Origin of the sequence: Devosia equisanguinis (genome assembly GCF_900631955.1) — a bacterium.
Classification (GTDB): Bacteria; Pseudomonadota; Alphaproteobacteria; order Rhizobiales; family Devosiaceae; genus Devosia; species Devosia equisanguinis.
In genome coordinates this window covers 1-220606 of sequence record NZ_UZWD01000023.1, presented here as the reverse complement: position 1 = coordinate 220606, position 220606 = coordinate 1, and the positions used below count along the sequence as shown (strand labels likewise).

The window sequence follows — 220606 nt, the reverse complement described above, 5'->3', positions numbered from 1 at the left end:
GTGATCGCGCCCAGGGTGTCGAGACGGCGGGCGATGGTCGAGAGGAAGCGCTTTTCGGCTTTGACGTTCGTGGTGATCGGCCGGAACAGGGGCGCTTGCTTCTGGTTGGTCCGGTGCGTTCGGCCAAGCCCCTGGATCGCAGTATCGGCCTTCCATCCGGCTTCGAGCAGGTAATGGACGCGCAACCGCGTGTTCCGGGCCGACAGTTCGGCATGATAGCTGCGGCCTGTGCCGCCGGCGTCGGAGAACACCAGAACCTGCTTGCCGTCGTCCATGAACGCTTGGGTTTCGGCCAGGTTGGCCGAAGCTGCGCGGTTTTCGACGACAAGGCGATCAACAGTGACGCCCTTGCCAGCCTTGCGGATGATGCGCCGCGACCGGCCCGTCACTTCAGCCACGGTATCGGTGCCGAAATGCTGGATGAGCTGGTCCAGCGCACCGGGGACCGGCGGCAGGCTGGCGAGCTTTGCGATCAGCTCGTCGCGGCGGGCGACCGCTTCACGGCTTTCGACGGGCTGGCCGTCGCGCATGACGGGCCTCGACGACATATTGCCCTCCGAGTCGGTGAACGGCTCGTAGAGCTGCACCGGGAAAGAATGGGCAAGGTAGTCCAGGACATATTCCCTCGGGGTGATGTCCACGCGGACGTCGTTCCATTCCTCGGTCGGCAGCTCGGCCAGCCGGCGTTCCATAAGCGCCTCGCCGGTCGAGACGATCTGGATGACGGCCGAATGGCCCGCCTCCAGATCGGGTGCGATGGAGCGGAGCAGCGTCGGGGTTTTCATGCTGGTCAGGAGGTGGCCGAAAAACCGCTGCTTGGCCGACTCGAAGGCCGAGCGCGCGGCGGATTTCGCCTGCCGATTCAGGGTGCCGGTGCTGCCGGTGATATTGGCCGCTTCCATCGCCGCATCCAGATTGTTGTGAATGATGGCGAAGGCCCCGGCATAGGCATCGTAGATGCGGGTCTGTTCCGGGGTCAGCTCATGCTCGACCAGCTCGTATTCGACGCCGGCGAAGGACAGCGACCGGGCGGTGTAGAGGCCGAGGGCGCGCATGTCGCGGGCCAGAACCTCCATCGCCGCGACGCCGCCGCCCTCGATGGCCTCGACGAATTCGGCCCGCGTGGCGAACGGGAAATCCTCGCCGCCCCAAAGGCCAAGGCGCTGGGCATAGGCGAGGTTGTGGACCGTAGTGGCGCCGGTCGCGGAGACATAGACGATGCGGGCATCCGGCAGGGCGTGCTGGAGGCGAAGCCCGGCTCGGCCCTGCTGGCTGGCGGCGACATCGCCCCGTTCTCCCTTGCCGCCTGCGGCGTTCTGCATCGAATGCGCCTCGTCGAAGATGATCACTCCATCGAAATCCTCGCCCAACCATTCGACGATCTGCTTGACGCGGGAAACCCTATCGCCGCGGTCGTCGGAGCGTAGCGTGGCATAGGTCGTGAAAAGGATGCCTTCGGGCAGCGTCACGGGCTTGCCCTGCGGGAAGCGCGACAGCGGCGTAACCAGGAGGCGCTCCATGCCGAGCGCAGACCAGTCGCGTTGTGCGTCTTCCAGCAATTTGTCGGATTTGGAGATCCAGACGGCCTTCCGGCGGCCCTGCATCCAGTTGTCGAGGATGATGGCGGCGGATTCCCGACCCTTGCCGACGCCGGTGCCGTCACCGACGAAGAAGCCTTGCCGGAAGCGGACGGCGTTCTTGGCGTCCTCGGCCGCCGCGCTGACCACATCGCAGGTCTCGTCGACGGTCCAGGCCCCGGCGAGATGGTCGGCATGGGCCTGGCCGGCATAGATGACGGTCTCAAGCTGCGCGTCGGACAGAAGACCGAGAATGGTCTTCGGCAGATGCGGCCGGTAGTTGGGCTTCGGCGGGGCGACGCTCGCCATCGCCGCCGACTGGACGAGCTGGGTTGGATGAGGCTGGGCGCCGGGAATACGGATGACCTGAAGCGCGTATTCCTCATAGATGGCATCGGTGATGTGGCCGCCCTCGGCCGGCTGCCAATCGACGATCTCATAGTCGAGCGGTGCGGCTTCCGGTTCGGTCTGCGGCGCCGGGCGGGCGGCTTTCGCCGTGGCGGCGATATAGCCGCGCACGGTGCGAGGCGTAGGCGCTGCGGCAACCGGAACAACGACTGAAGGATCGACAAGCTGACGCGCGGGCAGGCTCGCGCCGATCCAGACCATCAGGGTGGCGGCATCCGGTGCGGCGCCGGGAGAGGTCGGGAAGACTGCCGGATCGTCGGCGGGCAGCTTGTCGATGACGGTGATCCGGGTATCGATCGTCGTGCCATGCTTGGCATAGACAGAACCATCGACTGCGGCGGAGAAGACCACGCGACCGCGCTCCTGCAGCCGGACGAAGGCCGGGGTCCAGGCAGGATTATCGGGGGCGAAGCTCGCGCCGGTGATCGTCACCAGCCGCCCGCCGGGCGCAAGGCGCGCAAGCGCCGAAGCGACGTGGCGGAAGGCGGCATCGGCGACGCGGCCCTGGACATTCGCCAGCGCCGAGAACGGCGGGTTCATCAGCACCACGGACGGGACCAGGGCGGGATCGAGGTGATCGTCGATCTGCGCCGCGTCGAAACGCGCGACGGACAAGGCGGGAAAGAGGGAAGTAAGAAGACCGGCGCGCATTTCGGCCAGCTCGTTGAGGACGAGCGCGCCGCCAGCGATCTCGGCCAGGATGGCGAGCAGTCCGGTCCCGGCCGAGGGTTCCAGAACCCGGTCGGCGGGCGTGATGGCGGCCGCGGTCGCCGCTGCCAGCCCCAGCGGGATCGGGGTGGAGAATTGCTGGAAGGTCTGCGCCTCCTCCGAGCGGCGTGTATGGGTCGGCAGCAGCCCGGCGATCCGCGTCAGCAGCGGCAGGCTATCGGCTGGCGAACCGGCTTTACGGAAAAGCGCCTTTCCGTACTTGCGCAGGAACAGGACGATCGCGGCCTCGCAGGCGTCATAGGCGGTTTTCCAGTCCCAGGCGCCAGCGGTATCGGACGCGCCGAAGGCGGTTTCCATCGCGCTGCGAAGCGTGGCGGCGTCGATGCGCTGGCCGCGCTCGAGGTGAGGCAGAAGAAGACCTGCCGCCGAAAAGACGGACGTGGCGGCATGGCTGTCGGGGACAAGCGGAAGCGGCCCGGCGACCGATGCCGCCGCAGATGCGGAAATCATGTTCATGGAGGAGACCTCGGGAGAGTAGGACAGGATTGAGCCGCGCAGCGCTCTCTCTCGACCGCACAGGCTCAAACCCGTCCCGGCCTCCTCTGACTCTCGAAAGGTGGGCCGTGGCTGGCATGCAAAAAGCGCCCTGCCGAATGGCAGGACGCTTGCCTGGTTCAGCCGAAGCGACGGCCCGTTGCCGTGAACGTGTATTCGTTGGTGGCGATGACCTCATCGACGGCCTCGTCCGAGGTGAGATATTCGTGTTCACGTTCGAGCTGCCGATAGAGCCAACGGGCCAGGTCGCGTAGCGCATCGGCCACGGCGTCTTCCGCATCGGCCGTCATATCCTGATAGGTTGGACTGTCGCGCTCGACCGAGACCGTCATGCAGTATTCGTGGTAGTAGTGACCGCGATGGCTCGCCTCGGCGCGAAGCTGGTAGAAATTACGCCGCTGGACCGCCTGAAGTGCATCGGCGATGCGGTGCAGTGCGGCGTCTTGCGGCGCGTGTTCCCTGATCCGGCGCGGGGCGTTTTTCCGGTAGGAATAGAAGGTCTCGAAGCAGGCGCCGTCGCCCTGGCTCCAGAACCCCCGAAACCAGATGCAGGGCTTCTGCCGGGAGCCGACGCCGTTGAGCCGCATGCTGCGGGTTTTCAGCCGAAGGCCGAGGATTTCCGCGATCTGTTGGAAATCCTCGTAAACGGCATCATACCAGTCGTAGTCGAAGCCGCCTTCGCGATACCAATCGCGGGCCTTCTCCTTGGCGGCGTCAGCAAGCTCGTCGAGCTGATAGACCGTGGTTTCGATGACCTTACTCATCTGAGCCGCCTCCATCGAGAACCTGGGCGAGCCAGCCATCGGTGTAGGTCCATGCCACCGTCTCGCCGGTGGCGAGGTCGAGGACATGAGCGCCGCCGCCGAAACCGTCGAGGCGTGGCCGCGAGCAGGTGTTGGCGTATTGGAAGCCCCAGAGACCACTGAGGCGGAACTCGGTCGCGCAGATCTTCACGAACCGGAGCAGACGCTCGGGATCGCCTGTCTGGTCATCGCGCATCCAGAGCCGGGCACCCCCGTGCTCCGGCTGGATCGATAGGAGAAACCCCTCGGACGGCGGTTCGTCGGAAGCGCCTTCCTCCGAAAGCTTGTTGTAGAGGTCAAGCGCTCGGGCGGCATTATCGGGCGTGCCGACGTCAAGCAGGCACGAGAAATGGGTAAAGTAGTTGGCCATGTCAGGCTCCTGAAACGAGAAAGCCCGGCGCGATGGCCGGGCGAGGTTCAAGGGATGGACGCGGTGCGGAAGCGTCAGAGGCGGAACTGCGCCACAAGCCGCTGGGCATCGGCATGGTGGCGCAGCATGTCGCGATAGAACCGCTTTCGCGCGCCCCGCAGTGCGGGATCTCGCCGGGCCGATAAAGCCAGCTTGCAGCGCGCGGCGCGGATTACGGCGCGCTGGCTGTCCCAGACCAGGATGTCGAGGCGCAGGTAGGTCGCATACATCGCCACCACCTAGACGTTGATGCGTTCGCACAGAGCGTCGATACGAGTCGGATCGAGGCCGGTATGCGCGCCGTCATTGGTGACGATGTTTTCGAGCGCAGGTTCGAGATCGCCGCGCCCAAGGGCGAGCTGGAGGAGGCGCAGCCCCGCCAGCAAGGCGTCGCGCTCCTGGGCGGTGACGCCGATGGTCAGGAAGGCCTCTACGGCTTCACCGTCTTCGAGGAGGCGAACGCCGCTATGCTCGTCGATCTCGTAATCGTCGAACTCCTGCACATAGCCGGTGGGGAGCCATGCGCCTTCGTAATGAACGCTCCGGACGAGACTTCGCGCCTCTTCGGGCGTGTCGGCCTCTAGGACGGTTTCGTAATAGACGAAGGCGTCGTGGCCTTTGCTGACGACGAATTTCGGCATGGGAAAACTCCATAGGTGAGAACCCGGCGAAGCGAAGCGCCGGGTCGGATGGGTGGAAATCGGGGGATGGGATCAGGCGGCCTGAGGCAGCCGGAGCAGATCGGCGGCGGCCTCGCGCCAGAAGGGGTCGACCAGGCGTGCTTCGAGCAGGCCGGCCTGGTGGCGATGATTGCGGGCCGCACGCTGCTCGCCCCGGCCGGAGGCGGCGAAAGCCAGTCCGCGCAGGCGGCTGGCTTCGGTCACGATCCGGCGGGCCTCGCCGTCGCTGGCGACGGGCTGTTGCCAGAGAATGATCCCAGCGCGGATTTCGCCGGCCAGAACCAGATTCTGATCGTTGTCCTGGATGACGGCGAAGCGTGGATGAAAGCGCAGCGTCTTATCTTGTCTCACGCCAATGCCGCCGCGCCTGACCGAAACGGCCGCGAAGCTGGTGGCGTTCTCCAGCGACGGGCGGTCGCCGAGAAAGACGCTGCGGTCGAAGCTGTCGGCCTCGTCGGTGCCGACATAGCGGGCCGTGCCGATGCAGGTGATGCGCAGCGGCAGCTTCGCGGCAAGGCGCAGCCGGGGCAGGATCTGATGCGCGAGGATGTCGCCGATCGGGGCGAAGGTGGTTTGAGGTGCAAGGGCCATCGCAGGATGCTCCAGGACGGGCGCCGGGAGCTCTCTCTCCGGCAACCAACCCGTCACGGAAAACCCGTCCGCACTCTCACTCTCCCTTGCCGGGGCATGAGCCGGTGCCGCTGCCGGCGATGAGCGGTAGCGCAGCGCTGAAGGCCCGGACGCGATCTTGCGCTCCGAGCCGTCGGGGTGAGGCGCTGTCGCGCCTCAGCCGAAGGGATCAAGTTCCAGCCTGACCATTTCTTCGTCGCCATCGAATTCGTTGGCGGGCATGGCGCCGTGAGTGCCGTCCCCGGCCTGGAAGACGATGATCGAAACCATCAGCGTGGTGGCTAGGCTTGCGGCGAAAGCGGTGGCATCTGCATAGGACATGGTTCCGGCTCCTGTCTTGGGAGGCGGGGGACCATCCCCCGCGCGACAGGCGCCCGAAGTGTCTGACCGGCTCTGCAATCACCCTCGGGCGTTCGGACCTTTTCCGAATCCCCGAGGGCGGCACGCGCGCGTAAGCCGACCCCTTGCGGGTTGATTGATAAGGAGACGGATCGGACCAAGGTTTGCGAATGGAAGCGGGATGGTGTCCGGCATCAGACAGCAGCCGGATCATCAATCTAAAGGGATGCCATTGCCCCGCACTTCCCGCCTAATGGTGAAGCGAAGATGTTTGAGGGTCTGAGCTGTCCGGGCACGAGCTTGGCCCGCTATGGCGTTGCATGGCGCCGAGGTCCACCGGTCGAATTGATGAGAATACTATGAGCGGCCGGTTGCGTCAGGATGGAATTCATACGCGCTCGAAGCTTTGATGCGGCCTCTTGTTGAGGTGAAACCATGAGCAGAAATGCACTTTTGCGGGCAACGATGAAGACGAAAGAGAGCAGCCGATCATCCTGGCGTATGGCGATGACGGTTATCGGAGCGGCCTTCGGGATTTGGACGAAGCCCGACACACCGAACCAACAAGGCGATCGACGCTCATGATGAGTGGCTATTTGACGGGTAAGTCCGCCAATATCGGTGGCGAGCGACGGCGTTATACGGTCATTGAGAAGCCCGATGGGTGGTGCGTAAGCCTGAACGGGATGACAACAGGGGCGTTTCCAAACCGGGCCGCGGCTGCAACGGTGGCGAGGAGCCTCCAGCACCAAGCCGATAACCTCAATCACGTCTACGAGCGGAAATCCCACTGAGAGGGGAACCGGCTACCGCCATTTGACGGCCGGCTGGTAGATAAATGTCGGAGGTGGGAGTTCCCTGAAAATGAAAAAAGGTCCGACGACGGATCGCCGGGCCTTGAAGCTGAAAATGAAGACGGCGGGGCGGCTTCGACCGCCCGCCGGGGTTTGGCGTCATTCCGCGGCGATCATCGCTGGCGCCTCGGCTTCCGGGTCTTCGGCGGTTTCCTCGTCCTCGTCCTCACCGGCAAGGAAGGCTGGGAGCGCCGTCTCGGCCTCGCCTTCCGAGGTATCGGACGTGGTCGGCTCGTCATGGTCGATCAGGCGCAGCGGCTCCGGTAGCCAGCCACTGTCGGCCAGCAGGCGTTCGGCCTCCTTGGCCATGTCGCCCTTCTTCAAGTGGTCGATGAGCTGGGCCGCGCGTTCGCCCGCGCCTTCGCGGACGGCCGCAAGAATGCGGGGCTTGGTGACGCGGCCGAGATAGTTCTCGACCGTGGGTCGGAAGCCGACGTCCACCATGTCGAGGCCGGTGGCGCGGGCCAGTCGATCGGCCTCTGCCATACGCCGGTCGAGACCCGACTGCGACACGCCGCTGCCGCTGTAGGGATTGGGCCGTTCATAGAGGGCGTTGATCCCATAGCTGACGCAATGCGCGAGCAGCGCCATGCGGCTGGCGTCGTCGAGCACGGCGAGCCAGTCCCACAGCGCATCCTCATCGGCTGGTAGGTCAGCCTTCCAGTCCTCATGCCGCTGGATGACGGACTTGGCATAGGCCGTCTCGGCGAGATCCTTGCCCTGTTCGCGGAAGAAGACGTGATTGACGGACGCCTGCAGGCTGGCGCCGGAGGTGGCCGTCCGCTGGAAGGTGTCGCGCACGAGCTTGTGCAGCAAGGCGGTAAACGCGACCTGGGGATTGGCGCCCACGGCATCGCGGAGCGCCAGGGTGCGGTGCGCAGTCAGCTCGGTAACGAGCCGTTCGGGCAGCGGCTTGATGACGTCTTCCTCGTCGTCATCCTCCGGTTCGGCCGACTGGCCGCCGATGGTGATGACGGCGCGCTGAACGGTGCCGGATGCCGCGACTTCGGTACCGGTGGCTTCGGCCTCGCCGTCGGGGTCCTCGACGCCGACCGGCGTCTCGTCCTCCGGGCGCACATAGCCGCGATCGACGACGGGCGCGCCATTGCGGTCGACGCTGATGAAGACGCCGCCACGCGCGATGTCGGCCGGATCGTAGATGACCGGGCGCTTCTCGAAGGCTTCGAGCGCCGTCTCGATCTCGCCGAGACGCTGGTCGATCTCGTCCGGCAGCTCATCGGCTTCCGAGTATTCAGCCTCGATCCGTTCGTATTCCTCACGCAGGGCTTCTCGGGCCGCGCGCTCGTCATCGTTCAGATCGACGAGGGTGAAGTCGAGCGCCCGCAGCCCCTGATCGAAGCCATAGGGCAGATCGGTATCGACGGTGATCCACTTCCAGCCCTCGGCGGCGATTTCCTCGGCGAGGGTCTTGAGCTGCTCCGCGACCAGGCGGTCGAGAAGCGCGGGGTCCTGAAGCCAGCCGCCTCCATCGGTCTGGAAGAGATCGCGCAGCACGCTGCCGCCCGCCTGCTCATAGGTTTCGATGCCGATGAACAGGGCGCGCTTGTCGGTGGCCGGCACCGTGGTTTCAGTGAGCAACTGGCGGATATACCAGGGCTGGCGATTGTGGGAGGTCTGGACCGTCTCCCAGACCTGCTCCTGGCGGGCATGGTCGGGATTGACGGTGAAGGCCATCAGCTCTTCGAGCTTCATGCCGTCCTCGGCATAGATGTCGAGGAGCGTGGGCGAGACAGAGGCCAGACGCAGGCGCTGCTTCACCACCTGCGCGGTCGTGAAGAAGGCCGCAGCGATCTCCTCCTCGCTCATGCCCTTGCGGCGCATGTCATAGAAGGCTCGGAACTGATCGAGAGGATGCAGCGGCACGCGCTGGGTGTTTTCGGCGAGGCTGTCGTCCTCGGCGAGAATCGACGTGGAGGGATCACGCACGACGCAGGGCACAGGCGCGGTCCTGGCGAGACGCTTCTGCTTCACGAGGATGGCGAGCGCCTGATAGCGGCGACCGCCGGCGGGAACTTCATACATGTCGGTCTCATCGCCCCTGGCGTCGAGGACCGGGCGGACATTGAGGCTCTGGAGGAGCGTGCCTCGGCGGGCGATGTCCTCGGCCAGTTCCTCGACCGAGACGCCGGCCTTGACGCGTCGGACATTCGATTGGCTGAGCACGAGCTTGTTGAAGGGGATGTCGCGGGAAGGCGACAGGATGATTTTCTGGGCGGCAGTAGCCATCGTGGTAGTCTCCGCGACGGGCGCCGAGAGCCTCTCTCTCGACCCGAACCCGTCACGAAAATCCCCACCTCCCTCTCACTCTGCTGGTCGGACCCTGTCGTCTGGCCAGGGGCGAGAACGGAACGGCGATGTTCAGGACTGTCTTCCTGTGCCATAGGGATTGCATCGCCTGCGGCTTGAACACCGCATCGATCGCATCAAGCGTTTGAACACTGGGTCACCGACTATGTCGGGCGGCCCACGGAATAGAATACCCATCAGCGTCGGGCTTGCCCGGCGTGGGAAATACGTGGGGCGCGGTTCCCAGTGTTCACGCGTGTTCAACCGTCCCGGCGCCAGTCGGGGCGGCGGGGAATTGTCTATGGACGCTATGATTTCTGGCTTGAGAAATCCGCCCTGGGCGGACTTGGCGCGCGTTCTGCGCCGATGGCTGGGCGCGTCGCCAGCCCGCCATGTCCGCTTTTCCGAGGCGGACCGGGCCGTCATCACCGCGCAGGGCAAGACACTGATGCTGTTGGCGACAATGCTTCACGCACGGGGCGTGATGGATATGGAGGAGTTCGCCGGCACGCTCGGCGTGTTCAGCGTGGTTGTCGCTGAGGACAACGCGGCCGAAGGCGATATTCTCGCTGTCTGGGCAGGGTTGATGAAGGACGGCCGGTAGGCTGAGCGTCGTAGCGCAAGGCTGCAAGCTGACGAGCCGGAAACGCGGAAAACCGCAGAACCGGAAAGCCGGAAAGCCGGAGAAGCGGCTTTGCGCATCTGCGGCTTTCAGGGAATCAGACCCCGCACATGCCCTCGCACTCGTTCGGCCAGAGATCGAGCTGGCCGCGGTCGCCGGCCGTCGATAGGTCGGCATGGTCGAGCGGCACGGCGGAGCGGTGCAGATAGACTTCGGCGCGGATGCCGCGGAAACCGGTGCGGATGGCGGCGTCGACCGACACGGCGTCCGCCCAGGCTTCGGGATCATGATCGCGCATCTGTCGCCAGTGATCGTCGGAATGAAACGGACACCCGATGCAGGCGCTCTTGGGCGGCGGAGGATAATCATGCCGTTCCAGCCAGCGCAGGCAATCCTGTCGGGTCAGGCCCCGCTCGATCAGGGGCCAGCGGTTGACCCGCCAGCTCTCGAAAGAGGGTTTCATGCGAAGCGCCTCGTCGAGTGAAATCCCGATCCATTGTTCGGCGACCGGCGACGTGGGCGAGCGCCGCCCTGCGATGCCGAGCAGCTCGCGCACTTTCCGCCTGATCGGCACGATCTTGTAGTCTCCGGTGCATTGGCGGCGGATCATGCCGATGCTGGCCCGCTCGGTCGCCACGATGCGGGAGCCGACGACGACGAGATCGCCGTTTTCATCCTCGTCATAGACGGGAAGCTCGCTCCCGGCAGGCGTCACGGTGCGGGTGAAGGCTGGAATGGATGCCCAGCGCTCGCCCTGTGCGCCGGCGATGAGGTCGGCGCGTAGATCCCCGGCCGAGACGATATGGACGGGAAACGGCAGGACATTGGGCGACCGCAGCCAGGCGAGATGGTCATAGACGGCCTGCGGCTCCCACCCGGTATCGGCGAAGATGGCGCAATCGGGCATGGGGCCGACTTCGCCATGCGCCGCCATCAGCGCCAGCGTGGTGGACTGGACGCCGGCGCCGAGGCTGAGGACGCGCAGGCGGATGTCGGCCGACTGCGCGGGGTCGGGGACGAAACCCGGAAAGGCGAGCGCGTTCATCACGCCGCCTCCCGCTCGTCGTCGTTCTGGTCGATGCTGCCGGCATCCGGCAGGAAGCTGAGAAGCCAGTCGGCCGCCTTGCTGGCTTGGGAGGCGGCTCGGACGATGGCGCGGTTGTCTTCGCGCAGGACGTCGAGCCAAGAGCCGATATAGTCGGCATGGCGCACGGTCGGGACGATCCCGAGCGCGGCGCAGCTATAGGCCGAGATCAATTCGGCGGTGATTTCCTCGACCGAATAGAGCTTCGAGCCGAAGGAGCCTGAGAGGTTCCGGTTCAGCCGGTGCTCTGCGCCGCTCGCGTGACCGAGTTCATGCAAGGCCGTCCGGTGCCAGTTGATCGGCTCGAAATAGGCGGCCGGCGGAGGGACTTGCACGTAGTCGAGCGACGGAACGTAGAACGCCCGGTTGCCGCCAATGCGGAAATCGATGCCGGTCGCTTTGATGAGCGCCTCCACCTGGGGCTCGATCATGCCGGGCGGCGGCGGCGGCGCGGTCGCCTCGATGTCTTCGGGCAGGTCGTCGCATTGCGCCGTGTTGAATACCGTGAAGCGCTTCAGGAACGGGATCGCCTGCGCTTCCTCGCCAGCCTCGAAGGCGCGGCGCTTCTCGTCCTCCGGCGTGAAGCGGTCGGCATAGACAACGGTTGTGCCGCGCTCGCCCTTGCGGACATGGCCGCCGAGCGACAGTGCCTGGCGGAAGGTGAGCCAGCCCTGGCCGGGAAAGCCGTGCTCGATGACGGCTCCCCAGAGGATCAGGACATTGATGCCGCTGTAGCTTCGCGAAGTTGCGGCGTTGCGCGGCAGGCCAAGCGGGGCCTTGGCCGCCGACGTGCCCCAGGGCTGGACCCACGGCACGCGGCCGGCTTCCAGCTCGGCGATGATCTTGTCGGTGACTTCGTCATAGAGGTTCGCCCGGTCGGCTCCGGCACGAACGCGGCGATCGTTTCTGGACATCGCGGCTCTCCGCGACGGGCGCCGGAAGCCTCTCCTCCAGCTCTCTACCCGTCACGGCAAAACCGGTCCGCACTCTCACTCTAATAGTTCAGGCACTGCATCGTGTGGTCGGGCAGCGCCATGATTGGCGCGGTGCGATCAAGTGAAACGGCGCGTGATCAAGCAGTGCGCTCGGACCGCCAGTGGCCATCTTGGCCCTTGGCGAGCCGCCAGTTCCGCGCGGTTACGAGCGTGCCGCGGGCGGTGCGATAGTCGGGAACGGTGAGACGGATGGAATCGCCTTCGGCGCGCCATTCCGCGATGACGGTGACGCCATCGCCGAACTCGACTAGGCAGTCGGGCGCGGCCTTCCCATCATCGTCGACGGTGACGCGGCCTTTCCGAAAGGCATGGCTATGAGGAAACAGGAAGCGCATTCGGGCGCTTTCTCCTTCTCGGCGTCTTACGCCTTGAAGATCGCGCTGGACGATCGCCTGACAAGGGGGCGTTGCGGGGCAGGCTGTGCAAAAACGCGAACGTCAGTGGCGGCAGATCGGCAGATCGGCAGATCGGCAGATCACACCGGCGCGAAGGGGCCGATCAGCATCGTGCCATCAGCGTTGTTACCCCGAAGGCGTTTGAGGCACGGATAAGGTTGAAGGCGAGAACCGAGAGCGCTGCTTCCGCCTTCACTCGCCTTAGTCCTCGTGTCAGGAAGCGCCCTCCGCCGGTCATTCTTTTGATCGTCCCGAAGGGATGCTCGACGGTGCAACGACGAACCTTCATCAGATCAGCATTCTCGTGGATCCGCCGTTCCATTCGGTCGAGCGCGCCCTGGTCCACAAGCCGGTGGATCGTGCGCTGGTATCCAGGCGTGCATTGTCCTTTGATCTGGCAAGTCTGGCAGGCCGGTGTCCGGTATCGAATGGCGCGATTGCGGGTGTGCTTGCCCTTCGGGTGCATGATGGCTCCGGCCGGGCAGCGTATGGTGTCTGTCCCTTCGTCATGAACGAACTGTATGGGCCGGAAGTATTCCGCGCTCATGGCGCCCCGTTTGATCGGGGCGGCGACGCGAACGCCGACCTGTTCGCAACGGGCAACTTCCTGGGCGTTCGAGTATCCCCCATCGGCCAGAACGTCTAGTTCGTCGACTTCGAGAACCTCTTTCGTGGCCATCGCCATCGGGTGAAGCAACTGGCTATCGTTGGCCTCGTTGGCGACATCTTGATGAACGATCAAGCCACTTTCGACGTCGACGACACTCTGCATATTGTACGCGGGGAACTTCGGTGCGCGGCCATAGCCCATCGGTCTTGCGTCCGGTTCTCCGAAGACGACAACATCCGTGTCGTGATCGCCAAGCTCGGATTGCCGCCGCTCAAGTCTCGCCTTCCGACGCTCCAGCGAACCGATAGCCTGGGCAAAGGCCTCACGATGCACAATCTGATCCGCGATCCCTTGGGCCGTATGCTCATCGGCAATGTTGAGACGGTCGAGATAGTAGGCGATTTCCGCTTCGGTATGCGCAATGTCTCTGGCAAGGCGTTCGGCCCCGGCAATGTTCTTGGCGCTGGCCACCGCCCGCATCTTAGTGCCATCCAGCGCGACCTTGGCGCCCGCGATCAGCCCGGCTTCGCGACAGAAGCGAATGAAGGCGGCACCTGCGCCGACAATGGCTTCCGGGTTGTCATGCCGGAATGCGGCGATCGTCCGGTAGTCGGGCGACATGCGCCGCATCAGCCAGATCGCCTCAAGATCACGCTCGCAGGCACGTTCCAATTGTCGCGAGGAGCGAAGCTGGTTCAGATAGCCCCAGACATAGAGGCGCAGCATGTCGCCAGGGTGGAAGCCCGGGCGTCCGGTCGTCGCCGAGACTGTGCGACCGAAGCCGAGTGCCGCAAGATCGAGAGTCTCGACGAACGCGTCAACGACCCGGACGAGCGCCTCGGGGGCAACATAGTCGTCAACGCAAGGAGGAAGCAGGCTGGGTTGATGGCGGTCGTGACCTTCGATGAAGCGGGTCATAAAACTTCCTCCGGCGGGCCTCGTTCAATCCATTTCGGATTCAGGCGGTGACATTCACCCGCTCGACCTCGATGGTGATGTGGGAGAGTTCGTGTATTTCCGCGAGGCGAGCCTTGTAGTCCGACGGTTCGCGGGGAGCGCTCGACACCAGCGATATGATGGCGGCGTGGTGTCCTGGCCCGACCTGCCAGACATGCAGATCTGCGATCCGGTCGGCCTCGGTTTCCAGCGCCTCGCGGATTTCCGCGGGCAGATCCTCGTCATCGGGAAGCCGATCTAGCAGGACTGCGCCGGAATCGTGGATCAGCCCCCAGGACCAGCGCGCAATCACCAGCGCGCCGACAACGCCCATGAGGGGATCGGCCCAGAGCCAGCCATAGCTGCGCCCGGCCAACAGCGCCACGATGGCCAGGATCGAGGTCAGCGCGTCGGCCAGCACATGCAGATAGGCGGCGTGCAGATTGTTGTCGCGTGTATGCTCATGGTGGTCATGATCGTGATCGTGCGCATGATGGTGCCCATGGTGATGATGGGAATGATCGTCCCGAAGCAGCCAGGCGCAGACAAGATTGACGGCGAGTCCGACCACAGCGACGGCGATCGCTTGCTCGAAGCTGATCTCCACCGGATTGGCCAGCCTCAACAGGCTCTCCCAGCCGATCAGCAGCGCGATCAGGGCCAGGACGATGGCGCTGGCAAAACCACCAAGATCGCCTAGCTTGCCGGTGCCGAAGGTGAAGCGACGATCATCGGCGTGGCGGCGTGCGTAGAGGTAGGTCAGCGCGGTGATCAGCATCGCGCCGGCATGGGTGGACATGTGCCAGCCATCCGCCACCAGCGCCATCGAACCATAGATCGTACCCGCAACGATCTCGACGACCATCATTGACGCGGTCAGGGCGATGACCAGCCAGACCCGATATTCATTCCGCTGGTGGTCGCGCCCGAGGAAGTTATGATCGTGGGTATGCATAGAGATGTCGACTTCGGACATGGCTTTAGCTCCCGCCGGTACGCCGGCTTACTTCATGTAGGTTCGGATGACTTCGATCAGTTCTTCGCCGCCCTGCTTGCGGTCGGCGTCGGTTTCGGCGTGAAGCACATGCTCGCGCAGATGATCCTCCATCACCTCGGCAGTCAGCCCGCTCATTGCGCCGCGGGCGGAAGCGAGCTGGCGAAGGATTTCGCCGCAGGGTTTCTCGGCTTCAAGCGCGCGCTCGATCCCCTCGATCTGACCTTTTAGACGGCGCACTCGCGCAATCAGCTTCTCTTTGTCGCGGATGGTGTGAGACATGGCGATGGCTAACCTCGACTTCTTATGGTATGGGGGACTATACTATATTAGATAGGATTGGTGAAGCCATGGAATGGACTGAAGACCAGATCGAATGGACCGCCGACGGCAAACCGGTCACGGTCGGTCTGACGCGCGCCGGTACTGGTCCGGGTATTCTGGCGACACCGCAACGGCCATGCTCATCGCCCTGCAGCAATCTACGTGATGGAAGAATTGGAAACTTTCATTCTGTTGACACGCGATGCCTCTACCCGTCGAACCGAGCGCTGTTCGGAGCACGGGGTGAGCGGTGATGTTCTGGTGGCGGGTCAACCTGACCGCGGCGACCCTGAATAATCCTCACGCGCCGATAGATCATCGCGCGCGAGAATGACCAACCAAGGAAGCCTCCTGAATGAAACCCAGCCCCCAGCAATTGCAGGCAAGCGTCTCCGAAGTATTCCGCGTCTTCCTGAAGCTGGGGCTCACCTCGTTCGGCGGCCCGATCGCGCATCTGGGCTATTTTCGCGACGAACTGGTGACACGGCGAAAATGGCTGAGCGAGAGCGCCTATGCCGATCTAGTGGCACTGTGCCAGTTCCTGCCGGGTCCCGCCTCCAGCCAGGTCAGCTTTGCGCTTGGCTTGATACGGGCGGGTTGGGGCGGTGCCTTTGCAGCTTTCCTCGCCTTCACCCTGCCATCTGCCCTGATCCTTCTCGCCCTCGCCATGACGGCAACACGCCTCGAAGGCCCGCTTGCGCTCGGTGTCCTGCATGGCCTCAAGATCGTCGCCGTCGCCATCGTGGCGCAGGCCGTATGGGGCATGACCAGAAACCTCTGCCCCGACAGAGCGCGCGCGACTATCGCGGTCGCAGCCGTGCTTGTGCTCGCCTGGGCGCCGGGCGCGACCGGAATGATGGCCGCAATCTTCCTCGGCGCGATCGCCGGGCTCGCCTTGAGCAAGGGACAAGTCGCGACAGGCGCGCATCTGCCTGTGCCGGTTTCACGGACAGTGGGCCTCACGGCCTTTGTACTCTTCGCCGCCTTGCTGATCGGCCTCCCGGTGCTCGCCGGGCAGGCGCAGGGATGGGCGCTGGCCGACAGCTTCTATCGCGCCGGCTCGCTGGTTTTTGGCGGCGGACATGTCGTGCTACCGCTGTTGCAGGCGGAAACCGTCGCCCCGGGATGGGTGTCCGATGACGCCTTCCTCGCGGGTTATGGTGCCGCGCAGGCGGTACCGGGACCACTCTTCACCTTCGCCGCCTGGCTCGGGGCGGTCATGGGACCGGCGCCGAACGGTGTCGCTGGTGCAGCAATCGCTCTTGCCGCACTCTTCCTTCCGGGCTTTCTCATCCTGATCGGCGCGCTCCCATTCTGGGATCAGTTGCGTCGTACAGCAAGGGCGCAGTCGGCTATGCAGGGCGCCAATGCAGCCGTCGTCGGAATCCTCGGCGCTGCCCTTTATTCGCCTGTCTTCACAAGCGCGATCGCCGGCATGCCAGACTTCGCGCTGGCCATGATTTGCTTCGTAGCGCTGGTGGCTTGGAGAACTCCCCCATGGGTTGTGGTTTTGCTGGCGGCCGTGGGTGGAACTGCCCTTGGCCTGGTGACGTAAAGCTATGGAGTGCTCATTCTGTCAGACCCCAGGGCACCGATCGAACCAAGCTGAATACGATCGCGCACATCACCGCGAGTGAGTAAAATCCCAGATCAGCAATATGGGGTTGGTTTTTGCACAGCCTGGGGGTCTCCCCGCAGAAGGGGGTGTGCCGGCGACCTCGGCGCCGGCCAGGGGGAAGGCTTTCCCCCTTCACCTGAATCTGCTCACCTGGTCCCGGCCTGCTTCCGACGACGGGCCACGGTACGAACGCCAGCACTATCGCCCATGGTCATGTCACCCAGGCTATGGAGATGAAGCGCCGGATGCGATGGCAGCTTTACCGTGAGTTCGAGCTTGCCGCCGATGGCTTCGACATAGCTGCGTAGCGTCGAGAGATACATATCCGCCTGCTTCTCGATCTTGGACACGGACGGCTGCTTGATGTTGAGAGCCGATGCGATGTCCTCCTGTGCCTTGCCGGCGATTTGGCGCAGCTCGCGCAGACCCTCGACCTCCTGCCGCAGTTGCTGATAGTGCTCCTCAACTGCCGCCTGTTCGTCCGCGGGAAGCGCGGCAATGATTTCATTCAGGCTTCGTGCCATCTCAACGTTCCTTCTTTGCGGATTTCAGGCTTTCCACATGCTCGGAAAACCGGAGATCCGCTTTTGCGATGAGCTGCCGGTAGAACCGCTGCTGACTCTCGCCGGATGCATCCGCCCGCTACGAGCCCGATAATGTCATTTCACCGTTCATAGCCTCAAAGCTATGCCGGATCAACAAAACGACTCGCGACCAAGCGAGTGATAATCCACTACGGAGTACCACCCCGATCACTCGACACTTTCTCAAGCGGACTTTCAGATCGCAAATGCGGGTCTCGGTCCCGGCCAATCGGGATCGGTTTCCATCTGGCTTGCGAGATCGGCTGCTGCGATCCGCCTCAGGCTAGACGCTGCAATGAACTGGACGCCGAGTGCCAACCTGACTACCGAAAGTCGCTTCAAGCCAGCGGGCTTGTATCGGCTGGCAACATAGGGCGGCAGGCTCACCACCACCGCTTGAACCCGCGCATCGTCGCGGTGCGGCCGTGCAGTAACCATACGCTGGGCGAGCACGGCCAAGTTATGGCCGTCCTTGCCTTTTCGGAAAGAGTCGGGATCAACACCATCCCAAACCAATGTTGCCTTTATGGATAGCTCTGCGGCCATGCAGATCGGCTGTACCACCGAGTCGTGGCTGAACGCGGTAGGCAATGTGTTCGCCACGTCTTCGAGATTCGACCCTGCCATCCGCCAGAGCGTCACCGCGTCAGCATTGCCTTGATCAACCTCGTTGAGACCCATTGTGAAATCGTGAATGTCCGCGCCAGCAAAGGCGACGTCAGCGGCGATCGACCTATCCCGGCGGCACCAATTCCACCATTCTTCCGCATTCTCGAAGCCAGTCATCTGCCACGGCTGGAGAGAATTCTGACCGAACACGACGGGGAAAACGGCCTTTCGCACCTGATCGACCGAAGCTACTAATCCGATTCCGGCGCCGGGCCAGTTCGTCGCAACTTCCGGCATCATGGCTGCATAAGCATCCATTATGCGTTTGACCTCGGGATTGCCGCCCACACCCATCACGAAACTGGAGCCGAGCAGCTCCATCGCGGCCCGGAATGGCCGTTGGTGAATGTGAACGCCATCCTCGGCGTATTTCAGATCCAATCGGCGCAGATCGTCCGCCGTCCACCTACTCATTTGCGCCTCCTACCGCCCGTTGGCTAAGCGCCGGAGGAAGGTTCGCGCGGTAACGAGCACGACGTGGAGACGGAAGGTGCTGTGATCCTCGTCTGAAAGACCGGGGTGCGATCCTTCGGTGTGCAGCATCTTGAAAAGGCCATTGACGTAGTTCTTCCCGTCTCCGGTCCATTCATTGCGGCTCGTCGACAGGAAGCCGATTTCCGCCAGCAACGCCCGGCGATTTTCGGAGCTGGGCCTTTTCGCTGCATCTTCCGGGCGGACGTTGCGGGCAATGTTGTCGAACAGGCTTTCAAGGAATGTGCGAAGCTGTCCGTTGCAGGCAGCCCAATCGCCGCGGCTGTGCGCCTCGATCGCTTGATCGAGATGACCGAGTGGGGTCATGAAAGCGAAGGATTTTAGGAGCCGATGCACTTCATCGTCGGTTTCGGGAAGCTGGATTTCTCCCGGCAGCGCGGCTCGAATGGTTGCGTTCCGACCATTGTCGTCCCAGACCAACACAAAGGCATCGCGGGCAAGCCCACGGGCAAACGCCGTCTGCAATGGATGAATCGCGTCGGGTTGTGCCAGCAGCGCCGCTTGGCGCACGACGGCTTCGCCGAGCGTCATGCGACCATCCAGCGTGTCGAGGATTGCATCGGCGCGCTGGACGACAATGCGTCCAAGCAGATCGCATTTTTTCGTGACGCTGATGCCGGTATCCGACGAAATCTCATCCTCAAGCCCGAGACGAAGCACGACCTGGTTGAAGCGCGCCTGGCTGTGCAGTTCGAGCAGTTCGACGGCAGCAACCAGGGTCGGACGGGTGAAGGGAGCTGATCGCATGGGCGGGGCTACTCAAACCGCAGGCCGAATAGCCCCCCAGTGTCGGTCGCGTCGGTCAGCTTCGTGTCCATGACATAGGAGCGGATATCGAACCCGGCCTTGAACCCTTCACGCGGCAGCGCGTCGGAGTTCATTGTGACAATGTACTGAAACCCGGCTGCCTCAGCCCGTTCCGCGCCGAGTTGCAACGCCTTAGCAACCTGCCTTTCGTCCACCCCATCGAATAGATGGCTGTCATGGACCAGAAAGCCGGGACCGCGCCCATTCTTCAGGCTGATTTCGGTCAACATGAGATCGAAGCAGAATATCTGCATATTGGTGATGCCCTTGCTTCGTTGTCCATCGATATGGACCTCGAATTGGGGGCCGCTTCCGGTCTCGCCAATCGTTAGGCTGCCCGCCTTTTCGTAAAGGGACTCCGAGAGCGACTCGAAAATGAGGATAGCCTCGCGGATGATGTCGGTCCGCTCGTGGATATCGTCGCGTAGCGCCTTGGTCAGGTTGGCCCGTTCGATGTCGAGTTCAGCCTTGGTGCTTTCGATCCGTTCAGCGGTATCGAGCCGCTGGCGAAGTCCCTCGACCTCAGCCTCGGCTCGGCCGGCTTCTTCGCGCAGCGATGTATAATGTTCGAGTGCTCCACCGGAGCGCAGGACACCCATTATCTGACGCCGCCGCCGGTCGCGATCGACTGTGCGCTGATCGCGTTCAGCGATGCGAGCCTCTGCCGAGGCGATCTCGGCGGTCAAGTGCGCGCGCCGGTTCTCGATGATGGTTCGGTGGAAGCGCTCCACCTCGTCAAAACGCCGCCGCACCATATCGGGGAGGACGACGCCGGCCTCCGCATAGAGTTTCGTAACGTCGCCCAAGTCGGGCGCATCCTCACCGACCAGCGAAGCGCGAAGCTGTTGCAGGAGATCGCCGTCGATCACATTCTCGACGTTCATCCCGTCAATTTCGCGCGTAATTTCGTTCGCCTCACGCTCCAGAGCTTTGTATTCCGGCACTACCTCGAACGTTTCAAGCTGCTGGCGAAGCCGCACGGCACGAGCCTCCGCGACAGTCAGCTTCGTTCTGAGGTCGGCCGCCTTACCGAAGAACCGGCCAAGGTCGCCGCTACGGGCGGCCTTACGCAGTTCCTGAGCGACCTTCTCCTGCGCGCGCAGTTCTTGAAAGCGGCCGGGGATGCTCCAGTCGAGGCCAAGCAGATAGCAGATCGAGACCTGCTGATCCCACGCCTGCTGCATCGCCGAATGTTGCATTGGCTGCTGAAAGCCGCCGCTGTTCTGACGGCGGACGAAATAGGAGAAGAGCGAGCGGAACGACGGCTGGAAACGCTCGGCTTCGTCCCCTGCCGAAATGGGCAGGCCGAACCAGAGCTGGCCGAGGTTGGCTTTCCAGTTCTCGTTCGACAACTCGAACAGGCCGGCGCGCGTGTCGAACTGCGGCGGGATTGGCCAGTTCTCGACGGCGCCATTGATAAAGATCCGACTCGGCTTGGCGCCGCTACGGGCCGCCGAGGTGGTTTCTTGCGCTATGTCGACGGAGACGTCGAAGGTCCACGTCGTCAGCGCATCAGAACGGAAGATGCTGTCCTTGCGGGCGTCAGCGCCAAACAGGAAATGGACCAACTCTATGAAACTGGTCTTGCCCGCGCCATTCCTCGACTGGCGATCGTTGGCACCCTCGCTCTTGTCAGCCAATAGGATGTTCAGACCCGGCTTGAAGGTCAGTGTCTTGAAAGACGCGAGGTCGCTGCCGAAACGGCGGATCATGGCTGAATCCTCCGCACCACGCCACGATCAAAGTCAACCGCACCAATCGTGAAGAGCAGGTCAAGCGAGAGAATGAACCACTGATAGTCAATTGGAGCATTGGGCGCATGAAGCGAACGGCGTCCGCGCATCTCGTCCCATAGCCGCGACATGGTCATCGGTCGCTTTAAAATATCGAGAACCTCTGCCCCAACGCCAATGAGCGCGCGATCAGGACGGACATGCTTTGTCGGGAGGATCATGATGCCTCCACAGAAATGATGGTCGGATCTTCGAAGATGTCGCAGCTATCAAAAAAATAGGAGAGGACTGCCAGCGCCGCTCCCTGACGCTTCGGCTCGCCGTTGAAGCCGGCGTAGTCCTGAAGATGCTTGAAAATCGTGTCGGCCGGAAGATCGAGAGCTTTCAGCTCAGCGTACCGCAGTCGGAAAGCCTCGGCGATGCGTTCGCCGAGATCAGGACGGGGAATTTTCTGGAAGAACGTATCAACGAGCGCCGATTTCCGCCTGCCAATGCGCAGAAACAGGCCCGATTCCTCGGATAGAGCGTTTTTTTCCAGCTTTTCCGGCGACGGCGGCGTCAGCGGCGGATCGCTTGGATTGGGCTCCTGCCGCTGGAGCGCCTCAATGATCGGCACCAGATCAGACATGACGAGGCGATCCACGATCGCTATCGAAGCCGCAGGACCGAAGAGGGCCTGAAGCGCGGCCAGATCGAGCATCATGGTAAGATCGAGCAACTCCGGCTCGGACCAAGTGGTAATCTGCAGCGGCGCATGAGCCTGACGAAGGCCGTCGAGATGCTGAACCGCGTTCGGGGGGAGTCCGCGCCCGTCGTTATGGACGAAGACCCACTCCTGCATGTTGCCGTTCCAATGGGCACGGGCACCGTGAAAGTCTTCATCGACTTTGGCGATGAGGTCGGCTTCCTTCATGGCATCGGGGGCGTAGCACTGGAAAACCGAGCCGGAGCTGATCCGGCGGCCATCGCATTTCAGGTCCCCATAGGGACCGTAGGGGCGGACTTCCTCGAAATCAGCGCCGAGGGCATGGCCTGCGAGAAGCACGAACCAATCCTGAAAGGCGGCGCCTTTCTTGGTGTGAAACGCCAAACGGAAACGATCGACGTAGATGGACCGCTGCAACTCATCCATGGCGCCGCCTTGACGTCGGATCGCCGCTCTTCTTCCGCACCGATGCGGCTCTGACAGGCGCAAGATCGCCAAGATGATGAATCCGCAGCACCGGCCGCTTGGGCAGCTTGACGGTCAGCTCCAATTCGCCGCCGACGGCTTCCACGTAATTGCGCAAAGTCGAGAGGTGCATGTCAGTCTGCTTCTCGATTTTGGAGACGGATGGCTGAGTAATATTCAAAGCGGAAGCGATATCCGCCTGAGCTTTGCCCGTGATCTGACGAAGTTCGCGCAAACCCTCGACCACTTGGGTCATACCCTGTTGACGCGCATCTATGACGGCCTGCTGGTCATGAGGAAGGCGAGCAACGATATGATCGGTGCTTCTACCCATCTTGCTGCCTTTCCTTAACTAGTGTTGGCGTGGTGACGTTACTGCCAAAAGACGATCAGCGAATGCCGTGATTCTACCGACAATTAATCTGCGCCTGTATAGCTTTAGGGCTATGTTCGGTCAACGGAAAGGACGCTTGGCGCGTCCGGCGAGGCTGCCGTGGATCGGCGGCAGCTCGCGGCCCAGGTATCGAGATCTTCTACGGAATAGCGGACCCACTTGCCGAACTTGTGGTAGGCGGGGCCGCCGCCGAGCGAGCGGTAGCATTCGAGCGTGTGGGCCGACAGCGCGAGGTATCGCGCTGCGGCTTCGGTATCGACGAAGCGGATGGGGCCGGCATCGTCGACGAATTGGGAACGACGCAGAATTTCGGGCGTCGGCCAGCGGCGTTGAGCTTTGGCTTCCTCACGCATGATCGGCCACCTCCGGCTCGGAGCGCTTGCTGCCGGGCGGCAGGGTCCGGTTCTCACCGCTGCGGTGGCGGAACGGCCGGTAATTTCCAACGCGCGTGCGCGAGGCGTATTTGCCGTCCTCGAACCCGAGCGGCTTGCCGTCCGGGCCCAGGATCGCGGGTGCCGACCCGCCGACCGGCGCGATAGACGGCGGCTCGATGACGGGCGGAGACGGTGGCGCGGGCGGCTGATGCTCGACGCCGATGACATTCAGTCGGCGCCGCGTCACGGCTTCCGCCGCCGCCCGGACAGGCTCGTCCTCGGTGTGGACGTAGCGCATGAACATGGTCACCGTCTTGTGGGCAGTGAGCGCCATGCCGACCTTCACCGGCACGCCGGAATTGGCGATGTCGGTGGCGGAGCGATGGCGGATGCCATGGGTGCCAACATGAGGAAGGCCGGCCCGCTCCAGAATGCGCTTCCAGCCCTGATAGTAGGTATAGGCCGACATCGGCTTTTCCGGGTCGAAGATCGAAGGGCAGACATAAGGCGAATCCACCACCAGCGGCGCGGTCTCGAACAGGCGCAGAGCCTCAGCGCTCATCGGTTTCGACATCCCGCCGGTCTTGCTGTCCGGCCAGACGACGCGGCGGTTGTCGAAATCGACCCAGGCCCATTCGAGTTCGGTGATCTCCGACATGCGGGCGGCAAACTCGAACTGGAGCCGAATGGCCAGAATGATGAACGGGTGTTCCAACCCTTCCGCCTCGGCGCGATCGAGATATTCGAAGAGTTTGCGCATCTCCCCATCGGTGATGAGGCGGGTCTTGCCGCGTTCGGGATATTTCGGGACGTGGCGGCAGGGATTGGAGCCATCAGGCCGCAATCCCCAGACTTCGGCCACATTGAACATTTTCCGGCACAGCGCCAGAACGCGGTTTGCGCTGGTGGGAGACTTCGCCATCTTCTTCATGAGATCGGCAATGTCAGCGCGCGTAACGTCCGGCACCTTCAAGTGGCCGAGCTTGGGAATGAGGTGGCGCTTGCCCCGTTCCCGATTGGACTGGACGGTAGAGGGCTTATTGCGGCCCTCCGAATAATCGGTGATGAAACGATCGAAGAGTTCTTTGACCGTTGGGGCCTGACGGATCGCCGTCCGCTCGGCGCTGGGATCGCCGCCGCGCCGAACCTCGGCAAGCCAGTCCTGTGCGATCCCACGCGCCTGTTCGACGGTGATCTCGCCGTAGCGACCAATGGCGGGCTTTCGGCGCTGACCGCTGTTCGTGACATAGGCGATCATGAAAGTTTTCCGACCAGCGGGAGTGACCTTCACGAGAAAGCCCGGTATCGTCGTATCGCGGAGTTCGTAGTCGCGTTCCTGCGGGGTTGCGGCGTCGACAGCAGTCTTGGTGAGCTTGATTTTGGCCATTCCTAACCTCCTTTGAGGCCGGATTTCAGGTGCAAAATAGGAGCACCTAGAAATCCAGCCGTGGCGTGTGCCCGGTTAGGTATGGATGTATTGATAGCCGAAAAAAGCTAGTGCCTACAGTCGGTTATCGGGAAATCGGATACCCCCGGATAAACAAAGGATAGGCCATCTGGGCTCGCTTAAAATCCGGAGGGGGTAGCCCCGTGCGGGTTCGAGTCCCGCCGCCCGCACCAAAAGAGTGAAAGATGGCCATGATCGAACGCATTGAAACCGGTATTGCGCCGTCATCGGCGCCCATCAGCGATGCGGTGCGGGCGGGCAAGCATGTGTGGCTGGTAGCCATTGCCGAAGACCCGGTGAGCGGCGAGATCGTCGCTGGCGGGATCGAGGCGCAGGCGCGGCGCTGCATTCAGAATCTGGAGATAGCGGTCAAGGCTGCAGGCGGTAGCTTGCGCAATCTGGTCATGGTGCAGATTTTTCTCATCGACAGCGCCGACGCATCCGGCATGAACGCGGTCTATCGCGAGTTCTTTACCGAGCAGCCGTTTCCGGTTCGTGCCACGGTGGTGGTCAAGGAACTGCTGGCCGAAGGCCTGCGTATCGAGATGACGGCAACGGCGGTGCTGGGCTGATGCTGCTCAAACGCGACCTGCTCGAAGACATCAAGGCCGGCAAGGTCGATCTGATCTTCCGCCGCTGGAATCGACCGACCGTCAGGGCCGGTGGCACACTCAAGACCAAGGTCGGGCTCCTGGCCATCAAGTCGATCAGGGATATAAGCCCCGACGATGTTACAGACGCCGACGCCCAGCGCGCCGGCTTCAAGGATGTTGATGACTTCCGCCGCTGGCTCGATACGATGAAAGATGGCAGCCTCTTCCAACGCATCGAAGTTGCCTATGCCGGAGAGGCCGAGGCCTGAGGCGCAGGACTACAGAAATTCCAGCGGTGCGAATTGGCGCCGCAGGATGGCGCTGGTGAAGCTTAGCAATAGGGCGTGGGCCGTCCCGCCTTCGTCGCCCTTGAACGTCAGGGTCAGCACCGCAACGTGCCAGTCTCCTGAAGAAATCATCTGCTGCCGCGGCACGTCCGGCACTTGGGGGAACCTTATCAGATAGCGACCGATATGCTCGAGGGCGAACTCGGCATCGCGTTCATCCCGATAGGGCAGTGCGATGCGCAGATGCGTGTCTCCATGCAGGCGGTCGATGCCCATCGCCGCGATCGGGAATGGGGGAAAGACGAATTTTCGTCCACTGTCAGTGGCTTGCTGGTAGATGCTGCCATCCAGAATCGCCTGACTTGTCGTCTCCAGCGTGCTCAGCACTGCGCCGCTCCAACCGATCGCGGCCTCCGTCGTTCCTGATCCGCGCAGCGCGTTGAGGGCATCGAACACCGCAACCCACTCCGGACGCGCCTTGGCCGCCTTGGGTGACAGCGCGGTTAGCGCTGTTTCAATGCCCGCCCATGACGGATTGACCAGAACCATGTCCTCCACAACCGCGACCCTTTGCGCTCGCCCCATATCGGCGGCAAGGGGATCGGCGTTTCTGGCCTGGGACAGGTCGAGCGAGGCGTCTTCTCCATTGGCCAGAACCGCGATGCTGCCGATGTCCCGGCTGTCAAAACCGCGTGCTGCAAGCGTTGCTGCAGTGTCGGCTGCAAAGCCGTTCTGTCCGAAAAGAACGTTCGTGGTGTTCAATCCATTGCCGATCGAGAGGACGGCATAGACCCTGCGGAAATCAATGCCGGTCATCGGATCGATCGACTTGGCGGAGATCAGGGTTCGCCCGATGGCGATATCCTGTGGCAGGGTGAAATCGATCGTCCTCACGCCGATAAATCCCAGGGGCGGGGCGACGTAGAGAAAGCTCGGGCCGTCGTTTTGCTCTATGGGAATGGCCGCGGCAAAGCGCGCCACCTGGTCATAGGCGTGGCTCGGCGCCAGGCTGACGAGGGCAATGGCAAGGGCAATGAGAGGTCGCATAGACATTCTCCGTTGCTATCATCATGCCAGCAGAAACAGACTCTGCCAGCCCTAGAACGGGGTGGGCGCCGAGAAGGTCATGAACTCTTCGGTGGTCGGGTGGGTGAACCCGAGCTCGGCGGCGTGCAGTTGCAGCCGGTCGGCAGCGGCAAAGTCCTCGCCTTCGGAATAAAATGCATCGCCCAGAATCACATGGCCGATGGCCTTCATGTGAACTCGCAGCTGATGGGTGCGGCCCGTCAGCGGCACCAGGCGGACGCGCGTTGCCTTGTCCTCGCGCTCCACCACTTCCCACTGCGTCTGCGCCGAACGGCCATTGTCATAATCGACCCGCTGGCGCGGCTTGTTCTCCCAATCCGTAGCCAGGGGTAAATCGATGAGGCCGCTATCCCTCTCGATGATGCCTGAGACCCGAGCGACATAGCTTTTGGTAGTCTTGCGGTGCTCGAACTGGCTGCCGATGCGCCCATGGGCGCGCTTGTTCAGGGCGAGCACCAGCACGCCCGAGGTATCCTTGTCGAGCCGGTGACACATGCCGGCCGTTGGCCAGGTCCGGCGGGCGCGGTATTCGATGCAGTCCCAGAGGCTGGGGTCCTTGCCCGGCACGCTCAGAAGTCCGCTTTGCTTGTCCACGACCAGAATGTCATCATCGACATGGATGATGTTCAGGTAGGGTTCAGTCGGCGGAAAGTAATCGATGAGGGTGGGCATGGGACCGGGCATGAGGCCCTGTACCAGACATCGGCCCCTTTGACCAAGGGCTTGAGGGACAACAAGCATGTGGGACTTTTCAATCAGCAGGGGGCTGGGCCTGATGGCCCGCACCTGGCCATTCGTCGTGTTCCGAATGGTGGTCTATTTCGGTATCGCAGTGGCCTATGTGGTGGCCACCGGCGCAGGTGCGGGCGTGGGCTGGGGCGTGGGTGCCTTTGGTGACGCCGAATTCCAGGCCAGCAGCGCCGTCTGGGGCGGCATTTTCGGCTTCGGGCTTACCGCGGGTGTGCTCTATTTCCTGCGGGAATACATTCTCTACATCGTCAAGGCCGGCCATATTGCGGTGATGGTCGAATTGCTGGAAGGCAAGTCCATTCCCGATGGCCGCTCGCAGATCGATTATGCCAGCGGCGTGGTCAAGGAACGCTTCGCCGAGGCCAGCGTGCTGTTCGGCGTGGACCAGCTGGTCAAGGGTGTCCTCGGCGCCATTACCGGTCTCGTGCAGGGCATTGCCTCGATCCTGCCTATTCCGGGGTTGCAGCAGATCGTCGGTATCGTGCGGGCCTTTCTGCGCATTGCAGTAGGCCTCGTCGATGAGGTGATCCTCGCCTATGCCATCAAGACCCGTTCCACCAATCCCTGGGAATCGGCCAAGACGGCGCTGGTGCTGTATGGGCAGAACTATCAGGGCATGCTCAAGAACGCCGCCTGGTTGACGATCATCACCTATGGGCTGGCTTTCCTGGTGTTTCTGATCATGCTCGCGCCAGCAGCGGCTTTGGTCTATCTCATCCCCGGCGCCTGGTCGGCCGGCGGTTTCGTCTTTGCGCTGCTTTTCGCCTGGGCGGTAAAGGTGGCGCTCATCGAACCCTTCGCCATTGCCTGCATGATGCAGGCTTATTTCAAGACCATTGAGGGACAGAACCCCGATCCGGCCTGGGACCAGCGGCTGACGTCCGCATCCCGGAAGTTCGGCCAGATCAAGGACAAGGCGGCCGGATGGACAGCGCGTCGGTTCGGCACGGCAATGTGATCGAAATGCCTGGGAACACCGGCGCTACCCGTCCGTTGTTGTGTTCGAGTTTCTTGAAAGGAGACCATCATGCATAAGGACGAAGTCAAAGGCGCCGGCAAGCAGGTCAAGGGTGCGATCAAGGACGCCGCAGGCGGCCTGACCGGCAACACCAAGCTGCAGGCCGAAGGCAAGATGGACAAGGCCGAAGGCAAGCTGCAGCAAAAGGCCGGCGAGCTGAAAGACAAGGCCGGCAAGGCCCTGAAGAACTGATCGAAAAGAGGGCCCCGCAAGGGGCCCTTTTTCTATGTGAAGCGGTAGTGCAGCCGGACGCAGCCCTTGTCGAGCGCCTTGGCAGACAGCAGTTTTGGTGCGGTGCGAAAGCCGGTCGCAGGGAATAGTGGTGCTCCACCCCCAAGCAATTCCGGCATGACATAGATTTCCAGTTCGTCGAGCGCACCGCGTTCCATGAACGCCATCTGCAGGCGCCCGCCGCCAAGCATCCACACGTCACCATCATCGAGGGCGCGCAATTCCGCGATCAAGGCATCGATGTCGGAGCGTGTCTCTAGCTCGCCCTTGGGGCTATCGATGCTGCCGCGCGTGACGACGAAGCATCGTAGCGCGCCATAGGCCCACGGGCTTTCATCCGCGGCCAGCCAGTCATAGGTCGCGCGGCCCATCACCACGGTGCGGATCGTGGCGACGAATTTGCGATAGTCGTGCTCACCCAGGTCCATGTCGTTGTATTTGAACAGCCAGTCGAGGCTTCCATCGGCGTCCGCGATGTAACCGTCGAGGCTGGCGGCGATGTATCCAACGATGCGGGCCATAGGCGATATCCTTTTGTTGTCGCCGCTCAGTGCCGGCCGACGGCGACAGAAGCTGTCAGCAGCGCCGTATCAGGTTCTGGTTTCTCTGCGGCGCGGCGCCTATGGTCTGAAAATGGGCACTGCAATCTTCGATACGGCATTGGGTGTATTCGGGCTGGGCTGGACCGATCGGGGTCTTTGCCGGGTTCTTCTGCCGGGTGATGCGCCGGAGATCATGGCCGAGCGTCTTGGGCGCAATGGCGCCCGGTTGGGGTCCCCGACACGTGAAATTGCGGCCCTGATGGATCGAATCGAGGACTATGCGGAGGGCGAGCGCGTGGATTTTTCGGGGGTGACGCTCGATCTGCGCGGGGCGCCGGAGTTCCATCGCCGCGCCTATGATCTCCTGCTCAGCGTGCCTTGGGGCGAGACGCGCACCTATGGCGACTTGGCGCGGCAACTGGGCGATGTGAACCTGTCCCGTGCCGTGGGGCAGGCGATGGGGGCCAATCCGATGCCGCTGGTTATTCCCTGCCATCGGGTGCTGGCCAGCGATGGCAAGCCGGGCGGGTTTTCGGCGCCGGGTGGAGCGGCATCGAAGGTGAAAATGCTGGCCTTGGAAGGGGTGTCGGTCGGCACGCCGGCCGGGCAGATGACATTCGGGTTTTGAGCGATGGGCGTCGAGATCGAACGGAAATTCCTGGTATTGGGCGATAGCTGGCGCGAGGCGGTGATCGGCAGTTCGGCCATGCGACAGGGCTATCTCTCCACCAGCGCCAAGGCCACCGTGCGCATCCGCATCGTCGATGATGCCAGGGCCTTCCTGACCTTGAAGGGGCCGACATCAGGCATTTCACGTGCCGAGTTTGAATATGAGGTGCCGCTGGACGAGGGCAGGGCCATGCTGGACATGGCAAGGCCGCATGTTGTCGAGAAGCGTCGCCATATCGTGCCGCATGCCGGGCTGACCTGGGAGGTCGATGTGTTCGAGGGCGCCCATGCGGGTTTGGTCATGGCCGAAGTAGAACTTGTTTCGGCCGACCAGGCGGTGGCCCTGCCGGACTGGGCCGGGCCTGAAGTCAGCCACGACGACCGCTATGCCAATGCTAGCCTGTCGCGCAATCCCGGCGTGCCGAATGCGACGGGATCGTGACAGGATTGGTGCTGTCACCTGAACGGCCTGTTCGCTCCGAAGTTTGACCTCGATCATGGAAGCGGTGGCGCAGACAGCCCACATGTGAGGGACAACCAAAGGAGTTTTCCATGACCAAGGATTTTGCAGGCAAGGTTGCCTTTGTTACCGGCGCAGCGTCGGGGATCGGCGAAGCGGTTGCCAAACAGCTGGCCGCGCGCGGCGCAAAGGTAGTGGTGGCCGATCTCAAGCTCGACGCCGCCCAGAAGCTGGTTGAGACCATCAAGTCCGCAGGTGGCGAAGCGGCTGCGGTCGCGGTGGATGTTGGCCAGATCGACCAGGTGGAGAAGGCGGTCAAGTTCACCGTCGACACCTATGGCAAGCTCGATGTGGCGGTGAACAATGCCGGTATCGGTGGCGATGCCGCTCCCCTCGGTGACTACACTTTTGAGGGCTGGCACAAGGTCATCGACATCAATCTCAACTCCGTCTTCTACTCGATGAAGTACGAGATCGCCGAAATGCTCAAGATCGGTGGCGGCGCTATCGTCAACATGGCCTCCATTCTTGGCTCCGTAGCCTTCCCGAACGCTCCGGCCTATGTCGCCGCCAAGCACGGCGTGGTCGGCATGACCAAGTCGGCCGCGCTGGATTATGCCAAGAAGGGCATTCGCGTTACCGCTGTTGGCCCGGGCTTCATCGATACGCCGCTCCTGGCGGCCGTGCCCAAGGAAGCCTATGACGGGCTGACCTCTCTCCATCCGATCGGACGCCTGGGCAAGTCCGAGGAAGTTGCGGCACTGACCCTGTTCCTGTTGTCCGACGCTGCGTCCAATATCACCGGCTCCTACCATCTGGTGGACGGCGCCTACACCGCGCAATAAGCGGCATAATCGGCAAGCCCCGGCTTATGGCCGGGGCTTACGCCATTTTACTGCCAGCGCTTAAAACTCTTGTGCTGGGGAAGCGCTGCCGTGACCGTGGTGACGATACGATTGACCGGATCGGTCACCGGCACTTTCAGGACATTCTCCGTGTCCGGATCGGGCACTTCCAGCGTCGCGAACTGGCTGTCGAGCAGGCTGGTCGGCATGTATTCGTGATGGCGCTTGGCCATGCGCTCGCCGATGACGTCGCGGCTGCCGTCGAGATAGACAAACAGCACCGGCTCGCCGGCCTTTTCGGTGATGAAGTCGCGATAGGTTTTGCGCAGTGCCGAGCAGGCGCCAACCGCGACGTTCTTCTTTTCCGCCGCCTCGACCAAGGCGGCGCTGAGCGCTTCCAGCCAGGGCCAGCGGTCCTCGTCGGTCAGCGGAATGCCGTTGCGCATTTTTTCGACATTGGCCTCGGGATGGTATTTGTCGCCATCGAGGAACGGCGCGTGCAGGGCGCGGCCGAGCGCGGCCCCGATCGTGGATTTGCCCGAGGATGACACGCCCATCACGATGATGATGCGAGCCGGTTCAAACTGTGGCTGTGAAGGCGCCGTCGACATAGAGAATGTGTCCGTTGACAAAGCGTGAGGCCTCGGAGGCCAGGAAGACGGCGGCGCCGCCCAGTTCTTCGGGCTGGCCCCAGCGCCCCATCGGGGTGCGGCCGGCGATCCAGCTGTTGAATTTTTCGTCCTTGAGCAGGGCCTCGTTCATCTCGGTGGCGAAATAGCCGGGGGCGATGCCGTTGACGTTAAGACCATGCTTGGCCCAGTCCACAGCCATGCCGCGCGTCAGATTGGCCACGGCGCCCTTGGTTGCCGCATAGGGCGCGATTGAGGGCCGGGAAAGCTCTGCCAGGAGCGAGCAGACATTGATGATCTTGCCATGCCCGCGCGCAATCATGTGGCGCGCCACGGGCTGGGCGACGTTGAACACCGAGGTCAGATTGGTGGTGACGATCTGGTCGAACTTTTCGGGCGGGAAGGCCTCGAGGGCCGAGCGGAATTGCATGCCTGCATTGTTGACCAGAATGTCGATAGGGCCAATTTCGTCTTCGATATGAGTAATGGCCTCATTGACGCTATCGCGACTGGTGACGTCGAAGGCGACGGCGCTGACATCGTGACCGCCATCGCCGAGATCGGCTGCGGCATTGCCGAGCGCGACGCTGTCGCGGGCATTGAGCACGACCGCCGCGCCTGCCTGGGCCAAGGCCTTGGCCATGGCGAATCCGAGGCCGCGGCTGGAGCCGGTGACCAGGGCACGACGGCCCTTGAGGTCAAACGGATTGCTTGGAGCCATGGCAGATGCCCTTTCTTTTGTGTGTGTTCATTAGTTTAGCGCTGCCAGGGGTACCAGCATTGTCAAAAACTTCCATACAAGAAGCGTGGCGTGTTCGAAAAGTGTGCATTCGGCCCTTCCTTATCCGCGCATATTGTGGTCATTTCGCCGCCGCGCGCTATGCGCTGCGTGCATAGTATGACGAATTCGGAAGGACTTGTGGATGTCGACAGCGGATATTGGCCTTATCGGCCTTGCAGTGATGGGGTCCAATCTTGCCCTCAACATCGCCGAGAAAGGGTACACCGTCGCCGTTCACAACCGGTCGCCGGGGCGTATCGACGAATTCGTCGCCGAGGCCAAGGCGCAGGGTCTCGATGGCAAGACCATTCCGAAATATGACCTGGCCGACTTCGTCCAGACGGTAAAGGCGCCGCGCTCGATCATCATCATGGTCAAGGCCGGCAAGCCGGTCGACGACATGATCGAGCAGTTGCTGCCCCATCTCGAGCCTGGCGACGCTATCATCGAATGCGGCAACTCGCTGTTCACCGACACGCAGCGCCGCTTCGACTATCTCAAGCCCAAGAATATCGGCTATCTCGGCGTCGGTGTGTCCGGCGGCGAAGAGGGCGCCCGTCACGGCCCCTCGATCATGGTCGGCGGCTCCAAGGAGCAGTGGCACAATGCCGAAGCGGTGCTGACCGCCATCGCGGCCAAGTTCAATGGCGAGAGCTGCTGCGCCTATCTCGGCGAAGGCGGCGCCGGCCACTTCGTCAAGACCATCCACAACGGCATCGAATATGGCGACATGCAGATGATCGCCGAAGTTTATGGCGTGATGCGCGACGGCCTGGGCATGACGGCCAAGGAATGCGCCGCCGTGTTCAAGAAGTGGAACGAGGGTCCGCTCAACTCCTACCTCATTGAGATCACCGGCCATGTGCTGGATGCGGTCGATGCCGAAAGCGGCAAGCCGCTGGTCGATCTGATCCTCGACAAGGCCGGCCAGAAGGGCACTGGCGTGTGGTCCGCCATCGCCGCCCAGCAGATGGGCGTGCCGGCCACAGCCATCGAAGGCGCCGTGGCGGCTCGCTCGATTTCTTCGCGCAAGGATGAACGCGTCGCGGCCGAGGCCGTCTATGGCAAGCCGAACCGCGCCAAGACCGATGTGACGCTCGAAGACCTGGAAAAGGCGCTGCTCGCCGGCAAGATCGTCTCCTATGCCCAGGGCTTTGCCGTCATCGCCAAGGCATCGGAAGAGAACGGCTGGGCACTGCCTCTGGCCACGATTGCGAAGATCTGGCGCGCCGGCTGCATCATCCGCTCACGCTTCCTCGATCAGATGAGCTCGGCCTATGCCAAGGGCGAAGCCACCAATCTTCTGGTCGTGCCCGACTTCGTCACCATCATGAAGGACAGCCATCCGAGCCTGCGCAAGGTGGTGGCCGCTGCCGCCGTCGGCGAATTCCCGATGATCTGTCTCTCGGCCGCACTGAGCTATTTCGACAGCTATCGTCAGGCCCAGGGCACTGCCAATCTGATCCAGGGTCAGCGCGACTTCTTCGGCGCCCACGGCTTCGAGATCGTCGGCCGCGGCACCGACCTGCACGGCACCTGGCCGAGCACTTTGGGCAAGTAAGCGCGCCGCGCTATCTTGCGAAAAGGCCGGGACTTGTCCCGGCCTTTTATTTTTTGACCAGGGGCCTCTGCGTTGAAAGGTGTGACGGGCTGCTCTGCAGCTACAGTGTCTGGTACATCACATAGGCGTCCACGAAACCATGCACCGGGTGCTCGAAGGCGCCGGGCAGGGTGCCGACAATGGTGAAGCCGAGTTTCTGCCACAGCGCTACAGCGCCTTCATTGGTCGACACGACGTGATTGAACTGCATGGCGCGGAAACCGCGTTCACGAGCTCTGGTGAGCGAGTGGGTGCACATGGCGCTGGCCACGCCTTTTCCGCGCGCTGACTCTGAGGTGACGTAACCGCAATTGGCCACGCGGGCGCCACCACCGTGCCGGTTGGCCATAAGGTAATAGGTGCCCACCACCTTGCCGTCGATTTCGGCAACGAACACTTCATGTCCAGGCATCATCCAGAAACTGTGGATGCCGGCTTCATCAAGGTCCCGGTCCACGGCATAGGTCTCGCCTGCGGCGAAGACGGGATGGAGCATGGCGAGGATCGCCGGCCAGTCGGCGTCAGTAGCGGCGCGAATTGTCGTCGTCATTCCCAGTCTCCAATGGCGCATTGCGGACCTGTCCGGGCGGGGGCATCTCGGGCACATGCGGGTGATCGGCGACGCTCGGACGACGCCCAAGCTCGAAGCGGAACGAGGCGATGGCAAAGATCAGGACGGCTATCACCACGGCTATTCCGCAGGCTATGAACGGCGCGCCGGGGAAGTAATGGCCCGAGCTCGGGGCGGCGGAATAATATGAAAAGATCTGCGTCGCCGCGAGCGGGCCGATAATGGTGGCCAGCGAACTTGCCGCGTTCACCGCGCCCTGCAATTCCCCCTGGCTGTTGTCGGGCACCTGACGAGAGAGCAGGCCATTGATGGCTGGTGGGGCCAGGCCGCTGACCGTGCCGACGGCAATGAACAGGTAGAGCTGGTAGACATCGGCTGAAAAGGCGATGCCGGCAAAGGCGATTGCCGCCGCCGCGAGGCCGATTATGCCGACCGCCGGTTCACCCAGGCCCTTGGACAGGGGCCCGGCCAAAACCGCCTGGCTGAACGCAAAGCCGATGCCGAAGGCCCCCAGCGTGCGCCCGATATTGGACGAGGAGAAGCTAAACACCTCGACGGTGAAATAGCTGAAGATCGTCGGCAGCGCCTGCGTGGCCAGCTGCAGGAAGAACAGCACGGCGAGGAGCCAGAGCACCGAGGAATATTGCCGCAGCGCCACGACCGCGCCCAGCGGGTTGGCGCGGCGAATGTCGAACTTGCGGCGCGACGCCTTGGGCAGACTTTCGGGGAGGACGAGCAGGCCGAACAGAAAATTGGCGAAGGCAAGAGCTGCGGCGGCGTAGAAGGGCACGCGCGGCCCCAACTCGCCCAATTCGCCACCGATCACCGGACCGATGATGAAGCCCAGGCCGAAGGCGGCGCCGATCAGGCCGAAGCGGTGGGTGCGCTTATGCGGCGGGGTGATGTCGGCCATATAGGCCGTGGCCGTTGCCAATGCCGCGCCGGCAATGCCGGCAATGATGCGGCCGATGAACAGGTACCAGACAAAAGGGGCGATCGACATCATGAGATAGTCGAAGGTCAGTCCCAGCAGAGACAATAGCAGCACCGGCCTGCGCCCGAACCGATCGGAGAGATTGCCGAGCACGGGAGAGAACACGAACTGCATGAAGGCATAGGCGAAAACCAGGTAGCCGCCGATAACGGCCGCATCGGCCACGCTGCCGCCAGTCAAATCCTCGAGCAGTTCAGGCAGCACCGGCACGATGATGCCGACGCCGATCATGTCGAGCAGGACCGTGATGAGAATGCAGGTGAGCGTCAGTCGGGAGCGTGTCGCAGATGGCATGCGGTGGTTCAAACCCTTCTGTCTATCCCGGCCGATGGCCCATGTCGCAATTGACACGGGCGCGCGCCGCGAAGCAAGGGCGAAGCCCTTCAGTTGATCGGGCCGGCCTCACACCAGCCCGGCGTCATAGTCATAAATCCAGCCGAGGCGTTTCAGATGCCCCCGCGGTCCCTGCGATGTCATCACAAGGTTACGGGCCATGCTGAGCGGCCATTTCATGTGGAAAATTCGGCCATTGCTGGCCGAGAGGGCAGCCACGCGGCGCACTCGCGCCTGTCGCTCCGTCACATAGCTGGCCAGTGCGCTGTTGGCGTCTTCGGCGGCGCCATTGGCGAGCAAGCGTGCCAGGACGGCAGCATCCTCGATGCCCATGGCCGCGCCCTGCGCCTGGAACGGCACCATGGCATGGGCGGCGTCGCCGAGCAGGCCGATATTGCCCTTGTGCCAGGTGGGCGTGTCGACCGTGAACAGGGGCCAGGGCGTCCAGCGGTTGCCTGCGGCGGCGATGATGGCGCCGGCACGCTTGCCGGGCCTGGCTGGCCTTGGTTGTCCGCTGGGTTTGTCCGGCGTATCGCCAGGCATGAACAGTGCCAGGTTGACCTGCCCGCGATGGGGCATCGGATAACAGACAAGGTGGAAGCCGCTGCCGAAAAACACCGAGACATGATCGATGGCCAGATAGTCGGCGACATCGCCGGCAGGCACCAGCGTCCGCCAGGCCAGTCGCCGGCCAAAACGCGCTGCGGGGCCGTCGAGCAGCGTCTGGCGCGTCTGCGAATGCACACCGTCGGCGCCAAGAAAAGCCAGGCCGCGAGTCGTGCGGGTCTGTCCGCTGGCTTCCTCGACCGAAACTGTGACCCCACGGTCCTGGGCGTCTACAGTCCAGCCGCGTACGCCGAACAGGATGTCGATATTGGCGAAGCGCCGGCACGCCTTGTAGAGCAGGCCGGCGAGATCGGCGCGATGCATGACGGCATAGGGCGAGCCGAATCGCTCCCGCATCAATGTGCCGAGCTCCATGCTCACGGCGGGCGCCAAGCTGCCCTGCGGATAAACATCCAGCGCAGTGGGCTCGAGGCTGACTTGGTCGATGGCGTCGCTGAGGCCGAGCTGGTTCAGCACCAGCCGGGCATTCGGACTGATCTGCAGGCCGGCACCAAACTCCTGCACGCCCGGACTGCGTTCCAGGACGAGAACGCTTGCGCCGAACTTGGCAAGGGCCAGAGCCAGCGTCATGCCGGAAATGCCGGCACCGGCAATGATGTAATTGCGGCCCGTGGCGGGCATGGGACTACTCAGGCGGCGTGGGCCTCGAAAATGGCCGACGGGGGATTTGCATGCCCGGCGCCCAGTTCGGCCTTATAGATATAAAGGGTCGAGCAATAGGGGCAGACAATCTCGTCGCCCTTGCCCATGTCCAGGAAGATGTGCGGGTGGTCGAAGGGCGGCAGGGCGCCGATGCACTGGAATTCCTTGGACCCAATCTCGATGCTGCGCAGACCTTGGGTGTTGTGGAAGTGCGGTGTGGTGCCGTGGGCCATGGTCGGACCTGGATAAGGGTTTGATTTGGCGCGACCATAGCCAAGGCGAGGCGCGAAGAAAAGGGAAAGCTAATTCTTCTTTGTCGCACCGACTGCGGTGCCGATTTTGCGCTCGGCGGAACCGGAGGGGGCGGTCACACCTTCCGGGAGCCAGCCGATGGCGCGGATCAGAATGGAAAAATAGCTCTTGTCGATCTGCGGCGGCTGTAGGGCGAAGGTCGCCGTATCGCAGGTGCGATAGCAGGCCTTGAGATAGTCGAGGGCCACCTGCGGCGGCATCTTGTCCAGAAAGAGCAGGGTGGTGCTGGAGGCGCCAGCGACCGTGCCAATTGGCTGCAGCAGCGGTTGTTCATCCTTGGCAATTGCCACTTCCACGCTGTCGGCCTTTGCCAGCTCGGCATTGATGGTGGCGGCGAAATCAGCCAGCGACTGCGCCTCAACGCCATCGCCGTTTTCTGGTACGTCGCCAATCCGTATGTCGAGCGTGCCGCCAAGATTCTTGCGCACCGTGAGTGGGGTAACCAATTGGCCGGTCGCCTCGCATTGCTTGGTGATGTTGAGTGCATTTACCGAATTGGCGGTGAACAGCATGAACACCCGGAACTCGGTGTCTTCGGGGTCGCCCAGATAGAGCTTGTCCGTACCCAAATCCTTGCAGGTACTGCGGACCAGATAGTCAGTGCCGTCCAGCTTGGCCACAATCTCCTGCAGGGGTGCGCCCAGCGCCTGGCCGGCAAGAACGAGACTGATCAGGGCGGTAACGAAGATGCGCATGACGAACCTCATTAATAGCTCAGTGAGCCTTAAATTAGAAAAGGCCGACGCGCAATCGAATCTGGTCGTGGTGGGCCCGCATGGGTATGAAGGGGCCAAAGGAGCTTCAAATGCCGCGTTTCAAATCAGGTGATGTCGAGCTTGCCTATGAAGTCGCCGGGAACGGCCCGCCGGTGCTGTGCATCCACGGTTTCGCCTCGAGCGGCAAGGTCAACTGGATCGACACCGGCTGGATGGAAACGCTGACCGTGGCGGGCTACCAGCCCATCACCCTCGACAATCGCGGCCATGGCCAATCCGACAAGCCGCACGACCCTGAGGATTATTATCCCGCGCAGATGGCGGAGGATGCTCTGGCGCTGCTCGATCATCTCGGCATCACCCGGGCGGCAGTACTCGGCTACTCAATGGGCGCGCGCATAGCGGCTTTTCTGGCCTATGACCATCCCGAACGCGTCGTCGCCGCGATTTTCGGCGGCATGGGCATGAATCTCATCAATGGTCTCACCGACGGCAATGACATCATCGCCGGCCTGCGCGCGCCGAATCTGGCTGACCTGACGCATCCGACGGCGCGACAGTTCCGCATCTTTGCCGAACATACCGGGTCGGATCGCGAGGCACTGGCGGCCTGCATGGAAACCTCACGCCAGCCCATGGCGCGGGCCGATGTTCGGCGGATCGAAGTGCCGGTTCTGGTGGCAGTGGGTGAGGCGGACGAAATGGCGGGGCCGCCACAGCCGCTGGCCGAACTGCTGCCGCATGGCGAGGCCTTCGTTATTCCCAAGCGTGATCACATGCGTGCGACCGGCGACAGGGCGTTCAAGGCGGCAGCCCTGGAATTCCTGGGAAAGACATTCCCCGTTGTTGCGGTTTGAGGAACCAATCTCTGCTTGTAGCCTTTGAAACGGGAAACAATCTGGCATATATCCGTTGTCCCCGATAATGCGGAGATCGGCCCATGACCGGCATTGCCAAGAAGTCGCCCCAGATCCAGTCCGTTGATCCCGTCTGGGAAGCAGTGCGAGCCGGAGCGCAGGACATTCTGGATCGCGAGCCGTCGCTGGCCAATCTGGTGCTGGCCTCCATCCTCAATCACGATAGCTTTGAAGCGGCGCTTGCCCATCGCCTGGCTGCCCGACTCGATCATGAGGATGTTTCGGCGGACATCATCCGCCAGGCCTTTGCCGACATCGTGCGCGATCACCCCGAAATCGGCGAGGCTGCACGCGCCGATCTGGCCGCGACGCTGGAGCGTGATCCGGCCTGTCATCGCGCTGTTGAGCCGCTCCTCTATTTCAAGGGCTATCAGGCCATCCAGACCCACCGCTTTGCCCATGCCATGCATCGCGATGGCCGCGGCGATTTCGCGCTCTATCTGCAAAGCCGCTCGAGCCAGGTGTTCCAGGTGGATATCAACCCGGCGGTGGTGATGGGCAAGGGCATCATGCTCGACCACGGCACCGGCCTCGTCATCGGCGAGACTGCCGTGATCGGCGACAATGTGTCGATGCTGCAGAATGTTACCCTCGGCGGCACCGGCAAGTCCGACGAAGATCGGCACCCCAAGATCGGCAATGGCGTCCTGATTGGCGCCGGGGCCAAGGTGCTGGGCAATATCAAGGTCGGTGATTGCTCGCGCATCGGCGCCGGCTCGGTCGTGCTCAAGGAAGTGCCTCCGCGCAGCACCGTTGCCGGCGTACCCGCCAAGGTCATCGGGGAGGCCGGATGTGCGCAGCCGGCGCTGGTGATGGACCAGATGGTGCTGGTTTACGATCAGAACGGCTGATCCCACTGCAAGGGTCGCGGCAGGGTTGTTCCCGATAAAATGCCCCGGAGCGGGGGTTGTCAGCGCCGAGGCAGTCACTAGATTGCCGCCTTACCCCAACAGCAGGACATTTGGACGTGAACCATCCCGAGATCATCAAGCTGCAGAAGTTCCTGCAGCGCACCTTCAACAATCGCAACATCGACGTGCGTCCGCGCGCCAAGCTGAACGACTCGGTCGAGGTCTTCGTTGGTGAAGAGTCGATCGGGCTGATCCATGTCGACGACGAAGACGGCGACAAGTCCTACATGTTCTCGATGTCCATCCTGGACATCGACCTCGACGATATCGACTGAGATCAACTGACGTTGCTGGCGATGACCCCTGGCGGGTCATTGCCCGAACCGTCCGCAGGGAGCGGGCCTAAAGTGCCCCGATCTGGCCTAGCCAGCGCGCCATCTCCGGATCGAAGGCTCTCCAGGCGGCAAGAGCCGTCCTGTCGAAGGTAAAAATGGCCGCGAGGCCTCCCGGCAGATGCACGGTACGCAGACAGCGCCCTTCGCCCTGGTCAGTGACGGGAATTGCACATTTGGCCACGAAGGGCACCGGCGAAAGCGGGTCGTACCAGACGGTCTCGCCACTATAACCGTCGCTGGCAAGCAGAGGCTTGCCCACAAGGCCAGCATAGCCGCCGATCGTGCCCTCCCCGAATTGATGCAGATAGACCGTGTCGAGCAGCACGCTGCTGGCGCGCGCCTTGTTGCTGGGCAACAGGGTGACCTGCACCGGCAGGGCAGGTCCGTTCTCAAGCAGCTTGAGCTGGACTTCCAGGTCGACCTGGCTGGCAAAGCCGCTGCGCATCTGTTCCCCATAGCGGAACCAGCTGGCTGGAATAGTTAATTCCTGGCCACCGACGGTCTGCGTCAGGCTTTTCGAATCGTCGATGACGGGCGCCGTGATGTGGGTATTGCGCGCTGCCCGGTCGATTAAATAGGCAGCGCCGACGGCCGCCAGCAACAGCAAAAGTGCAATGCCCGCAAGGTTATAGGCGACATGGCTGCGACCCGCATAGGGCGCATCGGCCGATGAAGTGCTGTTGGTCATGGCCAGCGTTAACCACGTTTTCCACGCGCAGGTGACAGGTCATAGGGCAGCCAATATGCTTAACAAAGAGTTAAGGCATTAAATCGGCTTTGCCGAAATCGTGGGGACGCACCGGATGACGCGAGAACTCTTGCTGGCTGCCTTGATCATGGGGGTAGGGTTGTGCATCTCAGGCGCCACGACCCACCTGTATCAATGGCTGGTGCGTCAGCCGGCGATGCTCCGTTACGATGGGCAGACTTTCGTGAGCTCGCTGGGGAATCTGGCGGTCAGCTTCGTGTGTGGGCCCTACATCATGCTGCAGATGGGCTGGCGCCATGAGGACGACGGCACGATCTCGATGGCATCGGTATTGTTCTCGGCCCTCGTCGCCTTTGGTTGGGCCTTCATCACCGGGCTGTTGTTCATGAGCGTCTATGTGGCAATCCGCTATTGAGCGCTTTTGCCAGCGCCGAATACAGCAAGGCCGGTCCGCTTGCGCGTGACCGGCCTTGCTCTTCGAACCCCTATCAGGGAAAGCTTGGGGCGGGGCTCGGAAACTCTCAGCGGGTGCTGGCCGCAATCACCATCGGGCGGGTATCAATCATGTCGACCCACTGGCCGGCATGGGCCTGCGACTGGCGCTTGATGAACTGGTAAGGCGTGTCGCTCCACAGGCGGATGGTACCATCCTGGTTGTCGAGCACCAGGTCGCCACGATCGGTGCGGGCAATAAGCACGGCATGGCCATCGCCATTGGTCTGGCGGACCACGGCCACCATCAGCGTGCTGGGGTGCCAGCCGGCATTGATCAGGTCACGCCGCTTGATCAGCGCGTAGTCCTCGCAATCGCCGTAGCCGCTGGTGGGGTAGGTCCAGAACTCTTCCACGCCATAGAGCTCCATGTCGGTCGCCGGCTGGATCGTCTGGTTGTAATAGGCATTCACTGAAACCAGCTGCTGCCAATTGGTCTCGTTGAGCGGCATGGCCTCGACCACACCGTCATTGGGACGGCACTCATTGGCGCGGCTCTTGCAGAATTCCAGGTGGCCAACGGGGATCGAGGTGGTCCCGGTCGCGGTTTGGATGAAGGCGACATTGGTAAGGTCGAGTGCTGCAGCCGGTGCAGCGCAGGCGATTGCCACGAAAGCGGCGATAAGTCCCGCCAGCACGCCCTTGTTGTTGATTGCCATAACGCGATCTCCCTGATGGAGACCACGTTAGAGAGGGGCCATTGCCCCGACCCGAAAACTGCGAGACAGTTTTTATGCGAATTTTATCGGTATTTTACAGGGGCTTGCAGGGTTGCATTAACCAACTGAATCCGACCCGTCGCGGCACAGTGCCGGCCTGCCTCTGGGCGCGTCAGTTCATCCGGAGGTTCTGCTGCACCACGGTCAGCATTTCCTGGGATGCGGCGAACTCGACCGCGACCCCATTCTGGAAATGGCGCACGACGCGGGCGCGCATGCGGCCCAGCGTCACCGGCGTGCCCATGGCCGGGCGAACGTCGAGCTCGATGGCCGCGCCAGAGAGCGAAATATCGATGATCTTGCAGTTGTAGCGACGGCCGTCATCGAGCACGATGGTCGAGTGGCGGATGTCGGGGACGACGCGCTCATGCCGGCGGTCTTCCGGCAGGTTGAGCAAATCCTTATTGGCCAGCCAGGTCAGCTGGGCAGCCATCTTGTCGCGTTTGCGCGGCGAGGCGGCGATATCCATGACGAAGCCGCCATCGATCTGACCGATAATGGTGCCTTCGACGCGCCCGATATGATCGAGATAGGCGATGACGCGTTCGCCATTGATCCCCGAGACCGGGGCGATGACCACGGCATCGCCGGGCGACATGGACAGCACCTGGCAGGGGAATTCGCGGCGATCGGCCAGCATGTAGCGGCCGAGAATCGACACCTTGACGCGCTGAAAACGCTCTTCGTTCGCACGAGGGCGAACGGCCACGATATCCGGCGAGGAGATGTCATCACTTAGCATGCGTCAACCGGTCCCAGCCTCGAGGGTTTTCCACAAGCAGGCTAAGCGATCTTGGTTAACGCATGGTGTTGGTGGTCAGCAGAACACGCGGAAAATGCCGCGCGTTCAATCAGTTCCGGCCGCCGTCGATGACCGCCAGGTGGGCATAACGGCGTGCTGAGCGGCCATAGACCGTTGTCGGCATGGCCAAGGATGGGGCGCTGTGGGCGAAGTGCACGTCATTGACGACGCTGGAGGCGACCTCGCGCACGGTTTCCTCGGCAGGCACTTCATCCGGCCAGATCAGGCGCAGACCGGTGATCCGCTGCTCGAGGATCGGCTGCACCCCGAGCCAATAGGGCTCATCGAGTGCCGTCATCGCGCCCAGCACCCGCGTATGGGTGGTGCCATTATGGCGCAGCGGCATGAGAATGGCTTCGAAATTGGTCTTGGTGTGCAGGGCTGTGGTGCCCTGGAAGGTCACCAGCGCCACGGCATGATCTTCGGTCACGGCGCGGAGCAGGGTCTCCATGGCGTCGTTGTCGCGGTCGTGCCAGAGCGCCGAGAAGGAGCGACCCTTCAATTCGCGGCAATAGCTGGTGCACAGATGCGATCCGGCCAGGCGGAACGAGAAGCGGTCGGACTCGTCGAGTTCGAGAATAAAGGTGTTGGCAAGCGCTTCGCGGATGCGGGTCGGGTCGATGTCGCGGCGATCCGGCGCGCTGCGGGAGCCGCGAATCGTGTTCCAATAGGTATAGAGCGTCTTGGTGCTCGACATCTGCATCGTCTGGACCCGCCATTCCAAGCAGGGGAGGCGCTCACCCCCTGGGAGCGCGTCCGCCGCGTCCGAGACAATGGCAAAATGCCGACGCAAACGCCCGCTTAAAGAAAAGTTAAGGTTAACGCGGCTGTCCCAATGTGGAAAAGTTAACGCAAAGTGGCGCAGCACCTCAGGTTCAGGACTATTCGATGAGTGATCAGGGGCAAGGGCCCGCCAATCAGGGCTCTCCAGCGCGCGAGCCAATCTTTCTGCTTCCGGGCGCGGTGACCGTGCTTGCCGGCGTGCTCGTCGCGATTCACCTCGCATCAACCCTGGTTCTTAACCCCGAAGGCCAGCAGCAGCTGATTTTCTGGTTCGCGTTCCAGCCCGCCCGCATCTGGCTGGCGGCACAGGATATCGGCATCGCCATGCCGCTGATCTGGACGCCGTTTTCACACGCCTTCCTTCACGGCGGTTGGGACCACCTGCTGATCAATGTCGCCTGGTTGGCCATCTTCGCCACCCCGGTGGCGCGGCGATATGGGGCAGGGGCGATGCTGGTGATATTCCTGGTTTCGGCGGCGGCGGGTGCGGCAGCCTTTGCCGCCTTCACGCTGCGCGATGGGGTCTATCTCATTGGTGCATCCGGTGGCGTCGCTGGCCTGACCGGGGCGGCGACGCGCTTCATCTTCCAGCCGGTGCTGGTGGCGCGCCATCCCGAAACCGGCCAGCAGGTGATTCTTGGGCGCAAATTGGCGAGCATCGGCGAGGTCTTTACCAATCCAAGGTCGCGCTATTTCGCGCTGATATGGCTGATTTTGAACGCCGCCATTCCCTTCCTGCCATTGCTGACGGGCACCAGCCTGGGAATCGCCTGGCAGGCGCATCTGGGCGGTTTCATAGCCGGCATGCTGATGGTGGGGCTGTTCGAGCGGCCGGTGCCGCCGCCCGCGCCAGCGCCCTGACCGGTCAGTGGCCGTAAACTGCGTGCGGATCAAAGAGGCGCGGCATGCCGGTGTCTTCGAGCACCGCCGCGCCGTCCTTGATCGCGACGCGGCGATAGAAGCAGGATTTGCGGCCGGTGTGGCAGGCAGCGCCGCGGCCGGTCTGGCGCACGGCCATGACCAGGCAATCCTGGTCGCAATCGACGCGCATCTCCACCACTTCCTGCAATTCGCCCGAGGTCTCGCCCTTCTTCCAGATCGACTGGCGCGACCGCGACCAGTAATGGGCGATGCCGGTTTCGAGCGTGAGCGACAGCGTCTCGGCATTCATATGCGCCACCATCAGCACGGCATTGCTGCCCTCTTCGATGGTGACCACCGTCACCAGGCCATGCGCATCGAAGCGCGGCGCAAAGGCAGTGCCTTCTTCGAGCGCTGCGTGGTCGAGTGATTTCGGATCGGCGAAAGCGATGGTCATGGCCGTGGCTCCGGTTGGCGTAAGCGGGCTTTAGCGTGGACGCGGGATGAGGGGAAGGGGGAGGCAGGCTTCTGAAATGCCACCGCATTCACAGCACGTCACCCTCGGGCGTGACCCGAGGGCTTTTCACTTTCCCATGGCAAACTCCGCACAAGCCCCTCGGATCAAGCCCAAGGGTGATGCGCGGCGAGGGTATAAGGACCGTCCGGCAGGCCTTACAGCCAGCCCTTCCGCTTGAAGAACAGATAAGGCAGCACGGCGAACAGGATCATCAGGAAGATCGCGAAGGGATAGCCAAAATCCCAATGCAGTTCCGGCATGATGTCGAAGTTCATGCCATAGATTGAGGCTACCAGGGTGGGCGGCAGGAAGACGACGGCGGCGACCGAGAAGATTTTGATGATCTGGTTCTGCTCGAGATTGATGAGGCCCAGCGTCGCATCTAGCAGGAAGCTGGCGCGGCCATTGAGTCCCCTTGCATGTTCTCCAAGCGAGATGGCGTCGCGCTGCACGACCTTGAGCAGGTTGCGGTTTTCCTTGTTCACCGCGCTTTTGCGCGGTGTGTCGTCCATGGCGCCGTGATAGGCGGTTAGCCGCCCAATGCTGACAAGGCTTTCCTGAATCAGGTTCAGCAGTTCGGCCTTGGCGCCGATCTTTTCGATCACCGCCTGCAGGTCGCGCGTCTTCTTGGAGACGTTGCGCGACTTGTTGCGGAAGATGTCGCGGGAGATGTGATCGACATCGGTGCCGAGCCGTTCCAGCGCGTCCGCCATGCGGTCGATCAGTGCTTCCAAGAGGCCGAGCATGACATGTTCGCCGGTGCGTGAAGGTGTATCCTTCTGCTTGGCGGCGCGGACGCGATAGGCCGAAAAGGGGCGCGGATCGCACCAGCGCACCGTCACCAGCGTTGTGCCCTTGAGGATGAAGGTCACCGGCATCTTGATGGCGTCATCGGTATCGAGATTGGCCAGTGCCGTCATGGTCAGGAACTCGGCGCCGTCCTCGTGATAGAGGCGAGCGGAGAGCTCGATCTCGGCCATGTCGGCTTGCGAGGGGATGACGATGCCCAGGGCCTCTTCGACGGCGCGGTCTTCATCACGCGAGGGATTGATCAGATCAATCCAGACCAGGCCGCTGGGGTCGCCGGTGAATTCGGTTTCGGTCAGCAGATCGCTGGCGCAGGAGAAGGCTTTCAGCATGGCTGGCTCCATGGTTTGCCGGCGCTGTCGCGCGCCGGATAACCCGGGCGCTATAGCGCTTTGCTGCTCTTGATTGTCGATGCGTTCCGTAAGGAAGGGTCTGTCATTGCCCGGCCGGTCTAGACCTTTAGGCAGCAAGAGGCCAGCGCTAATTTAGCACTGGCACTGCGCAGTTTCGTGAATGTGGAACGAGGAATTGCGGACCGCCCTAACGGCGGCCGGCCACCATGGCAAAGAAACGATCCTGCTCGACGCGATCTTCGGCAAAGACCCCCGTGAAGCGGTGCGTAACCGTCTTGACGTCATGCGCCTTGATGCCACGCATGGTCATGCACATATGCTCGGCCTCGAGCATAACCGCCGCGCCGCGCGGGCCCAGGTTTTCGTTGATGGCGTCGATGATCTGCGCCGTCATGGTTTCCTGCGTCTGCAGGCGCCGTGCAAAAACTTCGACCAGCCGTGCCAGCTTGGACAGGCCCACTACCCCGTCATGGGGGAGGTAGGCGATATGGGCCTTGCCATAGAAGGGCACCATGTGGTGCTCGCAATGGGCGTAGAAGGGAATGTCCCGGACCAGCACCAGATCGTCGTAGCCACCGACCTCCTTGAAGGTCTTGGACAGCACCGCTGCTGCATCCTGGCCATAGCCGGCGAACAGCTCGCCATAGGCCTTGGCGACGCGCGCGGGGGTGTCCAACAGGCCCTCGCGATTGGGGTCGTCTCCGGCCCAGGCGATCAACGTCCGCACGGCGGCTTCGGCTTCTTCCTTGGTCGGGCGGGGCAATGCGACCTGGCTCGTGGTCGCTGGCTTGAGCGGCTTGACTGGGGCGTCCATAGGTCGGGCTCCTTGCGTTGCGACCGCTTGATATAACGTGGCTGTAGGCGTGTCGGATCATGTCAGCAGCAGATTGTTCTGACAGTCCGCTGGAGAGCTCCTATATAGAAGCGGAACGAGACCGGAACAAGAAACAGAATTGCCGCCGCCATGGAGCTCAGCGATCTCTATTCCGAAAAAATCCTCGACCTGGCCGGCAATGCGGTCCAGCCGGGGCGCCTGACCGATGCCGACGCTTCGGCGCGCAAGGTCAGCCGCGTCTGTGGCTCGGTGATCGAGATCGACCTCAAGGTCGAGGGTGGCGTGATCGTCGCCTATGGCCACGACGTGTCCGCCTGTGCTTTGGGACAAACCTCTGCCGCCGTGGTGGCGCGCGAGGTGGTGGGTACGCCGGTGCCCGAGTTTCTCGGCGTACGCCAGCAGATGCACGACATGCTCAAGGCCGGTGGCGTGCCGCCTGCTGGCAAATGGTCCGATCTCAAATATCTAGAGCCAGTGCGGGACTATCCCAACAGGCACATGTCCACCCTTCTGGTGTTCGATGCCATCGCTCAGGCGCTGGAAAAGCTCGAGTCGGCACAAGAGGTTGCGGCGCAAAGCTGATGGATCGATTCATGACGCAGTTCTGGCGGGCGATAGATTTCCCCTTCAAGGTGGCCGCGGTCTTCCTCATCACACTCTATCGCTACACCTTCTCCGCCTTTATGGGGCGCACCTGCCGGCACATGCCCAGCTGCTCGGAATTTACCCGCGACGCGATCTGGCAATTCGGGTTCTGGCCCGGCGGCTGGATGGGGCTGGCGCGCTTCTGGCGCTGCCGGCCCGGCGGCACTCACGGTTACGATCCGGTGCCCTCGAGCTTGCCGGAGCGGGGGCGCTGGTACTTGCCGTGGCGTTACGGACAGTGGCGAGGGGAAAAGCATGAGCACGCTTAGGGGCGGGTGCCTGTGCGGCGCTGTCGGCTACGAGGTCGAAGACGCTTTTGCCGCGGCCTTTTATTGCCATTGCTCATGCTGCCGACGTGCTACCGGCTCGGCGTTCAAGCCGATGGCTGCGATCAAGACGGGTCGTCTGCGCCTGACCTATGGCGCCGAGCTTGTGCTGTATTATGGCACGCCGCCCCGGAACCACGATGTTCATTGCGGGACCTGTGGTTCGTTCCTCTATTCCGTCATCGCCGACAACGGCAACACCCATGTGGCCATGGGCACGCTGATCGATGCGCCCACGGTGCGCCCGTCTTTCCACATGTTCGTCGGCTCGAAAGCGCCCTGGTACGAGATCACCGACAGCCTGCCCCAGTTCGAGGGCATGCCGGAATGACCGGCATCTAAAGGCTGGCATCGCCTGGAAATCGTGCTATTCAGGCGCCCTTGCAGCGACAGGCGCTGCACTCAACCCAATTTCTGGAGACATGAAATGTCGATCAAGGTGACGTTCCCCGATGGTGCATCTCGCGAGTTCCCGCGCGGCACCACCGGCACCACCGTGGTCGAAGGGATCTCCAAGAGCCTGGCCAAGAAGACGGTCGCCATGAAGTGGAATGGCGTGCTGTCCGATCTTGCGGACCCGCTCGAGGCCGATGGCAAGATCGAGTTCGTCACGCGCGACAGTGGCTCCAAGGACGTGCTGGAACTGATCCGGCACGATGCCGCGCACGTGCTCGCCGAGGCGGTACAGGAGCTCTGGCCGGATACGCAGGTGACGATCGGTCCGGTGATCGAGAACGGCTTCTACTACGACTTCTATCGCCAGCAGGGCCCGTTCACGGAAGACGAACTGCGCACCATCGAAAAGAAGATGAGCGAGATCATCGATCGCGGCGCAGCCTTCACCAAGGAAGTGTGGACCCGCGATCAGGCCAAGGATTTCTTCCGCGCCAAGGGCGAAGAGTTCAAGGTCGAACTGGTCGATGCGATTCCTGCTGACCAGTCGCTGAAGATGTACAAGCAGGGCCAGTGGATCGATCTTTGCCGCGGCCCGCATATGCGCAGCGTCAAAGATGTCGGCCAGGCGTTCAAGCTGACCAAGGTGGCCGGCGCCTATTGGCGTGGCGACAGCAATCGCGAGGTGCTGAGCCGCATCTATGGGACGGCTTTCGCGAGCAAGGAAGAGCTCGACGCCTACCTCGTCATGGTGGAAGAGGCCGAAAAGCGCGACCACCGCAAGATCGGCCGTGACCTCGATCTCTTCCATTTCCAGGAAGAGGCGCAGGGCTCGGTGTTCTGGCATCCGCGCGGATTTGTGATCTACAACCAGATGGAAGCCTATATCCGTCGTCGCCTGAATGGCGCCGGCTATGTCGAAGTCAAGACGCCCCAGCTGATGAACGCCAAGTTCTGGGAACAGTCCGGCCACTGGGGCAAATATCGCGAAAACATGTTCGTGGTGCCCGACGTGGTGCCCAACACCGACGAAGACGGTCCGGTGTTCGAAGAGGTTGGCGACCTCCTGGCGCTCAAGCCGATGAACTGCCCGGCGCATGTGCAGATCTTCAACCAGGGCATCAAGTCCTATCGCGACTTGCCGCTGCGCATGGCCGAATTCGGCTGCTGCCACCGCAACGAGGCCCATGGCGCGCTGCACGGCCTGATGCGCGTGCGTCAGATGACGCAGGACGACGCGCATATTTTCTGCCGCGAAGACCAGATCCAGAGCGAAACCGAGCACTTCGTGCATCTGCTCTATTCGGTCTATGGCCATCTCGGCTTCGAAAACGTCGTCATCAAGCTCGCGACGCGCCCGGAAAAGTTTGGTGGCACCATCGAGCGTTGGGATGCGGCAGAGAAGGCTCTGGGCGATGCGCTGCGCGCCACCGGCTATGACTTCGAGATCGCGGAAGGCGAGGGTGCTTTCTATGCGCCCAAACTTGAATTCCATCTCAAGGACGCCATTGGCCGGTCCTGGCAGGTCGGCACGCTGCAGCTCGATTACGTGCTGCCCGAGCGTCTCAACGCCACCTATGTGGCCGAGGATGGCTCGCGCCAGTTCGCCGTGATGCTGCACCGCGCCATCCTGGGATCGCTCGAACGTTTCATCGGCATTCTGATCGAGAACCATGCCGGCAAGATGCCGATGTGGCTGGCCCCGACCCAGGTTGTGGTGGCCACCATCGTCTCGGAAGCCGATGATTACGCCGAAAAGCTGGTGCGCCAGCTGCGTTCGGCCGGCATTCGGGCCGAGATCGACACGCGCAACGAGAAGATCAACTACAAGGTGCGCGAGCACTCGGTGCAAAAGGTGCCGCTGCTGTTCGTGGTCGGCAAGCGCGAGGCCGAGGAGGGCAATGTCTCCATCCGCCGTCTCGGCACCGAGGGCCAGCAGGTGCAACCGTTCATGGATGCGCTGGTAGCGCTGATGGCGGAGGCGACCCCGCCCGATCTCAAGGAAGCCGGGCAGAAAGCGCTCTGATGCCACAGCGTCCATCGAACCGCGAAATGAAGGCCCTCTATCATCTGGGCGAGGACAAAATCCTCGGCCCGGATGACTTCAAGGATATCGGCGAAAAGACCTTTGCCGGCATGCTGAAGAAGAAATGGGTCGAAGAGGTGGAGCCGGGGAAATTCCGCACCACCGAAAAGGGCCGCGTCATTCATGACGAGGAAGTCTATTTCACCGGGCGGTGGAAACGGTAGACTGCATTTTAACCCCCACCGAGCCTCCCCCTAAAGAAGGGGGAGGAGCAGGCCTGTGGGTGAGAATAGATCGAGCCACCCACGCGGTGGTTTCCTCCCCTTCTTCAGGGGAGGGCAGGAGGGGTATCTTGGCCGATCCGATCATGATCACCCGCTCCATTTCCATCGATCCCAGCGAGATCGAGGAGTCATTCGTGCGCGGGTCTGGGCCCGGTGGACAGAATGTCAACAAGGTCGCCAGCGCGGTGCAATTGCGCTTCGACCTTGCCAATTCCCCAAATCTTTCCGAGCCGATGAAGCGTCGCGTCGCCGCTCTTGCCGGTAGTCGTCTCACCAAGGATGGCGTCATCGTCATCACTTCCAATTCGCATCGCGACCAGCCGATGAACCGCGCCGAAGCCCAGGCACGACTGGTGGCGCTGTTGCGCGAGGGGGCCTTTCCGCCCAAGCCGCGTATCGCCACGCGTCCCACCCTCGCGTCCAAGAAGCGCCGGCTCGAGGGCAAGACCATTCGCTCCGGCGTCAAGAAAATGCGCAGCGCACCGCCCGCCGACGACTAGACTTTTTTGTGAGCCGAACGTGCGGCCCACCCGTATTGTCCCTGTGCGCCACGTGCGGAGTGAGATTCGAGATGAAAATCGCCATTGTCGGTGCCGGCTATGTCGGGCTGGTGACGGGGGCAGGCCTGGCCGATTTCGGCCATCAGGTGACCGCCATCGATGTGGATGCCGACCGCATCGCAGCGCTGCAGCAGGGTGTGGTGCCGATTTTCGAACCCGGTCTCGATGAATTGCTCAGCCGCAACATGGCCGCCGGCCGGCTGGTGTTCACCACGTCGTTTGGTGCGGCCATCGCCGAAGCCGATGTGGTTTTTCTCGCTGTTGGCACGCCCAGTCGTCGGGGCGACGGTCATGCCGATCTCAGCTATGTCTATGATGCCACGCGCAAGGTCGCCGAGCATCTGGATGGCTTCACCGTAGTGGCGACAAAGTCCACCGTGCCCGTCGGCACCGGCGACGAGGTAGAACGCATCCTCGCCGAGCATCGACCTGATGCCGATGTGCTGGTGGTCTCCAACCCCGAATTCCTCCGCGAAGGTGCGGCGATCGAAGACTTCAAGCGTCCCGACCGCATTGTTGTCGGCATCGAAGATGAGCGGGCCCGAGCGGTGATGACCGAAGTCTATCGTCCGCTTTATCTCAACCAGGCGCCGCTGTTGTTCACCAATCGCCGCACTGCCGAGCTGACCAAATATGCGGCCAATGCCTTTCTTGCCATGAAGGTCAGCTTCATCAACGAAATGGCTGAGCTTTGCGAGCGCGCCGGCGCTGATGTGCAGGAGGTGGCGCGGGGCATCGGGCTCGACAGGCGCATTGGCAGCAAATTTCTTCATGCCGGGCCCGGTTATGGCGGCTCCTGCTTCCCCAAGGACACGCTGGCTCTGGTCCGCACGGCGGCAGACCACGATGTGTCGCTGTCCCTCGTGGAGGCCACCATTGCCGCCAATGCACGTCAGCGCTTTCTGATGGTCGACAAGATCGTCGGGGCTTGCGGTGGCGATGTCAGCGGCAAGACAATCGGTCTGCTTGGCCTCACCTTCAAGCCGAACACCGACGATATTCGCGACGCCCCGGCAATCGACATTGCCACCATGCTGATGGAACGCGGCGCGCGCGTCGTTGCCTATGATCCGCAGGGCATGGCGGCGGCGGCTTTAGTGGTGCCGGGCGTGGTCATGGCCGAGCATGCCTATGCGCCCGCCGACAATGCCGATGCCTTGGTGCTCGTTACCGAATGGAACGAGTTCCGCTCCCTCGATCTTGCGCGGGTGGCTGGCGTCATGAGGCACCCGGTCTTTGTGGATCTGCGCAATGTCTACCGCCGCGAAGAGATGCAACGTGCGGGCCTGCGCTATATGAGTGTCGGTCGCCCTGATGCTGAAGAGCCGAGGCCATGACACGTATTTTAGTCACCGGCGCTGCTGGCTTCATCGGTTTTCATCTCAGCCTTCTATTGCTTGAAAGCGGCCATGATGTTGTCGGGTTCGACGGTCTGACGCCCTATTATGATCCCGCCCTCAAGCACGAGCGCCTGGCACAATTGCAGCGTTTTGGCACCTTCCGCTTTGTTGAGGGTATGCTTGAAGATGCAGCATTGTTGAGGCGGACTGTGTCCGAGGCCAGGCCGGAGATCGTGGTGCATCTCGCCGCCCAGGCCGGTGTTCGCTACAGCCTCGAGGCGCCACAGAGCTATATCCAGTCCAATGTGGTCGGCACGGCCAATCTGCTCGAGGCTCTGCGGGCGCATCCGGTGCGGCACCTGTTGTTCGCCTCCACCAGCTCGGTCTATGGCGGCAATACAAAGCTGCCCTTCGTCGAGACCGATCTGGCCGATCATCCGGTGTCCCTCTATGCCGCCACCAAGAAATCTGGCGAGGCAATGGTGCATTCCTATGCCCATCTCTTCGGCATTGCCTCGACTGCGGTGCGCTTTTTCACCGTTTACGGGCCTTATGGCCGTCCCGATATGGCCGCCATCAAATTCGCCGATGCCATGCTGTCGGGCCGGTCCATCGATGTCTATGGTTATGGCCGTATGCGCCGCGATTTCACCTATGTCGACGATCTCGTGGCGTCCATCTCTGCTCTGCTCGATGTGGTCCCGGTTCAAGGGCAGGGGGTCGCCGGGGACTCGCTTTCAGCGGTTGCCCCTTATCGCGTGGTCAATATCGGTGGCGGTGCACCTTCGGACCTGATGGACTTCATTGCGGCGCTGGAGGAGGCGCTCGGCGTCAAAGCCGAACTGAACCTGTTGCCCATGCAGCCGGGCGATGTGGTGGCCACCTTCGCCGATACCAGCCTGCTCAATACCCTCGTTCCCGGGCTTTCACATACGCCGATGCGTGAGGGTGTGCGGCGGTTTGCAGACTGGTACAAGCGCCGTCACGGCATGGCAGCAGGTAGCTCATCGACACGATAGGGACCAGACCGAACATTGGGTTGCTGGCGCCAGATGAATTCGCGGACGAGGGTGAGCGCAAGAATTTGCAGGTCCAGCGCCAGCGAAAAATTGCCGATATAGGCCAGGTCGTGCCGTACCCGTTGCGCCGCGGTATCGGGATCGTGCACCGGTCCCCGATATCCGTTGCATTGCGCCCAGCCCGTCAGTCCCGGGCGCATGTTCAGGCGTAGCGCATAGCCGGGCACGGCCGCCTCATAGAATAGGCCCGACACCAGCATGTCAGGCACATGCGGGCGCGGCCCGACCAGCGACATCTCGCCTGCGAGGATGTTTAGCAGCTGCGGCAATTCATCGATATTGTAGCGTCGGAGGATGGCGCCGAGCGGGGTCAGACGTGGGTCATCGGCGGACGACACCAGCACCAGTCCGGCGCTGTCACAGCTGTCGGCCGCCAGCGTGCGAAATTTGAGGATGCGAAACCGCGCCCCATCCTTGCCGACGCGCCATTGCCGAAACAATACCGGTCCACCATCTGCAGCCTTGATGACAATGGCTGTCGCCAGGAGCAACGGCGCCAGCAGGGCCAATCCAACGATCGAGCCTATGACGTCGATCATGCGCTTGATCGCCAGAGGCCAGGGATTGGGCAAAGCTACCGCTATGGTGTCTAGTTCGCCGACAGATAAGCCGCTGGCCAGATCAGCATTTCTCAATTTATGCGCAGTGACGTTCCTGCATGAACAATGTTCGGCCTGGAATGCATAGCAGGTCTCCTCGGGCAATTGCATTCCAGTGCCTCATTCCATGTATTTTTACGTATTGTTAACTATTTTGGACTTGGCCAGAATTGGGACATCTACCAATGCGCTACGTGCCTCTGCCTAGGTGAATTCAGCATAACAACTGTCCGCGTTTGTCCAGACAAAGGAAGAGGGTGCCGTGCAAGGCGATGGTCTGGATATCGGCGCGATCGTGGATGTGCTGCGGCGACGGGCCAGAACGGGCCTCGCTATATTCGCGGGCCTGATGATCCTCGCCGTGGTGATCATCCTGCTGCTGCCCACGCGCTATGCGGCAACGGCGCTCGTGGCGGTTGATCCGTCTCGGATCGAGCCGCTGCAACTGGAGTTCGCCGCGCCGCCGCTAGGCTCGGTCGATGCGGCCCGGGTCGAAAGTGAGGTGGAGATCATCCGTTCGGTGCCAACGCTTTTGCGCATCGTCGATCTCGCCAACCTGCTGGAAAATCCTGACGTGCTCGGGCGTCCAGTTCCCATCGTGCCAGCGGGCGAGGCGACCAGTGCAGATTGGGCCATGGCCATGGAATGGCTGGTTCCCCGTCTTCGTATCGAGCGGCGGGGGCTGACCTATATTATCGCGATAACAGCCGAAACCGCCTCGCCAGCACTCTCGGCCCAAATCGCCAACGCTGCAGCGCAGGCCTATCTCGAGGGACAGGTTGCGGCAAAGCGACAGGCCCTGACGCAGGCGCTCGATCTTCTCGGACAGCGCCGAAGCGAGCTCGGCTTGTCACCTGCAATTGGCGGCGACGTCGTGGGCATGAACCGGCTGACCCAACGCATGAGCGATCTCGAGGGGCAATTGGACCTGCAGGTTGCTGACAGTCGCATCGTCGCCAATGCGCCTATGCCGCTGCTGCCGTCCTTCCCCAATACACGGTTGCTCCTTGTCTTTGCAGCTATCTCATCGGCCGTTCTTGCCATCGCGGCGGTGCTTGCGGTGGATGCCTATGCTGGAGGCTTCCATAGCCAGGAAGAACTGGAGAGCGCGACTGGGCGCGAGGTGGTGTCGACCTTGCCCGCCACCGTGACCCGCCGCTCCGGCTGGAAAACACGGCCGGGACCACCACCCGACCTCGACAATTTTGATGGCCATTCGGCCTATGCTGAAAGCCTGCGGCATCTGCGTTTCCGCCTGGATCGCGCGCTGGCAACAGGTGCGCCGCCTGATGCGGAACGAGGGCGGGTCATTCTCATGACTTCGGCCCTGCCGCAGGAAGGCAAGTCCATCAGCGCGCTGCTGCTGGCTCGTGCCTATGGGGGCATGGGCAAGAAGGTGCTGCTTCTCGACGCCGATCTGCGCACGCCAGCGATCGGCCGGCTGATGGGTATTGCCGGGGGCACTGGCCTGCACGACTATCTGCGCGGAAAGATGCTGCCAGACCGGATCGATGCCATTCTGGCCGCCGATCCCATGACCGGAATTTCGGTTGTTTCCGGGTTTGGCGTCCACCGGCAATCGGTTGAAAATCTGTTGGCCGGCAGGCCCATGGCCCAACTGATCCAGGCCGCCGGCCGGGCCTATGACATCGTCATCATCGATACACCGCCAGTAGGGCGGCTGGTGGATGCCGCCTATCTCGCCCGCTTTTGTGACGCGGCAGTGCTGCTGGTCCGCTGGAGCCGAACCCCGCAGCGCGATGTGCTGCGGGCTCTCGATACCATGGCCCATGCCGGTCGCCCGAATTTGCCGGTATTGCTCGCCATGACCGAGTACCCCGCCGCCCAGCACTTTCCGCAGATCCGGGAAGAAAACACTTATGCCTGAATACGCGCACTGCTGTTGCTGTTGCTACCGGAGGCCGCGATCGACCTGCCGAAATTCATGCAAGACTTCTTGCCTGGTGAGAATTTGAGGTCTTGTACTGGGGGCTGGCCGTAAATCTACCCTAATGTAACACGGCCTGAACTATGCAAATTCATAGGCGTGGATTGTCGCCGATAGCGCAGCGGCAGCCTGCAGTGCCGGCGTTATTTCGGGGGCAGTGGTTGTGTCGGACAAAGTGGCGCTGATTACCGGCATTACCGGGCAGGATGGTGCATTCCTGGCGCGGCTGCTGTTGGAGAAGGGCTATGTCGTGCATGGCTTGCGCCGCCATGCCTCCATGTCCAACCTCGGCCGGATCGAGCGACTGATCGGCGACGACGCGGAGCTGTCCCAACGCCTGACCCTGCATTATGGCGACATGAGCGATGCCGCCAGTTTGACGCGCGTCGTGGCGGCCACGCGGCCGGACGAGATCTATAACCTGGCAGCGCAAAGTCATGTGCGCGTTTCCTTCGCCACGCCCGAGCTTACCGCCAATATCGATGGGCTTGGCGCTTTGCGCCTGCTCGAGGCCATCCGCGTGGCCGGCCTGGAACAGCACAGCCGCTACTATCAGGCCTCCACCTCCGAACTTTTCGGCCAAGCCCGCGACGTACCGCAGAATGAGAATACGCCATTTTATCCGCGCTCGCCCTATGCGGCGGCGAAGCTCTACGCCCATGCGATAACCATCAATTATCGCGAAGCCTATGGGCTGCATGCCAGCAATGGCATCCTTTTCAACCATGACAGTCCCCTGCGCGGCGAGAGCTTCGTGACCCGCAAGGTATCGCTTGGCGTGGCCGCCATTCACCTGGGCCTGCCGCAAAGTCTGGTGCTGGGCAATCTCGACGCGCAGCGCGATTGGGGCCATGCGCGCGAATATATGGAGGGCGCCTGGCGTATGCTGCAGCAGCCGGCGCCGGGCGACTATGTTCTCGCCACGGGCGTCGCCACCTCAGTCCGTAATTTTGTCGAACTGGCCTTCGCCGAAGTTGGCATTGCGCTCGACTGGCGGGGGCAGGGGGAGGACGAAAAGGGTTTCGATCGAGCCACCGGCAGATGTCTCGTCGCGGTCGATCCAGCTTGTTTCCGACCCACCGATGTTGAGTTGCTGCTCGGCGATGCCAGCAAGGCACGACGGGAACTGGGCTGGGCGCCCAAGGCAAGCGTGCAGGATATCGCTGCCGAAATGGTGCGCGCGGATATCGAACTGCTTAGCCGCCGCCTGGATCCGGGGCGGTGGTGAGCATGTTTGATCTCGGGGGCAAGCGCATCTGGATTGCCGGCCATACCGGAATGGTGGGGCGGGCCCTCGCGCGGCGTCTGGAGCGCGAAGACTGCCGGCTTGTTCTCGCCGATCGGCGCGCACTCGATCTGACGCGGCAGGCCGAGGTCGAGGCCTTCGTAGCGGCGCAGCGGCCGGATGCGATCATCGTTGCCGCGGCGCGCGTCGGCGGCATTCTGGCCAATGATCGTGAGCCGGTGCCGTTCCTGTTCGAAAACCTCGCCATCGCCACCAATATCTTTTCGGCCGCCCATGCCGCCAATATCGGTCGCCTGCTCTATTTGGGGTCCAGTTGCATCTATCCGCGCGATGCCGCGCAGCCCATTGCCGAGGCGGCGCTGCTGACTGGCCCGCTCGAGCCGACCAATCAATGGTATGCCGTGGCCAAGATCGCCGGGGTCAAGCTGGCCGAAGCTTATCGCCGCCAGTTCGGCCGCGACTATATTGCCGCCCTTCCCACCAATCTTTATGGCCCCTGGGACAATTTCGATCCGGTGCGTGCCCATGTGCTGCCGGCGCTGATCGCCAAGGCCGATGCGGCACGCGCGCAGCGATCGGCGAGGCTCCATGTTTGGGGCAGTGGCCGGCCGCGTCGCGAATTTCTTCATGTCGATGATTGCGCCGAAGCGCTGGTTCTGTTGCTGCGCAGCTATTCCGGCGATCTGCCGGTCAATGTCGGCAGTGGTACCGATATTGCCATTGCCGATCTGGCGCGAACCATCTGCGACACTGTCGGCTTCGACGGCGAGATCGTGTTCGATACCAGCAAGCCCGACGGCATGGCCCGCAAGCTGCTCGATGGCGCTGCAATGAGCGCTCTCAGCTGGAGACCTCGTATCGGTCTCGAGGATGGAATCCGCCAAACCTATGCGTGGTTTCAGGCGCAGCGGGCAGGGGCGGCGGCATGAGCGGGTCCGCGACGACATATGACGTCTTGGGTGTGCCGATTGCCGTCACCACCCTGCCGGACGCCACGGACAGTATCGAGGCCTGGGCACGCGAACCCATCGGCCGCTTCATCTGCGCCCGCGATGTGGCTAGTCTCATGGCCATCATCGATGATCCTGTGCTGTCGCCGCTGCATGGAGAGGCGGCGATGATCGTCCCCGACGGCATGCCGCTGGTGTTCCTGGGACGACTGCAAGGTCATGCGGTGGAGCGGACCTGTGGTCCTGATCTGCTGCCATTCGTTTGCGCGCGGGACAATGGCCTGCGCCACTATCTTTATGGCGGCGGCGAGGGCACTGCCGCGCTTCTGGCGCAGCAGTTGCGGCAGCGCAATCCGGCCATTTCAATTGTCGGGGTAGAGACCCCGCCCTTTCACCCGCCGACATCAGCCGAACAGGCCGACACCCTGCGGCGCATTCGGGATAGCGGCGCCGACATCGTCTGGGTGGGGCTGTCCTCACCCAAGCAGGATGCCTGGATGCGTGACAACTATCGCGAGATCGGGCGGCTGCTGATCGGGGTCGGGGCTGCCTTTGACTATCATGCGGGACGCAAGCGGCGGGCGCCGCGATGGATGCAGATCAACGGCCTCGAATGGGCCTATCGCCTGCTGAACGAGCCGCGCCGCCTCTGGCGCCGCTACCTGGTGCTGGCGCCGCGTTTCGTCTGGCGCGTAGGCTTGCAGGCCCTGAGATCGCGAGGGCGGCCGACATCGGCGCAGCCGCTCAGGGGCAAGGGTGAATGAACGCTCTCGCCGCCTTTCAACCCGCTCCAATGTGCCAGAGACTCTCGGCGCGACCCGTCCTCATGTTCCCGGTTCTAGGCGCTGTCTATGGGCTGGTGCTGCTCTACTGCGCGGCATGGCCGGTGACGCGCGGCTGGGGCGGGGGCGCGCTGGCCGTGGTCTTGGCGCTATGCCTGCCCTTCGTCAACCGCGCCCTTCTGCGCCAACTCTGGCCTTTCGTGGCCATGGCGGCGCTTTATCTTGTCTATGCGGTGCTTTCTACCCTTGGACTGTTCGAAACCGGTTGGACGCGGCTCTTCGATCCGGGCGCCATTCCGCAGCAGGTGGTGAGCTATCCGGCGCTGCTGGTCCTCGTGTGTTTGTTTAATCGGGTCAGCTACAGCAGCGGCCTTATGGCGGGCGATAACGCGGTGCTGACGGCGCTTGGGCTGAAACTGGTCATGGCGGCGGTGTCGGCCTGGAGCGGTGAGGCGGGATTTCTCGCCGCGCTTTTCAATGTCGAGAACCTCACCAATCAACACGCCATGCCGCTGCTGCTGTTCTTTTACTGGTCGATGGTGGCGCGGCCGAGCGTGGGATGGACAGTGTTGGGCGGCGTCTATGTCATCGCCTGTGCCGGCACCACATCGGCAGCACTGCTGGGCGTCTTCGCCATCCTCTTTGGTGTCCTTGCCTGCCGCGGCCGAACTGCGACGCTCATTGTGGCGTTGCTGGCAATCTTTTCAGTTCTGGCGCCGCTATTTCCGCTGCAATTGCTGTCGCTGGACGCCAATTCCGGGGTCCGGGCATTTTTCTGGCGCGACGGTTTGGAACTGGCCGCGCAATCACATTTTATCGGTATTGGTTTGGGGACTGAGTTGGTGCGCAATTATTATCCGTCGCTGCCGTTCGACTGGCGCCTGGTGGATGACGGCAGTGGGCATTTGATCTTTATCGGCCTGCATAGCTCGTTCTATCAGGCGCTGGTGCGGGTCGGCATGGCTGGCTTGTTGCTGCTCGGCCTGGGCTGCTGGCGGCTTTGCGCTTTGGCAAGGCAGAACGCCAGACCGGCGCTCGCCTGGATGGCCTTGTGCACATTGCTGACCTCTCTCACCGTCAATCCCAGCCTCGACAGCGCCAACTTCATGTTCGCCAACGCCCTCATGATCGCCTGGCTGCTGGGGCCGGTGCGGGCGAATGCAAAGGCGCAGCGCGCATGAGAGTTCTTGTCCTGCACAACAGCTACCGCAACCAAGGTGGCGAAGACCTTGCCGTCGCCGGCGAAGTCGACATCATGCGCAAGGCCGGCATGGATGTGCGGCTGGAGACTGTGTCGAACCGGGGCATTTCCTCTCCCGTCGAGCAGGCGCGCCTGTTTTTAACCGTTGCCAACGATCCCAAGCGCAAGATTTGGGTACAGGGGCTCTGCGACGACTATCGCCCCGATATCGTTCATATCCACAATTTCTTTCCGCTGCTCACCACCGCAGTGCACGAAGGGGCGGCAGAACGGCAGCTGCCGGTGGTGCAAACCCTGCATAACTATCGGCTGCTGTGCGCCAATGCCCTGTTCCTGCGCAATGGTGCGGTGTGCGAAACCTGCATAAACGGTAACAAGGCGGTTGCGTTTCTGAGCCGGTGCTATCGCGGTTCCTTTGCCGCGACATTGGCCGCCATGCGCCTGCGCCAGCATGCGGCGCGCAATGACATCTGGGCCCGGCATGTGCATCGGTTTATTGCGCTCACCGAGTTCGCCCGCGGCAAGTTCATCGAAGGCGGGCTCGATGGCGACAGGATCGTGGTGAAGCCGCACTTTGTCGAAGATGTCGGCGTCATGGAGCATAGCCGGGCAGGGGCGTTGTTCGTCGGCCGGCTATCGCCTGAGAAAGGCGCCGGCACCTTGATCCAGGCCTGGCGCTCCTTGCCGCATATCCCTCTCACCATTGTCGGCGACGGCCCCGAGCGGTCGCGTCTCATGGCGAGTGCGCCGCGCAATGTGGTGTTTACCGGTCACCTTCGGCAGGACGCGGTTACGCCGCTGATGCGCCGCGCCGCCGTGCTGGTCGTGCCTTCGATTGCCTATGAAACCTTTGGCATGACCATTGCCGAAGCATTTTCGGCGGGGCTGCCGGTTATTGCATCAGATATCGGGGCTCCGGCCGAACTGGTTGGCCGAAGCGGAGGCGGCGTCTTGTTCAAGGCCGGCGACGCCGCCGATCTCGTGCGGGTGGTCACCGACGTGCTGGGCAATTCCGATACATTGGGAGCGCTTAGCGCAGGCGCGCGGCGCGACTATCTCCGCCGCTACACGCCCGAGCGCAATCTCGAACATCTGCTGTCGATCTATCGCGACGCCGCCCAGCGAGCCAAGGCTTCATAGTCTGCCCCCCAGGTCGCCCAATGCGGCCGCGAAGGCGGTATCGTCGAGATGGCTTGGATAGGCGGCAAGCGCCTCAAGCCACAGAGCCGTCGGCTCAGCGCCATCCAAACCAGCGCCGATGGCCAATGCCTCAAGGCTTGTCGGCGCGGTTGCGGCGATCGTCTCGGCAGCTGCATTTCCGCACTGCACGCGCACCGAGCCACCACCCCAGGCTATGCCAATTTTGTGCGTTTCGCCCACAGGGAGTGGATCAAAACTGCGTTCAAATTGCAGAACACCGTCCGATATAACGGCAACCACGATGTTACCATTCGTGTCGCGGATGATGCTGATACAATCCTCGGCAGAGTTGGCGCCTTCGAGGGACAAGAGCCTTTCGTTCTGTCCGGTTGCCTGGGCGTCCAAGGCAAAACGCAGGAACAGTGATCCAGACGCCGCGCTGATCCCCAGATCGACCGGGCTCAGTGCCAGCCGGTCGGCGGCGCGGGTGGCCGGGCTGCCGGTGGTCGGTATGAACGAGCCGGGACGCGCCTCCCGCAGCATGGGCAGGGCGATGTCGATGGCATGATCGGCGCTCAGTACCGCGGTCTTGATCAGGTTGACCTCGCGGGCCCCGGTCGACCCCGCCTGGCGGGCCACGTCGAAACGTTGCCAGTCAGGGGTGAGTGCAGCGCCTTCGACGATCCTGGCGATGCCTTCGGAGTCCAGCGGCGTATACCAGTAGAGGTCGAAGGCCACTTTGCCGGGCGGCAGGCGCGCATAAAGTGAAAGCCAATAGTCGGTGCCGCTGCTGTGGGGCAGCCCCCCGGCGGTTCGGAAGCCGGCATAGCTTTCCTCGCCGCCACCATTATAGCGAAGCGGTTGGGTTTCCACATTGCAGACCAGCTCCGGCGCCAGGATCTCGGCAAACTCCGAGCTCGGGCCGACGACGCTCCAGCCCGTGGGGAAGGCGCCGCTGCCGCGCGCTGGCGTCACGCCTGAAAAGATGTTGCGCGGCAGCAGTTCGGTGGCCTGCGGTTCGAGACTGGCGCCCCTGTTGGTGCGCGCCAGCTGGTCTTCGGCAAAGCTGTGATAATTGCCCGAGGCATCGGCGGCGAGCTTGGTCGAGCCCCGCGAGAACTCAAGAATTGAGTCAAGCGGGCTCTCCAAGCCATTGAACATGGAGCGATTTGCGATGAATTCGATCGCGGAGCTGGCACCCTGCGGCCACCATTGCCGAGGGTGCCAATTGAGAGGCGTGAGTTTCAGCCCCAGCATCAGACCAGACCCACGATGTCAGCGGCCGTGGTGCCGGTGGCCTTCACGGCCACGACGCGCAGCGGCAAAATGCTGCCGGCGCTGACATTGGCGAAGGCCAGGCTTGCCCCGGACACGGTAACGACGGCTAGCGTGCCGCCCGCGCCGACATAGAGCGCGCGCGTCGCTTCGCTCAGCTCGGTGCTGTCATGGGGCGAAATGGCAAAGCCATGCTGGGCGGGGCCATCAATGGTGGCGGCATGGCTGGCGAAACGGTCGGTCATGGTCCTCGGACTCCTCAAAGATTGATGAGCCCAGTGTAGAAGCGCCGCGATGCCCGGGGATAAGCGGCATAGTTTGCGCCAGCGCCAATGAAGAAGGGGCCCTTTGTGACAAGGGCCCCGTTTCGCTTTCGAATATTTTTCGGCGGCTTACTTTGCCGTGGCGGAAATGTTCACCTTGCCCAGCAGCGTGGTGAGGTCTTCCTCGGCGGCCATGAAGTCTTCGAGGCCCAGACCGGGCGCCGACTTGGCATCGATGGTGATGTTCAGCGACTTGGCGGTGCCGCTGACGAAGCTGTTCACCGCGGCGCCCAGCTTGGCGGCGTCGGCGGCCCCGGCCATGAAGCCGATAATGGTGCCTTCAGCCAGACCAGCAAAGATCGGGCGCAACGCTGCGGGGTCACCCCCCTGTTCGGCCGCAGCCGCAGCGAGGACAATGTCCGACAGACCGGCATCCGTCACGTCGAGATTGAGCGACTGGATCGCCACGCCCATTGCCGCCATCAGCGCCGTGTCGGTGTCGAGCGCGAACAGGTCCGCAGTGGCATTGGCAATAGTACCGGCCAGCTTGACTGTGGCGAGATTGGCGCCGGTGACCGAGGCTTCCTCAAGCACGATAGTGCTGTTGGCCTCGTCCCAATTTGCCGCCAGGCGGAACCCGGCGTCGATATCGGTGACGCCAAGGGCGATGAGCTGCTGCATCTGTTCGTCGCCGCCATTCTCGGGCAGGGCGACCTGGATGTTGGCCGCCGAGGTGTCGAGCAGGGTCGGGATACCGTTGACATAGCTGCCCAGCGTCAGGTCGAAATTGCCGATATCGGCTTTCACCCGCGCCTCTTCATTGTCAGGGTCCGGCACGTCCACGCTCATGCCGCTGAGAGAAAAACCTTCCATCGCCGGGATGAGGCCACGCGCATTGGCCTCCAGCCAGGCCTCGTCGACCAGTTCGGGCGCGCCTTCAAGCACGGCAATGGTGCCGCTGAGGTCCATCGGCTTGAAGGTGAAATTGTCGAGCGATATCGCGCCGTCGTCTTCCACGGCGATATTGAGGCCTTCAAGGACGATGGAGGGGTAGGTGCCGGGCGACATGCCGCCAAGCGTCATGCTGGCAATGGCGAAATTCATCGGACGACCCTGTTCGTCCGTAATGTCACAGCTGAAACCGTCGAAGGTGACTTCCGAAGTCTCGAACGCGGTGAGGATGTCGGCATACATGCGCATCACCTGGCCGATCAGCGCCGGATCCATAGTGTCCGGATCATCTTCCAGCTCCTGCGCCAGCGCGATCATCTCGCCGAACGGCATTTTCAGCGGCCGCGCCTTGAATTCGGCACCATAGGTCCCGCCAATGGTGCAGGAACCGTCAGTCATGTCGATGCTGCCGCCTTCGGCGGTAAAATCGGTATAGATGGTCTCGAGTGCGGTCTGCCCGCCACGGTCGACCAGGCCATAAATGCCCAGGACGCCGCCGATATCGAAATTGGCGGCCGACATCGCGCCAAAATCCACCGTACCCTCGCCGGTTTCCATGCCGATGGAGCCCAGGCTGACGCTGTCGGCAACGCCATCGGTGACGTTCTCAAGCACCAGGTTGCTGAAGGTGATGGTGGTTTCCTTGACCTCGTCGGCGCGGGTGGATTTTACCGTCACTGCAATTTCGGGCACGGTGATGCTGGTAGCGTCCAGACCGGCCAAGGCGTCGGCATTTTCCACGAAGGCGCCGGATAGGATGTCGGTGAGCGTCGCGTCATCAATGCTGGAGTCGACGCCCGTCACCGTCGGAATGGAGACGACATAGTCAATCGACATTTCTGCCGCTGGTGGTGGCGCGACGTCCTTGTTCTTCTGCTTTTGGGCAAAGGCGGCGCCGGCCGGAAGCGCAACGCTGAGCAGACAGGCGGCGGCGAAGGTGGCGAGGCTGCGCCGACCCTTTGAACTGTTGAGCATGCTTTTCTCCCATTGTCCGGCCAAACCTAGGAAACTGGCCACTGCTGTTCAAGCAACAGAAATACCCAGACGCCACGCGTTGTGCAAATGCCAAGGTTTCCCCGGCGAGGTGAGGCGCAGGCTTGCCCAGTCCAAGCGACAAAGATGACAGGAGAGTGGCAATTCAATCGGGGAGGCGCGCTCAGAACTTGTTGTTCAGGATTTCAATTTCGCGCTGGCCACCCGGCTGCACCTGGAAGTCACGATTGTAGACCTGGTCGCCCAGCTTGGCGAGCACCGTGTAATCGCCTTCAGCCAGAACGGTCCAGGGGAAGGCGCCGCGGTCGGTGAACAAGGTCGCCCCGTCGGTCGACTTCACCGTCCATTCCACGTCGGCAATGGCCTCGCCGCCTTCTTCGGACACCAGCTTGAATGAGACTTCGCTGCCATGATGGTAGAGCGTCGCGTCGGTCAACTGGCCGGGCTCGACCCGCAGGTCTGCCTTGACCACGGCATTGATATCACCGAAGCGCGAGACGATGTGGTAGGTGCCGGCATTGAGGGTGATGATCTCGTTGGGCTGCAGGTTTTCAGCCAGCATGACGCGGCTATTCTCCGGCCCAGCCGTGTAGATGTCGAAATGCAGCAGGTTCGGCGCGATTGGGATATCGCCGGTCACAGCCGAATTGAGGCGCAGCGCGCCCGCTTCCATGACGATGTCCTTGCTGTTCTGTCCGGCGGCCACCGAGAGCGGTTCGCTGGTCTGGGCACGGCCATAGGCGAGGTGGATGACATATTCACCGGGGGGGAGTTCCAGCTGCGCCGTGCCGCCCTCCACCTTGGCCACCAGCGCCATCTCGCCATTGGCATCAGGAACGCTATCAAAGATGCGCCAGATCAACCCCTCGGGGATGGTGGTGCCGTCCTGCGTAATCCGGGCGGTGAGGGTGACCGGTTGCGGGGCGCCGGCAAGCGTGTCGATGGCTTCGGTCGCCGGTGTCTGCTGCCGCGGCGGCGGGGCTGGAACCGGCGCCACGGCGCCTGATGCATCGCGATCCGGACGCGGGCGGGGCAGGGGTGGGATTTCGGCATTTTCCTGCGCCCAGGCGGCCATATGCGCCGTGCCTGTAATGCCGACGGCGGCGAGGCAAACAACCGACAACAAAAGGCGTAGAATACGCATGAACTCTCCGACGTCGTCCGATAGGCCAGCTGGCTGGCCGATTCCGCGGTGATTAAGCCGCAATCACGGAAAAGCTGTGTCACAACCCCAGCGGTTTTAAAACCGTCGCGATGCCCGAACGCTCAATTTTGCGGGAGGGCTGGTCGCGCTGCGCTGCCCCGGCTATGTGTCGGCCAACAAGGAGCCAGCCATGCCCGCCAATTCTGCTTTGCGCGATTATCTGTTGACCCGCCGCTCGGTCGGCCAGGCCTTCCTGCAGGAGCCGGGACCTTCGGCAGGGGAACTCCAGACGCTTCTGACCATTGCCACCCGCGTGCCTGATCACGGCAAGCTGGCGCCCTGGCGGCTGGTGGTTTTCGCAGGACAGGCGCGTATCGATGCCGGCAATGCCCTAGCCGAAATCGCGGCGCGGCGGCGTCCCGATATCGATGAAGCGAGCCTTGATATCGAACGCCGCCAGTTCTTGCCCGCCCCCCTGGTCATCGGCGTCCTCTCCACCCCCAAGCCGCACCCGAAAGTGCCCGAATTCGAACAATTGCTGTCTGCCGGCAATGTCGCCTTCAATCTCGAACATGCCGCCTACGCCCTCGGCTTTGCCGCGTCCTGGATCACTCGCTGGTTCAGCTTCGACGAAGACGCCGCCGCCATGCTGGGCGCTGGCCCTGGGGAGCGTTTTGTCGGTTTCGTGCATATCGGCACCCCGACCGTCGCTCCCGAGGATCGTCCGCGTCCTGACCTCGCCGATATCGTCACCTATTGGACGGCCCCGCATCCTGCACATGGTTAATCACGTATTAACGGGCTTGCGTGATAGGATCGCTGCGGTTGATTCCCACACGAAAGCCCGTCGATGGGTGTGCAGTCGATTTCCATCCCGCAGAACCTTGCGCAGGCCCTGACCACGGCCGGCAATCGCAGCGGCGTGGATTTCAGCTACCTGCTGCAGACCGCAATGCGCGAGAGCAGTCTCAATCCGGCGGCCAAGGCCAGCACATCGAGCGCGGTCGGCCTGTTCCAGTTTCTCGAAAGCACCTGGCTGCAGGTGATGAAGCAGGAAGGCCCGCGTCTCGGCTATCAAACCTATGCGGACAAGATCGAGATCACCAGCGACGGCAATTACACCGTGCGTGATCCGGCGACGCGTGACGCTATTCTCAAGCTGCGGGAAAACCCCGAGATAGCAGCCGACCTCGCCGCCGCCTTCACCCGTTCCAATGGCGACTATCTGCGCGGTGCCTTCGGGCGCATGCCCAGTGCCGGCGAGCTCTACATTGCCCATTTCCTGGGCGCGCAGGGCGCCGAAAAGCTGTTCCGCGCCGGCCTGCAAAATGCCGACCAGCTCGCAGCCGACCTTTTCCCCCGCCAGGCCTCCTCCAACGTCGCCATCTTCTTCGACAATGGCAAACCGCGCACCATTCGCGAGGTTTACCGGGTGCTGGTGGCCAAGCACGAGACCGGCACCAATGCGGCCTTTTCCACCCAGCAGATGGCGGGGCAGGGTGGATCGCGCGGGGTAGATCAGGCGCCGCCGCTGCCCTCCCGTTTCTCGCGCGAAAATATGTCGTTCACGGGCCTGTTCAAGAACGAAGTCGAATTGCCCAGCGAAGCCGAGAGTGCCACTGGAGCGGGCGCCGCTTTCTTCACCCAGCTCTACGGCCAATAGGTCGCATTTGGCTCGCCATCAAAGTGGGTGGCACCGGGCAATCCTAACGCAACGTTAGCCATTTCCGGGTGAAGTCAGGGTCTCGCCGGAGACCGACCACACATGCAAGACAGACCGCTCGAATGGGAACTCGCCATTGCAGCCATTCCGCGCGGCTGGGTCATCTCGGCGCTGGCGCTCTGTTCCTGGCTCGTCACCATCGCCGCCGCGCAAACGCTGGCCGGGCTCTGGACATTCGTCACCGGCTGACCCACGCCATGTTTATGGTGAACCGTTCCTTAAACTCTGCATTCTAAGGTGCTCTTCGCGAGTGCGCGGAGAGTGTAATGATTGGGTATCAGGCGTTTGCGGATCTCTCACAGTCGAGTGACAGTGACGAGCGTGGGCATGCCGCTCATCTGGCCGCGCTGGCCTATCTAAAGCACGATGGTCCGGCCGACGAGCATGCTGCGCTTTACGCCGCGCTGATTTCCTTTCTCGACGATCCTTCGGTCAAAGTGCGCGCCTCGCTGGCCTATGGCCTGCTGCATTCGCTCGATGCGCCGCGCCCGATCATCCTGGCGCTGTTGCGCGACAGCCCGATCATTTCCCGCGCCGTGCTGCAATATTCGCCCATTCTGGTCGATGCCGACCTGATGTCGGTGGTGCGCAATGGGGATATCGCGGCGCTCGTTTCGATTGCCCAGCGCACCACGATCAGCCCGCGCCTTGGCGCGGCGCTCATTGCCCGCAATGATGACAGCCTGACCCTGCGCGTGCTGCGCCGCAAGGATGTGCTGCTTGTCGCCGACGTGCTGCAGGGGTTGGCCGCTACTCGTGGCGAAGACGCGTCGATGCGCGGCGCCCTGTTGGCTCGCAAGGACCTGCCCGCGCCAGCGCGGCTGCTGCTGTTGCAGCGGGCCACCGAAAGCCTGCGCCAATGCCGCATGGTCAAGGGTGCTCTCGCCCCAGACCGGCTGGAGCGTCTGCTGCGCGATGGCAATGACACCGCCGTCTCGGCCATTGGCGAGCGCGCTAGCGTCGCTGCCGACCCCAATTTCGTCGAGCAGCTGGTGGGCGCCAACCAGCTCAACACGCGCCTCCTGCTCCATGCCGTGGTCACCGGCCATGTGATGTTCTTTGCTGCCTGTCTGGCCAATCTGGCGCAGGTCTCGCGGGACAAGGTCTTTTCGCTGCTGGAATCCGGCAGCCGCCCGGCCCTTATGGCGCTATTCGCCCGTTGCGGTCTCGACAGCGGCATCGGCCGCCTGCTCGTCCGGCTGGTATTGCATGCCCGTGCGGCCGACCTCGCCGATGACGTCGCCGCCCGTCACTACGTCGTCACGGCGCTGACCGAGGAAATGCTTGCCGACTATGACGGCGATATTCCCCCCGAGCTGGAAGAGGCCTTTGCCTATCTGGGCGAGCAGAACATCGCCCTGGCGCGCAAGGCGGCGCGTGGCGTCATGGCCGCCTTTGCGGGCAGCAGCAGCGCCTTGATGTCCCTGCCGTCCGCTCAAGTGCAACCGGCTCTGGCGCTGCCCGCAGCATAAAATCTAGAAGCGGAACTGTTCGCTCAGCACGCGTTCTTCCAGACTTGTGCCAGGATCGAACAGCAGGGTGACGCCGTGGGTGCGGTCCTCGCGTACCGTCACTTCCCGCACATTCTGGAATTCCACATTGTCCGCCACCGCGCTGACTGGCCGCTTTTCGGCCTCGCGGGTGATGAAGGTCACTTCAGCGCGGTTCGACAGGATGGCCCCGCGCCAGCGGCGCGGCCGGAATGGTGAAATCGGCGTCAGCGCCAGCAGCGGCGCCTCGATCGGCAGGATCGGGCCGTGGGCAGAAAGATTGTAGGCGGTCGACCCAGCCGGCGTCGCCAGCAGCGCGCCGTCGCAGATCAACTCGTCCAGCCGCACTTCTCCATCCACCAGGATCTGCAGCTTGGCAGCCTGGTAGGTCGAGCGGAACAGCGACACCTCGTTGATGGCCAGCGCCGAGCGGCTCGTCCCCGAGGCATCGAGTACGTTCATGGACAGCGGATAGATCTGGGTCTGCTGCACGACCTTGAGCCGCTCGTCGAGATCGTCTTCGCTGAAATTGTTCATCATGAAGCCGACCGAGCCGAAGTTCATACCGTAGACCGGCTTGCCCGAGCCCATGACCTGATGCAGCGTCTGCAGCATCAGCCCATCGCCGCCCAGCGCCACCACCACATCGGCGTCTTCCAGCGACACCATGCCATAGCGATCACGCAGCCGCATCGCCGCAGCATTGGCGGCCGGAGTCTCGTTGGTCACGATACAGAACGTCATGGGCGGCTGGCTCGGCACAAAATTTCGACCGCGCTGACTAACACGCACACCGCCAACCCACCAGTGCGCATGGGTGAGGCTCCCGAGTCACGAAGCTCGTGGCGCGATCCGTATCCATTTGCGAGCAACGTCCATTGTGCCGACGCGTTTTCGCGCTAGCATCCTGCCAGCGTTCTGTTCTGATCCGAAAGACTTCCCATGCGTCTACCGTCCGACCCCATGCTGGATTTTGCGCCCGGCGCGCCGGGGATTGCGCCCCGCTGGACCTCGAGCGCCAAGAGCGGGGTGGGCACGGCGTTGTCGCGGCATTCCCCGCTCTGGTTCACGCTCAGCCATGGCGTGGTCAACGAGGTCTATTTTCCGCGCGTCGACAGCGCCTGCACCCGCGATTTCGAGCTCTTGGTGGTGGGACCGGATGGCTATTTCTCCGAGGAGAAGCGCGACTGCGAGAGCACCACACGTCAGGTTGAGGATGGCATTCCGGCCTTTTCCGTCAGCAATCGCTCGCGCGATGGTCGCTACCGCATCGAAAAACATGTCATCTCCGATCCGGCGCGGCCCAGTCTCATCCAGAAGGTCACATTTGCCCCGCTGGTGGGCAGTCTCGCCGATTATCGAGTCTATGCGCTGCTGGCCCCGCATCTGGTCAATGCCGGCATGGACAATTCCGCCTGGATCGGCGAGCAGCGCGACATCACCTTGCTCTATGCCAGCGGGCGCTCCCGCTATCTGGCGCTGGGCAGTTCCTTGCCCTGGCGCAGCCGCTCGGTCGGCTTTGTCGGTGTCTCGGACGGCTATCAGCAATTGAGCCGCAATGGCCGGCTCGAACCGCAATATCAGCGCGCCGATGACGGCAATGTCGCCCTCTGCGCCGAGATTGGTTTTGATGGCGACAACAACGTCGAGCTGGTCGTGGGTTTCGGGCAGTCCGAAACCGAGGCGGGTGCCAATGTGGGGGCCAGCCTGCGCGAAGGCTGGGATCGGGCGTTCGCCGATTACTGCAACAACTGGCGCGGCTGGCAACAGAGCCTCAAGCCACTCGACCAGCTGCGATCCGGCGCGATCAATGCCTACCGTGTCTCCACCGCCGTGCTCGCCAGCCACCGCGCGGTTGACCGGCCGGGTGCAGTGGTGGCCAGCCTTTCCATCCCCTGGGGCCCGACCAAGGGCGACGACGACATGGGCGGCTACCATCTGGTGTGGCCGCGCGACCTGGTCGAAACCGCCGGCGGTTTCCTCGCGGCGGGCGACGAGCGCGAGGCGCTCAGCATTCTCGAATATCTGCGCGAGGTGCAATTGGCCTCCGGCCGCTGGGCGCAGAATATGTGGCTGGATGGGCGGCCCTATTGGCGTGGCGTGCAGATGGATGAATGCGCTTTTCCGATCCTGCTGGCCGATCTCTTGCGCCGCAAGGGCGTGCTCGATGGTACCGCGCTTGGGCGCTATCTGCCGATGATCCGCCGCGCTGCCGGCTACATCGTCGCCAATGGTCCGGCCAGCCGACAGGACCGCTGGGAAGAGGATGGCGGCTATAGTCCGTTCACGCTCGCTGTCGAAATCGCGGCGCTGCTGGCGGCGGCCGACCTGCTCGATGACGCCACTGCCGCAACGCATCTGCGCGAAACCGCCGATTGCTGGAACGAGCAGATCGAGAACTGGACCTATGTTCGTGACCCTGACCCGGCGCTTGGCGTCGCCGGCTATTATGTCCGCATGGGTAACGACGTCGCTACCGATATCGCCGATGCCGGCTCCGGCGTCACGGTCATTCGCAACCAGGTGCTCGGCAAGTCGGCATTGCCCTCCCGCCAGGTGCTGAGCCCGGATGCTCTGGCGCTGGTGCGCTTCGGCCTGCGCGGAGCCGATGATCCGCGTATCCTCGACACGGTGACGATGCTCGACGCCACCCTCAAGGTGGAGCTGCCGCAAGGACCGCTCTGGTATCGCTATACCGGCGATGGCTATGGAGAACACGAAAGCGGCGAAGCCTTTGATGGCACCGGGCAGGGCCGGGCCTGGCCGCTGCTGGCCGGCGAACGCGCGCATTACGAGCTTGCTGGCGGCCGCGTCGAAAATGCGCAAAGCCTCCTCCGAACGCTCGAAGCCTCCGCCAGTGTCGAGGGTTTGTTGCCCGAGCAGAGTTGGGACGCCGACGATGTGCCCCGGCGCGAGCTGTTTCGCGGCCGCCCCTCCGGCAGCGCCATGCCGCTGGTCTGGGCGCATGCAGAGCACATCAAGCTATTGCGCTCGCTGGCTGATGGCGCGGTGTTCGACATGCCGCCGCAGACCCATGCGCGTTATGTCGCCGGCACTTCGCCATCAAACCTGCGCATCTGGCGGCTAAACAATGCCATCACTCATGTGCCGGCGGGCAAAAGCCTGCGGCTCGAACTGCCGGCGCCGGCGCTGGTTCATTGGGGGCTGGATGACTGGCAGCAGCCTACGGACACGAAAACGCGCGATAGCGGCCTTGGAACTCATGTGGCCGATCTCGACATATCCAATCTCGGGCCGGGCAGGGCGGTGGTGTTCACCTTCCTCTGGCTTGAAGACAATCGCTGGAATGACAACCGTTTCGCGGTTCAGCGCGTCAGCGAATAAGCGTCAAACAGGAGCTTTCTATGCAGCTGGGAATGATCGGTTTGGGCCGTATGGGCGCCAATATGGTGCGGCGCCTGATGCGGGCGGGACACCAATGCGTGGTCTATGACGTCAATCCGGCCAATATTGCCGCCCTGGTGGCCGAGGGCGCTATCGGCGCCACCGATATGGGCGATCTGCTGAGCAAGCTCAATGGCCCGCGCGCCGTCTGGATGATGCTGCCTGCCGCGATCACCGGGCGCATTGCCCGCGAGATCGCCGCCCAGATGGCGCCGGGCGATATCCTGATCGATGGTGGTAATTCCAACTATCGCGATGCCGTGGACCTCGCCACCGAGCTGGCGCCCAAGGGCGTCGCCTATGTCGATGTCGGCACCAGTGGCGGCGTCTGGGGGCTGGAGCGCGGCTATAGCCTGATGATCGGCGGCAGCACGGAGCCCGTCAAAACGCTCGATCCCATTCTGGCCTCGCTGGCTCCGGGGGCGGATGGCTCCGGCGGCACGTCTGGGACAACCGATACAGCGGTGCAGGGCTATCTGCATTGCGGTCCGGCCGGCGCCGGCCACTTCGTCAAGATGGTTCATAACGGTATCGAATACGGCATCATGGCCGCCTATGCCGAAGGCCTCAACATTCTCAAAGCAGCCGATGCGGGCAAGGAAAAGCGCGATGCTGACGCCGAAACCGCGCCGCTGCACAATCCCGAATATTACCGCTTCGACATCGATCTTGCCGCCGTCACCGAAGTGTGGCGCCATGGCAGCGTCATCGGCTCCTGGCTGCTCGACCTGACCGCGCAGGTGCTCAAGGACGACGCCACGCTGTCGCGCTTCGGCGGCAAGGTCTCCGATTCCGGCGAGGGCCGTTGGACCTTGCAGGCGGCCATCGAAACCGGCGTGCCCGCGCCCGTGCTTTCCTCGGCGCTGTTCAATCGCTTTGCCTCGCGCGACAATGACGAGTTCGCCAACAAGCTCTTGTCGGCCATGCGCTATTCCTTCGGCGGCCATCAGGAGAAATGAGCATGTCCAAGCCATTGCTCGATCGCTCCGACGCGCTGGTGGTGTTCGGCGTCACCGGCGACCTCGCGCACAAGATGATCCTGCCCTCGCTCTACCAGATGGTGCGGCGCGGCCATCTCAACGAACCTATTGTCGGGGTCGCCTTTGACGACTGGGATATCGACAAGCTGGCCGAGCGCGCCCGCAGCGGCATCATCAAGCAGTTCGGCAGCGTCGATGAAGCCGTGTTCGCCCGCTTCAAGGCGCAGTTGCGCTATGTCAGCGGCGACTACAAGAATGCGGAGACCTTCGAAAAACTGCGCACGGCGCTGGGCGGCGCCGCGCATCCGCTCTACTACCTGGCCATCCCGCCCTCGCTGTTCGGCACCGTCATCGACGCCCTCAAATCAGCCGGTATCGCCAAGAAGTCCCGGCTGATGGTGGAAAAACCCTTCGGCCATGACCTTGCATCCGCCCAGGCGTTGAACGCCGTCCTGCATCGTGCCTTTCCCGAAGAGGCGGTGTTCCGCATCGACCATTTCCTCGGCAAGGAAGCGGTGCAGAACCTGCTCTATTTCCGCTTCGCCAATGGCTTTCTCGAGCCGGTGTGGAACCGCACCTATGTCGAGAGCGTGCAGATCACCATGGCCGAGGATTTCGGCATTGCCGGTCGTGGCAAGTTCTACGACGAGGTCGGCTGTATTCGCGACGTGATCCAGAACCATCTGGTCAATGTGCTGCTGCTCCTGGCCATGGAGCCTCCGGTCACCAGCGCTTCCGACGATCTCAGTGACGAAAAGGTGCAGATTCTCAAGGCCATGCGGCCGTTGACCGAGGCCGATGTGGTGCGCGGCCAGTTCGAGGGCTATCTGGACGAGCCCGGCGTCGCCCCTGATTCCAAGGCCGAGACCTTCGCTGCCGTTCGCCTTTTCGTCGATACCTGGCGCTGGAAGGATGTGCCCTTCTACATCCGCGCCGGCAAGCAATTGCCGGTCCGCGCCACCGAGGTGGTGGTGCGCTTCCGCAAGCCACCGGTGGCCCTGTTCGACGATGTGGCCGAGTCACAGGCCAATTATGTTCGCTTCCGCGTCGGCCCCCAGGTGATGATCGGCATTGGCGCCCGCCGCAAGGCTCCGGGCAGCGACATGGTCGGCGAGCCGGTCGAACTCGACGCGGTCGATGACACCACCGACGACATGATGCCCTATGAGCGGTTGATCGGCGATGCTATGGACGGCAAGCGCCAGCTCTTCACCCGCCAGGATGCCTCCGAACTCGCCTGGCGCATTGTCGATCCCGTCCTGGCGCGGCGGACCGATCCGGCGCCCTATAAGCCTGGCAGCTGGGGGCCGGTCGAGGCCATGGCCGGGTTCGAACCGCCTGGCGGCTGGGTCGACCCCGGCAAGGAAGGGGTGATCGTCCATGGACACTGACAACCTCACCGTCCTCGCCATCGATATCGGCGGCTCGCATGTCAAAATCCGCACCAGCGCGGGAGGTGAGGAGCGCAAGGCTGTCTCCGGACCGAAAATGAACGCCGCCGGCATGGCCGACGCCGTCGAAAAGCTCGCCGCGGGTCTCGACTTTGACGTCCTGGCCATCGGCTATCCGGGCCCGGTGGTCCACGACAAGGTCCTGAGCGATCCGCATAATCTGGCCCCCGGCTGGGTCGGGTTCGACTTCGCCAAGCGTTTTGGCAAGCCGGTCCGCATCGTCAATGATGCGCTGATGCAGGCCATCGGCAGCTATGAGGGTGGCCGCATGCTGTTCCTCGGCCTCGGCACGGGGCTGGGTGCCGCCATGATCGTCGACAATGTCGCCCAGCCTATGGAACTGGCGCATCTGCCTTACCGCAAGGGCCGGACCTATGAGGACTATCTCGGCGAAGCCAGCCTCGAACAGCGCGGCCATGACAAATGGCAGAAGCACGTCTTTGCCGCCGTGGAGCAGCTGACCGCCGCGCTCGAGCCGGACTATGTGGTCATCGGCGGCGGCAATGTCACGAGGCTCGATGCGCTGCCACCCAAGGCCCGGCGAGGCGACAATGCCAATGCCTTCAAGGGCGGATTCGCGCTCTGGCTCGACAAGACGCTGATGGTGTAATCACGCGCCGGCCTTCTAGGCCTCCACCGGTTGCGTCAGTGGGCGGAGGAGGCGCGGGAAGCCGTGGCGAGTGGCAAGCAGGTCGAGAATGCGGTCGGTATCTGCGATAAAACGGATGTCGCCGTACTGGTGCGCATCGGCCGGCGGGTCTTCGCCCAGTATCAGTAGCGGCAGCGCCTGGTTCTCTTCGCCCACCAGGGCCACTACGGCGGCGCGTGGGCGGGGGAAGGGCACGCGAACCACCTCGATATCGAGCGCCAGCTGCGGAAAGCTGGCCAGAAGCCCCTCGATCTGGTTGCAGAACGGGCACACGAACGGCCCGTCCTCGCGGCCGGGAACATGGAAATCGGGGGCGATGAGATAGAGAGTGTCGTCAGCCAAGGCGGTCACCAAAGAGGAGTGTGCGAAACGGGTGTAGGGCCAGAGTAAAGTGCGATGATTATAAGTCTATAGATTTAGTAGATATATATTTTCCGCCTCTGCCGTCCGGTAACAAACTGTGCTCCGCGCCGATCTCGCGGCTCCGGGAAGGGGCCGCTACTCTTTCCAAACGCCAATCATGGCGCGCAGTTTTGGAGAGGTCTCGTGTCGATCGTCGATATCGCAAACTTCCTGCCGGCCAACAAACCGGCGGTTGATGTCAGCGCCTTCAAGCTGGCCATGCGCAATCTGGCCGGTGCCGTCAGCGTCATCACCGTCGGCAATGGTCCGCAGCGGACCGGGTTCACCGCCACATCGGTGTCATCCTTTTCCGTCGATCCCCCCGTCATTCTGGTGAGCCTCAACAAGGCGTCGTCGTCCTGGCAGGTTTTGCGGGAAACCGCTTCTTTTGCGGTCAATATCCTGACCGAGGCGCAAAGTGGCGTGGCGGACCGTTTCGCCGGTCGCGGGGGCATCAAGGGCAATGACCGCTATGTCGGCTGGGACTGGGATCAGCTGGACAGTGGTGTTTTGGGGCTCAGCGCCGCGCTGGCAGTGCTCGATTGCGATGTCGACGAAATCATCGAGCGCCATTCGCACGCTCTGGTGTTCGGGCGTGTGCGCAGTGCCGATGTCGCCGACCGCCAGTCGCCCTTGCTCTACTGGAACGGGCAATACCAGCAATTGCTCCCCAATCGCGACCCGTTCAGCGCCTAGCGCAATCGATACTTCCACCCCAAAGCCCGCGTCCTCCCCGGAGGCGCGCGGGCTCTTGTCATTTAGCGCGAAGGGCAGCGCCGTCGGAATAGGCCACAGTCTCGCCGATCTTGAACATCCAGGTGTTGGATCGCCATCCTTGGCGAACCATTCGTCGCCAGCCGGGGCACCAGAGCGCCGGCTTCGCCACGCCCAGATCAGAATTTGATAGATTCGGTTAAGCAGTGTGGTGCTGACGACGTTATTCTCGGCGTCCGCGGCGGCGGTCAGATCGGAAACAGCCCTGCCGTCAGCGTACGGACGGTCAAGTTCATTTCAGTGCCTCAAAGTTGGGAAGGGAAGCGGCGACCGGGCGCGGTGCCGGTCGCCGAAATGCCGGTCAGCTCTTGGGCAGGCCGGGCGGGTTGGTCTGCGAGGCCTCGACCGCTTCGGCGCTGACGTTCCAGCGTTCCAGCGTCTGGGCGTAGAGACCGTTCTCGATCAGCCCGTTGATGGCGATAGTGATGGCGTCGGCCAGGCCCGAGCCCTTGCGAGTGGTGGCGGCGATTTCGGCCTTGACCGGCCAGCCGCCGCTCTGCACGCCAACAAGGCGGGTGTCGCCGGAGACTGCAGAGGAATAGGACAATGTCGGATTGGGGTTGAATTCGACATCGGCGCGGCCCGACTGCAGCGCCAGGGTGCTGGCAGCGCTATCGTCGTAATACTGCACCTCGATGGGCGCCAGGCCGGCTGCGACGTTCTGGCGATCCCATTCCAGGATGATCTTCTCTTGGTTGGTGCCCGCGCCGGTGATCACCTTGAGGCCGGCAATGTCCTTGGGCTCCTTGATCTCCTGGATCGGGCTGTCGGTGCGGACGTAAAAGCCCAGCACGTCCTGGCGATAGCTGGAGAAATCGAACTTCTCCTTGCGTTCCTCGGTGACGGTGACGTTGGAAATCACGGCGTCATACTTGCCGGAGGTGACGCCCAGCGGCCAATCGGCCCAGGCGGTGGCGACGAGGTTGAGCTCGAGCCCCAGCGAATCCGCGATCAGCGAAGCCAGGTCCGGATCGACACCGACGACAGTGGCGCCGTCGGTGGCATAGGTGGCGATCGGCGGATCCCAGGGCGACACCGCGACGGTGAACTTGCCGTCTGCGGCAAACTTGAAGTCGGCCGGGATGGCAGCGATGGCTTCGGCATTCGGCTCGGCCTTGAGACGTCCGGGCTGTTCCGGGCTGATATCGAATTCGGCGGCATGCCCGGCGCTCGTCAATGTGAGGAGGGCGATACCAGTGAGCAAGCCTCTGACGTGGTGTTTCATTCTGTCATGTCCTTGCGCGTGAGGGAGGGAACGAACCCGGTGCCGCGCCCGCACCGGGCCGGAATTATTCGGCGGCGATGGCGGACGCTTGCGCGGACCAGCCGAGAGCAGGCGCAATGCGGGTGATCGTGTCGGTAAGGATCTGCTCATATTCCGAGAGCGCGAATTCATACGGCAGCTCGAGCCGCAATTCGTCCACCAGCGGCAGGACCGGGTCATCGCGCAGCCATTCAACGATCTGTTCGGCCGGCCCGACGAGATCGCGCGGGAACAGCGTTCGGCGTTCGCCCTGTGGCCTCAGCGTCCGCTCGAGGCGGCCGGTCGCATAGGCCTGGTATTTCGCAATGCGGGAAGCGGGCGCTGAATCGGTGGGGACGATTACCCGGCCCAGCGCCACGCGCCCAGCCTTGTCGCCAAGCGCCGCACGCCAGGTGGAGATGAGGTTGATCTGGGCCGCATGAAAATCGTCGGTGCCTTCGCCCGAGATGACGTTTCCGGTCAACAGGTTGAAGCCGTTTTCGCCGGCCCAGCGTGCCGAAAGCTGCGAGCCCGCGCCATACCAGAGGCGATCCGCCAGCCCCGCAGCATGCGGCTGCAGTCGCGGCCGCTGCGGCCGAAGGGCGTCTGCACGAAAATGTCGTCGTCGCCGAGATAGGCGACATCGAGATGGTTGCGGAAACGAGCGATGCGCTGGTGACTGAGATCGTGCTGGGTCCAGTCGCCGTCATGGACGAGATGGCCGATGAGCTGGCTGTGCGGCGGCACGCCGGCGCTAAGGCCGACATTGAGCCGGCCGCGCGACAGCACATCGACCATGGATAGGTCTTCGGCCAGCCGGAACGGACTTTCATAGCCTATCTGGATCACTGCTGAACCCAGTTCGATGCGGCTGGTACGCTGGCTGGCGGCGGCGAGAAATACTGCGGCCGAGCCGATGCCGGGCTCGAGATGGCGCTGGCGCACCCAGGCGCTGTCAAAGCCCAGCCGCTCGCCGAAACCAATCAGCTCCAGCGTGCCTTCGATGCCGGGATAGGGGTTGGCATTGTCGAAATTGCCGGGTGTGAGAAACCCGATCCTGGTGATCTCCTGGGTCATTTTTTCCTCGCAATGCTGGAAGGAGTGGGGCGCGAGCGGCCAGGGAAGAGAACCGCCCGCGCCATGCGCTCAGGGCTTTGGCAGCCCCGGCGGATTGGTCTGCGACTGCTCGACGCCTTCGGGCGTGAGGTTCCACTGCTCCAGCAATTGGGCGTAGAGGCCGGTATCGATCAGATGGTTGATGGCGGCCGTTACCGGCTCAGCCAGCCCGCTATCCTTGCGTGTGGTGACGCCGACCTCGGCCGGGTTGGGCCAGCCGGAGCTGATGGTGCCGACCAGTTTGGTCTCACCGGTAATCGCGGCCTTGTAGGCTTGTGGCGCGTTGGGGTTGAGCTCGACATCGGCGCGCCCCGACGCGATAGCCAGCGAGGCGGCGGCGTCATCGTCGTAGTACTGGATTTCCACGGGGGCCAGGCCGGCTTCCCGGTTCAGCCGATCCCATTCGAGCGTGATGCGCTCCTGGTTGGTGCCAGAGGCAGTAATCACGCGCAGCCCGGCAATGTCCTTGGGCTCGGCAATAGCGGTGATGGGGCTGTCGGCCTTGACGTAGAAGCCGTGTACGCCCTTGCGATAGCTGGAGAAGTCGTACTTCTCCTTGCGCTCCTCGGTCACCCCGACATTGGAAATGACGGCGTCATATTTGCCGGCGGTGAGGCCCAGCGGCCAGTCGATCCAGGCAATCGGTACGATTTCGACCGGCAGGCCCAAAACTTCGCCCACCAGCCGGCCCAGATCCGGGTCGAAGCCGACTACGGTGGCGCCATCGGTGGCATAGGTGGAGATCGGCGGCGCACCGGCGGCGATGGCGATGCTGAGCACGCCGTCCTTGGCATATTTGAAATCCGCCGGCAGCTGTGCGGCGATCGCATCGACCTTTTCGGCATGCAGCCGGTTGGCAGGATCCGGGCTGAGGTCGAAGGCCTGGGCGAAGACCGCGACAGGGGCGGCGGTGAGCAACAGGGCGGCGCTGGCGAGCGCAAGGAAGGATCGTCTGGGAAGCATTTTCTATACCTTTGATGGGGTTTTGGGGACGTGCGCCATCCTGCCGCTCACCGGCATTAAGGTTGGGGATGGCGGGGATTGCGGTTTTGCTAGAGGACCTTGGCCAGGAACTCGCGCGTCCGCGTCTGGGTCGGCGCGCTGAACAGCCGTTCGGGTGGCGCGATTTCGATCACCCGCCCGCCTTCCATGAAGACGATGCGGTCGGCGACTTCGCGGGCAAAGCCGATTTCGTGGGTGACGATTACAAGGGTGGTGCCGGACTTGGCCAGTTCCTTGATCACGTCGAGTACTTCGCCCACCAGTTCGGGATCGAGCGCGGAGGTCGGCTCATCGAACAGCAGCACCTTGGGGCGGAGGGCCAGCGCCCGGGCGATGGCGACACGCTGTTGCTGGCCACCCGAGAGATGGCGCGGATAGGCATCTGCCTTGTCGGCCAGGCCGACGCGGGCCAGCAGGTCGCGCGCCTGGGCAATCGCCTCGTCGCGCGGCACGCCTGCCACCGAAACCGGCGCTTCGATGACGTTTTCAAGGGCGGTCAGATGCGGGAAGAGATTGAAATTCTGGAACACCATGCCGACACCGGCGCGGCGGCGGCGGATCGCCGGCTCCTTGAGTTCGTGCAGCGCGTCGCCGCGGCGCTCGTAACCGATCAGTTCCCCGTCGATGGCGACGATACCGGTATCGACGCGCTCCAGGTGATTGATCGTGCGCAACAGCGTCGATTTGCCGGCGCCGGAGGGGCCGATAATGGCGACCACTTCACCCGAGCCAACCGTGAGATCGACGCCGTCCAGCACCTTATTGGTGCCGAAGAACTTGTTGACTGCGTGGATGGCAATCTCGCCGCCGACCCGATCGGTGGCAAAGCCGGACTGGCGCTGTGCATTGGCGGAGAGGGGGGCGGCGACGGGCGCGACGTCTCGATCTCTGCGGGCAATGGCGCGGAACAGTCGGTCCACCAGCGGCGGCAGGGACTCGCGATTGGCGCCGCGCGAATAATACTGCTCGATCAGATACTGGAAGCCCGACAGCACCACCATGATGACCAGATACCAGACAGTGGCGACCATTAGCAGCGGGATGACTTCGAGATTGCGCCGGTAGATCACCTGCACGGTGTAGAACAGTTCGGGCAGGGCCAGGACGTAGACAATGGAGGTGGCCTTGGCCAGGCCGATGATTTCGTTGAAACCCGAGGGCAGGATGGCGCGCATGGCCTGGGGCAGCACGATGTGGCTCGCCTGGCGCCAGCGGCTGAGTCCCAGAGCTGCAGCCGCCTCATGCTGGCCCTGGTCGACCGAGAGAATGCCGCCGCGGATGATCTCCGACGAAAACGCCGCCTGGTTGAGGCTGAGGCCGATAATGGCGACCCAGAACGGGCTCAGGGTCTGCACCGTGTCGAACTGCGCCCAGAGAATATCGGTAAACGGCACGCCGATATTGATGCTGGCATAGAGGTAGCCCAGATTGTTGAGCACCAGCAGCAGCACGATCAGCGGCACCGAACGCAGCAGCCAGATATAGCCCCATGACAGGCCGGACAGCAGCGGCGATTTCGATACCCGCGCGAAGGCCAGCAAGCCACCGAGCAGGAAGCCGATCACTGCCGAGATGCCGGTGAGCAGCAGTGTGCGGCCGAGCCCAGCGAGCACCGGTTCGGAGAAGAAATACTGGGCGAACACCGCCCAGCCCCAGCGCTCATTGGTGAAGATGGAATGCAGCGTTATGGCGATGACCACAGCCGCAAAGATCGTGCCGGCGACGCGCCAGGGATGACGGGCGGGCACGATCTTGAGCCTTTGCAGGTCGCGCGGCGCCGACCGCTCATGCGCTTCAATGCCAGTGTCGGTGATGGAGGCCATGATTTGCACCTTTAGTCTACAGATTTAGTAGATATTATGTCGTCACCGACGCCGTCGGGAAGTGACGCCATTCTGAGTTTTAGGGTTGGCGGAAACTAATTGCCCGCCGCAAGAGGCTGAAGCGCATTGCCATTTCCACCGGGAAGAAGCCCGGCCGTCACGGGCAGCAGCTGCTTTTCAAATGCCAGGATCTGGATGGTTTCCGGCTCGGCCTCGAGATCGAACAGCGCCCGGTAACCGCTGCGCAGATAGAGGGCGCGGGCTTCGGGCTGGCGGAAGCCGGTGGTGAGATAAAGGCGGGTATAGCCGAGCCGGATCGCCTGTTCTTCGAGCTCCACCAGCACTTTTCGCGCCAGGCCCTGGCGGCGATGGTCGCGATCGGTCCAGACGCGCTTGAGCTCGGCGGTGGTGTCGTCATAGCGCATGAACGCCCCGCCGGCGATCGGGGTGTCGTTGCGCAGCAACAGCACGAAAGCCCCGTCAGGCGCGCCGAAGCGCTCGGGCGGATAGCGGTTCATCTCCACCGCCGCCCCGCCTTCCTCGAAATAATCGCCATAGCGGCTCTGATATTCGTAGGTGAGCTGCTCGACGAGGGGCAGGGCGATGGGGTCGTCGGCACTGGTATGGATAAAGCGCTCGGTCATGGCGGAGCCTCGGCATCGGGTCAGGGAGACGCGGCGGCAGACCCTCGGCCCGCCGCCGCTGCGGTGGTCAGCCCGCCGCCTTTTCGGCAGGCAGGGCGTAGCGGCTTTCGCGGAAGGGCAGGCCGAGATGGTCGCGCAGCGTGGTGCCGACCTGTTCGCGGACATGACGACCGCGCTGTTCGAGGACCGGCAGGACGTGCTCCTCGAAATCCGCCCAGCCCGCCGCCGAGACCGGGAAGCCCAGCACGAAGCCATCGGCCGCGCCGCTATCCACCCAGGCCTCGATCCGGTCGGCGATATGTTGGGGTGTGCCGTGGAACTCGCTGCGCGGCGTGGTCTGTTCCAGCGCAACGTCGCGCAGGCTCTGGCCCAGCTCCTTGGCCCGCGCCTTGATCTTGTCGGTGCCGGACTGGAAATTCTCGCGGCCGATATCGCCGAGTTCGGGGAAGGGGGCGTCCAGCTCATACTGGCTGAAATCGTGGTGGTCGAAATAGCGCCCGAGATAGGCCAGCGCCTCGTTGATATTCACGAGGCCGGCGATCTCCTGATACTTTCGCTCCGCCTCTTCCTCGGTCGAGCCCACGATAACGCCGATACCCGGGAAGACCTTGAGCGCATCGGCACCACGACCATGGGCCACCGCGCTCTGCTTGAGCTTTTGCGTCAGCACCCGGTTTTCCTCGATGGAGCCGGAGGCGGCAAACACGGCGTCGGCGTGCAGGCCCGCCAGATCAATGCCTGCCACCGAGCCACCAGCCTGGAACAGCACGGTCTGCCCCTGTGGCGAGCGCTGGATGTTGAGCGGCCCTTCAGCCGAGTGGAACTTGCCCTTGAAATTGAGGCGATGCAGCTTGGCGAAGTCGGCGAAGCGCCCGGTATTGCGGTCGCGCGGGAAGGCATCGTCGTCCCAGCTGTCCCAGAGGCCCTTGACGATCTCGATATGCTCGCCGGCGATCTCGTAGCGCAGGGCGTGATCGGGATGCTGCACCCGGCCATGGTTGCGGGCCGAGCCTTCGAGGGGCGAGGTCACAGCATTCCAGCCGGCACGGCCATTGCTGATCAGGTCGATGGAGCCGAACTGGCGCGCGACGGTGAAGGGGTCGCTATAGGAGGTCGAAAGCGTGCCAACGAGACCAATTGTGCTCGTCGTCGCCGCCAGCGCCGACAGCAGGGCAATCGGCTCGAAGCGGTTGAGGAAATGGGGAATGGACTGCTCGTTGATATAGAGCCCGTCGGCCACGAAGGCGAAGGCGATGCCGGCGGCCTCCGCTTTCAGGGTCTGCTCCAGCAGGAACTGGAAATTGACTGATGCATCTGCGGGGCCGGCGGGATGCTTCCAGGCGTTCATATGGCCGCCCGGACCATGCAGCATCAGGCCGAAGGGAATGCGGTTCTTGCTCATCTGGGGTCTCCGGAAAATCAGGCTGAAAGGGCACGCGGGGTGTGGGCGGCGTCGCGGGCATCGGCGATCAGCGCGATGGCGTCGAGGCGGCTGTCGCCCTGGTTGAAGAGATCGAGAATGAACTCGTCGATGCCGAAGCGATCGGCCAGCACCTCGATCTCGGCGACGATGTCGCCGCCATTGCCGGCCAGCACATTGGCCTGGCGTTTTTCGGTGGTGTAGTCGGTGACGCCGGCCTGGCGGGCAAACTCGGCCGCCTGTTCCTCGCTGCCGACCGTCACGCTCTGGCCATTGGCGATGGTGACGCGGATCGGGGTAAAGCCGGCAGCGGTTTCCCGCGCCTTGTTACCGTCGCGGTCCGCGATGACGGCGAGGGCCACGATGGGCGTCTTCTGTGCAAGATCGCGATAGGTGGACACCGCCGAAGCCAGGGCGACATCGTCGCCATTGAGGTGGCGGGCGAAAACGAACTGCCAACCGAGCTCTGCCGCCAGCGCCGCGCTTTCGACACTGGCCCCCAGCAGGAATTTCTCGCTCGATGTCGTCGGTGTCGGCGTTGCCGCCAGCCCCTCCTGGCGCTGGTCGTTGCCGGCGCCGAGATAGGCATCGAATTCACGCAATTGGCTGGCGAAATCGCCACGCCTGGCCTGGTCATAACCGGACTGCAAGGCGCGGGTGGAGAGCGGCAGGCCGCCGGGCGCCTTGCCGATGCCGATATCGATCCGTCCGGGCGCCAGGCTTTCGAGCAGGTTGAAGTTTTCGGCCACCTTGTAGGGGCTGTAATGTTGCAGCATCACCCCGCCGGAACCCACCCGAATGGACCGCGTCGATGCCGCCAGGCTGGCGATGAGAATCTCCGGGGACGCGCTGGCCAGCTCGTGGGTATTGTGGTGCTCGGCGACCCAGAACCGCTTGTAGCCAAGCGCTTCGGCGCGCTGTGCATAGGCAATGGTGCGGCGCAGCGCGACGCTGGCGGTTTCGCCCTTGGCGATGGGGCTCTTGTCGAGCAGGCTGAGGTCGAACGGCATGGAAAGCTCCCGTCAAAACAGGGCCTCACATTAAGTCTACTATTTTTATAGATAAATGGGCCTGGGCTAGTCTGCCCTGCAATTGGCAAGGCTTTTTCTCATCGCTGCCAGCGAGCATTGGTCGGATTTTGTCGCGCGCCGGACCGGGGAAAGATTGTGCCTCTGCCGCGCCGTTAATGAGCATCGCCCCCGACGGTCGTTCTGACGCCACTGCGCTGTTGCGCTTATTCTCCGACAACCCGTTCACGCGAAAAACCCGCACGGCCAAGCCGGCCAGGGGAGCAAAACAGTCTCTTGTTAAGCGATTTCATGGACATTATGTACGCGCTCGGCATCATTGCCGCGCCCACGGGGTTACTGCCGATGCTGACGAACAAGGGGAAATATGGCCTGAAGGCGCTGGGGCATCTGTCGTCCCTGCAGCCGGGCGAGCTCGCCATGGTTGGCGATATCGCCACCACCAACAACATCCCCAAGAAGTTTCTCGACGCCATCCTTGCCGAGCTGCGCAATGCCGGCTTCGTCTATTCGCGCAAGGGCAAGTATGGCGGCTATTATCTGGCCCGGCCGCCGCACGAGATCATGATCGGCCATGTGGTGCGGGTGCTCGATGGGCCGCTGGCTCCGATCCAGTGCGCCAGCAAGACCCGCTATCAGCCCTGCGATGATTGCGACATCGAAACCTGCCGGGTGCGCCACCTGATGCTGGATGTGCGCAATGCCATTGCCGAAGTGCTCGACAATACCAGCCTCAGCGCCATGCAATCCGCCGCCGGCGTCCTCGCCCTCGACGCCGCCACAACCGCCTGAAGCGCGCTTGGCGAAAGGCCCTGAAGGCGGGCTGGCAGCGGCGGGCATCAAAACCGGACCTCTGTTCCCGGCCGTGACCAGCCAGTTCCGATAAACGGCATTATCGGGAGAGCCGCCGGCTCCTAAGGCTGTAACTAATTGCGCCGGTACAGCCAGCGTACCGACTCGCGTTTCGTAGATTTGAGATATCAACCTTGTGTGCTGAATAGGTAGTCGATCGCCATTCTGGAGACGACCAATGACACTCGAAACCTTCTCGCAACTAGCCGCCATCTCGGGATTCTTAACCGGCTGCGCCACCCTGTGGTTGCTGCTCCAGCACCACCGGAAGGTGAGACTACTTCCACTAGCGCTTGATACTACATCAAAGCGATATTCAAATATGCATGTATGCGAACGAGAGTGCGCACCATGCCCCACCAAAAACGTATCGCGTGGAGGCTGCGTCACTTGTCTTCCAGGACATCTGTATAGGGCAGTCCGAGCGAGAACATGCGCCGAACACAAGCCGAACATGCGTCGGACGTGTGGAAAAGTGTCCTACCCTTGACCTGAATCATCGAAGGGTGAGAAATAGAAAACCCGGCCCTCTCGTAAAGGGTCCGGGTTTAACCCGTCCTCGGGGGACGGACAGTAGCAAGCGCACCTTCTAACGGAAACGACGGTGTGGTCAATACCCCGAGGCATCACATAGAGGTGCCCAATGGCAGATACCGCTCAACTCACTATGTTCGAAGCGATGCAGCTCATCGAGATTTCTGAAGACCGTGCGGTCGTTACGTCTCTCGATGTCGCCCAAAGGTTCAGCAAAGAGCATCGAAACGTCATCCGAGCCATCCAAGACCTTGAATGCTCTGCAGAATTTAGAGCGCTCAATTTTGAGCAGTCCTCTTATCGGACGGCCCAGAACCGGCCTTTGACCATGTTCAAGATGACTAGGGACGGGTTTTCGTTGCTTGTGATGGGCTTTACAGGCGCCGAAGCAGCCCGCTGGAAAGAGCGCTATATTCAGGCGTTCAACCTGCTGGAGCAGGAAGCTCTCCGCAGGACTATCGAGCGTGCCGAAGCTCGCGGCAGGAGCAAGACGGTACGTGTGGCAGCAACTGATTCTTACAAGGCGCACGGCGCAAGCGACTGGACGCACTACGTTGCCAATACCGACGCGATCTACGAGATAATGTTCGGGGGAAGTGCCTACCAGCTTCGAAAGAAATGGGGCCTGCCGGGGAATGCCAATGTGCGTGACCATCTGTCGACTGATCAGCTCAACACCGTCATTCAGATTGAGGCAGCTGTCACCCTGCAACTAGACGCCAGACATGTTTGGCATCCGAGCGACCAGTTAAAGATCATCCGAGCTGTGGCTACCAGCTACAGGGCCATGATCGAGGCGCCGATGCCTGATCTATTGACCAGCCAGATGCGCAAACCAGCAGCCTGATCCTTAACGAGCCCGCCGCACTGGCGGGCTCGTCCTATTCCATCTCCGGCACTTCGCCCTGCTGGAACAACACCACTGGCTCTCCGAACTCGCCATTGACCAGATCGGCCGAGCGCCACCAGGCGAGGACGCCGGCATACTTGCCTGAAGACCAGAGCATGCGTGCCTGTTGTGTGGCAGTGGATTCGGACTGTGCCTCGCGCGCGGAAAACGCCGGCTGCAACTCACCTTCCTCGTCGCGGACGAAGGCTACATAGACGATCAGTTTAGTGGGGGCGTCCGTCGTCATTTGCGTGGCTATAGCTCTGCTGCTTTGACCGCTTCGGCCGCCGTGGCAAAGGGCCACTTTTGTATGCCATCGCTGTCATAAACGCCGAACATGCCATCGGCCCGTCGGATCACTTCCAAGCCCGCCACCTCTTGGATTTCAGGTCGTTCAACCATCGAGCCCTCCCATGCCTCCCATGTCGCATGGATTCGCGGCGACTGTCGAGAAAAGCCCGGAAATGCTGGGTAGCTGGACGCGACACGCATGCAACCTGCGGGCAGTCGGCGCTAGGGCCTTATGCTCGTTAAGCAATTGCTTTTTCTGAGGTGTTCCGTGGTGCCGGCAGCAGGGTTCGAACCCGCGACCCCCTGATTACAAATCAGGTGCTCTACCAACTGAGCTATACCGGCAGCAGGGGGCGTGTATCATTGTGTGGCGGTGGGGGCAATGGGGCGCCCTGTGGAAGTTCGCGGACGGGCGCGGAACTATTTTTGCGCCATTGTGCCGCTTCGCGCATCGCCCGGTGCCTGCTTCCCTCAGGCTGTGGAGCCCTTTGGTGCGAAGGGCGAGGCTGCCGCACAATTTTGCTTCAAGCCCTTGTAACCCCAGCGTTTCCGGCACTTTTCGGCTTGAAGCCGCCAGCGCTTCGCCGTACCCAACAGGCCTGTTCCGCCAGACTTTGGCGCCTTATGGGATGTGGAAATCTTGGACAAGAACCGGCTGACCCATTTAGAGGCCCTCGAGGCCGAAAGCATCGAAATCTTCCGCGAGGTCGCGGCCAGTTTCGAGCGCCCGGTGATGATGTATTCGGTCGGCAAGGATTCGAGCGTGCTGCTGCATCTGGCGCGCAAGGCGTTCTTTCCCAGCAAGATTCCGTTCCCGCTGCTGCATGTCGACACGACCTGGAAGTTCCGGGAAATGATCGCCTTCCGCGATCGCATGGCCGAGCAATACGGCTTCGAGCTTATCAGGCATACCAATGAGGAGGGCCGGCGCGACGGCATCAACCCGTTCGATCACGGCTCTTCGCGCTATACCGACATCATGAAGACCGCGGCCCTGCGCCAGGCCCTCAATGCCGGCCGCTACGATGCGGCCATTGGCGGCGCCCGTCGCGACGAGGAAAAGTCCCGCGCCAAGGAGCGAATCTTTTCCCACCGCAATGCCAGCCATGCCTGGGACCCCAAGAACCAGCGGCCCGAACTCTGGCGCACCTTCAACACGCGGCTCAATCCGGGCGAGAGCATGCGCGTCTTCCCGATCTCCAATTGGACCGAGCTCGACGTCTGGACCTATATCTATTCGCAGAACATCCCCATCGTGCCCCTTTACTTCGCCCAGTCGCGGCCGGTGGTGGAACGGTCCGGCACGCTGATCATGGTCGACGATGATCGGCTGCCGCTGCAGCCGGGCGAGACCCCGCGCCAGGAAATGGTGCGCTTCCGGACGCTGGGGTGTTATCCGCTGACCGGCGCCATCCGCTCCAATGCCGGCGATCTGCCCTCGATCATCATGGAAATGCAGGCCAGCCGCACCTCGGAGCGCGAAGGACGTCTGATCGACAGCGACTCCGTCGGCTCGATGGAAAAGAAGAAACAGGAAGGCTATTTCTGAGATGTCCCTCGCCATGGCCACCCCCGATACCGATCTCGATCTCTGGCTGGCGCAACAGACCGAAAAGTCGTTGCTGCGCTTTCTCACCTGCGGCAGCGTCGATGACGGCAAGTCCACCCTCATCGGCCGGCTGCTCTATGACAGCCAGATGGTGCTCGATGACCAGCTGGCCAGCCTGAAGAAGGAAAGCCACAACCGTATCGTCGGCGACGAAGGCATCGATTTCTCGCTGCTGGTCGATGGACTTTCAGCCGAGCGGGAGCAGGGCATCACCATCGACGTGGCCTATCGCTTCTTCTCCACCGACAAGCGCAAGTTCATCGTCGCCGATACGCCCGGTCACGAGCAATATACCCGCAATATGGCCACCGGCGCTTCCAATGCCGATCTGGCGCTGGTGCTGATCGACGCGCGCAAGGGCGTGCTGACGCAGACGCGGCGGCACTCCTTCATCCTGTCGCTGATCGGGGTGAAGCATGTGGTGCTGGTGGTCAACAAGATCGATCTCGTCGATTACGATCAGGCGGTGTTCGATCGCATCGTGGCTGACTACCAGGCCTTTGCCGCGCCGCTGGGATTCAAGACACTCGCCGCCGTGCCGGTATCGGCCCTGCGCGGCGACAATATCCTCAAACCCAGCGCCCGTACGCCCTGGTTTACCGGCTCGGCGCTGGTGCCCTATCTCGAAACCATCGCCGTGGGCGAGGACCGCGTTGCCAAACCGTTCCGTTTCCCGGTGCAATGGGTCAATCGCCCCGATCTCGATTTCCGCGGATTTTCTGGCACCGTCGCTTCGGGCAGCGTGCGCGTCGGCGATGAGGTGCTGATCGCCGCTTCCCGCAAACCAGCCCAGATCGCGCGCATCGTCACGCTGGACGGCGCCCTGGATCGCGCCATTGCGGGCGAGGCCGTGACGCTGGTGCTGGACCGGGAAGTGGACGTGTCGCGCGGCGATGTGCTCGCTCATCCCGGCCAGACGCCGGAATTTTCCAACCAGTTCCAGGCCCGCCTGGTCTGGATGCATGACGAGCCGGCCTTTCAGGGCCGCTCCTACCTCCTCAAGCTCGGCACGCAGACCGTTCCGGCCTCGATCACCGACATCAAATTCCGCACCAACGTCAACACTTTGGAGCAGGCGGCTGCCAACAAGCTCGATCTCAACGAGGTCGGCACGGTGACCATTGCCACAGATCGGCCCATTGCTTTCGATCCCTATGGCGAGAATGCAGGGACTGGTGGCTTTATCCTGATCGACCGGCTGTCGAATGCGACGCTGGGGGCAGGGACCATCGAGTTCGGCCTGCGCCGGGCGCAGAACCTCACCTATCAGTCCTTCGACGTGAACCGGCAGGTGCGCGCCCAGATGAAAGGCCAGACGCCACGCATCGTCTGGTTCACCGGTCTTTCAGGGTCCGGCAAGTCGTCCATCGCCAATCTGCTCGAAAAGCGGCTCACCGCCGAGGGCAAACACGCCTATATTCTCGATGGCGACAATGTTCGCCATGGCCTCAACCGCGATCTCGGCTTTACCGAGGCGGCGCGCGTCGAAAACATTCGCCGTGTCGCCGAAGTGGCCAAGCTGATGGCCGATGCCGGGCTGATTGTGCTGGTTTCCTTTATCTCCCCATTCGAGAACGAGCGCCGGCTAGCGCGCGAGATCGCCGGCGATATCGACTTCGTCGAGGTTTATGTCGATACCCCGCTGGCGGTCTGCGAGGCTCGCGATCCCAAGGGGCTCTACAAGCGCGCCCGCGCCGGCGAGATCAAGAATTTCACCGGCATCGACTCGCCCTTCGAGGCGCCGGACAATCCCGAACTGGTCCTGCACGGCGCCGATCACGAGCCGGCGGAGCTGGCCGATGAGCTGCACGCCTGGCTGAAATACTAGCGCAAGATCCAGTCACGCTGCCTTGCCGGCGCGTTCGCCGCTGGCCAGGCGCGCAAATTCGGACTGGTCGATATTGTCGAGCGTCTTCATCATCAGGCCGCGAAAGACGGGTTCGCGCTCGTCGCGATGCGCGACGATGCTGGGATTGCCATTGATCTTGCCGACCAGCGAATTGCCCAGCGCCTGGTTGATTTCGCTGCGCATCAGCTCCAGCGCCTGTGCGCCGGGACCGACGATCAGGATGTGCGAAGGGTCGTAGATGGCCAGCATGCGGCTCAGCCCATAGCCGATGGCGCGCCCGGCCAGATTGAAGGCATGCGCCGCGGCCCGGTCGCCGGCCTCGGCCCTCTGCATCAGCGCGCGATACTGCTCAGCCGGCACCGCCGGGGCAGGGGCTGCACTTTCGGGCACGGAATAAGCCGTGCGCAGCACGCCATAATCGGCGGCATAGGCTTCGATGCACCCCCGCATGCCGCAGCGGCAGAGCGCCCCATTGGGCGCGTGGTTCATGTGACCGAACTCGGTGGCGCCGCCATCGTCGCGGCCCAGGATTTGCCCTTTGAACGTCACCCCCATGCCCACGGTCGAGCCGACGAATACCGTGGCGACGCTGGCCTCGTGTAGGTCCGGATCAAGCCAGCGCACGCCCTCCGCCAGAAGCCGCCCGCGCTTGTGCAGGGTCACCGGGATGCCGGTTTCTTCCGCCAGCTCGGCTGCGAAAGGCGTGTCGGCCAGCCTTGCAATGGGCGACCATTTGAGCCGGCATCCCTCGCGATCGAGAATGCCCTGCACCGAAATGGCGATGCGGCGCAGCCGTGGCGCGCTGGCGGGATTGCGGCTGGCCAGCACCGCCAGCCTCTCGGTCAGCAATTGCGTCGGGGAGGTGGCCGCGAATGTCGTGGGTCCGATATCGGATTCCACCCGGTCCACCAGCACGCCGCCATAATCCACCAGCGACAGGCGCAGGCGATTGACGTCAATTTCGAACAGCGCCGCATAGGCGGCCGTGCGCACGAAATCGACGAGCACGGCGGGTCGGCCACGGCTGCGCCCGTCAGGCTTTTCCGCCGGCAGTTCGCGCATCAGGCCCTGGGCCATAAGGTCCTGGGTAATGGCGGTGATGCTGGCGTGGCTGAGGCCAGTGAGGCTGGCGAGCGCGGTGCGCGACTGGGCGCCGTTCACCCTGAGGGCGCCCAGAACCAGTCCTCGGTTTTGCCGCCGGACGCTGTCGCTGTCGCTGACCGTGCGCGTCAAGCAGGTCACTCCTTGATTGAACGTGCCACCTTGGCCAAGGGCCGAAAGCAAAGCAATGACTTAGTGCATTGCGCCCCGCAAATGGTGTTGACACTGCTCAGCGGTGACGGCGCCTCAAACGCAGCGGAAATTGACCGCGGTTTTCATGGCAAAGGGCAGTGGGAGGTTCTCACCTCGCGGCAATTCGGGTAGGGATTTGCCAATGGGGAGAAGAGGTATGAACAAGTTTGCTGCGGCCCTTCTGGCGGCGCCGGTCTTGTCCGGTACTGTGATCGCGCAGGACCAGGTGATTGTGGGGATCAGCTGGAACAATTTCCAGGAAGAACGCTGGAAGACCGATGAAGCCGCGATAAAAGGCATGCTCGAAGCCAACGGCGCCCGCTACATATCGTCCGACGCGCAGTCCTCCGCCGCCAAGCAGCTTACCGATATCGAAAGCCTCATCAGCCAGGGAGCGGACGTGATCATCGTCCTGGCTCAGGATAATGATGCCGTCGGACCCGCGGTTGCGGCCGCTGTTGCCGAAGGCATTCCCGTCATCGGCTATGATCGCCTGATCGAAAATCCCGACGCCTTCTATCTCTCCTTCGACAACCGCGAAGTGGGGCGTCTGCAGGCGGCCGGCGTCATGGCGCTGCAGCCGGAGGGCAATTACGTCTTCATCAAGGGCAATTCCGGCGACCCCAATGCCGACTTCCTGTTCCAGGGGCAGATGGAGGTGCTTGAGGGCGCCATTGCTGAGGGGCGAATCCACAATGTGGGCGAGGCCTATACCGATAACTGGAACCCCGAAGTCGCCCAGTCGACCATGGAGCAGTTCCTGACCGCCAACAATAACGAGGTCGATGCCGTCGTTGCCTCCAATGACGGCACTGCCGGTGGCGCCATAGCGGCGCTGGCGGCGCAGGGTCTGGCTGGTGCGGTGCCGGTTTCGGGACAGGATGGCGATCACGCCGCCCTCAACCGCATCGCCCTCGGCACGCAGACCGTGTCGGTGTGGAAGGATGCGCGCGAACTGGGCAAGAAGGCCGCGCTCGTCGCCATCGAGCTTGCAGGCGGCAAGCGCATGGACGAAATCGAAGGGACTGTGCCCTTTGCCGATGGCCCCAAGGGGGTGGAAATGAACGCCTTCTTCATCGAGCCGGTCGCCATTACGCGCGACAATCTCAACCTGGTTATCGATGCCGGCTGGGTCTCGAAGGAGGTCGTCTGTCTTGGCGTGCCAGTGGGAACCGTTGCCGCCTGCAACTGATCGTTTCAACCAGGTGATCGCGGCAACACGTAGCCTGCGCCGGCGGACCGGTGTAAGGGCTACGGGCCCCGGGTCTCCGGAGTGTCATCCCCCGGGGTAAAGTCATGGCAGAACATTCAGCCCAAACCAGCCCGGCGCATCCCAGCGCCCTCATGCGCAATCCGTTGCAGCGCTTTCTCGCCTCGACGGAGCTGGATACCCGTCAGCTCGGCATGATCGGGGCGCTTGCCATCATCTGGATCGCCTTCAACATTTTCTCGGACGGGCTTTTCCTCACCCCGCGCAATCTGTGGAATCTGTCGGTCCAGACCGCGTCCGTCGCCGTGCTTGTTACCGGCATGGTGCTGATTATCGTCACCCGCAATATCGACCTTTCCGTCGGTTCGATCCTGGGGCTGGTGGGCATGGTCATGGGGATCATGCAAACCGAGATCCTGCCCGTTCACCTGGGCCTTGGCCTCGGCCACCCGCTGATCTGGGTGCTCTCGCTAGCCGCGGGTCTGGTGGTGGGCGTGGGCATCGGCGCGCTGCAGGGCAGCATCATCGCCTTTCTGCGCATCCCCTCCTTCATCGTGACGCTGGGCGGTTATCTCGTCTGGCGCGGTGTCGCTTGGTGGTTCACCGCTGGCCGCACCGTGGCGCCGATGGATTCGACCTTCCAGCTGATGGGTGGTGGCCCGGCCGGCTCGATCGGGGCCTTCTGGAGCTGGGTCGTCGCGGTCATCGCCTGCGCCGCCATTGTCGCCGGCCTCTATTTCGGCCGCCGCCAGCGCGAACGCTTTAACTTCCCGCAGCGTCCGGTCTGGGCCGAGGCCGTGCTGGCCGTCATCGGCTGCGGCATCACCATCGCCGCGGTCTGGGTGGCCAATGCCTATCCCTGGCCGGTGCGCATCGCCGAAACTTATGCCCGGGCGAACAATCTCGCCATTCCCGATTCCGGATTGTTCATCGCCCACGGCATTGCCGTGCCGGTGCTGATCGCGCTGGGCGTCGGCGTCGCCATGACCTTCCTCGCCACCCGCACCCGCTTCGGCCGCTATGTCTATGCCATGGGCGGCAATCCCGAAGCGGCGGAGCTGGCCGGCATCAATACCCGCTGGGTCACGGTCAAGATTTTCATGCTGATGGGCGGTCTGTGCGCCATTGCCGCTGCCATTTCCACCGCCCGTCTCAACGCCGCGACCAATGCCCTGGGCACGCTCGACGAACTCTATGTCATCGCCGCGGCCGTCATCGGCGGCACCTCGCTGGCCGGCGGTGTCGGCACGATTGCCGGGGCGCTTCTTGGCGCGTTGGTCATGCAATCGCTGCAATCGGGCATGGTGCTGATGGGCATGGACAGCCCGCTGCAGTCGATTGTCGTCGGTATCGTTCTGGTCTTCGCGGTGTGGCTCGACACGCTCTACCGCCGGAATAAGCATTAGGAGTCCGAACCATGCTGGACACCACTACGCCCCTCGTCGAAATGACCGACATCTCGATCTCCTTCGGGGGCATTCGGGCGGTCGATCACGCCTCCATCTCGCTGCATCGCGGCGAGGTCGTCGGCCTGCTCGGCCACAATGGCGCCGGCAAGTCGACGCTGATCAAGATTCTCTCGGGCGCCTATAAGCGCGACAGCGGCGATATCCGCATCAATGGCGAGGCCGCCGCGATCAACAATCCCCGCGACGCCAAGGCCTATGGGATCGAGACCGTCTATCAGCAGCTGGCCGTGGCCGACAATGTCGATGCCGCCGCCAATCTGTTCCTCGGGCGCGAGATGATCACCCCGCTCGGCACGCTCGACGATGCGGCGATGGAATCGCGGGCCCGGGAGGTCATGGGGCGGCTCAATCCCAATTTCCGCCGCTTCAAGGAACCGGTAAAGGCGCTTTCCGGCGGCCAGCGTCAGTCCGTCGCCATCGCCCGCGCCATCCTGTTCGATGCCCGTATTCTGATCATGGACGAACCCACCGCGTCCCTGGGGCCGCAGGAAACCGCGCAGGTGGGCGAGCTGATCAAGCAGCTCAAATCCGAGGGGATCGGCATCTTCCTCATCAGCCACGACATCCACGACGTCTTCGATCTGGCCGATCGCGTCGTGGTGATGAAGAACGGCAAGGTCGTGGGCGAAGCGAAAACCTCCGATGTCACCAAGGACGAGGTTTTGGGCATGATCATCATGGGCAAAGTGCCGCCCGGCGCCAAACCCGGCCCCGGCGCCATCGCCATCTAGGCTTGGGGTGCTGCACACCCCGATGCCGCCGGGGCTGGACAGGCGGCCTATGGTCCTGCTCTCTTGCGCCCAGTGCTTCCGGGATGCCGATATGGTCCGCCGCCGCTTTCACGCCTTCTATGTCTCGATCGCCATAGGCCTCGTGGTCGCCGTGGCCAGCCTGGTGCTGGTGCCTGGCTGGGCGGTGACGATTTCGGCGATCGCCTTCTTTGCCTCCTACCTTGTCCAGGCCTTTCGGCGCCTCCCCAAGATGTCGGCGAGCTTCCTGCGGCAGCATGCCGATCAGGAAGATGCGCCTGTCGTCGCGATCTTCCTCATCACCGCACTGATCGTCGGGGTCTGCGTGGTCTCGCTGTTCCAGGTGGTCAATTCCGGCGGCAAGGCAGGGGCTTTGCAGCTTTCGCTCAGCATTGTCGCGGTGGTTCTGGGCTGGTTCGTCGTCCACATGCTGGCCACCTATCACTATGCCTATGAATTCTACGAAGCTGAGGGCGGCGGGCTGGATTTTCCGGGCAAGGCTGAGCCGGATGGGCTGGCCTTTCTCTATTTCGCCTATGTGATCGGCATGACCGCGCAGGTAGCCGACGTAGCGATCACCAAGAATGAAATGCGCAAGGTGGTGCTGATCCACTCCATCTTCGCCTTCTTCTTCAACACGGTGATCGTGGCCGCGACGGTCAATGTGGCGGTATCGGTGGGCGGCATGTGAGTTGCCGCTCGGCGCGCACCATGGCAAACCTTGGGCAAAACGAACAAGGAGCCGAATCCCATGAAGACCCGCGCCGCCGTCGCCTTTGCTGCCGGTAAGCCGCTCGAAATCGTCGAAGTGGATCTGGAGGGCCCTAAGGCTGGCGAAGTTCTCATCGAGATCAAGGCCACCGGCATTTGCCACACCGACGATTTTACGCTTTCGGGCGCTGATCCCGAGGGCCTGTTTCCCTCGATCCTGGGCCATGAGGGCGCTGGTGTCGTGGTCGATGTCGGCCCCGGGGTGACCAGCCTCAAGAAGGGCGACCACGTTATTCCGCTCTACACGCCCGAATGCCGCGAGTGCTATTCCTGCCGCTCCGGCAAGACCAATCTCTGCACCGCCATCCGCGCGACGCAGGGGCAGGGGCTGATGCCCGATGGCACGTCTCGTTTCTCCTTCGAGGGCAAGCCGATCTTCCACTATATGGGCTGCTCGACCTTCGCCAACCACACTGTCATGCCCGAAATCGCCGTGGCCAAGATCGACGCGGCCGCTGCCTTCGACAAGGTCTGCTATGTGGGCTGCGGCGTCACCACCGGCATTGGCGCGGTGATCAATACGGCCAAGGTCGAGATCGGCTCTACCGCCGTGGTCTTCGGTCTCGGCGGCATCGGCCTCAATGTCATCCAGGGCCTGCGCCTGGCCGGCGCCGACATGATCATCGGCGTCGATCTCAACAATGCCAAGAAGGAATGGGGCGAGCGCTTCGGCATGACCCATTTCGTCAATCCCAGCGAAATCGACGGCGATGTCGTCCCGTACCTCGTCAACCTCACCAAGCGTCGTGGCGATCTCATCGGCGGCGCCGATTACACATTCGACTGCACCGGTAACACCAAGGTTATGCGTCAGGCGCTCGAAAGCGCCCATCGTGGCTGGGGCAAATCGGTTGTCATCGGCGTGGCCGGGGCAGGGCAGGAGATCTCTACGCGCCCGTTCCAGCTGGTCACTGGCCGCACCTGGATGGGCACCGCCTTCGGCGGCGCCAAGGGCCGCACCGACGTGCCGAAGATCGTGGACTGGTATCTCGACGGCAAGATCGAAATCGACCCCATGATCACCCACACCCTGCGCCTCGAGGACATCAACAAGGGTTTCGACATGATGCATTCAGGCGAAAGCATCCGCTCGGTGGTGGTATACTAACGCGCGTCACCCATCCTGTTCCAGAGACGAGAAGTGTTTACGTCGGGCGTATCTGGAAGCAACCGGCTTCGGCTCTTGCGCTCCCTCCCCCCTTGAGGGGGAGGGTTGGGGTGGGGGGTGGTGCAGTGGTTCACTGATGGACCCCCTCCCTCGGTCCCTCCCCTCAAGGGGGAAGGAGGCGCAAGAGCCTCCAGCGCTGCAATCATCCCCAAATCACCCATGATCGATCTGGTTTTCGACGAACTGGGCAAAAGCCCGGGCGCGGTGGGAGAGCCCGCTCTGTCCCGGCGACCAGGAATGCTTGGTTTCGGCGGCCATTTCGCCGAAGGTGATGTCATAGCCATCGGGCATGAACATGGGATCATAGCCATGGCCCATCGCGCCGCGCGGCGGCCAGACCAAGGTGCCGTCGCATTTGCCGACATAGAGCACGTCGCGTCCATCGGGATGGGCGAGGCAGAGCGTGGCATTGAATGAGGCGCGGCGCTGGCCAGGTGAATTGGCCCCTGCCGCCTGCAGCGCATCCTCGACGCGCTTCATGGCATGGCCAAAATCGCGCGGCACGCCGGCCCAGTCGGCGGTATAGACGCCCGGCTCGCCATTGAGCGCATCGACGCAGAGGCCGCTATCGTCGCTGAGCGCCAGCATATTGGCGCCCTTGGCGGCGGCATGGGCCTTGGTGCGGGCATTTTCGGCAAAGGTGGTGCCGGTTTCGTCCGGCTCGGGCAGGCCCAGTTCGCCGGCGGAAACCAGATCGAGCCCGAACGGGGCGAACAGCTCGCGGAATTCGGTGAGCTTGCCGGCATTGTGGGTGGCGATGACGAGGCGATTACCGGCGCGCAGACGGGGTAGGCTCATTTGCTGGCTCCATCGAGGGCGCGCTGGATATCGTTCCAGATCGGGCAATCGTGTTCGGTGAAATCCCCCTCACCCGCCCTTCGGGCACCCTCTCCCCGAGAGGGAGAGGAATAAGAGGCGCGCGCTGAACCATTCTTCTCCCGCTTGGGGAGAAGGTGGCCCACAGCGCCGGATGAGGGAGTTTTGTTCCAGAACATCATCCGCCCAGAGCCGCCTTCTGCATTTCCGAGAGCTCGCCGATGCCCTGTTCGGCCAGCGCCATCAGGGCGTTCAATTCATCGCGATCGAAGGGCGCGCCTTCGGCGGTGCCCTGGATTTCGACGAATTTGCCCGAACCGGTCATGACGAAATTGGCGTCGGTCTCCGCTTCGACGTCTTCGAGATAGTCGAGATCGAGCACCGGGGTACCGCGATAGATGCCGCAGGAAATGGCGGCGACCGAATCCGTCAGGGCCGGGCCCTTGGTCAGCTTGCGCTCTTCCATCCACCGAATCGCGTCGGCCAAAGCCACATAGGCGCCGGTGATCGAGGCGGTGCGCGTGCCGCCATCGGCTTCGAGCACGTCGCAGTCCAGGGTAATCTGGACTTCGCCAAGGGCTTCGAGATCGACCACGGCACGCAGCGAGCGGCCGATCAGGCGCTGGATTTCCTGGGTGCGGCCGGACTGCTTGCCGGCCGTAGCCTCGCGGCGGGTGCGGCTGCCGGTGGCGCGGGGCAGCATGCCATATTCGGCGGTGACCCAGCCCTTGCCCTTGCCGCGCAGCCAGCCCGGTACGCTGGTTTCGACCGATGCCGTGCACAGGACCTTGGTATTGCCGAAGGCGACAAGGCAGGAGCCTTCGGCCTTCATGGCCACATTGCGTTCGAGGGTCACTGCCCGCATCTGGCTCGGGTCACGTCCGGAAGGCCGCATCATCATTCCATGCAAAATTGCTATTAACCGCCTCTTAACCCTCCTCGTCCCCGCTCACAAGCACCGGGCGCTTGGCGGCTGGGGAGGAAGGCCCTAAATGAGAGGGCAGGGTTAAAGTGGACGATTTTATCCAAACACCATGAACAGGCCGGCCGAAGATTTCCTTTCCGCCCTCAACAGCCGCAGCCAGGACATTTTCCGGCGGCTGGTGGAGCGCTATCTCGACACCGGCATGCCGGTGGGCTCCCGCGATCTCTCGCGCATGCTGCAGGTGGAATTGTCGCCGGCCTCGGTGCGCAATGTGATGGCCGATCTCGAGGATCTGGGGCTGATCGCGGCGCCGCACACCTCGGCCGGCCGCGCTCCGACCCAGCAGGGCCTGCGCTTTTTCGTTGATTCGATGCTCGAAGTGGGCGCGGTGGACGAAAGCGAGCGCAGCCAGATCGCCCGGCAGATGGAGGGCCCGGCCAGCCGCGGGCAGGTCGAGGACCTGCTGACCGAGGCCAGCGCGCTCTTGTCCGGTCTCAGCCATGGCGCCGGGGTGGTGATCGCCAGCAAGGCCGACATGGTGCTGCGCCACATCGATTTCGTGCGGCTCGATGCCACCAGGGCTATGGCGGTACTGGTCGGCGAAGACGGCCAGGTGGAAAACCGCATCATGGAGCTGCCGCCGGGCTTCACCGCCAGCGCCCTGCAGCAGGCGAGCAATTATCTCGCCAATTATGTCGTCGGACGGACCCTCACCGAAGCCCGCAAGGTTTTGGGAGAACGCCGCGCCGAGCAGCGCGCCGAGCTCGATGAATTGACGCAGAAGCTGGTGGATGCGGGGATCGCCACCCTGGTCGAGCAGAAGGGCAATGTGGCGCCCACGGTGATCGTGCGGGGACGCGCCAATCTCATCAACGACACCATGGCCAGCGACGAGCTCGCGCGGATGCGGCAATTGTTCGATGAGCTGGAAAGCAAGGACGGGCTGCTCGAGCTTCTGGGCGATGCCGAGCGCGCTCAGGGCGTGCGCATCTTCATCGGATCGGAAAACAAGCTGTTCTCGCTTTCCGGCTCCTCGGTGATTCTCAGCCCCTATAAGGACGCCAATGACAAGGTGGTGGGCGTCCTCGGCGTGATCGGTCCGACGCGGCTCAACTATGCCCGCATCGTCCCGGTGGTCGATTATACCGCCCATGTGATTTCAGCGATGATGTCGCGCAAGCGCTGAGCGTGCAGCCCCAAGGCTTGAAATAGTGTCGCCATTGGCCGATATGGCTGGTCAACACCCTTAATCCCTGCGGATGGAGACGACATGAGCGACGAGAACGCCGCCCAAGGCGAAACGCCGGAAAACGAAATCCCGGTGGCCGACACACCCGAAGTGGATCCTGTCGAGGCACTGCGGGCCGAAAATAGCGAGCTTAGGGATCGCGTGCTGCGCACCATCGCCGAGATGGAAAACCTGCGCAAACGTACCGAGCGCGACGTGGCCGATACCCGCTCCTATGCCATTGCCGGCTTTGCCCGCGACATGCTGAGCGCCACCGACGCCTTGAGCCGGGCGCTGCTGGTCATTCCCAACGAGGTGCGCGAAACCGCCGAAGGCACGCTCAAGAGCCTGATCGAAGGCATCGAGCTGGCCGAGCGCGAGACCCAGCGCCTCCTAGCCAAGCATGGCGTCAAGCAGATCGAGGCCGCCGGCCAGAAGTTCGATCCGCACAAGCACCAGGCCATGTTCGAAGTGCCCAATCCCAATGTGCCCGAAGGCACGGTGGTGCAGGTGGTGCAGGAAGGCTTTGCCATCGGCGACCGCGTGCTGCGTCCCGCCATGGTCGGCGTTGCCAAGGGCGGCGCCGCCCAGCCGGCCCCGGCCCCCGAAGGCGACGGCGTCGACAAGAGCGCCTAGCGATTGTCGCGGATGTGGTTGTAGTTGATCACATCCGCACCTGCACGGTCTGCAGCGAGGGCCAGATCAAGATCGTCCGTTATCAACTGGGCCATGCTGTTCGCGAGGATAAGCAGGACCGAGTCTGTGACGCCAAGCCGACCGTGCTCTTGACGTTGAACCGCCGATGTCGAGGGGACATAGGTCTCGTCAAATTGTCCAACGACAATTTTGAAGAGCTCTGCGATGGCAATAGCGTCCCGATTGGAACTGTATCTGATCAGGTTAGAGGTCTCGGTTATGATATTTGGGCAGAGGATCAGTCCGGCTGACGCGTTTACTTGCTGCCTCACCCAGACAAAGTCCTCCAGAGTGTAAATCTGCAAGCGCCTGTGCCGATCGACCATTGCCTTGTCGGTCTCGCCAACCACCAGCAAAAGCAAGAGATTGGTGTCGAGGATAACCGGCTTTCGGGCCATCAGGCCGCTATCTCTCTTTGCATTATTGCCTTTGGTTCGCCGGTCGTTCCGTCAATTGTAACGATCTTGAAGGCTCGCCGATGTTGGCGTGACAGACTCGGGACTATGCTGGTTTCGTTATCCCAAGGCCGGGAAAATCCAATAGTGATTTCCCAATTGCCGACTTGGTCGTCGAACTTCACCTCTTCCAAGCCAACATTTACAATGTCCTCTTCGTCAAAGGTCTCGTGAACGAAATCCTTGGCGCGACGAATGGCTTCCTTCACCGAAATATGTGGCATCACATTCTCCTGCTGACCCAAATATAGGCTTGGGACGGTGAGCCATCTACCCCAATATCTCCCGGCTTTGCAGCCTTAAGACACCCGCCTCTTCCATGTCCGCCCAGGCCTGTGCCAGTGAACCGTTGGAATCAATGGCTCTCGTCGCGTCTTCGATGACAAGCACATCAAAGCCGCCCGCCACGCCGTCGAGGGCGGTCCAGGCGACGCAGAAATCGGTGGCGAGGCCGACAATGAACAGCCGGCCGACATCGCGCTCATTGAGATAGCCGGCAAGGCCGGTCAGGGTTTCGCGGTCGGCTTCCTGAAAACCGGAATAGCTATCGATGGCCCGGTTATAGCCCTTGCGAAGGATCAGCTGGGCATGGGGAATGTCGAGATCACCGCTGATCTCGGCGCCATGGCTGTTCCAGACGCAATGGTCGGGCCACAGCACCTGGGTGCCATAGTCGAGCTCGACCGTCTCGAATGGCGCCTTGCCGGGATGTTGGCTGGCGAAGGAGATATGGTCGGCGGGGTGCCAGTCCTGGGTCAGCACCACATTGCGGAATTTTGCGGCCAGTGTGTTGATCAGCGGCACGATGGCATCGCCATCGGCGACGGCCAGGCTGCCACCGGGCAGGAAATCATATTGCACATCGACGATCACCAGCACGTCTTCGGGATCAATGGTGATGCTCATGCGCTGGGCTCCTTGGCTGGATGGGGCAGGTCGATCCATCGTGCCGGGATCAGGCCTCGTACGGAATTGCCGAGATAGATTGCCTCGGCTGCTGCGAGGTCGGCAAGGGTGAGCACGCGCTCTTCTGCCTTGCCCCGGGCGATGAGCTCGGCGCGCAGCGTTCCCGGCAAGACGCCCGCCGTCAGCGGCGGGGTCAGCAGCATGCCGCCGCGCGCGACAAACAGCGTGGTGAACGAGCCCTCGGTCAGCTCGCCGCGCTCGTTCTGGAACACCAGTTCATCGAGCCCGTGGACGTCGTAAGCGGCCTGGCGCGGCGCATCATAGAAGGCGCGATTGGTGGTCTTGTGGGCCAGCCAGACCGAGGCCGAATCCATGCTTTCGCTAGCAATGGCGAAGCGGAAAAGCGCCGGGCTCGGCGGCAGTGGCACGGCGGTGAGGCCAAGCCCTGTGGCCGACAAAGTCAGCCGCACCCGCATCGGTTTTTCCCAGCCCTTCATGGCCACGATGAGGTATTGGGCCGCTGCCTCCCGGTCAGCAGGCAGCGCGAAATATTGCGCCGACTGCATCAGCCGGTCGAGATGGCGCTCGAGCAGGTCATAGCCGCCTTCTGGGGTCCATTTGAGGGTTTCGATCAGGGTCACCGGCGGCGCCGGATCGGAGAGGAACTGCATCTTCAACACCGCCTCGCGATATTCGTCCTCGGCGACCGAATCGGCGACGATGCCGCCACCAATGCCGATTTCCCCCCGACCATCAGTACCGATGAGGGCGGTACGGATGGCGACATTGAAGGCGAAATCACCATTGGGCGCCATATAGCCGATGGAGCCGGTATAGAGCCCGCGCGGGCCGGACTCGGCCTCGTGGATGATCTCCATGGCGCGCAGTTTGGGCGCGCCGGTAATGGAGCCGCAGGGGAAGAGATTTTCGATCACCGCCACCATATCGATATCGGCCCGCCGCCGGGCGGTAATGCCCGAGGTCATGGTGTGCAGGCTCCGATAGGTCTCGACCGTAAATAGGTCGGTGACCCGCACAGTGCCGATCTCGGCAATGCGGCCCAGATCATTGCGCAGGAGATCGACGATCATCAGGTTTTCGGCCCGGTTCTTGGGGTCGGCCGCCAGCTCGGCGCGACCCTTCTCATCCTCGGCCGCGCGCGGACTGCGTTTGAGCGTGCCTTTCATCGGGCGGGTGGTGAGTTGGCGACCCGCGTCGGCGACGAAGAGCTCCGGCGACCGCGACAGCACCACGTGGTCGCCGGCATTTATATAGGCGCCATAGGCCACCGGCTGGCTCTCGACCAAGCGCCGATAGAGGCCGAGAGCATCGCCCCCAAGGGTAAAATCGGCCTTGAGCGTTAGGTTGACCTGGTAGCAATCCCCGGCGGCGATATAGCGATGCACCTGCGCAAAGGCCCGCTCATAGTCCACGAAATCGCGCCGCAGTTTCAACCCCCGCGCCATGCCATCGGGCGCGGCGGCGAGCAGGGCCTCGATATCGGGCGTAGTTGGGGCGTCGTAGAGCCCGAACCACAGTAGCGGTGTCTCGCTGCGCTCGGGCAGCAGGTGAAGCAAACGCTCCTCGAACAGGAAGCCGAGCTCATAGGCCATGTAGCCGGCGGCCCACAGACCCTCTTCAGCGGCCGCGCGCAAACGGGCCAGCGCTGCCTGGGCCGAGGCGGCGTCATGGGCCACCAGCACCTCGCGCGGCGCGGTGAACAGCATGCTCTGGCCCGCCGGATCGCGATTGTCGTGCAGCAGCACCGTGCCTTGGGTGATCATGGTCACGCTTCTAGAGCAAATCGGCGCCGTGGTGAAATGGCCAATTGGCGCCAGCAGCTCCAGCTATTTCGTCTAAAGTCCGCTCGGCACCCCTTGGCGAAAATCGTCCGAACTGGCAGATAATCGGCGTTCGGACGCCTTTGCGTCCGGCTTGGGGATGACCTTTCATGAAAACCTATCTGCTGGGTGGCCTTGCCGCCCTGGCGCTCGCTGCAGCCAGCCTGCCTGCGATGGCGCAGACTGTCGAGTTCACCATCATCAATGACAGCTCCTACGACCTGCATTACTTCTTCACCACGCCCAGCAATGAAAACAGCTGGGGCGGGGACCTGCTCGGCGATACCGGGATTCTCGAATCCGGCTACCAGGCCACCGCTACAATCGGCGATGGTTCGGACCAGTGCCTCTACGACTTCAAGTTCGTCATGGACAATGGCGCAGAGCTGATCGAGCCCGCCATCGATATCTGCAGCCTCAACAGCTACACCATCACCGACTGATTAGCCCCGGCTGCCCGGCCCTTGCCGGGTGGCCATCCCCTTATGCGACGGAAAATCTCCTCGGTTGCGCGCTTGAAGCCCTGAGGCCACCCCCCTATATACCCCCCGAGGCCCAGCAATGGGCGCAAGTTCACCTACGAGGGACCCGACCCGCGAGGGTTACAAGGCTGCTGCAAGGGGCCTTGCATCGGGTTCGCTGAAAGAGAGGCTAGAGTAATGGCAAAAGTTATCGGTATCGACCTCGGTACGACCAATAGCTGCGTCGCCGTGATGGACGGCAGCAATCCCAAAGTTATCGAAAATGCGGAAGGCGCACGCACCACGCCCTCCATGGTCGCCTTCAGTAAGGATGGCGAACGCCTGGTCGGCCAGCCCGCCAAGCGTCAGGCCGTGACCAATCCGGAAAACACCCTGTTCGCGGTCAAGCGCCTGATCGGCCGCCGCTATGACGACAAGGTCGTGGCCAAGGACAAGGACCTGGTCCCGTTCAAGATCGTCAAGGCCGACAATGGCGACGCCTGGGTCGAAGCCTCGGGCGACAAGTATTCGCCGTCGCAGGTCTCGGCCATGATCCTGCAGAAGATGAAGGAAACCGCAGAGAGCTATCTCGGCGAGACCGTCACGCAGGCCGTCATCACCGTTCCGGCTTACTTCAACGATTCTCAGCGCCAGGCCACCAAGGACGCGGGCAAGATTGCCGGCCTTGAAGTGCTGCGCATCATCAACGAGCCGACGGCCGCTGCACTGGCCTATGGCCTCGACAAGAAGAATTCGGGCACCATCGCGGTCTATGACCTTGGCGGCGGCACCTTCGACGTGTCCATCCTCGAGATCGGCGATGGCGTCTTCGAGGTGAAGTCCACCAATGGCGACACCTTCCTCGGTGGCGAAGACTTCGACATGCGCCTGGTCGACTACCTGGCCGACGAGTTCAAGAAGGAGCAGGGCATCGACCTCCGCTCCGACAAGCTTGCTTTGCAGCGCCTCAAGGAAGCTGCCGAAAAGGCCAAGATCGAACTGTCGAGCGCGACGCAGACCGAGATCAACCTGCCCTTCATCACCGCTGACGCGTCGGGCCCGAAGCATCTGACGCTCAAGCTCACCCGCTCCAAGCTCGAAAGCCTGGTCGACGATCTGATCCAGCGCACCATCGAGCCCTGCAAGCAGGCCATGAAGGATGCCGGTGTCTCGGCCGCGCAGATCGACGAAGTGGTGCTGGTGGGCGGCATGAGCCGCATGCCCAAGGTGCAGGAAGCGGTCAAGCAGCTGTTCGGCAAGGAACCCCACAAGGGCGTCAACCCGGACGAAGTCGTGGCGCTCGGCGCTGCCATCCAGGGCGGCGTGCTGCAGGGCGACGTCAAGGACGTGCTGCTGCTCGACGTGACCCCGCTGTCGCTCGGCATCGAAACGCTGGGTGGCGTGTTCACGCGCCTGATCGACCGCAACACCACCATCCCGACCAAGAAGAGCCAGACCTTCTCGACCGCTGAAGACAATCAGTCGGCCGTGACCATCCGGGTCTTCCAGGGTGAGCGCGAAATGGCGGCTGATAACAAGCTGCTCGGCAATTTCGATCTCGCCGGTATTCCGCCCGCACCGCGTGGCGTGCCGCAGATCGAAGTCACTTTCGACATCGACGCCAACGGCATCGTCAACGTCTCGGCCAAGGACAAGGGCACCGGCAAGGAACAGCAGATCCGCATCCAGGCCTCGGGTGGTCTTTCTGACGCCGACATCGAAAAGATGGTCAAGGACGCCGAAGCCAATGCCGAATCCGACAAGCGCAAGCGCGAAGCGGTGGAAGCCAAGAACCAGGGCGAAAGCCTGATCCACTCGACCGAAAAGTCGCTCAAGGATTATGGCGACAAGGTTTCGGCCGAGGACAAGACCGCGATCGAAACCGCCATCACCGATCTCAAGGGTGTGCTGGACGGCGACGATGCCGAAGCGATCAAGGAAAAGACCTCGGCTCTGGCCGAAGCCTCGATGAAGCTGGGTGAAGCCATGTACAAGGCCAGCCAGGCGGAAGCCGAAGCCAAGGCCAATGGTACCGCCGACGATGAAGACGACGACGTCGTCGACGCCGACTTCGAAGAGGTCAAGGACGGCGACGACAAGAAGTCGGCATAAACGCCCTGCGATGAACGACAAAGCCCCGGTGGAGACACCGGGGCTTTTTGTTTTCGGGGCTTATTGAAGGCCCCCTCACCCGCCCCTTCGGGTCGACCTCTCCCCCAGAGGGAGAGGTGTCGCTGCGCGACCTTCATGGCATGAGGATGAGGGGAGATGGACCACCCGGTCAAGCCGGGTGGTGACGGTGGTGGGAAAGTGCCCGGGCTTGCTCTGACTACCCTACAATGTTCCACGTGAATCGCTAGCGCTCGAGCTCGATCTCGCGCACGACATATTGCTCGAGATAGGGTTCATAATCGAGGACGCGAATCCGACCGTCCATGCCGATGGCGGCGCTGGGTGAGATAAATTCGATCTCAAGCGGATCGCCGAGTTCCTTGTAGCCCTGCAAGCCATTGCCGGCGATGCGCAGGGCAGGGCCGTCGCGCTCGAGCAGCACAGAGGGGTTCTGCTGGTCGATCAGTAGGCCCGCACCATCGGGCAGGTCGCTGAACCTGACATAGGGGCTATCGGGCAGTTCGGTCATCGCGCCGGTCTCCAGCCGATCGGCATCGAGCCGATAGCTCAGCCAGCGCGCGGGCGCATCATCGTCGCCGAACTGGTAGATGTCGAGCCGCACGACGCCATCGGCACCCATTCTCAAACGGGTTTCTGAAGGCACCACCCCAGGCAGGGGTTGGGCCATGCGGTGGGTCCAGCCCTCAGGGCCGCGCTCAACGTCAAGAACCACCACCGAGGCCTCGTCGCCCCAGAGATCGGATGAGGCCGCCAGAAACCGGTCGGGCCCCAGCGGCAGGAAGGCAGTGAGGTCGAAGAATTGCGGATCGGCGACGCGCGCGCCAAGAGCTGCGCTATCGATCACGGTCTTTTTCTTGCTCCCGGCCGGACCATAGGAAACGAAAAGTCCGACATCGCCATCCCCGGGCGTCACGGCATAGCTCATCACATAGAGCCGGCCATCGGGCGCGAAGGCCGGCAGGCGCCAGCCGGTGATCGCGCCGTGCTCGAAATTGCCGGCGATATCGTCGTCGATCCAGTCCACGGTCGTGACCCAGCTCGCCTCATCCGAACTCTGCGACAGCCGGGCCCGCAAAGGGGCATAAAGATAGGTCTCGTAGAGCTGGGCCAATGGCGGAAGATCGGTCTCGAGCAGCGCCTGCCAGCGGGCGAAATAGGCCGAGGCATAGGGCGCCATCGTGGTCTCGTCGGGCTGGGCGACATGCATGAGATGGCAATCGGCATCAAGGCGGGCATAGTCGATGACAGCGTAGCGGATATCCTGGGCAATGGCGGCATTGATGGCGGCGACCAGTTCGGCATAGCGCTGGCGATATCCGGCGATGAGCGGATCGACGCCGGCCATTTCTTCCAGCAACCCCGCAGCCAGCCGATCGGCGGGCAGTTCCCGGCAATTGACCTCATTGCCCTCGCGCGCTTCGTGCTCGGGATCGTAGCGATAAGTGAGAGCGTGGCCATATTCATGCGCCGCCAGCACGAATTGGTTGAAGCGCGCCATGGTGCGGGCTTCGGCCTCATCGGCGAAAAAAGCCCGCCAGTCCCAATTGCCCGCCGTCAGGGTTTTTGACCAATTGTCCCAATAGGGCGCGACCTCGTCATCGCTGGGCAATTCGGAGAGATTGATGACCTGGCTATGCTGATTGTACCAGTTGACGATGCCGTCATAGGGTTGGAACTGCCAGGTCAGCGTGTCGTTGCGGGAGACGCCGGCTGCGGCGTAACCCTCTTCGACGGCATGGGTCACCTGCTCGGTGTCGGCATTTTCGAGGGCAAAATGCAGATAGGACGTGCTGACCGGCGGAGCAGTGTTGATCGATGTTTGGGGGGACGTGCCGGCCCCGCCAAAGGGCAGCATCAGCAGCGACAGCCAAAAACCGAACTTGAGCTCTTCCATGCGCGCCTCCCGCGGACCGACCGGCACTTTAGGGCGCCAGACGCCCCCGAATCATCCCCGATATGCGGGTGGGCCTTGGTTGAAAGGCCAGCATAAGCTTGATAAGAGCGGACCGCTCCGCCGGGAACCCCGCGTTTCCGCCCTTGCACTGGCGGGGCAGCATCGCCATCTAGGCGTCAGGTTCCTGCGCTCCCCCATTTCGAGCGCTTATCATATTTGCCGGTTGCGCTCCGACCCCTCATGGGCGGAGCAAGGAGAAACTCTTGGCCAAACGCGACTTCTACGAGGTTCTCGGCTGCCAGAAGGGCGCCGATGACGGTGCCCTCAAGAGCGCTTATCGCAAGCTCGCCATGCAATTCCATCCGGATCGCAATCCGGGCAATGACGAGGCCGAAGCCAAGTTCAAGGAAATCAGCGAGGCCTATGACACGCTCAAGGACCCGCAGAAGCGCGCCGCCTATGACCGGTTCGGCCATGCGGCCTTCGAAAATGGCGGTGGTCGCGGTCCGGCCGGCTTCGGTCCCGAATTTGCCTCCTCCATGTCCGACATTTTCGAGGACATCTTTGGCGACTTCATGGGCGGTGGTGGCCGCCGTGGCGGTGGCGGCGGCGCCGCCAAGCTGCGCGGCTCAGACCTGCGTTATAATCTCGAAATCAGCCTCGAAGAGAGCTTTGACGGCCGCACCGTCGAGATCGACGTGCCGACCCTGGTCGGTTGCGACACCTGCGAGGGTACGGGCGCCAAGCCCGGCACCGGCACCCATACCTGCCGGCAGTGCAATGGCCATGGCAAGGTTCGCGCCGCCCAGGGCTTTTTCACCATCGAGCGGACCTGCCCGGTCTGCCAGGGCCGCGGCGTGATGATGGACCAGCCTTGCACCGATTGCGGTGGCCAGGGCCGGCGCCAGCAAAACCGCAAGCTCAGCGTCGATATCCCTAAGGGAATCGAGGACGGCACCCGCATACGCCTCGCCAATGAGGGCGAGGCCGGCGTGCGCGGCGGACCACCGGGCGATCTCTACATCTTCATTTCCATCAAGCCGCACCAATTGTTCCAGCGCGACGGCGCCGACCTTTATGCGCGCGTGCCCATTTCCATGACCACGGCGGCGCTGGGTGGTGAATTCGAAGTGCCCACGCTCGACAATGCCCGCGCCAAGGTGAAGGTGCCCACCGGCACCCAGCCCGGCCAGCGCGTCCGCCTCAAGGGCAAGGGCATGCCGGTGCTGCGCAGCAAGGATGTCGGCGACCTCTATGTGCAGCTCGATATCGAGACCCCGCAAAATCTCAGCCGCCGGCAGCGTGAGCTGCTCGAAGAATTTGCCCGGCTCGAGACCGAAGAGACCAGCCCCACCTCGGGCGGCTTCTTCGACAAGCTGAAAAAGATGTTCGAAGCGTGAGCCCGCGCGAGCCGGGACCGCTGCCCGTCGATCCGGCGGGGCAACAAGCGTGGGCGCCATTTGGCGGCACCATCGAGATCGCGCTGACCTTCGATGATAATTTCTGGGCGCCCGCCTATGCCACCATGCGCTCGGTCTGCATCTCGACCAAGCATCCCGAACGGCTGCGCTTTCACCTGCTGCACATGGCGCTGACGCCAGAGCACCGGGCGGCGCTCGAAACCATTGCCAGCGATTATGGCGCGCGCCTGGTCTTTATCGATCTCGAGCATTCGGGGGTGTTGCGCGACCGCATTGCGCATTTCCCGCGCATCCGCGCCCGACGGCTCAACCCCATCGTCTATGCACGGCTGTTCCTGGGCGAGCTGCTCGCCCCCGAGATCGAACGCGTGCTGTTCCTTGATTGCGACATCTTCGTGCGCGGCGCGCTCGATCCGCTGTTCACCATGGACATGGAAGGGCACGCCATCGCCGCCGTGCTGCAGCCGGACCGGCTGCACTGCATCACCGGCACGGATCTGCGCAGCCGCAGCACCTTTTCTATGGCCGAGCCCTATTTCAATGCCGGGGTGATGCTGATCGATCTCACCCAATACCGGGCCATGGACTTTGCCGATACGCTGACCTCAACGCTGACGCCAGACGAGTTGGCGATGTTCTATTACGATCAGGATATCATCAATTACTGCTTCCGCGGCCGCATTCTCGAGCTGGCGCCGCGCTGGAACCTGCAGAACCCCGAACCGGCGCATGAAGCGTTCAATCCGCTGATCCTGCATTATTCGGCCGACGCCAAGCCGTGGCTGGCCTGGTCGCGGGTCGCCTTCAAGCGCACCTATCGTCACCTGATGACCAACCAATATTACTACCAGTATCGCCGCGAGCGGCTGAAGCGCATGGTCCGCCGCTGGCTGCGGCTCAAATAGCCGCCTCCTGTCCGCAGCGCTTAGGCTGCCCGGACGGGAGGCGACAAGCCTATGGAATTACTCGGACGGCATCTGGCTCATGTCCATCCAGACATATTCCCACACATGGCCATCGATATCGGCGATGGCGCGGGAATACATGAAGCCATAGTCCTGCTTCTCGCGCGTTTCGCGTCCACCGGCCTTGATCCCGGCCTCGGCAATGGCGTCCACTGCCGCGCGGCTGTCGCAGGAGAGGGCGTAGAGCGCCTGGGTGTGTGTCAACGGATCAGGGATGGGCGTGGAGGAGAACTGCTTGAACTTGTCATGGGTCAGCACCATCACGAAAATGGTGTCGCTGATGACGATGCAGGCTGCGGTCTCGTCGGTAAACTGCGGATTATGATCGAAGCCTAGTGCCTTGTAATAAGCCATTGAGGCAGCGAGATCGCGGATCGGCAGGTTAATGAAGATCATGGAGGCCATGATGCCTTCCTTTCGCTTGGGGTCATTGCAACTGTTTGGACATTGCGCCCATTCGGTCAATGCTCTTGCCTAGACGAATGCGACACGCCACTTTCGACAGGCCTCGTACAAGGAGATGCAATTGAAGACGGCGCTTACCCTGTCCGGATCGATCCGCAAGGGCTCCTACAACCAGAAATTGCAGCACCATGTCGGCGACAAGCTGGAGGCGGCCGGCGTCAAGGTGACCGCCATCAATCTCGGCGATTACCCGATGCCGATTTTCAACGAGGACCTCGAGCCCGACAATGTCCCGGAAGCTGCGGCGCAGCTGGCCGACCTCTGGCGCAGCCACGACATCGTCTTCATCGCCTCGCCCGAATATAATGGCGGGGTCACCCCGCTCATGGTCAATACCGTGGCCTGGCTGTCGCGGCAGAAACCCAGCCCCTTCCGCCACGCCGTTTTCGGCATTGGCGGGGTGAGTTCGGGCAAATATGGCACCATCTGGGGGCTGAGCCATTTGCGCGAATCTCTCACCAAGCTGGGAGCCCTGGTGGTGCCGACGCTGCTGGGCATCGGCCCGGCAGAAGAAGCGCTCGACCAGGACGGCAATCCCAGCGAGCCGGCCATTATCCGCAAGGTCGAGCAGATCGTGCACGAACTCACCCATTTCAGCCGGGGATGAAGCCATGCGGGCGCTCTATTTGACGCATCCGCAGGTTCGCATGGATGCCGCTGTGCCGGTACCGCTCTGGGGCCTCTCCGCCGAGGGCAGGGCCCGCGCCGAGGTTTTTGTCGCCCGCAATATCGTCCCCAAGGGCGCTTTTATTTTCTCGAGCCGGGAGACCAAGGCACTGGAGCTGGCGGAACTGGTGGCCGCGGCTGCGGGCACGCCGGTTCTGGCCGATCACCTGATGGGCGAGAACGATCGCAGCGCCACCGGCTTTCTGCCCCCCGTCCTGTTCGAGGAAATGGCCGACCGCTTCTTCGCCCAGCCGGAGGAGAGTGCCGAGGGCTGGGAACGGGCCATGGATGCGCAGGCCCGGATCGTGGGGACTGTCGCGACCGCCCTGGCCAGCGTCCCGCCCGATATTCCGGCGATCTTTTGCGGTCACGGCGCCGTCGGGACGCTGCTCAAATGCCATTATGGGCATAGGCGGATTTCGCGCGAGGAGGACCAGAGCCGCATCGGGGTTGCCGGTGGCGGCAATGGCTTTGTCTTCGATCGGAGAACCGGACAGCTGCTCAGCGACTGGACGCCCATGGAGGAGATCGTCCTGAACTGGTTCGCCTGACGGCGCTTGCCGCAATGGGCAGAATGGTCTAGGCCCAAGCCATAATCGACATTGCGGGGAGAATTATCATGGCAGGCCAGTTGATCGTGGGCCTCGACGTTTCGTCACGCGCACGCGCCGAGGAGATCGTTGCCGCACTGGGCGACACGGTCGAATATTACAAGATCGGCTATCAATGCTTTTACGGCGCCGATGGCTTTGCCTTGGGCAAGGCGCTGATCGCCGCCGGCAAGAAGGTGTTCTTCGACCTCAAACTGCTCGATATCGACAATACGGTCGAAAAGGGCGTGGCCGCCATCGCCGAGACCGGCGCCGCCATGCTCACCGTCCATGCCTATCCCAAGGCGATGCAGGCGGCCCGCAGGGGCGCCGAGGGCTCGACCCTGACCGTGCTGGGCGTGACCGTGCTCACCTCAATGGACGATCAGGACGTCAGGGATGCCGGTTATGCCCGCGACGCCGCCGGGCTGGTGGCGCTGCGGGCGCAGCAGGCGCGCGACAGCGGCATTGGGGGCATCGTGGCCTCCCCGCACGAAGCCGAGATGGTGCGCACCATTGTCGGGCCGAAAATGGCCATCGTCACCCCCGGCATCCGCCCCTCGGGCAGTGCCGCCGGCGATCAGAAGCGGATCATGACCCCGGCCCAGGCGCTCGCCGCCGGCGCCTCGCATCTGGTGGTGGCGCGGCCGATCATCGAAGCCCCCGACCCCGCCGCAGCGGCACGGGCGATATTGGCGGAGATGGCCAGCAAGGGCACGCGGCTGGCCTGAGGGCCGGAGGCCCGTTGAGAGACATGGATGCCTCCGCTCGTTCTCTCCCCTCGAGAGGAAGTGTTCACTTTGAGCACGTTGGAGGCGCTAAAGCTTCGGCTCCTACTCTTCCTCCCCCTTCTACAGGGGGAGGTTAAATGGGGGTGCTGCAGGTTGCCCAGAACGCGATGCGGCTCCTCCCCCTTGACGGGGGAGGTTGGGCGGGGGTGTGCAGCACGCTCAAACCCATAAGCGAAAGCCCTGCGCGCAAGCGGGATGCCCGGTACGGAAAACAGCCTGTTACCCGACCAGCCCGTGCTTCTGGCTGAGTTCAGCCAGGTCGAGCTGCGGGCGGGCGCCGATATGGCTGATCACCTCGGAAGCGGCGAGGCAACCGGTCTTGAGGGCTGAGTCCATGGTCTGGCCGCGGGCGAGGCCCAAAAGGAACCCGGCAGCGAAGAGATCGCCGGCGCCGGTGGCATCGACTACCTTCTCGACCGGGAAGGCTGGTACGGAGATGATCTCGCCATTGAACACCGCCATTGCGCCTTCGGCGCCCATGGTGATGGCGGCCACTTCGGCATCCTTGGCGATTTCGCGCACCGCGACGCCGAGATCGTCGGTCTGGTAGAGCGACTTCAGCTCATGCACATTGGCAAAGACATAGTCGATGGTCTTGGAGCGGATGAGGTCGAGGAATTCGGCCCGGTAGCGATCAACGCAGAACGGATCGGACAGGGTAAAGGCGGCGGCGCGCTCATGCTTGTGGGCGTAATGGGCGGCGAGCACGAAGGCCTTCTTGGCTTCCACCGGGTCCCAGAGAAAGCCTTCCATATAGGTGACGGCAGCGCCGCCGATCTCGTCGGCATGGATATCGGCCTCGGTCAGCTGGTGGCAGGCGCCGAGATAGGTGTTCATGGTGCGCTCGCCATCCTCGCTGAGGAAGATCATCGAGCGGGCGGTGAGGGCGCCATTCTTGAGGCGCGACGTGCCGTAAAACACCCCGATATCGGTGAGATCGGCCTCGAACACATCACCCAGCGGGTCGTCGGCGACCTTGCCGACAAAGGCGGCACGGCCCCCAAGCGAGGCGACGCCGGCGGCGGTATTGGCGGCCGAGCCACCCGAAATCTGCTTCCGGCTTGCCGGCATCTTGCCATAGAGATCTTCGGCCCGATCGGTATCGATCAGGTGCATGATCCCTTCCTGCATCCCCTCCCGCTCGATGAAACCGGCCTCCACCGGGGCAATGATGTCGACGATGGCATTGCCGATGGTCAGCACGTCGAAGCGGGTCTGGGTCATGCGCAGCATTCCGGCGTTGTGAAAATGGCCGTGGGCCGGTTTAGAGCATGATGGCGATGAGGGCAACGCCGGAGCGCCCGTCGGAGGAGGGGAGGGTGCTTGTCGCGACGGGGGCAAGGAGCACGATGGGCGGGCATGCGTGGAAAGTGACCCTCTGGTCGAGCAAGAGGGCGGAGTGGTGGGTGGGAATCGGCGCGCCATCACGCCATGCCAAGCACAACCTAAAGGCTTGAAATAATCTCGGCGATCAGGGCTTCGGTGTCCTCGCCGGCGCCAATGGCGATCTGGCCATCGAGCAGCAGCACGGCCAGACCATGCACCTTGGCCCAGGCCGAAAGCGCCTTGATCCGGCCTTCGGCGGAGCTGTCGCTCACCACGCGCCGCAGCGTATCGAAGGCAGCGTCGGCCGCCATGGCAAGGCCTGGCCGGGCTGCCTTTTTGAGCTGGGGCGAGAACATCAGGCGGAAGAGATTGGGGTTTTGCAGGGCAAAGACCACATAGGTCTTGCCCATCGCCGCCAGGGGATTGTCCGGCTCGCTCGCAGCGACCGCCTCCATGCGCGCAGTAAAACGCTGGAACCCCGTCACTGCCAGGGCTTCGAGCAGCGCCGCGCGGCTGTCGAAATGGCGATAGGGCGCTGCCGGCGACACGCCTACGGCCCGCGCCAGATCGCGCAAGCCCAGTCCGGCCTCGCCCTCCTTGGCCAGAATCACCAGCGCTGCCTCGAGCAGCGCCTGGCGCAGATTGCCGTGATGGTAGCGGCTATTGGATAAAGTTGACATTGTTCACATATGCCGAAATGATGTAAGCCTTGTCAACATCGAGAGCGCTGAAATGGATCTGCTTCTGGCCTCTGCCCACCACCTGGCGGTCCTTGCCCTGGTTGGGCTCTTCGCTGCCGAATTCACCCTGATCCGGCCCGGTCTTGGCGGCGACCGCCTCAGGCAGTTGGCGCGGATCGACGCCGCCTATGGTCTGGTCGCGGGCATCGTCATTGTCGTGGGCCTGCTCCGCATCTTTTTCGGCGCTGCCGATCCCGGCTATTACTGGGGCAACCACGCCTTCTGGGGCAAGATGGCAGCCTTTCTCCTCATGGCCCTGCTCACCATTCCGCCGACGCTGGCCATCCGCCGCTGGATCAAGGCAGCCGAGACCGCGCCCGATTACGCGCCGCCAGCAGAGGAGATAAAGGCCAATCGCCGCTTCGTGCACCTTCAGGCTGGCGTGCTGCTGCTGATTCCGATCTTCGCCGCCGCGATGGCGCGGGGTTATGGGAGCTAAACATGCTTGGGCAGCGGCTTGTTCGGCGGCGGTGATTTCGGTTCGAAGCGGCACCATTGCACGATCGGACAGCGCCAGCATTCGGGCTTGCGCGCCTTGCAGATATAGCGCCCGTGCAGGATCAGCCAGTGATGGGCATGCAGCATGAAGCGCGCGGGCACCATCTTGGTCAGCGCCTTTTCCACCTCGAGCGGGGTCTTGCCGGGCGCCAGGCCGGTGCGGTTGCCGACACGGAAGAGATGGGTATCCACCGCGATGGTGGGCTGCTTGAACCAGATATTGAGCACCACATTGGCGGTCTTGCGGCCGACGCCGGGCAGGGCCTCGAGTGCCTCGCGATCGCCGGGGACCTCGCCGCCATGCAGATCGATCAGCATCTGGCTGAGGGCATAGACATTCTTGGCCTTGCCGCGGAAGAGGCCGATGGTCTTGATGTGTTCTTCGATCCCCTCGACCCCCAGCGCCACCATCGCGGCGGGGCTGGGCGCCAATTCGAACAGGCGCCTGGTGGCCTTGTTGACACCGGCATCGGTCGCCTGTGCCGACAGCACAACGGCCACCAGAAGGGTGAAGGCATCGACATAATCGAGCTCGCCCTTGGGTTCGGGTTCGATCTCGGCAAAGCGGGCAAAGATTGCCTCCGCCTCGGCGCGGGTCATTCTCTTCACTTTTTTAACCAGAACCATTCTCTCGCCCGCGAATCTCTGCCAGTATTTCCCCGAGAGAACCATGCCGATGCAAGCCACAACCACAATGCCCCTGTTCGCCGCGACGTTGCGGCCGGACCGGACCCTGCGCGCCGCCGGCGGTTGGGTGGCTTTGGTGATTGCCGGAATTGTGGGCACGCCCTTTCTGTTCGCCATACCGGACTTTCTGGTTCCGGGTCTGGTTGCCTATGGCCTGGCCATTGCCGGCCTCTCTGCGCTCAGCGTGTCCCAGTCGCGTCGGGCCCGCAAAAGCCAGCAGATCACCCTTTGGCCGGATCAGCTCGAAATCCTGTCCGAGGACAAGGCCGGCAAGGCGCTGAAGCGCCTCGACCCCAAGCTCGTTCGCCTGCGCCTGGAGCGCGACGACAACGAACGCACCACCGGCATTTTTCTGGTGCTCCCCAGCGAAGAAATCGAGCTTGGCCGCTTTCTCGCCAATGATGACAAATCCAGCTTCGCCCGCGCCTTTGGCCGCGCCCTGCGCCAGGCGCGCCAGCGCAGCTAAGCTCCTGCCGGCAAAAAAACGCCGTCAAATCCGGGTCGCACCGAGCGCGAGAGCAGTCTAGGTGTGGGCAACATCGTCCCGAGGATATCGGCATGAACCAGCTGCGTGCCCTGGCCCCCGCCAGCGACTATCAGACCATTCAGGCGGCCATTCGCTATCTCAGCGAGAATGGTCCCGACAATACCGATCTCGGCCGCTTCGCCTCGGCCCTCGGCCTGACCGAGAGGCAATTGACCGATCTCTTTCGTCGCTGGTGCGGCCTGTCGCCAAAAAGCTTTGCCCAGGCCGTGGCGCTCAACCACGCCAAGGGTCTGTTGCGTGACCAGGCCAGCGTGCTCGATACCACCTATGAGGTGGGGCTGAGTTCCACCTCCCGGCTGCACGATCTCTTCGTCACCTATGAAGCCATGCCGCCGGGCATTTTTCGTGCCGGAGGTGCCGGCATCGACATGATCTGGGGTGTCGCCCCGTCGCCCTTCGGCACTGCGGTGGTGACAGCGACCGAATACGGCATGTCGGGCCTGGGCTTTGCCGACGAAGACACCAGTATCGAGGAGGCCTTTGCCGATCTGGCCAATCGCTGGCCCAATGCCCGCTTCAGCCGCGACGATGCCCGCATTGCGCCCATGGTAAACCAGGTTTTCGATCCCACCCGCTGGTCGCCGGACCAGCCGGTGCGGCTGGTGCTGATCGGCACCGATTTCGAGGTCAAAGTCTGGGAGACGCTGCTGAAGATTCCGGTGGGGCAGGCGACCACCTATTCCAGCGTCGCCCAGCATATCGGCCGCCCGAAAGCCTCACGCGCCGTCGGGGCTGCGGTCGGCAAGAACCCGATCAGCTTCGTGGTGCCCTGCCACCGCGTCGTCGGCACCTCGGGCGCCCTGACCGGCTATCACTGGGGCGTGCCGCGAAAGCGCGCCATTCTCGGCTGGGAAGCCGGCGTCGTCTCGGCCAGCCGCTAGGCCCTGCGCGGGCCAGGTTTCACGTGAATCGCCATTGGGGGTGGAAAAACCGGCTCGGGCGTGGCTAAGGTCCTTGGCAATTGGAGGGGCTCATGGCCGAACACACCCGTGCCGTCGTTGTCGGCGTCTTTCTCACCGCCGCGCTTATTCTGGCCTGGACGCTGTCGCTGCCGATCCTGTTGATTTTCGCCGGCATTCTGATTGCCTGCGTGCTCGACGCGGCCGTGCGCACCCTCGGGCGCATCGCGCCTTGGCCCCGGCCACTGCTGCTCACCATGGTCAGTGTCCTCATCCTGCTCGCGGCCATCGCCGCCTTTTCGCTGGGCGGGCTGGGCCTGTGGCGCAATCTGCAGGACCTTATCCGGCTGATCGTCGGTGAGATCGGGCGGCTCTATGGCGAATTGCAGGAGCTGGGTCTAGTCGGCGACATCAGCCGCAGCGACATCGAAAACCTCGCCGCCCGCTTCTTCCCCGATCCCGGCGGGCTCTTCAACCAGGCCAGCTCGCTGTTCGGCTCCACCATCGGCATTATCAGCAATGTGGTGATCATCATTTTCCTGGGGCTGTTCTTCGCCATCGACCCCAAGGGCTATCGCGACAGCGTGCTGCTGCTGGTGCCCAGCCGCCACCGGCCCCGCATCTCGGCTGCGCTGGGCGATACCGGCGAAGCGTTGCGCGGCTGGATGGTCACCCAATTGGCGATGATGGTGCTGATCGGCTCGCTGGTTTTTGCGCTGCTCTGGGCGTTGGGCGTGCCGAACGCGGCGGTGCTGGGCCTGCTTTCGGGTGCCCTCAACTTCATCCCCTTCCTCGGTCCGATCTTTTCGGCGGTCCCCGTGCTTTTGACACTGGCAGCGCAGGATACCAATGTGCTGATCGTGGGCGCTATCGGGCTGTTCCTCATCCAGAACCTGGAGGGCTACATCCTCACGCCCATGCTGCAGCAGCGCATCATCAAGCTCTCACCGGCCTGGTCGCTGAGCATCATGACCGTGCTGGGCACGCTGTTCGGGCTGATGGGCATTGCCTTGGCGACGCCGATTTATGCGGTGGGTCGCATGCTGACGCTCAAACTCTATGTCGAGCCGCGCGACGAAAAAGGGGCCGCCACTGGCGACCCCCTGATCATCAAAAACTGAACTGGTTCAGAGCGTGACGCGCTCTGCCAGCGTGCCGTCAGCGCCGATCTTGTAGACGGTCGGCTCGCCGGTGCCGATTTCGCGCGCCAGGATTTCGTCGGGGGTCAGCCCTTCGATGGCCATGACCAAAGCGCGCAGCGAATTGCCATGGGCGGCAACCAGAACGGTCTTGCCGGCCTTGAGCGCCGGCAGGATCTCGGCCTCGTAGTAGGGCAGGGTACGGGCCGCAGTGTCCTTGAGCGATTCGCCGCCCGGCGGGGGCACGTCAAAGGAGCGGCGCCAGACGAGCACCTGCTCCTCGCCCCACTTGGCGCGGGCATCGTCCTTGTTGAGCCCCGAGAGATCGCCATAGTCGCGTTCGTTGAGCGCGACATTACGGGTGATGGTGACATTGAGAATGCCCATCTCCTCGAGGATCAGGTCGAGCGTATGCTGGGCGCGGCGCAAAGCCGAAGTGTAAAACAGGTCCGGCACGATGCCGGCACCCTTGAGCGCCCTGCCGGTGGCACGGGCTTCGCCCTGGCCCTGTTCGGTCAGGTCGGGATTGCGCCAACCGGTGAAGAGGTTCTTGAGGTTCCAGTCGCTCTGGCCATGGCGGACCAGGATGAGAGTGCCTGTCATTGCATCAATCCTTGCTGGGATCAGTCGTTGAGGCCGAGAACATCGGCCATGGAATAAAAGCCCGGCGGCTGCGCCTTGGCCCAGAGCGCCGCGCGCACCGCGCCATTGGCGAAAATGCTGCGGTCCTGGGCGCGATGGCTGAGCTCGATACGCTCGGAAGCACCGGCGAGGATCACCGTGTGGTCGCCGATGACATTGCCGCCGCGCAGGGTGGCAAAGCCGATGCTGCCAACTTCGCGGGGGCCGGTATGGCCATCGCGCACCCGAACGGAATGGTCCTTGAGTGCAATGTGCCGCCCCTTGGCCGCGGCCTCGCCCAGCATCAGTGCCGTACCCGAGGGCGCATCGACCTTCTGGTTGTGGTGCATTTCGAGCACTTCGACATCGTAGTCCGCCAGCGCCCGCGCGGCCTTTTCGACCAGCGCCGCCAGGGTCACGACGCCGGGAGAAAAATTGCCCGACTTGACGATGCGCGCGCCCGCCGCCCCTGCGGCGGCAATCGCTGCATCATCGGCCTCCGAACAGCCGGTCGTGCCGATAATATGGACCAGACCATGGCGGGCCGCCGCTTGCGCCAGGGCCACGCTGGCGGCCGGCGCGGTAAAATCGATAATGGCGTCGGCGCCGCTCAGCGCCGCTTCGGTATCGTCGGTAAGGGTAACGCCAAGCGTCTCGAGGCCGATCAGCATGCCGGCATCCTTGCCCAGCGCCGCCGCGCCCGGCCGATCCAGCGCCCCCACCAGTTCGACGCCGGGATGGGCGGCCACCGCCCTGATATTGGCCGCACCCATGCGTCCACCCGCACCGGCGACGACAATGCGCAATCTGGTCATGCCGCAAACTCCACACATTCCACCCGCCTATAGCAGCGCCAAAGGATGACGCCAACCATGGTGCCGCGCGGACCGGGTCTGTGTTACGATTCGCGCCAAGAGCCAGGAGACGGAACGCTTCATGACCCTCACCAATGTGCTGGCCGGAATCGCCGTGGAAGATCTCGGCAACTCCCTTGTCTGGTACGAATATCTGTTCGGCCGCCCGGCCGATGCCCGCACCATGTCCGATGTGGCGGAATGGAAACTGCCCGGCGGCGGCTGGGTGCATGTGATGACCGACCAGGACCGTGCCGGCGCCAGCGTCACCATGTTGATCGTCGACGATATTGCCGACGAGCTGGCGCGGCTCGAAATGCACGGCATCAAGCCCGTCGCCAAGGCCATCGGCGATTTCTTCAAGACGGCAAAACTGCGCGACCCGGACGGGAATCTCATCATCCTCAGCCAGCCGCAGCAGGGGACATATTAGGGGGTTGTTGATCGCCGAAGCTGGATTGCCCGGTCAAGCCGGGCAATGACGGTGTGGCTGCATCGGGTCTTTTGACAATCGTCACCACCCGGTTTGACCGGGTGGTCCATCTTGGGTTGTTACAGCCGCCGCAGCTTTACCTCTTCCACCCGATGATCCCTGCCCTTCTTGAGCACCAGATCGGCGCGGCTGCGGGTGGGCAGCACGTTTTCGAGCAGGTTGGGCAGGTTGATGGTTTCCCAGACATTGCGGCCGAAAGCGCCGGCCTCTTCCTCGCTCATTTCCGAGAATTTGCGGAAGAAGGAGGTCGGATCGCGGAAGGCGGTGTCGCGCAGGCGGAAGAAGCGGGTGATGTACCAGTCGCGCAGATCCTCGACATCGGCGTCGATATAGATCGAGAAGTCGATGAAGTCGGAGGCAAACAGGATCGGTGCGCCGTCGCGGGGCAGGTCGCCGGGTTGGAGAATATTGAGCCCTTCGACGATCAGGATATCCGGCCGGTCGATGATGACTTCCTCGCCGGGGACCACGTCATAGACCAGGTGCGAATAGACCGGGACCGCTACCTTGCCCTTGCCGGACTTTATGTCGGCGAGGAAGTTGACGAAGCGGGCGCGATCATAGCTTTCCGGAAAGCCCTTGCGCTGCATCAGGCCGCGCTCTTCGAGCACCCGATTGGGATGCAGGAACCCGTCGGTTGTCACCAGATCGACCTTGGGACTGGACGGCCAGCGGCTGAGCAAAGCCTGCAGGATACGCGAGGTGGTGGACTTGCCTACCGCCACCGAACCGGCCACGCCGATGATGAAGGGAACCTTGTCATTGGGGGCGTTGAGGAAGCGCGTCGAAACGTGGTGCAGGCCCTGGATGGCCTCGACGTAATAGGACAGTAGGCGGGACAGCGGCAGGTAGATTTCCTCGGCCTCGGCCAGGGAAATGGGATCGGTCAGCGAGCGCAGCCGTTCGATATCGGCCTCGCCCAGCGTCATGGGCTGGCCGTTGCGCAGATCACTCCACTGCTGCTTGGTGAAGTGACGATAGGGATCGAGGGCAGGGGGGCGCTTGGCCATATCAGTTCCGGTCCTTCCGCGCTGCCTTTTCGGCGAGACCCGATTGGGCCGTGCGCGCATCGAGCTCAGCCATGACTTCGCCGAGGGGAATGTCGGCCGCCTTCAGCACCACCAGGAGATGGTAGAGCAGGTCTGCGGATTCCTTGACCAGCTCGGCCCGGTCGCCGGTAACAGCGGCAATGACGGCCTCGGTGGCTTCCTCGCCCACCTTTTGCGCGGCCTTGTTGATGCCGCGGGCAATCAGCTTCGCCGTATAGCTTTCCTCGGGGGAGGCGGCCGCCCGCAGGGCGATACGGGCTTCGAGTTCTTCGAGCGTCATTATGGTCCCACTCTTTGGGTGTCACCCCGGCGAAGGCCGGGGCCCAACTTGAGATCTCAGGATGGATCCCGGCCTGCGCCGGGATGACATCGTGCGTGGTTACGGCTTAGAGCAAAATTTCGGCCTGCCGTCATCTCAGACTTAAGCCGCCTGCGCGCCGCTCGCATCGAGCCGCATGGCGATGCCATGCTCGGCCATATAGGCCTTGGCCTCGGGAATGGTGAACGTCCCAAAGTGGAAGATGGAGGCAGCGAGCACGGCGCTGGCATGGCCCTCGGTCACGCCATCGACCAGATCCTGCAGCGTCCCCACGCCGCCCGAGGCGATGACCGGGACTTCGACGGCGTCGGCAATGGCGCGGGTCAGCTTGAGGTCGAAGCCGGATTTGGTGCCGTCACGGTCCATCGAGGTCACCAGCAATTCGCCGGCGCCGCGCTCGACCATGCGCGCCGCGAATTCCACCGCATCGATGCCGGTCGGCTTGCGACCGCCATGGGTGTAGATTTCCCAGGCGCTGCGATTGTCGCCACCCAGCTTGGCGTCGAGCCGCTGCTTGGCATCCACCGAAACGACGATGCATTGATTGCCGAACTTGTCTGCGGCGCGGGCGATGAAATCGGGATCGCTCACCGCCGCGGAATTGATCGCCACCTTGTCGGCGCCGGCCAATAGAAGCTTGCGGATGTCCTCGATGCTGCGCACCCCGCCACCCACCGTGACCGGCATGAAGCAATGCTCGGCCGTGCGCGCCACCACGTCGAAAATGGTGTCGCGGCCTTCATGGCTGGCAGTGATATCGAGGAAGGTCAATTCGTCGGCGCCGGCAGCGTCATAGGCCATTGCCGCTTCGACGGGATCGCCGGCATCGACCAGATCGACGAATTGCACACCCTTGACCACACGGCCGCCGGCGACGTCGAGACAGGGAATGATGCGGGTCTTGAGGGTCATTTTACCTGTGCATCCTGTGCGTTGCGCCAAGCGAGATAGTGGATGATGAAGACGACGACCAGCACGATCAGCGCGCCGCCGCCCAAAGGCATGGTGGCCAGCATGAACCAGCCGAGGACGAAGAGCGTATAAAGCGCCCCGCCCCAATCTGCACCAAGGATGACGCAGGGATTGACCGAGCCTTCATTGAGCATGCAGCCATTGGCCTCGGCCAGGCCGGAGGCGATGAGAACGCCAATCAGCGGGGCGGCTGCGAACAGCACAATGACGACAATCGCGACGCCATAGGCCCACCACGGAAAGCGGGAGGGCCGCGCCGCGTTCATGCCGCCGCCCTCAGAAGCGCCAGTGCTTCACGTGAATCAATGCGCCCATCGTACAGCGCCCGGCCGGAAATGGCGCCTTCGAGCACCTGGTATTCGGGTTGGGTCATGCGTTCGATATCGGCCATGGAGGCCAGCCCGCCCGAGGCGATCACCGGAATGGTAGTGGCGCGGGCCAGCTCCAGCGTCGAGTCCCAATTGATGCCGGCCAGCACGCCATCGCGATCGATATCGGTATAGATGATGGCCGCGACGCCAGCGCCTTCAAAACGCTTGGCCAGTTCGATGACGGAGAGCTCGGAGGTTTCGGCCCAGCCTTCCACCGCCACCATGCCCTTGCGCGCATCGATCCCCACGGCGACCTGGCCGGGCCATTTTGCGGCGGCCTCTTTCACCAGCGCCGGATCGCGCACCGCCACGGTGCCGAGAATGACGCGGGCCAGGCCCTTGTCGAGCCAGCTCTCGATATGGCCGAGATTTCTGATACCGCCGCCGAGCTGGACCGGGAATTTTACATTCTTGAGGATGGCTTCCACCGCCGCGCCATTGACGCTCTCGCCGGCAAAGGCACCGTTGAGATCCACCACGTGCAGATAGTCGAACCCCTGGTCCTCAAACGACTTCGCCTGCGCGGCGGGATCGTCGTTGAAGACCGTCGCCTGATCCATGTCGCCCAGTTTCAGGCGCACGCACTGGCCGTCCTTGAGGTCGATGGCGGGGAAGAGGATCATGGTTTTGCACTCACGAAAAAGACCCCCACCCAGCCTCCCCCTGGAGGAGGGGGAGGAGCGGGCCGGCGTTCAATCATAGACAGAGCCACATCAACGACGCGGCTCCTCCCCCGATTTCCGGGGGAGGTTGGGTAGGGGCCAATCACGGCGCCCATGCCAGAAAGTTCTCGATCAGCTTCAGCCCCAGCGCCTGGCTTTTTTCCGGATGGAACTGGGTGCCGAAAATATTGTCGCGGCCGACACAGGCCGTCAGCGCCCCACCATAATCGGTGGTGGCGATGGTGTGGGCGGGCTCGTCGCTGCGCAGGTGGTATGAGTGCACGAAATAGGCGTGCAACCCGTTCGGCCCAGTTTCGATGCCGGAAAGCAAGGCATGCGGACGGGGAACGGAAATGGTGTTCCAACCCATATGCGGAATCTTGAGCGTCGGATCGGAAGGGGCGATCTTTTCGACCGCGCCGGGAATCCAGCCCAGACCCTTGGTCACGACCTTCTCGCGGCCTTCGCTGGCGAGCAGCTGCATGCCGACGCAGACGCCGAGAAAAGGCGTGCCGCCCTTGATGACCTTGTCGTCCAAAACCTCGATCATGCCGGCGACCGCCTCGAGCCCCGCCATGCAATCGGCAAAGGCGCCGACGCCGGGCAGCATGATGCGATCGGCAGAGCGGACGGTTTCGGGATCGGCGGTGACGATGATCGTGTCGCCCTTGGCCTGCTCATGCGCCACCCGCTCAAAGGCCTTGGCGGCCGAGCGCAGATTGCCGGCGCCGTAATCGATGATGGCAATGGTGCTCATTGGCGGGCTCCTACGAAGTTTAAGAGCATGGCGCGAAGGCCCCACACCCTCGATGTCATCCCGGCGCAGGCCAGGATCCATCTCCAGATCTCAGGATGGGCCCCGGCCTCTGCCGGGGTGACACATTCCGTGGTTGAGGCTCACTTAGTGCAAAAGCACAGGAAACAAAAGCCTCAGAGCGTGCCCTTGGTGCTGGGCACGGCGTCAGCCATGCGCGGATCGATCTCCACCGCCTGGCGCAAGGCCCGCGCCACCGCCTTGAACATGGACTCGGCCAGGTGATGGTTGTTGTCGAAATAGAAGTTCTCGATATGGAGCGTGATGCCGGCATTGATGGCCAGCGCCTGGAAGAACTCGCGGAACAGTTCGGTGTCGATCTCGCCGATCTTGGCCTGGCTGAATTCGGCCTTGAACACCAGAAAGGCGCGGCCCGACACATCCACGGCGGCGCGGGTCAGGGTGCCATCCATCGGCAGGTCGGCGCTGGCATAGCGGTTGATGCCCTTCTTGTCGCCGAGCGCCTGCTTGATCGCCTGGCCCAGCGCGATGCCGACATCTTCCACCGTGTGGTGAAAATCGATGTGGAGGTCGCCCTTGCAGGTGACGTCCATGTCGATCAGGGAGTGACGGCTGAGCTGATCCAGCATGTGGTCGAAAAAGCCGACCCCCGATTTCATCGCATGCCTGCCGGTGCCGTCGAGATTGATGGAGACGGAAATCTCGGTCTCATTGGTCTTGCGGGCGATGGTTGCTGTGCGCATGGGGAGGTCTCCGGCAGTCTGCGGGTCACTAGCAGATAGGCATGGCCGCGTGAAGATTGAGTAAGCGCGAGGGGCTTCCCACCCGGGAGCCGCCGCCCACTCTGGCCAGTCAAGCATTGCCCTCCGCGGAAAGCGCACAGAACTTATCCCCGCCCCTATTCTTGCTCTGTCCCCGCCACACACGCGGCCCCGACGCAGGGCCGGGCGGGGAGGATCGGATGGGGAAGGCGTTCCCCTGCGTGGGCAGAAGACGGCGGGATCACCCTTGCCGTGGTGCACCGAAGCCTGTTGGCACTGACAGGTGTGCAGCACGGCGCCAAGCGGGGCCTTCCGCCAGCCGGCAGCCGGACCTGCAACATTGGTTCCGCCTGAGACCGGGCCCCCTAAGCAAGCCGATGCCGTGACGAACGGCCAGTGGCTCCTGTCTTTGAACGTTCGATTTTTGGGCCATTGGCCGTTCGTTACCGTGTCAGCGCCAGCCGAAAGGCCGGGCGTCGATCTGGCACGTCTGTTGCAACGGTTCTGTTGCAATCGCGCATTCGCCCCCTAAATATCACTCAACAGTTCGGAGTAATTCCCCCAATGAGTGAACACACAAATCCCGGCTGGCACGGGACGACGATCGTTTCCGTGCGCAAGGGCAATAAGGTCGTGGTCGCCGGCGATGGCCAGGTCTCCATGGGCCCAACGGTCATGAAGCATGGCGCCAAGAAGGTGCGGCGGCTGGCGGACGGCAAGGTGATCGGCGGTTTTGCCGGCTCCACCGCCGATGCCTTCACCCTGTTCGAGCGGCTCGAAGCCAAGCTGGTGCAATATCCCGACCAGTTGATGCGCGCCGCGGTCGAGCTGGCCAAGGACTGGCGCACTGACCGCTATCTCAGAAAACTCGAAGCCATGATGATCGTGGCCGACAAAAAAGACACCCTGGTGCTGACCGGCAATGGCGATGTGCTGACCCCTGACCATGGCGTCATCGCCATCGGCTCGGGCGGCAATTACGCCCATTCGGCAGCGCTCGCCCTGCATCAGGCCACCGAGCTCGATGCCGAGGACATTGCCCGCCGCGCCATGAAGATCGCCGAGGAAATCTGCGTCTATACCAATGGCAATGTGACGGTCGAAACCATCGAGTTGGACGCGTGAGCTTTTCCATCCGGCAGTTGAGCGAGGACGATGCCGACGCCTATCGGGCCATCAGGCTCGAAGCGCTGGTCAACCATCCCGAGGCCTTTTTGTCCTCTGCCGAAAGTTTCTCGCAGAAATCGGACGCGGACATCAGGGAAACGCTCAAGGCGCTGACGATTTTCGGCGCCGTGCTGCCGAACGGATCACTTGGCGGCATCAATGCCTTTCTCGGCAATGACGGCAGCAAGGATCGCCATCGCGGCTGGATGATCCAGGTCTATGTGAAGCCGGAACATCGCGGCACGGGCATGTCGAAGGCCTTGGTCGAGCACCTGCTCGACTATGCAAAAGACAGGGTGATCCAGGTCCATCTCGGCGTCTGGTCGGAAAACGAGCCGGCGATCCGCCTCTATAAAAAGCTCGGCTTTGAGACCTATGGCACCGAGCCCCGCTATCTCTTCGTGAACGGTCGATATCTCGACGAACACCTGATGGTGCGCTTCCTCGATAAGGCACCCATCGAAAGTGAAAAACATGAGTGAAACCAATTTTTCCCCGCGCGAGATCGTTTCCGAGCTCGACCGCAATATTGTGGGCCAGGCCGATGCAAAGCGCGCCGTCGCCGTGGCTTTGCGCAATCGCTGGCGCCGCCAGCAGCTGCCGCCCGAATTGCGCCGCGAGGTATCTCCGAAGAATATTTTGATGATCGGGCCGACCGGTGTCGGCAAGACCGAGATTTCTCGGCGTCTCGCCCGGCTGGCCCAGGCCCCCTTCGTCAAGGTCGAAGCCACCAAATTCACCGAGGTCGGCTATGTCGGCCGCGACGTCGAGCAGATCGTTCGCGACCTCGTCGAGGCGGGCATTACCGTGCTGCGCGACAAGCGCCGCCGCGATGTGCAGGCGCAGGCCCATCACAATGCCGAAGAACGTGTTCTCGACGCCCTCGTCGGCACCTCGGCGACACCCTCGACCCGCGACAGTTTCCGCAGGAAGCTGCGGGACAACGAGCTCGACGACAAGGAAATCGAGATCGAGATGCAGCCGGCGACCAATACCGGCGGCTTTGAAATGCCCGGCATGCCCAATGGCGGCATCGGCATGATCAACCTGTCCGACATGTTCAAGCAGGCCATGGGCGGGCGCGGGGTCAAGCGCAAGATCAAGGTCAAGGATGCCTATGAGCCGCTGATCGCGGAGGAAGCCGACAAGCTGCTCGATCAGGATCAGCTCAAGACCGAGGCCATCGAGCTGGTGGAAAACCACGGCATCGTCTTCATCGACGAGATCGACAAGGTCGCGGCCCGCGAGGGCGGCGTGCAGGGCGGTCCGTCGCGCGAAGGCGTGCAGCGTGATCTCCTGCCACTGATCGAAGGCACGACCGTCGCGACCAAATATGGGCCGGTCAAGACCGACCATATTCTGTTCATTGCCTCCGGTGCGTTCCACGTGAGCAAGCCGAGCGACCTCTTGCCCGAACTGCAGGGCCGTCTGCCGATCCGGGTGGAACTCAAGGCACTGACGCGCGAGGATTTCATCGGCATTCTTGGCGATACCGAGGCGAGCCTCATCAAGCAATATGTGGCGCTGATGGGCACCGAGGGGGTGACGCTCAATTTCACCCAGGACGCCATCGAGGCCATTGCCGACGCGGCGGTGAAGGTCAATGCAACGGTCGAGAATATCGGCGCGCGCCGGCTGCAGACGGTGATGGAACGGCTGGTCGAGGAAATCTCCTTCGACGCACCTGACAAATCCGGCGAAACGCTCACCATCGACGCGGCCTTCGTGCACGACAAGGTCGGGGTGCTGGCTGGCGATACCGACTTGAGCAAGTTCGTGCTTTAAAACACCACATCGCCAACAAACTCGATCGTCACCCTCGGGCTCGACCCGAGGGTGTTTTGTTTCCGGTCCAAGCCCTACACCACCGTCATTGCCCGGCTTGACCGGGCAATCCAAGGCTGGCGCTGAGCTCAAGATGGATCACCCGGTCAAGCCGGGTGATGACGAGAACAACGGGTGAAGGGTTTTGCTGGCCGCCGCGCGCTAGCGCTTCCGCCCCGCCCGCTTTACCAGCTCGTCGCGCAAGAACTTCAAATCTTCGGGCTCGAGCCGGTCGATATCGTCACGCAGACGATTGGTCAACTCGGTCGCTTCGGGGCTGAGACCCCCGGTATCAATCGTCACCTTGGGGTCGGAAATCTCGGCCAGGCGCTGCAATTCCTCCGCCTCGTCCCAGATGACGTTGAAATAGGCGATCATGCGGTGAAGCAAAAAGCTCGTCGGCGTGCCGCGCTTGCCATGTTCGAGGGCGGAGAGATAGGCGCTCGAAACATTGAGCGCCGCGGCCATCTCTTTCAGCGAAATCCCCCGCGCTTCGCGCATGGCGCGTAATTTTGCACCCAGCGGGGTCACGAGCGGCGCAGGCGTACATACCACGCCCCCTCGCCACCATGGCCACGTGCGGCCAGGCTCCAACCCGAGATCAGATGTGCCAGGCCCGGCTCAGAAAGCCAGATGGGCAGCATGGTGCGCAAAATGCCACGTTCGGTCATGGCGGCGATATAGTCATTGTCGGTCTTGGCGCCCTTGCCGGTAATCACAAGTATGGTCCGATCGCCGCGGGCGGCGCAGATGCCGACATAGCGGCGCAGCGCCTCGCGGGCCTCGGCCTGGGTCATGCCATGCAGATCGATCCGCCCCTCGATCTCGATCCGCCCGCGCCGGACCTTTTTGTGAATGGCCGGATCCACCGCCTTGTCGGGCACCGGAGCCAGCGATTTCGGCGGCTGATAGGGGGGAAGGAAGGGTTTTCCGGGCCCCACCGGCTTGGGCGGCGCTTTCACGTTCGGCTCGGGATCGGCGGCGGGCACCGGCAGGGTGCCCGTGCCCAGTTTCATCAGGGCCTTGCGGCGCAGGGGCTCGACCGTGGAGGACACAGCCGTCCACAGGTGGAAATCATGCGGCAGGCGCTTGGGGTCGCGCTTGGACATGGGCGAGGGGCCTGCCGCAAACCGGTCAGTCGAGCTGGCTGGTGGTCACAACCTTCCAGTTCGGATCGCGCGACTTGGGATTGCGCGCAAAGGTCCATTCGTCGGCAATGGTCTGCACCTGGTCGGCATTGCCCTCGACCAGATTGCCGTCCTTGTCACGGGTGGCCGAAACCACTTCGGCATGGAAATCGACCGTCACAAGCACGTTCTTCTTGTCATATTCGGCATCGACGATGGCGATCTTGGGCAGGCCGACAAAGGTGAACTCCACCTTCTGGCCGGCAGCTTCGCGATCGGCAATGGCGCGCTGGAAGCCTTCGAACACGTCCTTTTCGAGGAGGTTCTTGAGCGTCTGCCGATCGCCTTCGGCAAAGGCGGTAACGATCATCTCATAGGCCTGCTTGGCGCCGTCGAGGAAGGATTTGGGCGTAAAGCTCGGATCGGCTTCCGCCACGGCGCGCAGGCCCTGGGCCAGTTGTTCATTGCCGGAGGCGGCCTGTTCGATCTCGGCTTCGAGCTTGCGGGCCCGGCGCTCGTCGTCGAGGTCAGGCTGGGCCGGGCGCGGACGCAGCGGCACCACGGTATCCTCGGTGGCGCTATCCTTGGCGGCCGGGGTGGAGCGGCTGCGGTCTACGGGGGGGCGTTCGTTGCCGGTCCGCGTGCCCAGAACCGAGCGCAGCCGGAACAACACGAACACGGCCACGACAATGGCAATCAGGGTCGGCAGATCGAGAAAATCGTCCATGAAACAGGCACCTTGCGTGGGATGCGTCGACAAAAAGTCGCTTTACGGCGCTCGTCCTGCGCCAAACTTGACCTATATATAGGCAAAGCTTGAACTCAAAACCAGTTCACGTTGGGGCGAGTTGCGATTTGCCGCGCATGCCTCAACGCCAGACCCGAAGGGACCGTTGCAATGGGCCGCTTTTTCGCCCTCGGCTTTATTCTCCTGCCGCTTTTGGAGATCGCCATGTTCATCCTGGTTGGCCAGGCCATCGGCGTCTTGCCGACCCTGGCACTGGTGATCCTGGGCGTGCTGGTGGGCAGCCTGGTCCTGCGCCAGCAGGGCCTGGGCATTATCAATCGCATGCGCTCCAATGTCAGCGCCGGAACCTTGCCCGGCCAGGCGATTTTCGATGCCATGACCATCGGCTTTGCCGGCATCCTTCTGATTTTGCCTGGCTTTATCAGCGATATCGTGGCTCTGCTGCTCTTGGTGCCGGCCGTGCGACACTGGCTCTACAAATCGCTGTCGAGCCGGATCACCGTGGTCGAGACCACCACCACCTGGCGCCAGCAGGGCGATGGCAGCGACCCGCGAATCGGGCGGCCGGAGACCATCGATCTCGGCGACGACAATTGGCGTCGCGACCCCTGAAACAGCCGCACCGCCTTGTCCCAAAGGGGCAAAGATGCTAGCCAGCCGCCCAAGGCTCAAGACCTAACGGAACCGACAAAGGACGAACCATGGCCGACGACACCCAGGGCGCAGCCGCAGCGCCGCAGCCCGGAACCCAGCCCAGCATGAATCTGGTGGGCCAGTATATCCGCGATCTCTCCTTCGAGAATCCGAACGCGCCCAATTCCCTCCTGGCCGGCGGCGCCAATCCGGCGTTCAACGTCTCAATCTCGGTGGGCGTCAAGAAGCAGAGCGAGGAAATCTATGCCGTTGAGCTGACGCTCAACGCCAAGGCCAATCGCGACGACACCGTGCTGTTCAATGTCGAGCTGGTCTATGGCGGCATTTTCCGCATGAAGAACATCCCGGAAGCCCAGATGTCGGGCCTGCTGATGGTGGAATGCCCGCGTCTGATCTTCCCGTTCGCACGTCAGGTGCTGGCCAGCGTCACCCAGCAGGGCGGCTTCCCGCCGCTGATGATGGAACCGGTCGATTTTGCCGCCATCTACCGCCAGAATCTGGCCAAGCTTGCCGCCCAGCAGGGCAATGGCGCCGAAGCCGCCGCGACCGACAAGCCCAACTGATTTTCGGCACATCGATCAAACAAAAGCCCCGGAATTTCCGGGGCTTTTTTCATTGTCCAAACCCTTAAGCCGGGGTTTCAGTCTCGAGATACTGAACCCAGATGGCGTCAGAACCCATCTTGCCGAGAAAGGCGCTATGGGCTGCCGCTTCGGCGGCGCTGAGCCGGGAGGGAAGGCGTTGCGGCCGCTGCGGCGCAGCGACACGCTGCATGCCGGCCGAAGCCGGGCCGGTTTCGATCTCGGCCACCAGGGCCAGGCTCACCTGTTTGCCGCCGATCAGTTCGAGATAGACCTCGGCCAGGATCTCGCTGTCGAGCAGAGCCCCGTGCAGCGTGCGGCGGGAATTGTCGATGCCGTAATGCTTGCAGAGCGCATCGAGGCTGACGCGGGCGCCCGGGTGCTTCTTGCGGGCCACCATGACCGTATCGATGACCTCATTGCCGAGGCGCGGTTTGCCGGCCCGCTCCAGCTCGGCATTGAGAAAGCCCATATCGAAGGGCGCATTGTGGATCACCAGCGTCGCATCGCCGATAAAGCCGCGAAAATCCTCCGCGACATCGGCAAAGAGCGGCTTGTCGGAGAGGAATTCCTCGCTCAGCCCATGCACGCGGAACGCCTCCTCGGGCATGGAGCGCTGGGGATTGATATAGACGTGAAAGTTCTTGCCGGTGGGAATGTGGTTGATCAGCTCGACGCAGCCGATTTCCACCAGCCGATCGCCGTCATGCGGCGACAGGCCCGTGGTTTCGGTATCCAAGACGATTTCGCGGATCATCGGCGCTCCCCTTCGACCCTGAAACTCTCCACCAGTCGCGCCACCTCGGCTTCGATATCGGCCGGCGGGCGAGAGGTGTCAAAAGCCCAGCTGGCTCTCGCCTTCTTTTCGGCCTGCGGCATTTGCCGGGCAAGCAAAGCATCGCGCTTTTCCACACTCATGCCGGGGCGGGCCATGATGCGAGCAATTTGCGTGGCGTCATCGACATAGGTCACGGCGACGCCGTCAAAGCCGTAATCGTAGCCGCTTTCGAACAGCAGCGGCACTTCCACTGCCGCCGCGACGGCCCCGTCACGCTCGGCGTGATCGAGAAAGGCAGCGATCGCCTCGCGCACCAGGGGATGCACCACCGCTTCGAGCCGCTTGAAACCGGAGGGGTCGGCGGCAAGGCGGCGCGCCAGATCCTGCCGGTCGATGACGCCCGCTTTGGCGACGCCAGGAAACAGTGCCTCGACCGGGGTCACCGCCGCACCGGCATAGAGTTCGGCAACGGCCTGGTCAGCCGAAAAGGTCGGAATACCGGCTTTGGCAAAGGCCGCCAGCAGGGTGGACTTTCCCGTGGCGATCGAGCCGGTTATGACGATCCGCCGCATGGCTAGTGACCGAGCGTGGCTTCGATACGGGCGCGCAATTGCGGCGTCACCTCGGGCGTCACCCCGAACCAGGCCGCAAAACCCGGCACCGCTTGATGCAGCAGCATGCCCAGCCCGTCCACGGTCCGCAATCCGCGCGCCGCGGCATCGGCCAGCAGCGGGGTGACGAGGGGCACATAGACGATGTCGGTCACCAAGGCCGTTTCCGGCAATAGCCCCAGATCAAAACCCTCGAACCGGCTGCCATGCATGCCGATGGAGGTGGCGTTGACGACAAGGCCGGCGCTGGGGGCGAGCTCAGCAAAGGCATCGAGACCATGCGCCGAAAACGGTCCCTCGATCTCCCGCACCAGCGCCTCGGCCTTGTCGCGGCTGCGATTGACAATGTGAACATGGCCGACATTGCGGCTCTTCAGCGCCACCAGCAGGGCGCGCGTGGCCCCTCCGGCGCCGAGCAGGATCACCGAACCAAGGTCCTTGTCCCAGCCGGGTGCGCCGGCATCGAGATTGCCGAGAAAGCCGAGATAGTCGGTATTGGTGCCCCAGATGCGGCCCTCGGAAGCCACCAGCGTATTGACGGCGCCAATGGTTCTGGCCAGCGGATCGACCTCATCGCACAGCGCGAAAACCGCTTCCTTGTGCGGGATGGTGACATTGCCGCCGGCAAATTCGCCGTTCCGCAACCGACCGAAAAAAGCGGGTAGGGCCTCTGGTCGCACATCGATGGCCTCATAGGAGCCGTCAATGCCGTGCTGGTCGAGCCAGGTGCCATGGATCAAGGGCGAGCGCGAATGGGCGATGGGATGCCCGATGACGAATGCCTTTTTGGTCACAGCGCATTGCCCTGTTGCAGTATGTCTGGCGCCAGGTCGCGCAAAGCCGCCAGGAGGGGGAGCAATGGCAGGCCCAAAATGGTGAAATAGTCACCCGAAACGGTTTCGAACAGGCGGATCGAGGGTCCTTCGAGCCGGTAGCCACCGACCGAAGACAGGATACTATCGCCTTCGAGCGCCAGCACGGCGTCACGTTCCTCGGGAGAAAAATCGCGCATGGTGAGCTCGGCAGTCTGGACATCGGACCAGAGCAGGATGCCATCACGCACCAGCGTCACCGCTGCATGCAGGCGATGGGTCTTGGCGCGCAGGCGCTCGAGCTGTTCAACGGCCTCCTCGCGGCTGCCGGGCTTGTGCAGCAGTTCCAGCCCCAGGCTCAGCGTCTGGTCCGCACCGATGACCAGGCGCCCGGCATAGCTGTTGGAAACGGCCTCGGCCTTGTGCCGCGCCAAGAGCAGGGCGACGTCGCGACCATCGGCACCGGCGGCAACTGCCTCAGCTTCGATAGCGCGCTCGTCCAACGCAGCGGGCACGGCGGTGAATGGCAATCCGGCCTTGTCCAGCAAGGCTTTACGGGTGGCACTGCTTGAAGCAAGGATGAGCATGGCGCCCATGTTTTCCACACTGTCATCCCCAGCTCAAGCCGGAACTGGGGGAAAGACTCGTAACTTTGGCAGGGGCGCCGACTTGTTAGACCTGGCTAACTAAAAATTAACAGTTGGACTCTGCCTGCCCGCCAAAACCAGCATGGGAAAGGTCTGGGGAAATCCCCGCCCGGCGCCGATGTGGTATTCCAGAGGTCATGCACAGGGTGAATCGAATCATTGACTCGGGAAAGGCCTGATTAACGTTTCATTAATCATTGTGGCGACGCCTCTTTCCCACCTAGCCCGCCAAAGATTAACAGCGCGTTAACGACGGTGCTGCGCGCAAGTGTCACCACGCAGGCCAATTGTGGATGGAGCGGAATTGCAGCTAAACACCGTCATAAAGATAAAGAAGATAAGAAAAAGAGTCTCTTTTTCGGTTTTGAAGGGGTTATGGCCATGAGCCCAGTGGCAGAGAAGAGATTGTTGGCGACGGTTCTGGGACAACGCCAGGAACGCCCCCCGGTGTGGATCATGCGCCAGGCTGGCCGCTATCTCCCCGAATATCGCGAGACCCGCACCAAGGCCCGCAATTTCCTCGAGCTCTGCTACACGCCCGAACTCGCCGTCGAAGTGACCCTGCAGCCACTGCGTCGCTTCGACCTCGATGCGGCAATCCTGTTTTCCGACATTTTGGTCATTCCCGACGCGCTGGGCCAATCGGTTCGCTTCGAAACGGGGGAGGGCCCAATCCTCGAGCCTCTCGGCCCCGATGATGTGGCTCGGCTCGATCGCGACCGGGCCATGAGCCATCTGGCGCCGGTCCTGGAGACGGTGCGGCGCCTGCGAGCGAGCCTGCCAGCGGACAAGACCCTGATCGGCTTCTGCGGCTCTCCCTGGACGGTGGCGACCTATATGCTGGGTGGTCGTGGCTCCTCGGACCAATGGACCGCGCGCAAATTTGCGCTGCAGCATCCCGAGGCTTTCGATCGGCTGATGGATATCCTTGTGGCCACCAGCGTCGATTATCTGGTGGCCCAGTTGCAAGCCGGCGCCGATGTGGTGCAACTGTTTGAAAGCTGGGCCCTCAATCTCGATGACGCCGCTTTTGCCCGCCAGGTCATCGCGCCCAACCGCCGCATCGTCGAGGGCGTACGGGCCCGCGTCCCCAATGCGCCTATTATCGGCTTTCCCCGTGGCGCTGCCGGCAATCTGCCGCGATATGCGCGCGAGGTCGGGATCAATGCCATGGGTATCGATTATTCGACCCCGCTCGATTTCGTGCGCAATGCCTTGCCAGCCGACCTGCCGCTGCAGGGCAATCTCGATCCCCTGCGTCTCGTGGTTGGTGGCGAGGCGATGGAGAGCCAGGTCAGGGCGATCCTGGAGGCCTTTTCAAATCGGCCGCATATCTTCAATCTCGGCCACGGTATCGTGCCGGAAACGCCGATCGCCCATGTCGAGGCGCTGATTGGCATGATCAAAGGCTAGGGAGATTTCGCGATGATCGAGTGGGTCAAGGCTCTGCATGTGATTTCGGTCATCGCCTGGATGGCCGGCATGCTCTATCTGCCGCGCCTTTTCGTCTACCACACGGCGGCGGAGAAGGGCTCGGTGCAGTCCGAGACCTTCAAGATCATGGAGCGACGTCTGTTTCGCGCCATCACCACGCCGGCCATGATCGCCACCTGGGTTTTCGGGCTGTGGATGGTGCATCTGGGTCTGGTCGACTGGGGCTCGGTCTGGCCCTGGGTCAAGGCGGCGATGGTTCTGGCCATGTCGGGTATTCACGGACTTTACGCCCGGCATCTCAAGGCTTTCGCCCGCGATGCCAATGACAAGCCGCAGAAATACTTCCGCATGCTCAACGAGGTGCCGACTGTGTTGATGATCGTCATCGTCATCATGGTCATCGTCAAACCGTTCTGACCGTTTCACGTGAATCGTCTGAATTGAGCGGTTCAATCTTGAATTCTTGGCGCGAACCAGCTAGAGGGAGCCATCGCATCCTTTTCAGTCCCTGCGGCCGCCCGGTCGCTTCGTGGTGCGAGCACTCCCCTTCCTTTTCGACATTTTCGATTTCCCTCTAGGGTCCATCGCATCCATGCAGAATATCAAGCTCAGCGAGCTTAAGGCCAAATCGCCGGCAGAATTGTTGGCATTCGCTGAAGAACTCGAGGTCGAAAACGCTTCGACCATGCGCAAACAGGAATTGATGTTTGCCATTCTCAAGGAACTGGCGGCTCAGGATATCAACATCGTCGGTGAAGGCGTGGTCGAGGTGCTGCCCGACGGCTTCGGCTTCCTGCGCTCTCCCGATGCCAATTACCTGCCCGGCCCGGACGATATCTATGTCAGCCCCAGCCAGATTCGCCGTTTCGGTCTGCGCACCGGTGACACGGTCGAGGGCGAAATCCGCTCCCCCAAGGAAGGCGAACGCTATTTCGCGCTTCTAAAGGTCAACACCATCAATTTCGAAGATCCCGAGGCGGTCCGCCACAAGGTCAACTTCGACAACCTGACGCCGCTCTATCCCGAAGAGCGGTTGCGCATGGAACTGCCCGATCCCACCCTGCGGGATCGCTCTGCGCGTCTTCTCGACCTGGTGGCGCCGCTCGGCAAGGGTCAGCGCGCCCTGATTGTTGCGCCTCCCCGTACCGGTAAGACGGTATTGTTGCAGAATATTGCACAATCCATCGCGACCAATCACCCCGAATGCTATCTGATCGTTCTGCTGATCGATGAGCGTCCGGAAGAAGTGACCGACATGCAGCGCTCGGTGCGCGGCGAAGTCATCTCCTCTACCTTCGATGAGCCAGCCTCGCGCCACGTGCAGGTTGCCGAAATGGTGATCGAAAAGGCCAAGCGTCTGGTTGAGCACAAGCGCGACGTGGTCATTCTTCTCGATTCGATCACTCGCCTTGGTCGCGCTTACAACACGGTGGTGCCAAGCTCCGGCAAGGTGCTGACCGGCGGTGTTGATGCCAATGCCCTGCAGCGTCCAAAGCGCTTCTTTGGTGCCGCGCGCAATATCGAGGATGGCGGTTCGCTCACCATCATCTCGACGGCGCTGATCGACACCGGCTCGCGCATGGACGAAGTGATCTTTGAAGAGTTCAAGGGCACTGGTAACTCTGAAATCATTCTCGATCGCAAGGTCGCCGACAAGCGCATCTTCCCGGCGCTCGACATCACCAAGTCCGGCACCCGCAAGGAAGAGCTGCTGGTCGAGCCCGACATCCTCAAGAAGATGTATGTGCTGCGCCGCATCCTCAATCCGATGGGGACCATTGATGCAATGGAATTCCTCATGGACAAGGTGCGCCAGACCAAGACCAATTCCGACTTCTTCGACTCGATGAATACCTGATCGATGATGGGCGCCCCGGTGGCGCCCATCACCTCTATGGACCCAGCGATGCGGCACGACGACACCATCATGGCGCTCTCCTCGGGTGCCTTGCCTGCCGGCGTTGCCGTGATCCGCCTTTCGGGTCCGAAGGTGCGCGACGCCTTGATGGCCGTCTCTGGACCTTTGCCCAGGCCACGCCTGATGGCCCTGCGCCATATCGGCGATGCCGGCCAACGCCTCGACCAGGGCCTTGTGGTGTTCTTTCCTGGCCCCGCCAGTTTCACCGGCGAGGATTGCGCGGAACTGCATGTTCATGGTTCGCGCGCCGGGGTAAAAGCCATCCTGTCCGCGCTGTCGGGCCAGGGACTCCGCCTCGCCGAGGCTGGTGAGTTCACGCGCCGCGCCTTCGAAAACGGCAAACTTGATCTTCTGACCGTCGAAGGTCTCGGCGATCTTCTGGCCGCCGACACCGAACGACAGCGCCAGCAGGCCCTCGCGCGCTATGATGGCGCCCTCAGCCTCAAAGTGGATCAATGGCGCTCTGTTTTGCTCGATCTGCGCGCGGAGCTGGAGGCCCGTCTCGATTTCTCCGATGAAGGTGACGTCGACGCGGAATTGCCCAATAGCTTTCTGGCTAGCCTGATAGGCCTGCGACGTTCGATTGCTGACGCGCTCGCCGCGGTCGAGAGTGGCCGCGTTGTTCGTGAAGGTATTCGCGTTGCATTGGCGGGTGCTCCCAATGCCGGCAAATCCAGCCTGATCAATGCCCTGGCCAAATCCGACATAGCTATCGTTTCGGACGAGGCGGGTACCACCCGTGACGTGCGGGAGGTGCCGCTGGACATCGATGGCAATCTTTTTGTGTTTCTTGATCTCGCCGGCCTGCGCAATACCGATAGCAAGGCTGAAGCCGAGGGCATCCGCAGAGCAAAACAGGCGATGGAGGGTGCCGACATTGTTCTGTGGCTTATGGCTCCCGATACCCAAGATGCGACCTTGCCCGACAATCTTACCGGAAAGATCATCCGGGTCGCCACCAAGTCGGATCTGACGGCCGCTACTGCCCCGCATGACCTCCAGCTTTCTGCTGTCAGTGGAGAGGGTCTTGATATGCTGTTCGCCACGCTGGCTCGCTATGCCGAAGATCTGATCGGCGGGGAACCAGCTTTGGTCAGTCACGAACGCGATCGCATGGCCCTGTCTGCTGCCGTCGCCAATATTGATCGCGCGGAAGCCACGCTGAAGCAGTTCGAGCTGGCGGCCGAAAGTCTCCGCGAAGCATCCGCTTCGCTGGAGCGGTTGATCGGCAGACTGGATGCGGAACGGGTACTGGATCGACTGTTCCTGCAGTTTTGTATCGGCAAATGATTCACGTGAAACATCGGCATTTAAGTGCGCGGGTCTAGCCGACGCAGAGGTGAATTGATTCACGTGAAACATTCCCCTATCTCCGGACATGGAGACTGAAGATGAGCGACTATGCTGTAATCGTGGTGGGCGGCGGCCATGCAGGCTGTGAAGCGGCCGCGGCCTCGGCGCGCATTGGTGCGCCGACCGCCCTTATCACCCACAGGTTTGCGACGATCGGCGAGATGAGCTGCAACCCAGCCATCGGCGGTTTGGGCAAGGGCCACCTTGTTCGCGAAATCGACGCCCTAGATGGCTTGATGGGTCGGGTGGCGGACCAGGCTGGCATTCAGTTCCGGGTGCTCAATCGGCGTAAAGGTCCGGCTGTACGCGGTCCGCGCGCCCAGGCGGATCGCAAGCTCTATCGCGAGGCCATGCAGGCGGCGATCTCAGCGCAACCCAATCTCGATGTCATCGAGGGTGAAGTCGATGATATCATTATCGAGAGTGGCGCCATTACTGGGGTGCGGCTGCTGGATGGCAGGGTCTTCGGCACCCGCGCTGTCGTGCTCACGACCGGCACCTTTCTGCGCGGCTTGATTCATCGCGGTGAAGAAACAGTGCCCGCCGGCCGGGTTGGGGAAAAGCCTGTTCTGGGGCTATCGACCCGACTCGAAGCTCTGGGCCTTGCCCTTGGGCGTTTGAAGACCGGTACGCCGGCGCGCCTCGATGGCCGCACCATCAATTACGACATATTGGAAGAGCAGCCGGGCGACGATCCGCCGGAGGCGTTTTCGGCGCTGACCGAAATTATCACCACGCCCCAAATTTCCTGCCATATTACCCGGACGACGGCCGACACACATCGCATCATCAGCGACAACCTGCATCGCTCGGCGATGTATTCCGGTCGCATTCAATCGCGAGGTCCGCGCTATTGCCCGTCGATCGAGGACAAGGTTGTCCGCTTTGCCGATCGCGACAGCCACCAGATCTTCCTTGAGCCCGAAGGGCTCGATGACACAACGGTCTATCCCAACGGCCTTTCAACCTCGCTGCCGGCAGATGTTCAGATGGACTTTCTGCGCTCCATGCCTGGCCTCGAAAATGTCGAGATCGTTCGTCCCGGTTACGCTATCGAATATGACTATGTGGATCCGCGTGAGCTACGCCCGACCCTGGAGGTAAAGCGCCAGCCGGGTCTGTATCTGGCTGGACAGATCAATGGCACCACGGGATATGAGGAGGCCGGGGCGCAGGGACTTCTTGCCGGGGCCAACGCCGCTCTGGCGAGCACCGGTGCCGCGCCGATGATCCTGTCGCGGACGGAAAGCTATCTCGGTGTCATGGTCGACGATCTGGTAACCCGCGGGGTGTCAGAACCCTATCGCATGTTCACGTCGCGGGCCGAGTTCCGGCTGCACCTGCGTGCCGACAATGCCGATCAGCGTCTGACCTCAATCGGACTTGAAAAGGCTCTGATTGGCGATCGCCGCGCCGATCTCTTCCGCTCGAAGATGACAAAGCTCGAGGCCGGTCGCACTATGCTGAAAAGCGCCTCGGCCTCGCCCAGCGAAGCAAGGCGCGCTGGCCTTGCCGTCAATGAAGACGGAAAGCGGCGCACGGCTTTTGAACTCCTATCCTATCCGGATATGACGCCGACAGACCTGACCAAGCTCTGGCCGCAGGTTGCCAACATTGCGCCCGATGTCATGGAGCAGCTGGCGATCGATGCGCAATATGCCGTCTATCTCGATCGGCAAGAGGCAGATATTGCCAGCATGCGCCGGGACGAGCAAAAGGCCATCCCCGACGACATCGACTATAACGCTATTGCCGGCCTCTCCATGGAACTCCGCCAAAAGCTGACGCAGCTGCGCCCGCAGACGATTGCGCAAGCGCAGGCCATGGATGGCATGACACCGGCCGCTGTCACATTGTTACTTGCTGTGCTGCGGCGCGGCGTTCTGCGCAAGGCGGGATAATGGGGGATTTTTCGTCGATCCGAAATTATGCCCCGCATTTTGCGCGTGGCTTGGACGCCGTGGGCGCGGATTTGGAACGCTATGCTGCGTTGCTGCGCAAATGGCAGGCCGTACAGAATCTTGTTTCACGTGAAACACTCGATCTCGTCTGGCAGCGTCACTTCGCCGACAGCCTGCAGGTCCTGCCGCTTCTGAGAGGCAGCGACAAATTTTTCCTAGATCTGGGAAGCGGCGGTGGATTTCCAGCGCTACCCCTGGCGATTGCAACGAAAGGCAGTGAACGGCGCTTCATTCTGGTCGAGCCAACGGCGCGCAAGGTAAGCTTTCTGCGCACGGTGGCCCGGGAACTCGCGCTGGATGTCACGGTGATCGGCCGACGCAGCGATCAGATTGATTCACGTGAAACAGGCGTGCCCGATGTGATCACCTCCCGGGCCTTGGCAGCTCTGCCGCAACTTTGCAGCTGGATGGAGCCATTTTTTGGTACGGAAACCCGCGCAATCCTGCATAAGGGGCGGGAACATGTTGAAGAACTCGCGGAATCGGATGCTTTATGGTCCTATGACGTGGTAACCACGAGCAGTGATACGGATCCCGGCGGCGTGATACTCACTCTCAGCCAGCTACGCCGGAAATCCCAGCTCTAGTGGCAGAAGTGGAGGCCAGTTTGGCACCCCGGATTCTCACCCTGGCCAATCAAAAAGGCGGTGTTGGCAAAACCACCACCGCGATCAATCTCGCAACGGCCCTGGCGGCCATCGGCGAGCGTGTGCTCATTGTCGATCTCGACCCGCAGGGTAATGCCTCCACCGGTCTCGGCATCTCGCGCACCGACCGCGCCGTGTCGGCCTATGACGTGCTGGTTGGCGAAGCCAGCGTGGCTGAGGCTGCCATCATGACCACGGTCCCCAATGTCGCCATCGTGCCTTCGACCATGGATTTGCTGGGCGTTGAGTTGACCATTGCCGGTCAGGCCGACCGCGCGTTCAAGCTTCGCAACGCCTTCAAGCAATTGGGGGAGTTGGTGATCAATGAGCTTCCTGTCAGCTATATTCTCATCGACTGTCCACCCTCGCTCAACCTGTTGACGGTCAATTCCCTCGTCGCCGCCGATGCCGTATTGGTGCCTCTGCAGTGCGAATTTTTTGCGCTCGAAGGCCTGAGCCAGTTGCTGCAGACCATCGAGCAGATCAGGTCTACCCTCAATCCGCGCCTGTCGATCCAGGGCGTGGTGATGACCATGTTCGACAAGCGGAATAATCTCAGCGAGCAGGTGCTGGCGGATGTGCGCAGCGAAATGGGTGAACTGGTCTATGACACGGTCATTCCCCGCAATGTCCGGCTCAGCGAGGCGCCGTCTTACGGCAAGCCGGCATTGCTTTATGACCTGAAATGCGCCGGCAGCCAGGCCTATCTGCGCCTGGCCACCGAAGTGATCCGCCGCGAGCGGCGGCTGAATGCAGCCTAGGAGACGATGATGACCGACAAACCGACACGATTGGGGCGTGGGCTCGCGGCGCTGATTGGCGACATGGCCTCTATGGAAGGGGCGCGGGTCACCGAGTCGTCGTCGGGTAAGCGCCTTCCCGTCGATTTCATCATCGCTAATCGTGCCAATCCGCGGCGGACCTTTGATGCCGATCAGCTCGAGGAGCTGACCAATTCCATTCGTGAAAAGGGCGTCATGTCGCCCCTGCTGGTGCGGCCGACCGATGATCCCAATGTCTTCGAGCTTATCGCCGGCGAACGGCGGTGGCGCGCAGCGCAGAAGGCGGGGCTACACGATGTTCCTGTCATCGTGCGTGAGGTCGATGACAAGGAAGCGCTCGAGCTGGCCATTATCGAGAACGTGCAGCGCGCCGACCTTAATCCGCTTGAAGAAGCAATGGGTTATGGTCAGCTGATCGAGCAGTTCGAATATACGCAGCAAGATCTCGCGCAGGTGATCGGCAAGAGCCGGTCGCATGTCGCCAACACTTTGCGCCTGTTGCGCCTGCCCGAGGAAGTGCGCAGCATGGTGGCGAGCGGCACGCTGACCGCAGGTCACGCACGCACCCTGATCACGGTGGAAGACCCGGCCGCATTGGCAAGACAGATCGTCGACAAAGGGCTCTCGGTTCGTGATGCCGAGGCCTTGAGCCAGCAGCGGGAACTGCCCCAGAAGCGCCCAGTGCCCGCCGAAGCCAGTAAAGATGCCGACACCCAGGCCCTGGAACGTCGGCTCGCTGACGCCCTGGGGCTCACCGTTGCTCTCAACTATTCGGAGCGGGGCGGGAAGCTCGAGATTCGCTACAAGACGCTCGAACAGCTCGATGACCTCTGTCTGCGCCTCACCGGTCGGTCCAATTTTTAGGCCGCCTATTTGCAATTCATAATGTACCGCTTGTGAGCACTGTTCACATCGGTCAGCGAATTGGCGCCCTAGTTGTCGGCGAGCCTGGCCCTGATTTCAGCGGCCAGGCCTTGCTCTGCGCCGATGACCATGGCCTTGTGATGTTGGGTCCACGTGTTCAAAGACCAGTCTGCGGCATTGGCTGCAATTGCCAGTGTGGGAAAATAGGCCTGCGCCTCCACACGCGCGCCCCTGACCAAGACTTTTATGCTGGCCCGGAGGTATTCATCGCCTTCGAAGGCATCCAGAATGGCAAGATGGTGGCCGGAAAGACCGGCCAGTAACAGACCCTGCGCCATGCCCGTTTCACGGGAAACCAAAGCCGGATAAACCCGCCCCGGATAGTAGACTGCGCTAAAACCGGGCGCGTAGGCCGGTTGAAAATCCCCTGCTGACGGCCGCCGCCCGAGCACAGCGGCGAGAATATCCGCATCCTGCAGGGTGCCATAGGCGAATAGCGTAGCGTTGGCCATGCGAATTTATCCCGCCTGTCGTTCGAGGGGTGTTGCAGCCGCGCCTTTGCTATGCCATAAGCCGCCCGTATCGACCAGCCGCGCCTCTCCAAGGCGCTTTCGATCTCGCGGAGAGATGGCAGAGCGGTTGAATGCACCGCACTCGAAATGCGGCATAGGGGCAACTCTATCGGGGGTTCGAATCCCTCTCTCTCCGCCACCTCACCAAATTCGATAAGGCTCAACAAGCGTCTCGGCGGAAAAGCGGGGCGTTACGGTGCACGCCTGTTGCCTTTGCTGCGCCTGAGATTGGTCGCGCAAGGCGGCGCGGTGGAGTGTACGGTTGCCCGGACAGGCCTGGACGCGCTAGGCTTGTCGCAGGAGGATCGGAATGTGACCGGCGAGGCCCAGGAAAACGATCAGCATATGCCGCGCCAGGTCAATATCGAGCACGCGGTGCGTTCCTTCGGCTTGTTGCGGGAATATTTCGCCGGTGCCATCGCGGTCGATCTCGATACGCGCATCACCTGGATCGACAAACGCTATCGCGAGCTTTTGAAACTGGATGCGGAATTTGACCCGATCGGCCTGAGCGTCGAGCAGGTCATCCCCCATTCGCTGCTGCGCCGAGTGGTGCAGACGGGCCGTCCGATCCTGCTCGACATCATGGATTTCGACGATCGCCAGTTCGTGGTATGCCGCATCCCGCTCAAGGATGAGCAGGGCAATGTTGAAGGCGCTATCGGCTTCGTGTTTTATGACAATGTCGATTATCTGGCGCCGATCCTCGACAAGTTTGCCGCGCTGCAACGGCAACTCAGCCGCGCCCAGGCAGCGCTGACACGCGAGCGACAGACCAAGTACACGCTGTCGAGTTTTGTCGGTAATAGCGGCACGGTGCGCGAGCTCAAGGCGATGGTGCGCCGCTTTGCGCTGCGCGATGGTGCCGTGTTGATCGAAGGGGAAACAGGTACCGGCAAGGAATTGCTGGCGCATGCCATGCATCAGCAGTCCGACCGGGCCGAGGGTCCATTCGTGGCGGTCAATGTGGCGGCTATTCCCGAGGCCCTGCTGGAAGCCGAGTTCTTCGGCGTGGCGCCCGGGGCATTCACCGGAGCCGATCGCAAGCCGCGCAAGGGCAAGTTCGAACTGGCCCATGGCGGCACGCTGTTTCTCGACGAGATCGGCGACATGCCCGCAGCCCTTCAGGCCAAGCTGCTGCGGGCGCTGCAGGAAGGGGAAATTGAAGCGTTGGGCTCCAATACGGTCAAAAAGGTGGATGTGCGCATCATTGCCGCCACCTCGCAAAATCTGTCCGAGCGCCTGGCCGACAAGAGCTTTCGATCGGACCTTTATTATCGCATCGCCGTGCTGACCATTCACGTTCCGCCCCTGCGGGAGCGTCTTGACGATATCGAGGTCATCGCTACCACCCTGCTCGAGCAAATCCCCGGCCAGGAGGGGCAAACCGGCTGGATTTTGGCAGCGGATGCGGTGGAGTGCCTCGCCCGACACGATTGGCCCGGCAATGTGCGCGAACTTCGCAACGTGCTCGAACGCGCGGCAGCCATGGCACCGGAAGACAGCATCGACGGCGCGCTGATTGGCCGGGCCTTGCCGCAGCTCCGTGGGCGAGGGTCCAGCACCGCGCCCGGCCTTTCTGGCCGTATCGCCGAGGCGGAGCGACAGGCGCTGATCGATGCCATCGCCGCCGCCAATGGCAGCAAGTCTGCCGCAGCCCGCCACTTGGGTATTTCGCGCTCCCAGTTTTACGAAAAGGCGAAGCGACACAACCTCTGACCTGTCCGTTTGACCGGACATCTGTTCGATATTGTCCTGATTTCCGGACAGCCCGGCAGCGGCCGCCGGACAAAAGTACAGCAAAACCGGGACTGGCACGAAAGCTGCAAGACATCCTGCAAAGATGCCGGGTCGATCAAGATCCGCAACGACAGGGATGGAGATGGAGTGAGCGCGCCTAAGCGAACTGCATTGGTGACGGGGTCGACGAGCGGCATTGGCCTGGCCATTGCGCGCCGACTTGCCGGTCTGGGCTATGATGTGGCGATCAACAGCTTCGAGCCGGAGGCGGCTGTGGCCCCGGTGCTTGGGGATCTTCAGGCCGTGTCTTCTGGCCGCATCGTCTATCATCAGGCAGACCTCGCCGATGAGCATGAAAGCTATCGGCTCAGCCAGGACGTGATTGCCGATCTGGGCAGCCTTGATGTGCTGGTCAACAATGCCGGCATTCAGAAGGTTGCCGCGGTCGAGCAGCTGCCAGCCGCAGACTGGAACCGCATCATTGCCGTCAGTCTTGATTCAGCGTTTCACACCATTCGCGGCGCCCTTGCGGGCATGTCCGAACGCGGCTGGGGCCGGATCATCAACATCGCCTCGGCCCATGGGCTGCGTGCCTCGCCCTACAAGTCGGCCTATGTGGCCACCAAGCATGGCGTGGTCGGCCTCACCAAGTCAGTCGCACTTGAAGTGGCCGAGAAGGGCATAACCGTCAATGCGATCTGTCCCGGCTATGTCTGGACCCCCCTGGTGGCAAGCCAGGTGACTGATCAGGCGCGCGTGCACAATCTGAGCGAGGACGACGTGGTCCGCCAGGTCATCCTGGCGCCCCAGCCCACCCGCCAGTTCGTCCAGCCCGAGGAAATCGCCGAGATGGCAGCCTATCTCTGCTCGGATTGGGCGCGCTCGATCACCGGCACCACCATTTCCATCGACGGAGGCTGGACCGCCAAATGACCACATCGGCCCAAGACACCATCCTCTCCGCGCGCGGCCTGACCAAGCGCTTTGCCGGCTTCACCGCCGTCAACGGCGTCGATCTCGACGTGCGGCGCGGTAGCATCCACGCGCTGATCGGCCCGAATGGCGCCGGCAAGACCACCTGTTTCAACCTGCTGACAAAATTCCTGCAGCCCAGTTCGGGCCGTATCACCTTCAACGGCCGCGATATCACCGCCCTGCAGCCGGCGGCCATTGCCCGGCTCGGGGTCGTCCGATCATTCCAGATCTCGGCGGTCTTTGCGCAGATGACCGTGCTGGAAAACGTGCGCATCGCCCTGCAGCGCCGCCGTGGCGACAGCTTCGATTTCTGGCGGCCGCAAAAGGTGCTGGCCCAGTTCGACGACGAGGCCATGCGCCGGGTCGAGGAAGTGGGCCTGGCCGATCTGGCGCATGCCCAGGCCGGCGATCTGTCCTATGGGCGCAAGCGGGCTCTCGAAATTGCCACCACGCTGGCCCTTGAGCCCGAGATGATGCTGCTCGACGAGCCCATGGCGGGCATGGCGCAGGAAGATGTCACCCGCATCTCTGCCCTGATCCGCCGTATCTCGGCCAATCGCACCATCCTGATGGTCGAGCACAATCTGTCCGTGGTTGCCGACCTTTCCGACCGCATCACAGTGCTCGCCCGCGGCGAAGTGCTGGCCGAAGGCAGCTATGCCGAGGTCTCCCAGCACCCCAAGGTCATCGAAGCCTATATCGGAGGCGGCCATGAATAGCCCGGCCCTTGCAGCATCTGCCGCGCCCGAACTCGCGGTCCGCAATCTTGAGGGCTGGTACGGCGAAAGCCATGTGCTGCATGGCATAAATTTCGACGTCCATGCCGGCGAGGTGGTGACGCTATTGGGTCGCAACGGTGCCGGCAAGACCAGTACCCTGCGCGCCATTATGGGCCTGCTGCCCCGCCGCCAGGGCTCGGTGAGCTTTGCCGGTCGTGAACTGGTGGGGTTGCCGCCACGCCATATCGCCAAGGCCGGCATTGCCTATTGTCCCGAGGAGCGTGGCATCTTTTCGTCGCTGTCGGTGGACGAGAACCTGATGCTGCCGCCCATGGTCAAGCCGGGCGGGCTCAGCCGCGAACAGGTGCTCGACATGTTTCCCAATCTGCGCGAGCGGCTGGGCAGTCAGGGCACCAAGCTGTCGGGCGGTGAGCAGCAGATGTTGGCCATCGGCCGCATCCTGCGCACCGGCGCCAAGTTCCTGCTGCTCGACGAACCCACCGAGGGCCTTGCCCCGGTCATCGTGCAGCAGATCGGCCGGACACTGGCCATGCTCAAGGGTCAGGGCTTCACCATTGTCCTGGTGGAACAAAACTTCCGCTTCGCGGCCTCGGTCGCGGATCGGCATTACGTGGTCGAACAGGGCAGGGTGATCGACATGATCCCCAATGCCGAGCTGGCGGCCAATACAGCCAAACTACACGCCTATCTGGGCGTCTGATCAGCTGCCCGCAACGGGCCAAGGCAAATCGGGAGGAGACCGACTATGACTTTGAACAAACTGCTGGTGGCAGCGCTTGCCACCACACTGATGACCGGCACGGCGATGGCCGTCGACGTCAAGATCGGCGTGCTCAACGACCGCTCCGGCATCTATGCCGATCTGTCCGGCGAGGGCTCGGTGATCGCCGCACGCATGGCGGTCGAGGATTTCGGCGCGGCCGACAAGGGTATCAATGTCGAGATCATCTCGGCCGATCACCAGAACAAGCCCGACGTGGCGTCCAACATTGCCCGTCAGTGGTACGATACCGATGGCGTCGACCTGATCGTGGACGTGCCCACCTCGTCGGCCGCCTTGGCCGTGTCGGAAGTCACCCGCGAAAAGGACAAGATTTTTATCAATTCCGGCGCCGGTTCGACGGCGCTGACCGGCGCGCAGTGCTCGCCCAACACCATCCACTGGACCTATGACACCTATGCCCTGGCCAAGGGCACGGGCGGCGCCATGGTCGAGCAGGGCAAGAAGAACTGGTTCTTCATCACCGCTGACTATGCGTTCGGTCATTCGCTGGAAGAGGAAACCACCAAGGTGGTCGAAGCCGCCGGCGGCAAGGTGCTGGGCACCGCCCGTCACCCGTTCCCGGGCACCGATTTCTCGTCCTACCTGCTGCAGGCCCAGTCTTCGGGCGCCGACGTCATCGGCCTTGCCAATGCCGGCGGGGATACGGTCAACGCCATCAAGCAGGCCGCCGAGTTCGGAATCACCCAGGCCGGCCAGTCGCTGGCGGGCCTCTTGATCTTCATCACCGACGTGCATGCGCTCGGCCTTGATGCGGCGCAGGGTCTGGTGCTGACCGAAGCTTTCTACTGGGACCTCAATGACGAAACCCGTGCCTGGTCCGAACGCTTCGAAGCCCAGAGCGGGGGCAAGAAGCCGACCATGGTTCAGGCCGGCGTCTATTCGAGCGTGCTGCACTATCTCAAGGCCGTCGAGGCCACAGACGGCAAGGTCACGGCTGACCTGATGGCATCGATGAAGGCCACGCCCACTTCCGATCCGCTGATGGGCCAGGGGGCGGTCCGTGCGGATGGCCGGACCATCCACGACATGTACCTGTTCCAGGTCAAGGCGCCGGGCGAATCGAGTGGTCCTTGGGACTATTACGATCTGCTGGCCACTATTCCTGCCGATCAGGCCTTCCGACCGATGGAAGAAGGCGGCTGCGCCCTGGTCCAGTAGTTCAATTCTGCGGGATGCGGGCCCCGGCGCGCATCCCGCCAGCAAGGAACCGTCATGTTCGAGCTTCTCGGCATTCCACCACAGGCCCTGTTCGGCCAGCTCCTTCTGGGGCTGATCAACGGATCGTTCTACGCCTTGCTCAGCCTGGGCCTGGCAGTGATCTTCGGGCTGCTCAACATCATCAATTTCGCCCATGGCGCCCAGTATATGATGGGTGCGTTCGTGGCCTGGATGCTGATGACCTATCTCGGCATCAATTATTGGTGGTCGCTGCTGCTGGTGCCCATTGTGGTCGGCGCGACGGGCATAGTGGTCGAGCGATTGATGATCTCGCGGCTGTATAAGCTCGATCATCTCTATGGCCTGCTTTTGACCTTCGGCCTGGCGCTGATCATCCAGGGCCTGTTCCGCAATGGTTATGGTGTGTCGGGCCTGCCCTATTCCATCCCTTCGGAACTGGCAGGCGGCACTAATCTCGGCTTCATGTTCCTGCCCACCTATCGCGGGTGGGTCGTACTGGCCTCGCTGGTGGTGTGTCTTGGGACCTGGTTTGCCATCGAACGTACGCGGCTCGGCGCCTATCTGCGCGCCGCCACGGAAAACCCGGATCTGGTGGGTGCCTTCGGCATCAATGTGCCACGCATGATCACGCTGACCTATGGCTTCGGCGTGGCGCTTGCCGCATTGGCTGGCGTGCTCGCCGCCCCGATCTATTCGGTCAACCCCAATATGGGTGCCGATCTCATCATCGTCGTCTTTGCCGTTGTGGTCATCGGCGGCATGGGCTCGATCCTGGGTGCCATCCTCACCGGCTTCGGCCTCGGCATCATCGAGGGCCTGGCCAAGGTCTTCTATCCCGAAGCCTCTTCGGTCGCCGTCTTTGTCGTCATGGCGCTGGTGCTGCTGGTCAAGCCCGCCGGCCTGTTCGGGAGGGCTGCATAATGGCCGTCGATACTCAGCCTGCAGTCGTCACCAATGCCTCTGTCGGCGTGCCGCGTCACCATGTGCTGATCTTCCTGGGCCTGGTTGCCCTGCTGCTGGTGGCGCCGTTCGTGCTTTATCCGGTCTTTCTGATGAAGGTTCTGTGCTTTGCCCTGTTTGCCAGTGCGCTGAACCTGCTGCTCGGCTTTGGCGGGTTGCTGTCCTTCGGCCACGCCGCCTTTTTCGGCATTGCTGCCTATGTGTCGGCCCATGCCGCCAAGGTCTGGGGGCTGACACCCGAGCTGGCCATCCTGCTTGGCACTGCCGCGGCGGCGGTTCTGGGGCTGCTGATCGGTGTGCTCGCCATTCGTCGACAGGGCATCTACTTCGCCATGGTGACGCTTGCCTTCGCGCAGATGGTCTATTTCTTCTGCATCCAGGCGCCGTTTACCGGCGGCGAAGACGGTATCCAGGCCGTGCCTCGCGGCCATCTTTTCGGGGTGATCGACCTCAGCCGCGACCTCACCTTCTACTTCGTGGTGCTGGCCATCGTCGTCGGCGGCATGCTGCTGATCTATCGCATCATCCACTCGCCCTTCGGCCAGGTGCTCAAGGCCATTCGCGACAACGAGGCGCGCTCGACGTCGCTGGGCTACAAGGTCAATCGCTACAAGCTCGCCACCTTCGTCATGTCGGCCAGCATTGCCGGCCTCGCCGGGGCGACCAAGGCGCTGGTGTTCCAGCTTGCATCGCTGACCGACGTGCATTGGAGCATGTCCGGCGAGGTGGTGCTGATGACGCTGCTGGGTGGCATGGGCACGATTTTCGGGCCGCTGATCGGCGCCGGTGTCATCGTCACCATGCAGAACTATTTCGCCGGTTTCGGCGCCTGGGTCACCGTGTTGCAGGGCGTGATCTTCGTCATCAGCGTGCTGCTGTTCCGCGAAGGCATTGTCGGCGTCATTTCCCGTTGGCTCAAGAAACCCCTTTAGGCAGAGTAATCCGATGCAGAAAGTCTATTCGAGCGCCGTCGACGCCCTTGACGGCGCGCTCCGCGATGGCATGACCATCATGTCCGGCGGCTTCGGCCTCTGCGGCATTCCTCAGGCGCTGATCGAGGCGGTCCGCTTATCAGGCGCGCGCGACCTCACCGTCATCTCCAACAATGCCGGTGTCGACGGCATCGGGTTGGGCACGCTGCTCGAGAGCCGACAGATCCGCAAGATGATCTCGTCCTATGTGGGCGAGAACAAGCTGTTCGCCCAGCAATATCTCTCCGGCGAACTCGAGCTCGAATTCAACCCACAGGGCACGCTGGCCGAACGCATCCGCGCTGGCGGCGCCGGCATACCGGCATTCTTCACCAAGACCGGCGTGGGCACTGTCATTGCAGAGGGCAAGCCGGTGCAGGAATTCGACGGCGAAATGTTCGTGATGGAGCGGGGCCTTGTCGCCGACATTTCCCTCGTCCACGCATGGAAGGGGGACCACGAGGGCAACCTTGTCTACCGCAAGACGGCCCGCAATTTTAACCCGATGATGGCCACTGCCGGCAAGCTCACCATTGCCGAGGTCGAGCATCTGGTGCCCACCGGCGAGATCGAGGCCGACAGCATCCATACGCCGGGCATCTTCGTGTCACGTCTCGTGCACGTGCCCAATCCGCTCAAGCATATCGAGCAGCGCACCACCCGTCCCCGCATCGAGGAGATTGCCTGATGGCCTGGACCCGCGACCAGATGGCGGCCCGCGCCGCACGCGAGCTGGAAGACGGCTTTTACGTCAATCTCGGCATCGGCATCCCGACATTGGTGGCCAATTACATCCCGGACAATATCGACGTCACGCTCCAGAGCGAGAACGGCATGCTCGGCATGGGCGCTTTCCCGCTCGAGGGCGAGGAGGATGCGGACCTCATCAATGCCGGCAAGCAGACCATTACCGAACTGCCCCAGACCAGTTTCTTTTCCAGTGCCGACAGCTTTGGCATGATCCGCGGCGGTCATATCGACCTCTCCATCCTCGGCGCCATGCAAGTGGCCGAAAATGGCGATCTCGCCAACTGGATGATCCCCGGCAAGATGGTCAAGGGCATGGGCGGCGCCATGGATCTGGTGGCCGGCGTCAAACGTGTCGTGGTGGTGATGGAGCACGAAGCCAAGGGCGAATCCAAGCTTTTGCGCCAATGTACTCTGCCGCTGACCGGACAGCGCTGCGCCGATCTGGTGATCACCGATCTCGGCGTTTTCACCATCGCCCGACGCGGGCCGCCGAAGCTGGTGCTGGTAGAACTGGCCGATGGCGTGACGCTCGATGAAATTGCCGCAAAGACAGAGGCCCGGTTCGAGATCGGCCTGGACCAAGGGGCCAATTAAGTGACTGATATCGTCATCGTAGGCGCGGCGCGGACGCCGGTTGGAAGCTTTCTGGGTGCCCTCGGCAGCGTGCCGGCGCATCAGCTCGGCGCCACTGCCATCGCCGCCGCGCTGGCGCGTGCCGGCGTGTCGGCGGCTGATGTCGACGAGGTTATCCTGGGCCAGGTATTGGCGGCGGGACAGGGCATGAATCCGGCAAGACGGGCGGCGCTGGCCGCCGGGATCGGGCAGCATGCGACGGCACTGGGGATCAATCAGGTTTGCGGCTCCGGCCTGCGCGCAATTGCCATGGGCATGCAGCAAATCCTGTGCGGTGATGCCGGGATCGTGGTGGCCGGAGGGCAGGAATCGATGTCCCTGTCGCCGCATTGCCAGAACCTGCGCCAGTCCACCAAGATGGGTCCGGTCACCCTGGTCGATACCATGCTGTCGGATGGCCTGACCGATGCCATGGGCGGATATCATATGGGCATCACCGCTGAAAATGTCGCCAGGGCCTATTCCATCAGCCGCGACGAGCAGGATGGCTTTGCTCTGGCCTCGCAGCGCAAGGCTGCAGCCGCGCAGGCCGCGGGCCGCTTCGTTGATGAGATCGCGCCGGTAACGGTCAGTTCGCGCAAGGGCGATCTGATCGTCGATCGCGACGAATATATTCGCGCCGAAACCACATCCGAGGGGCTGGGCAAGCTCTCGCCTGCCTTCGACAAGGCCGGGACCGTCACGGCTGGCAACGCCTCCGGCCTCAACGATGGCGCGGCGGCAGTCGTGCTCATGCATGCCAATGAAGCGACGCGCCGTGGTCTGAAGCCACTAGCCCGCATTGCGTCCTGGGCCACCGCCGGCGTCGACCCGGCCCTGATGGGCACCGGACCTATCCCCGCTTCGCGCAAGGCGCTCGACAAGGCCGGCTGGGCCGTCTCTGACCTCGACCTGGTCGAAGCCAACGAGGCCTTTGCCGCGCAGGCCTGTGCCGTGAACCAGCAGATGGGCTGGGATCCGGATCGGGTCAATGTCAATGGCGGCGCCATCGCCATCGGCCATCCTATTGGCGCGTCCGGAGCCCGCGTGCTGGTCACGCTGCTGCACGAGCTGGTGCGGCGTGATGCTCGCCGTGGGCTTGCCACACTCTGCATTGGCGGCGGCATGGGCGTTGCCATGTGCCTGGAAACCTGACGAGGCGACACATACCCACCGATACAGTCCACGAGCCGTTGCAGGGCGCTTGCGCGCCGCGCCGGTTCGGTCTGCACGCAATCTGCACCGTTTCTCGATAATTACTGCACATGCGCCTGATGGTTAGAGGGCGGCCGGACGTCGGTCGCTTTTGGGATCATCTGGTTGGCCATGTCGTCTCTTCGCTTCGCGCTGCTGCTGCCTGCCGCCTTTGTGGCAGGGTGTTCGAGTTTAACGACGCCCTATATGAGGCCGGCTCTCCCGGCTGCACCGGCTTGGACGCAAAGTGCTGGGGTTGCCGAACCCTCGGCCGCGATCGGCTGGTGGCGGAGCTTTGGCGACCCCAAGCTCGACCAGCTGGTCGAGGCGGTCCTGCGCAACAACAACGATCTTTTTGCTGCGACGCTCCGGGTACGCAAGGCGCTGCTGCAGGCGGAGCTGGCCGGCGTCACCAAGTTTCCAGTCCCTACTGGCAGCGGAACGGCGCAGCGCAGCTTTCCGCTGGGCGATGGCAATGCGGCGAGCAGCAGCTTTGTTGCCGGCCTTGGTGCGTCCTATGAGCTGGACCTCTGGGGTCGGCTGGCCAGCGCTCAGGACATGGCCAGTCTGCAGGCTGCGGCATCGATCGAGGATGTGGAGGCGGCGCGCACCACAGTGGTTGCCGCGACCATCGAAACCTATTGGCGGCTGGCCTTCGTCAACCAGGATCTGGCCGCGGCCCGGGCCTCATTGGAGATTGCGCGACAGGTGGAGGACCTGGTGAAAAGCCAGGCTGCTGCAGGTGCGGCCACGGCGCTCGAATTGGCCGAGGTTCGACAGACGCTCGAAAGCCAGGCCGCGGCGCTTGCCGATCTCGAGCAGAACCGCGTCGTGTTGCGCAATGCCCTTTTTGTCTTGCTCAATGGGGGGGCGAATCCGGTCGTCGAGCCCCAGCATCTGCCGCGCCAGACGCCGGTGCGGATCACGGCCGGGCTCCCTGCCGAGCTGCTGGCGCGCCGGCCCGACCTGCGGGCTGCCGAACTGCGTCTGCGGGCATCTCTCCGCGCGGTCGACACCATGCGGGCCAGCCTCTATCCGCAGATCAGCCTCACCGGCAATCTGGGGGCCACCAGCAGCGACCTCCTGCAGATCCTGTCCAATCCCGTGGCGACTCTGGGCGCCGGCATTGTCCTGCCATTTCTCAATTTTCGCGACGGCGAGCTGCGGGTCAAAGTCTCGGAGGTGGATTACGAGATCGCCGTTGCCGAATTCCGATCGGTGCTGCTTACCGCCTTCAGCGATACCAGCACGGCGCTCAGCGCCCGCACCGCGCTCAATGACAAGGCCAGGCGCCTGCGTGCCGCGCTCGAAGCGGCTCAGGCTGCCGACAAGCTGACCGAGGAACGCTATCGCGCCGGTTCTGTGGCCCTGCGCATCTGGCTTGATGCGCAGGAGCGCAGCCGCACGGCAGCCCGAGCCGTGGCCGCCAACCGGCTCGAGCAGCTGGTCACCGAGGTGCAGATCTTCCGCGTCCTGGGCGGTTCGCCGTCCATGCCCGCCACTGCGTCCCGCTGACCGCACGACCATATCTTTCCGGGTAGCATCATGATTTCCGCGACATTTCGTTTCTTGCCGACTGCGCTGCTGGCACTGGCCCTTGCCGCCTGCTCCAGCGCACAGGACCAGCCTGCTCAGCCACCTGCAGCCGAAGCCCCGCTCGTATCGGTCATCGAGCTCAAAGCCAGCTCCGTCACCGTTTGGGATGAATTGCCTGCCCGTGTGTCGGCTTTGCGGACCGCCGAGGTGCGGGCGCAAGTCAGCGGGCTCATTGTCAGCCGCCTGTTTGAGGAAGGCAGCGAGGTGAAAATGGGGCAGCCGCTATTTGTGCTCGACGCCGCATCCTATGCGGCCGATGTCGCCAGCGCTGAGGCGACGCTGCAAAAGACCCAGGCGGCACTCGGCCAGGCCGCGTCCGAACTCGATCGGGCGCAAGCGCTCAAGGCGAGCAGCAATATCAGCGATCAGGCTTTCGACCTGGCGCGGACGCAGCACGCCCAGGCTCTTGCCGATGTGGCCCAGGCCGAGGCGGCTTTGAAAAAGGCGCGACTGTTGCTCGACCTGGCTACGATCAAGGCTCCGATCGACGGGCAGATCGGCGCGGCTTCCGTTGGAGAAGGCATGCTGGCCGAAAGCACCAGTACGGTGGGACTCGCCACCATTCAGCAAATAGGCAGTGTTAACATTGACATTCGCCAGCCGGCCTCGAGACTGGAACATCTGCGCAGCCTGGCAAAAAGCGGTGGCCTGCAGCAGGCCGGCGCTATTCCCATCGACATTCTTCTGGGTGAAGGCGATGACGGCGTCATTGCCGCCAAGGCGTTGTTTTCAGATATCAGCGTCGATGAAGGCACCGGCAATGTGCGGCTGCGGGCGCGGGCGGATAATCCGGATCGTCGGCTGCTCCCCGGCATGTATGTGCGGGCGCGGGTGCCGCGCGGCATCTATCCGGACGCCGTCAGCGTGCCGCAACAGGCGGTGGTTCGCGACATGCTTGGTGCGCCCAGCGTCTTCGTCGTTGGCACCGATGGTGTTGCGACGCCGGCAGAGGTCGTCCTGGGCGAATTGGTTGAGGGTCAATACATCGTCAGCGCCGGGCTTCAACCGGGCCAGATCCTCGTGGTGGAGGGGCAGGACAAGCTCTCTGCTGCCGGCCCGGTGCGGAGCATGGCCTTTGGTCAACCACACTCCGACGCTGCTGCGGCGCCGGTCACCTCCCCCTAATTCCAGGCGAGCACAATGCCTCAGTTCTTTATCGATCGCCCCGTCTTTGCGTGGGTGGTGGCCGCTTTCATCGTATTGTTCGGCGTCATCGCCATTCCACAGCTGCCGGTGGCGCGCTTCCCCTCCATTGCCCCACCCAGCGTCAGCGTGTCGGCCAGCTATCCCGGCGCGCCAGCGCAAACCGTCAATGAAGGCGTGGTCATCCCGATCGAGCGCGAGCTGACGGGTGTGAAAAACCTGCTCTATTTCAGTTCCTCCGCCGACAGCACCGGCTCCGCCAGCATAAACCTGACCTTCGCGCCCGGCACCGATCCGGAACTGGCCATGGTTGACGTGCAGAACCGGCTCAAAGCTGTGGAGCCGCGGCTTCCGGCTCTGGTGCGCCAGGGCGGGCTCAGCGTTGAATCGGCGACGTCGGGCTTCCTGGCAATCGTGACGCTGACATCGGAAGGTAAGCGCTTCTCGGCGCTCGACCTCGAAGACTATCTCGCCAAATACATCGTGCCCGAGCTCAAGCGCATCAAAGGGGTAGGGCGCCTGCAATCGTTCGGCACCGAAAAGGCCATGCGCATCTGGGTGGACCCGCTCAAGCTCGAAATGCTCGGTCTCAGCTTTTCGGACGTGACCGCCGCAATCCAGGGACAGAATCTGCAGATTGCGCCGGGCCAGCTCGGGGCAGGGCCGACCGTGCCCGGCCAGGCGATCACCGTGCCGCTCAGCGTGCGTAGCGACCTCACCACCGCCGAAGATTTCGGCAAGCTGGTGATCAAGGGCGAGCGCAACGGCGCTACCGTATTGCTGAGCGATGTGGCGCGTGTGGAAATCGGTGCCCAGACCACCGGCTTCGCGATGCAGCAGAACGGCAACCAGGCTACCGGGGCGGCCATCCAGCTTTCGCCCGGTGCCAATGCGGTCGCAACGGCCGATGCGGTCAAGGCGCGTCTGGCCGAACTCAAGCTGTCCATGCCCGAGGGCATGTCCTATGCGCTGCCGTTCGACACCTCCCCCTTTATCAAGGTGTCGATTGAAAAGGTGATCTACACGCTCCTGGAAGCCATGGCCCTGGTCTTTGCGGTGATGTTCGTGTTCCTGCAGAACGTGCGGTATACGATCATTCCGGCCATCGTCGCCCCAGTGGCGTTGCTTGGCACATTCGCGGTGATGCTGCTGGCGGGTTATTCCATCAACGTGCTCACCATGTTCGGCATGGTGCTGGCGATCGGCATCATCGTCGATGACGCGATTGTGGTGGTCGAAAATGTCGAGCGCATCATGGCGAGCGAGGGTCTGTCGCCCAGGGATGCCACGCGCAAGGCGATGAAGGAAATCACCGGCGCAGTGATCGGCATCACTGCCGTGCTCGTGGCGGTGTTTATCCCCATGGGTCTGGCGAGCGGGTCGGTGGGCGCCATCTATCGCCAGTTCACCCTGTCGATGTCGGTATCCATCCTGTTCTCGGCCTTCCTCGCGCTCACCCTGACGCCGGCGCTTTGCGCCACTTTGCTCAAGCCGGTGGATCACCACAGGAAGAAGTGGTTGCCTTTCGCCCTGTTCGACAAGGGTGTCGAGCGGGTGATTCATGGTTACGGCAAGACCATTGCCGGGCTGTTGCGACGTGGCGGTCGCATGATGGCGCTTTATGGCGTGCTGGTGGTGGCGCTCGCCGTATGGTTCCCGCAGATCCCCTCGGCCTTCATGCCGGACGAGGATCAGGGCAATTACACCGTCTCGATCACGCTGCCAGCCGGCGCCACGCAGGAGCGGACTGCCAAGGTCACGGACCTGTTCAATAGCGAAGTCCTCAAGCGCGAAGCCACGCAAGACAATCTGTTGATCAACGGCTTCAGCTTCATGGGGACCGGCTCGAACGCCGCCATGGCGTTCGTCACACTCAAGGATTGGAAAGAGCGTGCGCACCTGCCGGCCAGTGGCGAGGTCGCGGCCATGACCACGACCATGGCCGATATTCCCGAGGGCTCAGTGATGGTGGCGCTGCCGGCGCCGGTCGAGGAACTCGGCGGTGGTTCAGGCTTCAGCTTCGTGCTGCAGGATCGCGGTGGCAAGGGCCTGGAGGCGCTGCTTGCGGCGCAGGAGAAGTTGCTCGCCGCCGCTGCCCAGTCGCCGCGACTGGCGAGCCTCTACCAGAACAGCCTGCCCAATGGGCCCAATGTCGAACTGGAGATCGATCGCAACAAGGCGCAGGCGCTGGGCGTGGCATTCCAGTCGATCAGCGACACGCTGTCGACAGCGATCACCTCGAGCTATGTTGGCGACTTCTCCAATGGTGGCAAGCTGCAGCAGGTGATCGTGCAGGCCGATGCCCGCTACCGCATGAATGTCGACGATGTCCTCAAGCTGTTCGTGCGGAACGACAAGGGCGGCATGGTGGCGCTCAGCGAAGTGGTCACGGCGAAATGGAACAGCGCTCCGGCGCAGATTTCCCGCCACAATGGCTATCTGGCGACATCGCTCCAGGGTGAGGGCAAGTCGGGGGTCTCCAATGGCCAGGCCATGGCCCAAGTCGAGCAATTGGTGACAGCGCTGCCGGAGGGCTTTGGCATCGAATGGACCGGGGAATCGCTGCAGGAGCGTCAGTCCGGCGCGCAGATGCCGATGCTTATCGCCATCTCGATGCTGGTGGTGTTTCTGGTTCTCGCCGCGCTCTATGAAAGCTGGACCGTGCCGCTTTCGGTCATGTTGATGGTGCCGCTCGGGGTCATTGGTTCGGTGGCGGCGGTGCAGATCGGTGGTCAGTCCAATGATGTGTTCTTCAAGGTCGGCCTGATCACCGTCATCGGCCTTTCGGCCAAGAACGCCATCCTCATCGTCGAATTCGCTAAGGCCAAGCTGCATGAAGGCTGGACGCTGCGCGACGCCATCGTCGAGGCCGGCCGATTGCGCATCCGCCCGATCGTCATGACGTCACTGGCATTCGCCCTTGGCGTCATGCCGCTGGTGCATGCCCATGGGGCCAGCGCGGAAACCCAGAAGGCGCTCGGCACCGGCGTGCTGGGCGGGGTGGTGGCTGCAACGATTTTCGCGCTGCTGTTCGTACCGGTCTTCTATTTCGTCGTCATGTCAATCTTCGGTCGCAAACCGGGTAGGGCCGTTGCGGCCGCACGTGACGCGGAAAGGCCAGACCATGCATGAAAATGATGACGACTTCGCAGCCTATGAGGCCTCGGCGCGCCAGCATACGCCTTGGCGGCGGGTATTCGGGCTGTTTCGTCCCCACCGCAGGGGGTTGCTGGTTGTCCTTGGTCTGATCGTGATCGCGGGGATTGCCGGAGCAACGACACCGTTCATGATGCGCGCCATCGTTGACGATGCCTTGCCTGCCAAGGATACCACTCTGCTCGTCTGGCTCTGCTGCGGGTTGCTGGGCGTCGCGGTGCTGGCGGCGGTCGCCAGCGTGCTGCAGGCCTATGTCTCGACCCATATTGGCCAGCAGATCATGCATGAGCTGCGGGTAAAGCTCTACGAGCACTTGCAGTCGCTCTCGCTGGCCTTTTTTGCCACCGCCCGCACGGGAGAGGTGCAATCGCGCATGTCGAGCGACATTACCGGGCTGCAATCGCTGTTCACCAACACCGCTACGGATGTTGCGCGCAATGTCAGCGTGGTGCTGACGACGATGGTGGCCATGATCCTGCTCGACTGGCGGCTGGCCCTGGCCTCGCTCGGCTTCATGCCGGTCCTGCTCTGGCTCAACAATCGCGTTGCGGGGCTGCGTGAACGCATCACCTTCCAGCAGCAGGAGCGCATTGCCGACATGTCGGCGACGGTCACCGAATCGCTGTCAGCCGGAGGGTTCATTCTCGCCCGCACTATGGGGCGGGCCCGCCATCTCAACCGCCTTTTCCGGCAGAAATCATCCGAGGTGGCGCACCTTGAACTGCGCTCGCATACGGCGGGCCAGTGGGAAATCGCCATCATCATGTTCGCGCTCGATATTTTGCCGGCGCTGACCTTTCTTGTCGGTGGCCTGATGCTGGCGCAGGGTCTGGGTGTCTCCATCGGCACGCTGGTGGCGCTGATCGCCTTGCAGGAACAATTGCTGTGGCCGCTGCTCGAGCTGTTTGAAGCGCGGGTGGAATTGCGTAAGGCCCGTGCCCTGTTGACGCGCGTCTTCGGCACTCTCGACACCAAGCCGACACTGGTCGAGCCGGCAAACCCAGTCAGCTTGAACACTGGTGAAATACGGGGCGAAATCTGCTTCGAAAATGTCTCGTTCGCCTATCCCGCGTCGGAGCGGCAGACGCTCGATCATATCTGGTTGCGCATTGCTGCGGGTACGCATACCGCAATTGTCGGCAGCACTGGATCGGGGAAGAGCACGCTCGGCTACCTCATTGCCCGGCTTTACGATCCGGATTCCGGCCGAGTGACACTGGATGGCATCGATCTCAGGGATATGAGCTTCGAGAGTCTGTCGCAGCTGCTGGGCGTCGTGACCCAGGATCCCTTCCTGCTCAACGCGAGCATCGAGGAGAACCTGCGCTTCGCCAAGCCGGAGGCAAGCCAGGCCGAACTGCGATCGGCGCTCGAGCTGGCGCAGCTGAGCGAAAAGGTGGCGAGCCTTCCCCAGGGTCTTAGGACCGAAGTGGGCGAGCGCGGCTATCAGTTTTCGGGTGGCGAACGCCAGAGATTGTCGCTGGCTCGCACGATCCTGCGTGATCCAACGATATTGCTACTCGACGAGGCGACCAGCGCGCTCGACCCGCAAACGGAAAATGCACTATCCGCCGCTCTTGCCGCGCGCCACAATCGCACTGTCGTTTCAATCGCGCATCGCCTGTCGACGGTGCGCCATGCCGACCAGATCGTGGTTTTGGAACAAGGACGTATCGTGGAAATGGGAAACCATGATCAGCTCATCGCCGCAAATGGCCGTTATCGCCAGCTGGCGTCCATTGGTTGAGCTCGTGTCGTTCGCAGACGAATGCCCGCCAATGATGGGGAAGGCCCCAATATCATGAACAACCAGCTCATCCTGATCATCGAGGACGATGTCGAAATCGTCCGCATCCTGCAGGCCTATTTCGAGCGCGATGGCTACCGCACTGTCACCGCGACCGATCCGCATATCGGCCTCGCCCACCACCAGCGCCTCAAACCCGATTTGGTGGTGCTGGACGTCAAGATGCCGAAGATGGACGGCTTTGAAACCCTTGCGGCCCTGCGCAGCACCGACGATACGCCGGTGCTCATGGTGACGGCTCTGGCCGAGGATCTGGACAAGTTGCAGGCCCTGCGGCTGGGCGCGGACGATTATGTGGTCAAGCCTTTCAATCCGCTCGAAGTGGTGGCGCGAGCTCGCGCCATTCTGCGGCGCACCGCCGGGGGGCGCTCCAGCGCGGTATTGCGGCTGGGTTCGCTCAGTATCGACAGCGACGCCATGACGGCACATGTGGGTCCGATCAGCCTGACGCTGACGCGCACGGAATACCGGCTGCTCGAGCATATGGCCCGTTCACCAAACCGGGTCTTCGAACGCAGCGAGTTGATCGACGCCTGCCTGCCGGAAGGCGAGGCAATGAACCGTACGGTCGACAGCCATATGAGCAATCTGCGCCGCAAGCTGGGCACGGCGGGAATGCCCGACCTGATCACCGGTGTCCGAGGTGTCGGCTATCGCCTGGATGCGGCGCATGGCTAAGCCCGTCAGCACTGCATTGCAGATCGGTCTTGTCGCCGTCGCCCTGGCAACCGCCGTGGCGCTGGTCGCCTATTTCAGCTTTCCTGCCTATTTCGAAATGGCGCAGATGCTGTTCCCGCAAGCCTCGGAAACCGATGCCCTCTGGTCCTGGCTCGATTGGGGCTACCTGCTGCTGACGCTGCTGATCGCCCTGCCACTTGGTGCAATCGGCGGTGCCTGGCTGTCACGGCGCATCGTCGTTCCCCTGCTGGAAGTCGCGCGTGCCATCCGCGCCGTTGCTGCTGGTGATCTCACCGCCCGCGCCAATCCGAGCATCCAGGGATTTGGCGAATCGGCTCGGCTCGTGGCCGACTTCAATGCGATGGCCGAGCGGCTCGAACGCGCCGAGGCGGAGCTTCGGTTTTCAAATTCGGCGGCCGCTCACGAATTGCGCACGCCGCTGACCATCCTCAAGGGTCGGCTGCAAGGGGTGGCTGACGGGGTGTTTGCACTCGACGATGATCTGATCGACCTGCTGATCGCTCAGGTCGATGGTATGACGCGCATTGTTGAGGATTTGCGCACATTGGGGCTGTTCAATGCCGGCTCGCTGGAGCTTTCGGTCACCAATGTCGATCTGGCACTGATTGCCCGTGACGTTACCGATCTTTCGGCAGAGGCGCTGCAGGCCAGGAGCATGACGCTGAGCCTTGATCTGCGGTCCAGCCCGGTGCTGGCGGATGCGGCCAGATTCCGCCAGGTCCTGCTTGCGCTGATAGACAATGCCATGCGCTACGCGCCGGGAACGCGTCTCACCATCGCCACGGGGCTCGAGCATGTTACCGCAGTTTTAACCATTACCGATAGCGGGCCGGGCCTCACCGATGCAGCGCTGCGTCAGGGCTTCGAACCGTTTTGGCGCGACGAGGAGTCGAGGGCGCGTGACAAGGGTGGGAGCGGACTGGGCCTGTCGGTCGTTCGGGCAATCGTGCATGCCCATGACGGCCAGGTCCGCCTCCATAATGCCCCTGGCGGCGGGGCCTCTGTCACCATCACGCTGCCCGCGCGCATCCCCGACTAGGTGGATTTGAGCCTGGGCAGTTTGCCGTTGAGGATAGTGTGTGCGATCAGCCCGATGATCAGGCCCCAGAAGGCGCCGCCGATACCGAAGAGGGTAATATTGGCGGCGGAGGCGAGAAAGGTGATGAGCGCAGCCTCGCGTGACGCCGGATCGGCGACCGCATTGGCAAGGTTGTTGCCGATGGTGCCGAGCAGCGCCAGCCCGGCAAGGGTGGTGATGAAACTGGCGGGAAATGCCATGAACACGGCAGCCAGGGTCACCCCGAACACGCCGACGAGGCAATAAAAGCAACCTGCAGCAATACCAGCGATCCAGCGTTTGGAAGGGTCTTCATGCGCCGCGCGACCGGTGGCGATCGCGGCGGTGATGGCGGCGATGTTGAAGGCGTGCGAGCCGAAGGGTGCCATGAGCAGCGAGCCCAGCCCGGTCACGGTGACGATGGGATCGGCGCTGGTCTTGAAGCCATCATTGCGCAGCACCAGCATGCCCGGCATGTATTGGCCGGTGAGCGTGATCAGAAACAGCGGCAGGGCGATGCTCAGCGTCGCATTGAGGCTGAAGGCGGGCAGGGTGAAGACTGGCATGGCCAGTTGCAATTGCAGGCTGGAAAGGTCGACGCGCCCCTGGGCCAGCAGGAAAGCGAGCCCGATCACCAGGATGCCGACCACTGCATAGCGCGCCGAAAATCGCTTCAGCACCAGGTAGGAGACGATGAGCAGCGTCACCAGTACAGGATCAAGGCTGGCGCCGGCAAAGGCGCCGATGCCGAATTGCAGCAGGATGCCGGCGAGCAATCCCGAGGCGATGCCGGGCGGGATGAGGCGGATAATCCGATCGAAATAGCTGGACAGCCCCAAGACCACAAAGGCGGCGGCCGAGAGCATGTAGGCGCCCACGGCCTCGGCATAGCTGGTGGTGGGGAGCGCAGTGACCAGAAATGCCGCTGCCGGGGTCGACCAGGCGGTGATGATCGGCTCGCGATAGCGCCAGCTGAGATAAAGCCCGGTGAGGCCGACGCCGATCGATACCGACCACACCCAGGACGCGGTGAGCGCGGGGCTGAGGCCGGCAACCCGCGCCGCCTGAAACACCAGAATGAAGGTGCCGCCGTAATTGACGATCACCGAGATGAGCCCCGCGACTACGGGGTGGAGCAGGTCATGGGGGCGGATACGGGTCGGCGTGGCGGCGTGGGCGGTGGTCAAGGCAGGCTCCGGAACAAGGAGGTTGGCGAAGAGGGCTTGACCTCTAGCCTGATATTGGCCTGATAAGCCCCGCCACTTTCGCGTTGAAAGCCAGACCATTTGTTCAAGCATTCCCAACTTGCCTCGGTGCAGGCGGCGCTGCTTCATCCTGACCATGCGGGATTGCCGCTTTATGCGCGCATTCAGCAGGCGATAAGGCAATTGGTGCTGGATGGAGCGCTTGGGGCAGGCAAGCCCTTGCCGGCATCGCGCGCCCTGGCCCGGTCGTTGGGCGTGTCGCGCGACACCGTCGAGGCGGCCTATGCCCAGCTTCATGCAGAAGGCTTTATCGAGCGGCGCGTGGGCAGCGGCAGTTCGGTTGCCGCCATTGAGGATTTTTCCCGGGCGCGGCGGATCGGGCCAGTCGGCGGCACCGGACCGGCCCGGCTCAGCCGACGCGGTTCGGCGCTGTTCGAGAGTGGCGGGGTGCGGGAGACCCCGGTGCCCATGCCCTTTGCCCATGGCGTGCCTGACACCAGGCGCTTTCCGCTGGTGCTGTGGGAACGGTTGGAGCGGCAGGTTCTTAAGGATAGCGGCAGTCGGGCGCTGCTGCACGGCGATCCCCAGGGAGCTGAGGTGCTGCGGCGGGCCATAGCCGACTACATCAATCTCGAGCGTGGCGCCCGCGCCGCGCCCGAGCAGGTGCTGGTGCTCACCTCTTCGCAACAGGCGATGATGCTCTGTGCACTGCTGCTGTTCGATCCGGGCGAGCGTCTCTTCATCGAGGACCCGGCCTATTACGGGGCCCGCAAGGCGTTTGCGGCGGCCGGGGTCGAGACGGTGCCGATAGCGGTGGACAGCCAGGGTATCGTCGTGGAGCCCATCCTCGCCGATCCCCAGGCAGCGCGTGCGGTTTTTCTCACGCCTTCGCATCAGTTCCCGACAGGGGCCACCCTCACGCTGGAGCGGCGGCTGGCCCTGATCGACTGGGCCGCACAGCACCAGGCCTGGATCATCGAGGACGACTATGACAGCGAATTTCACTATGAGGGCCGGCCGACCGCCTGCATGCAGGGTCTCGATCGGCATGAGCGCACGCTCTATATCGGCACCTTCACCAAGTCGCTCTTTCCCGGCCTGCGCATCGGCTATGTGGTCTTGCCGTCGGCGCTGGTGCAGCCGATGACCAATGCCCGCAGCCTCATGGACGGCCACACCGCCGTAATCGCGCAATTGACGCTGGCGCGCTTCATGGAGGGTGGGCATTTCGGTGCCCATGTGCGGACCATGCGCGGCATCTATGCGCAGCGGCGCGACGTACTGGTGACTTTGGTCCGGCAGCATCTGGGTGCCTGGGTGGAGCCGCAGGTTCCCGCGGGCGGTTTGCAGCTGGCCTGTATGCTGAAGGCTGGCCTCAGCGAGGATATGGTGGTCGCAGCGGCGCGCCAGGCGGGTGTCGCGCTTCTCGGGCTTTCCGCGCTGCATGCAGGCGGGCCAGGCGGGGCCGGTTTCATGATGGGCTTTGCCGCCTATACGCCGCTGGAACTCGAGACAGCGGTGCTCACCCTTGCCAGAGCCTTTGCGGCAATGTCCCCGCGCTAGTGCGTGGCGGCCAGCATGCAGAGCGCCAAGGCGGTGCGGCGGAGCAGGGTTTCGGCCAGATGCGGGCGGCGGCGCGAATCGGCAGTGGCCTGCAACAGCCGTTCCCCAGCGGTCGCCAGGCTCGTATCGGTCCAGAGGCGCAATTGCTGCTCGAGCGCGCCGCTGCGCGAAAAATGCGGCTTGGGCTTCAACCCGTCGAGCACGGCACGGGGAGCCTTGCCGGCATCGACCTCGGTGCGCCAGCGGCGCAGATTGGCAAAGTGGTTGGAGAGCATGACCAGCAATTGCTGGGAGTTGATATTGGCGGCGATGGCGCGATTGAGCGCCAGTTCCAGTTTTTCGGCATGGCCGCCCCCGGTTGCGTCGAGAATGGCGTCGATGGCTAGCGCGCCATTGTCGGCGCAGAGCAACAGCACGTCCTCACGGGCGAGCGCTTTGCTCTTCGCGGCATAGAGGGTGAGTTTTTCGAGTTCGCGGCGGGTGATTTCGCGGTCATTGCCGAGGATTTCGCGCAATGTGGGCACCACGTCTGTGTCGATGCGGATGCCGGCCTGGTTGAAGGTCTCGCGCATCAGCGCCGTCAACGTTTCGTCGCTGTCGGGATAGCATGGCAGGGCGCGGCCGAGCTTGGCGGCCTCGACCAGGGCCCGCAGCGCATCGCGCGGCGGCAGATTGTCGGCTTCGAGCACGATGGCAGTGCCACTGGGATCGTCGCGCAGCTGGGTCAGCGGCATGACCAGCGCCTTGGTGGCATTGCGCACGCGGATGATGCGCTTGCCGCCGAACAGCGACACCGAGCGCGCTTCCAGCACCAAGAGGGACGGGTCGGCAGCCAGTTCCGGTCCGTCGAAAATGGTGACATTGGCCGAAGCCGGATCGTCGCCGCTCAGGTGCCGAATCAGCCGCTGAGCGGTTTCGCGCACCAGGCCGCCATCAGGCCCATAGGCGAGGAAAATCCCCTCGCCGAGATCGGGGCGCGCCAGAAAGCGCGCCACCTCATGAGCCTTGAGTGCGGTCATGCCCTAGACCACGATGTTGACGATGCGGTCCTGCACCACAACGATCTTTTTGGGCGTCTTGCCCTCAAGCGCCTTCTGAACGGCCTCGAGGGCAAGCACCAGGGCTTCCACCTCCGCGGCTGCCATGCCCTTGGCGACGGCGATCTCAGCGCGGCGCTTGCCGTTGATCTGGACGGGCAGGGTGACCTCGTCGTCGACCAGCATTGCCGGATCGACTTCGGGCCAGGCGGCGTCGGCGACAAGCCCGGACTTGCCCAGAATCTCCCAGCAGCTTTCCGCCAGATGCGGCATCATCGGGCTGATGAGCTGCACCAGGCGCTCGACGCCTTCACGCAAGGCGGCCTGGGCGGCCGGGCCGGTGGCGGTGTCGCGACCCTTGGCGAGGGCGTTGGTCAGCTCATAAATCTGCGCCACGGCGCGGTTGAAGCGCAGGCCCTCGATATCCTGGGCCACGCCGGCCACGGCACGATGGGTGCTGCGACGCAGGGCCAGGGCCGACTTGTCGTCATCCCCATTTGCCGCAGCCGCAGGCAGGTCGGCGAGGTCGTTGACCAGCCGCCAGACGCGCTGCTGGAAACGGCCGGCGCCTTCGACGCCCGATTCGGTCCATTGCACGTCGCGTTCCGGCGGCGAGTCCGAAAGCATGAACCAGCGCGCGGTATCGGCGCCATAGGTGCCGACGATTTCGTCGGGATCGACGACGTTCTTCTTGGACTTGCTCATCTTTTCGACCGAGCCGATGCTGATCGGCGCGCCGGTTTCGGCATGGCGGGCTGTGCGCTGGTCGCCATTGGCTTCGATGACGATCTCGGTGGGCGGGACCCAGGCGCCTTCGGTGCTCTTATAGGTTTCGTGCGTCACCATGCCCTGGGTGAAGAGACCCTTGAACGGTTCGTCGAGCCCGACATGGCCGGTGGCCTTCATCGCCCGGGTGAAGAAGCGCGAATAGAGCAGGTGCAGGATCGCGTGCTCGACGCCGCCGATATATTGGTCCACCGGCAGCCAGCGATTGGCGATGGCCGGAACGGTCGGGGTCGCGGCATCGGGGGCGGTGAAGCGGGCGAAATACCAGGAGGAGTCGACAAAAGTATCCATGGTGTCGGTTTCGCGCCTTGCGGGGCCGCCGCATTGAGGACAATCGACATGCTTCCAGGTCGGGTGATGGTCAAGCGCATTGCCCGGCTTGTCGAAGCTCACATCCTCGGGCAACACCACCGGCAGGTCCTTCTTGGGCACTGGCAGGGTGCCGCAGACCTCGCAATGGATGACCGGGATCGGGCAGCCCCAATAGCGCTGGCGGGAAATGCCCCAGTCGCGCAGGCGGTAATTGACTTCCACCTTGCCCTGCACCTGGCCATCGACCTGGCGCGCGCCAAAGTACTCGGCGATGCGGGTCTTGGCGGCGTCGATGGAGAGGCCATCGAGGAAACCGGAATTGAAAATGTTGCCAACGTCAACATAGGCTTCATCGCCGATGGTGAAGCTTATTGGATCGGCGTCCGGCGGCAGCACCACCGGCTTGACTGGCAGGCCGTATTTGCGGGCAAAGTCGAGATCGCGCTGGTCATGAGCCGGACAGCCGAACACGGCGCCGGTACCATAATCCATCAGCACGAAATTGGCGACGTAGACGGGCAGGGTGGCGCCCTCGATCACCGGGTGTTTCACGTGAATCCCGGTAAAGACGCCCTTCTTCTCGGCCTTCTCCAGCGTTTCGGTGGCCGTGCCCTGGCGACGGAATTCGGCGACGAATTCGGCCAGTTCGGCATTGTGGGCCGCCAGCGCCGCAGTCAGCTTGTGGTCGGGGGAGAGGGCAAGGAAGGAGGCACCAAAAATGGTGTCGGGACGGGTGGTGAACACCTCGACCGAATTGGCATTGGTCTTGTTGTTGGGCTCGATCTCGAACAGCAGGCGCAGGCCCTCGGATTTGCCGATCCAGTTGCGCTGCATGATGCGCACCTTTTCGGGCCATTCGGTCAGGGTATCGAGCGCCTCGAGCAGATCCTCGGCGAAATCGGAGATCTTGAAGAACCACTGGGTCAGCTCGCGCTGCTCCACCACCGCGCCAGAGCGCCAGCCCTTGCCGTCGATAACCTGCTCATTGGCCAAGACGGTCATGTCGACCGGATCCCAATTGACCTTGGAACTCTTGCGGGTGACCAGTCCGGCTGCCAGCATGTCGAGGAACAGGGCCTGTTGATGCTGGTAATAGTCGGGCGAGCAGGTGGCGATTTCGCGCGTCCAGTCGATGGACAGGCCCATCGATTTCAGCTGCTTCTTCATCGCCTCGATATTGGAATAGGTCCAGGTGCCCGGATGGGTCTTGCGCTCGATGGCGGCATTTTCGGCCGGCAGGCCGAAGGCGTCCCAGCCCATGGGATGCAACACATTGCGGCCGCGGGCGCGATAATAACGGGCGACCACATCGCCCATGGCGTAGTTGCGCACATGGCCCATATGGATGCGGCCAGAGGGGTAGGGAAACATCTCGAGGACGTAGTAGGGCTCGCGCGGATCGTCATTGGCGGTGACGAAGGTCTTGGCGTCGTCCCAGACCTTCTGCCATTTCGGTTCGCTTTCGCGCGGATTGTAGCGTTCGCCGCTCACTTGTCTCGTCCTTGCAAGATTGACGCAGGGCCAGCGCGCAAAAGGCGGCGCGGCTTGCGTTTATTGGGGATTTTGGCTACCGGACCATCATCAGAAAACCCCTATCAGGTCAACAGAAACGGGGCCGCGTTATGGCAGAGACTGCTGCTGGCGCCTCCCAGGCGCTCGACTACATCAAAGGCCGCATCGAAAAGGCACGGCGCCGCTTCGGCCCGCCGCCCGAATCGGTCGAACTGGTGGCCGTGTCCAAGACCTTTCCTGCCGATCAGGTGCGGCCGTTTCTTGTGGCCGGACAATTGGTCTTCGGCGAGAACAGGGTGCAGGAGGCCAAGGAAAAGTGGCCGGGGCTGCGGGCGGAGTTCCCCGGTCTTAGCCTGCACCTCATCGGCCCGCTGCAGACCAACAAGGTGCGCGAGGCGGTGGCGCTGTTCGATGTGATCGAAACGGTGGATCGTGACAAGCTCGCCAAGGCGCTGGGTGAGGAAATGGCGCGCACCGGCCGGCGGCTACCCTGTTTCGTCCAGGTGAATATCGGCGGCGAGGAACAGAAGGCCGGCATTGCCGTCAGCGAGACCGCGGATTTCGTGGGACGCTGTCGCAGTGACTACGGTCTGAATGTCGTGGGGCTGATGTGCATTCCGCCCGATGGACAGCCGCCCGGTCCCTATTTTGCCCATCTCGTGCAACTGGCCAGGGATTGCGCTGTCGAAAAACTCTCCATGGGCATGAGCGGGGATTTCGAAACGGCCATTGCCATGGGGGCCACCCATGTGCGCGTCGGTTCGGCGCTTTTCGGCCGCCGCTTCACGCCTGAGCCAGCGTAAAGCCCTCCGCCTTACTGTAGTAAATCACTGGTTGCCGAAGTCACGGCGCCTGGTCTTTGGATCGATCACGCCTTGACGCATTTGCAGCGTTCGGAAAGCAGCAAATGCAACTATTCCGGTTCTTGCCGCGTTGCTGGCAGTTGTAACACCGTTGTGATTGGCTGGCCAAAAACAGGTCGCAATGATGTGACCTTGGTCGGCGCTGACCGAAGAGACCGGAGACCTCAATGAACAAGCGACGCATCCTAGTCGTGGACGACGACGCGGATCTGCGCCAGACCCTGGTGGAGCAGCTTCAGGGCGAGCCTTCCTTTGACATCCTGCAGGCGGGCACCGCCAATGATGCGCTCAAGGTCTTGCGCGACACCAATATCGAGCTGACCATCCTCGATGTCGGCCTGCCTGATATGGATGGCCGCGAAGCGGTGAAGCTGATGCGTCAGGAGGGCTATAAGAGCCCGGTGCTGATGCTGACCGGTCACGACACCGAAGCCGACGAGATCAAGGGTCTCGAGGCTGGGGCCAATGATTACCTGACCAAACCGTTCCGTTATCCGGTCCTGCTCGCCCGCATCAATGCGGCGCTCCGCCAGCATGATCAGAGCGAGGATGCGGTCTTCACCATCGGTCAGTATCATTTCCAGCCCGCCGCCAAGGTGCTCGAGACCAATGACGGCATCAAGGTGCGCCTGACCGACAAGGAAACCTCGATCCTCAAGTTCCTCTATCGCCAGGGACCCAAGACCATCACGCGCGACGTGCTGCTCAAGGAAGTCTGGGGCTATAACAATCGGGTCACCACCCATACGCTGGAAACCCACATCTATCGGCTGCGCCAAAAGATCGAGCGCGACCCTTCCAATGCGCGCCTGCTCGTGACCGAGGATGGCGGCTATCGGCTTGTCCCCTGATTGGGTGGACAAGGGAGTTCAATCCCGTCGCGAACTCCCCTATAGGTTAACCAGATCTTCCGCCTGCCATCCTGGCAGGCGGTCTTGCATCCGGGTCTGGGGCACATGAGAATGGATGACGCGGCCGGGGTCTTGTCCCAGGCCGATTTCTTCGACATCTGCGACGACGAGCAGCGGCGCATGCTGGGTTTTGCCGGCGACCGCCAGCATTTCGACGCCGATGACGTCATCTATCGCGCCGGCGACGTGCCGCAGGGCGCCTATGTGCTGATGGATGGCACGGTCAAGGCGCGTCATGAAGGCGCCGAGGCGGGAAAACCCTATGCGCTGAGCGAACCGGGCAGCGTCATCTCGCCCACCGCGCTCATCCTCGACAAGCCGCGTCCGGTCACCTTTACGGCCGTGACCGATTGCGAATTGCTGTTCGTGCCACGCAGCGCCTTTCTCAAGCTGCTGCGCCAATATCCGGACCTGGCGCAGCGGGCCGCCCAGCGCATCGAGCAGGATCTGGGCCGCTACATGCACGCCCTCGAGCCGCTCCGGCGCAAGATGAAGGGCGCCTGAGAGGCGCCTGCTCCCCGTCGCTAAGGCTTCACGAAACGAGCGATCACTGGCACATGGTCGGACGGCTTATCGGTCCAGCCGCGGGCCGGCTTGATGATTTCGGCGCCGATCGAGCGCTCCGCCACGTCGGCAGTGGACCAGATATGGTCGAGACGGCGGCCCTTATTGGCCAGCTCCCAATTGGCGCTGCGATAGCTCCACCAGGAATAAAGCTTCTGGTCGTAGGGAATGTGCTTGCGCACCAGATCCACCCAGCCGTGCCCGCCCGAGAGCAGGGCATCGAGACGCTCGGTTTCCTGGGGCGTGTGGCTGACGATCTTGAGCAACTGCTTGTGGCTCCAGACGTCGTTCTCATGCGGGGCGATGTTGAAGTCGCCGGCGATGAGATGGCCGCGCTGGAAAACCGGCTCGGAGAACCAGGTCTTGAGTTCGTCAAGGAAGCCCAGCTTGTGCTTGAACTTGGGGTTGATTTCCGGATCGGGCTCGTCGCCACCGGCGGGAATATAGAAATTGTGCAGCGTGAACGGCCCGTGCCCCAGATCGACCAGCGCCGATATATGGCGCGATTCCGGGATGTCGAAGAAAACCCGGCTCGAAATGTCGATCAGCGGGAATTTCGAAACAATGGCGACGCCGTGATAGCCCTTCTGCCCATGCACGGCCATATGCGGATAGCCGGCCTCGATGAAGGCGTTGCGCGGAAACTGGTCATTGGTGCACTTGATCTCCTGCAGCATCAGCACGTCGGGCTGATATTGCGCGAGAAAATCCAGCACCATCGGCAGGCGCAGGCGAACCGAATTGATGTTCCAGGTGACGATGGACTGGGTCATGGCGGTTCCGGGTGAGTCGCGACGATGGGCGGCGTTGTTATCGCCAAGGCGAGCCCGGGGGTAAAGCCGGAAATGGCGTGCTGGTGACTGCTGCTGACGCCGACTGGCAGCATGGGTCACCGCTGGCGTCGACAAAACATATCGTCGCTGACGGTTTTGTCATCGCAAAGGGCCGCACGGTAAGGGGTTCTTGAGAGACGCCATGCCAGATTGAGGCTCCCGCGCAAGCGTCTGCGCGGCTTTTGAGGCTTATCGATGCGGCTCACCATACCGAGCGACCTGCGGGCATTGCTCCACACAGGCCTGTGGCGGTCGGTGGGGTCACTGGGCATCAAGGTGGCCACGGCCGGCCTCACCTATCTCACTTATGTGGTGCTCTCGCGCACGCAAACGGTCAGCGAATATGGTCATTTCGCCTTCGGCCTGGCGCTGGCGACTGTGCTCGCCATCCTGGCCGGGGCCGGTCAGCCGACCGCCATATTGCGGCTCTGGGCACAATATCGGGGGCAGGGCGATGAGCAGAAGGCCAGGGATGCCGTCGCCGCCGGCTCGGCCATTACCATTGGGGCAAGCCTAGTCGTCGCTGTGGTGCTGTGCATTCTCACCGTCATCAGCCTGCCATTCCTGCCGGCGCGCATGACGGTCAACCATTTCTATGCCGCTGCGATCATCCTCTTGCCGCTGGCGCTGGCCGAATACAATTCCTCGGTGCTGCGTGCGCAGGGGTCGTTGTGGACGGCTTTGTTGCCGCGCGACATTCTCTGGCGCCTGGCGCTGCCCGGCGCTGTGCTTGTTCTTTTCTACGTTGGCATTGTACTGAGCGGGCCTGACGCCCTGGCCCTGTCGGCAGCGCTGCTGCTCGGCGCGCTGGTGCTGCAGATGGCTGCGGCGCGGCGCCAGAATTACGCCATCATGCCGGCGATTGCCCCGGTGCGCCGCCATTGGCGCGAATGGGGCGGGCTCAGCCGCTGGCTTTTGCTGGGCGCGCTCATCGAAACCGCAACGCTCAATGCCGATGTGATCCTGGTGGGGCTGATGCTCGACCTCGAAAGCTCGGGGCTCTACTTCAACGCCTTCCGCACCGCCGGATTGATGACACTGTTTACATTCGCCATCGAGCTGGTCATCGCGCCGATGGTGGCCGAGCATTATCATGCCGGTTCAATGCGCAAGGCCCAGGCCATCACCGCACTGTGCTCCTGGGCGGGCTTTCTGTTTTCATTGGTCATCTTTGCGGGATTCGTGTTGTTCGGCGGGCCGATCCTGTCGATGTTCGGGCCTGATTATGCCGGTGGCGCGCTGGTGCTGGTGCTGTTGGCCACGGGTCTGTTGTTCGACGCCGCCACTGGTCCTTCCAAGATCGTCATGATGATGACCGGCCATGAGCGGGCTTATGTCGCCATTTTCGGCGCCATTATGGGGCTGGGTTTTCTGGTGCAAATCCTCGTTATCCCGATCTGGGGCGTCGTCGGTGCAGCGGCGGTCAATATGGGCGGGCGCATCCTCGCCCAGATCGCCATTGCCCTGTGGTGCCGCTACCGCATCGGGCTCGACACCAGCCTGCTGGGTATTTTCGCCCTGTCGCGGCTCAATGCCAGCCGACAGGCGTGAACCGTACCCAAGAGTACGGTTGTGCTTGACCGTTTTTCGGCTTGGGCTTAGAACCACTCCAAACTTTCATTCATGCCCCCTCGGAAGATCGACATGACCAAGGCCCGCACGCTCTATGACAAGATCTGGGACGACCATCTGGTCCAGAACAACGAGGACGGCACCAGCCTGATCTATATCGACCGGCACCTGGTGCACGAAGTCACCAGCCCGCAGGCCTTCGAGGGCCTGCGCCTTAATGGCCGCAAGGTGCGCCATCCCGAGCGCACGCTCGCCGTGGTCGACCACAATGTGCCCACCACCGATCGTTCCCTGCCCAATCCCGATCCGGAAAGCGCCATCCAGATCGAGACCCTGGCCGAGAATACGCGCGATTTCGGCATCGAATATTACGACCCCTTCGACAAGCGTCAGGGCATCGTGCACATTGTCGGCCCTGAACAAGGCTTTACCCTGCCGGGCATGACCATCGTCTGCGGCGACAGCCACACCTCGACCCATGGCGCGTTCGGCGCCCTGGCCCACGGCATCGGCACTTCGGAAGTGGAACACGTTCTGGCCACCCAGACGCTGATCCAGCAGAAGGCCAAGAACATGCTCGTGCGTGTGGATGGCCAGCTGCCCCCTGGCGTTACTGCCAAGGATATCATTCTCGCCATCATCGGCGAAATCGGCACGGCCGGCGGCAATGGCCACGTCATCGAGTTCGCCGGCGAGGCCATTCGCTCGCTGTCGATGGAAGGCCGCATGACGGTCTGCAACATGACCATCGAAGGCGGCGCGCGCGCCGGCTTGATTGCGCCCGACGAAAAGACCTTCGCCTATGTTAGGGATCGTCCGCGCGCGCCCAAGGGCGAAGCCTTCGACATGGCCGTCGACTACTGGAAGACGCTGTTCACCGACGAAGGCGCCCATTACGACAAGGTGGTGGTGCTCGACGCTGCCAAGCTGCCGCCCATCGTGTCCTGGGGCTCTTCGCCCGAGGACGTGATTTCGGTGCAGGGTGTTGTGCCCAATCCGGACGAAATCCAGGACGAGAACAAGCGCAGCTCCAAGTGGCGTGCCCTCGACTATATGGGGCTCAAGCCCGGCACCCCGATCACCGACATCAAGCTCGACAAGGTGTTCATCGGCTCCTGCACCAATGGCCGCATTGAAGATCTGCGCGCCGCTGCCGCCGTGATCGGCGACCGCAAGGTGGCATCGCACGTGTCGGCCATGGTCGTGCCCGGTTCCGGTCTCGTCAAGGAACAGGCCGAAGCCGAGGGTCTCGACGTGGTGTTCAAGACTGCCGGTTTCGAATGGCGCGAGCCCGGTTGCTCGATGTGCCTGGCCATGAACCCGGACAAGCTGAAGCCCGAGGAGCGTTGTGCCTCGACGTCCAACCGCAATTTCGAGGGACGCCAGGGCTTTAAGGGCCGCACGCACCTCGTTTCCCCCGCCATGGCCGCCGCAGCCGCCATTGCCGGCCACTTCGTCGATATTCGCGAGTGGCGCTAAAGGGTTTGGATTGGTCGGGGTTTCATGCCCCGACCCTCGATGACATCGAGGCTCTGGCCAGCGCGGCGCTTGCGGCCCTGCCAGAGCCTTTCAAGTCACTGAGTGCCGAAGTCACCTGCTCGGTGGCCGAATTTGCCGAGGACGATATCATCGCCCATTTCGGCATGGAGAGCCCGTTCGAATTGATGGGGCTGTTTACCGGCATCGGCATGACCCATGACGGCGCCGTGCCGCATACCGGTCAGTTTCCCAATACGGTGTTTCTCTATCGGCGGGCCATCCTCGACCATTGGGCCGAGCATGACGAGGATACGCTGGGCGACATCGTCACCCATGTTCTCATCCACGAACTCGGGCACCATTTCGGCTATTCCGATGAGGATATGGAAGCCATCGAGGCCCAGGCGGATCTGGAAGACGAGGGCTGACGGCTAGTTGTAGCGGTCGCTCCCTCGCCCGATCGCGTTTAGCGCTAGTCCCGTTCGACGAAATTATATTCGGCCTCATTGCCGCCGGACGGATCGTCCGAGACCATCAGCGCCAGCTTGCCGGCTTCAAGCGCGGCGAACCATTCTTCCCAGCTCACCAGTTGGAAACCGCCGACCCGGTCGGGGCCTTCATTGGCATCGGCATTGAGAATGTCCTGGCCGAAGGAGAGTTGCAGCACCGTGCGGCTCTTGCTGCCGTCAGGAACATCCATCAGCACGGGATTGCCGCCGCGGGCGATCACCCATTGGCGGATGGCTTCGCGATCGGTGAGTATCTGGGACATCATGAACCTCCAGGTCGAGTGTCCTTGAGAAAGCACCATGGGCGTGCAAGGTTCCTTGATCTGGAACAAGGGGCTCCGCCATGTCCAATTGTCTGAAATCAGGCGCCGCATTGCTGCTGGCGGCAGTGCTGGCCCTGCAACCCCTTTCGGCACTGGCTTGCACCGTGCCGGATGGGGTGACGCTTTCCGAAAATGATCAGGAGCGGATGGTGGATTTCTTCCGCTCGCGCAGCCAGGGCCTGGCCGAAACGCTGATCGCACCGTCCTATAACGAGCGGGTCGATGTGCATGCGCTGTTTGCCCAGGGCGACGGCTATATCGACGCCATTGCCGATGGCGACTATCTCTGCCGCACCGTCAAGCTCGGCGGCGCCATTTCGCCGCTGGTGGTCTATCCCTATTTCGATTGCCGGATTTCCAAGGGCGGCACCCGTATCGACAAAATTACCGTATCGCAGCGCTTTTCCGGCAGGCTGCAATCGGCGGAAACAGCGGTGTTCTATTGGGGCGCGCTGTATTACGGGGATGAACAGCCCATTGCCTATGGCGCCGATGCCGATCGCGACCAGGTGGGCTGCATCTATCGCGTGCCCGACAAGACTGCGAAGCGTTATCGGCTGGAGCTGCCTTATCCGCGCTACGAATCCACGCATGACGTCATTGAACTGGTGCGCAAGGATTGACCCATTTGCGTGCGCGCGCCGGCCTGATATGAGCCAGATGGAAACGCGAAGGCAGGTCATGGCAGACAATTCCAACCGCATTCTTCTGGGCACGATCGGCGCTGCCCACGGTATCAAGGGCGAGGTACGCATCACCTCCCATACCCAGGATCCCGAGGCGATCGCCTCCTATGGTCCGCTCCACACCGATCGGGCCGGGCTCACCATCACCATTGAAACCGCTCGCCTCAACAAGACGGTGCTCATTGCCCGTCTCAAGGGGGTGCGCGACCGCAATGCGGCCGAACTGCTCAATGGTGTCGGGCTCTATATCGATCGCGACCGCCTGCCCGAGCATGAGGACGAGGACGATTTCTACCATGCCGACCTGATCGGGCTCGACGCACGGCTGGAGGAAACCGGGGTCAGCATCGGGGAAGTGGTGGCGCTGCCGAATTTTGGGGCCGGCGATCTCATTGAAGTGCGCGATCCGCGCTCGGGCGACACGTTCCTGTTCCCCTTCACCAAGGCGGTCGTCCCGACCATTCGCATCGCCGATGGCTATCTCACCATTGCGCCGCCGCTCGATGCCGATCCCGGCGAGGAAGAGCCCGATTGAGTTTTTCCGCCGAGATCATCACCCTGTTCCCCGAACTGTTTCCGGGGCCCTTGGGCGCTTCTGTGCTGGGCCGTGGCCTCAATGAGGGTCTGTGGTCGCTGCGCGCCACCCAATTGCGCGACTTTGCCGGGGACCGCCACCGCACTGTCGACGACACGCCCTCGGGCGGTGGCGCCGGAATGGTGCTGAAACCTGATATTCTGGCCAGGGCCATCGATACCGTTGCGCCCGTTGGTGATCTACGCCCGCGCATCCTGATGTCGCCGCGCGGCAAGCCGCTGACCCAGGCCCGCGCGCATGAGCTGGCCGTGGGTCCCGGTGCCGTCATCATTTGCGGCCGCTTCGAGGGCGTAGACCAGCGCGTCATCGATAACCGCCAGTTGGAGGAAATCTCCATTGGCGACTATGTGCTGGCCGGGGGAGAAGTGGCGGCCATGGTGCTGCTGGAGGCTGTGGTGCGGCTCATTCCCGGCGTGCTCGGTGCGCTCGACAGCCGCGACGAGGAGAGCTTTGAAAATGGCCTGCTCGAATATCCGCACTATACGCGGCCGCAGAGCTTTGAAGGGCAGGACATTCCGGCGGTATTGACCTCGGGAGACCATGGCAAGATCGCCAAGTGGCGGCACGAGCAGTCCCTGGCGCTGACCAAGGCGAGGCGGCCGGACCTGCTGAACCGAAGCGGGCGCTGACGCTTTGCTTGCGTCGTCATTGCCCGGCTTGACCGGGCAATCCATTTGCTCACTTGCCAAGGCCGAAGGTTGGCCACCGGGTCAAGACGGGTGGTGACGACACAATGGTCGGGCGGGGAAGCCCAAAAGCCCTAGACTCTGGGGCAGAAATCCCCTATGAGCCGCCCATCTCGTGTACCGGGCGTTTCGGAGCCGGTGCGCGACAAGACCAAGAAGACTGCCTTCCGTTACCAACCAAGACCGGGCGACGGGGTTTGAGAAAACCTCAAAAAAGTCGCTCCTATGAAAAGATCGAACGGATCGAAAATGAACATCATCGAACAGCTCAATGCCGAGCACGTTGCCGAGCTCGTCGCCAAGCGCGAACTTCCCGAATTTACCCATGGCGATACCGTCAAGGTCTGGGTCAAGATCCGCGAAGGCGACAAGGAACGTCTGCAGGCCTATGAAGGCGTCGTGATTGCCCGCTCCGGCGCCGGCATCATGGAAAGCTTCACCGTCCGCAAGATTTCTTATGGTGAAGGCGTGGAACGCGTGTTCCCCATTCACTCCCCCAACATCGCTTCGGTCGAAGTGATCAAGCGCGGTAAGGTGCGTCGCGCCAAGCTCTACTACCTGCGCGACCGTCGCGGTAAGTCGGCTCGTATTTTCGAATCGACCAATTCGCGCACCAAGAAGATCGAAGCCTCCGAGCGTGAAGCCGCACAGGCTGCCAAGGATGCCCGCGAAGCTGAAAAGATCGCTGCAGCCGAGGCCTTTGCCGCCGAGCAGGCCGCCAAGGACGCGGAAGCCGCAGCAGCAGCTGCCGCCGCTGCCGAAGCCGCCCCGGCCGAAGGCGACGCCAAGAGCGAATAAGCTCTGCGCGCCTCTATTCGAAAAGCCCGGCCATCGTGCCGGGCTTTTTGTTTGCCCTGATTCACGTGAAGCATTTTGCCGCTGCTCACATGTGCGGCGCATGGAAAAGGGGGCGAAACCTTGCGGTTCCGCCCCCTTTTCAGCAATGGCTTGAAGCCTCTTAGCCCTTCTGGGCCATTTCGATGGATTTGAGGATCACGGCGCGGGCATCGGCAAGATTGCCGATCCGGTCGATCTTGGCCCACTTGCCGGGCTCGAGATCCTTGTAATGGGTGAAGAAGTGCTTGACGCGCTCGAGCTGGATTTCGGGCAGGTCGGTGACGTCCTGGATGTTGTCATACATGCGCGTCAGCTTGCTGACGGGCACGGCGATAATTTTCTCGTCCTGGCCACCATCGTCTTCCATGAACAAGACGCCGACCGGGCGCGAGCGCACCACGGCACCGGGCACCAGCGGGCGGGAATTCATCACGATAACGTCGAGCGGATCGCCGTCGCCGCACAATGTGTGCGGGACGAAGCCGTAATTGCCGGGATAGCGCATCGGCGTATAGAGGAAACGGTCGACGAACAGGGCGCCGCTATCCTTGTCGATCTCGTACTTGATCGGCTCGCCCCCCAGGGGGACCTCGATGATGACATTGAGGTCGTCGGGTGGGTTCTTGCCGGTGGGGATGGCGTCGATATTCATGTGTCTTGCTGCCGTAGGAGGAGGACGGAAATTCGCGGCTGGTTCTGCCCGAATTTCCGCCCCCAAGGCAAGCCGCAAATCCGCCGCACCGTTCGCGCGCGGCGCGATGGGGCTATTTGACCACCAGAACCGGCACGTCGGCGCGGGCGAGCACTTCGGCGGCCTGGCTGCCCAGAATCAACCGTCCCAGACCCCGCCGACCATGCGATCCCATGATGATGGTGTCGACATTGCGTGCCCTGGCGGTGTCGATGATGCCATCGGCCGGGCGCTGGTGCGGTACGTGCACGGTTTCGGCCGGGATACCGTGTTCGCCGGCCAGCGCCTTGGCTCCATCGAGCAGCTTTTTGGCTTCGGCTGTATAGGTCTCATCCAGTCGGGCAATGATGGGGGCGGCGTCGATGGCGCCGAACCCACCGGCACCGATGCTGGTGCCCACCGGATCGGTGGTGGTCAGGATAATGAGGCTCGAGCCGTGCAGCTTGGCGAGCTCGATGGCGGCATCAAGCGCCTTGGCCGCCAGTTCGGATCCGTCGGTGGCAATCAGCAGGGTCTTGAACATGGGTCCTCTCCTTGTTTTTTGCACAATAACCGGATCAAGTCGGTGACGAGTTGATCTGGATCATCGGGAGACATCCTATGGCAGCAGGCGAATTTGTCGATATTCGCGCGGTTCTGGGCGGCATTGCTCTTGTCGCCGGGGCCTTGTGCATGGGCACGCCGGCGCTTGGGCAATCAGGCTTTACCAGCGCCTATACCGATCTCGACCTCGATCAGTGTCTTGTGCTCGAGGCCGACGATTTCGGCGCCAGTTGGGCCTGCCCGGGCTATAAGGGCTTTCCGTTGCGGGTGCAGGAAGGGGATCTGCGCTTTTCGCTGAATTATGGCTTTGATCCCGATGCCAATAGCGTGGGATTCCAGACTCTGCCGCCGTTCAACCATCTGGGCAACAAGCTCGAATGGCGGCTGTCCAATGCCTCGGGGCGCTGGATGCCCATAGCCACCATCGTGCGCTATTTCACCGCCGATGTGGAAACCGGCGAGGACAAGGGGCAGGTGCTGGTGGTCAGCCAGATCGCCGAGGGCAATTCCTGCCACATCGCTTATGTGGATGCGCTGGCCAACAAGAACGCCAATGACCTGGCGCGTCAGGCCGCCGACAAGGCCGGCAGCTTTGATTGCGACAATGAAGAACCCGAAGTGATCGGGGACTTTACCGCTTATTGATCGCTGGTTTCTGCCGCCGCCTTGCCGCGCATCTGGTTGCGCAGCACGATGCGGTCGCGGCTGGAGACGCCGATCAGCTCGGCCACCCGCCAGACCATATTGTCCTCGAGCTCGTGGTTCTTGCTGTCGGCAAAGACCACGCTCCACATCATGCGGATGATCTCGACCCGGTCCTGCATCTCCAGCTGGGTCAACCCGCTGGTGAACTTATAGAAATCCACCGCTTCGGCGTCGCGGGCCGCGGCTTCCTTGATCAGCTGGTCGACGTTGGTCTCATCGAGATCATTGTGATCCATCAGCGCGCCACGGATGGCCTTGCGCTCCTCTTCCTTCATGCTGCCATCGACGCCGGCCAGATGCACCAGCAGGGCCGCCACGGCCAGGCGCGGATCGCTGGGGTCGAGCTGGGCTTCGGCCTTTCCGAATAGGCGCGTCAGGGCCTCGAACATAGGCGGGTCTCCATAGAAATCGGCACGAGAATCGGATGGGAAACGCCGGAGACCGGCTGGTAAAGACTTAGCCAGAAGCGATGACGGCTCAATGGGCTGCGGGCGCGCTCACGCGCTCTTGCGGGAAGCTGATGCGCTTGCGCCACACCGGGCGCGTGAAAAAGGGACTCGACTCCTCTCGGATTCGGAGTCTAAATGTTCCTGTTTTGTTCACTTGAGCAGTCATCATGCAGATCCAGGCTCACCATCAGCGCCTCGCCGCGTTGCGGGGCGTCATTGCCGATATCGAGCGCAAGCCGGCCTTGGCCGAGGCAGTTCGCCGGCCTGACGCGGTGCAAGGTGATGTGTTCCCGGCTCTGGGCGGGGGTTTGGTGCAGGAAGTGTTTGCCGATGATCTGCGCGATGGTGGCGCCAGCCTCGGCTTTGCGCTGGCCCAGGCCTGGGGGCTGGTGACACCGCGCCGACCAGTCGTTTTCTACCTGCAGCAGGGCGAAGACGCCCAGAAAATGGGCGTGCCCTATGGTCCGGGTCTCAACTGGGCCGGGGTGGATGCGGCGCAATTGGTGATCGTGCGCACCGGCGACATGACCGAATTTTTGTGGGCAGCCGAAGAGGTCGCCTCCTGCCGGGCGGTGGCCGCTGTCATCGCCGATATCAGGGGTGAGCCGAAACTGCTCAATTTCACCGCCAGCCGGCGCCTCAGCCTGCGGGCGGCCAACAGCAATGTGTCGCTGTTCATGCTGCGCTACGGCCATGGCAGGGCCAGCAGTGCCAGCCATTTGCGCTGGCATCTGCGCGCCGCGCGCAGTGGTCGCCAGGCCTTTGACGATCGCGCGCCCGGGCCGGCGCGCTGGTCCCTCGAGCTCGAAAAGGGTCGCATTGCCGGCAATCGCACCGAATGGGTGCTGGAATGGACGAAAAATGGTTTTGCAGTCATCCCCCAGCCCAAGCCTTCTCGCCGGCAACCTGCCGGCACGCCGTTTCCTGGTTCTCCACCTACCGTTCTGGGCCACCGACTATCGCAAGCGGGCTGATCCCCAGCTCAGGGATAAGCCGCTGGCGCTTTATGAACACATCAAGGGCGGCTTGCGGTTGGCCGCACTCGATCCGCAGCTGAGCCGCGAGGGTCTGCGGGTCGGTCAGAACCTGGCCGATGCCAGGGCCATCAAGCCGGATATGGTGGTCGAGGAGATCGACCGGCCCCTACTGGTCGCGGCTTTCGCCGCCTTTGCCGATTGGCATTCCAATGCCAGCCCGCTGGTATCGGTATTGAGCGACATGAGCGCTTTCGGCGATCTGGTGCTTGATATTACCGGGGTTGATCACCTGTTCGGGGGCGAAGCAAAAATGCTGCGCCTGCTGCTCAAGCGCCTGCGCGATCTGGGCTATCGCGTGGCCGGTGCCATCGCACCAACCATCGGTGCAGCCTGGGCGGTGAGCCATTTCGCCCGCAGCCAGATCGTGGTGCCGGAAATGCTGGAGAGCGTGCTCGATGCCCTTCCGGTCCATGGCCTGCGCCTCAGCGACAAGCAGATCGCCGATCTCGGCCAGATGGGGCTCGCAACGATCGGGCAATTGCGCCAGCGCCCGCGCAAGCCGCTGCAGGCCCGGTTTGGGCTGTCTCTGCTCACCCGCATCGATCAGGCCTTTGGGGTGATCGATGAAAAGCTGACCCCGCGCCTGCCGCTTGCCGAGCATATGGCGGAACGGCGTCTGGCCGAACCGATCAGTCTTCTCGACGATGTGCTACGGGTGACGGCCGATCTCAGCGTGCAATTGGCGCAAGACCTCGAAGCGGCGGGGCTCGGCGCCCAGGCCTTTCATCTTTTTGTCTATCGGGTCGACCACAAGGTCATGACCCTGTCGCTCAATGCGGCGCGGGTCACCCGCGACCCCGCCCATATCACGGAGCTGTTTCGTCATCGGGCGCAGCGGCTCGAAGGCGAATATGATGCTGGTTTCGGCATCGACATGGTGCGGCTGGCCGCCTCCAGCACCGAGCTGCTCGAGGCGCTGCAGACGGGAGCCTTTTCGACAGAAAACGGGCTCGAGGATATCGACCGGCTCAATGACAGGTTGGCGAGCCGGCTCGGCGCCATGGCGGTGCTCAAATCGGTCCCGGTCGCCTCCCATGTCCCGGAGCGGGCTGTGCGGCTGGTCCCGGCGCTGGCCGCAGGTGAGACGCGGCTGGAGGCGCCGCTTTTGCCGCGGCCGCTGCGGCTCTTGCCCAGGCCCGAGCCCATCCGCGTCATGGCCGAGGTGCCCGATGGCCTGCCGGCGCGCATGGAGTGGCGGGGCCAGACGTATCGGCTGATCAAGGGGGAGGGCCCCGAGCGTCTGGGTGCTGAATGGTGGCGAACCGGGCAGCGGCTGGAGTTGGTCGCGCCACCAAAACCGCAAGAACAGGAGCCGGGAGAACCGTCGGAGCCGCCGCCTTATGTCCCGGACCTGCAACTGTTTTTGCCCGATGCCGGAACGCGCGATTATTACCTGGTCGAGGATCAGGAGGGACATCGCTATTGGGTGTTCCGACAGGGCTTTTATAGCGGTGAAAAACAGCCGGCCTGGTATCTGCATGGGGTCTTCGCATGAGCGAGGTGCCCGAAACCCAATCCGAGATCGTGCCGCCGCCTATCGTGCTGGCGCCGCCCTATTATGCCGAATTGGTCACCACCACCAATTTTTCCTTCCTGCGCGGCGGCTCGCATCCCGAGGAACTGGTGGCCCATGCCATGGCCATGGGAATGACGGCGCTGGGCGTTTGCGACCGCAATAGCTTTGCCGGGGTGGTGCGTGGCTATGTGACGGCGCGGGACAACAAGGAGCGCAGTCGCGGTTTTCGCTATCTCGTCGGCGTGCGTCTGGTCTTTGCCGACGGCACGCCCGATATCATCGCCTATCCAACCGACCGGGTGGCCTATGGGCGGCTCTGCAAGCTGCTTACCATCGGCAATAAGCGCGGCGAAAAGGGCAATCCCAAACTGTTGCTGAGCGATCTCTTCGGCGCCAGTGCTCCTGTATCCGACAGTGAGCAGGGGCCGATTGAGGATTTCTCGCAGGGCCAGCTCTTCATCCTCATGCCCGATGAAACCGACTGGGGTCTCACCGAAAAGACCCTGGACCAGTTGAGTCGCGCCGCGCCCGGCCGGGTCTGGGTGGCCGGGGTGGCGCGCTTTGATGGCCGCGACCGCGCCCGGCTCAACCGCGTCGCCGCTTTGGGCAAGCGGCATGGCGCTGTCATGATCGCCAGCAATGACGCGCGCTATCATCGGCCCGATCGCAGTATCGTGCTCGATGTGGTCACCTGCATCCGCGAGCATCTGACGCTCGAAGAGGCCGGCTTTCATCTGGCCGCCAATGCCGAGCGGTGCCTGAAGCTCCCTGAAGAAATGGCCCGACTTTTCGCCGAACACGCAGATGCCATCGCCCAGACGCAGGTTTTCATTGGGCGCATCGGCTTTTGTCTCAGCGATCTCAAATATAACTATCCCGAAGAGACCATCGGCAATGGGGAAACCGCACAGCAGACGCTGGAGCGCCTGACCTGGGAGGGGGCGGCAAAACGATACCCGGGAGGGGTGAGCGATGCCATCAACCGCAGTCTTTGGACCGAGCTTTGCCTCATCGCCTATAAGGGCTATGCCGCTTACTTTCTGACCGTCCACGATATCGTCGCCTATGCGCGCTATGAGCGTAAGATCATGTGCCAGGGGCGCGGTTCCGCAGCCAATTCGGCGGTTTGTTTCTGTCTGGGTATTACAGAAGTCGACCCCACCAAGCGCACACTGGTTTTTGGCCGCTTCATTTCTACCGAGCGCGACGAAGCTCCCGATATCGACGTCGATTTCGAGCACGAGCGGCGCGAAGAGGTGATGCAGTATATTTATCAGAAGTATGGCGGGCGACGCACCGGGTTGACGGCCAATGTCATCTCCTATCGCTCGAAAAGCGCCATCAGGGAGGCGGCCAAGGCGTTCGGGGTTTCCGACGACGTGGTCTCAGCATTTTCCCAACTGCACTGGGGCTGGGGCAGTAAGCTCGATCTTGGCCAGCTCAGGGGGATTGGCCTCAATCCCGATGACCCGGTCATGGCGCAGATGTTCGAGGTCATCAAGGTTTTGCGCGGCTTTCCACGGCATCTTAGCCAGCATGTCGGCGGCTTCGTCATCACGCGCGATTCGCTCGAGAGCCTCGTACCCATTGGTCAGTCAGCCATGGATAGCCGATCAATCATCGAGTGGAACAAGGATGATATTGACGCCTTGAACATTCTGAAGGTCGATGTGCTCGCTCTGGGCATGCTGTCTTGTCTGCGTCGGGCATTCGAATTGCTTCATGTCCACTATGACAAGCGTTACGAGCTTGTAGACCTTCTGGCCGAGGAGACGGGCGAGGGGCCGATGGAAAAATCGCGCGTCTATGCCATGACGCATCGCGCTGACACCCTGGGTGTCTTCCAGATTGAGAGTCGCGCGCAGATGACCATGCTGCCGCGCTTACGGCCTTCAAAGTTTTACGACCTCGTCATCGAGGTTGCGATCGTCCGACCAGGACCTATTCAGGGCGGAATGGTTCATCCTTATCTCAAGCGGCGCGACGGTACCGAATATTGGGCACCCAAGCCCGGTGATGCCCTGGACGAGGTGCTGGAGGAAACGCTCGGTATTCCGCTGTTTCAGGAACAAGCCATGCAGATGGCTATCAAGGGTGCGGGCTTTACCCAGGGCGAGGCGGACCAATTGCGGCGTGCCATGGCTGCCTGGCGGCGGACCGGAAAGATGGACATTTTTCAGGAACGCTTCATCAATGGCATGATCAGCAATCACTATGAGCGCGATTTTGCCGAACGCTGCTTTGCGCAAATCAAAGGCTTTGCCGAATATGGCTTTCCGGAGAGCCATGCCGCGAGCTTTGCGCTCCTCGTCTATGCCTCGTGCTGGTTCAAATGCCACTATCCCGATGTGTTTGCCTGCGCCCTGCTCAATTCGCAGCCCATGGGGTTTTATGCGCCCAGCCAGATCGTGCGCGATGTGCGCGAGCACGGGATTGCCGTGCTGGAGGCGGATGTGAACCGCTCCGATCTCGAATGCGTGCTGGAGGCTGATGCGAAGCGGCGGGTAGCCGATCATATTTGGCCGCGACATGCCGAAATGGCCGGCGATATCCTCTCGAACAAGGCGATCCGGCTTGGCCTGCGCTTTGTCGAGGGGCTGGCAGAGGTCGACATCAATCGCATCGTCGCCCGGCGTGGTGCGGGTTATACTTCCATTCGCGAGCTGTGGTTGCGCACCGGGGTGCCTATTGCCAGTCTCGAAAAGCTGGCGCGGGCCGATGGCTTTGCCTCGATGGGGCTCAATCGGCGCGAGGCTTTGTGGGCGGTCAAGGGTCTGGTGGGCAGCCACGGCGCCGAAACGCTTCCGCTCTTTGCCGCTGCCGGCCCGCCAGTGGACGCGGCGCCGGAGGCGCCCGCCGGGCTGCCGCTGATGGCGCCGGGCGAAGAGGTGATCCACGACTATTCGACCCTCTCGCTTTCGCTCAAGGGTCATCCGGTGGAATTCTTACGGCCCATGCTGATGGCGCGCGGCACGACGCGGGCGGAAAATCTGGCGCAGGTGCCACCCGATATCGTGGTCGAGGTTTCCGGGCTGGTTCTGGTGCGCCAGCGCCCCGGTACGGCGAGTGGGGTGATCTTCGTGACGCTAGAGGACGAAACCGGGGTGGCCAATATCGTGGTCTGGCCAAAACTGTTCAAGGACGATCGGCTGCGCAAGATCTTGCTGTCGAGCCGTATGCTGGCGGTGCGCGGCAAGGTGCAATCGGCCCATGGCGTGATCCATGTCGTGGCCGAAGATATGGCGGACCTGACCCCGCATCTGCTCGATCTCGCTCATGGCACAGATATAGGCGAGGCGGTGCTGGCGCGGGCCGATGAGGGCAAATCCGGGCCGGACCAGCCCGAAAGTCGCAATCGCGAAGCCTTGCGCGAAATCGAGCTGGCGCGGCGGCGCGCCTATGCTGCCCTGCCTGGGGGGCGTAATTTCCACTGATCAGTCGAGCAGCGCGTCGATACGGTGGGCCAGTGCAATATCCTTTTCCGACAAGCCGCGCGCATCATGGGTGGTCAGGCGAATGGTGACATTGTTGTAGACATTGGACCATTCGGGATGGTGACCGGCTGCGTCGGCCAGCAGTGCCACCCGCGTCATGAAGGCAAAAGCCTCGGAAAAATCCTTGAACTTGAAGCGCCGCACAATGGCTTCGGCCGGCTCTTCGAGTTGCCACTGCGTCAGGTCGAACATCGCGGCCTGCCGCGCCGCATCGCTCAGTCTTTCTACCATTGGTAATTTCCTCCATGCCTTGAAACGGGTATCGTCCGATCCGGCTGCAACGCAGAGCTCACCGTGTTGTGTCCAACACAACTGAAAATCGTTAACCTTCGATTCAGCCTGATGAACGGAAGCCGTCCCGTCCCGAGCCAGAACGTAGGCGCGGCAAGGGCCTATTAATGGCTTTACCGCTCAATAGATCGGTAATTGGGGAAGCGGCGTGTTCACCTCGGCCCGAAAATCGATGCCAGCGCTGGACTATGTGTCCATCATCCGCTCGGTCTATGGCGACCGGTGGGCATTGCTGTTTGGCGCCTTTAACAGCGCCGGTATAGCGGCGGTTTCGGCCCTCAAGGCCAATGCTCCTATTCTCTTCGTCATGGCTGCAGCGCTGCTGCTGGTGGGTTTTATCCGCTTTGCCAATATGCGTGCCTTCTGGCATGCGGGGATCGGCAATGAGGACGCAGAAGCCGCAGAACGCTGGGAACAGCGGGCGCTGGTCGGTGGCGCGCTGGTCGCCGTGGCGCATGGCATCTGGTGTCTCGTCGCCATCCTGATCGTGCGCGATCCCTTTGCCGAGCTGGCCAGCATTACCCTGACAATTGCCGCCACGGTGGGTCTGGTGGCCCGCAATTTCGGGCTGGATCGGCTGCTGACGGTGCAGATCCTGTCCCTGTCGGTGCCGCTGTGGATCGCCATGATCCTGCGCGGCGACTTCTACTACCAGCTGCTCGCCGCCATGCTGGTGCTGCTGCTGATCAATTTCCGCAAGCTGGCCGGCGATGTGCGCGCCATCCTGCTTTCGGCCGTGCATGGGCGGGCCGAAGTATCCCGTCTCGCCGCCGAACTCGATATTGCCATCACCACCCTGCAGCATGGCCTGCTGATGCTGGATGAAAACGGCATGGTGACGCTGGTCAATGAGCGCGCGCTCAAGACGCTGGCCCTGTTCAATGTACAAAAGCCGATCGGCCAACACTATACGGCTATTCTCGACGCCCTCAACGCTACTGGTCGAGTGCCGGAGCGCTCGATTGCGCGGCTCTCGGAGATGATTGGGCAGCGCACTTCAGGCAAGGGCCTGCTCTCGATCGATGGCGGCGCGCATTACGAAGTGACGCTGAGCTCGCGCCGGTCCAGAAGCGTGTTGCTGCTCGAAGACATCACCGAACGCGTCACAGCCGAGGAACGGATCAATTTCATCGCTCGTCACGATACGCTGACAGAGCTGCCCAATCGCAGCTATTTCGGCGAGCTGGCGCTGGAGGCCCTGCAAAAGCAGGCCGCTGCCGGACGTCGAGCGCCTTGATGATCATCGACCTCGACGAGTTCAAGCACGTCAATGACAGTTTTGGCCACATCGTTGGCGATATGCTGCTCGAGCAGGTGGCAGACCGGCTGAAGAAGGCGGCGCCCGAGGGTGCCATCCTGGCACGGCTGGGCGGCGATGAATTCATCATGCTCAGCCCCTATTCGGGCAATGCTCAGTTGCTCGCCGACCGCGTGCTCGATGCTTTCCAGGCCCCGTTCAGCGTCGATGGGCTCAACCTGCCCAGCAAGGTCAGTGTCGGTCTGGTCACCAGTGCCGACAGCAGCGATGAGCTCGACGAGCTGATGACCAAGGCCGATCTGGCCCTGTTTGCCGCCAAGTCCGGCGGGCGTGGCAGGAGCCAGCTGTTCCATGCCCAGATGGATATCGACTACCACTACCGCCAGCGCCTCAAGGCTGATTTGCGTGATGCCGTGGCTGATGGCGAACTGAGTCTGGCGTTCCAGCCGCTTTTCGACATCGACACCCGCAGGGTGGTGAGTTGCGAGGCTCTGGCCCGCTGGAACCATGCGGAACTGGGGCCCGTGCCGCCGGCAACCTTTATTCCTCTGGCCGAGGAAATGGGCCTGATTTCCGATATCACCGCCTGGGTGGTCAAGAACGCAGCGCGCGAATGCAGCCAGTGGCCGGGCGCGGTCGGCGTGGCGGTCAATGTTTCGGCGCGCGATTTCCGCGGCCTCGATTTGCCTGAATTGATCGATGCTGCGCTTGTTGACAGCGCCTTGCCGGCGGCGCGCTTCGAAATCGAGGTGACGGAAACAGCGGTGATCGAAGAGCGCGAACTGGCCAATCGGACACTGAAGACGCTGGCCGACAAGGGCATTGCCATTGCGCTCGACGATTTCGGCACCGGCTATTCCTCGCTCAGCTATCTCAACGCGCTGCCCTTCACCAAGCTCAAGATCGATCGTTCCTTCCTGGTCGATATCGCCACCAAGCCGAGGGCCTTGCGCCTCTTGGCGAGCGTCGCGCGACTGGGGCGCGATCTCGATCTCACCGTGGTTGCCGAAGGCGTCGAAACCGAAGCCCAGCTCGAAGCCATGGTGGCCCATACACTGGTTCAGCAGGTCCAAGGTTATCACTTCAGCAGGCCGCTACCGGCGCGCGATATTTCCGAATTGATCGCCCGCTTTAATTCCGGCGCCAGCAAAGACCAGGCCGCAGAAAATCGCAAGCATGGTTAATCGGCCTTAACCATTTGGCCCCGCTTGGGAAAACCCCTTACTCGCCGCTATCGCACTGGTGGTGTGCGATTTTTCACCATGCCAAGATGGACAATGAAAGGTTAACTTGGCTGCCATAACCCAGGGGGCTTTTGGGTCTATGAACGCGGCCAATGACACGCCTTCGGGCGCCAATTCTCGATTCGCCACTGCCTTGATCGACATGCTCGATTCGGTGCGTTACCGCCGTGTATCGGCGGCAGAGCAGCTCGACCCGGTCTATCGCCTGCGCTACGAAGCCTATCGGCGAGAAGACTTCATCCCGGTCAATTCCCAGCAGGTCACCCGAGACGAATTCGACGAGCTGCCCAATTGCTATTGCTATGGCGTCTATATCGACGACCAACTGGTCAGCTCCCTGCGCTTTCACGTGGTTACGGCCGAGCAACCGACGTCGCCCTGTATGTCGGTGTGGCCCGATGTATTGCAGCCCCTGCTCGACAAGGGACTCAATTTCATCGATCCAGGCCGCTTCACCGCCGATTTCGACGCGTCCCTGGCCTATCCCGCGCTGCCCTATCTGACCCTGCGTCTTGCTGCCATGGCCTGCGAATATTTCCCGGTGCGCTATTGCATGTCGGCGGTGCGCCCAGAGCACACCGCGTTCTATCGCCGGGTGTTCGGGGCTACGGTGCTCGGCGATCAGCGCAGCTATGCCAATCTGACTTTCCCGATGCAGCTCTATGCCGCCGAAGTGCCGGTTATTCGCGACCGCGTTGCCGACCGTTATCCCTTCTTCATGTCGCTGCCCGAAGAGCGCGAGGTGCTGTTCGGAACCGCTCAAGGGGAAACCCGCGCCATCGCGCCTTCGGCACGCCAGGCCCAAAGGCTGGAATTGCTGTCCAAGGCGGGATGAGGCGCGTCAGCCAGCGCGGCAAGCTTCTGGCCGGCCGCTGTCACCACGGCTCAGAACGATATTGTCGGGGAGAAATGGTGCCGCTTAGGTGATTCGAACACCTGACCCCATCATTACGAATGATGTGCTCTACCGACTGAGCTAAAGCGGCTAAGGCGGGCGTGGGCCCGCCGGAGTGGGTGTCTTTTACTGAGGGTTTCCGGCGGGCGCAAGGGGCAAAGCAGGCTCGGTTTGCGGCAATTGCGGCAGGCCGACGGACTCTGCGGGCGGCAGCGGCGTTGGGCGCGTCGTGGTGGAAACCGGGACTTTCCATTCGAAGGCGTCCAGTTTGCCGGTGATAGGCGAAAGCGGCTCCCATTCGTCGCTGACAATGCCATCGGCGGTCCAGGCTGGATCGCGCGGGGCACGCACGGCGCGAGCCAGCCATTCGCGGGCCTTGCCCTGGTCGCCGCTCTGGCCTTCCTCGATTTCGGCCATGAGCGTGGCGACACCCTGGGTGGCATCGGCGCCGGCAAAGGGGTCCAGCGCCTGACGCGCCAATGGCCAGTCATAGGCATCAATGGCGGCACGAGCCAGCGCCATGGCGGCGGCGCGATGGGGTGCGGGCAATTCAATCAATTCGCGCAGGCGCTTGAGGCGCTCGACCGCCGAGGCGCCGCTTTGTGAATGGGCATAGAGCGCGGCGACGTCCGGGTGGCCGGTAGCGCGCCAGATGCGGCGCAGCAGGCTTTGCGCGCGTCGCCCCTCGCCGCGGCTGATATAGATGCGGGCTGCGATCAGTGCCGCCGGCACGAAGTCAGGCAGCAATTTCAGTGCGGTCAGCGCATGATCCAGCGCTGAATTGGGTTGGCTGATCTCGTTTTCGCGGGCGCGGGCGGTTTCGATCACCGCCTGCTTGCGCCGCTTCTTGGCCTTTGCCTCGCGGGTCGAGACAATCTCGGCATTGACCATGGCCACCGCTTCCGCCCATTGCCCGCGCTGCGTCAGGTCTTCAAACACGGCTTCACCGGCCCAGCTGCTGTCGGGGGCCAATGCCAGAGCCTTGCGCGCAAAGGTCAGGGCGGCTTCCGGGCGGTTCTGGGCGCGCGCCTGGTCGTAAAGGCCGGTCAGGGCGGCGATGGCGGTTTTCTCGCTGGCGATGAGCGCGCGATAATGTTCGCGGGCCGCGGGCATGTCGCCCAGCGCCAGGTCGGCACGGGCCTCGAGCAGCTTGGCGGCGCTGTTCTCGGGCATTCGCGCCTGGGCCTCGCGGGCCATCAGGCGGGCACGGGCGGGGTCGCCAGATTGCAGGGCCACTACCGCATCGGACAGTGCCTCGACGCCCTGTTCGCGGCGCTTGGCGGCGCGGCGGCGAGCCATGGCACCGGGCGCGCCGATCAGGCGGCGAATGATTGCCCAGACGGCGATAACCAATGCAGCGGCGATCAACAGCAAAACCACAGCCGTGCCGAGACGCGGCTGCATGCGGTAGCCGGCGAATTCGAGCGTCAGCGTGCCGGGCAGGGAGATGATCCAGGCGGCCAGCGCTGCAACCAGCAAGCTGCCGATGATCCAGGAGGCCAGTCTGATCATTGCGCACGCTCCCCGGTCATGGCCGTGCTCCGCAACTGGGCAAGGAAGCTCTGGGCGGCGGCGAGCGCTGCAATGTCATGGGCAACCGCGCCGGCGGCGGTCTGCATGGGAGCGGGCAGGCTTGTGAGCTCTTGCTGCGCGGAGACGAAGTCGCGACGGGCTATGGCGGCCTCGATACGGGCAACGATGGCGTCTGGGCTGTCCCCTTCCACTTCGCCGGCCGGACGAAGGGCGACGATCCCACGCAGCCAGTCGGCAGCGTTGTCCTGCCACTGCCCATCGGCTGAGGCGGGGCGACCGGCCAACATATCGGGCAGGATATCGGCAAAGTCGCGCGCCACTTCGTCCGGGCGTTTGAGGCCGGTCGCGGAGGCTGCCAACAGGGCCTCGGGAATTTTCTGGTCGGGCAGGGCCTGCGCCAGCGCCGAAAGTTCGGTGCCATAGGGGCGGCCGGCGTCGAATGCGGTTTCGAGGCCGGAGAGAATGAGCGGCATGCGCGCCAGGCCCGTATCGGCGGTACGATTTTCGGCAAGAGCCTTGTCGAATTGGTCGATGCGCGTGTCGGCCTCGTCCAGGCGGCCAGAAAGCGTCTGCGCCTGCACATCCAGCGCCGTAACCGCCTCGTCCAGCCGGGAGAGGGTGGCGCTGGTTGCGGCGTCGGGTCCCGGTGCCGGGGTGGCGGCAGTGGTTGTCTGCGCCGCAGCATTGGCCATGGTATCGACACGCTGGGTCAGTGCGGCGAGTTCCTCAGCCAGGGCGGTCTGGTCAGCAGCGACAGGTTCGGTTGCGGGTTGGGCGGTTTGCGCGGCCTCGAGCACCGCCAGGCGGTCTGACAGTGCGGTTGCGTCGGCCTGCAATTGGGTGGTGGCAGTGCTCACCTCGGGAAAAGCAGTCAAGACCTGGGCGATGCGGGGATCGGTGGGCGGAGCCTGCACCGGCTGGCTGGGCCAGAACCCGAAAAAGGCAAGGCCATAGGCCGCGCCGAGGCCGATAACGCCACCAGCCAGGCCAGCGAGCCAGGGCGAGCCAGCAGCAGCGGGAGCCGGTGCAGTCTTGGGTGGCATCGGCTTGTTCAATTCAGGCTTGGGCGGTGGAGATGCCGTCGGCTTGGGCGGACCAGCGGAAGATGTGGGTTTGGCCGCCTTGGCGTCATCCGTCTTGCCTGGAGCGCTGGCATCGGCGGGCCGCGCCGTGCCCTCCAGCACCGGGGGCTTGACCGCCGCCGACTTGGCAGCCGGCTTGGGGTCGGTCGATGGCGTGTCGTTCTTCTTGTCGTCAGCCATAAGCCTGCCTCTTCGTTCGTCCGATCATGACCCAGTTTGCTCGCGGGCAAAAGCCAAAGCCAGCGCCATCATTGCCTCTTCGCTCGGATGGTCCGAGAGCAACACGCGGCTGAAATGGTTGGCCAGGAGCGGCGCCGCAACATTTTCCGAAAGGCACAGCATAGGCAGGGCCCGCTTCTGTTCGTCGCTGAGACAGGTCGCTGCCAATGCCGCGAAAATCTCTGCCGTGCGCCGCGAATAGACCAGCACGCCGCCGATTTCGCCGCCAGCCAGCGCCTCTCGCGCCGCCTCAGGCAATCGTTCCTCCGCCACCATCTCATAGACAGGGACGGTAACCACCATGAGGCCGTGGGGGGCCAGGGCCCGCGCCATGTCGCCGCTCAAATGCCGGCCGGCGGGATAGAGCACTGGTCCTTCGAGCCGTGCCAGGGCGATGGTGGTGACGAGGCTATCGAGCGTGCCTTCGGCGCTGACGACATCGCCAAAGCCGGCGAGGCGCGCCTCGTGAGCGGTGCGGTCGCCTACGGCAAAAACCTTGAGGCCCAAAAGCTGCGGCAGGAGGTCCATATCCTCAAGCGCGCGCAGCGCATTGGTGCTGGTCAGCGCCATGGCGGCAAAGCCGATGATCGGCGGGAAGTGCGCCTCGAGCGTCTGGCGGGTCATTACCGGCGCGCCTATTGCGGAGATATCGAGCGCCGCCAGCCGGTCCATGGTGGCCTGAGTGTCCGGCTCGGGTCGCGTCACCAGCATGCGCATCAGCGCCCCCATTGGTCGGCCCAGTTCGGCCCGGCCTGGGCCAGCAATTCACGGCCGACGTTTTCGCCCAGTGTCGTTGCGTCTTTGCCGCTGGCTTCGGCGCGGAAGCTAGTTTGCCCGTCCAGGCTGAGGATTTCGCCCTTGAGCGTCAGCATCTCGCCCGCCCATTCGCTGAGCGCCCCCACCGGGGTGCGGCAGGAACCGTCGAGCACGGCAAGCATGGTGCGTTCCGCTGTAATTGCTGCATGGGTCGGGGCATGATCGAGCGGCGCGACGATTTCGGCGAAACGATCATCGTGATCGCGGATGGCGATGCCGATGGCCCCCTGGGCCGGGGCCGGCATGAAGTCTTCGGGATCGAGAATCGCGGTGGCGCGGTGCTCTTCACCCAGGCGGTTGAGTCCGGCCAGCGCCAGGAGTGTGGCATCCGCCACGCCATCGAGCAGCTTTTGCAGGCGCGTATGCACATTGCCGCGAAATGGCACGATGCGCAGGTCGGGCCGGAGGCGCAGGGCCTGAGCGGCGCGGCGAATGGAGGAGGTGCCGAAGCGCGCGCCCTCGGGCAGATTGTCCATGCCTTTGACGCTCACCGACAAAAAGGCGTCGCGAACATCCTCGCGCTCCAGAAACGCGGCCAGACTCATGCCCTGCGGCAAGCCGGTGGCAACATCCTTGCTCGAATGCACGCCGATATCGATTCGGCCCGATAGCAGCGCGTCATCGATTTCCTTGGTGAAAACGCCCTTGCCGCCAATATCGGAAAGGGTGGTATTCTCGCTCTGGCTGCGGTCGCCGCCGGTGGAAAACACCTCGATGGCGACCGCCTCTTCCTCCACCCCATGGGCCTCAGACAGCAATTGGCGGACCAGGCGCGCCTGCGCCAGTGCCAGCGGGCTGCCGCGTGTTCCGATCCGGGCGAAGGGGGTAGGCGATTGCATATCCGGTCAGTCCTGGTGTAGGCGATAGGCTCCCTCATGGGAGTAGACCAGTTCGTCATGACCGGGCAAGCACAAGCCATACTCCTCGGCATCGAGACCAGCTGCGACGAAACCGCCGCGGCCGTGGTCGTGCGGGATCAATCCGGCAGGGGAACCATTCGTTCCAATGTGGTGCGCTCGCAGCTCGATGAACATGCGGCATTTGGCGGCGTCGTGCCGGAATTGGCCGCGCGCGCTCATGTCGAATGGCTCGATCACATCATTGCCCAGGCGGTCGAAGAGGCCGGCATCCGGCTTGAGGATGTCGACGCCATCGCCGCAACCGCCGGACCGGGACTGATCGGTGGCGTGCTGGTCGGCCTGACCACGGCCAAGGCGCTGGCCGCTTCGCTCGACAAGCCGCTGGTGGCGGTCAACCACCTCGAAGGCCATGCGCTGACGGCGCGCCTCACCAATGGGGTCGAATTTCCCTATCTCATGCTGCTGGTTTCGGGTGGACACAGCCAGTTCGTACTGGTGCGCGGCGTCGGCGACTATGAGCGCTGGGGCGGCACGATCGACGATGCGCTCGGCGAGGCCTTCGACAAGGTGGCCAAGCTTTTGAGCCTCGGCCATCCGGGCGGCCCAGCGGTGGAGCAGGCCGCCAGATCAGGCGATCCCACCCGCTTCAAGTTCCCAAAGCCGTTGCTGCGCGAAGAGCGGCTCGACTTTTCCTTTTCCGGCCTCAAGACCGCGGTGCGGTTGCAGGCCGAGGCGCTGGCGCCACTCAGTGACCAGGATGTCGCCGATATTGCGGCCAGTTTCCAGGATACGGTGGCTGTCATCGTCGAGACGCGTTCACGCCAGGCGCTGGAGCGGTTTTCGCAACAGTTTCCTGGCCAAGAGATGCGTCTGGTGGTGGCGGGGGGCGTCGCCGCCAATCGGCACATCGCCCAGGCGCTCGAGGCGCTGTGCAGCACTATGGGCGCGCAATTGGTGGTTCCGCCTATCCCGCTCTGTACCGACAATGGCGCCATGATCGCCTGGGCCGGGGCGGAACGCCTGGCGCTCGGGGCCAATGATGGGCTCGATGTCGCGGCCCGGCCGCGTTGGCCCCTCGATACGCCCGGCATGAAGGTCAATGACGATGCAGCTTGAGACGGTGACGGTGATCGGCGGCGGCGCCTGGGGCACCGCTCTGGCGCAGGCAGCCGCCATGGCAGGGCGCCAGGTTAGGCTGGTGGTGCGTCATTCGGCGCAGGCCGAGGCGATCAATACCAGCCGCCGCAATGAGGCAGCCCTGCCGGGTCAGGCGCTTTTGGCGGGGGTCAATGCTTCGGCTGAATTTGCCGGCAGCGATATTGTCATCCTGGCCGTGCCGGCCCAGTCCACCCGCACCTTGCTTTCCACTATCGATCCCGCGCTTCTGGCAGGTCGGCCGGTGGTGCTTTCGGCCAAAGGGCTCGAAATCGGCACGCTGGCGCGGCAGAGCGAGATCCTTTTCGATATGGCGCCCGAGGCCGTGCCCTATGTGCTCTCCGGCCCGTCCTTTGCCGTGGATGTGGCGGCGGGGCGACCCACCGCGGTGACGCTGGCGGGGGACGATGCCAGTGCGACTTCAGACCTTGCTACCGCCCTGGCTGGCCCGAGCTTTCGCCCCTATGCCGCCGATGACCGCATCGGGGTTGAGATCGCCGGGGCCTTGAAGAATGTCTATGCGCTGGCCTGTGGCGCCGTCGAGGGTGCGCAGCTGGGCGCCTCGGCCCGTGCCGCCCTGATCGCCCGCGGCTATGCCGAAATGGCGCGCATGGTCACTGCCATGGGCGGTTCGGCCCATACTCTGACGGGGCTTGCCGGGCTGGGCGATCTAACGCTCACCTGCACCTCGGTGCAATCGCGCAATTACCAGTTCGGCATTGCCCTGGGCGCCGGGCAGAGCACCGGGGCTATCATTGCCGGCGGCGCCAAGCTGGCCGAAGGCGTGGCGACCGCGCCGGTGGCTCTGGCGCTGGCCCGAAGCCTTGATGTCGATGCACCGCTGATCGAAGCCGTCGACGCTGTGGTCGCCGGGCGCGCCGATATCGCCACTATCGTTGCCGGGCTCATGTCCCGTCCGCTCAAGAGAGAACATTGAACATGCTCTATGCCATGATCGCCAAGGATGCCCCCGGGGCGCTGCAGACCCGGCTCGACACCCGCCCGGTGCATCTCGACCATCTCAACAGCCTGGGCAAGAAGCTGGTCTTTGCCGGCGCGCTGCTTGATGCCGAAGACAAGCCCGAGGGCTCGATCGTGGTGTTCGAGGCAGAAAATCTGCAGGAGGCGCAGGCCATGGCCGACGCCGATCCGTTCGTTGCCGCTGGTGTCTTTGCCAGCTACGAGGTCAAGCGCTGGCGCCTCGCCATCAACACCACTGGCGTGGAGCTCTGAGCCATGGCCTATTGGCTGATGAAGTCGGAGCCCGACGTCTTTTCTTTTGACGATCTCATCGCCAAGACCAAAAACGGCGAGGTTGAAGAGTGGCACGGGGTGCGCAACTATGCGGCGCGCAACAATATGAAAGCCATGGCGGTCGGCGATCAGGCGTTTTTCTATCACTCCAATATCGGCAAGGAGATCGTGGGTGTCATGACCATCGTGGCCCAAGCCCATCCCGACAGCACCGCCGATCTCAATGCCAAGGGCGAAGTGGTGTGGGAATGCGTCGACGTGCAGTCGGTCAAACCCTTTCCGCGCCCGGTCACTCTTGCCGAAATCAAGGCGACACCCGAGCTCAGCGAACTCGAACTGGTCAAGCTTTCGCGCCTTTCGGTCTCGAAAGTGTCTGAGACAGAATGGAAACTGCTCTGCACGATGGGCGGGCTGTAGCGCAGCCCGCCATCAAGGGCAGATGTCCTAAAAGTCGACCAGTTTCTTGTCCGGATCGTAGGGCTGATCCCTGGCAATGCGCGTCACGGCCTGGCCACAGCGCATTTTCTTGCTGACCGCGTCATAGGCATAGGTGGGGCTGCCATGCAGGGTCCAGCCTTCGCTCAGCGCCTTGGTGACCTTGTGACAGAACGTGGAATCGTCTTCGCCGGTCAGAAAACGGTAGATGAGCATGCATGGCCCCCTTGCATAAACGGCTTTGCGCCGCGATTGATCTTGTCGCCTCTTAGCGCTAATCGAGAGCCCATGCACAGCTTTCCTCAGCACCTGCTCGACGGCTACGCCAATTTCATGTCCGGCCGCTATACGCGCGAGCGTGATCGCTATCGCGAATTGGCCTCGGCCGGCCAGAAACCCACCACCTTGATGATTGCCTGCTGCGATAGCCGCGCGGCGCCCGAGATGATCTTCGACTCCGGGCCGGGCGAGCTCTTCGTCCTGCGCAACGTTGCCAATCTGGTGCCGCCCTACCAGCCCGATGGCGGTCAGCACGGCACCTCGGCGGCTATCGAGTTTGCGGTCAAGGCGCTCAACATTGCCAATATCGTGGTCATGGGTCATGGCCGCTGCGGCGGTATCCATGCCGCGCTCAATCCCGACAAGACGCCGCTCGACGATGGCGATTTCATTGGCAAGTGGCTGTCCATGCTTGGCGACCTGCCTGATCAGGTTGTTGCCAACAGCCTGATGACTGCCACCGAGCGGCAGACGGCTATGGAGCGAATCTCCATTCGCAACTCGATCGGTAATCTGCGCAGCTTCCCCTATGTCGCGGCGCTCGAGGCCGAAGGCAAGATCGCCCTGCATGGCGCCTGGTTCGATATTTCCGCCGGTGAGCTCTGGATCATGGACCAGAACGGCGATTTCGTGCGCCCTAGCATCTGAATTTTTCCAGTGCCCGGCGCCCTTGGTGCCGGGCAGGGCTACGCGATCACTTGCGCGTGATCAATTGTCACCAACCTGCCGCAAAGTTGCACTCGCACTGCCGCAATCACTATCGGCTTTTGTCTCCAGATCTGACCACGAAACCGTGATCGAGACACCTCGTCTATTTCTACACCTTTGATTTGCAAGGGTTTTGACGTGCCCGAAAATTGCCCCGAGATTTGTCCAGCCGTGCCAAGGAGCGGGCCTTTCCGAGCCACATTGCGCAGCGATTGTCTTGGTCACGGGCCGCCGGAGAGCGACCCGTCAGTATCGGGCAAACCGATGCTGCCTCCTCCCAAAGTCAACATGGAGAAATCCCATGAAGAAGATCATCCTTTCGTCCATCGTGCTTCTCGGCCTTTCCGGCGCCGCCATGGCCCAGGCTGCCACCGACTTCGCTTCGGTCGACCTCGACGCCAATGGCAGCATCTCGCTGACCGAAGCCCAGGCGATCTGGCCTGATCTGACCCAGGAGGCCTTTACCGCCGCTGATACGGACGGCAATGGCGAACTGTCGCAGGCTGAATTCGAGGCTCTGCTGGCAGCGAACCCGGTTCCGGCCAACTAAGCCTTTCTGCCCCTTCTGGGGCAGCCCAGCCAGCCACCCCGACCACGCTCCGGGGTGGCTGCGGTTTTTTGAGCGCCTTCTCGCCATGGCCCATCTCTGTGGCCGGCAAGCGGGATGGCGCCGTGATCTGGGGTGAAGTCACCCCGACTTGGAGACGATAATGCGTAAGATTGCGCTGGGCCTTGCTGCCCTGCTCATGGCCGGATCGGCCGCACTGGCCCAGACCCCGCTCACCTTTGCCGATGTCGATACCGACGGGAATGGCGAACTGAGCTTTGCCGAATTGCAGGTGGTGTGGCCCGACTTGACGCAGCAGGAGTTCGACCTGGCCGATATTGATGGCAGTGGTGGTCTCTCGATCGAAGAGCTCAACAGCCTGCAGCCCAGCACCCTGCCTTCCCCGACCGGCGTGCCGGCGGAAACGCCCGCCAACTGAACGGCGCCCCATTTTTGCAAAAGGGACCGTGCGGTGCGCGGTCCCTTTTGCTTGTGCTAATCCAGCCGGATCGGCGGCTCGCTTTTTTTTGCCTTTTTGAGCGTGACCACCAGGCCGGCGATCACCAGCAGGGCACCCGCGATTTCAATCTGGGTCACCACTTCGCCCAGCACCAGATAGCCGGATGCAAGACCAGTGATCGGCACGAGCAGGGTGAAGGGCGCCACAACCGAAGCGGGATGGCGGCCCAGTAGCCAGCTCCAGATGGCGCCGCCCAGCAGCGTTGCCGGATAAGCGAGGAAGGCGATAAGCGCCGCATCGCTCCAGGAAAAACCGAGCAATGCCGCCGACATGGTGGGCCAGCCCTCGGTGATCAACGACATGGCGAAAAGCGGCAGAGGCGCGGCAAGCGAGCCCCACACGGTAAAGGCCAGCGCATTGATGCGACCGGCCTTCTTGGTCAGCACATTGGCCAGTCCCCAACTCACGGCAGCCCCCAGGGTCAGCAGCAGCGGCAATAGCCCCGTGCCCTCGATGCGTTCCAAGGCGATCACGGCGATGCCGGCAAAGGCAATGGCGGCGCCCATGATCTGGAATTTGCTTGGCCGCTCACCTAACAGCACGAAAGCCATCATCATGGTGAAGAAGGCCTGGGTCTGCAGCACGATCGAGCTCAGCCCCGCCGGCATGCCCCAGGCAATGGACAGGTTGAGGAAGGCGTAGAGGGCAAAGCCGAAGCTCAGCCCGAACCCGATGACCAGCCATGGCGATGTCCTGGGCGGCCGCACGAAGAGAAGTGCCGGAAAGGCTGCCGCCGTAAACCGCAATGCCGCGGCGAGGATGGGCGGCAAGGCTTCGACGCTCAGCTTGATGACGACGAAATTAAAACCCCAGATGGAAACGACCAACAGAGCCAGAAGAACGTGGCGAAGCGGCATCAGGTCTTAGGCCTCCTATTGAGCAGCCGCGGACCGAACACATTGATGACCAGGCCGACAAACACCAGCATGGAGCCGATGATTTCAACGCTGGTAATGGTTTCCCCGAGCAACAGGAACGCAAAGCCGATGCCGAAGACCGGCACCAATAGCGAGAACGGTGCGATAAGGCCGGCGGGATAGCGCTTCAGCAGATAGCTCCAGAGCCCAAAGCCGAGCAGCGTAGCGGCATAGCCATTGAACAGCACCACACCGATGGTGCGCACGCTCACATGGCTGAGCGCCGCACCAATCGCGGCTGGGCCTTCTATGGCCACGGACAGCGCCAGAAGTGGCACAATCGGCACCAGGCTCCCCCAGACCACGAAGGAGAGCATGTCGATCTGGCCGGCCTTTTTGGACGCGATATTGCCCACGCCCCAGAAGAAGGCCGCCAGCAGCACCATGATGAGGGGCACCAGCGCGGTCACTTCGAAGCGCTCGATGGCGATGACCCCAATGCCCAGAATGGCGACGGTGGCGCCGATCACCTGCATCCGCCCCAATTTCTCGCCGAGAAACAGCACGGCGAGACCGAAGGTGAAAAAGGCCTGTGTCTGGATGATGAGGGACGCGAGGCCAGCCGGCAGGCCGAGCTTGATGGCGGAAAACAACAGGCCGAACTGGGCAAAGCCGATGGCCAGGCCATAGGCGATCAGCGTTGTCGTCTTCACCCGCGGGCGCCTGATGAAGAACACCATGGGTAGCGCGGCACAGAGATAGCGCAGGGCTGTGAGAAAGAGGGGAGGAACCTCTTCGACGCCCCATTTGATCATGACGAAGTTGAGGCCCCAGACCACAACGACGAGCAGGGCGAGCAGCAGATCACGGGGAGACATGGAAAGGTCTTTCGGAATGCCCCGTCCAAAACCGGGGCCCCATTGCTCTCCCCCACGGGGAGAGGTAGCTCGGCGACGCCGAGTCGGTGAGGGGAACTTATCCACGGGCCTGAGGCGCGTGGCAATATCCCCCTCATCCAGCGTGGAGCTTGTCCTCGTGCGCGAAGTGACACGACGGCTCTGCCCTCGGGTCAGGCCTGAGGCCAGGCTCTTCTCCCCGAGGGGAGAAGAATAAGCGAGATCACGCGGCCTTTGCGCGCGCCTTGTAGCCCTTCTCGATCAGGGTCTCGGCGATCTGGATGGTGTTGAGGGCAGCGCCCTTGCGCAGATTGTCCGAGACAACCCACAGGGCCAGGCCATTTTCGACCGTATTGTCTTCGCGGATGCGGCTGACATAGGTGTCATATTCGCCCACGGTCTCGACCGGGGTGGCGTAGCCGCCGGCTTCGCGCTTGTCGAGCACGGAGATGCCCGGTGCCTCGCGCAGCAGGTCGCGGGCTTCATCGGCGGAGATCGGGTTTTCGAATTCGAGATTGACCGCCTCGGAATGGCCCACGAAGACCGGGACGCGCACGGCGGTGCAGGTCACCTTGATCTTGGGGTCGAGGATCTTCTTGGTCTCGGCGAGAACCTTCCACTCTTCCTTGGTGTAGCCGTCTTCCATGAACACATCGATATGCGGGATGACGTTGAAGGCGATCTGCTTGGTGAACTTCTGCGGGGTCGGGCTGTCGTTGACGAAAATGCCCTTGGTCTGGTTCCAGAGTTCGTCCACGCCTTCCTTGCCGGCGCCGGACACCGACTGGTAGGTCGAGACGACGGCGCGCTTGATCTTGGCGGCGTCATGCAGCGGCTTGAGGGCCACGACCAGTTGGGCGGTCGAGCAATTGGGATTGGCGATGATGCCGGTACGCTTGGGATCGGCCAGCCAGCGGTCGAGCACGTCTCCGTTCACTTCCGGCACGATGAGCGGCACGTCCGAATGGTAGCGCCAATAGGAGGAGTTATCGATCACGATAGCCCCGGCTGCAGCAATACGGGGCGCCCATTCCTTGGAAATGGAGCCGCCCGCCGACATGATGGCGAAATCGACGGTCGAGAAGTCGAAATGCTGCAGGTCCTTGGCCTTGAGGATCTTGTCGCCATAAGACAATTCCTTGCCGATCGACCTGGAAGAGGCCAGCGCAAAGACCTCGTCGGCCGGGAACTTGCGTTCGGCCAGAATATTGAGAACTTCGCGGCCCACATTGCCCGTGGCCCCGACGACAGCGACGCGATAACCCATTTTGGAACTCCGGTCCCTTACCATTTTCCGCCCCCGCGCGATCGGCTGATCGCGGTCTTGTCTTTGAGCCTCTCCCCGTCGGGAGTGCGACCCGGGGAAAAGCGTCAGGCGGTTTTGGTGGTTTTAGTCATGGCGGCAGCGCCCCCGGTGGTGAGCCGGGTCAGTGCGAATACGGCGATGGAGCCGATGCGAGCCATGACGAACATATGCTTCCTATTGCAAAGCAGGACTTCTCATACTCTCAAATAGGAAAGAGTCAATCGCCATTGCGGATGGCTTTGCCTCTTGCGCCCCATCGCCCTTTGCGAGAGGGATGGGGCAAAGCCGCGAAGGACCTGAAATGCCCGATTTTGACGTGATCATCCTGGGGGCCGGCGCAGCCGGGCTCATGGCCGCCATTGAAGCCGGCCGGCGTGGCCGGCGGGTGCTGGTTGCCGATCACGCCCGCGATCCCGGCGAAAAGATCCGCATTTCTGGCGGCGGCCGCTGCAATTTTACCAATGTTAACGCCAATCACATTCTGGGGCGAGACCGCTTTCTGAGCCAGAATCCGCGCTTTGCGCTGTCGGCTTTGTCCCGCTTCACGCCGGAAATGTTCATCGAGCGGGTTAAGAAGCGTGGCATCGCCTTTCACGAAAAGACGCTGGGGCAATTGTTCTGCGATGGTCCGGCAACCCAGATCGTCTCCATGCTGATCGACGAGGCCAGGCAGGCCGGAGTGGCCATCTGGACCGGTCGTGCCATCGGCGCCGTCGAGCAAGATGCCGACGGTTTCAAGGTCATGGTCGGGGATGGCATCGTCACGACGACGAGCCTCGTCGTGGCCACGGGCGGCAAATCCATTCCCAAGATGGGTGCGACTGGCTTCGCCTATCAACTGGCGCGCCAGTTCGGCCTAAACGTCATCGATACGCGCCCGGCCCTGGTGCCACTGACCTTTGAGCCGGGCGCTCTGGAAATGCTCAAGCCCCTGGCTGGGGTGTCGACCAATGCCATTGTCAGTCATGGCAAGACCAGGTTCGAAGAAGCGCTGCTCTTTACCCATCGCGGGCTTTCAGGCCCTGCGATCCTGCAGATTTCCTCCTATTGGCGCGACGGTGACCCGATCGCGGTCAATTTGCTCCCCGGTCAGGATGCGCTGGCGCTGCTGCAGGCGGCCCGCAAGGCGACGCCGAGGCTGCATGTGCAGACCGTACTCTCAGCCCATTTGCCCAAGCGATTGGCGCAGTTGGTGGGGGATCTGATCGACCAGCCGGGGATGATCGGCGATCTCTCCGACAAGAAACTGGTTGTCGCCGCCGAGCAGATCACCAATTGGACGCTCAAGCCGGTGGGGTCGGAAGGCTATCGCACGGCCGAGGTGACGCTGGGCGGGATCGATACCAAGGATCTCGATGCCAAGACCATGATGGCGCGCACCGTCCCCAATCTGTTCTTCGTCGGTGAGGCCGTGGATGTCACCGGCTGGCTGGGCGGCTACAATTTCCAATGGGCCTGGGCTTCTGGCTGGTCAGCGGGGCAAGTCGCCTAAGGCGTTTGCAGCGGAGCAAAAGCTAAAACCGGATGCCGACCCTGAGGCCCAGATCGGTGCGGCCATTATTGGGCTGATTGCAGGCGCCGAAATCGGTGAGGTGGGAGAGCGTTGCCATGACCGAGGCGCCGGGGAGCACATCGACGCCCACCGTGGCTGCGGCTCGAGCCACCACGGCGCAGCCGAAGCGGGTGGGTGTGCCGGCCGGTTGCAGGGCGCCGCTCTGCCAGCCGCCGCCCAGGCTCGCCTCGCCCCAGACCGGCAGCAGCGGCGCACGCACGGTCCAGCTCAGTCCGCCATAGATGAGATTTTCCTGGCCGGTAAAGCTCATAGTGCCGCCCAGGTGTGGGCGGAGCTCGCCCAATACCGCCCAGGCGCTGAGATCGGGAACTGTGTAAAGCAGCTCCACATTGGCGTCGCGCAACCGGGCGGGGTCGAACATGTTGACGCCAGGATCGGTCACGCCAGTAGCCGAGACACCGCCGCGCACTTCGAAAGGCAGAATTTGCGCGAAGGCAGGCACTGCCAGCCCCAAACTGAACAGGACCAGCGCGATACCGGTCAGAAAGCGTGCCATTGTCGGTCTCCCTGCGAGGAAACCATAGGGCGCCGTGCATGCGCCATGGGCAAGATTTGATTAAAATCGTCTTTAATCAGGCGTTAATGCTAACGCCCGGTAACGCCGCTCGTTCTTCTCGCAAGGCAGCCTGCCGACCTAGAATTTCCAGCCCAGACGCAGACCGAAATTGGAGAGCCCGTCATTGGCCTGGCACCAGCCATTATTGGAGGTGTGCTCATAGGTCAGCGTGGCGGTGACATTGTCACTGACATGCATGCCGACGCCGAAGCGTTCGTAGAAATTGACCTGGCAGCCGAAATTCTTGCGGCCCGGTGCTGCGCCGGTCAGTGCGCCATCGTGAATGGCAGCGCCGAACGTGCCTTCGAGATAGACCGGGGTTTCAAAAATCGGCAATTGCCAGGTGAGGCCGAGATGGGCCATCGAATCCTTGCCGCCGAGATTGAGCGTGGCGCCCACTTCCGGGCGGGGCGAACCCAGCCAGCGGAACACATCCAGGTCCGGTGAGGTGAAAAGCAGATCGAAACTGATGTCCTCGATCTGGTTGAGCCGCCACTGATTGACCGAAAAGGGCAGGGCGGCGTGGTGAACGTCATGGGCATGCAGACCGATGCGCAATTCATCGACGACGCCAGCAAGCGGATGCGGATCGAGCAGGTTCTGCGCCATAGCGGGTGTCGCCACCAGCATTATGAGCCCGGCAAGGATCACACTGTTTCGCGCCACTGTTCGACCCTCACGCATAACTGATGGGTTCGCATAAGGGCGGTGAAAGCGTTAAAAAGTCAATTCATGCGGGCTGCGGTGTGGTGCATCGCGGCCAATGTGCAGCAGTCCGGACACAATCGCGGCGGTGCCGCCTGGCATTTTTTTGCGCCCAAGCCTTGACCTTTGCGTCTTTCATCGTGATCTACCGATGATGCCAAACTCTCTGAAAGCCGGCTTCATGACAGCGCCCTTCGCACTTTCCCTCCAGGATCTTGCCCCAATCGCCCAAGGCAGTTCGACGCCCGAGGCGATGGCCGAGACCGTGCGACTGGCGCAGGAGGCCGACCGGCTGGGCTATACCAGGCTCTGGTATGCCGAGCATCACGGCATGCCTTCCATTGCCTCGTCAGTACCGGAAATCCTGATCGGCAGCGCGGCGGCGGCCACAAAACATATTCGCGTTGGCTCCGGCGGGGTGATGTTGCTCAACCATGCGCCGCTGCGCATTGCAGAGGCCTATCGCACCCTTGAAGCGCTCCATCCGGGACGCATCGACCTCGGTATCGGCCGTGCGCCGGGTGGCGATGGCTATGCCATGCGCGCCTTGCGCAGCGGTGGCGGGGAGGAATTTTCGACCTATCTCGCCGAGCTGATGGCGTTCGATGAGGAAAATTTCCCGGCCGATCATCCTTTCTCGCGTGTGCCGGTGTCGCCGGGGGGTATCAGCCTGCCACCGAAATGGCTTCTTGGCTCGTCCGGAGCCAGCGCCCAAGCGGCGGGCCAGATCGGCTTTGGCTACGCTTTTGCCGCCCACTTTTCGCATACGCCGGCGGCGCCGGCTTTTGAAGCCTATCGGGCCGCTTTCGTGCCCTCGGTGGATTTCCCCGAACCGCGCACCATTTTGTGCCTGTCGGTGATCTGTGCGCCGACACAGGACGAGGCCGACTATCTCTCGATCTCCCAGAAGGTGAACTGGGCCCGTTTCGTCACCGGGGAACAGCGGCAGTTGAGCGCGCCCGAGGAGGCGATGAATCACAAGCTGACCCCGCAGCAACAGCAGGTCATCGATCATCAGTCGAGCCTGTGGCTGGTGGGCGATCCAGGAAGCATGGCCGAAACCATCAGCGAAAAGGCCAGGGCAGCGGGCGCCGACGAGGTGATGATCACCACGACCATCCATTCCTACGAGCTGCGCCGGCGGTCCTATGCGCTGCTGGCTGATGCCCTCGGCATTGCGGCGCGGGCGTGAGGGCGCTGCGCGGGGGGCACTTTGTTCACAAGTGCGATCCGGGCCCTTTCGTTAACGTCTCTTTGGGTGCCACAGTCTAGACTGCACGCGCCGCCGACAACAGAAGACGCTCCATGACTGCCGCAGCCTATCTATTGGCGATCAACCTCTTCGTGGCGGGCATTTTTGCCATTGCCTTCGGCAGTGTCGCGGCCTTCCAGCGTTCGTCCCGTGGTGCGATGTGGCTGGCTTTCTCCTATTGCTTGGGCATGGTCACGGCGGTGATGGAATTCATCCTGCCCTATCAGACCGACCACCGCCCGGTCAGCCTGATCATCGCCATGAGCTTTGTGCTGGCGCTTGCCGGCTGCTGCATTGGCCTGGCCCGCCATTATCGGCAGCAACCGCCCTGGCGCCTGCTTCTGGTGCTGACCGGCGCGTCGCTGATCGGCTATCTCCTCATTCTGGACATGCCACGCACAGATCTGGTGCGTGGGCTCGCCTATCAAGCGCCCTATTCGGTGATGCTGCTCGTGGGCGCCGCCATTATCCTGCGGCATCGCGGCAATGGTGCGCTCGATTATGCTTTGCTGACCTTGTTCATTGCTGCGGGCCTGCATTTCCTGGCCAAGCCCTTCATCGCCGCCGTACTGGGTTCAGGGGCGTCGCCGCAGCTTTATCTGGCCTCGAGCTATGCCGCGATCTCGCAGACAACCGGCGCAGTCATGCTGATCAGCAATGGCATCGTCCTGTTGCTGATCATCGTGCGCGACGTGATGGCCGACATTACCGCGCGCTCGGAGACCGACACGCTGTCCGGACTGCTCAATCGCCGTGGATTCGAGGACCGGGCCGACAAGGCCCTGTCATTGTCCCTGCGCTCGGGTGTGCCAGCCGTGATGGTGGTGGCCGACCTCGATCACTTCAAGCAGATCAATGACAGTTTCGGTCATGCTGCCGGCGACGCCGTCATCACCGCCTTCGGCCGGGTGCTCAAGCAGGTGGCCAGCGAGCACAGCGTCATCGGTCGCATGGGGGGCGAAGAATTTGCCGTCTTCATTCCTGGCGCCAATCTGGTTGCCGGCCGGCTCTATGCCGAAACGGTGCGCAGCGTTTTTTCGCGAGTGGCGCTTGAGGAGCACGGCATCGATCGGCCTGTTTCAGCCTCGTTCGGCGTGTCGCAGTTTCGCGCCAGCGACCGCCTTCCTGACTTGCTGCGGCGCACCGACGCTGCGCTCTATGAGGCAAAGTCGAACGGCCGCGATCGGGTCTGTATTGCAGAAACCGAAACGCGGCCGAGCCTTGTTGCCATTGCGATTGCGCCACGCGAGGACAAGGTGCCGGTTTAGAGTGCCTAGTTCATGCTGGCGCGTGACACCAGTTCACACCGCCCGCTAGGCTCGATTCGCAGCGCCAACTGCTGCCGGTCGAGTTCGGCCAGCCACGCACTCCACGAGCATGGGCTCATTCCGATGTCTTCGCGCCCTTCCATATTGCGGGAGAATGTCAGCCGCAGCTGTGCCTGTTCCTCGCCAAAACTGTTGCGCACCCGAGCGATCGCCGGCATGCCGCGGCGCCCGGCAACCCAGTTTTGAATATCCCGATGCCGGGTCAGCATATGTGCATTGGACATGTGTGGCCTCCCTCCACTTATGATCAATACGGCCAAACGGACCCGATCCTCCTTCGGTTCCGCTGGTAGCGTTCACTCTTCTGTCACATCGGTGACAAGGCGAAGACGTTCCATCTCCTCGAGCGAAAAATAGTAGAGCCGGTCCGGGGGCGTCTCCAGCGCATGCAGCCACATGGCCGGGTCTACGCCGGACTCGGTCAGATGCCGGGTGATCTCGGCCGTGACAACCTGGGCATCGGCCATGGCGATGCCGGCCATGCTGAGGGCATCGACCGGGTCGGCACTGAGCGCTGCGGCATAGACCTGATGCACGCCGATCGCTGAATTCGCGCCCGCTAGCCGCTTGGTGCCGGACGCGAAAATGATCGGACACGAAGATGCACAAAGCTGCCCCGCGCCGACTTTGGTGGAAAGGCCTTTTTCACGGATCAACCGCCCCATGGCCAAGGCATCGTCGACTGAGCCGCCCGGGGAATCGAGCGATACAGTCTCGACATATTCGCCGCGCGCCGCGATTTCGTCGGCAAAGCGTTGCGCAGACCCCGGGTCGATCGTGCCGGTCAGCCGCAATTCACCACCGGTTCCAAGGACGATCTCCAAAGGTGCGTCGAGAATGTCCGGCGCACTGGTCACTGGCGGGCGCGGCCGGCCTTCAGTGCCATCGGGCGTGGTGGCGGGTGGCAAGATGGGCTGCGGCACGCGGGTGAGCTCGGCCTGGTTGGCGCTGAGCTCGCGATAGTCGACATAGAGCACCCCCACGGTCCCGGCGAGCAGTACGAAAAACGCTGTACGCAGAATGGTGCCGTCCTCGATGCGCGCCAGTGCGGCGATCACGCCGCGGTAAAACGGCCCATCATCGGTGGGGGCTCGCGCATTGGCCTGGGTCTTCATGCCGGGCGCGGTCCGTCGCCACGCTTGCGCTGCGCCGTCTCGATCGGAGTGACCGTGCCATCGTCGGTCCCGGCAGGCGCGGGTGTCACTGCCGCCTCTGCAGCCTTCGGCTCCTCAGTTGCAACCTCATTGTCCGGTTGCTGCACCACAGGTGCGGTCACACTGGGCAGGGTGAGCCCCTCGGCTTCCATGCGTCGATAAAGCGTCATCGCCCGCAGCATTTCCGCCGCGGTAATGGTCTCGGCCTCCTTGAGCGTCTCGGCTTCGCGCCGCATGGCGTCATTGACGATCATCAGCACCAGAACCAGCACCACCGGCAGCAAATCGATGGAGATGGCTCCGGCCCAGGATGGAATGAAGTCGCCCCAGTAGCGGATCACCGCCTCGGCCGAAGAGAGCGGCACAAAGCGCCGCTGCTCGACCTTGGGCGTGGCGAGAATTTCATCGGCCGCGGCGCTCAGCGCCGTCGACTGGGCCGCCACCGAGGTCCGCACGGTCTCCATCACCTGATCCTGCCGGTTGGCCAGTTCGGCGGAGCGACCATCGGCCACCGGGGCAATGAAGCCGGCCGAAAGATCGGCTGCGGCGCGCTTGACCGAAGCGGCAACATCGGTCTGCTGCAAGGCGGCGATAATGGCCGAAAGCTGCACCGCCTCAGCCTGGAAATTGTCGGAACGCGGCTCGATGGCGCCGGGTGTCGATACCAGCTCGCGCATGGTGGCCAACCGCTCCGATCCTTGCGTGAACAGCGTCGTCACCTCGCCGCGCGACCCGCTGATGGTCGCGGCCAGCTGGTTCATCTGCAGGCTCATCTGGCTGAGCAATTGCACGACGCTGCCCGAGCCCTGCGTGCCGGTCAGTGCGCCGCTTTCCCGCTCGTCCTGTGCCAGGGCGGCAAAGCGCTCCGCCGCCCGCTGCACGTCGGGCAACAGGCTCTGGCTGGCCAGGGCATTGGCATGGGCTTGATCCAGATCTTCGGCATAGCCTTGCAGCGTCACCGCCATGTGCTGTTCCAGTGCCGCCGAGCCGGCCAGTGCCGCGGCATTGAGCCAGGAACTCATGGCGATGATCATGGCGCAGCCAATGGCCATGGTGAAAAACAGCCCGATCCGCTGCGTGCCGCTGACCACCAAGGGCACAAAGCGCATCATATAGGTCCAGAAGGCATAGATGGCGACCGAGACCGCGGCCGAATAGACGATGGCAGCGAAGAAGACGAAGGTGGCCGAACCATCGAGCAGGCCCCGCACCCCAAGATAGGTGTAGACCCCCGAGGCCAGGGACAGCACCGCCAGCGCGAAGCGCGACATGGTTTCGACGCCGCGCGCCGTTTCGTGCAGGCGAAAAGCATTGGGCTTGAGCTGCATCTGGTCCCCTTTGAAGTGCCCGCGCGGGGCAGGCTTAATCTGAGGTTAACACAGCCAAGCTGGCAAGAAGTGGGCAGATCGGCTGAGGGTTAATTGCCTTGGATGATTTCTGCGTGAGCAGGGTGTGCCGCTATGGTCTCGCCATCGATCACGTGCCGGCACATCAGCCTTATGTGGGCCGCCATGGTTTCCTCGTCGCGGGTCTTGAGCGCAATGCCATAACTGGCCGCCGAGAGGAGACGCGCCAGGTCTGCTGGTGCCGTTGCGCCGGCCTGGGCGAGAGCGGTGGTCATGCGATCCTGCATGGCAAGATCGGTGTCGCGCAGTGAGGCGCCGAGCCGCTTGTGCTCGCTCATCAGTTCGCTTGCATGCGGCGAGCCTTCAAGGATTTGCGACAGCGCCAGATAGTGGGCGGCCAGAGCCGATCCGATACGCTCGGCGGCGCTCCCATCACTGTCGATGCCGTCTTCGAATGCGGCCAGCAGCGTGTCGCGCAGCGACACCACCAGTGCACCGAAGACCGCATCCTTGTCGGAAAACTGCGCATAGAGCGTAGCCTTGGCGATGCCGGCCTCGCGTGCAATGGCTTCCATGGTGGCGCCGCGCAGTCCGTCGCGCAGCATCACCACCCTTGCCGCGTCCAGCATTCGCCGCCGCTTTTCCGCCACCCGCGCTGTTGCCACATCTCACCTATTGAACTTATTGAACGGTATTCGTATATATCGTTCAACTCTTACAGGAGACAGCAATGTCCGATCGCGTTCTCGTCACCGGTATATCCGGCTTTCTTGGCGGACATCTCGCCCTCGCCCTGCTCAAGTCTGGCTACACCGTCCGGGGCAGCGTGCGCAACCTCGAGTGGGCTGCGGCGGTGCGGGAAACCCTCGCCGCCGCCGGGGGCGATGTGACACAGCTCGAATTCGTCGCCCTCGATCTCTTGAGCGACAGTGGCTGGGACGAGGCGATGAGCGGGGTGCGCTATCTGCAGCATACGGCCTCGCCCTTCGTGCTCGAAACCCCAAAGGACCCCCAGGAGCTTATTCGTCCGGCCGTCGAGGGTACGCGCCGTGCCCTGGGTGCCGCGCTGCGGGCAAATGTCGAGCACATTGTTCTCACCTCGTCCATCGCCGCCATCCAATATGGCCACAAGAGCTATGAGCGGCTGCTGACGGAGGCCGACTGGACCCGGCAGGATGCCCCTAGCACCGGCGCCTATCCGGCATCAAAGACCCTGGCCGAGCGTATGGCCTGGCAGATGGTCGAGAGCGCGGGGCGTCGCAACACGCTGTCGGTCATAAATCCCGCCGGCATTTTCGGGCCCTTGCTGGACAGCGATCCGGGCACCTCATCTTTGCTGGTCCGTCGCCTTCTCGACGGCCGCCTGCCCGCCGTTCCGCGCCTCTACATGGCCTGTGTCGACGTGCGCGATGTGGTGGCCTTGCATGTCGCGGCGATGACCGATCCGGCCTTTTTCGGCCAGCGCTGCATCGCCGCCGAGGGTGTCTATGCGATGTCCGAGGTGGGCGCCGTGCTGCGTCCGGCCTTCCCGAACCGTCGGGTGCCCACCGCCACCCTGCCCAACTGGATCGTGCGTCTAGCGGCTCTCTTTGACCGCGACATTCGGGACAATATGCACGAGATCGGCACGCCCAAGCGCCTTGACACCACGCGGGCGCCGCGATTGCTCGGCCGTCCACTGATCGGGACGCCCGAAGCGGTCATCGCCACCGGCAGGAGCCTTGTTGAGCACGGCCTCGTCTAGTCCCCGCGTCACCCTGTGACGACTGCGCTGCGGGGCATCTGCTTGCCGGCCTCTTGCCCTTGGGGGCGATATTGTCCATATACGGCGTCGGTGCGGGGCTGTAGCTCAGTTGGGAGAGCGCGTCGTTCGCAATGACGAGGTCAGCGGTTCGATCCCGCTCAGCTCCACCATTCCCTTTACAATCAAAGGCTTGGAAGTCGAAAACGCAGGTGGTGCATTCCAGGGGTGCATCGCGGTGCAAAATCCGACTTATCTCGAACGATCCCGGCATGGCGTTTTCCGGCTCCGCTGGCCTCTGCCAAGGCGGTTTCATCCATCGGGCAGGGTCAGCTCGATAAAAGTGTCTCTTGGCACCAGAGAGCCTCGGGAGGCGTTGCAAATGGCCCGCTGGCTCAGTTATGAGGCCGAACAACTCATGGCCAAGGGAGCAGCGTCGATCATGCGCTATGATGAGATGCGCGCCGTTCTCAAAAATCACTTCAGGGTGGCTTTGCAGCGCAAGCAGGACCATATTGCCGCCCATGGTCGTCTCGACCATCTGGAGGTTGCCGCCCTCTCGAACGGATATGCTTTCGCGCAAGAGGCGGAACAGGCCAAGCAGGACATCTTCAATGGTCTGGTTCAGTCAGATGACGACCTAATTGACGGCTTTTCCCGTCGATACGGACTGACGCTCGAACCCGGCACAGATGCCTATGCGCAGTTCCGCACCGAGATGCGTCGTGCGTATCGGGACTATTGTAAGGCCGCGCTGGATTACGATCAGTCTCTCGGTACTTACTCCTATACCGACAGCATGCCTGTGCAGAGTGACCAAGCTAGGGATGAAACCCCCAAGGTCACGCTTGAGAAGATCGTGCAAAGATTTGTTGATGAGGAGATGCGGGCAGAGCGTTGGACGCGTCACTCTGCGGACCAGAAGCGCCAATATCTTGATGTGCTGCAAGAGATACTGGGGAAAGGTCGGGATATTGGCTCGGTCCGTGCACCCGAAGCACAGAAGGTGAAAGAAACCCTGCTTCGGTACCCCAAGAACCGGAACAAGAATCCCAAGACAAGGGGCTTGTCCCTTGAAGCCGTGCTTGAGCTTAAAGGCATAGAGACGCTGACGGTCCGGACGATCAATGCCTATCTCCAGACATATGCGGCCTTGTTCGCCTGGGCCAGACGGAATGGCTACGTCCAGGAGAACGCCTTTGACGGCGTGAGTTTACGCGAGAAGAGGCGTAGCCAGGAAGCAGATCGGGACGCCTTTTCTCCTGCCCAGGTTGATCACATGCTCCGTGAGCTGTTGACCAACAAAGCTGGCTTGATCCGCAAGGAGTTCCAGAAATGGGGGCCGCTCATCGGCATCTACAGCGGCGCTCGCCTCAATGAGATTTGCCAAATCCATCTAAAGGACATTCGTCAGATAGACGGCATATGGTGCTTTGACCTCAATGATGAGGGTGAGGGAAAGAAGCTCAAGAACATGTCGTCCCGTCGCTGTGTCCCCATTCATAGCCAGCTCTTGGAGAACGGGTTTCTCGACTACGTTTCGGTGGTGCGGGAACGCGGTGCCGAAAGATTGTTTCCGGATTTCTCCTACAGTGCCAAGGAGGGATATGGCCGCACATTGGGCCGCTGGTTCAATGAGCGTTTCCTCGTGGAACTGGGCATAAAAACGGAAGCGCTTGTATTCCATAGCCTTCGGCACACCATGGTCACGCGCCTCATGCAAGCAGGCGTGGAGGAAAACCTTGTGAAGGCCATCGTCGGCCATACACGAGAAGGCGTTACCCAGCAGCACTATTTCAAGCAGGGCTATACGGTAACGCAGTTGAAAGACGCGCTGGAGCGGTACTGATCACTCGTCGGGGATCGTGCGCAGATGATCGATCAGCTCGTGTAGGTCTAGCTGAATAATGTCGGCCAGCTTGATCAACTCTACTAAGTCGAGTCGTCGGCCTCCCCGCTCGATACTCGCTATGATCGGCTGGCTCCAGCCTCCCCCCATGGATTCCGCAACATGAACTTGCGTGAAGCCATTGTCGCGCCGCGTTTTAGCGATCATCGCTGCGATAGCTTTGTGCCGTTCAGTATAGAGAGATTTTGGCATGCGCTGTTGACATCCGATTCAACAGTCGCGTAAGCGCTCACTACCGAATATAAGAAAATCTTATATTTTTCGCCTGTTCACTCGGGATGGATCGAAGGAGGTAGTACGGATGGGATGGCTTATTTTTGCTGTGATAGCTGCCGGTGCATACGGGGCCTACAGGCTGAAAGGCCGCTGGGACATGGAACTGGTTCGGTCCCATGTCTTTCTCGACGCACTGACTACTGGTGAACCGCCGGACGAGGCGAACGGTACAGCCATGGTGGTGCTGGCGTTACCCTCGGTGAAAGGCATCCTGCATCTGGCCCGACTTCATGTGCTTAATGACTTTGGTGGTCAGCGCGGCACCATGATCGAGAAAGCCTATAGCCTGGGAATGATGGCGCGGCTTACTGCATATGAGCGTGAGTTCTTCGGCGTTAAAAGCCCCGCTGCATCGAGCGCTAATATGGCTTCTAACCAGCCTTCCGGTACCGGCGAGAGCAACGAGGATAAAGCGCAGGCCGACAGTGACGAGGCATTCCTGCAATCACTTGGCGAAACGTCACTATACAGATTCTACTACTATTCCTACGTCGAGGAATTGAAGCGGCTGGCAGGAACGCCAGAAGGCAAAATCCATCCGGTAGAATTGTGCGATGACGAAAATGTCAAACATGCATTCGTGGACAGGATCGATCCATTAAGACTGGCGGAAATGGTGCACATCACCAACTACGCCACGCTGCGTCACCATTGATTGCCTAATGACACCTCCGGAATATTCCATGCACATCGTTGATCGCTTGAAGAGATTGTTGGGCACTGACAAGGCTAGCATGCAAGTCGAAAATGGTTTTGCAGCGAATCAGGAGCGTCCGGAACCGGCATCAGGCCCGAAGCTGAATTTGGGGTGTGGATTCGACATACGGGACGGCTGGATCAATATCGACCTACATGCCCGTCATCAGCCAGACATGGTTGCCGATGTTACGGACCTGAAAGAGCTGGACGACAATTTTGCCGCCTATGCCCTCGCCCAGGACATTCTTGAGCACATCCACAGAGAGCGTTGCTCCACCGCACTCAGGGAATGGAATAGAGTGTTGCAACATGGCGGATTGCTGGAAGTCCGTGTGCCGGACGTGATCGCGCTGGCCGAACTGATGAAACGCCCTGACCGGCAAGCACCATCAGATCAGGCGACATTGCTCCAGTGCATGTTCGGAACACAGAACTATCTCGGTGATTACCACTACAATGGTTTCACCACTGTCAGCCTGACCACCGCTTTGCATGATGCCGGATTTGAGGTCGAGTTCCTCGGGCACAAGGACGAATGGCTATTTGAGGCTGTGGCACGCAAGGTGACCCATAATCCGCCTGATGCTGTTTTACGGATCGAAAGCGATATGGCTTTCCTTCGACAAGCCTACAGGCAGACATTGGGACGGGAGCCTGACGATAGCGGCACGGACTATTTCCGTCAGCTTCTGTCTGAAGGCACGCCTCGGGAAGCGGTCTTGTCAGCGCTCAGAGAGGCTAAGAAAGCAGAAGTTTCTGGAGCCGGTGTTTAGCGCCGCCGTGTACACTCTCATGGCCATTCCCGCCTCAATAGATAGTATACTATGTTATTTCACTGGTATTTCAATAACATCACAAGTTTGCATATGTGATATTATCTAGTTATCTAGTTATCTAGTTATCTAGTTATCTAGTTACCTAATACCTAATACCTAATACCTAATACCTAATACCTCTAACTGCAGCTAAATTGTCCACCCTTATGTGAACTGATAATTATTGTGGTCTTTCATGTCTTTTTCACTAGGCTATTCCCGGCGCCACTTAGGCTTGGCTTGATACCGATACTGGCCTCATCCGGTATCTGGTGATTATTCCAAATAGGATCATGACCAGTAGCAGACCACTAGCGATGCACCTTCCCGGCTTAGCCAATTAAAGCCCTACGCCTGTAGAGTGGCTACTAATGAAACTGATGAGACCGATACGTCGGCCCGTTATTCCGCATATGGGGCCGCATCGGCCAAGCCCGATCTATTTTCCGCCATGCCGATCCGGCCTCTACGGAATGCTAGTACAGTGGCATCTACAGACCAATTGTACAGAACTATGAAAAATATCAACTGGTTAGATCGGGATCGACTTCCAGTTTAGAAGCTCGCTGGCGGGCAAAAGCCTCCGCCCTCTACATGGGTGACTGAGGGGTCTGGAAATCGCTTCCTGAGCCATTTATGGCGATTTGGTGAGCCATCGAATGCCCGCCCTCACATCCTCCAAGCCGCTAACGCCGCTTCTGCTTGTTCTGGGGTGTTCCTGATCCGCAAAATGGTCTGGCGGGTTAGGTTCGTCGCCTTGGCTATCTCCGACGCCCCTTTGCCTTGGCCGAGCAGGTCTTGCACAAGCTGATACTGCTCCCTGCTGTAGCTGGGCTTACGGCCCCGGTACTTGTCGGCCTCAGCGGTAACCTTAGCATGTTCGATACCGGCCTTCTGCGCTTCCTTGGTAGCTTCCGCCTGTGCTTGTGCTGTAGCAGCCATGAAGGCAATCAAAGCATCTCGAACTGCCTGCTGGATTGGATCGGTCGTCGCGCCGTCAAAGGTCATGTTGTTAATGACCGTTCTGATCGTGACGCCCTTAGCCAGAAACTCTTGGATCGTATCGCACACGTCCCGGTAGTTGCGGCCCAGCCGATCAACCCAACGGACAACCAGCGTGTCACCCTTCCTGAGCATATCGAACAGGCGTTTGCCCTCTGGCCTGTCCCTGAGCTTGGTGCTCAAGCCGGATAGGCCATGATCGGCAATCACATGATCGATCTTGAAGCCTACTTGCCGGGCCTGTGATTCCTGATGCTGGATTGTCTGGTCTGTTGTGGAGACACGAGCATAGAGGTAAGCGGGTAACCGAGGCCGTTATGGCTTGAAGTTCCAAGGCATCAGTTCGGTAATCTGGTTGTTAGGCCAGCCGCCGGCGATGCGCTGTAGGGTCT

230 protein-coding genes, 4 tRNA genes and 2 pseudogenes (1 of these 236 cut by a window edge) are annotated in these 220606 nt (G+C 62.6%); 124 read left to right on the top strand and 112 right to left on the bottom strand.

Annotated features, from left to right (window positions below):
• The 8 genes from DEVEQU_RS08860 to DEVEQU_RS08830 all read right to left on the bottom strand — a co-directional run.
• Positions 1–3170: the 5' portion of a bifunctional class I SAM-dependent methyltransferase/DEAD/DEAH box helicase gene (locus DEVEQU_RS08860; RefSeq protein ID WP_126150215.1), read on the bottom strand. 1177 nt of this gene lie to the left of the window's left edge; 3170 of the gene's 4347 nt are visible here — the first part of the coding sequence; it begins with the start codon at positions 3168–3170; its stop codon lies beyond the left edge, outside the window.
• Between the two features lie 158 nt (positions 3171–3328).
• Positions 3329–3973, bottom strand: coding sequence for an antitoxin of toxin-antitoxin stability system (locus DEVEQU_RS08855; RefSeq protein WP_126150214.1), 645 nt, complete (start codon positions 3971–3973; stop codon positions 3329–3331).
• Positions 3966–4382: a hypothetical protein gene (locus DEVEQU_RS08850; RefSeq protein ID WP_003167753.1), complete on the bottom strand. Its 417-nt coding sequence runs from the start codon at positions 4380–4382 to the stop codon at positions 3966–3968. The genes DEVEQU_RS08855 and DEVEQU_RS08850 overlap by 8 nt, the downstream gene beginning before the upstream one ends.
• A 74-nt stretch (positions 4383–4456) precedes the next feature.
• A complete protein-coding gene (locus tag DEVEQU_RS08845; protein WP_035284207.1) occupies positions 4457–4651 on the bottom strand; it encodes a hypothetical protein in 195 nt (64 codons plus the stop codon).
• A gap of 9 nt (positions 4652–4660) precedes the next feature.
• Complete coding sequence (locus tag DEVEQU_RS08840) at positions 4661–5062, bottom strand: hypothetical protein (protein ID WP_010398883.1); 402 nt, start codon at positions 5060–5062, stop codon at positions 4661–4663.
• A 72-nt stretch (positions 5063–5134) separates the two neighbouring features.
• Complete coding sequence (locus DEVEQU_RS08835; RefSeq protein WP_010398881.1) at positions 5135–5692, bottom strand: hypothetical protein; 558 nt, start codon at positions 5690–5692, stop codon at positions 5135–5137.
• Between the two features lie 195 nt (positions 5693–5887).
• On the bottom strand, positions 5888–6052 hold the full coding sequence (locus tag DEVEQU_RS19880; RefSeq protein ID WP_010398879.1) for a hypothetical protein: 165 nt from the start codon (positions 6050–6052) through the stop codon (positions 5888–5890).
• Positions 6053–7023: 971 nt separating this feature from the next.
• Complete coding sequence (locus DEVEQU_RS08830) at positions 7024–9171, bottom strand: ParB/RepB/Spo0J family partition protein (protein ID WP_126150213.1); 2148 nt, start codon at positions 9169–9171, stop codon at positions 7024–7026.
• Between the two features lie 361 nt (positions 9172–9532).
• On the opposite strand from DEVEQU_RS08830, the gene DEVEQU_RS08825 reads away from it, so the two are divergent.
• Complete coding sequence (locus DEVEQU_RS08825) at positions 9533–9835, top strand: hypothetical protein (RefSeq protein ID WP_206437812.1); 303 nt, start codon at positions 9533–9535, stop codon at positions 9833–9835.
• Positions 9836–9950: 115 nt separating this feature from the next.
• Here DEVEQU_RS08825 and DEVEQU_RS08820 read toward each other — a convergent pair whose 3' ends face one another.
• The 6 genes from DEVEQU_RS08820 to DEVEQU_RS08795 all read right to left on the bottom strand — a co-directional run bounded on the left by DEVEQU_RS08820 (position 9951) and on the right by DEVEQU_RS08795 (position 15149).
• On the bottom strand, positions 9951–10898 hold the full coding sequence (locus tag DEVEQU_RS08820; RefSeq protein WP_126150212.1) for an adenine nucleotide alpha hydrolase family protein: 948 nt from the start codon (positions 10896–10898) through the stop codon (positions 9951–9953).
• Entirely contained in the window at positions 10898–11851 is a 954-nt protein-coding gene (locus tag DEVEQU_RS08815; protein ID WP_126150211.1) for an ArdC family protein, read from the bottom strand. The genes DEVEQU_RS08820 and DEVEQU_RS08815 overlap by 1 nt, the downstream gene beginning before the upstream one ends.
• A gap of 158 nt (positions 11852–12009) precedes the next feature.
• A complete protein-coding gene (locus DEVEQU_RS08810; protein WP_126150210.1) occupies positions 12010–12267 on the bottom strand; it encodes a hypothetical protein in 258 nt (85 codons plus the stop codon).
• Between the two features lie 163 nt (positions 12268–12430).
• Entirely contained in the window at positions 12431–13855 is a 1425-nt protein-coding gene (locus DEVEQU_RS08805) for an IS1182 family transposase (protein WP_126150209.1), read from the bottom strand.
• 40 nt (positions 13856–13895) lie between these two features.
• On the bottom strand, positions 13896–14849 hold the full coding sequence (dmeF, locus tag DEVEQU_RS08800; protein ID WP_126150208.1) for a CDF family Co(II)/Ni(II) efflux transporter DmeF: 954 nt from the start codon (positions 14847–14849) through the stop codon (positions 13896–13898).
• Positions 14850–14876: 27 nt separating this feature from the next.
• Positions 14877–15149: a metal/formaldehyde-sensitive transcriptional repressor gene (locus DEVEQU_RS08795; RefSeq protein ID WP_126150207.1), complete on the bottom strand. Its 273-nt coding sequence runs from the start codon at positions 15147–15149 to the stop codon at positions 14877–14879.
• A 397-nt stretch (positions 15150–15546) separates the two neighbouring features.
• Between DEVEQU_RS08795 and chrA the strand changes: the two genes are divergently transcribed.
• Positions 15547–16746, top strand: a complete 1200-nt coding sequence (gene chrA, locus DEVEQU_RS08790) for a chromate efflux transporter (protein WP_126150206.1) — start codon at positions 15547–15549, stop codon at positions 16744–16746.
• 209 nt (positions 16747–16955) lie between these two features.
• Here the strand turns inward: chrA and DEVEQU_RS08785 are convergent, their stop codons facing one another.
• The 9 genes from DEVEQU_RS08785 to DEVEQU_RS08740 form a co-directional block, all read right to left on the bottom strand.
• Complete coding sequence (locus tag DEVEQU_RS08785; protein ID WP_126150205.1) at positions 16956–17333, bottom strand: XRE family transcriptional regulator; 378 nt, start codon at positions 17331–17333, stop codon at positions 16956–16958.
• 255 nt (positions 17334–17588) lie between these two features.
• On the bottom strand, positions 17589–18476 hold the full coding sequence (locus DEVEQU_RS08775) for a HEPN domain-containing protein (protein ID WP_126150204.1): 888 nt from the start codon (positions 18474–18476) through the stop codon (positions 17589–17591).
• Positions 18477–18485: 9 nt separating this feature from the next.
• A complete protein-coding gene (locus DEVEQU_RS08770) occupies positions 18486–19301 on the bottom strand; it encodes a hypothetical protein (protein WP_126150203.1) in 816 nt (271 codons plus the stop codon).
• A gap of 8 nt (positions 19302–19309) precedes the next feature.
• Positions 19310–21073: an ABC-three component system protein gene (locus DEVEQU_RS08765; RefSeq protein WP_126150202.1), complete on the bottom strand. Its 1764-nt coding sequence runs from the start codon at positions 21071–21073 to the stop codon at positions 19310–19312.
• Positions 21070–21315, bottom strand: coding sequence for an ABC-three component system middle component 6 (locus DEVEQU_RS08760; protein WP_126150201.1), 246 nt, complete (start codon positions 21313–21315; stop codon positions 21070–21072). Before DEVEQU_RS08760 ends, DEVEQU_RS08765 begins: the two co-directional genes overlap by 4 nt.
• A complete protein-coding gene (locus DEVEQU_RS08755; protein WP_126150200.1) occupies positions 21312–22226 on the bottom strand; it encodes an ABC-three component system protein in 915 nt (304 codons plus the stop codon). Before DEVEQU_RS08755 ends, DEVEQU_RS08760 begins: the two co-directional genes overlap by 4 nt.
• Complete coding sequence (locus DEVEQU_RS08750) at positions 22219–22599, bottom strand: XRE family transcriptional regulator (RefSeq protein ID WP_126150199.1); 381 nt, start codon at positions 22597–22599, stop codon at positions 22219–22221. Before DEVEQU_RS08750 ends, DEVEQU_RS08755 begins: the two co-directional genes overlap by 8 nt.
• Before the next feature lie 110 nt (positions 22600–22709).
• Positions 22710–23012 (bottom strand): helix-turn-helix domain-containing protein, encoded by a 303-nt coding sequence (locus tag DEVEQU_RS08745; protein WP_126150198.1) that lies wholly within the window; start codon positions 23010–23012, stop codon positions 22710–22712.
• Entirely contained in the window at positions 23005–24420 is a 1416-nt protein-coding gene (locus DEVEQU_RS08740) for a tyrosine-type recombinase/integrase (RefSeq protein WP_126150197.1), read from the bottom strand. Before DEVEQU_RS08740 ends, DEVEQU_RS08745 begins: the two co-directional genes overlap by 8 nt.
• Before the next feature lie 245 nt (positions 24421–24665).
• On the opposite strand from DEVEQU_RS08740, the gene DEVEQU_RS08735 reads away from it, so the two are divergent.
• Together DEVEQU_RS08735 and DEVEQU_RS08730 are read left to right on the top strand one after the other, a co-directional pair.
• The gene (locus DEVEQU_RS08735) at positions 24666–25052 is read left to right on the top strand and encodes a RidA family protein (RefSeq protein ID WP_223214154.1); all 387 of its coding nucleotides are present in this window, start codon (positions 24666–24668) and stop codon (positions 25050–25052) included.
• A complete protein-coding gene (locus DEVEQU_RS08730; RefSeq protein ID WP_126150196.1) occupies positions 25052–25342 on the top strand; it encodes an ASCH domain-containing protein in 291 nt (96 codons plus the stop codon). The genes DEVEQU_RS08735 and DEVEQU_RS08730 overlap by 1 nt, the downstream gene beginning before the upstream one ends.
• A gap of 9 nt (positions 25343–25351) precedes the next feature.
• Here DEVEQU_RS08730 and DEVEQU_RS08725 read toward each other — a convergent pair whose 3' ends face one another.
• Positions 25352–26341 (bottom strand): hypothetical protein, encoded by a 990-nt coding sequence (locus DEVEQU_RS08725; RefSeq protein ID WP_126150195.1) that lies wholly within the window; start codon positions 26339–26341, stop codon positions 25352–25354.
• A gap of 117 nt (positions 26342–26458) precedes the next feature.
• Complete coding sequence (locus DEVEQU_RS08720; protein WP_223214153.1) at positions 26459–27118, bottom strand: RluA family pseudouridine synthase; 660 nt, start codon at positions 27116–27118, stop codon at positions 26459–26461.
• 67 nt (positions 27119–27185) lie between these two features.
• Between DEVEQU_RS08720 and DEVEQU_RS08715 the strand changes: the two genes are divergently transcribed.
• Together DEVEQU_RS08715 and DEVEQU_RS08710 are read left to right on the top strand one after the other, a co-directional pair.
• Complete coding sequence (locus tag DEVEQU_RS08715) at positions 27186–28154, top strand: hypothetical protein (RefSeq protein ID WP_126150193.1); 969 nt, start codon at positions 27186–27188, stop codon at positions 28152–28154.
• Between the two features lie 69 nt (positions 28155–28223).
• Positions 28224–28406: a CsbD family protein gene (locus DEVEQU_RS08710; RefSeq protein ID WP_126150192.1), complete on the top strand. Its 183-nt coding sequence runs from the start codon at positions 28224–28226 to the stop codon at positions 28404–28406.
• Between the two features lie 32 nt (positions 28407–28438).
• Here DEVEQU_RS08710 and DEVEQU_RS08705 read toward each other — a convergent pair whose 3' ends face one another.
• Positions 28439–28966 carry a dihydrofolate reductase family protein gene (locus DEVEQU_RS08705; protein WP_126150191.1) on the bottom strand — a complete coding sequence of 176 codons (528 nt, stop codon included), beginning with the start codon at positions 28964–28966 and terminating at the stop codon, positions 28439–28441.
• Positions 28967–29078: 112 nt separating this feature from the next.
• Between DEVEQU_RS08705 and DEVEQU_RS08700 the strand changes: the two genes are divergently transcribed.
• From DEVEQU_RS08700 to DEVEQU_RS08690, 3 genes are all read left to right on the top strand, one after another.
• Positions 29079–29615: a methylated-DNA--[protein]-cysteine S-methyltransferase gene (locus DEVEQU_RS08700; RefSeq protein ID WP_126150190.1), complete on the top strand. Its 537-nt coding sequence runs from the start codon at positions 29079–29081 to the stop codon at positions 29613–29615.
• Positions 29616–29618: 3 nt separating this feature from the next.
• Positions 29619–30098, top strand: a complete 480-nt coding sequence (locus DEVEQU_RS08695; protein WP_126150189.1) for a CYTH domain-containing protein — start codon at positions 29619–29621, stop codon at positions 30096–30098.
• A gap of 110 nt (positions 30099–30208) precedes the next feature.
• Positions 30209–30961, top strand: coding sequence for an SDR family NAD(P)-dependent oxidoreductase (locus tag DEVEQU_RS08690; protein WP_126150188.1), 753 nt, complete (start codon positions 30209–30211; stop codon positions 30959–30961).
• 47 nt (positions 30962–31008) lie between these two features.
• On the opposite strand, the gene DEVEQU_RS08685 is transcribed toward DEVEQU_RS08690, so the two are convergent.
• Both DEVEQU_RS08685 and DEVEQU_RS08680 read right to left on the bottom strand, forming a co-directional pair.
• Positions 31009–31572 carry a gluconokinase gene (locus DEVEQU_RS08685; RefSeq protein ID WP_126150187.1) on the bottom strand — a complete coding sequence of 188 codons (564 nt, stop codon included), beginning with the start codon at positions 31570–31572 and terminating at the stop codon, positions 31009–31011.
• The gene (locus DEVEQU_RS08680; protein ID WP_126150186.1) at positions 31541–32311 is read right to left on the bottom strand and encodes a glucose 1-dehydrogenase; all 771 of its coding nucleotides are present in this window, start codon (positions 32309–32311) and stop codon (positions 31541–31543) included. The genes DEVEQU_RS08685 and DEVEQU_RS08680 overlap by 32 nt, the downstream gene beginning before the upstream one ends.
• 202 nt (positions 32312–32513) lie before the next feature.
• On the opposite strand from DEVEQU_RS08680, the gene gndA reads away from it, so the two are divergent.
• The gene (gene gndA, locus DEVEQU_RS08675; protein ID WP_126150185.1) at positions 32514–33932 is read left to right on the top strand and encodes an NADP-dependent phosphogluconate dehydrogenase; all 1419 of its coding nucleotides are present in this window, start codon (positions 32514–32516) and stop codon (positions 33930–33932) included.
• Positions 33933–34032: 100 nt separating this feature from the next.
• Here gndA and DEVEQU_RS08670 read toward each other — a convergent pair whose 3' ends face one another.
• The 5 genes from DEVEQU_RS08670 to DEVEQU_RS08650 form a co-directional block, all read right to left on the bottom strand.
• The gene (locus DEVEQU_RS08670) at positions 34033–34521 is read right to left on the bottom strand and encodes a GNAT family N-acetyltransferase (protein WP_126150184.1); all 489 of its coding nucleotides are present in this window, start codon (positions 34519–34521) and stop codon (positions 34033–34035) included.
• Positions 34493–35830, bottom strand: a complete 1338-nt coding sequence (locus DEVEQU_RS08665; protein ID WP_126150183.1) for an MFS transporter — start codon at positions 35828–35830, stop codon at positions 34493–34495. The genes DEVEQU_RS08670 and DEVEQU_RS08665 overlap by 29 nt, the downstream gene beginning before the upstream one ends.
• 108 nt (positions 35831–35938) lie before the next feature.
• A complete protein-coding gene (locus DEVEQU_RS08660; RefSeq protein ID WP_126150182.1) occupies positions 35939–37117 on the bottom strand; it encodes an FAD-dependent monooxygenase in 1179 nt (392 codons plus the stop codon).
• Between the two features lie 8 nt (positions 37118–37125).
• A complete protein-coding gene (locus tag DEVEQU_RS08655; protein ID WP_126150181.1) occupies positions 37126–37371 on the bottom strand; it encodes a zinc-finger domain-containing protein in 246 nt (81 codons plus the stop codon).
• Between the two features lie 69 nt (positions 37372–37440).
• Positions 37441–38145 (bottom strand): hypothetical protein, encoded by a 705-nt coding sequence (locus tag DEVEQU_RS08650; RefSeq protein WP_126150180.1) that lies wholly within the window; start codon positions 38143–38145, stop codon positions 37441–37443.
• A gap of 110 nt (positions 38146–38255) precedes the next feature.
• Here DEVEQU_RS08650 and DEVEQU_RS08645 point away from each other — a divergent pair, with 110 nt between their 5' ends.
• The 3 genes from DEVEQU_RS08645 to DEVEQU_RS08635 all read left to right on the top strand — a co-directional run bounded on the left by DEVEQU_RS08645 (position 38256) and on the right by DEVEQU_RS08635 (position 40269).
• The gene (locus DEVEQU_RS08645; RefSeq protein WP_126150179.1) at positions 38256–39023 is read left to right on the top strand and encodes an alpha/beta fold hydrolase; all 768 of its coding nucleotides are present in this window, start codon (positions 38256–38258) and stop codon (positions 39021–39023) included.
• A gap of 83 nt (positions 39024–39106) precedes the next feature.
• Complete coding sequence (gene cysE, locus DEVEQU_RS08640) at positions 39107–39934, top strand: serine O-acetyltransferase (RefSeq protein ID WP_126150178.1); 828 nt, start codon at positions 39107–39109, stop codon at positions 39932–39934.
• Positions 39935–40050: 116 nt separating this feature from the next.
• A complete protein-coding gene (locus tag DEVEQU_RS08635) occupies positions 40051–40269 on the top strand; it encodes a DUF3126 family protein (protein WP_126150177.1) in 219 nt (72 codons plus the stop codon).
• 67 nt (positions 40270–40336) lie between these two features.
• Here DEVEQU_RS08635 and DEVEQU_RS08630 read toward each other — a convergent pair whose 3' ends face one another.
• Positions 40337–41017: a hypothetical protein gene (locus DEVEQU_RS08630; RefSeq protein WP_126150176.1), complete on the bottom strand. Its 681-nt coding sequence runs from the start codon at positions 41015–41017 to the stop codon at positions 40337–40339.
• Between the two features lie 115 nt (positions 41018–41132).
• Here DEVEQU_RS08630 and DEVEQU_RS08625 point away from each other — a divergent pair, with 115 nt between their 5' ends.
• Entirely contained in the window at positions 41133–41453 is a 321-nt protein-coding gene (locus DEVEQU_RS08625) for a DUF6949 family protein (RefSeq protein WP_126150175.1), read from the top strand.
• A 106-nt stretch (positions 41454–41559) separates the two neighbouring features.
• On the opposite strand, the gene DEVEQU_RS08620 is transcribed toward DEVEQU_RS08625, so the two are convergent.
• From DEVEQU_RS08620 to DEVEQU_RS08610, 3 genes are all read right to left on the bottom strand, one after another.
• A complete protein-coding gene (locus DEVEQU_RS08620) occupies positions 41560–42189 on the bottom strand; it encodes a transglutaminase-like cysteine peptidase (protein WP_126150174.1) in 630 nt (209 codons plus the stop codon).
• A 172-nt stretch (positions 42190–42361) separates the two neighbouring features.
• Positions 42362–42991 carry a PilZ domain-containing protein gene (locus DEVEQU_RS08615; RefSeq protein ID WP_126150173.1) on the bottom strand — a complete coding sequence of 210 codons (630 nt, stop codon included), beginning with the start codon at positions 42989–42991 and terminating at the stop codon, positions 42362–42364.
• 109 nt (positions 42992–43100) lie between these two features.
• Positions 43101–43748 carry a PAS domain-containing protein gene (locus DEVEQU_RS08610; protein ID WP_164550330.1) on the bottom strand — a complete coding sequence of 216 codons (648 nt, stop codon included), beginning with the start codon at positions 43746–43748 and terminating at the stop codon, positions 43101–43103.
• A 191-nt stretch (positions 43749–43939) separates the two neighbouring features.
• Here DEVEQU_RS08610 and DEVEQU_RS08605 point away from each other — a divergent pair, with 191 nt between their 5' ends.
• Positions 43940–44695: a rhomboid family intramembrane serine protease gene (locus tag DEVEQU_RS08605; protein ID WP_126150171.1), complete on the top strand. Its 756-nt coding sequence runs from the start codon at positions 43940–43942 to the stop codon at positions 44693–44695.
• Between the two features lie 4 nt (positions 44696–44699).
• On the opposite strand, the gene hisI is transcribed toward DEVEQU_RS08605, so the two are convergent.
• The 3 genes from hisI to folE all read right to left on the bottom strand — a co-directional run bounded on the left by hisI (position 44700) and on the right by folE (position 47186).
• Positions 44700–45152, bottom strand: coding sequence for a phosphoribosyl-AMP cyclohydrolase (gene hisI / locus DEVEQU_RS08600; protein ID WP_126150170.1), 453 nt, complete (start codon positions 45150–45152; stop codon positions 44700–44702).
• 215 nt (positions 45153–45367) lie between these two features.
• Positions 45368–46351 carry a magnesium/cobalt transporter CorA gene (gene corA / locus DEVEQU_RS08595; RefSeq protein ID WP_126150169.1) on the bottom strand — a complete coding sequence of 328 codons (984 nt, stop codon included), beginning with the start codon at positions 46349–46351 and terminating at the stop codon, positions 45368–45370.
• Positions 46352–46559: 208 nt separating this feature from the next.
• The gene (gene folE, locus DEVEQU_RS08590) at positions 46560–47186 is read right to left on the bottom strand and encodes a GTP cyclohydrolase I FolE (RefSeq protein ID WP_126150168.1); all 627 of its coding nucleotides are present in this window, start codon (positions 47184–47186) and stop codon (positions 46560–46562) included.
• 150 nt (positions 47187–47336) lie between these two features.
• Here folE and DEVEQU_RS08585 point away from each other — a divergent pair, with 150 nt between their 5' ends.
• The 8 genes from DEVEQU_RS08585 (at position 47337) to DEVEQU_RS08550 (ending at position 53800) form a co-directional block, all read left to right on the top strand.
• A complete protein-coding gene (locus DEVEQU_RS08585) occupies positions 47337–47789 on the top strand; it encodes an iron-sulfur cluster assembly scaffold protein (RefSeq protein WP_126150167.1) in 453 nt (150 codons plus the stop codon).
• Positions 47790–47800: 11 nt separating this feature from the next.
• Positions 47801–48121 carry a membrane protein insertion efficiency factor YidD gene (gene yidD / locus DEVEQU_RS08580; RefSeq protein ID WP_126150166.1) on the top strand — a complete coding sequence of 107 codons (321 nt, stop codon included), beginning with the start codon at positions 47801–47803 and terminating at the stop codon, positions 48119–48121.
• Positions 48108–48509 carry a GFA family protein gene (locus DEVEQU_RS08575; protein WP_126150165.1) on the top strand — a complete coding sequence of 134 codons (402 nt, stop codon included), beginning with the start codon at positions 48108–48110 and terminating at the stop codon, positions 48507–48509. Before yidD ends, DEVEQU_RS08575 begins: the two co-directional genes overlap by 14 nt.
• Before the next feature lie 96 nt (positions 48510–48605).
• The gene (gene thrS, locus DEVEQU_RS08570) at positions 48606–50597 is read left to right on the top strand and encodes a threonine--tRNA ligase (RefSeq protein ID WP_126150164.1); all 1992 of its coding nucleotides are present in this window, start codon (positions 48606–48608) and stop codon (positions 50595–50597) included.
• Positions 50597–50821: a hypothetical protein gene (locus tag DEVEQU_RS08565; RefSeq protein ID WP_126150163.1), complete on the top strand. Its 225-nt coding sequence runs from the start codon at positions 50597–50599 to the stop codon at positions 50819–50821. The genes thrS and DEVEQU_RS08565 overlap by 1 nt, the downstream gene beginning before the upstream one ends.
• A gap of 128 nt (positions 50822–50949) precedes the next feature.
• Positions 50950–51381 carry an alternative ribosome rescue aminoacyl-tRNA hydrolase ArfB gene (gene arfB / locus DEVEQU_RS08560; RefSeq protein WP_329601455.1) on the top strand — a complete coding sequence of 144 codons (432 nt, stop codon included), beginning with the start codon at positions 50950–50952 and terminating at the stop codon, positions 51379–51381.
• A gap of 71 nt (positions 51382–51452) precedes the next feature.
• The gene (locus DEVEQU_RS08555; protein WP_126150162.1) at positions 51453–52778 is read left to right on the top strand and encodes a UDP-glucose dehydrogenase family protein; all 1326 of its coding nucleotides are present in this window, start codon (positions 51453–51455) and stop codon (positions 52776–52778) included.
• The gene (locus DEVEQU_RS08550) at positions 52775–53800 is read left to right on the top strand and encodes an NAD-dependent epimerase/dehydratase family protein (protein WP_126150161.1); all 1026 of its coding nucleotides are present in this window, start codon (positions 52775–52777) and stop codon (positions 53798–53800) included. The genes DEVEQU_RS08555 and DEVEQU_RS08550 overlap by 4 nt, the downstream gene beginning before the upstream one ends.
• Here the strand turns inward: DEVEQU_RS08550 and DEVEQU_RS08545 are convergent.
• Positions 53764–54399 carry a sugar transferase gene (locus tag DEVEQU_RS08545; RefSeq protein ID WP_126150160.1) on the bottom strand — a complete coding sequence of 212 codons (636 nt, stop codon included), beginning with the start codon at positions 54397–54399 and terminating at the stop codon, positions 53764–53766. The genes DEVEQU_RS08550 and DEVEQU_RS08545 overlap by 37 nt on opposite strands.
• Before the next feature lie 322 nt (positions 54400–54721).
• Here DEVEQU_RS08545 and DEVEQU_RS08540 point away from each other — a divergent pair, with 322 nt between their 5' ends.
• The 6 genes from DEVEQU_RS08540 (at position 54722) to DEVEQU_RS08515 (ending at position 61726) form a co-directional block, all read left to right on the top strand.
• The gene (locus DEVEQU_RS08540) at positions 54722–56347 is read left to right on the top strand and encodes a tyrosine-protein kinase domain-containing protein (protein ID WP_164550329.1); all 1626 of its coding nucleotides are present in this window, start codon (positions 54722–54724) and stop codon (positions 56345–56347) included.
• A 223-nt stretch (positions 56348–56570) separates the two neighbouring features.
• Positions 56571–57635, top strand: coding sequence for a GDP-mannose 4,6-dehydratase (gene gmd / locus DEVEQU_RS08535; RefSeq protein ID WP_386849511.1), 1065 nt, complete (start codon positions 56571–56573; stop codon positions 57633–57635).
• 2 nt (positions 57636–57637) lie between these two features.
• On the top strand, positions 57638–58582 hold the full coding sequence (locus DEVEQU_RS08530) for a GDP-L-fucose synthase family protein (protein WP_126150157.1): 945 nt from the start codon (positions 57638–57640) through the stop codon (positions 58580–58582).
• Positions 58579–59367, top strand: a complete 789-nt coding sequence (locus DEVEQU_RS08525) for a WecB/TagA/CpsF family glycosyltransferase (protein ID WP_126150156.1) — start codon at positions 58579–58581, stop codon at positions 59365–59367. Before DEVEQU_RS08530 ends, DEVEQU_RS08525 begins: the two co-directional genes overlap by 4 nt.
• A 161-nt stretch (positions 59368–59528) precedes the next feature.
• Positions 59529–60566, top strand: coding sequence for a hypothetical protein (locus tag DEVEQU_RS08520; RefSeq protein WP_126150155.1), 1038 nt, complete (start codon positions 59529–59531; stop codon positions 60564–60566).
• Positions 60563–61726, top strand: a complete 1164-nt coding sequence (locus DEVEQU_RS08515; protein ID WP_126150154.1) for a glycosyltransferase — start codon at positions 60563–60565, stop codon at positions 61724–61726. The genes DEVEQU_RS08520 and DEVEQU_RS08515 overlap by 4 nt, the downstream gene beginning before the upstream one ends.
• Here DEVEQU_RS08515 and DEVEQU_RS08510 read toward each other — a convergent pair.
• The 4 genes from DEVEQU_RS08510 to DEVEQU_RS08495 form a co-directional block, all read right to left on the bottom strand.
• Positions 61721–62887, bottom strand: coding sequence for a phage head spike fiber domain-containing protein (locus DEVEQU_RS08510; protein ID WP_126150153.1), 1167 nt, complete (start codon positions 62885–62887; stop codon positions 61721–61723). The genes DEVEQU_RS08515 and DEVEQU_RS08510 overlap by 6 nt on opposite strands.
• Before the next feature lie 95 nt (positions 62888–62982).
• Positions 62983–63246: a spike base protein, RCAP_Rcc01079 family gene (locus DEVEQU_RS08505; protein ID WP_126150152.1), complete on the bottom strand. Its 264-nt coding sequence runs from the start codon at positions 63244–63246 to the stop codon at positions 62983–62985.
• Positions 63247–63393: 147 nt separating this feature from the next.
• The gene (locus DEVEQU_RS08500) at positions 63394–65190 is read right to left on the bottom strand and encodes a hypothetical protein (RefSeq protein WP_126150151.1); all 1797 of its coding nucleotides are present in this window, start codon (positions 65188–65190) and stop codon (positions 63394–63396) included.
• A gap of 181 nt (positions 65191–65371) precedes the next feature.
• Entirely contained in the window at positions 65372–66352 is a 981-nt protein-coding gene (locus tag DEVEQU_RS08495; protein WP_126150150.1) for a hypothetical protein, read from the bottom strand.
• Between the two features lie 190 nt (positions 66353–66542).
• Between DEVEQU_RS08495 and DEVEQU_RS08490 the strand changes: the two genes are divergently transcribed.
• The 4 genes from DEVEQU_RS08490 (at position 66543) to DEVEQU_RS08480 (ending at position 69547) form a co-directional block, all read left to right on the top strand.
• Positions 66543–67139 carry a nitroreductase family protein gene (locus tag DEVEQU_RS08490; RefSeq protein ID WP_126150149.1) on the top strand — a complete coding sequence of 199 codons (597 nt, stop codon included), beginning with the start codon at positions 66543–66545 and terminating at the stop codon, positions 67137–67139.
• A 63-nt stretch (positions 67140–67202) separates the two neighbouring features.
• On the top strand, positions 67203–68015 hold the full coding sequence (locus DEVEQU_RS08485; RefSeq protein WP_126150148.1) for a transglycosylase SLT domain-containing protein: 813 nt from the start codon (positions 67203–67205) through the stop codon (positions 68013–68015).
• Positions 68016–68117: 102 nt separating this feature from the next.
• Positions 68118–68264: a hypothetical protein gene (locus DEVEQU_RS19875; protein WP_164550328.1), complete on the top strand. Its 147-nt coding sequence runs from the start codon at positions 68118–68120 to the stop codon at positions 68262–68264.
• Between the two features lie 77 nt (positions 68265–68341).
• Positions 68342–69547, top strand: a complete 1206-nt coding sequence (locus DEVEQU_RS08480) for a DUF2336 domain-containing protein (protein WP_126150147.1) — start codon at positions 68342–68344, stop codon at positions 69545–69547.
• A 3-nt stretch (positions 69548–69550) separates the two neighbouring features.
• Here the strand turns inward: DEVEQU_RS08480 and DEVEQU_RS08475 are convergent, their stop codons facing one another.
• Positions 69551–70309 (bottom strand): NAD kinase, encoded by a 759-nt coding sequence (locus DEVEQU_RS08475; protein WP_126150146.1) that lies wholly within the window; start codon positions 70307–70309, stop codon positions 69551–69553.
• Positions 70310–70507: 198 nt separating this feature from the next.
• Between DEVEQU_RS08475 and DEVEQU_RS08470 the strand changes: the two genes are divergently transcribed.
• Genes DEVEQU_RS08470 through DEVEQU_RS08455 form a run of 4 tightly spaced genes read left to right on the top strand, consistent with a single transcriptional unit; the run spans position 70508 to position 76011 of the window.
• Positions 70508–72910 carry a glucan 1,4-alpha-glucosidase gene (locus DEVEQU_RS08470; RefSeq protein ID WP_223214152.1) on the top strand — a complete coding sequence of 801 codons (2403 nt, stop codon included), beginning with the start codon at positions 70508–70510 and terminating at the stop codon, positions 72908–72910.
• The gene (gene gnd, locus DEVEQU_RS08465) at positions 72907–73929 is read left to right on the top strand and encodes a phosphogluconate dehydrogenase (NAD(+)-dependent, decarboxylating) (RefSeq protein ID WP_386849541.1); all 1023 of its coding nucleotides are present in this window, start codon (positions 72907–72909) and stop codon (positions 73927–73929) included. The genes DEVEQU_RS08470 and gnd overlap by 4 nt, the downstream gene beginning before the upstream one ends.
• Positions 73930–73931: 2 nt before the next feature.
• Positions 73932–75341, top strand: a complete 1410-nt coding sequence (gene zwf / locus DEVEQU_RS08460; protein WP_126150144.1) for a glucose-6-phosphate dehydrogenase — start codon at positions 73932–73934, stop codon at positions 75339–75341.
• A complete protein-coding gene (locus DEVEQU_RS08455; protein WP_126150143.1) occupies positions 75331–76011 on the top strand; it encodes an ROK family protein in 681 nt (226 codons plus the stop codon). Before zwf ends, DEVEQU_RS08455 begins: the two co-directional genes overlap by 11 nt.
• 15 nt (positions 76012–76026) lie before the next feature.
• Here the strand turns inward: DEVEQU_RS08455 and DEVEQU_RS08450 are convergent, their stop codons facing one another.
• Positions 76027–76392, bottom strand: a complete 366-nt coding sequence (locus DEVEQU_RS08450; RefSeq protein WP_164550327.1) for a DUF3088 domain-containing protein — start codon at positions 76390–76392, stop codon at positions 76027–76029.
• Between the two features lie 204 nt (positions 76393–76596).
• On the opposite strand from DEVEQU_RS08450, the gene DEVEQU_RS08445 reads away from it, so the two are divergent.
• A complete protein-coding gene (locus DEVEQU_RS08445; protein ID WP_223214151.1) occupies positions 76597–77148 on the top strand; it encodes a flavin reductase family protein in 552 nt (183 codons plus the stop codon).
• Between the two features lie 379 nt (positions 77149–77527).
• On the opposite strand, the gene DEVEQU_RS08440 is transcribed toward DEVEQU_RS08445, so the two are convergent.
• The 7 genes and pseudogenes from DEVEQU_RS08440 to DEVEQU_RS08410 all read right to left on the bottom strand — a co-directional run bounded on the left by DEVEQU_RS08440 (position 77528) and on the right by DEVEQU_RS08410 (position 85484).
• Positions 77528–78451, bottom strand: coding sequence for an ABC transporter substrate-binding protein (locus DEVEQU_RS08440; protein ID WP_126150141.1), 924 nt, complete (start codon positions 78449–78451; stop codon positions 77528–77530).
• Positions 78452–78515: 64 nt separating this feature from the next.
• Positions 78516–79546 (bottom strand): annotated as a pseudogene (locus tag DEVEQU_RS08435) (LLM class flavin-dependent oxidoreductase).
• 69 nt (positions 79547–79615) lie between these two features.
• Positions 79616–80548, bottom strand: a complete 933-nt coding sequence (locus DEVEQU_RS08430) for an ABC transporter substrate-binding protein (protein WP_126150140.1) — start codon at positions 80546–80548, stop codon at positions 79616–79618.
• Between the two features lie 89 nt (positions 80549–80637).
• A complete protein-coding gene (locus tag DEVEQU_RS20265; RefSeq protein ID WP_126150139.1) occupies positions 80638–82410 on the bottom strand; it encodes an amino acid ABC transporter permease/ATP-binding protein in 1773 nt (590 codons plus the stop codon).
• A gap of 95 nt (positions 82411–82505) precedes the next feature.
• Positions 82506–83054 (bottom strand): GNAT family N-acetyltransferase, encoded by a 549-nt coding sequence (locus DEVEQU_RS08420; protein WP_126150138.1) that lies wholly within the window; start codon positions 83052–83054, stop codon positions 82506–82508.
• A 67-nt stretch (positions 83055–83121) separates the two neighbouring features.
• Positions 83122–84456 carry an LLM class flavin-dependent oxidoreductase gene (locus DEVEQU_RS08415; protein ID WP_126150137.1) on the bottom strand — a complete coding sequence of 445 codons (1335 nt, stop codon included), beginning with the start codon at positions 84454–84456 and terminating at the stop codon, positions 83122–83124.
• A 17-nt stretch (positions 84457–84473) separates the two neighbouring features.
• Positions 84474–85484 carry an MsnO8 family LLM class oxidoreductase gene (locus tag DEVEQU_RS08410; protein ID WP_126150136.1) on the bottom strand — a complete coding sequence of 337 codons (1011 nt, stop codon included), beginning with the start codon at positions 85482–85484 and terminating at the stop codon, positions 84474–84476.
• Between the two features lie 363 nt (positions 85485–85847).
• Between DEVEQU_RS08410 and DEVEQU_RS08405 the strand changes: the two genes are divergently transcribed.
• Both DEVEQU_RS08405 and DEVEQU_RS08400 read left to right on the top strand, forming a co-directional pair.
• Entirely contained in the window at positions 85848–86294 is a 447-nt protein-coding gene (locus tag DEVEQU_RS08405; protein WP_126150276.1) for an RrF2 family transcriptional regulator, read from the top strand.
• Positions 86295–86997: 703 nt separating this feature from the next.
• Entirely contained in the window at positions 86998–87735 is a 738-nt protein-coding gene (locus DEVEQU_RS08400) for a Rha family transcriptional regulator (RefSeq protein WP_126150135.1), read from the top strand.
• A 34-nt stretch (positions 87736–87769) separates the two neighbouring features.
• Here the strand turns inward: DEVEQU_RS08400 and DEVEQU_RS08395 are convergent, their stop codons facing one another.
• The 3 genes from DEVEQU_RS08395 to DEVEQU_RS08390 form a co-directional block, all read right to left on the bottom strand.
• Positions 87770–88024, bottom strand: a complete 255-nt coding sequence (locus DEVEQU_RS08395; RefSeq protein WP_126150134.1) for a hypothetical protein — start codon at positions 88022–88024, stop codon at positions 87770–87772.
• Positions 88025–88032: 8 nt separating this feature from the next.
• Complete coding sequence (locus DEVEQU_RS19870; RefSeq protein ID WP_164550326.1) at positions 88033–88179, bottom strand: hypothetical protein; 147 nt, start codon at positions 88177–88179, stop codon at positions 88033–88035.
• A gap of 158 nt (positions 88180–88337) precedes the next feature.
• A tRNA-Thr gene (locus DEVEQU_RS08390) sits at positions 88338–88413 on the bottom strand.
• Between the two features lie 295 nt (positions 88414–88708).
• Between DEVEQU_RS08390 and cysD the strand changes: the two genes are divergently transcribed.
• Positions 88709–89617: a sulfate adenylyltransferase subunit CysD gene (gene cysD, locus DEVEQU_RS08385; RefSeq protein ID WP_126150133.1), complete on the top strand. Its 909-nt coding sequence runs from the start codon at positions 88709–88711 to the stop codon at positions 89615–89617.
• Between the two features lies 1 nt (position 89618).
• Positions 89619–91505 (top strand): sulfate adenylyltransferase subunit CysN, encoded by a 1887-nt coding sequence (gene cysN, locus DEVEQU_RS08380; RefSeq protein ID WP_126150132.1) that lies wholly within the window; start codon positions 89619–89621, stop codon positions 91503–91505.
• 12 nt (positions 91506–91517) lie between these two features.
• Here the strand turns inward: cysN and DEVEQU_RS08375 are convergent, their stop codons facing one another.
• Positions 91518–92759, bottom strand: coding sequence for an ROK family transcriptional regulator (locus tag DEVEQU_RS08375; protein ID WP_126150131.1), 1242 nt, complete (start codon positions 92757–92759; stop codon positions 91518–91520).
• 217 nt (positions 92760–92976) lie between these two features.
• Between DEVEQU_RS08375 and xylF the strand changes: the two genes are divergently transcribed.
• The 5 genes from xylF (at position 92977) to DEVEQU_RS08350 (ending at position 98126) form a co-directional block, all read left to right on the top strand.
• Positions 92977–94011 carry a D-xylose ABC transporter substrate-binding protein gene (xylF, locus tag DEVEQU_RS08370; RefSeq protein ID WP_126150130.1) on the top strand — a complete coding sequence of 345 codons (1035 nt, stop codon included), beginning with the start codon at positions 92977–92979 and terminating at the stop codon, positions 94009–94011.
• A gap of 152 nt (positions 94012–94163) precedes the next feature.
• The gene (locus DEVEQU_RS08365; RefSeq protein WP_223214157.1) at positions 94164–95435 is read left to right on the top strand and encodes a sugar ABC transporter permease; all 1272 of its coding nucleotides are present in this window, start codon (positions 94164–94166) and stop codon (positions 95433–95435) included.
• An 11-nt stretch (positions 95436–95446) separates the two neighbouring features.
• Entirely contained in the window at positions 95447–96229 is a 783-nt protein-coding gene (locus DEVEQU_RS08360) for an ATP-binding cassette domain-containing protein (protein ID WP_126150128.1), read from the top strand.
• A 91-nt stretch (positions 96230–96320) separates the two neighbouring features.
• The gene (locus DEVEQU_RS08355; RefSeq protein ID WP_164550325.1) at positions 96321–96938 is read left to right on the top strand and encodes a DUF1345 domain-containing protein; all 618 of its coding nucleotides are present in this window, start codon (positions 96321–96323) and stop codon (positions 96936–96938) included.
• A 60-nt stretch (positions 96939–96998) separates the two neighbouring features.
• Positions 96999–98126, top strand: coding sequence for an S-(hydroxymethyl)glutathione dehydrogenase/class III alcohol dehydrogenase (locus DEVEQU_RS08350; protein WP_126150126.1), 1128 nt, complete (start codon positions 96999–97001; stop codon positions 98124–98126).
• A 213-nt stretch (positions 98127–98339) separates the two neighbouring features.
• Here DEVEQU_RS08350 and DEVEQU_RS08345 read toward each other — a convergent pair whose 3' ends face one another.
• Together DEVEQU_RS08345 and rph are read right to left on the bottom strand one after the other, a co-directional pair.
• Positions 98340–98984, bottom strand: coding sequence for a non-canonical purine NTP pyrophosphatase (locus DEVEQU_RS08345; RefSeq protein ID WP_126150125.1), 645 nt, complete (start codon positions 98982–98984; stop codon positions 98340–98342).
• A gap of 196 nt (positions 98985–99180) precedes the next feature.
• On the bottom strand, positions 99181–99897 hold the full coding sequence (gene rph / locus DEVEQU_RS08340) for a ribonuclease PH (RefSeq protein ID WP_126150124.1): 717 nt from the start codon (positions 99895–99897) through the stop codon (positions 99181–99183).
• Positions 99898–100036: 139 nt separating this feature from the next.
• Here rph and hrcA point away from each other — a divergent pair, with 139 nt between their 5' ends.
• Both hrcA and grpE read left to right on the top strand, forming a co-directional pair.
• A complete protein-coding gene (gene hrcA / locus DEVEQU_RS08335; RefSeq protein WP_126150123.1) occupies positions 100037–101113 on the top strand; it encodes a heat-inducible transcriptional repressor HrcA in 1077 nt (358 codons plus the stop codon).
• Positions 101114–101197: 84 nt separating this feature from the next.
• Positions 101198–101791 (top strand): nucleotide exchange factor GrpE, encoded by a 594-nt coding sequence (grpE, locus tag DEVEQU_RS08330; protein ID WP_126150122.1) that lies wholly within the window; start codon positions 101198–101200, stop codon positions 101789–101791.
• On the opposite strand, the gene DEVEQU_RS08325 is transcribed toward grpE, so the two are convergent.
• From DEVEQU_RS08325 to DEVEQU_RS08310, 4 genes are read right to left on the bottom strand one after another with little or no spacing between them, the layout of a single operon-like run.
• Entirely contained in the window at positions 101788–102249 is a 462-nt protein-coding gene (locus DEVEQU_RS08325) for a PIN domain-containing protein (RefSeq protein ID WP_126150121.1), read from the bottom strand. The two genes, grpE and DEVEQU_RS08325, sit on opposite strands and share 4 nt — an antisense overlap.
• Positions 102249–102530, bottom strand: coding sequence for a hypothetical protein (locus DEVEQU_RS08320; RefSeq protein ID WP_126150120.1), 282 nt, complete (start codon positions 102528–102530; stop codon positions 102249–102251). Before DEVEQU_RS08320 ends, DEVEQU_RS08325 begins: the two co-directional genes overlap by 1 nt.
• A 46-nt stretch (positions 102531–102576) precedes the next feature.
• Positions 102577–103212 carry a bifunctional nicotinamidase/pyrazinamidase gene (gene pncA / locus DEVEQU_RS08315; protein WP_126150119.1) on the bottom strand — a complete coding sequence of 212 codons (636 nt, stop codon included), beginning with the start codon at positions 103210–103212 and terminating at the stop codon, positions 102577–102579.
• The gene (locus DEVEQU_RS08310) at positions 103209–104996 is read right to left on the bottom strand and encodes an aminodeoxychorismate synthase component I (protein ID WP_126150118.1); all 1788 of its coding nucleotides are present in this window, start codon (positions 104994–104996) and stop codon (positions 103209–103211) included. Before DEVEQU_RS08310 ends, pncA begins: the two co-directional genes overlap by 4 nt.
• Before the next feature lie 167 nt (positions 104997–105163).
• Between DEVEQU_RS08310 and DEVEQU_RS08305 the strand changes: the two genes are divergently transcribed.
• Positions 105164–105496: a hypothetical protein gene (locus tag DEVEQU_RS08305; protein WP_126150117.1), complete on the top strand. Its 333-nt coding sequence runs from the start codon at positions 105164–105166 to the stop codon at positions 105494–105496.
• Between the two features lie 216 nt (positions 105497–105712).
• A complete protein-coding gene (gene dnaK, locus DEVEQU_RS08300) occupies positions 105713–107626 on the top strand; it encodes a molecular chaperone DnaK (protein WP_126150116.1) in 1914 nt (637 codons plus the stop codon).
• A 244-nt stretch (positions 107627–107870) separates the two neighbouring features.
• On the opposite strand, the gene DEVEQU_RS08295 is transcribed toward dnaK, so the two are convergent.
• Positions 107871–109541 (bottom strand): hypothetical protein, encoded by a 1671-nt coding sequence (locus DEVEQU_RS08295; protein WP_126150115.1) that lies wholly within the window; start codon positions 109539–109541, stop codon positions 107871–107873.
• A 263-nt stretch (positions 109542–109804) separates the two neighbouring features.
• Between DEVEQU_RS08295 and dnaJ the strand changes: the two genes are divergently transcribed.
• Positions 109805–110941, top strand: a complete 1137-nt coding sequence (dnaJ, locus tag DEVEQU_RS08290; protein WP_126150114.1) for a molecular chaperone DnaJ — start codon at positions 109805–109807, stop codon at positions 110939–110941.
• Complete coding sequence (locus DEVEQU_RS08285; protein WP_164550324.1) at positions 110938–111867, top strand: glycosyltransferase family 8 protein; 930 nt, start codon at positions 110938–110940, stop codon at positions 111865–111867. The genes dnaJ and DEVEQU_RS08285 overlap by 4 nt, the downstream gene beginning before the upstream one ends.
• A 57-nt stretch (positions 111868–111924) precedes the next feature.
• Here DEVEQU_RS08285 and DEVEQU_RS08280 read toward each other — a convergent pair whose 3' ends face one another.
• The gene (locus tag DEVEQU_RS08280) at positions 111925–112332 is read right to left on the bottom strand and encodes a VOC family protein (RefSeq protein WP_126150112.1); all 408 of its coding nucleotides are present in this window, start codon (positions 112330–112332) and stop codon (positions 111925–111927) included.
• A gap of 121 nt (positions 112333–112453) precedes the next feature.
• On the opposite strand from DEVEQU_RS08280, the gene DEVEQU_RS08275 reads away from it, so the two are divergent.
• The 3 genes from DEVEQU_RS08275 to pyrF all read left to right on the top strand — a co-directional run bounded on the left by DEVEQU_RS08275 (position 112454) and on the right by pyrF (position 114379).
• Positions 112454–112999, top strand: coding sequence for an NADPH-dependent FMN reductase (locus tag DEVEQU_RS08275; protein ID WP_164550323.1), 546 nt, complete (start codon positions 112454–112456; stop codon positions 112997–112999).
• A gap of 4 nt (positions 113000–113003) precedes the next feature.
• Positions 113004–113609, top strand: a complete 606-nt coding sequence (locus DEVEQU_RS08270; protein WP_126150110.1) for a histidine phosphatase family protein — start codon at positions 113004–113006, stop codon at positions 113607–113609.
• Positions 113610–113677: 68 nt separating this feature from the next.
• Entirely contained in the window at positions 113678–114379 is a 702-nt protein-coding gene (gene pyrF, locus DEVEQU_RS08265) for an orotidine-5'-phosphate decarboxylase (RefSeq protein ID WP_126150109.1), read from the top strand.
• A gap of 279 nt (positions 114380–114658) precedes the next feature.
• Here pyrF and DEVEQU_RS08260 read toward each other — a convergent pair whose 3' ends face one another.
• Positions 114659–115663: an adenosine kinase gene (locus tag DEVEQU_RS08260; protein WP_126150108.1), complete on the bottom strand. Its 1005-nt coding sequence runs from the start codon at positions 115661–115663 to the stop codon at positions 114659–114661.
• A gap of 221 nt (positions 115664–115884) precedes the next feature.
• A complete protein-coding gene (locus DEVEQU_RS08255) occupies positions 115885–116445 on the bottom strand; it encodes a TetR/AcrR family transcriptional regulator (protein ID WP_126150107.1) in 561 nt (186 codons plus the stop codon).
• A gap of 52 nt (positions 116446–116497) precedes the next feature.
• Here DEVEQU_RS08255 and DEVEQU_RS08250 point away from each other — a divergent pair, with 52 nt between their 5' ends.
• Positions 116498–116944 carry a DUF2214 family protein gene (locus tag DEVEQU_RS08250; protein ID WP_126150106.1) on the top strand — a complete coding sequence of 149 codons (447 nt, stop codon included), beginning with the start codon at positions 116498–116500 and terminating at the stop codon, positions 116942–116944.
• Here DEVEQU_RS08250 and nth read toward each other — a convergent pair.
• A complete protein-coding gene (nth, locus tag DEVEQU_RS08245) occupies positions 116941–117630 on the bottom strand; it encodes an endonuclease III (protein ID WP_223214150.1) in 690 nt (229 codons plus the stop codon). The genes DEVEQU_RS08250 and nth overlap by 4 nt on opposite strands.
• Positions 117631–117673: 43 nt before the next feature.
• Between nth and DEVEQU_RS08240 the strand changes: the two genes are divergently transcribed.
• The 3 genes from DEVEQU_RS08240 (at position 117674) to DEVEQU_RS08230 (ending at position 120257) form a co-directional block, all read left to right on the top strand.
• Complete coding sequence (locus DEVEQU_RS08240; RefSeq protein WP_126150104.1) at positions 117674–118156, top strand: DUF2244 domain-containing protein; 483 nt, start codon at positions 117674–117676, stop codon at positions 118154–118156.
• A 92-nt stretch (positions 118157–118248) separates the two neighbouring features.
• Positions 118249–119118 carry a methylated-DNA--[protein]-cysteine S-methyltransferase gene (locus DEVEQU_RS08235; protein WP_126150103.1) on the top strand — a complete coding sequence of 290 codons (870 nt, stop codon included), beginning with the start codon at positions 118249–118251 and terminating at the stop codon, positions 119116–119118.
• A gap of 92 nt (positions 119119–119210) precedes the next feature.
• Complete coding sequence (locus tag DEVEQU_RS08230; RefSeq protein WP_126150102.1) at positions 119211–120257, top strand: AI-2E family transporter; 1047 nt, start codon at positions 119211–119213, stop codon at positions 120255–120257.
• A gap of 6 nt (positions 120258–120263) precedes the next feature.
• Here the strand turns inward: DEVEQU_RS08230 and DEVEQU_RS08225 are convergent, their stop codons facing one another.
• Positions 120264–120878 carry a 2,3-bisphosphoglycerate-dependent phosphoglycerate mutase gene (locus DEVEQU_RS08225; protein ID WP_126150101.1) on the bottom strand — a complete coding sequence of 205 codons (615 nt, stop codon included), beginning with the start codon at positions 120876–120878 and terminating at the stop codon, positions 120264–120266.
• Between the two features lie 20 nt (positions 120879–120898).
• Complete coding sequence (gene dapB, locus DEVEQU_RS08220; protein WP_386849537.1) at positions 120899–121729, bottom strand: 4-hydroxy-tetrahydrodipicolinate reductase; 831 nt, start codon at positions 121727–121729, stop codon at positions 120899–120901.
• Between the two features lie 103 nt (positions 121730–121832).
• Here dapB and DEVEQU_RS08215 point away from each other — a divergent pair, with 103 nt between their 5' ends.
• A complete protein-coding gene (locus tag DEVEQU_RS08215; protein WP_126150099.1) occupies positions 121833–122183 on the top strand; it encodes a VOC family protein in 351 nt (116 codons plus the stop codon).
• Between the two features lie 119 nt (positions 122184–122302).
• Here DEVEQU_RS08215 and coaA read toward each other — a convergent pair whose 3' ends face one another.
• The 7 genes from coaA to hisB all read right to left on the bottom strand — a co-directional run bounded on the left by coaA (position 122303) and on the right by hisB (position 127134).
• Complete coding sequence (gene coaA, locus DEVEQU_RS08210; protein ID WP_126150098.1) at positions 122303–123253, bottom strand: type I pantothenate kinase; 951 nt, start codon at positions 123251–123253, stop codon at positions 122303–122305.
• A 1-nt stretch (position 123254) separates the two neighbouring features.
• The gene (locus DEVEQU_RS08205) at positions 123255–123572 is read right to left on the bottom strand and encodes a phosphoribosyl-ATP diphosphatase (RefSeq protein ID WP_126150097.1); all 318 of its coding nucleotides are present in this window, start codon (positions 123570–123572) and stop codon (positions 123255–123257) included.
• 141 nt (positions 123573–123713) lie between these two features.
• Positions 123714–124523, bottom strand: coding sequence for an imidazole glycerol phosphate synthase subunit HisF (gene hisF, locus DEVEQU_RS08200; protein ID WP_126150096.1), 810 nt, complete (start codon positions 124521–124523; stop codon positions 123714–123716).
• A complete protein-coding gene (locus DEVEQU_RS08195) occupies positions 124520–124849 on the bottom strand; it encodes a hypothetical protein (protein WP_126150095.1) in 330 nt (109 codons plus the stop codon). The genes hisF and DEVEQU_RS08195 overlap by 4 nt, the downstream gene beginning before the upstream one ends.
• Complete coding sequence (hisA, locus tag DEVEQU_RS08190; RefSeq protein WP_126150094.1) at positions 124846–125577, bottom strand: 1-(5-phosphoribosyl)-5-[(5-phosphoribosylamino)methylideneamino]imidazole-4-carboxamide isomerase; 732 nt, start codon at positions 125575–125577, stop codon at positions 124846–124848. Before hisA ends, DEVEQU_RS08195 begins: the two co-directional genes overlap by 4 nt.
• Before the next feature lie 142 nt (positions 125578–125719).
• Positions 125720–126373 carry an imidazole glycerol phosphate synthase subunit HisH gene (gene hisH, locus DEVEQU_RS08185; RefSeq protein WP_126150093.1) on the bottom strand — a complete coding sequence of 218 codons (654 nt, stop codon included), beginning with the start codon at positions 126371–126373 and terminating at the stop codon, positions 125720–125722.
• Positions 126374–126546: 173 nt separating this feature from the next.
• Positions 126547–127134 carry an imidazoleglycerol-phosphate dehydratase HisB gene (gene hisB, locus DEVEQU_RS08180; RefSeq protein ID WP_126150092.1) on the bottom strand — a complete coding sequence of 196 codons (588 nt, stop codon included), beginning with the start codon at positions 127132–127134 and terminating at the stop codon, positions 126547–126549.
• 582 nt (positions 127135–127716) lie between these two features.
• On the opposite strand from hisB, the gene hslV reads away from it, so the two are divergent.
• From hslV to hslU, 3 genes are read left to right on the top strand one after another with little or no spacing between them, the layout of a single operon-like run.
• Positions 127717–128277 (top strand): ATP-dependent protease subunit HslV, encoded by a 561-nt coding sequence (gene hslV / locus DEVEQU_RS08175; protein ID WP_126150091.1) that lies wholly within the window; start codon positions 127717–127719, stop codon positions 128275–128277.
• Positions 128274–128801 carry a GNAT family N-acetyltransferase gene (locus tag DEVEQU_RS08170; protein ID WP_164550322.1) on the top strand — a complete coding sequence of 176 codons (528 nt, stop codon included), beginning with the start codon at positions 128274–128276 and terminating at the stop codon, positions 128799–128801. The genes hslV and DEVEQU_RS08170 overlap by 4 nt, the downstream gene beginning before the upstream one ends.
• The gene (hslU, locus tag DEVEQU_RS08165) at positions 128794–130104 is read left to right on the top strand and encodes an ATP-dependent protease ATPase subunit HslU (protein WP_126150089.1); all 1311 of its coding nucleotides are present in this window, start codon (positions 128794–128796) and stop codon (positions 130102–130104) included. Before DEVEQU_RS08170 ends, hslU begins: the two co-directional genes overlap by 8 nt.
• Before the next feature lie 201 nt (positions 130105–130305).
• Here the strand turns inward: hslU and DEVEQU_RS08160 are convergent, their stop codons facing one another.
• The 3 genes from DEVEQU_RS08160 to DEVEQU_RS08150 are packed head-to-tail and all read right to left on the bottom strand — an operon-like array spanning position 130306 to position 131997.
• Complete coding sequence (locus DEVEQU_RS08160; RefSeq protein WP_126150275.1) at positions 130306–130674, bottom strand: helix-turn-helix domain-containing protein; 369 nt, start codon at positions 130672–130674, stop codon at positions 130306–130308.
• Positions 130671–131252 carry a Smr/MutS family protein gene (locus DEVEQU_RS08155; protein ID WP_126150088.1) on the bottom strand — a complete coding sequence of 194 codons (582 nt, stop codon included), beginning with the start codon at positions 131250–131252 and terminating at the stop codon, positions 130671–130673. The genes DEVEQU_RS08160 and DEVEQU_RS08155 overlap by 4 nt, the downstream gene beginning before the upstream one ends.
• Positions 131253–131277: 25 nt before the next feature.
• Positions 131278–131997, bottom strand: a complete 720-nt coding sequence (locus tag DEVEQU_RS08150; RefSeq protein ID WP_126150087.1) for a Tim44/TimA family putative adaptor protein — start codon at positions 131995–131997, stop codon at positions 131278–131280.
• Between the two features lie 171 nt (positions 131998–132168).
• Here DEVEQU_RS08150 and DEVEQU_RS08145 point away from each other — a divergent pair, with 171 nt between their 5' ends.
• Both DEVEQU_RS08145 and secB read left to right on the top strand, forming a co-directional pair.
• A complete protein-coding gene (locus DEVEQU_RS08145) occupies positions 132169–132630 on the top strand; it encodes an FxsA family protein (protein WP_126150086.1) in 462 nt (153 codons plus the stop codon).
• A gap of 89 nt (positions 132631–132719) precedes the next feature.
• Entirely contained in the window at positions 132720–133235 is a 516-nt protein-coding gene (secB, locus tag DEVEQU_RS08140; RefSeq protein ID WP_126150085.1) for a protein-export chaperone SecB, read from the top strand.
• Between the two features lie 64 nt (positions 133236–133299).
• Here secB and dnaQ read toward each other — a convergent pair whose 3' ends face one another.
• The 4 genes from dnaQ to DEVEQU_RS08120 are packed head-to-tail and all read right to left on the bottom strand — an operon-like array spanning position 133300 to position 136050.
• Positions 133300–134007: a DNA polymerase III subunit epsilon gene (dnaQ, locus tag DEVEQU_RS08135; protein ID WP_126150274.1), complete on the bottom strand. Its 708-nt coding sequence runs from the start codon at positions 134005–134007 to the stop codon at positions 133300–133302.
• Positions 134007–134603, bottom strand: a complete 597-nt coding sequence (gene coaE, locus DEVEQU_RS08130) for a dephospho-CoA kinase (RefSeq protein ID WP_126150084.1) — start codon at positions 134601–134603, stop codon at positions 134007–134009. The genes dnaQ and coaE overlap by 1 nt, the downstream gene beginning before the upstream one ends.
• 2 nt (positions 134604–134605) lie before the next feature.
• The gene (locus DEVEQU_RS08125) at positions 134606–135436 is read right to left on the bottom strand and encodes a shikimate dehydrogenase (protein WP_126150083.1); all 831 of its coding nucleotides are present in this window, start codon (positions 135434–135436) and stop codon (positions 134606–134608) included.
• Complete coding sequence (locus tag DEVEQU_RS08120) at positions 135433–136050, bottom strand: Maf family protein (protein ID WP_126150082.1); 618 nt, start codon at positions 136048–136050, stop codon at positions 135433–135435. The genes DEVEQU_RS08125 and DEVEQU_RS08120 overlap by 4 nt, the downstream gene beginning before the upstream one ends.
• Before the next feature lie 459 nt (positions 136051–136509).
• Between DEVEQU_RS08120 and hemE the strand changes: the two genes are divergently transcribed.
• The 8 genes from hemE (at position 136510) to DEVEQU_RS08080 (ending at position 145060) form a co-directional block, all read left to right on the top strand.
• Positions 136510–137514 carry a uroporphyrinogen decarboxylase gene (gene hemE / locus DEVEQU_RS08115; RefSeq protein ID WP_329601454.1) on the top strand — a complete coding sequence of 335 codons (1005 nt, stop codon included), beginning with the start codon at positions 136510–136512 and terminating at the stop codon, positions 137512–137514.
• Between the two features lie 12 nt (positions 137515–137526).
• Positions 137527–137952: a protoporphyrinogen oxidase HemJ gene (gene hemJ, locus DEVEQU_RS08110; RefSeq protein WP_126150080.1), complete on the top strand. Its 426-nt coding sequence runs from the start codon at positions 137527–137529 to the stop codon at positions 137950–137952.
• A 175-nt stretch (positions 137953–138127) separates the two neighbouring features.
• Positions 138128–139393, top strand: coding sequence for a transcription termination factor Rho (gene rho / locus DEVEQU_RS08105; RefSeq protein WP_126150079.1), 1266 nt, complete (start codon positions 138128–138130; stop codon positions 139391–139393).
• A 69-nt stretch (positions 139394–139462) separates the two neighbouring features.
• A complete protein-coding gene (mnmE, locus tag DEVEQU_RS08100) occupies positions 139463–140743 on the top strand; it encodes a tRNA uridine-5-carboxymethylaminomethyl(34) synthesis GTPase MnmE (RefSeq protein WP_230405479.1) in 1281 nt (426 codons plus the stop codon).
• 101 nt (positions 140744–140844) lie between these two features.
• Entirely contained in the window at positions 140845–142707 is a 1863-nt protein-coding gene (gene mnmG / locus DEVEQU_RS08095; RefSeq protein WP_126150077.1) for a tRNA uridine-5-carboxymethylaminomethyl(34) synthesis enzyme MnmG, read from the top strand.
• A complete protein-coding gene (gene rsmG / locus DEVEQU_RS08090) occupies positions 142707–143354 on the top strand; it encodes a 16S rRNA (guanine(527)-N(7))-methyltransferase RsmG (RefSeq protein WP_126150076.1) in 648 nt (215 codons plus the stop codon). Before mnmG ends, rsmG begins: the two co-directional genes overlap by 1 nt.
• 20 nt (positions 143355–143374) lie before the next feature.
• The gene (locus DEVEQU_RS08085; RefSeq protein WP_126150075.1) at positions 143375–144175 is read left to right on the top strand and encodes a ParA family protein; all 801 of its coding nucleotides are present in this window, start codon (positions 143375–143377) and stop codon (positions 144173–144175) included.
• Between the two features lie 9 nt (positions 144176–144184).
• A complete protein-coding gene (locus DEVEQU_RS08080) occupies positions 144185–145060 on the top strand; it encodes a ParB/RepB/Spo0J family partition protein (RefSeq protein ID WP_126150074.1) in 876 nt (291 codons plus the stop codon).
• A gap of 68 nt (positions 145061–145128) precedes the next feature.
• Here DEVEQU_RS08080 and DEVEQU_RS08075 read toward each other — a convergent pair whose 3' ends face one another.
• Positions 145129–145572, bottom strand: coding sequence for a gamma-glutamylcyclotransferase family protein (locus DEVEQU_RS08075; RefSeq protein WP_126150073.1), 444 nt, complete (start codon positions 145570–145572; stop codon positions 145129–145131).
• 109 nt (positions 145573–145681) lie between these two features.
• Between DEVEQU_RS08075 and DEVEQU_RS08070 the strand changes: the two genes are divergently transcribed.
• The 17 genes from DEVEQU_RS08070 (at position 145682) to DEVEQU_RS07990 (ending at position 164977) form a co-directional block, all read left to right on the top strand.
• Positions 145682–145771 (top strand) — tRNA-Ser (locus tag DEVEQU_RS08070).
• Positions 145772–145944: 173 nt separating this feature from the next.
• Positions 145945–147351, top strand: a complete 1407-nt coding sequence (locus tag DEVEQU_RS08065) for a sigma-54 interaction domain-containing protein (RefSeq protein ID WP_206437810.1) — start codon at positions 145945–145947, stop codon at positions 147349–147351.
• 168 nt (positions 147352–147519) lie between these two features.
• Positions 147520–148305 (top strand): 3-hydroxybutyrate dehydrogenase, encoded by a 786-nt coding sequence (locus DEVEQU_RS08060; protein ID WP_126150071.1) that lies wholly within the window; start codon positions 147520–147522, stop codon positions 148303–148305.
• Positions 148302–149066 carry an ABC transporter ATP-binding protein gene (locus tag DEVEQU_RS08055; RefSeq protein WP_126150070.1) on the top strand — a complete coding sequence of 255 codons (765 nt, stop codon included), beginning with the start codon at positions 148302–148304 and terminating at the stop codon, positions 149064–149066. The genes DEVEQU_RS08060 and DEVEQU_RS08055 overlap by 4 nt, the downstream gene beginning before the upstream one ends.
• Positions 149059–149787 (top strand): ABC transporter ATP-binding protein, encoded by a 729-nt coding sequence (locus DEVEQU_RS08050; protein WP_164550321.1) that lies wholly within the window; start codon positions 149059–149061, stop codon positions 149785–149787. The genes DEVEQU_RS08055 and DEVEQU_RS08050 overlap by 8 nt, the downstream gene beginning before the upstream one ends.
• A 45-nt stretch (positions 149788–149832) precedes the next feature.
• Positions 149833–151029: an ABC transporter substrate-binding protein gene (locus DEVEQU_RS08045; protein ID WP_164550320.1), complete on the top strand. Its 1197-nt coding sequence runs from the start codon at positions 149833–149835 to the stop codon at positions 151027–151029.
• Between the two features lie 54 nt (positions 151030–151083).
• The gene (locus tag DEVEQU_RS08040; RefSeq protein ID WP_126150069.1) at positions 151084–151971 is read left to right on the top strand and encodes a branched-chain amino acid ABC transporter permease; all 888 of its coding nucleotides are present in this window, start codon (positions 151084–151086) and stop codon (positions 151969–151971) included.
• Positions 151971–152942 carry a branched-chain amino acid ABC transporter permease gene (locus DEVEQU_RS08035; RefSeq protein ID WP_126150068.1) on the top strand — a complete coding sequence of 324 codons (972 nt, stop codon included), beginning with the start codon at positions 151971–151973 and terminating at the stop codon, positions 152940–152942. The genes DEVEQU_RS08040 and DEVEQU_RS08035 overlap by 1 nt, the downstream gene beginning before the upstream one ends.
• A gap of 13 nt (positions 152943–152955) precedes the next feature.
• On the top strand, positions 152956–153669 hold the full coding sequence (locus DEVEQU_RS08030) for a CoA transferase subunit A (RefSeq protein ID WP_126150067.1): 714 nt from the start codon (positions 152956–152958) through the stop codon (positions 153667–153669).
• On the top strand, positions 153669–154325 hold the full coding sequence (locus tag DEVEQU_RS08025; protein ID WP_126150066.1) for a 3-oxoacid CoA-transferase subunit B: 657 nt from the start codon (positions 153669–153671) through the stop codon (positions 154323–154325). Before DEVEQU_RS08030 ends, DEVEQU_RS08025 begins: the two co-directional genes overlap by 1 nt.
• Positions 154326–155498: an acetyl-CoA C-acetyltransferase gene (locus DEVEQU_RS08020; protein WP_126150065.1), complete on the top strand. Its 1173-nt coding sequence runs from the start codon at positions 154326–154328 to the stop codon at positions 155496–155498.
• A gap of 171 nt (positions 155499–155669) precedes the next feature.
• Entirely contained in the window at positions 155670–157052 is a 1383-nt protein-coding gene (locus DEVEQU_RS08015; protein WP_126150064.1) for an efflux transporter outer membrane subunit, read from the top strand.
• 30 nt (positions 157053–157082) lie between these two features.
• On the top strand, positions 157083–158258 hold the full coding sequence (locus tag DEVEQU_RS08010) for an efflux RND transporter periplasmic adaptor subunit (RefSeq protein ID WP_126150063.1): 1176 nt from the start codon (positions 157083–157085) through the stop codon (positions 158256–158258).
• Positions 158259–158273: 15 nt separating this feature from the next.
• Positions 158274–161408 (top strand): multidrug efflux RND transporter permease subunit, encoded by a 3135-nt coding sequence (locus DEVEQU_RS08005; protein WP_126150062.1) that lies wholly within the window; start codon positions 158274–158276, stop codon positions 161406–161408.
• Positions 161401–163179: an ABC transporter ATP-binding protein gene (locus DEVEQU_RS08000; protein ID WP_126150061.1), complete on the top strand. Its 1779-nt coding sequence runs from the start codon at positions 161401–161403 to the stop codon at positions 163177–163179. The genes DEVEQU_RS08005 and DEVEQU_RS08000 overlap by 8 nt, the downstream gene beginning before the upstream one ends.
• A gap of 54 nt (positions 163180–163233) precedes the next feature.
• Complete coding sequence (locus DEVEQU_RS07995; protein ID WP_126150060.1) at positions 163234–163917, top strand: response regulator; 684 nt, start codon at positions 163234–163236, stop codon at positions 163915–163917.
• Positions 163910–164977: an ATP-binding protein gene (locus DEVEQU_RS07990; protein WP_164550319.1), complete on the top strand. Its 1068-nt coding sequence runs from the start codon at positions 163910–163912 to the stop codon at positions 164975–164977. Before DEVEQU_RS07995 ends, DEVEQU_RS07990 begins: the two co-directional genes overlap by 8 nt.
• On the opposite strand, the gene DEVEQU_RS07985 is transcribed toward DEVEQU_RS07990, so the two are convergent.
• Positions 164974–166182: a benzoate/H(+) symporter BenE family transporter gene (locus tag DEVEQU_RS07985; RefSeq protein ID WP_223214149.1), complete on the bottom strand. Its 1209-nt coding sequence runs from the start codon at positions 166180–166182 to the stop codon at positions 164974–164976. The genes DEVEQU_RS07990 and DEVEQU_RS07985 overlap by 4 nt on opposite strands.
• 99 nt (positions 166183–166281) lie before the next feature.
• Here DEVEQU_RS07985 and pdxR point away from each other — a divergent pair, with 99 nt between their 5' ends.
• A complete protein-coding gene (gene pdxR / locus DEVEQU_RS07980) occupies positions 166282–167763 on the top strand; it encodes a MocR-like pyridoxine biosynthesis transcription factor PdxR (protein WP_126150057.1) in 1482 nt (493 codons plus the stop codon).
• On the opposite strand, the gene holA is transcribed toward pdxR, so the two are convergent.
• Positions 167760–168782, bottom strand: a complete 1023-nt coding sequence (gene holA, locus DEVEQU_RS07975; protein WP_126150056.1) for a DNA polymerase III subunit delta — start codon at positions 168780–168782, stop codon at positions 167760–167762. The genes pdxR and holA overlap by 4 nt on opposite strands.
• A gap of 3 nt (positions 168783–168785) precedes the next feature.
• Positions 168786–171389, bottom strand: coding sequence for a leucine--tRNA ligase (leuS, locus tag DEVEQU_RS07970; protein WP_126150055.1), 2604 nt, complete (start codon positions 171387–171389; stop codon positions 168786–168788).
• A 131-nt stretch (positions 171390–171520) separates the two neighbouring features.
• On the opposite strand from leuS, the gene DEVEQU_RS07965 reads away from it, so the two are divergent.
• From DEVEQU_RS07965 to DEVEQU_RS07955, 3 genes are all read left to right on the top strand, one after another.
• Positions 171521–172213 carry a YggS family pyridoxal phosphate-dependent enzyme gene (locus tag DEVEQU_RS07965; RefSeq protein ID WP_126150054.1) on the top strand — a complete coding sequence of 231 codons (693 nt, stop codon included), beginning with the start codon at positions 171521–171523 and terminating at the stop codon, positions 172211–172213.
• Between the two features lie 227 nt (positions 172214–172440).
• Positions 172441–173124, top strand: coding sequence for a response regulator transcription factor (locus DEVEQU_RS07960; RefSeq protein ID WP_126150053.1), 684 nt, complete (start codon positions 172441–172443; stop codon positions 173122–173124).
• Between the two features lie 111 nt (positions 173125–173235).
• Complete coding sequence (locus DEVEQU_RS07955; RefSeq protein ID WP_164550318.1) at positions 173236–173688, top strand: Crp/Fnr family transcriptional regulator; 453 nt, start codon at positions 173236–173238, stop codon at positions 173686–173688.
• 20 nt (positions 173689–173708) lie between these two features.
• On the opposite strand, the gene DEVEQU_RS07950 is transcribed toward DEVEQU_RS07955, so the two are convergent.
• Positions 173709–174521 (bottom strand): exodeoxyribonuclease III, encoded by an 813-nt coding sequence (locus DEVEQU_RS07950; RefSeq protein WP_126150051.1) that lies wholly within the window; start codon positions 174519–174521, stop codon positions 173709–173711.
• Between the two features lie 255 nt (positions 174522–174776).
• Here DEVEQU_RS07950 and DEVEQU_RS07945 point away from each other — a divergent pair, with 255 nt between their 5' ends.
• From DEVEQU_RS07945 to DEVEQU_RS07935, 3 genes are all read left to right on the top strand, one after another.
• Positions 174777–176132, top strand: a complete 1356-nt coding sequence (locus DEVEQU_RS07945; protein ID WP_126150050.1) for an oligosaccharide flippase family protein — start codon at positions 174777–174779, stop codon at positions 176130–176132.
• Positions 176133–176225: 93 nt separating this feature from the next.
• Positions 176226–177632 carry a 3-isopropylmalate dehydratase large subunit gene (gene leuC, locus DEVEQU_RS07940; protein WP_126150049.1) on the top strand — a complete coding sequence of 469 codons (1407 nt, stop codon included), beginning with the start codon at positions 176226–176228 and terminating at the stop codon, positions 177630–177632.
• Positions 177623–178060 (top strand): metallopeptidase family protein, encoded by a 438-nt coding sequence (locus tag DEVEQU_RS07935; RefSeq protein ID WP_126150048.1) that lies wholly within the window; start codon positions 177623–177625, stop codon positions 178058–178060. The genes leuC and DEVEQU_RS07935 overlap by 10 nt, the downstream gene beginning before the upstream one ends.
• A gap of 44 nt (positions 178061–178104) precedes the next feature.
• Here the strand turns inward: DEVEQU_RS07935 and DEVEQU_RS07930 are convergent, their stop codons facing one another.
• Positions 178105–178404: a hypothetical protein gene (locus DEVEQU_RS07930; protein WP_126150047.1), complete on the bottom strand. Its 300-nt coding sequence runs from the start codon at positions 178402–178404 to the stop codon at positions 178105–178107.
• 80 nt (positions 178405–178484) lie between these two features.
• Between DEVEQU_RS07930 and DEVEQU_RS07925 the strand changes: the two genes are divergently transcribed.
• The 4 genes from DEVEQU_RS07925 to rplS all read left to right on the top strand — a co-directional run bounded on the left by DEVEQU_RS07925 (position 178485) and on the right by rplS (position 181229).
• The gene (locus DEVEQU_RS07925) at positions 178485–179087 is read left to right on the top strand and encodes a DUF4893 domain-containing protein (protein ID WP_126150046.1); all 603 of its coding nucleotides are present in this window, start codon (positions 178485–178487) and stop codon (positions 179085–179087) included.
• Between the two features lie 58 nt (positions 179088–179145).
• A complete protein-coding gene (rimM, locus tag DEVEQU_RS07920) occupies positions 179146–179685 on the top strand; it encodes a ribosome maturation factor RimM (RefSeq protein ID WP_126150045.1) in 540 nt (179 codons plus the stop codon).
• A complete protein-coding gene (gene trmD, locus DEVEQU_RS07915; protein ID WP_126150044.1) occupies positions 179682–180374 on the top strand; it encodes a tRNA (guanosine(37)-N1)-methyltransferase TrmD in 693 nt (230 codons plus the stop codon). Before rimM ends, trmD begins: the two co-directional genes overlap by 4 nt.
• A 306-nt stretch (positions 180375–180680) precedes the next feature.
• Entirely contained in the window at positions 180681–181229 is a 549-nt protein-coding gene (rplS, locus tag DEVEQU_RS07910; RefSeq protein ID WP_164550317.1) for a 50S ribosomal protein L19, read from the top strand.
• Positions 181230–181389: 160 nt separating this feature from the next.
• Here rplS and ppa read toward each other — a convergent pair whose 3' ends face one another.
• Both ppa and DEVEQU_RS07900 read right to left on the bottom strand, forming a co-directional pair.
• The gene (gene ppa, locus DEVEQU_RS07905; protein WP_126150043.1) at positions 181390–181920 is read right to left on the bottom strand and encodes an inorganic diphosphatase; all 531 of its coding nucleotides are present in this window, start codon (positions 181918–181920) and stop codon (positions 181390–181392) included.
• Positions 181921–182032: 112 nt separating this feature from the next.
• Positions 182033–182482, bottom strand: a complete 450-nt coding sequence (locus tag DEVEQU_RS07900) for a universal stress protein (RefSeq protein ID WP_126150042.1) — start codon at positions 182480–182482, stop codon at positions 182033–182035.
• Between the two features lie 77 nt (positions 182483–182559).
• Here DEVEQU_RS07900 and DEVEQU_RS07895 point away from each other — a divergent pair, with 77 nt between their 5' ends.
• Positions 182560–183147, top strand: a complete 588-nt coding sequence (locus tag DEVEQU_RS07895; RefSeq protein WP_126150041.1) for a hypothetical protein — start codon at positions 182560–182562, stop codon at positions 183145–183147.
• Here the strand turns inward: DEVEQU_RS07895 and DEVEQU_RS07890 are convergent.
• Complete coding sequence (locus DEVEQU_RS07890; RefSeq protein ID WP_126150040.1) at positions 183141–183596, bottom strand: tellurite resistance TerB family protein; 456 nt, start codon at positions 183594–183596, stop codon at positions 183141–183143. The two genes, DEVEQU_RS07895 and DEVEQU_RS07890, sit on opposite strands and share 7 nt — an antisense overlap.
• A 227-nt stretch (positions 183597–183823) precedes the next feature.
• Between DEVEQU_RS07890 and DEVEQU_RS19865 the strand changes: the two genes are divergently transcribed.
• Genes DEVEQU_RS19865 through DEVEQU_RS07875 form a run of 3 tightly spaced genes read left to right on the top strand, consistent with a single transcriptional unit; the run spans position 183824 to position 189643 of the window.
• The gene (locus DEVEQU_RS19865; RefSeq protein ID WP_164550316.1) at positions 183824–184630 is read left to right on the top strand and encodes an ImuA family protein; all 807 of its coding nucleotides are present in this window, start codon (positions 183824–183826) and stop codon (positions 184628–184630) included.
• A complete protein-coding gene (locus DEVEQU_RS07880; protein ID WP_164550315.1) occupies positions 184518–186188 on the top strand; it encodes a Y-family DNA polymerase in 1671 nt (556 codons plus the stop codon). The genes DEVEQU_RS19865 and DEVEQU_RS07880 overlap by 113 nt, the downstream gene beginning before the upstream one ends.
• Positions 186185–189643 (top strand): error-prone DNA polymerase, encoded by a 3459-nt coding sequence (locus DEVEQU_RS07875; protein WP_126150037.1) that lies wholly within the window; start codon positions 186185–186187, stop codon positions 189641–189643. The genes DEVEQU_RS07880 and DEVEQU_RS07875 overlap by 4 nt, the downstream gene beginning before the upstream one ends.
• On the opposite strand, the gene DEVEQU_RS07870 is transcribed toward DEVEQU_RS07875, so the two are convergent.
• Positions 189644–189934: a 4a-hydroxytetrahydrobiopterin dehydratase gene (locus DEVEQU_RS07870; RefSeq protein WP_126150036.1), complete on the bottom strand. Its 291-nt coding sequence runs from the start codon at positions 189932–189934 to the stop codon at positions 189644–189646.
• A gap of 208 nt (positions 189935–190142) precedes the next feature.
• Between DEVEQU_RS07870 and DEVEQU_RS07865 the strand changes: the two genes are divergently transcribed.
• The 3 genes from DEVEQU_RS07865 to DEVEQU_RS07855 all read left to right on the top strand — a co-directional run bounded on the left by DEVEQU_RS07865 (position 190143) and on the right by DEVEQU_RS07855 (position 193331).
• The gene (locus DEVEQU_RS07865) at positions 190143–191231 is read left to right on the top strand and encodes a GGDEF domain-containing protein (protein ID WP_126150035.1); all 1089 of its coding nucleotides are present in this window, start codon (positions 190143–190145) and stop codon (positions 191229–191231) included.
• A complete protein-coding gene (locus DEVEQU_RS07860) occupies positions 191231–192436 on the top strand; it encodes a putative bifunctional diguanylate cyclase/phosphodiesterase (RefSeq protein ID WP_126150034.1) in 1206 nt (401 codons plus the stop codon). The genes DEVEQU_RS07865 and DEVEQU_RS07860 overlap by 1 nt, the downstream gene beginning before the upstream one ends.
• A gap of 139 nt (positions 192437–192575) precedes the next feature.
• Positions 192576–193331: an N-acyl amino acid synthase FeeM domain-containing protein gene (locus tag DEVEQU_RS07855; protein ID WP_126150033.1), complete on the top strand. Its 756-nt coding sequence runs from the start codon at positions 192576–192578 to the stop codon at positions 193329–193331.
• 75 nt (positions 193332–193406) lie between these two features.
• Here DEVEQU_RS07855 and DEVEQU_RS07850 read toward each other — a convergent pair.
• From DEVEQU_RS07850 to hemC, 5 genes are all read right to left on the bottom strand, one after another.
• Positions 193407–193482: transfer RNA gene (locus DEVEQU_RS07850), tRNA-Thr, on the bottom strand.
• 35 nt (positions 193483–193517) lie between these two features.
• Entirely contained in the window at positions 193518–194903 is a 1386-nt protein-coding gene (locus tag DEVEQU_RS07845; protein ID WP_126150032.1) for a heme biosynthesis protein HemY, read from the bottom strand.
• Positions 194900–196186 carry a COG4223 family protein gene (locus DEVEQU_RS07840; protein ID WP_126150031.1) on the bottom strand — a complete coding sequence of 429 codons (1287 nt, stop codon included), beginning with the start codon at positions 196184–196186 and terminating at the stop codon, positions 194900–194902. Before DEVEQU_RS07840 ends, DEVEQU_RS07845 begins: the two co-directional genes overlap by 4 nt.
• Positions 196187–196210: 24 nt before the next feature.
• Positions 196211–196942, bottom strand: a complete 732-nt coding sequence (locus DEVEQU_RS07835) for a uroporphyrinogen-III synthase (protein ID WP_164550314.1) — start codon at positions 196940–196942, stop codon at positions 196211–196213.
• On the bottom strand, positions 196942–197880 hold the full coding sequence (gene hemC / locus DEVEQU_RS07830) for a hydroxymethylbilane synthase (protein ID WP_126150029.1): 939 nt from the start codon (positions 197878–197880) through the stop codon (positions 196942–196944). The genes DEVEQU_RS07835 and hemC overlap by 1 nt, the downstream gene beginning before the upstream one ends.
• Before the next feature lie 57 nt (positions 197881–197937).
• Here hemC and tsaD point away from each other — a divergent pair, with 57 nt between their 5' ends.
• The 4 genes from tsaD to DEVEQU_RS07810 are packed head-to-tail and all read left to right on the top strand — an operon-like array spanning position 197938 to position 200727.
• The gene (gene tsaD / locus DEVEQU_RS07825; protein ID WP_126150028.1) at positions 197938–199017 is read left to right on the top strand and encodes a tRNA (adenosine(37)-N6)-threonylcarbamoyltransferase complex transferase subunit TsaD; all 1080 of its coding nucleotides are present in this window, start codon (positions 197938–197940) and stop codon (positions 199015–199017) included.
• The gene (locus DEVEQU_RS07820) at positions 199001–199993 is read left to right on the top strand and encodes an NAD(P)H-dependent glycerol-3-phosphate dehydrogenase (protein ID WP_126150027.1); all 993 of its coding nucleotides are present in this window, start codon (positions 199001–199003) and stop codon (positions 199991–199993) included. Before tsaD ends, DEVEQU_RS07820 begins: the two co-directional genes overlap by 17 nt.
• Before the next feature lie 2 nt (positions 199994–199995).
• On the top strand, positions 199996–200289 hold the full coding sequence (locus DEVEQU_RS07815; protein ID WP_126150270.1) for a YciI family protein: 294 nt from the start codon (positions 199996–199998) through the stop codon (positions 200287–200289).
• Between the two features lie 3 nt (positions 200290–200292).
• Positions 200293–200727, top strand: coding sequence for an EVE domain-containing protein (locus DEVEQU_RS07810; RefSeq protein ID WP_126150026.1), 435 nt, complete (start codon positions 200293–200295; stop codon positions 200725–200727).
• A 27-nt stretch (positions 200728–200754) separates the two neighbouring features.
• Here DEVEQU_RS07810 and DEVEQU_RS07805 read toward each other — a convergent pair whose 3' ends face one another.
• The gene (locus DEVEQU_RS07805) at positions 200755–200961 is read right to left on the bottom strand and encodes a DUF1737 domain-containing protein (RefSeq protein WP_126150025.1); all 207 of its coding nucleotides are present in this window, start codon (positions 200959–200961) and stop codon (positions 200755–200757) included.
• Between the two features lie 72 nt (positions 200962–201033).
• Here DEVEQU_RS07805 and DEVEQU_RS07800 point away from each other — a divergent pair, with 72 nt between their 5' ends.
• The 3 genes from DEVEQU_RS07800 to DEVEQU_RS07790 all read left to right on the top strand — a co-directional run bounded on the left by DEVEQU_RS07800 (position 201034) and on the right by DEVEQU_RS07790 (position 202718).
• Positions 201034–201672, top strand: coding sequence for a carbonic anhydrase (locus DEVEQU_RS07800; protein WP_126150024.1), 639 nt, complete (start codon positions 201034–201036; stop codon positions 201670–201672).
• Positions 201673–202033: 361 nt separating this feature from the next.
• Positions 202034–202282 carry an EF-hand domain-containing protein gene (locus DEVEQU_RS07795; RefSeq protein WP_126150023.1) on the top strand — a complete coding sequence of 83 codons (249 nt, stop codon included), beginning with the start codon at positions 202034–202036 and terminating at the stop codon, positions 202280–202282.
• A gap of 160 nt (positions 202283–202442) precedes the next feature.
• Positions 202443–202718, top strand: a complete 276-nt coding sequence (locus tag DEVEQU_RS07790; RefSeq protein ID WP_126150269.1) for an EF-hand domain-containing protein — start codon at positions 202443–202445, stop codon at positions 202716–202718.
• A gap of 56 nt (positions 202719–202774) precedes the next feature.
• Here DEVEQU_RS07790 and DEVEQU_RS07785 read toward each other — a convergent pair whose 3' ends face one another.
• The 3 genes from DEVEQU_RS07785 to DEVEQU_RS07775 form a co-directional block, all read right to left on the bottom strand.
• Positions 202775–203656: an EamA family transporter gene (locus DEVEQU_RS07785; RefSeq protein WP_126150022.1), complete on the bottom strand. Its 882-nt coding sequence runs from the start codon at positions 203654–203656 to the stop codon at positions 202775–202777.
• Positions 203656–204534 (bottom strand): EamA family transporter, encoded by an 879-nt coding sequence (locus DEVEQU_RS07780; protein ID WP_126150021.1) that lies wholly within the window; start codon positions 204532–204534, stop codon positions 203656–203658. The genes DEVEQU_RS07785 and DEVEQU_RS07780 overlap by 1 nt, the downstream gene beginning before the upstream one ends.
• A 241-nt stretch (positions 204535–204775) precedes the next feature.
• Positions 204776–205819, bottom strand: a complete 1044-nt coding sequence (locus DEVEQU_RS07775) for an aspartate-semialdehyde dehydrogenase (RefSeq protein ID WP_126150020.1) — start codon at positions 205817–205819, stop codon at positions 204776–204778.
• 340 nt (positions 205820–206159) lie between these two features.
• Here DEVEQU_RS07775 and DEVEQU_RS07770 point away from each other — a divergent pair, with 340 nt between their 5' ends.
• A complete protein-coding gene (locus tag DEVEQU_RS07770) occupies positions 206160–207350 on the top strand; it encodes a BaiN/RdsA family NAD(P)/FAD-dependent oxidoreductase (protein ID WP_126150019.1) in 1191 nt (396 codons plus the stop codon).
• Between the two features lie 22 nt (positions 207351–207372).
• On the opposite strand, the gene DEVEQU_RS07765 is transcribed toward DEVEQU_RS07770, so the two are convergent.
• Positions 207373–207927, bottom strand: coding sequence for a hypothetical protein (locus DEVEQU_RS07765; protein ID WP_126150018.1), 555 nt, complete (start codon positions 207925–207927; stop codon positions 207373–207375).
• A 138-nt stretch (positions 207928–208065) separates the two neighbouring features.
• Positions 208066–208653, bottom strand: a complete 588-nt coding sequence (locus DEVEQU_RS07760; RefSeq protein WP_164550313.1) for an acyloxyacyl hydrolase — start codon at positions 208651–208653, stop codon at positions 208066–208068.
• Positions 208654–208873: 220 nt separating this feature from the next.
• Here DEVEQU_RS07760 and DEVEQU_RS07755 point away from each other — a divergent pair, with 220 nt between their 5' ends.
• Together DEVEQU_RS07755 and DEVEQU_RS07750 are read left to right on the top strand one after the other, a co-directional pair.
• A complete protein-coding gene (locus DEVEQU_RS07755) occupies positions 208874–209884 on the top strand; it encodes an LLM class flavin-dependent oxidoreductase (protein WP_126150016.1) in 1011 nt (336 codons plus the stop codon).
• A 113-nt stretch (positions 209885–209997) separates the two neighbouring features.
• Positions 209998–211212, top strand: coding sequence for a GGDEF domain-containing protein (locus DEVEQU_RS07750; RefSeq protein ID WP_126150015.1), 1215 nt, complete (start codon positions 209998–210000; stop codon positions 211210–211212).
• 5 nt (positions 211213–211217) lie between these two features.
• On the opposite strand, the gene DEVEQU_RS07745 is transcribed toward DEVEQU_RS07750, so the two are convergent.
• The 4 genes from DEVEQU_RS07745 to DEVEQU_RS07730 all read right to left on the bottom strand — a co-directional run bounded on the left by DEVEQU_RS07745 (position 211218) and on the right by DEVEQU_RS07730 (position 214401).
• Entirely contained in the window at positions 211218–211496 is a 279-nt protein-coding gene (locus tag DEVEQU_RS07745) for a hypothetical protein (protein WP_126150014.1), read from the bottom strand.
• 72 nt (positions 211497–211568) lie between these two features.
• On the bottom strand, positions 211569–212387 hold the full coding sequence (locus DEVEQU_RS07740; RefSeq protein WP_223214147.1) for a COG3904 family protein: 819 nt from the start codon (positions 212385–212387) through the stop codon (positions 211569–211571).
• A complete protein-coding gene (locus DEVEQU_RS07735; RefSeq protein ID WP_126150013.1) occupies positions 212384–213754 on the bottom strand; it encodes a hypothetical protein in 1371 nt (456 codons plus the stop codon). Before DEVEQU_RS07735 ends, DEVEQU_RS07740 begins: the two co-directional genes overlap by 4 nt.
• A gap of 89 nt (positions 213755–213843) precedes the next feature.
• Entirely contained in the window at positions 213844–214401 is a 558-nt protein-coding gene (locus DEVEQU_RS07730) for a TetR/AcrR family transcriptional regulator (RefSeq protein WP_126150012.1), read from the bottom strand.
• A gap of 101 nt (positions 214402–214502) precedes the next feature.
• Here DEVEQU_RS07730 and DEVEQU_RS07725 point away from each other — a divergent pair, with 101 nt between their 5' ends.
• The 3 genes from DEVEQU_RS07725 to DEVEQU_RS07715 all read left to right on the top strand — a co-directional run bounded on the left by DEVEQU_RS07725 (position 214503) and on the right by DEVEQU_RS07715 (position 217362).
• Positions 214503–215516 carry an NAD-dependent epimerase/dehydratase family protein gene (locus DEVEQU_RS07725; RefSeq protein ID WP_126150011.1) on the top strand — a complete coding sequence of 338 codons (1014 nt, stop codon included), beginning with the start codon at positions 214503–214505 and terminating at the stop codon, positions 215514–215516.
• A gap of 94 nt (positions 215517–215610) precedes the next feature.
• Positions 215611–215686, top strand: a tRNA-Ala gene (locus DEVEQU_RS07720).
• A 209-nt stretch (positions 215687–215895) separates the two neighbouring features.
• Entirely contained in the window at positions 215896–217362 is a 1467-nt protein-coding gene (locus tag DEVEQU_RS07715) for a site-specific integrase (protein ID WP_126150010.1), read from the top strand.
• Here DEVEQU_RS07715 and DEVEQU_RS07710 read toward each other — a convergent pair whose 3' ends face one another.
• Positions 217363–217614, bottom strand: a complete 252-nt coding sequence (locus tag DEVEQU_RS07710; protein ID WP_126150009.1) for a helix-turn-helix domain-containing protein — start codon at positions 217612–217614, stop codon at positions 217363–217365.
• Between the two features lie 109 nt (positions 217615–217723).
• On the opposite strand from DEVEQU_RS07710, the gene DEVEQU_RS07705 reads away from it, so the two are divergent.
• Positions 217724–218353, top strand: a complete 630-nt coding sequence (locus DEVEQU_RS07705; protein ID WP_126150008.1) for a hypothetical protein — start codon at positions 217724–217726, stop codon at positions 218351–218353.
• A gap of 28 nt (positions 218354–218381) precedes the next feature.
• Positions 218382–219170, top strand: a complete 789-nt coding sequence (locus tag DEVEQU_RS07700) for a class I SAM-dependent methyltransferase (RefSeq protein WP_164550312.1) — start codon at positions 218382–218384, stop codon at positions 219168–219170.
• A gap of 711 nt (positions 219171–219881) precedes the next feature.
• Here DEVEQU_RS07700 and DEVEQU_RS07695 read toward each other — a convergent pair.
• Positions 219882–220508 (bottom strand): annotated as a pseudogene (locus DEVEQU_RS07695) (recombinase family protein); the annotation flags it as partial.
• Positions 220509–220606: the final 98 nt, after the last annotated feature.

Bases quoted from the DNA above. Each gene is read 5' to 3' on its own strand.
- DEVEQU_RS08805 (WP_126150209.1), bottom strand. From the start codon at position 13,855: ATGACCCGCTTCATCGAAGGTCACGACCGCCATCAACCCAGCCTGCTT.
- DEVEQU_RS07945 (WP_126150050.1), top strand. From the start codon at position 174,777: ATGCGGCTCACCATACCGAGCGACCTGCGGGCATTGCTCCACACAGGC.
- nth (WP_223214150.1), bottom strand. From the start codon at position 117,630: ATGGTTCTGGTTAAAAAAGTGAAGAGAATGACCCGCGCCGAGGCGGAG.
- DEVEQU_RS08235 (WP_126150103.1), top strand. From the start codon at position 118,249: ATGAACCAGCTGCGTGCCCTGGCCCCCGCCAGCGACTATCAGACCATT.
- DEVEQU_RS08475 (WP_126150146.1), bottom strand. From the start codon at position 70,309: ATGACGTTCTGTATCGTGACCAACGAGACTCCGGCCGCCAATGCTGCG.
- DEVEQU_RS08545 (WP_126150160.1), bottom strand. From the start codon at position 54,399: ATGATCGACGTCATAGGCTCGATCGTTGGATTGGCCCTGCTGGCGCCG.
- DEVEQU_RS08565 (WP_126150163.1), top strand. From the start codon at position 50,597: ATGCCACAGCGTCCATCGAACCGCGAAATGAAGGCCCTCTATCATCTG.
- DEVEQU_RS08255 (WP_126150107.1), bottom strand. From the start codon at position 116,445: ATGTCAACTTTATCCAATAGCCGCTACCATCACGGCAATCTGCGCCAG.
- DEVEQU_RS07880 (WP_164550315.1), top strand. From the start codon at position 184,518: ATGGTTTTGCAGTCATCCCCCAGCCCAAGCCTTCTCGCCGGCAACCTG.
- DEVEQU_RS07725 (WP_126150011.1), top strand. From the start codon at position 214,503: ATGTCCGATCGCGTTCTCGTCACCGGTATATCCGGCTTTCTTGGCGGA.
- DEVEQU_RS08405 (WP_126150276.1), top strand. From the start codon at position 85,848: ATGCTGACGAACAAGGGGAAATATGGCCTGAAGGCGCTGGGGCATCTG.
- DEVEQU_RS08685 (WP_126150187.1), bottom strand. From the start codon at position 31,572: ATGTCGACGGCGCCTTCACAGCCACAGTTTGAACCGGCTCGCATCATC.
- ppa (WP_126150043.1), bottom strand. From the start codon at position 181,920: ATGAATATCGACGCCATCCCCACCGGCAAGAACCCACCCGACGACCTC.
- DEVEQU_RS08215 (WP_126150099.1), top strand. From the start codon at position 121,833: ATGACCCTCACCAATGTGCTGGCCGGAATCGCCGTGGAAGATCTCGGC.
- DEVEQU_RS07895 (WP_126150041.1), top strand. From the start codon at position 182,560: ATGGCAGCAGGCGAATTTGTCGATATTCGCGCGGTTCTGGGCGGCATT.
- DEVEQU_RS08420 (WP_126150138.1), bottom strand. From the start codon at position 83,054: ATGACCGAGCGCTTTATCCATACCAGTGCCGACGACCCCATCGCCCTG.
- DEVEQU_RS08740 (WP_126150197.1), bottom strand. From the start codon at position 24,420: ATGGCCAAAATCAAGCTCACCAAGACTGCTGTCGACGCCGCAACCCCG.
- DEVEQU_RS08750 (WP_126150199.1), bottom strand. From the start codon at position 22,599: ATGGGTAGAAGCACCGATCATATCGTTGCTCGCCTTCCTCATGACCAG.
- DEVEQU_RS07810 (WP_126150026.1), top strand. From the start codon at position 200,293: ATGGCCTATTGGCTGATGAAGTCGGAGCCCGACGTCTTTTCTTTTGAC.
- DEVEQU_RS08690 (WP_126150188.1), top strand. From the start codon at position 30,209: ATGACCAAGGATTTTGCAGGCAAGGTTGCCTTTGTTACCGGCGCAGCG.
- DEVEQU_RS07815 (WP_126150270.1), top strand. From the start codon at position 199,996: ATGCTCTATGCCATGATCGCCAAGGATGCCCCCGGGGCGCTGCAGACC.
- DEVEQU_RS07750 (WP_126150015.1), top strand. From the start codon at position 209,998: ATGACTGCCGCAGCCTATCTATTGGCGATCAACCTCTTCGTGGCGGGC.
- DEVEQU_RS07775 (WP_126150020.1), bottom strand. From the start codon at position 205,819: ATGGGTTATCGCGTCGCTGTCGTCGGGGCCACGGGCAATGTGGGCCGC.
- secB (WP_126150085.1), top strand. From the start codon at position 132,720: ATGGCCGACGACACCCAGGGCGCAGCCGCAGCGCCGCAGCCCGGAACC.
- DEVEQU_RS08695 (WP_126150189.1), top strand. From the start codon at position 29,619: ATGGGCGTCGAGATCGAACGGAAATTCCTGGTATTGGGCGATAGCTGG.
- DEVEQU_RS08845 (WP_035284207.1), bottom strand. From the start codon at position 4,651: ATGTATGCGACCTACCTGCGCCTCGACATCCTGGTCTGGGACAGCCAG.
- DEVEQU_RS07785 (WP_126150022.1), bottom strand. From the start codon at position 203,656: ATGCCGCTTCGCCACGTTCTTCTGGCTCTGTTGGTCGTTTCCATCTGG.
- corA (WP_126150169.1), bottom strand. From the start codon at position 46,351: ATGCTGAAAGCCTTCTCCTGCGCCAGCGATCTGCTGACCGAAACCGAA.
- dapB (WP_386849537.1), bottom strand. From the start codon at position 121,729: ATGTGTGGAGTTTGCGGCATGACCAGATTGCGCATTGTCGTCGCCGGT.
- zwf (WP_126150144.1), top strand. From the start codon at position 73,932: ATGTCCAAGCCATTGCTCGATCGCTCCGACGCGCTGGTGGTGTTCGGC.
- DEVEQU_RS08040 (WP_126150069.1), top strand. From the start codon at position 151,084: ATGTTCGAGCTTCTCGGCATTCCACCACAGGCCCTGTTCGGCCAGCTC.
- DEVEQU_RS08525 (WP_126150156.1), top strand. From the start codon at position 58,579: ATGAGCGGGTCCGCGACGACATATGACGTCTTGGGTGTGCCGATTGCC.
- DEVEQU_RS08240 (WP_126150104.1), top strand. From the start codon at position 117,674: ATGCCGATGCAAGCCACAACCACAATGCCCCTGTTCGCCGCGACGTTG.
- DEVEQU_RS08840 (WP_010398883.1), bottom strand. From the start codon at position 5,062: ATGCCGAAATTCGTCGTCAGCAAAGGCCACGACGCCTTCGTCTATTAC.
- rho (WP_126150079.1), top strand. From the start codon at position 138,128: ATGCAGAATATCAAGCTCAGCGAGCTTAAGGCCAAATCGCCGGCAGAA.
- DEVEQU_RS08025 (WP_126150066.1), top strand. From the start codon at position 153,669: ATGGCCTGGACCCGCGACCAGATGGCGGCCCGCGCCGCACGCGAGCTG.
- DEVEQU_RS08470 (WP_223214152.1), top strand. From the start codon at position 70,508: ATGCGTCTACCGTCCGACCCCATGCTGGATTTTGCGCCCGGCGCGCCG.
- DEVEQU_RS08320 (WP_126150120.1), bottom strand. From the start codon at position 102,530: ATGCCACATATTTCGGTGAAGGAAGCCATTCGTCGCGCCAAGGATTTC.
- DEVEQU_RS07890 (WP_126150040.1), bottom strand. From the start codon at position 183,596: ATGTTCGAGGCCCTGACGCGCCTATTCGGAAAGGCCGAAGCCCAGCTC.
- DEVEQU_RS08765 (WP_126150202.1), bottom strand. From the start codon at position 21,073: ATGATCCGCCGTTTCGGCAGCGACCTCGCGTCTTTCAAGACACTGACC.
- DEVEQU_RS08715 (WP_126150193.1), top strand. From the start codon at position 27,186: ATGTGGGACTTTTCAATCAGCAGGGGGCTGGGCCTGATGGCCCGCACC.
- DEVEQU_RS07740 (WP_223214147.1), bottom strand. From the start codon at position 212,387: ATGAAGACCCAGGCCAATGCGCGAGCCCCCACCGATGATGGGCCGTTT.
- DEVEQU_RS08620 (WP_126150174.1), bottom strand. From the start codon at position 42,189: ATGGCAATCAACAACAAGGGCGTGCTGGCGGGACTTATCGCCGCTTTC.
- tsaD (WP_126150028.1), top strand. From the start codon at position 197,938: ATGACCGGGCAAGCACAAGCCATACTCCTCGGCATCGAGACCAGCTGC.
- DEVEQU_RS08655 (WP_126150181.1), bottom strand. From the start codon at position 37,371: ATGGCCCACGGCACCACACCGCACTTCCACAACACCCAAGGTCTGCGC.
- DEVEQU_RS08700 (WP_126150190.1), top strand. From the start codon at position 29,079: ATGGGCACTGCAATCTTCGATACGGCATTGGGTGTATTCGGGCTGGGC.
- DEVEQU_RS08665 (WP_126150183.1), bottom strand. From the start codon at position 35,830: ATGCCATCTGCGACACGCTCCCGACTGACGCTCACCTGCATTCTCATC.
- DEVEQU_RS08810 (WP_126150210.1), bottom strand. From the start codon at position 12,267: ATGCGCTTCCTGTTTCCTCATAGCCATGCCTTTCGGAAAGGCCGCGTC.
- DEVEQU_RS08720 (WP_223214153.1), bottom strand. From the start codon at position 27,118: ATGCCCACCCTCATCGATTACTTTCCGCCGACTGAACCCTACCTGAAC.
- DEVEQU_RS08415 (WP_126150137.1), bottom strand. From the start codon at position 84,456: ATGAGCAAGAACCGCATTCCCTTCGGCCTGATGCTGCATGGTCCGGGC.
- DEVEQU_RS08610 (WP_164550330.1), bottom strand. From the start codon at position 43,748: ATGTCGAGCACCAAGACGCTCTATACCTATTGGAACACGATTCGCGGC.
- DEVEQU_RS07800 (WP_126150024.1), top strand. From the start codon at position 201,034: ATGCACAGCTTTCCTCAGCACCTGCTCGACGGCTACGCCAATTTCATG.
- DEVEQU_RS08270 (WP_126150110.1), top strand. From the start codon at position 113,004: ATGCGGGCGCTCTATTTGACGCATCCGCAGGTTCGCATGGATGCCGCT.
- DEVEQU_RS07715 (WP_126150010.1), top strand. From the start codon at position 215,896: ATGGCCCGCTGGCTCAGTTATGAGGCCGAACAACTCATGGCCAAGGGA.
- DEVEQU_RS19870 (WP_164550326.1), bottom strand. From the start codon at position 88,179: ATGGTTGAACGACCTGAAATCCAAGAGGTGGCGGGCTTGGAAGTGATC.
- yidD (WP_126150166.1), top strand. From the start codon at position 47,801: ATGACGCAGTTCTGGCGGGCGATAGATTTCCCCTTCAAGGTGGCCGCG.
- hisF (WP_126150096.1), bottom strand. From the start codon at position 124,523: ATGACCCTCAAGACCCGCATCATTCCCTGTCTCGACGTCGCCGGCGGC.
- DEVEQU_RS08585 (WP_126150167.1), top strand. From the start codon at position 47,337: ATGGAGCTCAGCGATCTCTATTCCGAAAAAATCCTCGACCTGGCCGGC.
- DEVEQU_RS08035 (WP_126150068.1), top strand. From the start codon at position 151,971: ATGGCCGTCGATACTCAGCCTGCAGTCGTCACCAATGCCTCTGTCGGC.
- DEVEQU_RS07965 (WP_126150054.1), top strand. From the start codon at position 171,521: ATGGCAGAGACTGCTGCTGGCGCCTCCCAGGCGCTCGACTACATCAAA.
- DEVEQU_RS07955 (WP_164550318.1), top strand. From the start codon at position 173,236: ATGGATGACGCGGCCGGGGTCTTGTCCCAGGCCGATTTCTTCGACATC.
- DEVEQU_RS08355 (WP_164550325.1), top strand. From the start codon at position 96,321: ATGGTCCGCCGCCGCTTTCACGCCTTCTATGTCTCGATCGCCATAGGC.
- thrS (WP_126150164.1), top strand. From the start codon at position 48,606: ATGTCGATCAAGGTGACGTTCCCCGATGGTGCATCTCGCGAGTTCCCG.
- hisI (WP_126150170.1), bottom strand. From the start codon at position 45,152: ATGACCATCGCTTTCGCCGATCCGAAATCACTCGACCACGCAGCGCTC.
- DEVEQU_RS07805 (WP_126150025.1), bottom strand. From the start codon at position 200,961: ATGCTCATCTACCGTTTTCTGACCGGCGAAGACGATTCCACGTTCTGT.
- DEVEQU_RS08195 (WP_126150095.1), bottom strand. From the start codon at position 124,849: ATGAACGCGGCGCGGCCCTCCCGCTTTCCGTGGTGGGCCTATGGCGTC.
- hemJ (WP_126150080.1), top strand. From the start codon at position 137,527: ATGATCGAGTGGGTCAAGGCTCTGCATGTGATTTCGGTCATCGCCTGG.
- DEVEQU_RS08825 (WP_206437812.1), top strand. From the start codon at position 9,533: ATGGACGCTATGATTTCTGGCTTGAGAAATCCGCCCTGGGCGGACTTG.
- rimM (WP_126150045.1), top strand. From the start codon at position 179,146: ATGGCAGACAATTCCAACCGCATTCTTCTGGGCACGATCGGCGCTGCC.
- DEVEQU_RS07845 (WP_126150032.1), bottom strand. From the start codon at position 194,903: ATGATCAGACTGGCCTCCTGGATCATCGGCAGCTTGCTGGTTGCAGCG.
- hrcA (WP_126150123.1), top strand. From the start codon at position 100,037: ATGAACAGGCCGGCCGAAGATTTCCTTTCCGCCCTCAACAGCCGCAGC.
- DEVEQU_RS08555 (WP_126150162.1), top strand. From the start codon at position 51,453: ATGAAAATCGCCATTGTCGGTGCCGGCTATGTCGGGCTGGTGACGGGG.
- DEVEQU_RS08345 (WP_126150125.1), bottom strand. From the start codon at position 98,984: ATGAGCCTACCCCGTCTGCGCGCCGGTAATCGCCTCGTCATCGCCACC.
- DEVEQU_RS08795 (WP_126150207.1), bottom strand. From the start codon at position 15,149: ATGTCTCACACCATCCGCGACAAAGAGAAGCTGATTGCGCGAGTGCGC.
- DEVEQU_RS08480 (WP_126150147.1), top strand. From the start codon at position 68,342: ATGATTGGGTATCAGGCGTTTGCGGATCTCTCACAGTCGAGTGACAGT.
- DEVEQU_RS08045 (WP_164550320.1), top strand. From the start codon at position 149,833: ATGACTTTGAACAAACTGCTGGTGGCAGCGCTTGCCACCACACTGATG.
- DEVEQU_RS08350 (WP_126150126.1), top strand. From the start codon at position 96,999: ATGAAGACCCGCGCCGCCGTCGCCTTTGCTGCCGGTAAGCCGCTCGAA.
- coaA (WP_126150098.1), bottom strand. From the start codon at position 123,253: ATGGCCAAGCGCCCCCCTGCCCTCGATCCCTATCGTCACTTCACCAAG.
- DEVEQU_RS07840 (WP_126150031.1), bottom strand. From the start codon at position 196,186: ATGGCTGACGACAAGAAGAACGACACGCCATCGACCGACCCCAAGCCG.
- DEVEQU_RS07990 (WP_164550319.1), top strand. From the start codon at position 163,910: ATGGCTAAGCCCGTCAGCACTGCATTGCAGATCGGTCTTGTCGCCGTC.
- DEVEQU_RS08260 (WP_126150108.1), bottom strand. From the start codon at position 115,663: ATGACCCAGACCCGCTTCGACGTGCTGACCATCGGCAATGCCATCGTC.
- DEVEQU_RS08650 (WP_126150180.1), bottom strand. From the start codon at position 38,145: ATGCGCATCTTCGTTACCGCCCTGATCAGTCTCGTTCTTGCCGGCCAG.
- cysN (WP_126150132.1), top strand. From the start codon at position 89,619: ATGTCCCTCGCCATGGCCACCCCCGATACCGATCTCGATCTCTGGCTG.
- DEVEQU_RS08710 (WP_126150192.1), top strand. From the start codon at position 28,224: ATGCATAAGGACGAAGTCAAAGGCGCCGGCAAGCAGGTCAAGGGTGCG.
- DEVEQU_RS08510 (WP_126150153.1), bottom strand. From the start codon at position 62,887: ATGTTCAATGGCTTGGAGAGCCCGCTTGACTCAATTCTTGAGTTCTCG.
- dmeF (WP_126150208.1), bottom strand. From the start codon at position 14,849: ATGTCCGAAGTCGACATCTCTATGCATACCCACGATCATAACTTCCTC.
- DEVEQU_RS19865 (WP_164550316.1), top strand. From the start codon at position 183,824: ATGCAGATCCAGGCTCACCATCAGCGCCTCGCCGCGTTGCGGGGCGTC.
- DEVEQU_RS08755 (WP_126150200.1), bottom strand. From the start codon at position 22,226: ATGGATGAGTTGCAGCGGTCCATCTACGTCGATCGTTTCCGTTTGGCG.
- DEVEQU_RS08230 (WP_126150102.1), top strand. From the start codon at position 119,211: ATGGCCGAACACACCCGTGCCGTCGTTGTCGGCGTCTTTCTCACCGCC.
- DEVEQU_RS08770 (WP_126150203.1), bottom strand. From the start codon at position 19,301: ATGCGATCAGCTCCCTTCACCCGTCCGACCCTGGTTGCTGCCGTCGAA.
- DEVEQU_RS07770 (WP_126150019.1), top strand. From the start codon at position 206,160: ATGCCCGATTTTGACGTGATCATCCTGGGGGCCGGCGCAGCCGGGCTC.
- pyrF (WP_126150109.1), top strand. From the start codon at position 113,678: ATGGCAGGCCAGTTGATCGTGGGCCTCGACGTTTCGTCACGCGCACGC.
- DEVEQU_RS08325 (WP_126150121.1), bottom strand. From the start codon at position 102,249: ATGGCCCGAAAGCCGGTTATCCTCGACACCAATCTCTTGCTTTTGCTG.
- DEVEQU_RS08430 (WP_126150140.1), bottom strand. From the start codon at position 80,548: ATGCTTCCCAGACGATCCTTCCTTGCGCTCGCCAGCGCCGCCCTGTTG.
- DEVEQU_RS07860 (WP_126150034.1), top strand. From the start codon at position 191,231: ATGATCATCGACCTCGACGAGTTCAAGCACGTCAATGACAGTTTTGGC.
- DEVEQU_RS08680 (WP_126150186.1), bottom strand. From the start codon at position 32,311: ATGGCTCCAAGCAATCCGTTTGACCTCAAGGGCCGTCGTGCCCTGGTC.
- DEVEQU_RS08835 (WP_010398881.1), bottom strand. From the start codon at position 5,692: ATGGCCCTTGCACCTCAAACCACCTTCGCCCCGATCGGCGACATCCTC.
- DEVEQU_RS07755 (WP_126150016.1), top strand. From the start codon at position 208,874: ATGACAGCGCCCTTCGCACTTTCCCTCCAGGATCTTGCCCCAATCGCC.
- DEVEQU_RS08155 (WP_126150088.1), bottom strand. From the start codon at position 131,252: ATGTCCAAGCGCGACCCCAAGCGCCTGCCGCATGATTTCCACCTGTGG.
- DEVEQU_RS08850 (WP_003167753.1), bottom strand. From the start codon at position 4,382: ATGGCCAACTACTTTACCCATTTCTCGTGCCTGCTTGACGTCGGCACG.
- pncA (WP_126150119.1), bottom strand. From the start codon at position 103,212: ATGAGCATCACCATTGATCCCGAAGACGTGCTGGTGATCGTCGATGTG.
- DEVEQU_RS08830 (WP_126150213.1), bottom strand. From the start codon at position 9,171: ATGGCTACTGCCGCCCAGAAAATCATCCTGTCGCCTTCCCGCGACATC.
- DEVEQU_RS08395 (WP_126150134.1), bottom strand. From the start codon at position 88,024: ATGACGACGGACGCCCCCACTAAACTGATCGTCTATGTAGCCTTCGTC.
- DEVEQU_RS08050 (WP_164550321.1), top strand. From the start codon at position 149,059: ATGAATAGCCCGGCCCTTGCAGCATCTGCCGCGCCCGAACTCGCGGTC.
- DEVEQU_RS07700 (WP_164550312.1), top strand. From the start codon at position 218,382: ATGCACATCGTTGATCGCTTGAAGAGATTGTTGGGCACTGACAAGGCT.
- DEVEQU_RS08515 (WP_126150154.1), top strand. From the start codon at position 60,563: ATGAGAGTTCTTGTCCTGCACAACAGCTACCGCAACCAAGGTGGCGAA.
- DEVEQU_RS08145 (WP_126150086.1), top strand. From the start codon at position 132,169: ATGGGCCGCTTTTTCGCCCTCGGCTTTATTCTCCTGCCGCTTTTGGAG.
- DEVEQU_RS08670 (WP_126150184.1), bottom strand. From the start codon at position 34,521: ATGACGACGACAATTCGCGCCGCTACTGACGCCGACTGGCCGGCGATC.
- DEVEQU_RS08005 (WP_126150062.1), top strand. From the start codon at position 158,274: ATGCCTCAGTTCTTTATCGATCGCCCCGTCTTTGCGTGGGTGGTGGCC.
- grpE (WP_126150122.1), top strand. From the start codon at position 101,198: ATGAGCGACGAGAACGCCGCCCAAGGCGAAACGCCGGAAAACGAAATC.
- DEVEQU_RS08030 (WP_126150067.1), top strand. From the start codon at position 152,956: ATGCAGAAAGTCTATTCGAGCGCCGTCGACGCCCTTGACGGCGCGCTC.
- DEVEQU_RS07875 (WP_126150037.1), top strand. From the start codon at position 186,185: ATGAGCGAGGTGCCCGAAACCCAATCCGAGATCGTGCCGCCGCCTATC.
- DEVEQU_RS08820 (WP_126150212.1), bottom strand. From the start codon at position 10,898: ATGAACGCGCTCGCCTTTCCGGGTTTCGTCCCCGACCCCGCGCAGTCG.
- DEVEQU_RS08775 (WP_126150204.1), bottom strand. From the start codon at position 18,476: ATGAGTAGGTGGACGGCGGACGATCTGCGCCGATTGGATCTGAAATAC.
- DEVEQU_RS08645 (WP_126150179.1), top strand. From the start codon at position 38,256: ATGCCGCGTTTCAAATCAGGTGATGTCGAGCTTGCCTATGAAGTCGCC.
- DEVEQU_RS08615 (WP_126150173.1), bottom strand. From the start codon at position 42,991: ATGCTAAGTGATGACATCTCCTCGCCGGATATCGTGGCCGTTCGCCCT.
- DEVEQU_RS08705 (WP_126150191.1), bottom strand. From the start codon at position 28,966: ATGGCCCGCATCGTTGGATACATCGCCGCCAGCCTCGACGGTTACATC.
- DEVEQU_RS08745 (WP_126150198.1), bottom strand. From the start codon at position 23,012: ATGCGTGAGGAAGCCAAAGCTCAACGCCGCTGGCCGACGCCCGAAATT.
- DEVEQU_RS08075 (WP_126150073.1), bottom strand. From the start codon at position 145,572: ATGGCCAACGCTACGCTATTCGCCTATGGCACCCTGCAGGATGCGGAT.
- DEVEQU_RS07705 (WP_126150008.1), top strand. From the start codon at position 217,724: ATGGGATGGCTTATTTTTGCTGTGATAGCTGCCGGTGCATACGGGGCC.
- rph (WP_126150124.1), bottom strand. From the start codon at position 99,897: ATGCGGCCTTCCGGACGTGACCCGAGCCAGATGCGGGCAGTGACCCTC.
- hisB (WP_126150092.1), bottom strand. From the start codon at position 127,134: ATGCGCACAGCAACCATCGCCCGCAAGACCAATGAGACCGAGATTTCC.
- DEVEQU_RS07780 (WP_126150021.1), bottom strand. From the start codon at position 204,534: ATGTCTCCCCGTGATCTGCTGCTCGCCCTGCTCGTCGTTGTGGTCTGG.
- rsmG (WP_126150076.1), top strand. From the start codon at position 142,707: ATGGGGGATTTTTCGTCGATCCGAAATTATGCCCCGCATTTTGCGCGT.
- DEVEQU_RS08605 (WP_126150171.1), top strand. From the start codon at position 43,940: ATGAGTGATCAGGGGCAAGGGCCCGCCAATCAGGGCTCTCCAGCGCGC.
- DEVEQU_RS08080 (WP_126150074.1), top strand. From the start codon at position 144,185: ATGACCGACAAACCGACACGATTGGGGCGTGGGCTCGCGGCGCTGATT.
- DEVEQU_RS08205 (WP_126150097.1), bottom strand. From the start codon at position 123,572: ATGACGCTCGAAGAACTCGAAGCCCGTATCGCCCTGCGGGCGGCCGCC.
- DEVEQU_RS08365 (WP_223214157.1), top strand. From the start codon at position 94,164: ATGCGCAATCCGTTGCAGCGCTTTCTCGCCTCGACGGAGCTGGATACC.
- DEVEQU_RS07790 (WP_126150269.1), top strand. From the start codon at position 202,443: ATGCGTAAGATTGCGCTGGGCCTTGCTGCCCTGCTCATGGCCGGATCG.
- dnaK (WP_126150116.1), top strand. From the start codon at position 105,713: ATGGCAAAAGTTATCGGTATCGACCTCGGTACGACCAATAGCTGCGTC.
- DEVEQU_RS08150 (WP_126150087.1), bottom strand. From the start codon at position 131,997: ATGGACGATTTTCTCGATCTGCCGACCCTGATTGCCATTGTCGTGGCC.
- DEVEQU_RS08055 (WP_126150070.1), top strand. From the start codon at position 148,302: ATGACCACATCGGCCCAAGACACCATCCTCTCCGCGCGCGGCCTGACC.
- DEVEQU_RS08530 (WP_126150157.1), top strand. From the start codon at position 57,638: ATGTTTGATCTCGGGGGCAAGCGCATCTGGATTGCCGGCCATACCGGA.
- hemC (WP_126150029.1), bottom strand. From the start codon at position 197,880: ATGCAATCGCCTACCCCCTTCGCCCGGATCGGAACACGCGGCAGCCCG.
- DEVEQU_RS08440 (WP_126150141.1), bottom strand. From the start codon at position 78,451: ATGAAACACCACGTCAGAGGCTTGCTCACTGGTATCGCCCTCCTCACA.
- DEVEQU_RS08250 (WP_126150106.1), top strand. From the start codon at position 116,498: ATGGATCTGCTTCTGGCCTCTGCCCACCACCTGGCGGTCCTTGCCCTG.
- DEVEQU_RS08505 (WP_126150152.1), bottom strand. From the start codon at position 63,246: ATGACCGACCGTTTCGCCAGCCATGCCGCCACCATTGATGGCCCCGCC.
- DEVEQU_RS19875 (WP_164550328.1), top strand. From the start codon at position 68,118: ATGCAAGACAGACCGCTCGAATGGGAACTCGCCATTGCAGCCATTCCG.
- DEVEQU_RS07930 (WP_126150047.1), bottom strand. From the start codon at position 178,404: ATGTCCCAGATACTCACCGATCGCGAAGCCATCCGCCAATGGGTGATC.
- DEVEQU_RS08410 (WP_126150136.1), bottom strand. From the start codon at position 85,484: ATGCCGTTCGACCTCAGCCTGCTCGACAAGAGCCCCATCGCCAAGGGC.
- hslV (WP_126150091.1), top strand. From the start codon at position 127,717: ATGAGTGAACACACAAATCCCGGCTGGCACGGGACGACGATCGTTTCC.
- DEVEQU_RS08495 (WP_126150150.1), bottom strand. From the start codon at position 66,352: ATGCGTATTCTACGCCTTTTGTTGTCGGTTGTTTGCCTCGCCGCCGTC.
- DEVEQU_RS08815 (WP_126150211.1), bottom strand. From the start codon at position 11,851: ATGTCCAGAAACGATCGCCGCGTTCGTGCCGGAGCCGACCGGGCGAAC.
- DEVEQU_RS07950 (WP_126150051.1), bottom strand. From the start codon at position 174,521: ATGACCCAGTCCATCGTCACCTGGAACATCAATTCGGTTCGCCTGCGC.
- DEVEQU_RS07900 (WP_126150042.1), bottom strand. From the start codon at position 182,482: ATGTTCAAGACCCTGCTGATTGCCACCGACGGATCCGAACTGGCGGCC.
- DEVEQU_RS07795 (WP_126150023.1), top strand. From the start codon at position 202,034: ATGAAGAAGATCATCCTTTCGTCCATCGTGCTTCTCGGCCTTTCCGGC.
- DEVEQU_RS08010 (WP_126150063.1), top strand. From the start codon at position 157,083: ATGATTTCCGCGACATTTCGTTTCTTGCCGACTGCGCTGCTGGCACTG.
- DEVEQU_RS08400 (WP_126150135.1), top strand. From the start codon at position 86,998: ATGGCAGATACCGCTCAACTCACTATGTTCGAAGCGATGCAGCTCATC.
- DEVEQU_RS08550 (WP_126150161.1), top strand. From the start codon at position 52,775: ATGACACGTATTTTAGTCACCGGCGCTGCTGGCTTCATCGGTTTTCAT.
- gndA (WP_126150185.1), top strand. From the start codon at position 32,514: ATGTCGACAGCGGATATTGGCCTTATCGGCCTTGCAGTGATGGGGTCC.
- DEVEQU_RS07820 (WP_126150027.1), top strand. From the start codon at position 199,001: ATGACGATGCAGCTTGAGACGGTGACGGTGATCGGCGGCGGCGCCTGG.
- DEVEQU_RS07960 (WP_126150053.1), top strand. From the start codon at position 172,441: ATGAACAAGCGACGCATCCTAGTCGTGGACGACGACGCGGATCTGCGC.
- folE (WP_126150168.1), bottom strand. From the start codon at position 47,186: ATGGACGCCCCAGTCAAGCCGCTCAAGCCAGCGACCACGAGCCAGGTC.
- DEVEQU_RS08360 (WP_126150128.1), top strand. From the start codon at position 95,447: ATGCTGGACACCACTACGCCCCTCGTCGAAATGACCGACATCTCGATC.
- mnmE (WP_230405479.1), top strand. From the start codon at position 139,463: ATGGCGCTCTCCTCGGGTGCCTTGCCTGCCGGCGTTGCCGTGATCCGC.
- chrA (WP_126150206.1), top strand. From the start codon at position 15,547: ATGAAACCCAGCCCCCAGCAATTGCAGGCAAGCGTCTCCGAAGTATTC.
- DEVEQU_RS07870 (WP_126150036.1), bottom strand. From the start codon at position 189,934: ATGGTAGAAAGACTGAGCGATGCGGCGCGGCAGGCCGCGATGTTCGAC.
- DEVEQU_RS08455 (WP_126150143.1), top strand. From the start codon at position 75,331: ATGGACACTGACAACCTCACCGTCCTCGCCATCGATATCGGCGGCTCG.
- DEVEQU_RS08855 (WP_126150214.1), bottom strand. From the start codon at position 3,973: ATGAGTAAGGTCATCGAAACCACGGTCTATCAGCTCGACGAGCTTGCT.
- hisA (WP_126150094.1), bottom strand. From the start codon at position 125,577: ATGATCCTCTTCCCCGCCATCGACCTCAAGGACGGCCAGTGCGTGCGC.
- DEVEQU_RS20265 (WP_126150139.1), bottom strand. From the start codon at position 82,410: ATGGCCTCCATCACCGACACTGGCATTGAAGCGCATGAGCGGTCGGCG.
- DEVEQU_RS19880 (WP_010398879.1), bottom strand. From the start codon at position 6,052: ATGTCCTATGCAGATGCCACCGCTTTCGCCGCAAGCCTAGCCACCACG.
- xylF (WP_126150130.1), top strand. From the start codon at position 92,977: ATGAACAAGTTTGCTGCGGCCCTTCTGGCGGCGCCGGTCTTGTCCGGT.
- holA (WP_126150056.1), bottom strand. From the start codon at position 168,782: ATGACCGCACTCAAGGCTCATGAGGTGGCGCGCTTTCTGGCGCGCCCC.
- DEVEQU_RS07835 (WP_164550314.1), bottom strand. From the start codon at position 196,942: ATGCGCATGCTGGTGACGCGACCCGAGCCGGACACTCAGGCCACCATG.
- DEVEQU_RS08630 (WP_126150176.1), bottom strand. From the start codon at position 41,017: ATGACCAACAGCACTTCATCGGCCGATGCGCCCTATGCGGGTCGCAGC.
- DEVEQU_RS08015 (WP_126150064.1), top strand. From the start codon at position 155,670: ATGTCGTCTCTTCGCTTCGCGCTGCTGCTGCCTGCCGCCTTTGTGGCA.
- DEVEQU_RS07710 (WP_126150009.1), bottom strand. From the start codon at position 217,614: ATGCCAAAATCTCTCTATACTGAACGGCACAAAGCTATCGCAGCGATG.
- coaE (WP_126150084.1), bottom strand. From the start codon at position 134,603: ATGCGGCGGATCGTCATAACCGGCTCGATCGCCACGGGAAAGTCCACC.
- DEVEQU_RS07995 (WP_126150060.1), top strand. From the start codon at position 163,234: ATGAACAACCAGCTCATCCTGATCATCGAGGACGATGTCGAAATCGTC.
- DEVEQU_RS08785 (WP_126150205.1), bottom strand. From the start codon at position 17,333: ATGGCACGAAGCCTGAATGAAATCATTGCCGCGCTTCCCGCGGACGAA.
- DEVEQU_RS08000 (WP_126150061.1), top strand. From the start codon at position 161,401: ATGCATGAAAATGATGACGACTTCGCAGCCTATGAGGCCTCGGCGCGC.
- DEVEQU_RS07730 (WP_126150012.1), bottom strand. From the start codon at position 214,401: ATGCTGGACGCGGCAAGGGTGGTGATGCTGCGCGACGGACTGCGCGGC.
- DEVEQU_RS08660 (WP_126150182.1), bottom strand. From the start codon at position 37,117: ATGCCCGCCACGGGCCGCAATTACATCATTGCCGGTGCCGGCATTTCC.
- DEVEQU_RS08575 (WP_126150165.1), top strand. From the start codon at position 48,108: ATGAGCACGCTTAGGGGCGGGTGCCTGTGCGGCGCTGTCGGCTACGAG.
- DEVEQU_RS08500 (WP_126150151.1), bottom strand. From the start codon at position 65,190: ATGCTCAACAGTTCAAAGGGTCGGCGCAGCCTCGCCACCTTCGCCGCC.
- DEVEQU_RS08485 (WP_126150148.1), top strand. From the start codon at position 67,203: ATGGGTGTGCAGTCGATTTCCATCCCGCAGAACCTTGCGCAGGCCCTG.
- DEVEQU_RS07925 (WP_126150046.1), top strand. From the start codon at position 178,485: ATGTCCAATTGTCTGAAATCAGGCGCCGCATTGCTGCTGGCGGCAGTG.
- DEVEQU_RS07745 (WP_126150014.1), bottom strand. From the start codon at position 211,496: ATGTCCAATGCACATATGCTGACCCGGCATCGGGATATTCAAAACTGG.
- DEVEQU_RS07735 (WP_126150013.1), bottom strand. From the start codon at position 213,754: ATGCAGCTCAAGCCCAATGCTTTTCGCCTGCACGAAACGGCGCGCGGC.
- DEVEQU_RS08120 (WP_126150082.1), bottom strand. From the start codon at position 136,050: ATGGGCGCCATGCTCATCCTTGCTTCAAGCAGTGCCACCCGTAAAGCC.
- DEVEQU_RS08225 (WP_126150101.1), bottom strand. From the start codon at position 120,878: ATGACAGGCACTCTCATCCTGGTCCGCCATGGCCAGAGCGACTGGAAC.
- rplS (WP_164550317.1), top strand. From the start codon at position 180,681: ATGAACATCATCGAACAGCTCAATGCCGAGCACGTTGCCGAGCTCGTC.
- mnmG (WP_126150077.1), top strand. From the start codon at position 140,845: ATGAGCGACTATGCTGTAATCGTGGTGGGCGGCGGCCATGCAGGCTGT.
- DEVEQU_RS08490 (WP_126150149.1), top strand. From the start codon at position 66,543: ATGCCCGCCAATTCTGCTTTGCGCGATTATCTGTTGACCCGCCGCTCG.
- cysE (WP_126150178.1), top strand. From the start codon at position 39,107: ATGACCGGCATTGCCAAGAAGTCGCCCCAGATCCAGTCCGTTGATCCC.
- DEVEQU_RS08305 (WP_126150117.1), top strand. From the start codon at position 105,164: ATGAAAACCTATCTGCTGGGTGGCCTTGCCGCCCTGGCGCTCGCTGCA.
- DEVEQU_RS08760 (WP_126150201.1), bottom strand. From the start codon at position 21,315: ATGATCCTCCCGACAAAGCATGTCCGTCCTGATCGCGCGCTCATTGGC.
- DEVEQU_RS07765 (WP_126150018.1), bottom strand. From the start codon at position 207,927: ATGGCACGCTTTCTGACCGGTATCGCGCTGGTCCTGTTCAGTTTGGGG.
- leuC (WP_126150049.1), top strand. From the start codon at position 176,226: ATGACCAAGGCCCGCACGCTCTATGACAAGATCTGGGACGACCATCTG.
- hisH (WP_126150093.1), bottom strand. From the start codon at position 126,373: ATGAGCACCATTGCCATCATCGATTACGGCGCCGGCAATCTGCGCTCG.
- DEVEQU_RS08730 (WP_126150196.1), top strand. From the start codon at position 25,052: ATGCTGCTCAAACGCGACCTGCTCGAAGACATCAAGGCCGGCAAGGTC.
- hslU (WP_126150089.1), top strand. From the start codon at position 128,794: ATGAGTGAAACCAATTTTTCCCCGCGCGAGATCGTTTCCGAGCTCGAC.
- DEVEQU_RS07855 (WP_126150033.1), top strand. From the start codon at position 192,576: ATGAACGCGGCCAATGACACGCCTTCGGGCGCCAATTCTCGATTCGCC.
- DEVEQU_RS08625 (WP_126150175.1), top strand. From the start codon at position 41,133: ATGACGCGAGAACTCTTGCTGGCTGCCTTGATCATGGGGGTAGGGTTG.
- DEVEQU_RS08310 (WP_126150118.1), bottom strand. From the start codon at position 104,996: ATGATCACCCAAGGCACGGTGCTGCTGCACGACAATCGCGATCCGGCG.
- DEVEQU_RS08280 (WP_126150112.1), bottom strand. From the start codon at position 112,332: ATGGCCTCCATGATCTTCATTAACCTGCCGATCCGCGATCTCGCTGCC.
- DEVEQU_RS08295 (WP_126150115.1), bottom strand. From the start codon at position 109,541: ATGGAAGAGCTCAAGTTCGGTTTTTGGCTGTCGCTGCTGATGCTGCCC.
- DEVEQU_RS08735 (WP_223214154.1), top strand. From the start codon at position 24,666: ATGGCCATGATCGAACGCATTGAAACCGGTATTGCGCCGTCATCGGCG.